This window comes from Pseudomonas ficuserectae (assembly GCF_024584585.1).
Taxonomy (GTDB): domain Bacteria; phylum Pseudomonadota; class Gammaproteobacteria; order Pseudomonadales; family Pseudomonadaceae; genus Aquipseudomonas; species Aquipseudomonas amygdali.
In genome coordinates this window covers 2,876,749-3,107,434 of record NZ_CP085684.1, presented here as the reverse complement: position 1 = coordinate 3,107,434, position 230,686 = coordinate 2,876,749, and the positions used below count along the sequence as shown (strand labels likewise).

194 protein-coding genes, 16 pseudogenes and 2 riboswitches (2 of these 212 running past the window's edge) are annotated in these 230,686 nt (G+C 56.9%); of the genes and pseudogenes, 103 read left to right on the top strand and 107 right to left on the bottom strand.

All coding sequences use genetic code 11. The features are described from left to right. On the bottom strand, window positions 1-535 hold the 5' portion of the coding sequence (locus tag LJU29_RS13645; protein ID WP_257110734.1) for a PulJ/GspJ family protein. It extends 101 nt beyond the left edge of the window; 535 of the gene's 636 nt are visible here — the first part of the coding sequence; the start codon lies at window positions 533-535; the stop codon falls past the left edge of the window. Further along, window positions 532-993 (bottom strand): annotated as a pseudogene (locus tag LJU29_RS13640) (prepilin-type N-terminal cleavage/methylation domain-containing protein). The gene LJU29_RS13645 and the pseudogene LJU29_RS13640 overlap by 4 nt, the downstream one beginning before the upstream one ends. A 104-nt stretch (window positions 994-1,097) precedes the next feature. Here LJU29_RS13640 and LJU29_RS13635 point away from each other — a divergent pair. After that, window positions 1,098-1,532, top strand: a complete 435-nt coding sequence (locus LJU29_RS13635; RefSeq protein WP_005746888.1) for a type II secretion system protein N — start codon at window positions 1,098-1,100, stop codon at window positions 1,530-1,532. Between the two features lie 5 nt (window positions 1,533-1,537). Here the strand turns inward: LJU29_RS13635 and gspI are convergent, their stop codons facing one another. Beyond that, entirely contained in the window at window positions 1,538-1,930 is a 393-nt protein-coding gene (gene gspI / locus LJU29_RS13630) for a type II secretion system minor pseudopilin GspI (protein ID WP_005756513.1), read from the bottom strand. A 168-nt stretch (window positions 1,931-2,098) separates the two neighbouring features. Here gspI and gspG point away from each other — a divergent pair, with 168 nt between their 5' ends. From gspG to gspF, 7 genes and pseudogenes are all read left to right on the top strand, one after another. Continuing rightward, the gene (gspG, locus tag LJU29_RS13625) at window positions 2,099-2,548 is read left to right on the top strand and encodes a type II secretion system major pseudopilin GspG (protein WP_004664843.1); all 450 of its coding nucleotides are present in this window, start codon (window positions 2,099-2,101) and stop codon (window positions 2,546-2,548) included. Continuing rightward, window positions 2,536-3,531 carry a type II secretion system minor pseudopilin GspK gene (gspK, locus tag LJU29_RS13620; protein ID WP_257110733.1) on the top strand — a complete coding sequence of 332 codons (996 nt, stop codon included), beginning with the start codon at window positions 2,536-2,538 and terminating at the stop codon, window positions 3,529-3,531. Before gspG ends, gspK begins: the two co-directional genes overlap by 13 nt. Further along, window positions 3,528-4,700: a type II secretion system protein GspL gene (gene gspL / locus LJU29_RS13615; protein WP_257110732.1), complete on the top strand. Its 1,173-nt coding sequence runs from the start codon at window positions 3,528-3,530 to the stop codon at window positions 4,698-4,700. The genes gspK and gspL overlap by 4 nt, the downstream gene beginning before the upstream one ends. Then, a complete protein-coding gene (locus LJU29_RS13610; RefSeq protein ID WP_239689819.1) occupies window positions 4,693-5,253 on the top strand; it encodes a type II secretion system protein M in 561 nt (186 codons plus the stop codon). The genes gspL and LJU29_RS13610 overlap by 8 nt, the downstream gene beginning before the upstream one ends. Further along, window positions 5,253-7,589 carry a type II secretion system secretin GspD gene (gspD, locus tag LJU29_RS13605; RefSeq protein ID WP_257110731.1) on the top strand — a complete coding sequence of 779 codons (2,337 nt, stop codon included), beginning with the start codon at window positions 5,253-5,255 and terminating at the stop codon, window positions 7,587-7,589. The genes LJU29_RS13610 and gspD overlap by 1 nt, the downstream gene beginning before the upstream one ends. Continuing rightward, window positions 7,586-9,004, top strand: a pseudogene (gene gspE / locus LJU29_RS13600) (type II secretion system ATPase GspE). Before gspD ends, gspE begins: the two are co-directional and overlap by 4 nt. After that, window positions 9,004-10,215, top strand: a complete 1,212-nt coding sequence (gspF, locus tag LJU29_RS13595) for a type II secretion system inner membrane protein GspF (protein ID WP_257110730.1) — start codon at window positions 9,004-9,006, stop codon at window positions 10,213-10,215. Before gspE ends, gspF begins: the two are co-directional and overlap by 1 nt. Before the next feature lie 102 nt (window positions 10,216-10,317). On the opposite strand, the gene LJU29_RS13590 is transcribed toward gspF, so the two are convergent. Both LJU29_RS13590 and LJU29_RS13585 read right to left on the bottom strand, forming a co-directional pair. Further along, a complete protein-coding gene (locus LJU29_RS13590; RefSeq protein ID WP_257110729.1) occupies window positions 10,318-11,439 on the bottom strand; it encodes a pectate lyase family protein in 1,122 nt (373 codons plus the stop codon). Window positions 11,440-11,776: 337 nt separating this feature from the next. Next, window positions 11,777-13,081, bottom strand: a complete 1,305-nt coding sequence (locus LJU29_RS13585; RefSeq protein WP_257110728.1) for a sensor histidine kinase — start codon at window positions 13,079-13,081, stop codon at window positions 11,777-11,779. Between the two features lie 513 nt (window positions 13,082-13,594). Here LJU29_RS13585 and LJU29_RS13580 point away from each other — a divergent pair. From LJU29_RS13580 to LJU29_RS13545, 8 genes are all read left to right on the top strand, one after another. Then, window positions 13,595-15,202 carry a M10 family metallopeptidase gene (locus tag LJU29_RS13580; RefSeq protein ID WP_004664861.1) on the top strand — a complete coding sequence of 536 codons (1,608 nt, stop codon included), beginning with the start codon at window positions 13,595-13,597 and terminating at the stop codon, window positions 15,200-15,202. A gap of 341 nt (window positions 15,203-15,543) precedes the next feature. Next, a complete protein-coding gene (locus tag LJU29_RS13575; protein ID WP_257112727.1) occupies window positions 15,544-16,947 on the top strand; it encodes an amidase in 1,404 nt (467 codons plus the stop codon). 80 nt (window positions 16,948-17,027) lie between these two features. Continuing rightward, complete coding sequence (locus LJU29_RS13570; RefSeq protein ID WP_002553219.1) at window positions 17,028-17,786, top strand: DeoR/GlpR family DNA-binding transcription regulator; 759 nt, start codon at window positions 17,028-17,030, stop codon at window positions 17,784-17,786. Continuing rightward, entirely contained in the window at window positions 17,764-19,044 is a 1,281-nt protein-coding gene (locus tag LJU29_RS13565; protein WP_122321950.1) for a M20 family metallo-hydrolase, read from the top strand. Before LJU29_RS13570 ends, LJU29_RS13565 begins: the two co-directional genes overlap by 23 nt. Window positions 19,045-19,053: 9 nt before the next feature. Continuing rightward, window positions 19,054-20,007 (top strand): aminoglycoside phosphotransferase family protein, encoded by a 954-nt coding sequence (locus LJU29_RS13560; protein WP_057453559.1) that lies wholly within the window; start codon window positions 19,054-19,056, stop codon window positions 20,005-20,007. Then, window positions 20,004-20,939, top strand: a complete 936-nt coding sequence (locus LJU29_RS13555) for a choline kinase family protein (RefSeq protein ID WP_122321952.1) — start codon at window positions 20,004-20,006, stop codon at window positions 20,937-20,939. Before LJU29_RS13560 ends, LJU29_RS13555 begins: the two co-directional genes overlap by 4 nt. Before the next feature lie 136 nt (window positions 20,940-21,075). Beyond that, window positions 21,076-21,336 carry a hypothetical protein gene (locus tag LJU29_RS13550; RefSeq protein WP_004664870.1) on the top strand — a complete coding sequence of 87 codons (261 nt, stop codon included), beginning with the start codon at window positions 21,076-21,078 and terminating at the stop codon, window positions 21,334-21,336. Continuing rightward, window positions 21,333-22,862 carry a sodium:solute symporter family protein gene (locus tag LJU29_RS13545; protein WP_054996274.1) on the top strand — a complete coding sequence of 510 codons (1,530 nt, stop codon included), beginning with the start codon at window positions 21,333-21,335 and terminating at the stop codon, window positions 22,860-22,862. The genes LJU29_RS13550 and LJU29_RS13545 overlap by 4 nt, the downstream gene beginning before the upstream one ends. Here the strand turns inward: LJU29_RS13545 and LJU29_RS13540 are convergent. Together LJU29_RS13540 and LJU29_RS13535 are read right to left on the bottom strand one after the other, a co-directional pair. Further along, window positions 22,859-23,005, bottom strand: a pseudogene (locus LJU29_RS13540) (LysR family transcriptional regulator); the annotation flags it as partial. The gene LJU29_RS13545 and the pseudogene LJU29_RS13540 overlap by 4 nt on opposite strands. A gap of 15 nt (window positions 23,006-23,020) precedes the next feature. Beyond that, window positions 23,021-23,857 carry a pirin family protein gene (locus LJU29_RS13535; protein ID WP_257112668.1) on the bottom strand — a complete coding sequence of 279 codons (837 nt, stop codon included), beginning with the start codon at window positions 23,855-23,857 and terminating at the stop codon, window positions 23,021-23,023. Window positions 23,858-23,970: 113 nt separating this feature from the next. On the opposite strand from LJU29_RS13535, the gene LJU29_RS13530 reads away from it, so the two are divergent. Beyond that, window positions 23,971-24,882, top strand: a complete 912-nt coding sequence (locus LJU29_RS13530) for a LysR family transcriptional regulator (protein ID WP_257112667.1) — start codon at window positions 23,971-23,973, stop codon at window positions 24,880-24,882. A gap of 31 nt (window positions 24,883-24,913) precedes the next feature. On the opposite strand, the gene LJU29_RS13525 is transcribed toward LJU29_RS13530, so the two are convergent. The 7 genes from LJU29_RS13525 to LJU29_RS13495 form a co-directional block, all read right to left on the bottom strand. Continuing rightward, entirely contained in the window at window positions 24,914-25,351 is a 438-nt protein-coding gene (locus tag LJU29_RS13525) for a helix-turn-helix domain-containing protein (protein WP_002553227.1), read from the bottom strand. A 292-nt stretch (window positions 25,352-25,643) separates the two neighbouring features. Continuing rightward, window positions 25,644-26,267 (bottom strand): PqiC family protein, encoded by a 624-nt coding sequence (locus tag LJU29_RS13520; RefSeq protein WP_004658604.1) that lies wholly within the window; start codon window positions 26,265-26,267, stop codon window positions 25,644-25,646. Next, window positions 26,264-27,943: a PqiB family protein gene (locus tag LJU29_RS13515; RefSeq protein WP_257112659.1), complete on the bottom strand. Its 1,680-nt coding sequence runs from the start codon at window positions 27,941-27,943 to the stop codon at window positions 26,264-26,266. The genes LJU29_RS13520 and LJU29_RS13515 overlap by 4 nt, the downstream gene beginning before the upstream one ends. Beyond that, the gene (locus tag LJU29_RS13510; RefSeq protein WP_005756572.1) at window positions 27,936-28,550 is read right to left on the bottom strand and encodes a paraquat-inducible protein A; all 615 of its coding nucleotides are present in this window, start codon (window positions 28,548-28,550) and stop codon (window positions 27,936-27,938) included. Before LJU29_RS13510 ends, LJU29_RS13515 begins: the two co-directional genes overlap by 8 nt. Beyond that, window positions 28,547-29,176 (bottom strand): paraquat-inducible protein A, encoded by a 630-nt coding sequence (locus LJU29_RS13505; RefSeq protein ID WP_004664884.1) that lies wholly within the window; start codon window positions 29,174-29,176, stop codon window positions 28,547-28,549. Before LJU29_RS13505 ends, LJU29_RS13510 begins: the two co-directional genes overlap by 4 nt. A gap of 275 nt (window positions 29,177-29,451) precedes the next feature. Then, window positions 29,452-29,751, bottom strand: coding sequence for a protealysin inhibitor emfourin (locus LJU29_RS13500; protein WP_002553232.1), 300 nt, complete (start codon window positions 29,749-29,751; stop codon window positions 29,452-29,454). Between the two features lie 21 nt (window positions 29,752-29,772). Then, complete coding sequence (locus LJU29_RS13495; RefSeq protein WP_257112656.1) at window positions 29,773-30,843, bottom strand: M4 family metallopeptidase; 1,071 nt, start codon at window positions 30,841-30,843, stop codon at window positions 29,773-29,775. 267 nt (window positions 30,844-31,110) lie between these two features. On the opposite strand from LJU29_RS13495, the pseudogene LJU29_RS13490 reads away from it, so the two are divergent. Continuing rightward, window positions 31,111-31,467 (top strand): annotated as a pseudogene (locus LJU29_RS13490) (hypothetical protein). A gap of 88 nt (window positions 31,468-31,555) precedes the next feature. On the opposite strand, the gene LJU29_RS13485 reads toward LJU29_RS13490, so the two are convergent. After that, window positions 31,556-31,873, bottom strand: a complete 318-nt coding sequence (locus LJU29_RS13485) for an ElaB/YgaM/YqjD family protein (protein WP_002553234.1) — start codon at window positions 31,871-31,873, stop codon at window positions 31,556-31,558. Window positions 31,874-32,026: 153 nt separating this feature from the next. On the opposite strand from LJU29_RS13485, the gene LJU29_RS13480 reads away from it, so the two are divergent. The 3 genes from LJU29_RS13480 to LJU29_RS13470 all read left to right on the top strand — a co-directional run bounded on the left by LJU29_RS13480 (window position 32,027) and on the right by LJU29_RS13470 (window position 34,457). After that, entirely contained in the window at window positions 32,027-32,281 is a 255-nt protein-coding gene (locus LJU29_RS13480; protein WP_002553235.1) for a hypothetical protein, read from the top strand. A 141-nt stretch (window positions 32,282-32,422) separates the two neighbouring features. Continuing rightward, on the top strand, window positions 32,423-33,784 hold the full coding sequence (locus LJU29_RS13475) for an MATE family efflux transporter (RefSeq protein WP_257112655.1): 1,362 nt from the start codon (window positions 32,423-32,425) through the stop codon (window positions 33,782-33,784). 22 nt (window positions 33,785-33,806) lie between these two features. Then, the gene (locus tag LJU29_RS13470) at window positions 33,807-34,457 is read left to right on the top strand and encodes a TetR/AcrR family transcriptional regulator (RefSeq protein WP_057423467.1); all 651 of its coding nucleotides are present in this window, start codon (window positions 33,807-33,809) and stop codon (window positions 34,455-34,457) included. 16 nt (window positions 34,458-34,473) lie between these two features. Here LJU29_RS13470 and LJU29_RS13465 read toward each other — a convergent pair whose 3' ends face one another. Together LJU29_RS13465 and LJU29_RS13460 are read right to left on the bottom strand one after the other, a co-directional pair. Beyond that, on the bottom strand, window positions 34,474-37,227 hold the full coding sequence (locus LJU29_RS13465) for a beta-glucosidase (protein ID WP_257112653.1): 2,754 nt from the start codon (window positions 37,225-37,227) through the stop codon (window positions 34,474-34,476). Then, window positions 37,224-37,466 carry a hypothetical protein gene (locus tag LJU29_RS13460; RefSeq protein ID WP_005756590.1) on the bottom strand — a complete coding sequence of 81 codons (243 nt, stop codon included), beginning with the start codon at window positions 37,464-37,466 and terminating at the stop codon, window positions 37,224-37,226. Before LJU29_RS13460 ends, LJU29_RS13465 begins: the two co-directional genes overlap by 4 nt. Window positions 37,467-38,018: 552 nt before the next feature. On the opposite strand from LJU29_RS13460, the pseudogene LJU29_RS29320 reads away from it, so the two are divergent. Next, a pseudogene (locus LJU29_RS29320) lies at window positions 38,019-38,336 on the top strand (hypothetical protein); the annotation flags it as partial. Window positions 38,337-38,373: 37 nt separating this feature from the next. Here the strand turns inward: LJU29_RS29320 and LJU29_RS13455 are convergent. Next, window positions 38,374-39,192: pseudogene (locus LJU29_RS13455) on the bottom strand (glycoside hydrolase family protein). 189 nt (window positions 39,193-39,381) lie between these two features. Further along, entirely contained in the window at window positions 39,382-39,861 is a 480-nt protein-coding gene (locus LJU29_RS13450; protein ID WP_044345140.1) for an LEA/WHy family protein, read from the bottom strand. A 174-nt stretch (window positions 39,862-40,035) separates the two neighbouring features. Between LJU29_RS13450 and LJU29_RS13445 the strand changes: the two genes are divergently transcribed. Both LJU29_RS13445 and LJU29_RS13440 read left to right on the top strand, forming a co-directional pair. Continuing rightward, window positions 40,036-41,244 (top strand): acetyl-CoA C-acyltransferase, encoded by a 1,209-nt coding sequence (locus LJU29_RS13445; RefSeq protein ID WP_257112652.1) that lies wholly within the window; start codon window positions 40,036-40,038, stop codon window positions 41,242-41,244. Window positions 41,245-41,335: 91 nt separating this feature from the next. After that, entirely contained in the window at window positions 41,336-42,109 is a 774-nt protein-coding gene (locus LJU29_RS13440; RefSeq protein ID WP_257112651.1) for an enoyl-CoA hydratase, read from the top strand. Here the strand turns inward: LJU29_RS13440 and LJU29_RS13435 are convergent. Continuing rightward, entirely contained in the window at window positions 42,049-43,689 is a 1,641-nt protein-coding gene (locus tag LJU29_RS13435; protein WP_054995746.1) for a type VI secretion system Vgr family protein, read from the bottom strand. The two genes, LJU29_RS13440 and LJU29_RS13435, sit on opposite strands and share 61 nt — an antisense overlap. 325 nt (window positions 43,690-44,014) lie before the next feature. On the opposite strand from LJU29_RS13435, the gene LJU29_RS13430 reads away from it, so the two are divergent. After that, on the top strand, window positions 44,015-44,719 hold the full coding sequence (locus tag LJU29_RS13430; RefSeq protein ID WP_002553245.1) for a YebC/PmpR family DNA-binding transcriptional regulator: 705 nt from the start codon (window positions 44,015-44,017) through the stop codon (window positions 44,717-44,719). Window positions 44,720-44,739: 20 nt separating this feature from the next. On the opposite strand, the gene LJU29_RS13425 is transcribed toward LJU29_RS13430, so the two are convergent. Both LJU29_RS13425 and LJU29_RS13420 read right to left on the bottom strand, forming a co-directional pair. Further along, window positions 44,740-46,044, bottom strand: coding sequence for a leucine-rich repeat-containing protein kinase family protein (locus tag LJU29_RS13425; protein WP_057423595.1), 1,305 nt, complete (start codon window positions 46,042-46,044; stop codon window positions 44,740-44,742). A 79-nt stretch (window positions 46,045-46,123) separates the two neighbouring features. After that, window positions 46,124-46,669 carry a TetR/AcrR family transcriptional regulator gene (locus tag LJU29_RS13420; RefSeq protein ID WP_002553247.1) on the bottom strand — a complete coding sequence of 182 codons (546 nt, stop codon included), beginning with the start codon at window positions 46,667-46,669 and terminating at the stop codon, window positions 46,124-46,126. A 106-nt stretch (window positions 46,670-46,775) separates the two neighbouring features. Here LJU29_RS13420 and LJU29_RS13415 point away from each other — a divergent pair, with 106 nt between their 5' ends. Continuing rightward, window positions 46,776-48,005 (top strand): MFS transporter, encoded by a 1,230-nt coding sequence (locus LJU29_RS13415; protein WP_057423594.1) that lies wholly within the window; start codon window positions 46,776-46,778, stop codon window positions 48,003-48,005. A 34-nt stretch (window positions 48,006-48,039) separates the two neighbouring features. Here the strand turns inward: LJU29_RS13415 and LJU29_RS13410 are convergent, their stop codons facing one another. The 3 genes from LJU29_RS13410 to LJU29_RS13400 form a co-directional block, all read right to left on the bottom strand. After that, on the bottom strand, window positions 48,040-49,176 hold the full coding sequence (locus tag LJU29_RS13410) for a M14 family metallopeptidase (protein WP_005756606.1): 1,137 nt from the start codon (window positions 49,174-49,176) through the stop codon (window positions 48,040-48,042). 101 nt (window positions 49,177-49,277) lie between these two features. Beyond that, entirely contained in the window at window positions 49,278-49,811 is a 534-nt protein-coding gene (locus LJU29_RS13405; RefSeq protein WP_044320661.1) for a DUF4880 domain-containing protein, read from the bottom strand. 493 nt (window positions 49,812-50,304) lie between these two features. Further along, on the bottom strand, window positions 50,305-50,772 hold the full coding sequence (locus tag LJU29_RS13400; protein WP_002553253.1) for an Lrp/AsnC family transcriptional regulator: 468 nt from the start codon (window positions 50,770-50,772) through the stop codon (window positions 50,305-50,307). 184 nt (window positions 50,773-50,956) lie between these two features. On the opposite strand from LJU29_RS13400, the gene LJU29_RS13395 reads away from it, so the two are divergent. Then, window positions 50,957-54,439 (top strand): indolepyruvate ferredoxin oxidoreductase family protein, encoded by a 3,483-nt coding sequence (locus LJU29_RS13395; RefSeq protein ID WP_257112649.1) that lies wholly within the window; start codon window positions 50,957-50,959, stop codon window positions 54,437-54,439. Window positions 54,440-54,509: 70 nt separating this feature from the next. On the opposite strand, the gene cobM is transcribed toward LJU29_RS13395, so the two are convergent. From cobM to LJU29_RS13375, 4 genes are read right to left on the bottom strand one after another with little or no spacing between them, the layout of a single operon-like run. After that, window positions 54,510-55,259 carry a precorrin-4 C(11)-methyltransferase gene (cobM, locus tag LJU29_RS13390; RefSeq protein ID WP_057453603.1) on the bottom strand — a complete coding sequence of 250 codons (750 nt, stop codon included), beginning with the start codon at window positions 55,257-55,259 and terminating at the stop codon, window positions 54,510-54,512. Window positions 55,260-55,291: 32 nt separating this feature from the next. Continuing rightward, entirely contained in the window at window positions 55,292-55,741 is a 450-nt protein-coding gene (locus tag LJU29_RS13385; RefSeq protein ID WP_005756615.1) for a cobalamin biosynthesis protein, read from the bottom strand. Next, window positions 55,719-56,426 (bottom strand): CbtA family protein, encoded by a 708-nt coding sequence (locus tag LJU29_RS13380; protein ID WP_257112648.1) that lies wholly within the window; start codon window positions 56,424-56,426, stop codon window positions 55,719-55,721. Before LJU29_RS13380 ends, LJU29_RS13385 begins: the two co-directional genes overlap by 23 nt. Before the next feature lie 10 nt (window positions 56,427-56,436). Beyond that, a complete protein-coding gene (locus tag LJU29_RS13375; RefSeq protein ID WP_002553258.1) occupies window positions 56,437-56,622 on the bottom strand; it encodes a CbtB domain-containing protein in 186 nt (61 codons plus the stop codon). A 95-nt stretch (window positions 56,623-56,717) separates the two neighbouring features. Next, a riboswitch (cobalamin riboswitch) is annotated at window positions 56,718-56,931 on the bottom strand. Window positions 56,932-56,989: 58 nt separating this feature from the next. Continuing rightward, window positions 56,990-57,212: riboswitch (cobalamin riboswitch) on the top strand. Between the two features lie 115 nt (window positions 57,213-57,327). Between LJU29_RS13375 and cobW the strand changes: the two genes are divergently transcribed. From cobW to LJU29_RS13355, 4 genes are read left to right on the top strand one after another with little or no spacing between them, the layout of a single operon-like run. Further along, window positions 57,328-58,392, top strand: coding sequence for a cobalamin biosynthesis protein CobW (gene cobW / locus LJU29_RS13370; RefSeq protein WP_257112646.1), 1,065 nt, complete (start codon window positions 57,328-57,330; stop codon window positions 58,390-58,392). Window positions 58,393-58,396: 4 nt separating this feature from the next. Next, window positions 58,397-62,161: a cobaltochelatase subunit CobN gene (gene cobN / locus LJU29_RS13365; RefSeq protein ID WP_257112644.1), complete on the top strand. Its 3,765-nt coding sequence runs from the start codon at window positions 58,397-58,399 to the stop codon at window positions 62,159-62,161. Beyond that, a complete protein-coding gene (locus LJU29_RS13360; protein ID WP_031594740.1) occupies window positions 62,161-63,189 on the top strand; it encodes a magnesium chelatase ATPase subunit I in 1,029 nt (342 codons plus the stop codon). The genes cobN and LJU29_RS13360 overlap by 1 nt, the downstream gene beginning before the upstream one ends. Before the next feature lie 53 nt (window positions 63,190-63,242). Next, complete coding sequence (locus LJU29_RS13355) at window positions 63,243-63,854, top strand: VWA domain-containing protein (protein WP_183138026.1); 612 nt, start codon at window positions 63,243-63,245, stop codon at window positions 63,852-63,854. Between the two features lie 95 nt (window positions 63,855-63,949). Here the strand turns inward: LJU29_RS13355 and LJU29_RS13350 are convergent, their stop codons facing one another. Then, window positions 63,950-64,216, bottom strand: coding sequence for a hypothetical protein (locus LJU29_RS13350; protein ID WP_003315350.1), 267 nt, complete (start codon window positions 64,214-64,216; stop codon window positions 63,950-63,952). A gap of 327 nt (window positions 64,217-64,543) precedes the next feature. On the opposite strand from LJU29_RS13350, the gene LJU29_RS13345 reads away from it, so the two are divergent. Further along, window positions 64,544-65,869 (top strand): sigma-54 dependent transcriptional regulator, encoded by a 1,326-nt coding sequence (locus LJU29_RS13345; RefSeq protein ID WP_005780292.1) that lies wholly within the window; start codon window positions 64,544-64,546, stop codon window positions 65,867-65,869. Here LJU29_RS13345 and LJU29_RS13340 read toward each other — a convergent pair. Next, window positions 65,857-66,390, bottom strand: a complete 534-nt coding sequence (locus LJU29_RS13340; RefSeq protein ID WP_257112639.1) for an AAA family ATPase — start codon at window positions 66,388-66,390, stop codon at window positions 65,857-65,859. The genes LJU29_RS13345 and LJU29_RS13340 overlap by 13 nt on opposite strands. Next, window positions 66,387-66,950 carry a nicotinamide riboside transporter PnuC gene (gene pnuC, locus LJU29_RS13335; protein WP_005731787.1) on the bottom strand — a complete coding sequence of 188 codons (564 nt, stop codon included), beginning with the start codon at window positions 66,948-66,950 and terminating at the stop codon, window positions 66,387-66,389. The genes LJU29_RS13340 and pnuC overlap by 4 nt, the downstream gene beginning before the upstream one ends. 250 nt (window positions 66,951-67,200) lie before the next feature. Here pnuC and LJU29_RS13330 point away from each other — a divergent pair, with 250 nt between their 5' ends. Beyond that, complete coding sequence (locus LJU29_RS13330) at window positions 67,201-68,031, top strand: undecaprenyl-diphosphate phosphatase (protein ID WP_054078925.1); 831 nt, start codon at window positions 67,201-67,203, stop codon at window positions 68,029-68,031. After that, window positions 68,028-68,462 (top strand): DUF1294 domain-containing protein, encoded by a 435-nt coding sequence (locus LJU29_RS13325; RefSeq protein ID WP_002553267.1) that lies wholly within the window; start codon window positions 68,028-68,030, stop codon window positions 68,460-68,462. Before LJU29_RS13330 ends, LJU29_RS13325 begins: the two co-directional genes overlap by 4 nt. On the opposite strand, the gene LJU29_RS13320 is transcribed toward LJU29_RS13325, so the two are convergent. After that, window positions 68,457-68,813: an MmcQ/YjbR family DNA-binding protein gene (locus LJU29_RS13320; RefSeq protein ID WP_004658570.1), complete on the bottom strand. Its 357-nt coding sequence runs from the start codon at window positions 68,811-68,813 to the stop codon at window positions 68,457-68,459. The genes LJU29_RS13325 and LJU29_RS13320 overlap by 6 nt on opposite strands. Before the next feature lie 126 nt (window positions 68,814-68,939). On the opposite strand from LJU29_RS13320, the gene pcaD reads away from it, so the two are divergent. From pcaD to LJU29_RS13300, 4 genes are all read left to right on the top strand, one after another. Then, the gene (pcaD, locus tag LJU29_RS13315) at window positions 68,940-69,731 is read left to right on the top strand and encodes a 3-oxoadipate enol-lactonase (RefSeq protein ID WP_005745164.1); all 792 of its coding nucleotides are present in this window, start codon (window positions 68,940-68,942) and stop codon (window positions 69,729-69,731) included. 79 nt (window positions 69,732-69,810) lie between these two features. After that, window positions 69,811-70,770, top strand: a complete 960-nt coding sequence (locus LJU29_RS13310) for a LysR substrate-binding domain-containing protein (protein ID WP_019741966.1) — start codon at window positions 69,811-69,813, stop codon at window positions 70,768-70,770. A gap of 74 nt (window positions 70,771-70,844) precedes the next feature. Continuing rightward, complete coding sequence (locus LJU29_RS13305; RefSeq protein ID WP_257112634.1) at window positions 70,845-71,453, top strand: FMN-dependent NADH-azoreductase; 609 nt, start codon at window positions 70,845-70,847, stop codon at window positions 71,451-71,453. A gap of 361 nt (window positions 71,454-71,814) precedes the next feature. After that, entirely contained in the window at window positions 71,815-72,855 is a 1,041-nt protein-coding gene (locus tag LJU29_RS13300) for an alpha/beta hydrolase family protein (protein WP_257112633.1), read from the top strand. Between the two features lie 7 nt (window positions 72,856-72,862). Here the strand turns inward: LJU29_RS13300 and LJU29_RS13295 are convergent, their stop codons facing one another. From LJU29_RS13295 to glgA, 10 genes are all read right to left on the bottom strand, one after another. Then, entirely contained in the window at window positions 72,863-73,516 is a 654-nt protein-coding gene (locus LJU29_RS13295; protein WP_002553273.1) for a glycosyltransferase family 2 protein, read from the bottom strand. Beyond that, window positions 73,485-74,111: an SAM-dependent methyltransferase gene (locus LJU29_RS13290; RefSeq protein ID WP_005731795.1), complete on the bottom strand. Its 627-nt coding sequence runs from the start codon at window positions 74,109-74,111 to the stop codon at window positions 73,485-73,487. The genes LJU29_RS13295 and LJU29_RS13290 overlap by 32 nt, the downstream gene beginning before the upstream one ends. Continuing rightward, a complete protein-coding gene (locus LJU29_RS13285) occupies window positions 74,108-74,881 on the bottom strand; it encodes a PIG-L deacetylase family protein (RefSeq protein WP_005756644.1) in 774 nt (257 codons plus the stop codon). The genes LJU29_RS13290 and LJU29_RS13285 overlap by 4 nt, the downstream gene beginning before the upstream one ends. A gap of 13 nt (window positions 74,882-74,894) precedes the next feature. Continuing rightward, complete coding sequence (locus LJU29_RS13280) at window positions 74,895-75,908, bottom strand: acyl-CoA dehydrogenase family protein (protein WP_060407070.1); 1,014 nt, start codon at window positions 75,906-75,908, stop codon at window positions 74,895-74,897. Next, window positions 75,905-78,088, bottom strand: a complete 2,184-nt coding sequence (gene glgX, locus LJU29_RS13275) for a glycogen debranching protein GlgX (protein ID WP_004667555.1) — start codon at window positions 78,086-78,088, stop codon at window positions 75,905-75,907. The genes LJU29_RS13280 and glgX overlap by 4 nt, the downstream gene beginning before the upstream one ends. Before the next feature lie 158 nt (window positions 78,089-78,246). Further along, window positions 78,247-78,645 carry a DUF2934 domain-containing protein gene (locus tag LJU29_RS13270; RefSeq protein WP_005756649.1) on the bottom strand — a complete coding sequence of 133 codons (399 nt, stop codon included), beginning with the start codon at window positions 78,643-78,645 and terminating at the stop codon, window positions 78,247-78,249. Between the two features lie 17 nt (window positions 78,646-78,662). Further along, window positions 78,663-81,446, bottom strand: coding sequence for a malto-oligosyltrehalose synthase (locus tag LJU29_RS13265; protein ID WP_257112628.1), 2,784 nt, complete (start codon window positions 81,444-81,446; stop codon window positions 78,663-78,665). Continuing rightward, complete coding sequence (gene malQ / locus LJU29_RS13260; RefSeq protein ID WP_005780307.1) at window positions 81,443-83,521, bottom strand: 4-alpha-glucanotransferase; 2,079 nt, start codon at window positions 83,519-83,521, stop codon at window positions 81,443-81,445. Before malQ ends, LJU29_RS13265 begins: the two co-directional genes overlap by 4 nt. Beyond that, window positions 83,511-85,334: a malto-oligosyltrehalose trehalohydrolase gene (treZ, locus tag LJU29_RS13255; protein ID WP_005780308.1), complete on the bottom strand. Its 1,824-nt coding sequence runs from the start codon at window positions 85,332-85,334 to the stop codon at window positions 83,511-83,513. Before treZ ends, malQ begins: the two co-directional genes overlap by 11 nt. Window positions 85,335-85,349: 15 nt before the next feature. After that, window positions 85,350-86,948 (bottom strand): glycogen synthase GlgA, encoded by a 1,599-nt coding sequence (glgA, locus tag LJU29_RS13250; protein WP_057424055.1) that lies wholly within the window; start codon window positions 86,946-86,948, stop codon window positions 85,350-85,352. A gap of 635 nt (window positions 86,949-87,583) precedes the next feature. Between glgA and LJU29_RS13245 the strand changes: the two genes are divergently transcribed. Continuing rightward, complete coding sequence (locus LJU29_RS13245; protein WP_004658555.1) at window positions 87,584-88,075, top strand: GNAT family N-acetyltransferase; 492 nt, start codon at window positions 87,584-87,586, stop codon at window positions 88,073-88,075. Between the two features lie 158 nt (window positions 88,076-88,233). Here LJU29_RS13245 and LJU29_RS13240 read toward each other — a convergent pair whose 3' ends face one another. Continuing rightward, window positions 88,234-88,407 (bottom strand): DUF6026 family protein, encoded by a 174-nt coding sequence (locus LJU29_RS13240; protein WP_057424056.1) that lies wholly within the window; start codon window positions 88,405-88,407, stop codon window positions 88,234-88,236. Between the two features lie 315 nt (window positions 88,408-88,722). Between LJU29_RS13240 and gnd the strand changes: the two genes are divergently transcribed. Genes gnd through LJU29_RS13220 form a run of 4 tightly spaced genes read left to right on the top strand, consistent with a single transcriptional unit; the run spans window position 88,723 to window position 93,900 of the window. Continuing rightward, complete coding sequence (gene gnd, locus LJU29_RS13235; RefSeq protein ID WP_004664947.1) at window positions 88,723-89,697, top strand: phosphogluconate dehydrogenase (NAD(+)-dependent, decarboxylating); 975 nt, start codon at window positions 88,723-88,725, stop codon at window positions 89,695-89,697. After that, window positions 89,697-91,229, top strand: a complete 1,533-nt coding sequence (gene zwf, locus LJU29_RS13230) for a glucose-6-phosphate dehydrogenase (RefSeq protein ID WP_257112624.1) — start codon at window positions 89,697-89,699, stop codon at window positions 91,227-91,229. The genes gnd and zwf overlap by 1 nt, the downstream gene beginning before the upstream one ends. Continuing rightward, on the top strand, window positions 91,222-92,031 hold the full coding sequence (locus LJU29_RS13225; protein WP_054996266.1) for a Cof-type HAD-IIB family hydrolase: 810 nt from the start codon (window positions 91,222-91,224) through the stop codon (window positions 92,029-92,031). Before zwf ends, LJU29_RS13225 begins: the two co-directional genes overlap by 8 nt. Window positions 92,032-92,082: 51 nt before the next feature. Then, window positions 92,083-93,900 (top strand): glycoside hydrolase family 15 protein, encoded by a 1,818-nt coding sequence (locus tag LJU29_RS13220; protein WP_257112622.1) that lies wholly within the window; start codon window positions 92,083-92,085, stop codon window positions 93,898-93,900. Here LJU29_RS13220 and alkB read toward each other — a convergent pair whose 3' ends face one another. From alkB to LJU29_RS13205, 3 genes are read right to left on the bottom strand one after another with little or no spacing between them, the layout of a single operon-like run. Further along, window positions 93,901-94,587, bottom strand: a complete 687-nt coding sequence (alkB, locus tag LJU29_RS13215) for a DNA oxidative demethylase AlkB (protein WP_122321985.1) — start codon at window positions 94,585-94,587, stop codon at window positions 93,901-93,903. It abuts the gene before it with no gap. A 24-nt stretch (window positions 94,588-94,611) separates the two neighbouring features. Next, entirely contained in the window at window positions 94,612-94,794 is a 183-nt protein-coding gene (locus LJU29_RS13210) for a hypothetical protein (RefSeq protein WP_002553289.1), read from the bottom strand. Between the two features lie 14 nt (window positions 94,795-94,808). Beyond that, window positions 94,809-95,114: a DUF1883 domain-containing protein gene (locus LJU29_RS13205; RefSeq protein ID WP_002553290.1), complete on the bottom strand. Its 306-nt coding sequence runs from the start codon at window positions 95,112-95,114 to the stop codon at window positions 94,809-94,811. A 166-nt stretch (window positions 95,115-95,280) separates the two neighbouring features. On the opposite strand from LJU29_RS13205, the gene LJU29_RS13200 reads away from it, so the two are divergent. Then, complete coding sequence (locus LJU29_RS13200; RefSeq protein WP_002553291.1) at window positions 95,281-95,631, top strand: hypothetical protein; 351 nt, start codon at window positions 95,281-95,283, stop codon at window positions 95,629-95,631. A 55-nt stretch (window positions 95,632-95,686) separates the two neighbouring features. Here LJU29_RS13200 and LJU29_RS13195 read toward each other — a convergent pair whose 3' ends face one another. Next, window positions 95,687-95,977: a hypothetical protein gene (locus LJU29_RS13195; RefSeq protein WP_005756668.1), complete on the bottom strand. Its 291-nt coding sequence runs from the start codon at window positions 95,975-95,977 to the stop codon at window positions 95,687-95,689. A 387-nt stretch (window positions 95,978-96,364) separates the two neighbouring features. Here LJU29_RS13195 and galU point away from each other — a divergent pair, with 387 nt between their 5' ends. The 3 genes and pseudogenes from galU (at window position 96,365) to LJU29_RS13180 (ending at window position 99,802) form a co-directional block, all read left to right on the top strand. After that, window positions 96,365-97,204, top strand: coding sequence for a UTP--glucose-1-phosphate uridylyltransferase GalU (gene galU, locus LJU29_RS13190; RefSeq protein ID WP_002553293.1), 840 nt, complete (start codon window positions 96,365-96,367; stop codon window positions 97,202-97,204). A 102-nt stretch (window positions 97,205-97,306) separates the two neighbouring features. Next, window positions 97,307-98,665: a glutathione-disulfide reductase gene (gene gorA, locus LJU29_RS13185; RefSeq protein WP_054996262.1), complete on the top strand. Its 1,359-nt coding sequence runs from the start codon at window positions 97,307-97,309 to the stop codon at window positions 98,663-98,665. A gap of 97 nt (window positions 98,666-98,762) precedes the next feature. Further along, a pseudogene (locus tag LJU29_RS13180) lies at window positions 98,763-99,802 on the top strand (ATP-binding protein). A gap of 10 nt (window positions 99,803-99,812) precedes the next feature. Here the strand turns inward: LJU29_RS13180 and LJU29_RS13175 are convergent. After that, window positions 99,813-100,823: pseudogene (locus tag LJU29_RS13175) on the bottom strand (DNA-binding protein). 176 nt (window positions 100,824-100,999) lie between these two features. Here LJU29_RS13175 and LJU29_RS13170 point away from each other — a divergent pair. The 3 genes from LJU29_RS13170 (at window position 101,000) to ahpF (ending at window position 104,320) form a co-directional block, all read left to right on the top strand. Then, window positions 101,000-101,959 (top strand): site-specific integrase, encoded by a 960-nt coding sequence (locus tag LJU29_RS13170; RefSeq protein ID WP_057424059.1) that lies wholly within the window; start codon window positions 101,000-101,002, stop codon window positions 101,957-101,959. 110 nt (window positions 101,960-102,069) lie between these two features. Further along, window positions 102,070-102,633: an alkyl hydroperoxide reductase subunit C gene (ahpC, locus tag LJU29_RS13165; RefSeq protein WP_002553298.1), complete on the top strand. Its 564-nt coding sequence runs from the start codon at window positions 102,070-102,072 to the stop codon at window positions 102,631-102,633. Between the two features lie 124 nt (window positions 102,634-102,757). After that, complete coding sequence (gene ahpF, locus LJU29_RS13160; RefSeq protein WP_004658541.1) at window positions 102,758-104,320, top strand: alkyl hydroperoxide reductase subunit F; 1,563 nt, start codon at window positions 102,758-102,760, stop codon at window positions 104,318-104,320. A 102-nt stretch (window positions 104,321-104,422) separates the two neighbouring features. Here the strand turns inward: ahpF and gloA are convergent, their stop codons facing one another. Beyond that, window positions 104,423-104,944 carry a lactoylglutathione lyase gene (gene gloA, locus LJU29_RS13155; RefSeq protein WP_005756678.1) on the bottom strand — a complete coding sequence of 174 codons (522 nt, stop codon included), beginning with the start codon at window positions 104,942-104,944 and terminating at the stop codon, window positions 104,423-104,425. A gap of 101 nt (window positions 104,945-105,045) precedes the next feature. Between gloA and LJU29_RS13150 the strand changes: the two genes are divergently transcribed. Beyond that, complete coding sequence (locus LJU29_RS13150; RefSeq protein ID WP_057401817.1) at window positions 105,046-105,654, top strand: DUF4946 domain-containing protein; 609 nt, start codon at window positions 105,046-105,048, stop codon at window positions 105,652-105,654. 485 nt (window positions 105,655-106,139) lie between these two features. Here LJU29_RS13150 and LJU29_RS13145 read toward each other — a convergent pair whose 3' ends face one another. From LJU29_RS13145 to mexE, 5 genes are all read right to left on the bottom strand, one after another. Continuing rightward, the gene (locus LJU29_RS13145) at window positions 106,140-106,502 is read right to left on the bottom strand and encodes a histone-like nucleoid-structuring protein, MvaT/MvaU family (RefSeq protein ID WP_002553302.1); all 363 of its coding nucleotides are present in this window, start codon (window positions 106,500-106,502) and stop codon (window positions 106,140-106,142) included. Window positions 106,503-106,987: 485 nt separating this feature from the next. Then, a complete protein-coding gene (locus LJU29_RS13140) occupies window positions 106,988-108,082 on the bottom strand; it encodes a tetratricopeptide repeat protein (protein WP_016980809.1) in 1,095 nt (364 codons plus the stop codon). A gap of 143 nt (window positions 108,083-108,225) precedes the next feature. Further along, window positions 108,226-109,623, bottom strand: coding sequence for an efflux transporter outer membrane subunit (locus LJU29_RS13135; protein WP_257112620.1), 1,398 nt, complete (start codon window positions 109,621-109,623; stop codon window positions 108,226-108,228). Next, window positions 109,623-112,814, bottom strand: a complete 3,192-nt coding sequence (locus LJU29_RS13130; RefSeq protein WP_054996239.1) for an efflux RND transporter permease subunit — start codon at window positions 112,812-112,814, stop codon at window positions 109,623-109,625. Before LJU29_RS13130 ends, LJU29_RS13135 begins: the two co-directional genes overlap by 1 nt. A gap of 12 nt (window positions 112,815-112,826) precedes the next feature. After that, window positions 112,827-114,068 (bottom strand): multidrug efflux RND transporter periplasmic adaptor subunit MexE, encoded by a 1,242-nt coding sequence (mexE, locus tag LJU29_RS13125; protein ID WP_257112619.1) that lies wholly within the window; start codon window positions 114,066-114,068, stop codon window positions 112,827-112,829. A 315-nt stretch (window positions 114,069-114,383) separates the two neighbouring features. Between mexE and LJU29_RS29885 the strand changes: the two genes are divergently transcribed. The 3 genes and pseudogenes from LJU29_RS29885 (at window position 114,384) to LJU29_RS29875 (ending at window position 116,311) form a co-directional block, all read left to right on the top strand. Continuing rightward, complete coding sequence (locus tag LJU29_RS29885) at window positions 114,384-114,896, top strand: MCP four helix bundle domain-containing protein (protein ID WP_442628777.1); 513 nt, start codon at window positions 114,384-114,386, stop codon at window positions 114,894-114,896. Between the two features lie 26 nt (window positions 114,897-114,922). Then, a pseudogene (locus LJU29_RS29880) lies at window positions 114,923-115,405 on the top strand (methyl-accepting chemotaxis protein); the annotation flags it as partial. 33 nt (window positions 115,406-115,438) lie between these two features. Beyond that, the gene (locus tag LJU29_RS29875; RefSeq protein ID WP_371875240.1) at window positions 115,439-116,311 is read left to right on the top strand and encodes a methyl-accepting chemotaxis protein; all 873 of its coding nucleotides are present in this window, start codon (window positions 115,439-115,441) and stop codon (window positions 116,309-116,311) included. Window positions 116,312-116,378: 67 nt separating this feature from the next. Here the strand turns inward: LJU29_RS29875 and LJU29_RS13115 are convergent, their stop codons facing one another. Genes LJU29_RS13115 through ehuB form a run of 4 tightly spaced genes read right to left on the bottom strand, consistent with a single transcriptional unit; the run spans window position 116,379 to window position 119,430 of the window. Beyond that, window positions 116,379-117,176, bottom strand: coding sequence for an amino acid ABC transporter ATP-binding protein (locus LJU29_RS13115; RefSeq protein WP_005756694.1), 798 nt, complete (start codon window positions 117,174-117,176; stop codon window positions 116,379-116,381). After that, window positions 117,169-117,819 (bottom strand): ectoine/hydroxyectoine ABC transporter permease subunit EhuD, encoded by a 651-nt coding sequence (ehuD, locus tag LJU29_RS13110; RefSeq protein ID WP_004664960.1) that lies wholly within the window; start codon window positions 117,817-117,819, stop codon window positions 117,169-117,171. The genes LJU29_RS13115 and ehuD overlap by 8 nt, the downstream gene beginning before the upstream one ends. Window positions 117,820-117,822: 3 nt before the next feature. Beyond that, window positions 117,823-118,500, bottom strand: a complete 678-nt coding sequence (gene ehuC, locus LJU29_RS13105) for an ectoine/hydroxyectoine ABC transporter permease subunit EhuC (RefSeq protein WP_003383635.1) — start codon at window positions 118,498-118,500, stop codon at window positions 117,823-117,825. Window positions 118,501-118,557: 57 nt separating this feature from the next. Beyond that, a complete protein-coding gene (gene ehuB, locus LJU29_RS13100) occupies window positions 118,558-119,430 on the bottom strand; it encodes an ectoine/hydroxyectoine ABC transporter substrate-binding protein EhuB (RefSeq protein WP_257112618.1) in 873 nt (290 codons plus the stop codon). A gap of 406 nt (window positions 119,431-119,836) precedes the next feature. Between ehuB and LJU29_RS13095 the strand changes: the two genes are divergently transcribed. Both LJU29_RS13095 and LJU29_RS13090 read left to right on the top strand, forming a co-directional pair. Continuing rightward, the gene (locus LJU29_RS13095; RefSeq protein WP_257112724.1) at window positions 119,837-121,186 is read left to right on the top strand and encodes an endonuclease NucS domain-containing protein; all 1,350 of its coding nucleotides are present in this window, start codon (window positions 119,837-119,839) and stop codon (window positions 121,184-121,186) included. Between the two features lie 287 nt (window positions 121,187-121,473). After that, window positions 121,474-123,848 (top strand): annotated as a pseudogene (locus LJU29_RS13090) (TonB-dependent receptor plug domain-containing protein). Between the two features lie 404 nt (window positions 123,849-124,252). Here LJU29_RS13090 and LJU29_RS13085 read toward each other — a convergent pair. Both LJU29_RS13085 and LJU29_RS13080 read right to left on the bottom strand, forming a co-directional pair. Further along, a complete protein-coding gene (locus tag LJU29_RS13085; protein WP_054078085.1) occupies window positions 124,253-125,233 on the bottom strand; it encodes an IS5-like element ISPsy2 family transposase in 981 nt (326 codons plus the stop codon). A gap of 84 nt (window positions 125,234-125,317) precedes the next feature. Next, window positions 125,318-125,625, bottom strand: a pseudogene (locus LJU29_RS13080) (transposase); the annotation flags it as partial. 352 nt (window positions 125,626-125,977) lie between these two features. On the opposite strand from LJU29_RS13080, the gene LJU29_RS13075 reads away from it, so the two are divergent. The 3 genes from LJU29_RS13075 to LJU29_RS13065 all read left to right on the top strand — a co-directional run bounded on the left by LJU29_RS13075 (window position 125,978) and on the right by LJU29_RS13065 (window position 128,866). Continuing rightward, window positions 125,978-126,499: a hypothetical protein gene (locus LJU29_RS13075; RefSeq protein ID WP_257112617.1), complete on the top strand. Its 522-nt coding sequence runs from the start codon at window positions 125,978-125,980 to the stop codon at window positions 126,497-126,499. A 466-nt stretch (window positions 126,500-126,965) separates the two neighbouring features. After that, a complete protein-coding gene (locus LJU29_RS13070; RefSeq protein WP_054078085.1) occupies window positions 126,966-127,946 on the top strand; it encodes an IS5-like element ISPsy2 family transposase in 981 nt (326 codons plus the stop codon). 662 nt (window positions 127,947-128,608) lie between these two features. Then, complete coding sequence (locus LJU29_RS13065) at window positions 128,609-128,866, top strand: hypothetical protein (protein ID WP_257112616.1); 258 nt, start codon at window positions 128,609-128,611, stop codon at window positions 128,864-128,866. A 176-nt stretch (window positions 128,867-129,042) separates the two neighbouring features. Here the strand turns inward: LJU29_RS13065 and LJU29_RS13060 are convergent, their stop codons facing one another. From LJU29_RS13060 to LJU29_RS13050, 3 genes are all read right to left on the bottom strand, one after another. Then, a complete protein-coding gene (locus LJU29_RS13060) occupies window positions 129,043-129,225 on the bottom strand; it encodes a hypothetical protein (RefSeq protein WP_122320852.1) in 183 nt (60 codons plus the stop codon). Between the two features lie 84 nt (window positions 129,226-129,309). Further along, window positions 129,310-129,522: a hypothetical protein gene (locus tag LJU29_RS13055; RefSeq protein ID WP_054078471.1), complete on the bottom strand. Its 213-nt coding sequence runs from the start codon at window positions 129,520-129,522 to the stop codon at window positions 129,310-129,312. A gap of 213 nt (window positions 129,523-129,735) precedes the next feature. Further along, window positions 129,736-129,948 (bottom strand): hypothetical protein, encoded by a 213-nt coding sequence (locus tag LJU29_RS13050; protein WP_054078471.1) that lies wholly within the window; start codon window positions 129,946-129,948, stop codon window positions 129,736-129,738. 114 nt (window positions 129,949-130,062) lie between these two features. Here LJU29_RS13050 and LJU29_RS13045 point away from each other — a divergent pair, with 114 nt between their 5' ends. The 9 genes from LJU29_RS13045 (at window position 130,063) to LJU29_RS13005 (ending at window position 137,931) form a co-directional block, all read left to right on the top strand. Then, window positions 130,063-131,199 (top strand): phage/plasmid replication domain-containing protein, encoded by a 1,137-nt coding sequence (locus LJU29_RS13045; RefSeq protein WP_257112614.1) that lies wholly within the window; start codon window positions 130,063-130,065, stop codon window positions 131,197-131,199. Further along, window positions 131,196-131,426: a hypothetical protein gene (locus LJU29_RS13040; protein WP_240883402.1), complete on the top strand. Its 231-nt coding sequence runs from the start codon at window positions 131,196-131,198 to the stop codon at window positions 131,424-131,426. The genes LJU29_RS13045 and LJU29_RS13040 overlap by 4 nt, the downstream gene beginning before the upstream one ends. 378 nt (window positions 131,427-131,804) lie before the next feature. Further along, on the top strand, window positions 131,805-132,113 hold the full coding sequence (locus tag LJU29_RS13035; RefSeq protein WP_122320838.1) for a propanediol utilization protein: 309 nt from the start codon (window positions 131,805-131,807) through the stop codon (window positions 132,111-132,113). Between the two features lie 220 nt (window positions 132,114-132,333). Further along, complete coding sequence (locus LJU29_RS13030; protein WP_058428179.1) at window positions 132,334-132,567, top strand: hypothetical protein; 234 nt, start codon at window positions 132,334-132,336, stop codon at window positions 132,565-132,567. Window positions 132,568-133,211: 644 nt separating this feature from the next. Then, the gene (locus LJU29_RS13025; protein ID WP_257112610.1) at window positions 133,212-133,661 is read left to right on the top strand and encodes a hypothetical protein; all 450 of its coding nucleotides are present in this window, start codon (window positions 133,212-133,214) and stop codon (window positions 133,659-133,661) included. Then, entirely contained in the window at window positions 133,643-134,050 is a 408-nt protein-coding gene (locus LJU29_RS13020) for a hypothetical protein (RefSeq protein ID WP_122320842.1), read from the top strand. The genes LJU29_RS13025 and LJU29_RS13020 overlap by 19 nt, the downstream gene beginning before the upstream one ends. 2 nt (window positions 134,051-134,052) lie before the next feature. Beyond that, window positions 134,053-134,364 (top strand): DUF2523 domain-containing protein, encoded by a 312-nt coding sequence (locus LJU29_RS13015; RefSeq protein ID WP_257112609.1) that lies wholly within the window; start codon window positions 134,053-134,055, stop codon window positions 134,362-134,364. Window positions 134,365-134,369: 5 nt separating this feature from the next. Continuing rightward, window positions 134,370-135,650, top strand: a complete 1,281-nt coding sequence (locus LJU29_RS13010) for a zonular occludens toxin domain-containing protein (RefSeq protein ID WP_257112607.1) — start codon at window positions 134,370-134,372, stop codon at window positions 135,648-135,650. A gap of 700 nt (window positions 135,651-136,350) precedes the next feature. After that, on the top strand, window positions 136,351-137,931 hold the full coding sequence (locus LJU29_RS13005; RefSeq protein WP_257112606.1) for a hypothetical protein: 1,581 nt from the start codon (window positions 136,351-136,353) through the stop codon (window positions 137,929-137,931). A 445-nt stretch (window positions 137,932-138,376) separates the two neighbouring features. On the opposite strand, the gene LJU29_RS13000 is transcribed toward LJU29_RS13005, so the two are convergent. The 4 genes from LJU29_RS13000 to LJU29_RS12985 all read right to left on the bottom strand — a co-directional run bounded on the left by LJU29_RS13000 (window position 138,377) and on the right by LJU29_RS12985 (window position 142,397). Then, complete coding sequence (locus LJU29_RS13000; RefSeq protein WP_257112605.1) at window positions 138,377-139,543, bottom strand: hypothetical protein; 1,167 nt, start codon at window positions 139,541-139,543, stop codon at window positions 138,377-138,379. 147 nt (window positions 139,544-139,690) lie between these two features. Next, window positions 139,691-139,957 carry a Mu transposase C-terminal domain-containing protein gene (locus LJU29_RS12995; protein WP_257112604.1) on the bottom strand — a complete coding sequence of 89 codons (267 nt, stop codon included), beginning with the start codon at window positions 139,955-139,957 and terminating at the stop codon, window positions 139,691-139,693. Window positions 139,958-140,013: 56 nt separating this feature from the next. Continuing rightward, a complete protein-coding gene (locus tag LJU29_RS12990; protein WP_257112603.1) occupies window positions 140,014-140,970 on the bottom strand; it encodes a hypothetical protein in 957 nt (318 codons plus the stop codon). Window positions 140,971-141,425: 455 nt separating this feature from the next. Further along, the gene (locus LJU29_RS12985; RefSeq protein WP_257112601.1) at window positions 141,426-142,397 is read right to left on the bottom strand and encodes a tetratricopeptide repeat protein; all 972 of its coding nucleotides are present in this window, start codon (window positions 142,395-142,397) and stop codon (window positions 141,426-141,428) included. 221 nt (window positions 142,398-142,618) lie between these two features. On the opposite strand from LJU29_RS12985, the gene LJU29_RS12980 reads away from it, so the two are divergent. The 4 genes from LJU29_RS12980 to LJU29_RS12965 all read left to right on the top strand — a co-directional run bounded on the left by LJU29_RS12980 (window position 142,619) and on the right by LJU29_RS12965 (window position 149,324). Next, window positions 142,619-144,715, top strand: coding sequence for an ABC-three component system protein (locus LJU29_RS12980; RefSeq protein ID WP_005886845.1), 2,097 nt, complete (start codon window positions 142,619-142,621; stop codon window positions 144,713-144,715). 1 nt (window position 144,716) lies between these two features. Further along, a complete protein-coding gene (locus tag LJU29_RS12975) occupies window positions 144,717-145,316 on the top strand; it encodes an ABC-three component system middle component 1 (RefSeq protein ID WP_005886847.1) in 600 nt (199 codons plus the stop codon). Next, window positions 145,313-148,348 carry an AAA family ATPase gene (locus tag LJU29_RS12970; RefSeq protein WP_257112598.1) on the top strand — a complete coding sequence of 1,012 codons (3,036 nt, stop codon included), beginning with the start codon at window positions 145,313-145,315 and terminating at the stop codon, window positions 148,346-148,348. The genes LJU29_RS12975 and LJU29_RS12970 overlap by 4 nt, the downstream gene beginning before the upstream one ends. Window positions 148,349-148,817: 469 nt before the next feature. After that, window positions 148,818-149,324, top strand: a complete 507-nt coding sequence (locus LJU29_RS12965; RefSeq protein WP_257112597.1) for a hypothetical protein — start codon at window positions 148,818-148,820, stop codon at window positions 149,322-149,324. 245 nt (window positions 149,325-149,569) lie between these two features. Here LJU29_RS12965 and LJU29_RS12960 read toward each other — a convergent pair whose 3' ends face one another. Further along, window positions 149,570-150,586, bottom strand: a complete 1,017-nt coding sequence (locus tag LJU29_RS12960) for a hypothetical protein (protein WP_257112595.1) — start codon at window positions 150,584-150,586, stop codon at window positions 149,570-149,572. Between the two features lie 155 nt (window positions 150,587-150,741). Continuing rightward, on the bottom strand, window positions 150,742-151,494 hold the full coding sequence (locus LJU29_RS12955) for a DUF1889 family protein (protein WP_099978856.1): 753 nt from the start codon (window positions 151,492-151,494) through the stop codon (window positions 150,742-150,744). A gap of 186 nt (window positions 151,495-151,680) precedes the next feature. Between LJU29_RS12955 and LJU29_RS12950 the strand changes: the two genes are divergently transcribed. After that, entirely contained in the window at window positions 151,681-151,995 is a 315-nt protein-coding gene (locus tag LJU29_RS12950; RefSeq protein WP_257112591.1) for a DUF7693 family protein, read from the top strand. A gap of 128 nt (window positions 151,996-152,123) precedes the next feature. On the opposite strand, the gene LJU29_RS12945 is transcribed toward LJU29_RS12950, so the two are convergent. After that, entirely contained in the window at window positions 152,124-153,287 is a 1,164-nt protein-coding gene (locus LJU29_RS12945) for a hypothetical protein (RefSeq protein ID WP_257112589.1), read from the bottom strand. A gap of 298 nt (window positions 153,288-153,585) precedes the next feature. After that, complete coding sequence (locus LJU29_RS12940; protein ID WP_005886860.1) at window positions 153,586-154,236, bottom strand: HAD family hydrolase; 651 nt, start codon at window positions 154,234-154,236, stop codon at window positions 153,586-153,588. Window positions 154,237-154,477: 241 nt separating this feature from the next. On the opposite strand from LJU29_RS12940, the gene LJU29_RS12935 reads away from it, so the two are divergent. From LJU29_RS12935 to LJU29_RS12925, 3 genes are all read left to right on the top strand, one after another. Continuing rightward, a complete protein-coding gene (locus LJU29_RS12935) occupies window positions 154,478-154,909 on the top strand; it encodes a LexA family protein (protein ID WP_257112587.1) in 432 nt (143 codons plus the stop codon). After that, a complete protein-coding gene (locus LJU29_RS12930; protein WP_257112585.1) occupies window positions 154,899-156,179 on the top strand; it encodes a Y-family DNA polymerase in 1,281 nt (426 codons plus the stop codon). The genes LJU29_RS12935 and LJU29_RS12930 overlap by 11 nt, the downstream gene beginning before the upstream one ends. A gap of 201 nt (window positions 156,180-156,380) precedes the next feature. Then, entirely contained in the window at window positions 156,381-157,394 is a 1,014-nt protein-coding gene (locus LJU29_RS12925; protein ID WP_257112583.1) for a methyltransferase, read from the top strand. 142 nt (window positions 157,395-157,536) lie between these two features. Here the strand turns inward: LJU29_RS12925 and LJU29_RS12920 are convergent, their stop codons facing one another. From LJU29_RS12920 to LJU29_RS12900, 5 genes are all read right to left on the bottom strand, one after another. Further along, the gene (locus LJU29_RS12920; protein ID WP_257112581.1) at window positions 157,537-158,202 is read right to left on the bottom strand and encodes a hypothetical protein; all 666 of its coding nucleotides are present in this window, start codon (window positions 158,200-158,202) and stop codon (window positions 157,537-157,539) included. A 258-nt stretch (window positions 158,203-158,460) separates the two neighbouring features. Continuing rightward, window positions 158,461-158,781, bottom strand: coding sequence for a hypothetical protein (locus LJU29_RS12915; RefSeq protein ID WP_257112579.1), 321 nt, complete (start codon window positions 158,779-158,781; stop codon window positions 158,461-158,463). A 223-nt stretch (window positions 158,782-159,004) separates the two neighbouring features. Continuing rightward, a complete protein-coding gene (locus LJU29_RS12910; protein WP_257112577.1) occupies window positions 159,005-163,588 on the bottom strand; it encodes a PDDEXK-like endonuclease domain-containing protein in 4,584 nt (1,527 codons plus the stop codon). A 126-nt stretch (window positions 163,589-163,714) separates the two neighbouring features. Continuing rightward, on the bottom strand, window positions 163,715-163,912 hold the full coding sequence (locus LJU29_RS12905; RefSeq protein ID WP_257112574.1) for a hypothetical protein: 198 nt from the start codon (window positions 163,910-163,912) through the stop codon (window positions 163,715-163,717). A 3-nt stretch (window positions 163,913-163,915) separates the two neighbouring features. Then, window positions 163,916-164,986, bottom strand: coding sequence for a DNA-binding protein (locus tag LJU29_RS12900; RefSeq protein ID WP_257112573.1), 1,071 nt, complete (start codon window positions 164,984-164,986; stop codon window positions 163,916-163,918). A gap of 197 nt (window positions 164,987-165,183) precedes the next feature. Between LJU29_RS12900 and LJU29_RS12895 the strand changes: the two genes are divergently transcribed. After that, a complete protein-coding gene (locus LJU29_RS12895) occupies window positions 165,184-166,161 on the top strand; it encodes a tyrosine-type recombinase/integrase (protein ID WP_257112571.1) in 978 nt (325 codons plus the stop codon). Window positions 166,162-166,198: 37 nt separating this feature from the next. On the opposite strand, the gene LJU29_RS12890 is transcribed toward LJU29_RS12895, so the two are convergent. The 3 genes from LJU29_RS12890 to LJU29_RS12880 all read right to left on the bottom strand — a co-directional run bounded on the left by LJU29_RS12890 (window position 166,199) and on the right by LJU29_RS12880 (window position 169,637). Beyond that, the gene (locus LJU29_RS12890) at window positions 166,199-167,059 is read right to left on the bottom strand and encodes an HNH endonuclease family protein (RefSeq protein ID WP_257112569.1); all 861 of its coding nucleotides are present in this window, start codon (window positions 167,057-167,059) and stop codon (window positions 166,199-166,201) included. Then, complete coding sequence (locus LJU29_RS12885) at window positions 167,056-169,110, bottom strand: AAA family ATPase (protein WP_257112567.1); 2,055 nt, start codon at window positions 169,108-169,110, stop codon at window positions 167,056-167,058. The genes LJU29_RS12890 and LJU29_RS12885 overlap by 4 nt, the downstream gene beginning before the upstream one ends. Window positions 169,111-169,256: 146 nt before the next feature. Then, window positions 169,257-169,637 (bottom strand): hypothetical protein, encoded by a 381-nt coding sequence (locus LJU29_RS12880; protein ID WP_257112565.1) that lies wholly within the window; start codon window positions 169,635-169,637, stop codon window positions 169,257-169,259. Window positions 169,638-169,798: 161 nt separating this feature from the next. Here LJU29_RS12880 and LJU29_RS12875 point away from each other — a divergent pair, with 161 nt between their 5' ends. The 3 genes from LJU29_RS12875 (at window position 169,799) to LJU29_RS12865 (ending at window position 176,344) form a co-directional block, all read left to right on the top strand. Beyond that, a complete protein-coding gene (locus LJU29_RS12875) occupies window positions 169,799-170,713 on the top strand; it encodes a restriction endonuclease-related protein (RefSeq protein ID WP_257112564.1) in 915 nt (304 codons plus the stop codon). 107 nt (window positions 170,714-170,820) lie between these two features. After that, window positions 170,821-173,943 (top strand): ATP-dependent DNA helicase, encoded by a 3,123-nt coding sequence (locus LJU29_RS12870; RefSeq protein ID WP_257112562.1) that lies wholly within the window; start codon window positions 170,821-170,823, stop codon window positions 173,941-173,943. Beyond that, window positions 173,921-176,344, top strand: coding sequence for an RNaseH domain-containing protein (locus LJU29_RS12865; RefSeq protein ID WP_257112560.1), 2,424 nt, complete (start codon window positions 173,921-173,923; stop codon window positions 176,342-176,344). Before LJU29_RS12870 ends, LJU29_RS12865 begins: the two co-directional genes overlap by 23 nt. Window positions 176,345-176,422: 78 nt before the next feature. Here LJU29_RS12865 and qatD read toward each other — a convergent pair whose 3' ends face one another. The 4 genes from qatD to qatA are packed head-to-tail and all read right to left on the bottom strand — an operon-like array spanning window position 176,423 to window position 181,392. Further along, window positions 176,423-177,187 carry a Qat anti-phage system TatD family nuclease QatD gene (qatD, locus tag LJU29_RS12860; protein ID WP_257112559.1) on the bottom strand — a complete coding sequence of 255 codons (765 nt, stop codon included), beginning with the start codon at window positions 177,185-177,187 and terminating at the stop codon, window positions 176,423-176,425. After that, a complete protein-coding gene (gene qatC / locus LJU29_RS12855; protein WP_257112558.1) occupies window positions 177,184-178,560 on the bottom strand; it encodes a Qat anti-phage system QueC-like protein QatC in 1,377 nt (458 codons plus the stop codon). The genes qatD and qatC overlap by 4 nt, the downstream gene beginning before the upstream one ends. Next, window positions 178,557-179,420, bottom strand: coding sequence for a Qat anti-phage system associated protein QatB (qatB, locus tag LJU29_RS29315; RefSeq protein ID WP_306459399.1), 864 nt, complete (start codon window positions 179,418-179,420; stop codon window positions 178,557-178,559). The genes qatC and qatB overlap by 4 nt, the downstream gene beginning before the upstream one ends. Before the next feature lie 10 nt (window positions 179,421-179,430). After that, window positions 179,431-181,392, bottom strand: coding sequence for a Qat anti-phage system ATPase QatA (gene qatA / locus LJU29_RS12845; protein WP_257112555.1), 1,962 nt, complete (start codon window positions 181,390-181,392; stop codon window positions 179,431-179,433). 121 nt (window positions 181,393-181,513) lie between these two features. Here qatA and LJU29_RS12840 point away from each other — a divergent pair. Further along, window positions 181,514-181,696: pseudogene (locus LJU29_RS12840) on the top strand (carbon-nitrogen hydrolase family protein); the annotation flags it as partial. Between the two features lie 250 nt (window positions 181,697-181,946). On the opposite strand, the gene LJU29_RS12835 reads toward LJU29_RS12840, so the two are convergent. After that, window positions 181,947-182,708 carry an SDR family NAD(P)-dependent oxidoreductase gene (locus LJU29_RS12835; RefSeq protein ID WP_257112552.1) on the bottom strand — a complete coding sequence of 254 codons (762 nt, stop codon included), beginning with the start codon at window positions 182,706-182,708 and terminating at the stop codon, window positions 181,947-181,949. Between the two features lie 322 nt (window positions 182,709-183,030). On the opposite strand from LJU29_RS12835, the gene LJU29_RS12830 reads away from it, so the two are divergent. Beyond that, complete coding sequence (locus tag LJU29_RS12830) at window positions 183,031-184,569, top strand: RNA-directed DNA polymerase (protein ID WP_257112551.1); 1,539 nt, start codon at window positions 183,031-183,033, stop codon at window positions 184,567-184,569. A 131-nt stretch (window positions 184,570-184,700) separates the two neighbouring features. Here LJU29_RS12830 and LJU29_RS12825 read toward each other — a convergent pair whose 3' ends face one another. The 4 genes from LJU29_RS12825 to LJU29_RS12810 form a co-directional block, all read right to left on the bottom strand. After that, complete coding sequence (locus LJU29_RS12825; protein WP_257112549.1) at window positions 184,701-185,738, bottom strand: hypothetical protein; 1,038 nt, start codon at window positions 185,736-185,738, stop codon at window positions 184,701-184,703. 277 nt (window positions 185,739-186,015) lie between these two features. Then, a complete protein-coding gene (locus LJU29_RS12820; RefSeq protein WP_257112547.1) occupies window positions 186,016-187,380 on the bottom strand; it encodes an SEC-C metal-binding domain-containing protein in 1,365 nt (454 codons plus the stop codon). A 384-nt stretch (window positions 187,381-187,764) separates the two neighbouring features. Next, window positions 187,765-189,066, bottom strand: a complete 1,302-nt coding sequence (locus tag LJU29_RS12815; RefSeq protein WP_257112545.1) for a hypothetical protein — start codon at window positions 189,064-189,066, stop codon at window positions 187,765-187,767. 163 nt (window positions 189,067-189,229) lie between these two features. Then, window positions 189,230-190,159: an OST-HTH/LOTUS domain-containing protein gene (locus LJU29_RS12810; RefSeq protein ID WP_257112544.1), complete on the bottom strand. Its 930-nt coding sequence runs from the start codon at window positions 190,157-190,159 to the stop codon at window positions 189,230-189,232. A 533-nt stretch (window positions 190,160-190,692) separates the two neighbouring features. Here LJU29_RS12810 and LJU29_RS12805 point away from each other — a divergent pair. Beyond that, window positions 190,693-191,808, top strand: coding sequence for a DUF3800 domain-containing protein (locus LJU29_RS12805; protein ID WP_257112542.1), 1,116 nt, complete (start codon window positions 190,693-190,695; stop codon window positions 191,806-191,808). A gap of 242 nt (window positions 191,809-192,050) precedes the next feature. On the opposite strand, the gene LJU29_RS12800 is transcribed toward LJU29_RS12805, so the two are convergent. The 3 genes from LJU29_RS12800 to LJU29_RS12790 all read right to left on the bottom strand — a co-directional run bounded on the left by LJU29_RS12800 (window position 192,051) and on the right by LJU29_RS12790 (window position 193,837). Further along, entirely contained in the window at window positions 192,051-192,455 is a 405-nt protein-coding gene (locus tag LJU29_RS12800; RefSeq protein WP_257112540.1) for a DUF6957 family protein, read from the bottom strand. Between the two features lie 312 nt (window positions 192,456-192,767). Beyond that, entirely contained in the window at window positions 192,768-193,103 is a 336-nt protein-coding gene (locus tag LJU29_RS12795; protein WP_257112539.1) for a hypothetical protein, read from the bottom strand. Beyond that, window positions 193,103-193,837, bottom strand: coding sequence for a metallophosphoesterase (locus LJU29_RS12790; RefSeq protein ID WP_257112538.1), 735 nt, complete (start codon window positions 193,835-193,837; stop codon window positions 193,103-193,105). The genes LJU29_RS12795 and LJU29_RS12790 overlap by 1 nt, the downstream gene beginning before the upstream one ends. 1,341 nt (window positions 193,838-195,178) lie before the next feature. Between LJU29_RS12790 and LJU29_RS12785 the strand changes: the two genes are divergently transcribed. After that, window positions 195,179-195,646, top strand: a complete 468-nt coding sequence (locus LJU29_RS12785) for a helix-turn-helix domain-containing protein (RefSeq protein WP_213674422.1) — start codon at window positions 195,179-195,181, stop codon at window positions 195,644-195,646. A gap of 124 nt (window positions 195,647-195,770) precedes the next feature. On the opposite strand, the gene LJU29_RS12780 is transcribed toward LJU29_RS12785, so the two are convergent. The 5 genes from LJU29_RS12780 to LJU29_RS12760 all read right to left on the bottom strand — a co-directional run bounded on the left by LJU29_RS12780 (window position 195,771) and on the right by LJU29_RS12760 (window position 200,644). Beyond that, window positions 195,771-196,247 carry a hypothetical protein gene (locus tag LJU29_RS12780; RefSeq protein WP_257112535.1) on the bottom strand — a complete coding sequence of 159 codons (477 nt, stop codon included), beginning with the start codon at window positions 196,245-196,247 and terminating at the stop codon, window positions 195,771-195,773. 21 nt (window positions 196,248-196,268) lie between these two features. Next, window positions 196,269-197,252 (bottom strand): hypothetical protein, encoded by a 984-nt coding sequence (locus tag LJU29_RS12775; RefSeq protein ID WP_257112533.1) that lies wholly within the window; start codon window positions 197,250-197,252, stop codon window positions 196,269-196,271. Window positions 197,253-197,269: 17 nt separating this feature from the next. After that, window positions 197,270-197,770, bottom strand: a complete 501-nt coding sequence (locus tag LJU29_RS12770; protein ID WP_257112532.1) for a hypothetical protein — start codon at window positions 197,768-197,770, stop codon at window positions 197,270-197,272. A 172-nt stretch (window positions 197,771-197,942) separates the two neighbouring features. After that, on the bottom strand, window positions 197,943-198,854 hold the full coding sequence (locus LJU29_RS12765; RefSeq protein ID WP_257112531.1) for a TniB family NTP-binding protein: 912 nt from the start codon (window positions 198,852-198,854) through the stop codon (window positions 197,943-197,945). Further along, on the bottom strand, window positions 198,851-200,644 hold the full coding sequence (locus LJU29_RS12760) for a TnsB C-terminal domain-containing protein (protein WP_257112530.1): 1,794 nt from the start codon (window positions 200,642-200,644) through the stop codon (window positions 198,851-198,853). Before LJU29_RS12760 ends, LJU29_RS12765 begins: the two co-directional genes overlap by 4 nt. A 1,210-nt stretch (window positions 200,645-201,854) precedes the next feature. On the opposite strand from LJU29_RS12760, the pseudogene LJU29_RS12755 reads away from it, so the two are divergent. Continuing rightward, window positions 201,855-202,849, top strand: a pseudogene (locus LJU29_RS12755) (IS3 family transposase); the annotation flags it as partial. Here the strand turns inward: LJU29_RS12755 and LJU29_RS12750 are convergent. Beyond that, window positions 202,807-203,628 carry a recombinase family protein gene (locus LJU29_RS12750; RefSeq protein WP_257112528.1) on the bottom strand — a complete coding sequence of 274 codons (822 nt, stop codon included), beginning with the start codon at window positions 203,626-203,628 and terminating at the stop codon, window positions 202,807-202,809. The pseudogene LJU29_RS12755 and the gene LJU29_RS12750 sit on opposite strands and share 43 nt — an antisense overlap. A gap of 58 nt (window positions 203,629-203,686) precedes the next feature. Between LJU29_RS12750 and LJU29_RS12745 the strand changes: the two are divergent. From LJU29_RS12745 to LJU29_RS12725, 5 genes and pseudogenes are all read left to right on the top strand, one after another. Beyond that, window positions 203,687-203,854, top strand: a pseudogene (locus tag LJU29_RS12745) (FKBP-type peptidyl-prolyl cis-trans isomerase); the annotation flags it as partial. 130 nt (window positions 203,855-203,984) lie between these two features. Continuing rightward, window positions 203,985-204,212, top strand: coding sequence for a hypothetical protein (locus tag LJU29_RS12740; RefSeq protein WP_002553778.1), 228 nt, complete (start codon window positions 203,985-203,987; stop codon window positions 204,210-204,212). A 51-nt stretch (window positions 204,213-204,263) separates the two neighbouring features. After that, window positions 204,264-204,968, top strand: a complete 705-nt coding sequence (locus LJU29_RS12735) for a YoaK family protein (RefSeq protein WP_002553779.1) — start codon at window positions 204,264-204,266, stop codon at window positions 204,966-204,968. Window positions 204,969-205,033: 65 nt separating this feature from the next. After that, complete coding sequence (locus tag LJU29_RS12730; RefSeq protein WP_005755818.1) at window positions 205,034-205,996, top strand: class I SAM-dependent methyltransferase; 963 nt, start codon at window positions 205,034-205,036, stop codon at window positions 205,994-205,996. 387 nt (window positions 205,997-206,383) lie between these two features. Further along, window positions 206,384-207,850 (top strand): methyl-accepting chemotaxis protein, encoded by a 1,467-nt coding sequence (locus tag LJU29_RS12725; RefSeq protein ID WP_257112723.1) that lies wholly within the window; start codon window positions 206,384-206,386, stop codon window positions 207,848-207,850. Between the two features lie 71 nt (window positions 207,851-207,921). Here the strand turns inward: LJU29_RS12725 and LJU29_RS12720 are convergent, their stop codons facing one another. Continuing rightward, the gene (locus LJU29_RS12720) at window positions 207,922-208,761 is read right to left on the bottom strand and encodes an IclR family transcriptional regulator (RefSeq protein ID WP_122322572.1); all 840 of its coding nucleotides are present in this window, start codon (window positions 208,759-208,761) and stop codon (window positions 207,922-207,924) included. A gap of 241 nt (window positions 208,762-209,002) precedes the next feature. On the opposite strand from LJU29_RS12720, the gene LJU29_RS12715 reads away from it, so the two are divergent. The 9 genes from LJU29_RS12715 (at window position 209,003) to moaA (ending at window position 218,391) form a co-directional block, all read left to right on the top strand. Next, window positions 209,003-210,031 (top strand): ABC transporter ATP-binding protein, encoded by a 1,029-nt coding sequence (locus LJU29_RS12715; RefSeq protein ID WP_257112527.1) that lies wholly within the window; start codon window positions 209,003-209,005, stop codon window positions 210,029-210,031. Further along, entirely contained in the window at window positions 210,028-210,897 is an 870-nt protein-coding gene (locus LJU29_RS12710) for an ABC transporter permease (protein ID WP_257112526.1), read from the top strand. The genes LJU29_RS12715 and LJU29_RS12710 overlap by 4 nt, the downstream gene beginning before the upstream one ends. Window positions 210,898-210,900: 3 nt before the next feature. Next, window positions 210,901-211,692, top strand: coding sequence for an ABC transporter permease (locus tag LJU29_RS12705; RefSeq protein WP_257112525.1), 792 nt, complete (start codon window positions 210,901-210,903; stop codon window positions 211,690-211,692). A gap of 17 nt (window positions 211,693-211,709) precedes the next feature. Next, entirely contained in the window at window positions 211,710-212,000 is a 291-nt protein-coding gene (locus LJU29_RS12700; RefSeq protein ID WP_002553787.1) for a (2Fe-2S)-binding protein, read from the top strand. After that, complete coding sequence (locus LJU29_RS12695; protein ID WP_057453338.1) at window positions 211,997-213,388, top strand: FAD/NAD(P)-dependent oxidoreductase; 1,392 nt, start codon at window positions 211,997-211,999, stop codon at window positions 213,386-213,388. The genes LJU29_RS12700 and LJU29_RS12695 overlap by 4 nt, the downstream gene beginning before the upstream one ends. Beyond that, a complete protein-coding gene (locus LJU29_RS12690) occupies window positions 213,385-214,569 on the top strand; it encodes an NAD(P)/FAD-dependent oxidoreductase (protein WP_257112522.1) in 1,185 nt (394 codons plus the stop codon). Before LJU29_RS12695 ends, LJU29_RS12690 begins: the two co-directional genes overlap by 4 nt. Beyond that, a complete protein-coding gene (locus tag LJU29_RS12685) occupies window positions 214,566-215,618 on the top strand; it encodes an ABC transporter substrate-binding protein (protein WP_257112521.1) in 1,053 nt (350 codons plus the stop codon). The genes LJU29_RS12690 and LJU29_RS12685 overlap by 4 nt, the downstream gene beginning before the upstream one ends. A 149-nt stretch (window positions 215,619-215,767) precedes the next feature. Next, window positions 215,768-217,114, top strand: coding sequence for a cation:proton antiporter (locus LJU29_RS12680; RefSeq protein ID WP_257112520.1), 1,347 nt, complete (start codon window positions 215,768-215,770; stop codon window positions 217,112-217,114). Window positions 217,115-217,392: 278 nt separating this feature from the next. Further along, window positions 217,393-218,391: a GTP 3',8-cyclase MoaA gene (moaA, locus tag LJU29_RS12675; protein WP_257112519.1), complete on the top strand. Its 999-nt coding sequence runs from the start codon at window positions 217,393-217,395 to the stop codon at window positions 218,389-218,391. A gap of 39 nt (window positions 218,392-218,430) precedes the next feature. On the opposite strand, the gene LJU29_RS12670 is transcribed toward moaA, so the two are convergent. The 3 genes from LJU29_RS12670 to LJU29_RS12660 all read right to left on the bottom strand — a co-directional run bounded on the left by LJU29_RS12670 (window position 218,431) and on the right by LJU29_RS12660 (window position 220,042). After that, complete coding sequence (locus tag LJU29_RS12670; RefSeq protein ID WP_257112518.1) at window positions 218,431-218,964, bottom strand: DUF3833 domain-containing protein; 534 nt, start codon at window positions 218,962-218,964, stop codon at window positions 218,431-218,433. Between the two features lie 17 nt (window positions 218,965-218,981). Beyond that, a complete protein-coding gene (locus LJU29_RS12665; RefSeq protein ID WP_002553794.1) occupies window positions 218,982-219,500 on the bottom strand; it encodes a chalcone isomerase family protein in 519 nt (172 codons plus the stop codon). Window positions 219,501-219,724: 224 nt separating this feature from the next. After that, entirely contained in the window at window positions 219,725-220,042 is a 318-nt protein-coding gene (locus LJU29_RS12660) for a hypothetical protein (protein ID WP_005755789.1), read from the bottom strand. Between the two features lie 748 nt (window positions 220,043-220,790). Here LJU29_RS12660 and LJU29_RS12655 point away from each other — a divergent pair. Next, window positions 220,791-221,731 (top strand): annotated as a pseudogene (locus LJU29_RS12655) (IS5 family transposase). A gap of 141 nt (window positions 221,732-221,872) precedes the next feature. Here LJU29_RS12655 and LJU29_RS12650 read toward each other — a convergent pair. From LJU29_RS12650 to LJU29_RS12630, 5 genes and pseudogenes are all read right to left on the bottom strand, one after another. Beyond that, window positions 221,873-223,720: pseudogene (locus LJU29_RS12650) on the bottom strand (RHS repeat protein); the annotation flags it as partial. Continuing rightward, complete coding sequence (locus LJU29_RS12645; RefSeq protein WP_235663049.1) at window positions 223,717-224,286, bottom strand: RHS repeat protein; 570 nt, start codon at window positions 224,284-224,286, stop codon at window positions 223,717-223,719. The pseudogene LJU29_RS12650 and the gene LJU29_RS12645, both read right to left, overlap by 4 nt. Before the next feature lie 137 nt (window positions 224,287-224,423). Further along, on the bottom strand, window positions 224,424-226,142 hold the full coding sequence (gene poxB / locus LJU29_RS12640) for a ubiquinone-dependent pyruvate dehydrogenase (protein WP_257112516.1): 1,719 nt from the start codon (window positions 226,140-226,142) through the stop codon (window positions 224,424-224,426). A 150-nt stretch (window positions 226,143-226,292) separates the two neighbouring features. After that, window positions 226,293-228,182: a penicillin-binding protein 2 gene (gene mrdA / locus LJU29_RS12635; RefSeq protein ID WP_122321809.1), complete on the bottom strand. Its 1,890-nt coding sequence runs from the start codon at window positions 228,180-228,182 to the stop codon at window positions 226,293-226,295. Between the two features lie 138 nt (window positions 228,183-228,320). Continuing rightward, window positions 228,321-228,749, bottom strand: coding sequence for a winged helix-turn-helix transcriptional regulator (locus LJU29_RS12630; RefSeq protein ID WP_011168830.1), 429 nt, complete (start codon window positions 228,747-228,749; stop codon window positions 228,321-228,323). Between the two features lie 88 nt (window positions 228,750-228,837). Here LJU29_RS12630 and LJU29_RS12625 point away from each other — a divergent pair, with 88 nt between their 5' ends. The 3 genes from LJU29_RS12625 to LJU29_RS12615 form a co-directional block, all read left to right on the top strand. After that, complete coding sequence (locus LJU29_RS12625; protein ID WP_054995897.1) at window positions 228,838-229,695, top strand: SDR family oxidoreductase; 858 nt, start codon at window positions 228,838-228,840, stop codon at window positions 229,693-229,695. Between the two features lie 97 nt (window positions 229,696-229,792). After that, window positions 229,793-230,098 carry an RcnB family protein gene (locus LJU29_RS12620; RefSeq protein WP_122321805.1) on the top strand — a complete coding sequence of 102 codons (306 nt, stop codon included), beginning with the start codon at window positions 229,793-229,795 and terminating at the stop codon, window positions 230,096-230,098. A 183-nt stretch (window positions 230,099-230,281) separates the two neighbouring features. Then, on the top strand, window positions 230,282-230,686 hold the 5' end (the start) of the coding sequence (locus LJU29_RS12615; RefSeq protein WP_054996015.1) for an AraC family transcriptional regulator. The gene runs 429 nt beyond the window's last position; 405 of the gene's 834 nt are visible here — the first part of the coding sequence; its start codon is at window positions 230,282-230,284; its stop codon lies beyond the right edge, outside the window.

Sequence of the window (230,686 nt, the reverse complement as noted above, 5' to 3'; positions counted from 1 at the left end):
CGTCGGGATTGTCTTCCTTGTGGCTGTCGAGCGGTTGCCAGCCTCCGACAGTTCTCCAGACCCTTATTTTTGTCTCGACGACATGGTCGAGCACCGCTATTCCTTCGTCGGGAGCGGGTAGGGGGTAGAGATTGCTGCTGTCTGCGGCCGCGCGATACAACGTGTTGTCCTTTAGCCACCAGCGGATTCGCTGTAGTCCTTCCCCGGCCGTGGCCGCACTGCGAATGACGTCAAGGCGCATGCCGTTCCTTTCCGCACTGCGAATACTGATGGGTATCAACGTTTTTGCCTGCGGATCCGGTTCTTCGCCAGGCAGCGGTTTTTGCAGCTCGACGCTGGCACGCATGGCCACGTCGCGCTCCAGCTGGTTCAGCGCTCGCAGTACCGACTCGGTGTGCCCGGTGCTTTCGCGTAACTGGATATCGGTGCGAGTGATGCTCTCCAACCCACGCCAGGCAATCAGGCTGACGATGATCATCAGCAGGATAGCCACCATCACTTCCAGTAATGTGAAGCCGTTTTGCCTTGCATTCATGGAGGGCTGACCACCTGCAGTTGACCCAGCGCGCTACGCTGCAGGCTCAAGGATCGTTCACCGTCAGAGAGCTGGATGCGCAGCGGTGCGACGATCCATTCGGGACCTGACACCACTCGCTGCGCCGGGTCTACGCTGATGCGTATGGAGGGTGTTTCCCAGGCTCTGAAACGCAGCTGCGGGTCGTTCATGAAGCGGTCGTAGCCCAGGCCTTACTCGGCACGTCGTGCGAAACCAAAGCCTTTGTCATCGACCAGCAAGGTGATTGGCCGACCGTCGACTCTGGCCTCGACCTGTGCAATGTGCAGCATGTGTGCGAGGCGTTCAGCATCCTTGCGCAGCAAAGCGGCAGGATCGGGTTTGATACTCATGCTCACCGTTGCGCTGACAATGCCAATGATGACCAGAACCACCATCAACTCGATCAGGGTAAAACCCCGTTGTGTGTCCATACTCATGATCGGTGGCTCCCTGATGACGTTTGCATACGGATCAAAGCGGGGGCCAGGCATTCTGATGCAGTGATGTAGACTGCCCCCGCAGACGAACAGGAGGTTCAGTCATGGCATTTTCGTTTCATCCATTATCAGCACCGCGCCTGGTGCAATCGGCGGCCTTGATTGCAGCGCTGGCGGGTATCGCGCTCTGGTCGTCGTTGCTGCTTGCGCCCGAGCCTGTGCGCGCACCGTTGCCGGAAAGCGCCGTTCCCGCTGCCAATGTCGGCAGTCCTGCCCGACAGTGGTTCGCCAACCAGCCACTTCAGGTCCGGATCAAGGTCACCGGTGTCATGACCGGGAGCAAAGGCGCGGTGGCGATTCTCACTGTCAACGATAGACCGGCGCGCAGCTATCTGGCGGGGGAGTTGCTTGCCAAGGATGTACGTCTGGTGGCTATCGAGAGTGACGCAGTAGTGATCGAGCAGGGTACCGAGCGTACACGATTCAAGGTCGCCAGCCTGGCAGGCCTGCCGGAGTTGCCCAGCCTGCTGCGTCGTTGAAACGCTCATGGAGACTCTTTCGGCTGGCGTCGGATGGCGATAATGGTATCGAGGCGGGCCAGTGGCGGCGCTTTATTGTCCCGCTGTAATACTCGCAGACTGACCCGCATCAACATTCCGCCTGCACTGGCTTTGAGTGTCTGTTCACAGGTGAGCGAGAGCCTGCCCTGATCGCACTTGCGGGTTGTGAAACCAGGCCTGAGCCTTGTCATCATGCGTAATTCGGCCAGTTGGTTCTGCGCCTCCAGCAGCGCAATGGCGCGGTCGCGCAACACACCGTTGTTAAAGGTCATTACCCCGCTCAGGCGCGCGGCAGCCGCCATTGCCACGGCGATGATCAACAGCGCCACCAACACTTCGATCAGCGTGAAGCCTTTCTCCTTGTGCGGTTGCAGCATGGGCGCCTCCTGGCAAATCCTCCTGCTCGATACAGGCAACAACGATAGCACCGGACCAGCATCTGATTGTTCATGAATGGCTCACCATAAGGGTTGAGCAGATTTATCGTGCCCCGTCGCGGCGGCGTCTACACTGCGGGACAGATGAGGATCATCAAGGATATGGATATGGATGTCGCACGCGTCAAGCCTCGGTCTGGAGGCCGTCGCGGCCAGGACGGTTTTACCCTGATCGAAATAATGGTGGTCGTGGTTATTCTGGGCATTCTGGCCGCTGTTGTGGTGCCCAGGGTTCTTGACCGTCCGGACCAGGCGCGGGCTGCTGCTGCCCGGCAGGATATCGCAGGGCTGATGCAGGCGCTCAAGCTCTATCGCCTCGACCACGGCACTTACCCCAATCAGGCTCAGAGCCTGAAAGCTCTGGTCGAGCGGCCGGCCAACATCAACAAAAACAACTGGCGCGCCTATGTCGAGCGGCTACCCAATGATCCGTGGGGACACCCCTATCATTATCTGAACCCCGGCGTTAACGGCGAGGTGGATCTTTTTTCTCTGGGTGCCGACGGTCAGCCCGATGGCGAGGGTGTCAATGCTGATATCGGCTCATGGCAGCTCTGAACATGGCGCTGAGCATTTACCCGGCAAGCGCAATCAGGCAAGGCGGCTCGGCAATTATCAGTACCCTGCTGACCGTCGCGATTGTCGCGGTCATCGCGGCCGGTATGCTGACCCGTCAGAGTGTCATGATTCGCACGGTAGAAGCCGAGCAGTCGCGTATCCAGAACAGCGCAGCGCTGATGGCCGGGCTGGACGCGAGCCGCATGCTGTTGTGGGATTCACGTCGCAAGAGCCGGGCGACTCATCCTTGCCAGGCGTGGGCGCAGCCCCTCGGCCAGAGTCCATCCGATCGACCTGAAGAAGGTTTTCACGGACAACTGGAAGACCAGCAGGGCAAATTCAACCTGCGCAACCTGCTGCGCAATGGTCAGCTGGAAATCGGTCAACTGCGCAGTTTCGAACGCTTGTGTCAGATGATTTCCATCAGTGATGTTCTCTGCCAGAGCATCAGCCAGCGGGTGCTTGGCTCATACACACGTTTTTCGACTCCGGCAACGGGCCAGGTCAGCGGCATGTTCGCAAGCGGGCGAGAGACTTCTTCGGCGACGCGCAAGCCCACCCCGGCATCATTGGTGACACTGCGCAGCCTGGATGATCTGCAAGGGATGCAGGGTTTGAGCGATCAGGTATTGGAGCGGCTGAAACGCTACGTGTGCATTCTGCCCGCCAATACCTGGGTCAACAGCAATACAGCGAGTGCCGAGGTACTGGCAGCGGTGGTGCCCGGTTTGTCATTGCCCAGTGCGCAAACGGTGGTGGCCGAGCGCGACAGGGGACAGTGGTTTGCCTACCGTCTGGAAATCATCGCTCGCATGCAGGTGCCGACCCAGGCGGCTGACGGGCTTGAAATCGGAGTAGCAAGCGAGTGGTTTGTGTTCCGTGGCAAGGCGCGCAGAGACGGACGTCAGGCCAGCATGGAGGCCTTGCTGTATGTGCGCGATGACAGCGTGCCTCATGTTATCTGGTCGCGGATCGGCGTATGAGCCGGTTGCGGATCGCCCTGCCTGCTCTGGAGCAACTGAATCCGGAGACGCCACTGCTATTCGTCCGGCTGGACAGCCAGGGCAAGACTGTTGAAATCGGCCTGAGCAATTTGCTGGAATTGAAGCAGGGCGGTGCACTGCAGCCGGTGGAAGCGTTTCTGCATCCACTGGACAGTCTGCTGGCCCGGATCGAAACGCCGCCGCTGACTGCGTCGCGGATCAGAAGCGCTGCGCTGTTAGCCGCCCAGGGACTGATACTGGGCGGCAGTGAGCTGATGCACATCGCCAGCAGCCCGCGCTATTCTGACGGGGCCGTTTATCTGGGCTGGTTGCCCGCAACTGCGCTGGAACGTCTGAGCCGACTGCTGAGTCAGTCGCGTCTGTCGTTGCGCGGCCTTTACCCTGCGCCCTATGGCCTGCCTGTGCCTGCACCGGGTCAAGTCAGTGTCGTGCTGCGGGATGAGCACTGGCTGCTACGTCACGGTGCCGGGCAAGGTGGCGTGCATCCGCGGCTGACCGAGACCCCTGACGCGCGCCTGGCCAACGGCAGCGAGTTGCACCGGCTGGACGACGAGGGCACGGCAGGCCTGGAAACATCGGCTGTCTTGCTCCTGGGCGGGCCGTCACCCGGCTGGAGCCTGCATGCAGGAATAGGGGCGGCGAAAGTCAGGACATCGGGCTGGACCGCCGCATGGGTCTGCTGCGGCCTGGCTGTCGGGGTATGGGCGCTGGGCTTGAATCTGTACGCCGCTCGCGAGGCTGCCCGAGGACAGCAACTCAGGGCCGGTATGGTGCAGCGGGTCAGTCAGGCCTTTCCTTACTTGCCGGTCATTCTCAATCCTCTGCAGCAGGCCCGGCAGCAGGTGGCGGCACTTGAAAGCGGTTCAGCCACCGGCACCGACAGCGGATTCGAACAGCTGGTAAAAAGCGCCGCTGGAGCGCTGCCGTTCCTTGCAGGTAGCGTGCAGCGCCTGACCTATTCAGATGGCCGCCTGCAGCTGCAACTGTTGCCCGATAACGCCCAGCCTGCTGTTGACGATACGTTGCAGCGTTCGCTGGCGCAGGTGGGTCTGACAGCCAGTCGCGATCATCTCACCTGGACCCTGAGCCAGATGCCCGATCAAGCGGCCGATGCGTCCGCTTCTACGCCGGAGAGCGACGTTGAGTAGCCGAATGTGGCAGCCATACGTTGACCGCTGGCGGCGACTGAGTGGGCATGTGCGTGTTGTCAGGGCCGGTCTGTCGATCAGGGAGACGCGTCTACTGTCGATAGGCGCGCTGGTGTTGTGCTGCCTGGTGACGTGGTTACTGATGGTTCAGCCTGCGCTGAAGAAAATCACGTATTGGCAGGCGCAAAATCCTGTGTTGAGCGCCCAGGCCGAGACGCTCGAAACGCTGCTCAAGCAGGTGAGCGTGCCGCAGCGCCGAACAGGCCCGCAGCATCCGCAGCCAGCATTGCAGCGCAGCCTTGAAGCCTTCGGGTTGTGGTCGTATTGCCAGCTTGAGCAAGACGGTGAAGGGGCTGAGCACAGTTGGCAACTGGCGTTCGATCACGCGCCAGCCGACGCAGTGATTGGTTGGCTGCTGGAGCAGCCGCAATTGTTTTCGTTACACATCAAGGACGCCAGCCTGCAACGTGCAGGCGAAGACGCTCAGGACCTGACAGGTCATCTGTCCGGGGTTGTTCGCATGGATCAGGCGTCGAGCGCAAAGGAAGCTTAATGAAATGGTATGCCTTTACCTGCACGTTGCCCTGTCGCAGGGTCGCACCGTTTTTCCTGCTGGCGCTGAGCGCTTGCAGCACCACATCGCCCGCGCCGCCTGGGCTGGTAGAGAGCGAGCTGGGTCAACCGCTGGCCAGAACCTTACCCGTCCGTGATGCACATGATCGCCAGCGCGCGCAACCGGGCGTCGCGCCAGGACAGAAACACACGTTGTCGAACACCGCTCGCGGCCATACGCCAGCCCGCAGGACAGGGGCTGCGCACGGCGCGCTGGGTGATCAGCTCATACAACTGAATTTTGTCGAGGCCGATATTCAATCGGTCGTGCGGGCGTTGTCACGTTCCACAGGCCAGCAGTTTTTGCTGGACCCCAAAGTCACGGGCACGCTGACGCTGGTCAGCGAAGGGTCGGTGCCGGCCTTTCAGGCTTATGAAATGCTGATGGCAGCTTTGCGCATGCAGGGTTTCAGTGTGGTGGATGTCGGCGGCGTGGCTCACGTCGTGCCTGAAGCCGATGCCAGACTGCTCGGCGGTCCTGTTTACAGTGCCGACAAACCTTCCGGGAACGGCATGCTGACCCGTACGTTTCGCTTGCAGTACGAAAATGCGGTCAATCTGATTCCGGTGCTGCGGCCTATCGTTTCGCCGAACAACCCGATCAACGCCTATCCCGGCAATAACACCATTGTCGTCACCGACTACGCCGATAACCTGGTGCGAGTGGCGCAGATCATCGACGGTATCGACACGCCCAGTGCCATCGATACTGACGTGGTGACCGTGCATAACGGTATCGCTGTAGACATCGCCAGTATGGTCAGCGAGTTGCTGGATACCCAGGGCGGCGACTCGACCCAGAAGATCAGTGTGATTGGCGACCCCCGCTCCAACGCCATCATTATCCGTGCTGGCAGCCCGGAGCGTACCGAGCTGGCGCGCAACCTGATCTACAAGCTGGACAACGCCCAGAGCAACCCGAGCAATCTGCATGTTGTGTACCTGCGCAATGCCCAGGCGGGAAAGCTGGCCCAGGCTTTGCGGGGCTTGCTGACCGGTGAAAGTGACAGCGGTGCCAGTGATACCGCCCGGGCGATGCTCAGTGGCATGGGCAGCACCGGTAACAAGAACGACGCGCAAGGTAACAGCAGCGCAGGCTCTGTCTCCGGGACCATAGCCAGCAGCGGTTATGGCCAGAGTAGCGCGTCGCCTTCGGTTGCCACTGCCGGTAGTCAGCAAGCCGAACAGAACACCGCGTTCAGTGCCGCAGGGGTGACCATTCAGGCTGATGCGACCACCAACACCCTGTTGATTTCCGCTCCGGAGCCGCTGTATCGCAATTTGCGTGAGGTCATCGATCAACTGGATCAGCGCCGTGCTCAGGTGGTGATCGAAAGCCTGATTGTCGAGGTCAGCGAGGACGATGCGAACCAGTTCGGCGTGCAGTGGCAGACCGGCAACCTGAATGGCAGCGGCGGCTTTGGCGGGGTGAACCTTGGCGGCAGCGGTTTGAATACCAGTGGCAGCACCAGTATCGACGTGCTTCCCCCAGGCTTGAATGTCGGCGTGGTGAGGGGCGCGGTGACCATTCCGGGCATTGGCGAAGTGCTGGATTTGAAGGTGCTCGCGCGCGCCCTGAAGAGCAAGGGTGGCAGTAATGTGCTGTCCACGCCGAACTTGCTGACGCTGGACAACGAGGCGGCCAGTATCTTCGTCGGCCAGACCATCCCGTTTGTCACCGGCAGTTATGTAACGGGCGGTGGCGGCACCAGCAACAATCCGTTTCAAACGGTTCAGCGCGAAGAAGTCGGCTTGAAACTGAATGTAAGGCCGCAGATTTCCGAAGGCGGTACGGTCAAGCTGGACATCTATCAGGAAGTCAGCAATGTCGATCAGCGCGCCTCGCTGGCGTCAGGCACCGTCACCAACAAGCGCGCCATCGATACCAGCATCCTGCTGGACGACGGGCAGATCATGGTGCTGGGCGGCCTGCTTCAGGACGGGTACAACCAGAGCGATGAAGCGGTGCCCTGGCTGTCGAGGATTCCGCTTCTCGGCGTACTGTTTCGAAACGAAGCGCGTTCGACCAGAAAAACCAATCTGATGGTCTTCCTGCGTCCCTACATCATTCGTGACAGCGGCACAGGGCGCAACATCACGTTGAACCGTTACGAATTCATGCGCCGCGCACAGGGTAATTTGCGTCCCGAGCGTAACTGGATGCTGCCGGACATGCAGGCGCCGCAGTTGCCCTCTGCGGCAAAGGCGATTCCTGACCTGCAGCCTGCTGCCGGTCAGATGCCGCGGGCGGTCATTCGCGCAGTGCCTGTGCCATGAGTGCGCTGCCTTATGCCTGGGCCAGAGCGCAACGCATTCTCTTGCGTGAGACTGACGAGGGTGTGCTGCTGGTCGTCTGCGACGCTACTCCCGGCTGGGCAATCAATGAGGCCCGGCGGCAGTTCGGTCCGGCGCGTCTGGAACAGGTTGGCACGCATCAACTGGAGGGGCTTCTGGCCGCAGCCTACGCCGATACCGGCAGCGCGGCGGCGGTGGTGGGCGCTGCAGAAAACGACGCTGACCTGAACCGGCTCATGCAGGATATTCCGGAAATCACCGACCTGCTGGATGCTCAGGACGGTGCCCCGGTGATTCGCATGATCAATGCACTGCTGACCTAGGCGGCTCGCGACGAGGCCAGCGATATTCATATCGAACCCTACGAAAGCCATTCGGTGGTGCGCTATAGGGTCGATGGCAGCCTGCGCGATGTAGTATCGCCGCGCAAGGCGTTGCATGGCTCGCTGGTGTCACGCATCAAGATCATGGCCCAGCTGGATATCGCCGAAAAGCGCTTGCCTCAGGATGGTCGAATCGCATTGCGCGTGGCCGGTCGGCCCATCGACATTCGCGTCTCGACCGTGCCTACCGGCCACGGTGAAAGGGTGGTAATGCGCCTGCTCGACAAACAGGCCGGTCGTCTGCGTCTCGAGACACTGGGCATGGCCCCTGATGTGCTGGCCAGACTCGACAACCTGATACGCCAACCCCATGGCATTGTGCTGGTCACAGGGCCCACCGGCAGTGGCAAGACCACCAGTCTTTATGCCGCGTTGGCACGGCTGGATGCCAGCACCAGCAATATCCTGACCGTGGAGGACCCGGTGGAATACGACCTGCCGGGTATCAGTCAGATTCAGGTCAACAGCAAAATCGACATGACTTTCGCCCTGGCGTTGCGCGCGATTCTGCGTCAGGACCCGGACATCATCATGATCGGCGAAATCCGAGATCTGGAAACCGCCCAGATCTCGGTGCAGGCATCACTGACCGGGCATTTGGTGCTGGCAACCCTGCACACCAATGACTCGGTATCGGCGATCAACAGGCTTGTCGACATGGGCGTCGAGCCTTTTCTTCTTGCGTCTTCTCTGCTTGGCGTGCTGGCGCAGCGCCTGGTACGCCGTCTGTGCCCGCAGTGCAGACAACCCGACCCGACTGCGTCAGGCTGCTGGCGCCCGCAGGGGTGTGAGCGCTGTAGCGGCACCGGTTACAGCGGCCGCACCGGCATTCATGAGCTGTTCTGTATTGATGATGAGGTGCGCAGTCTGATCCATCAAGGTGCCGATATGCAGGCACTGAGGGGGGCGGCGCGCAATGCCGGCATGGTCAGCATGCGCGAGGATGGCCAGCGCTGGGTTCGCGATGGCACCACAGCTCCGGAAGAAATCATTCGTGTGACACGGGACGCTTGATGAGCCGCTATCACTATGAAGCTGCCGATGCGCAGGGCACGATAGAATCCGGCTATCTGGACGCTGACAGTCAGGACGCCGTGATGGCTGATCTGCGCCAGCGGGGGCTGACTGCATTGCAGGTAAAGATCGACAGCCAGACCAGCAGTCATGGGGCAGGGGGGCTGTTCAGTATGCGCCTTTCGGACGCTGACCTTGCCTCGGTGACCCGACAACTGGCAAGCCTGCTGAGTGCCGGGCTGCCGCTGGATGAAGCATTGGGGGCCACGGTCGAGCAGGCCGAACGCCAACACATTATTCAGACCCTGAGCGCGATACGCACCGATGTTCGCAGTGGCATGCGTCTGGCCGAAGCGCTGGCCGCCCGCCCCAGAGACTTTCCGGACATTTACCGGGCCTTGATCGGGGCGGGGGAGGAGTCCGGCGACTTGGCCCGGGTCATGGAGCGACTGGCCGATTACATAGAAGAGCGCAATGGCCTGAGAGGCAAGATTCTCACGGCGTTCATCTACCCCGGCGTAGTGGGGCTGGTCTCGATTGCCATCGTGATTTTTCTGCTGAGCTACGTAGTGCCCCAGATAGTCAGTGCGTTTTCTCAGGCGCGTCAGGACCTGCCCGGTTTGACACTGGCCATGCTGGCCGCGAGTGATTTCATCCTTGCCTGGGGCCTGGTGTGTCTGGGCGTATTGCTGGCGGCGTTGTGGGGCTGGCGAATTTGTCTGCGCAACCCGGCTACGCGCCTGAGATGGCACAGCCAGATCCTGCGCTTGCCCTTGATCGGTCGATTCGTACTGGGGCTGAACACCGCACGCTTTGCATCGACCCTGGCGATTCTCGGTGCTGCCGGTGTGCCCTTGCTGCGGGCGCTGGACGCATCGCGTCAGACCTTGTCCAACGATCGCCTCAGTCTGGCGGTGAGCGAAGCCACGTCCAGGGTCCGCGAAGGCGTCAACCTGGCGGTGGCACTGCGGATTGAAAAGGTCTTTCCGCCGCTGCTGATTCACCTGATTGCCAGCGGCGAAAAAACCGGGTCGTTACCGCCGATGCTTGATCGTGCTGCGCAGACCCTTTCCCGCGATATCGAGCGCCGCGCGCTGGGCATGACTGCGCTGCTCGAACCCTTGATGATCGTGATCATGGGCGGCGTAGTGCTGGTGATCGTTATGGCTGTGATGTTGCCGATCATCGAGATCAATCAACTGGTCAATTGAGGGGCGCGATCCTGATGAAGGCTGACTCTTCGTCCGGCGATAACCTGCTCAATAAAAGACCCTCATTGAGAGGGTCTTTTATCGTCCTGTACAACCGGCGTATCAGATTTTGCCAGCGCCGGCCTTGGCCTTGACGTCGGCCGCAACCTTGACAGCCGCCAGAGGGGTGTAGCTATACGGAGAGGTCCAGCCAATACTGGTGCTCCAGGAACAGCTGATGACACTGCCGTTTACCAGCGACCCGCTATCACGGTAGACACTGCCGCCATAGTCGGCCGCAACCTTGCTGCAACCACTGATGCCGCTGATATCGAGCACATTGCGCTCAGAGAAGATTTTCGAACCTTTACCGACGCCCTGGGCATACACAAACGGGTAGACCTTATGGCTGGTACTTCCAGTGTGATAGTTGTTGTAAAGATGAACCTGGCCAAACCCTATTCGCGGCCCGCGAGAGGAAATATTCTCGAACAACGAGTTGTGAATGGTCACCTTCAGTTTGCCGTCATCGGTTGTTTTACTGTCACTTGAACCGATCAGGTTATTCTTTTCGTGATTCCGGAACACGGAATACGAGATGGTGACATAGTTGGCGCCGTTCTTGACGTCCAGTGCGCCATCATGGTGTTGTTTTGGACGACCATTGGCCGTGCCATTCTGATCATCGGTACGACGGCCGTCGGTAAACGTCACATGATCTATCCATACATTGCTGGCACCTTCGACCGTCAGACCGTCGTACTCCGAGTTCCAGTTGCCGGCGCTGCCATCTTCCGGGTCCCAGGGGTTTTCAATGGTCAGGTTGCGAATGATGACGTCGTTTTCCTTCGCGTAGAAAAACCCTTCCCTTATCTCGGCACTGCTGGAGGTGCCGACAATCGTGGTTTTGCCGGGGATGTCCAGGCGGGCGCGCTGCTTCATATCAGAGGTTTTGGTGTACGGTTTGCCGTCGCTGACATCAATAACCCCTGTCACCTTGATGATCCGGCCGTTGCTGCCTGCCGACGCAGCCAGTGCGGCTTTCAGCTCGGCGGCGTTTTTCACCGAATAAATGTTATTCGCTGCTGCCCTTGAACCACCCTTGGTGCCCCCGTTTTGAGTAGCCCAACCGGTAGTGGCAACATCGGTGGCGATATCGGCTTGGGCAGACAGGCTGACAGACAATAGCGATACAAGAATGCCGCCCGTCAATGCGAGCGGCGTTAAACCATGAGGCTTCAACATATAATCTATTCCTTGATTAATGTGTGTACAGCGTGCAGTTATTGCAACTGCGTATCCCACAGCAAACATCCTGTTGCCAAGGCAGTAGCGCAAACAGAATGTTTGCTGTTGATTGAATATAGTCGTGAATCGGAAAGCGCCATTGTTGTGAGTGTATTTTTTTGTAAAAGAGAACCCATGCTGTTTATTTTTTACAAGCATCTAACGCGCAATAAGTACATTGCTATTGTCGCCATGATGGGAATGTAATTCATAAGGTGAATGCGTCTGATGCGGCCTTGTTATTCATCTAATGAATAACAAGGCCGCGTCAGACGTCTGTGAAGTAGTGGGGCGCTTAATTCGTTGAATTGATCGGACCCAGTATTCTCAGATAGAGATGCACGGTCGTCCCGTTTTCAGGTGCTGTTTCGACGCGTGCGCCTCCGCCTGCGTTCACCGCAAACTCCTGCACCTGAACAAGGCCCAGGCCGGCACCTGGTTCGGAGCTTCTGGTGGTGAAGAAGGGTTCGAATATCTGTTCCTTGAGATCGGCGGCCATGCCTGGGCCATTATCAGCCACGCTGAGTACCAGGTAGTCGCCTTCCGGCAATCGTGGGTCTTCCTTGACTGACTCCAGTCGAGTGGCGATATGTACCTTGCCAGACCCTGACATTGCATCACGGGCGTTGGCCAAGAGGTTCAATACGGCGGCGTGCAACTGCGCTTCGGCGCACAGGACGCCCCAGCCCTGGGCGCTAAGGTCGAACGACAGTTCCAGATTGTCGCCTGCCGAGCGCAATAACAGATCACGGGCGGCATCGATTCGTTCGCTGACATCGATGCAGATCAGTTCGGGGCCGTCCTGACGAACGCTATCGAGCAAACGGGTGACCAATTGTCGACCGTGATCCACAGCTCGCAGGCCGGTGTCACTGAGCGTCTCGACATCAGATGGGCGACGCGAGCGCATGCGGACAAGTTGCAGGCTGGCGCTCAACGCCTGGAGCAGGTTGTTGAAGTCGTGGGCGATGCTCGCTGTGAGCATTCCCAATGACGACACCCGCTGTGACTCGCGCAGATTGCGTTCAACGGCCAAGCTTTGATTCTGTGCGCTTTCGAGTCCCAGGGCCAGTTCTGCGGCATGTTGGTCGCGTTGTTGTGTAAGCAGGCGATATTGCATCAAGGCTGCGGTCTGGCGGGCCAGTGCCAGCAGGGCCAGACGTTGTTGTTCGGTCAGAACACGCGGCCAGATATCGATTATACACACCGTGCCCAGCGCATGGCCCGTGTCGGTGCGAATCGGTGCGCCTGCATAAAACCGGATATAAGGAGGGCCCAGCACCAGCGGGCTTTCTCTGAAGCGGGGGTCGGTGGTTGCATCTTCTACGACCAGCACATCGGAAGGTTGCAGGATTGCGTGTGCGCAGAAGGCCAGATCGCGATGGGTTTCCTTGACGTCCAGGCCGATGCAGGCCTTGAACCACTGGCGTTCCCGGTCAACCAGCGAAACCAGGGCGATAGGCGCGTCGCACAGCGTGGTAGCGAGCAGCACAATGTCGTCTAAGTCCTGCTCGGGAGCGCTGTCCAGTATCCTGAGATGCTCAAGAGACAGGACTCGTTCTTCTTCGTTGGCAGGAAGTGGCGCAGGGTGGTGGGTCATGGGGCGCACCGCGATCAGATGAGATAAGGTCTTATGATGCCTATGATTTATACAGGGCAGCAAGGTACACAGCGTATAAATGCACGCAATCCGGCCGGATGCGTCAGGCTTCAGTTCTGTGCCTGTCGCGAACGCTGAACCGTCCAGCGCGTCGACAGCCGTTACACGATAGCTCAACTGTACCGCCTTCGTTGCCGGTCTTGATCGGGTTCTCGCGTTTTGCCGTGAATGCTCATTGGCGGCTTGGGCAATGAACCCGGTCAGTTGGAGTCGTGGGTTTAAAGAAGGTTTCATGTAGCGCTATTAGTAGGAGGCGTATAATGGCTATAAAAGTACATTCGTAATAAGAAGTCTGCGGGTGTTGGCAATGCGTGTCCGGCATCCGTAAGTAGTTTGCTTGTAACTTATTGTGCCCACAGTGTGCCTGTTATGTAATAAACTGCCTGGCGATTTTTGCGTGGGCAAAGATCGTTGGTTAATCACTAACGTGTGTATTCTTCAGGAGCATTGCTGATGCCCGGCCCAAATGATTCAAGTCCTGCCGAACTTTTGCCCGAAGGGTCTCCCGACGACAGAGTCACCAGCCTGTTGTGGGGGCCGTTCTGGTTAGGCGATTCAACCGGTACTCACCTCACTTACAGCTTTCATACTGCCAACTCCGTCTATGCCACTGACTACAGTCGCTCTCAGGAGCCCAGCGATGCCTATTCACTGACCGATGCCCAGGCCGCGGCGGCAAGAAGTGCGTTGGGTGCATGGAGTGCAGTGGCAGACATCAAATTCACCGAGGTTCAGGACACCCCGGACAATGTCGGAGACATTCGTTTTGGCGGCTTCAAGAGTCTGCAAAGTACTGAGTACGGCCAGGCTTACGCGCCAGGCACACTGGGCCGGTCCGGTGATGTCTGGATCGGGCCGAAAGTCAACGCGGCTGATCCTGCCAAAGGCACGGATGATTACCTGACGTTCATGCATGAAACGGGTCATGCATTGGGTTTGAAACATTCGTTTGAAGCCTCGCAATACAACGATGTTCTGCTCGATGCCAAGTTTGAAGATGCCCGTTACACCATCATGAGCTACACCAACAACTACAGTTTCAAACCCACCACGCCGATGTTGCTCGATGTGGCGGCCATGCAGTTCATATACGGTGCCAACACCAGCTATCACACCGGTAATGACGTCTACAAATGGGCACCCGATCAGTCGGTGTTCGAGACGATCTGGGACGCTGGTGGCAAGGATACGATTGATGCCAGCAATCAGGCTTCGTTTGTGAAGATCAACCTCAACGAGGGTGAGTTCAGCACCATCGGCAAGGCGTTCCTCGATTACAACCAGAATCCTGATGCCCCGACGCTGATGAACTCAGGGCTGGCGATTGCCTACGGTGCGCACATTGAAAACGCCATTGGCTCTGCTTTCAATGACACGCTGATCGGCAACAGCCTGGATAACGTGCTTGATGGTCGTGGCGGTCTGGACACCATGATTGGCGGTTTGGGTAACGACACCTACGTTATTGATCAGGCTGGTGAGCTCGCTTTGGTGCAAGAGAAGGCCAATGAGGGCATCGATACACTCAAGATCACCTATGACAACACATCGCCGGTTGCCACAGTGATCGACCTGAATGCCGGCCCGCTGGCCAACTTTGAAAACGTCCACCTAAAAGGAGAGGGCGAGTTCACTTTGCTGGGCAATGATCGCAACAATACCCTGACCGGTAACGATGCGAACAATGTGCTGTTCGGCGGCGCGGGCAATGACAAGCTGGTTGGCGGTCTGGGCGCAGACATCATGACCGGTGGCAGCGGTGCTGACCGTTTTGTGTTCAATGACCTGGCAGAAATGGGCAAAGGCCACGCCAGCGACGTGATTACCGACTTCAACAGCCAGCAGGGCGACAAGCTGAGCTTCCTGAAGATGGATGCCAACGTGGACACCAAAGCCCTTGATGCTTTCAGCTTCATTGGCAGCGGCGAGTTCACAGGCGCTGGCCAGCTGCGTTTCGCCGACCACGTGCTGTCCGGCAACGTCAATGGTGATTTGCATGCAGACTTTGAAATCCAGCTGGTCGGTGTAACCGAGTTCCATGCTCACGATCTGGCGGTTTGATCGCTGACTTGAAATACCGGTTTCAATGACAGGACTGCGCCACGGACAGGCGCCGTTCTATCTGCTTGCCCATCGCCTCCTTCTTTTCTTTCTCCTGCCTCTTCCCGTCGTTTTAACTGCGCACCGCAATTGGGCGACGCAGGGTTTTGAGCTTTTTTTGGCACCGTGACGGTGCTGTTACAAAATTTAAAACCACAAATTCAATATATCCAACAAAACCCACTTGACGCGCCAGCCCCTGCTGAATGTAATGCGCCGACAGTCGTCGGCACTGGGCATTGCGCAGAAGTATCTCACTGATGAAAGAGGTATCTACATTGATTGAGCCACAGCCATCGTCCATGCCTACCGTGATTGAAGCTGCCGCGCTTGTCCGCAAAGGCTGCATGACGCCGATACGCTTGACTGAGTTATGTCTGGCAACGATTGAAACCCACAATTCCACACTCAATGCGTTTGGTGACGTATACGCCGATGTCGCGCTCGAACAGGCCTGGACGATGACTGCCGAACTGCAGCGTGGTCAGGCAAGAGGTCCGCTGCACGGCATACCCTTTGGCATCAAGGACCTCTTTTCGACAGCGGGACTGCGCACCACGCGTGGCTCGTTGACTGCTCTGGACTCGGTGCCGGTCCAGGATGCACCGATCATTCGCCGCCTCAAGAATGCTGGTGCGATCATTCTGGGCAAGACAGCGACGACCGAATTCGGCTGGACCGGCGCGAGTACGTCACGGGTGTTCGGCAACGGGCGTAACCCCTGGGACCCGGCACTGACCAGTGGTGGCTCCAGTTCCGGCTCGGCGATTGCGGTGGCGGCGCGCATGGTGCCGGGCGCACTGGGCTCCGATGGTGGCGGCTCGGTGCGCATACCTGGCTCGTTCTGTGGTGCGTTCGCCCTCAAAGGCACTCTGGGACGCATTCCGACCTGGCCCTGGTCAGCCACCGAGATGCTCAGTCATGCCGGACCGATTACCCGAACCGTGCGTGATAGCGCTTTGCTTTTCGATATCCTGTCGGGGCCGGATCCGCTGGATCACCAGGCGCTGCCAGCCCCTGACGAGTCCTTTCTGGCACGGTGTGACCAACCGTTGAATCCGTTGCGTATCGGCTTCTGCCCGACGCTGTTTGACACACCGGTCGACGCGCAAATCGCCGCAGCGGTTGAAGCTGCTGTGGGTAATATCGCCAGGTCGCTGCCCGTCACGGTCAGCACGCTCAAACCAGCCTGGCAGGACCCGCTGGCGACGTTCGAAACCCTGTGGGTTGCCGGACGCGGTATCGCCTATGGCAAAGCGCTTGCGCAGCAACTGGACCAGCTTGACCCTGGCTTTGCCGATCTGATCAGGCGTTCTGCCCAGTACAGCCTGAGCGATTACTTGCAGGCACTTCAGCAGCGCGCTGCGTTTGCCAATCAGGTCCATGCGCTGTTTGAGGATTACGATCTGCTGATCATGCCCACGTTGCCGATTCTGCCGTTTGCTGCCGACGACGTGGCACCTGCCGGTTATGCCGGGCAGGACGGCGCTGTGCCGTGGGCGCGCTGGACGCCATTTACTTACCCTTTCAACATTACCGGCAACCCGGCGGCCAACCTGCCCTGCGGGTGGAGTTCCGGCGGGCTGCCCATTGGTCTGCAAGTGGTCGGGCCACGCTTTGCCGACGCTCAGGTGCTGCAGTTCTGTGCCGCTGTGGAAGCCATCGCGCCATGGGATCAACACTTGCCACCGATTTTGGGGCAGTAGCCATGTCCCTCTTGCTTGCGGATCAACGGCCAACGGGCCCGGACACTGGAGTTCTTACTTTGCAACGGAATGCCACCCCCATGCTCAATCAGCCGCGCCTGGACGAAATCATGCGCCTGCTCGCCCAACAGCAGCGTGTCAAGGCGTCGGACCTTGCACAATTGCTGTTCGTGTCCGAAGAGACCATTCGCCGCGACTTCAAGTATCTGGAAGAAGAGGGCCGATTAAGGAGAATTCACGGTGGCGCGATTCTGCCCAGATCCAGCGAAGAACTGCCTTTGCAGGAACGCAGCAGGCTCAAGCCCCGCGCCAAGGCAGGTATTGCTGCCCGCGCTGCGCAACTGGTCAGCGAAGGCATGGCGATCTTCCTCGACACCGGTACTTCGACGCTGGCGCTGGCCCAGCAACTGACGCGGTTCAGCCAGTTGAAGATCATCACCAATTCGCTGGACATCGCCCAGTTGATATCGCACCAAAGCGACAATCAGGTGCTGGTTGCGCCCGGCGATGTGCGGCGTACCGACAACGCCTTGATCGGGCCGCACACGCTGGAGTTCGCCCGGCAGTTTCATTACGACATCGCCTTCATGGGTATCGGCGGCATTGATCTGGACCTGGGGCTGATGGATTACCAGGAGCCGGAAGCCATGTTGCGCAGGACGCTGGTCAGGCACTGCGCGCGCAGTGTTGTGCTGGCTGATGATGGCAAGTTCGGTCATCGCACCTTTATCAATACTCTTCCGTTCGCCGCGATCACCACCCTGGTCACCAATCGCGCGTTATCCGACGAGTTTGTGACACGCCTGGAGAAAGATCATGTCGACACCCTCTATCCCTGAATTGATCGAGCCAGGTGCAGCTGATCTGGCGGCATTCGAAGCACTGTTTCGGCAAAGCTCGGCCATTGGTGCAACACCTGCGGGTGGCTTGCACCGGCTGGCGGCATCGGCTGAAGACGGCCGGGTACGCGACCTGTTTCGGGACTGGCTGAAAGAGCACGGCTTTGAAGTGCGTGTCGATGCGATCGGCAACCTGTTCGGCCTTATGACGTTTGATCCCCAGGCGCCTTATCTGCTGTGCGGTTCACATCTGGACAGCCAGCCGAGCGCGGGTCGTTTCGACGGTGTGTACGGCGTGCTTGCCGCTGCCGTGGCGGTGTCCAGTCTGGCGCGGCAACTGCGTGAACGCGGTGAAATACCTGCCTGCAATCTGGCCGTCGTCAACTGGACCAACGAGGAGGGAGCCCGCTTTCAGCCGAGCCTGATCGGCAGCGGTGTATTTACCGGGGCATTGGCCCTGGAAAATGCCTGGGAAAGCCGCGATGGCGATGGCATCCGTTTGAAGGATGCGCTGCAAGCCATAGGTTATCTGGGTAATGATCAGGTTGATTTGAACATTGCCGGATACGTCGAAATTCATGTCGAACAAGGCATTGGCCTGGAAAGCAGCCATACGGCAATCGGCGTGGTCCGGGAAACCTGGGCCGCGTTGAAACGGCGGGTGCGTTTCGATGGCGAGCAGAATCATACCGGCCCTACGCCCATGGCCGCTCGCCGTGACGCATTGCTGGCCGCCGCACACACCATCACGGCGGTGCGCGACGAAGCCGGGCAACATGGCTTGCAGATGCATAGCTCGGTAGGACGTATCGAGGTGTACCCCAATTCACCCAATGTCGTGCCTTCCCGGGTCTCCCTGCTGATCGAGTACCGCTCCCGCGATGTCGGTCTGCTGAGCGCGGCAGGTGAACGCCTGGACGCAACGTTGCACACCATCGCCGACAGGACCATGACCGGGTTTGAGGTGGAAAGCAGCGTACTGCGCCCGCCCGCCAGGCTGCATGACGGTTTTGCGGAACTGGCGCACGTAGTAGGCGGCGAGCTGGGCCTGTCGACCGCCGACAGCATGACGGTCGCCGGTCATGACGCGATCAGCATGAACCGCCATTACCCGGTGTGCCTGCTGTTCATCCCCAGCAGCAATGGCGTTTCCCATAACGAGGCCGAATACACCAGCGATCAGGACATGCGCAACGGTTTGCGCATGCTGACCGGGCTGTTGTATCGGGCTTGCACCTCATCCGCTTCGTTTCGTTGAGGGCTGACCATGTCATATGCTGACGACCTGACCACACGCCTGCTCGGCGCATTGGCAAACTGCGGGCTGGATGCGAACGCGCACACCGAGGTCGTTACGCAGGGCGTGGCATCGCCCTCCAGGCTGTCGACCGAATGGACGGGTTTTCGAGTGGTCGGTGCACAGGGCGCTGTTTACGCCAAGGTGCTGCATGCCGATATGGCGCAACTGATTGATTTCGAAAAGGCGGCGCAGGCCAGTGAATGCGCAGGCCGCAGCGGCGCGGCACCGCGCTTGCTTGGCGCAGACGCGGCCTGCGGTGTGCTGATTTTCGAGGACCTGGGTCTGGACTGGCGTGCTGCCCGGCTCGATGACCTGCTCGCGCCGGGCCGCCTTCAGGCGCTGTGGGCGCTGAAGCGGCTGGTGCATGTCGGGCCTGTGCCTGATGTTGTGTGCTCGCCGATGATGGATATCGAGCGCCTTCGCACACTCTGCGAACGTGACAACGTTGCACTGCCCGCAGAACACCAATGGATTGACCGCTGCGTTGACATGGTCTGGCAGGCATTGCAGACCCGCTCTGTGCAGGCGGTGCCGCTGCACGGTGACGGCGTTGCCAGCAATGTGATGGTTTCAAGCGAAGGCCGGTTGCGCCTGGTGGATTTCGACTACGGCGGCTGCATGGACCCCTGGTACGACGTTGCGATTACCCTCAACGAGCTTTATTCGTTTGAAAGCCAGTGGCGCGAAGGGATCAGCGCATGGGCGGGGCAGTGTCTGGAAGTCGACTATGCCGTCTGCCGCTTGTATGCGCTGATCAACGACTGGTACTGGACATTGTGGGGGCTTTGGGCAGGTACGACGTCCGTGCGGCCACTGGAGTTTTCCAAGGTCGGTCAATGGACGCTGCTGCGTTGCCGGCAGTGTGTTCAGGACCCGCGACTGGAAGGCTGGATGCGTCAGGTTCAGGAGGGTAGAGCATGAAAACGTTAGGGCAGTCTGTCAGTACCCAGGAACGACAACTGGAAGCTGCGGTGCGCAGTATCGACAGTTGGCAGGGGCGGCGCGTCGGCTACGAGCCGGTCAGCGGTGGTATCTCCAACACTAATTGGCGGGTTGAGGTCGAGGGGGCCGACACGGCGTACTTCTTCAAGGTGCCGGGTGCCGGCACAGAAATGTTCATTGACCGCCACACCGCCCACGAGGCCAGTGTGAAAGCGGCGCAAACCGGCTACGGTGCGCCGGTGTTTGCGTTCCTCGAATCTTTCGGTGTCGAAGTGTTCGAGTTCATGGAGGGCTGGCGGGCATCGTCCAATCATGACTTCCTGCAGCGCGACATACGCCACGGCGCTCTGCACGGGCTCAAGGCGTTCAACGATCAGCCGTTGCTGAAACAGACCAAGACCGTGTTCGACATGATTGCCGAGCACCAGAGCCAAGTGGCCGAGCTCAAGGGCATCAAGCCCCAGGATGACGACTGGTTGTGCCTGCAATATCAGCGCGCAAAAGCTGCGCTGCAAGCTTCCGGAATTGACCTGGCACCGTGCATGAATGACACGCTGGCAGGCAACTTCATGCTCAACGCGGAGCGTCAGATTCGCCTGGTGGATTTCGAGTACGCCTCCAATAACGATCGCCATTACGAACTGGCGCTGTGGTTCGGCGAGATGTTTTTCAGTGACGAGATGGAACTGGCGCTGATCGAGGACTATTTCGGTCAGGTCAGCGCGCAAACCGTAGCGCGGATCAAGCTGAACAAGGCGTTGGCAGATATCAAATGGTCAACCTGGGCAATGGTCCAGCACGCCGTGTCGCAACTGGACTTCGACTTTTACAAGTACGGCACCTGGAAGCACATGCGCGCGCGCAGCATCATCAATGATTCGCAATGGGAAACCTGGTTGCGACAGGCATGACCCGTCCTCTCCAAGCATACCTGTAACAAGCACTCCAATAATAAAAAAGTAGCGGGTGACCGCGTGTTCCTTTTCCTGCTTGAGTTTTATCCGATCACTTATCCATAGCCAGATCCTGAAATTCAAGGAGCACTCCATGAGTAACGTTCCGTCTTCTGAAAATCCCGGCCGCCTGAAAAATCTGGTGTTTGGCCTGTACTTCTTCGCGCTGTTGATGATGGCGCTGTTTCCGCCGTTCTACCTCAAGGTCAGTGGCAGCACCGCGCTGGTGCTCGGTGTGCCACTGCCGATCTTCTACTGGATTCTGATCGCCGTGCTCATGGGGCTGGGCCTGTGGATGCTGTACGTGGTCGAGTCTCTGCTGGGTGAAATTCCACAAGAGGGGGACGGGCAATGATCAGCACGACTACAGTTTTGGACCTTTACATCACCTTCGGCCTGATCGGCGTGTTCCTGGCGGGCATGATTGCCGTGTTGTACGCGACCAATCGCAAGAGCGAGAGCTTTTCCGACTACGCGGTGGGCGGTCGCTCCTACGGTCCCTGGTTCATCGCCATGTGCTACACCAACTCGTGGTGGCCGGGTGCGACTTTTACTGCGTTCTTTGCACTGTCTGTCGGTGGCGCGCTGGGCTTTTACGGTATGGTCTATGCCACGCTCGGCGTGACCGCCATGTACCTGATGGCCAATCGTGCCTGGACCTGGGGCAAGCGTTTCAACCTGACCACCCAGCCGGATCTGCTGGGCATGCGCTTCAACAGCCCGGTGGTCAAACGCATTGCTTCGATCATTGGCATCATCTCGGTATTCCCTTGGGTGGTGATGGGCATTCAGGCCCTCGCGACTCTTTTTCAGTTCGCCAGTTTCGGCCGTTGGGGCGTGACGACTTGCCTGCTGGTCGGGGTGGTGGTGATCCTGATTCGGCAGTACTGGACGGTGAGCATGGGCATGCGCGGCCTGATCATGACCGACATGTATCAGGGGCTGATTGCCTACGTGCTGTGTGCCGCGCTGTGCATTTTCCTGCTGTTCGGTGCTCAGGCGTCGTTCGTCAACCTGTCGCAACTGCCCGCCAGCATGCTGGTGATTCCGGGTGGCGCAGGCAGCACGTATGGGCCGATGTACATGTTCAGCCTGATCTTTACCGGGGTGATCGGCTCAATGTGCTGGCCCATGAGCTTTCAGCGTATCTATACCGCCAGCGGTGTGCGTTCGGTGAAGAAGGGCACACTCCTGACCATCATGCTGGTGGGTGGCTTCTATGGCATTCTGATGCTGTTCGCCGCGGCAATCAGTCAGGACCCCAACGTGGCCGCGCATCCGCAGCATGGCTGGTTCCTGTCACTGTTCGATATCGGCGGGCCGTGGTTGCTGGGGCTGGCAATCATGATTGTCCTGGCGGCCAGCATCGGCCATGTCGACGGCTGCGTTCAGGTGTGCGGTACACAGTTTGCCAATGACTTGGCGACCTGGAGCAAGCCGCGCAGTGATCGCGAGAAGACTGTTCTCGCCAAGGTGGGCATGGTGGTTTTCATCGCGGCGGCGTCGCTGTTGGCGTACCTGACCTTCGATTACGCGCGCCTGCAACTGCTGGCACAGATTTCCTATCAGGGCATCATCCAGCTGGCCGTGCCGCTGTTCTTCGGGGTCTTCAGTCGTCGTGGCAACAAGCAAGGCGCGATTGCCGGCATGCTGGTCGGTATTGTTATCGCGATTGTGCTGACCACAATTTACCCCGATGACATTCCGGCACTGGGTTCGTTGACCAGCGGCATCATCGGCCTGATCTTCAATGCGGGCATTTTTGTCGCGTGCGCCATTGCGATCAAGCCAAGTGCGGAGGAGGTCAGACGCGTTGATGAGTTGTTCGCCATGGCAGCACCGGCGCGCCATGGCGTGCGCCCGATTGCTGCTATGGGCTAGTCGATAAAAGCCCTGAGCGGCGAGGGCAGGTAGCGGCGTTCTGGATAGTACAGATACGGCCAGGTGAGGCGCTGCCACCTAGGCTCAAGTATCGGTTCCAGTGCGCCGCTGTCCAGATGAGTACGTAGCCGGTTTTTGAACAGGAGGCGGCTGCTCAATCAGAGCCTGCCTTGCTCGCGCAGCACTGCGCCGATTCGCTCTATTTCCAGTTCGCCCTGATTAAGCGCGGCCTTACTGGTGTGCACCGAATAGTAGCCGGTGACCAGATCATGCGGATGCTTGACTGCCGACCCCAGCACGAAATGGGTATCGCCTTTTGCGACGAAGTCGATAGGGCGATCCGATTCCTCGAAAATAGCCAGTTCGCCAGCGCTGATCGGGCCGCCTGCGTCGAGGTGTCCGGCGTTGATCGCCAGCCAGGCGACGCTATGACCTGCGGGCGGCGTGTAGCGCCAGTGCTCGCCGTCTTTCAGTTTTACGGCCAGATAATTCATGCCCTGTGGTGCAGGTATGCTGCTTTGTGCTGCACCGTAACGCCCCAGCAGCACCTGTGCCGGGCCTTGCCGCGCAACCTGCGACGCCGCCAGATAAACGCTGTGTGCAGGGCCATTCTCTTGCGCTGCGGGCAGGGCTATCCATAGCTGAAAGCCTGTAATCGGCGCATCGCTTACCGGCTGGGCGTCATGCCATACGCCATTGCCCGCGCTCATCCATTCCACACCACCGTTGGGCAATATGCCTGATTTACCGGTGGTGTCTTCGTAGGCCATTTCGCCTTCGATCATATAGGTCAGCGTTGCAATTCCTGAGTGTGGATGCATGCCGGAGCCTTTTTTTCCCGGCTCGGGTTTGAAGTCGAATTGATCAAGAAATACGAAAGGCTTCAATAACTGACCCAGATCGCCAGGGCTCATCAGGCGAGTGATAGGCCCTCGGCTTTTGCCGCTGGTGCGATGGGTGATGGCGCGTGGCTGAATGCTGACGATGGTGTTCATAGCGTTGTCCTCTAGGCCTTGATGCCTGAGCACAAAGAATAAGCCTCTGTGGATTACTTGATTAGTCGGTATAGTTGGTTTGGACTCATCCATAAATGGAAGGAATAAACCCCTTGGCGCTTGACCTCAACGATGTCGCCCTGTTTGTGCAGGTCGTGCGCAGCGGCAGCTTTGCGCAGGCGGCAAGGCATCTGGGCATGCCTTCCAATACGGTCAGCCGCAGGGTTCAGCAATTGGAAATACAGCTGGGCACTCGATTGTTGCATCGGTCGACACGCAAGCTGGTCCTCACCCAGGCAGGTGAAGACTTCCACGAACGCTGTGTGGACGCTGTCGATGGTTTGATGGATGCCGCAGAGCAACTTGTTTCACATCGAGAAGAACCTGGCGGTCGGCTGCGCATCGCCGCAATGGCGGATTTCTTCGATTTCTTTTCGATGGAGTGGGTGGCTGATTTTCTTGCCGAATATCCTCGGGTTCAGCTGGAGTTCGTGCTCAGCGATGAGCGCGCCGACCTGCTCGCTGACCGGCTGGACATCGCGTTTCGCGGCGGCCCCTTGCAGGATTCGGGCTACGTAGGGCGACAACTGATCGAAGAGGGGCATGACAGCATGGTTGCCAGCCCGGCGTATATCGCCGCTCACGGCATGCCTGATTCCCTGCAGAGCCTGCACGGGCATTACTGCGTCAGCACGGCGCATCCCGGCGGGAGCACTGTCTGGCGGTTGCTCGGGCCGGACGCGAAGATGCATGAGGTGCAGATGGCCAGCCGATTCAATGCCAACACCGCGCAGGCATTGCGTAAAGCGACCCTGGCAGGGCTTGGTATTGCGCTATTGCCCGCGACGCTCATCCGCTCGGATTTGCGCGATGGTAGACTGGTGCCGGTACTGACGCAGTACCAGCGCACCAGTCATGGTCTGCATGTGCTTTATCCCAGTCGGCAACATCTGCCGCCTGCGGTGTCGGCATTCATAGCGCTGGTCATGGAAAAACTCAGGGACAAGGCGTTTGCGGCGCAATGAGCCGCCTTGGCGGCACACTACATGCTCTGCGTCACTTCAACTTCGAGGTCATGTAGATCAGCCGAACGGTCGCAACCGTAATGGCTTCTGCGTCGTTCTTGATGTTTTCCAGCTGGTCGCTGTCGACGTTGCTTTCGCCTGCATTTGATTCAATCAAGCGGGTCACGTGGTACAGGTTCTGAGTCACGTCGTGCAGGTTGCCGTGCAGGCGAGCAACAACGCGGTTGAGAGGAGCGCAGGCCTGGCTATTCGAAATTGTGACGGCGGGTGAGCTGAGACCGGTCACCACGTAGGCCACATCCACGCCCGCATTCGAGACGCTGGAAAGGTAGTCTGCCCGAGGCGAGCGAACACCGTTTTCGTAGTTGCCCTGAGCGTTGGTTTCCACGCCACCTATCGCGCCCAGTGCGCTTTGCGAAAGTTTGAGGCGCAGACGTTCCTTTTTCAGCCGTGCTCCGATCCCTGTCATCCGTTTGTCCTCGATAGACTGTCCGCTGCAAGCCAAAGGCTTGTTGCCACACATCAGGGTTAACAAGCGTTACTGGCACTGATCGATAAGGCACTCCAACAGGCCCGGAAAACTGAGCATTCGGGCCGATCAGGTACTAACGTGCCAGACAGGCGGTAGAGTGTACGTAGGAATTAAACAGGGTGATACATTTTTGTACGGACTTGAACGCTTTTAAACGGCGGCTTTGAGAGGCTTACAGCAGCGATATTTCCTGAAACCGGGAGGTCTTTAACCGGACCTCCCGACCGACCTACAAACAACGAGAGGCAGGTTGCGCGGTCCAGCTGGCGGCAGTTGCGGCGATCTTGTCAGCTAACCGGGACACGGCTTTCTGATGGGCGATGATGAGATTTTCCATGCCTTCGCCGGCCTGTTCGCGAATCACGCTGCTGCAGGTCAGACTTTGCCGCTTGCTGCCGGCGGTGGCGCCTGCATCGCGAAGCCCGAGCGTCCAGACCACATCGATCAACGCATAATTGCCAGGCATCGACTCGAAGCGGCGTACATCTGTACGGACCGAAAGCACCGGTTGATCGCTGTTTTTCGGCAGACCGGCCATGTCGCGGCTGCCGAAATGACGTTCAAGTTGCGGCGTCAGCGCATCGTGAAACTCATCGCCCAGCGGCGAGCCCCAGCGTTCGGTATCCAGAATCGCGAGGCTGCCGTTGCCCTGACGAACCACCAGTGGCGGCTGGTCAACCTGAACCGGCATCAAGACCGGCAGCATCTCGAACTGGAACGGCATGGGTCTGGCCGCTACGCTGCTGGCCGCGCCCATGGGCGCAATCAGGGTGTAATAGTGGGTCTGCGTCGATGTGCAGGCACCCAGGCCCAGGGCTGCGGCAAGTACCGCCAGTTTCAGGCGCAAGGTCATTGTTTTGGCTCCAGATCAATGGCTCGGGATGAGGACGGGGCGTTGAACGAGCGTGGGGCTGCATCGCCCGTGCGACCGCGAATCAGCGATTCTGGATGGCGGCTGAGGAAGTCAGTCAGCACTCGTACCGAACGAGCGGTGCGCTGCACTTCATCCAGCGCCTGGCCCAATTGTTGACGCGCAGGCGAATCTTCAGCGAATGAATCGTTGGCGGTGCCCAGCGTTTTTTCAGCCTGCTGCAAGGTGCCACGCATCTGAGGCAGCACACTGATGTTCACCTGTTTGAGGGTTTTCTGCAGCTCGCTCAGGCTGCCATTGAGATTCTTCGCCAGGTCGTCGATCGGCAGTTTGCTGAGCTTCTCGACGAACGCCTGCAATTGCTCCTGCAACTTGTCGAAGCTGCCCGGTACGGTCGGGATTTCCAGTGGACGGGCCTTGGCATTGAATGCCACCTTCGGTGCCTTGGGATCGAATTCCATGGCGATGTACAACTGGCCGGTCAACAGGTTGCCGTTGCGCACTTGAGCGCGAAGGCCGTTGGCGACGAACGCTCCCAGCACTCTGGCGGATTGTTCTTCTTCATCGCCCTTGCCGCCGAGCTCCTGCAGTTTCGACTCGGCCGCACCCAGGCGCTTGGGATAAATCACTGCACCCACGATACCGGGGAAGGTCTTGGTGGCAGGGTCGTAATCCAGATCGACCGACACCACCTTGCCGATATTGACGCCCAGAAAGTCTACCGCTGCGTTGACCGTCAACCCGCGAAGCGACTGATTGAAGCGCATGCGGATATAGCGCGGTTCGCCGTCGGGCGGAGCCAGCGCGGTGGCCTGATCATCGAATATCTTGAATTCGGCGTTCTCGTCGGCGAGTTTCGAGTCCGGGCTCCAGTTGGGCTCGCGGAAGGCAATGCCGCCGGAGATGATCGACGTCAGCGACTGGGAATTGACCTTCACCCCTGACGCGCCAACCGTGATGTCGACCCCGCTGGCATTCCAGAAACGGGTGTCGGTGGTGATGTACTGATCATTTGGTGCGTTGATGAAGATCTGAATATCGACCCCGCGACCATCCTTGGACAACTCGTAGCCAACCACCTGACCGACCTGAATGCGTCGATAGTAGATCGGTGAGCCAATGTCCAGAGAGCCGAGGTCGTCGGTATGCAGTTTGAAGCGCTTGCCTTTTTCACCGAAAGTGACCGGTGGCGGTGTTTCCAGGCCGGTAAAGCTGGTTTTGGTCTCCTCGGAGCTGCCCGCGTCGGCACCAATGAAAGCGCCTGAGAGCAACGTGTCGACGCCCGTTACGCCGTGCGCGCCGATGCGCGGTCGCACCACCCAGAACTGGCTGTCGATTCTCGTGAACGGCGCGGCGCTGGTGTTCAGGTCGATGCTGGCCAGTACATGGGTACGGTCTTCACTAAGGGTGATATCGGTAACCATGCCGATGATCACGTTTTTGTATTTGACCTGGGTCTTGTTGGCCTCAAGGCCTTCTGCGGTCAGGAAGCTCACGGTGATTTTCGGGCCGATGTTCATCCAGTCATGCAAAGCCATGGATACACCAATGATCGCTGCAACGATCGGCACCAGCCAGATCAGCGAGACGCGCAGGCGACGACGTTTGACTTCAGGGCGTGGCACTGAAGCAGACGGGGGGAGGGTATTGTCAGACATCTTCAACCTCTGCGTCCCAGATAAGCCGGGGATCGAAACTCATGGCGGCGAACATCGTCATCACCACTACCAAGCCAAAAAACAGAATACCGATCCGCGGCTCGATGGTGCTGAGCTCGCGAAACTGAACCAGAGACGCCACAAGGGCCACAACCAGCACATCGAGCATCGACCAGTAGCCTATCAGCTCGATGAAACGGTAAAGACGTGCGCGCTCGCGCATCGCCCAGGTGCTGCGGCGCTGACACGTGATCAGCAGCATGCCCAGCACCAGAAATTTGATACAGGGCACCAGAACGCTGGCGACAAAGATCAGGATGGCAATGTCCCAGGAGCCGCTTTCAAAAAACTCCAGTACGCCGCTCATGATGGTGCTTTCACTGCGGTTGCCCAGCAGGTTGGTGTACATCACCGGCAGCACATTGGCCGGGATATAGAAGATCAGTGCGGCAATCAGATAAGCCCAGGTGCGGCTGATACTGTTGGGCTTGCGTCTGTGTACCGGTGAGTCGCAGCGCGGGCAGCGCGTAGCGTCCTCCTGGCAGGCGTAACCGCAGGTATGGCACAGGCAGAGCTTGTGTTCACGGGCGAAGGGAATGCCGTTCATTGCGGCGGCACTCCCAGTTCATCCCACAACCTGCGGATGTCCTTGTTGGCGATCAGCAGAATCAGCACCATCAGCATGGCCATGGCCCACAGCCCGACGCCGGGATGCACGTCGAGCATTCCGGACAGCTTGATGATCGCCACCAGAATACCGAGCATGCACACTTCGAGCATGCTCCACGGCCGCAGGTGTTCCAGAGCGCGCATGCAGGCCCTGAAGCCGGGCGCGATGACGCCTTTGTGCGCGTGTACCAACACCCAGAACAGCAAGGCGATCTGCAAAAGCGGCGCAAAGATAATCGAAAGGCCGGCGACCAGCGCAATGATCGTGATTCGCCCTTGAGCAAGGGCTTCAACCGATTGCCAGAGCGTGACCTCGTTGGTCAGGCCCTTCATGCTGATGCTGATCACGGGAAACAGGTTGGCGAACACAAAAAGCATGGCCGCAGCGACGGTCAGTGCCAGTAACTGCTCGATGGTCATTCGGTGGCCGCGCCCGAGCAGTGCCTCGCAACGCAGGCAGAACGCTGCTTCACCGGGCTTCAGCGGTTGCGCTTCGTACAGCGAGTCGCAATGCTCGCAAATGATCAGGCCAGGAGAGTGTTCAGTAGGATGCACAGTGCTCATCGACGCCATTGCTGCAGAGGTAAGGGGTGAGAACGCGAAGCACGAAAAGATACCTCGTTAATGGCAGTGTGAAGCGTTTTTTTTTGTACAGTCCATGCCAACGTATTGGTACACGTCATTGACCGCGATAGCGGTGGGTGGTTCACATGTCATAGCGCCATTATTCCATGCGGGAGCACATGCAGGAATAAGGGTGGAGAATATGTCAGCAACCGATGCCTTTTACAGTCATCTGCAAGGCACCGGTCGCCGTATTGTTTTCAAACAGGCCTGTCCTAGAGCTTGCCGGGCTTTACGCGTTGCTTGAGGAACCCTAGCAACTGGCGGGCGGACGCTGGCACGTTGTGTTCGTCAAACGTGAGGCAGATTTCTCTGGCCTCATCCTCAATGGTGATCTCGTACTGATTCAGATCCCGCGCCTGATCATTGAACGCGCTGCTGGACTGATTCAGGCCGCTGTCACTGACCAGCCGCTGCAGTTGCTCGGCTTCCGGCTGCTCAAGGGTGGACGTATCGACTTCACAGCGTTTGACGGCACCCGCAAAGCCGCCGGATTGCACTAGACAGACTTTCATTTCAAGCACCTTTGTGTTCGGCTAAACCTTGACCCCGACTTCCTTCCAGGCCGCTTGTACGGCTTTTTTGGCTTTAGGGCCGAAGCGTGAATCCGAGGCGATTTTTATGCTGGCTCTGGCGCAGTCGACAAACTGACTGTCAGAGGCCAGCTCCAGCATCGTTTCATACCAGATTCTGCCCGCTACTTCCCAGGCATTTCCGCCCAACGCCTTGGCGACCAGCACGAACGCCCGATTGGGGATGCCCGAATTGATGTGTACGCCGCCGCGGTCCTTGGCGCCAGTGTACAGATCGGCCATCGTTGACGGTTGCGGATCATCGCCCAGGTCCGGATCGTTGGAATAGGCGGTGCCCGGTTTTTCCATATCGCGAATACCCCGTCGCGTAGGAGCGGGCACTAGCAATTCCTTGTCGACTACCCAGTCCGACTCGGCGGCGCTGGTGCCCTGTTTCCATTGACGCACCAGCATGCCGAAGACATCGGCGAAATGCTCGTTGAGGGCTCCGGACTGCCCGCGGTAATCCAGATTCGAGGTGAAACTCTGCACACCGTGGGTCAGTTCATGGCCTATCACTTCCAGGCTGCCGGTGAAGCGCTTGAAGACCAGATCGTCGCCGTCGCCATACGCCATCTGGCTACCATTCCAGTAGGCGTTACTCAGCGGTACGTGGTCGCCATTGAAGTCCACCTCGGCGACGTGCACCGTAGACACCAGCGACATGCCACTGTCGTCCAGCGAATTACGCTCGAACAGTTCTGCGTAGAAATCGTAGACATCGCCGGAACCGTCGTAGGCTTCATCGGTTGCCTTGTCACCAGTCGGGGCCTGGCCTTCCTTGCGAGCCTCAGTGCCGGGAAGATCGTCGGTTCCCTTGGCATCGTGAATCACGCGGTGCTTTCGACCGTCAGGCGATTTGATCGCGTGCATGGAGGGCATGGTTCGGGCTGAAAGTCGTGATGCCAGGAACGCCGAGCTGCTCGTCAGGTTGGCAATGGCCCGGGCGCTGACCAGAGTCTTGGGGGATTGCGCCATACGCTCGAGCATATAAGGCGGAATGAAGCAATGCAGGGGGTTACGGTCGTCGCACATGATGAACTCCTGTTCTAATGCACCAACGGCGGCAAGCCATCGGTCAACATGGTCGCAGGCGTTTGACACTTCATGTTGCGTTTATATGCAAAGAAATATCTGATCACATGACCAGTGATCGCAAAAAATATAACTGATTGTTGCGAGAACAGCGCATGGCCAGTGCCCAAAGCCCTTTGGCCGGGCATGCGACACCTCGACACAGTCCATCAACGGGCGTTGCGGGAATGTTAGACTCGCGCCACTTCAGACGAGGAGCAGACCTACGTGCGCAAGACGGTAATGATGATAGTGGTGCTGGCTCTGGCCGGATGCGATGCAGGCAGCTCGAGTGCGCCCGCCAGGGAAAAAGCCTAGGATGCGGTGGTTACTGCTCCGGTCTCCACGCCACAGTGGTTCATTCAGATGAATTCGCGCGAAGCGGTGAGCGATACCAGTGCCTGGCTGCTGGAACGCAGTTATGCCCCGGTCATCGTGGATATCGACGGTAAACAGCAATTATTGATCGGACCTTATGACAGCCAGGCCCAAGCCGAGGAACAGCGCGTGTTGTTGCAGGCCAAAGTGAGCAAATCCCACCGGTTTGCCGAGCCGTCGGTGGTACAGCACGCCCGCTTAAGGTAATTCATCAGACCTACACCATCGTTACAACAGCATCAAGCATTGCGGGCCCGTACCCAGGCCCGCGATGCTTCTCATCAGCGGCTGTCGATCAACGACGACCCAGCAACAGGCCGACTACCAGGCCGAAGCCAGCAGAAATAGCCACGGTTTGCCACGGGTGACCACCGATGTAGGTTTCGGTCGCTTCAACAACTGGTTTGGTGCGGTCGCGCACGCTGGCCATCGAGTCCAGTGCCTGCTTCAGCTTGAGGCTCAGTTGTGCACGCAGCGTTTCAGCTTCTTCGCCGACCAGCGCAGCGCTTTCCTTGAGCAATTTGTCGGATTCTTCGATCAGTGCCTGCAGGTCACTGAATGCCTGATCCTTGATTTGATCGGCAGCTTGTTGAGCAGGGGTCTTACGAGCCATGGGTATCTTCCTTTCAAGTGATGGCAACAGTGATCAATGGAGTCTCGCGCATCCTGAAAAGTTGCAATTGCTTGAATGAGCCGACGCAAGACTCTGCAGGTAACGCCCCTTACGGGTGTAAGATGCAGTCGTTTTTAGCCGTAGGTGACTGTGATGAGTTTCAATCTGGCCAATCGGCCGCTCCCCGAACGTACCGCTCTTGAAGACGAGAAATCCCGTTTGTTCGACCTCTGGCAGAGCAATCTGGGCAAGGCCAAGAGTGAAGCTGCACGCTTGATGGGCGAGCGCGCGAAGCGCAAGGGCAAGTGGTCCGAATGGGTACGTTCCGAACTGGACACGATGAGCCCGCCGGAATACGCCAACATGGTTCGCAGTGAAGTGAATCGTCTGGTAGCGGCGAGCAAGTAGCCTGCGACAGCGGCCTTCGCATTTGGCGGTGATCGTTGCTCGTGCCAGCGTTGGCATGACGGTTACAAATTTCCGTTCCTCATGCCCCCCGCATGGGAATGCCTTGCATGCCGGGCTGATTCAGGCCTTTTGAGAACATTGATGGCCCAAGCCAGCGCAAGATTCACCCAGGGCAGCGTAGCGCGCCACATCGTCATCACCGCCAGTACCAGTGCCTTGAGCCTGTTTGCGATTTTTCTTGTCGACATACTGACGCTGGTCTATGTCTCGATGTTGCATGACCCTGTGCTTCTGGCTGCGGTCGGCATCGCCAAGGTGCTGATTTTTTTCAACAGCGCGCTGGTGACCGGTGTGATCATCGCTGCGACTTCGGTGTTGTCGGAGCGCATCGGCCATCGCGCGGTCAAGTCCATACCTCGACTGACCGGCAGCCTCATGCTGATGGTGGTCATGGTCGCCGGTCTGGCGTCTGCCGCACAGTTGGCGCTGGTGGTGCCGATTACCCACTGGCTATGGGCCGAGGCGGCCACTTACGAGGCGGCGCGCAGTTTCATCTGGCTGACACTGCCTTTTACCGTGCTACAGGCCGTGATGCAGATGTCGGCGCAGATGCTCAGAACCACCGGTGATAACCGTCGGGCGCTGGCAGTGGTGCTCTCAGCGGCAGCCACGCTGGCGGTCGCAGACCCGCTGTTTATCTTTGTGCTGGACCTGGGGCTGAACGGCGCAGGCATCGCCTTTGCCATATCGGCAGCGGTGTCCGCGTCCATCGGGCTGTATTGGGTGCGCAGCCGCATAGGGATGGTTTTCACGCGCAATCTGAAACTGCTGCGCCTGCATGCCGTGCGTACCTTCAGGCTTGCGCTTCCTGCCATGGCGGCGAATCTGGCGACGCCGGTCGGTTTGGCTTATCTTGTCGCCTCGCTTTCGGCATTCGGCACCTCCGCCCTGGCCGCCATGGCGGTGCTGGATCGGGTCCTGCAGTTTTCGTATTGCGCCTTTTTTGCTTTGCCTGGCGCGCTGGCCCCGGTGCTTGGCCAGAATATTGGTGCGAACCGCGACGATCGCGTGCGCTCTGCGGTCATCTTTACTCGACGGCTGGTGGTCTGTTACGGGCTGGCAGTCTGGTTGATGCTGGTGCTGTGTGGCGGCATGATTGCCGATCTCTACCAGCTGGGAGCCGAGGCCCGCGCTGTGTTCATGGCCTTTTGCTTGTGGGGCGGCGGTCTCTGGGTTTTGATTGGTCTGGATTTCGTCGCCATCGCCGTATTCATGACCATGAACAAATCATGGTGGGTAGCGGTGTTTGCCTGGCTCAGGGCAACGGCGGGTACCGTGCCCTTCGTGTTCGCCGGCATTCACTGGTTTGGCAGCAGCGGTGCGTTGCCTGGCATGTTTACCGGTAATGCGATCATTGCGCTGATCTCCATCACCACGGCTTCACTGACAGCGAAGCGGTTTTTCACCAGCAGGACCCCGGTTTCCAGCATCGGGGTACATTGAATCAAGGCGTTATCAGGTTTTTATGGTTATCGAAGAATCAGGGAATGAATCCGAAGAAACAGCTGCGCCCAAGCGCCGTCGTGCGCCCAAGGGCGACATGCGCAGAAAGGCTTTGCTGGATGCCGCCACGGTTGTTTTCGCCAGGGACGGCTATTCGAGCGCATCAATGCGCGAGGTTGCATTGCTTGCCGGCATCACCACCGTCGGCTTGCTGCACCATTTCCCCAACAAGGAAGCCTTACTCGCTGCGTTGCTGGAGCGCAGGGATCAGCGGGTTACGTCACGCTTCCAGGATCTGGTGACCGAACCGACGCTTGAAGGGTTTCTGAAATTTCTGAAACTGAGCATGAGCTTCAGTATCGAGAATGCTGACGAGTGTCAGGCGGCACTGCTGATGAATACCGAGAGCCTGTCGAAGTCGCACCCTGCGTGGACATGGCACCGCGAGCGATTCCAGCTGACCCATGAGCATGCACGCGGCCATTTGCACGCGTTGATAGAGGCGGGGGAGGTGCGTGCCGACATCAATGTCAAAGCCCTGGCCCAGGAAATCTTCTCGGTCATGGACGGTTTGCAGATTCAGTGGCTGAGAAGCCCGCAAGACGTCGATGTCATGGCGGTTTTCGATATCTACGTGCAGCGTCTGGGCAGGGACGTCAAGGCTCATCCCTGAGCCTTGACGGGGTGCATCAGTAAGTCTGTGCCGCGCTGACCTGTACTGCCTTGCGCAGTGGCAGTGGCAGCGGGTTGCTGTCACGAGTGGTCAGTTTTTCCGGGTACAGGGTGATCAGCGTCCTGTTGAGGGTCAGGTTCTCCGAGTCTGCCCCCACGAGAATCTTGAACTTCCCGGCGTCCACGTCCCAGCTTGCCGTCTTGTCGACGTAGTAGGCCAGGGAGCGGGAGTCTATCGGTACGCTGACAGTCTTGCTCTCGCCGGGCTGCAGGTACACCTTGGTGAAGCCCTTGAGCTCTTTCTCCGGACGGTCCACCGCAGGTTTGACCGGCTGCACATACAGCTGTGCCACTTCGAAGCCTGCCTTGTCACCGGTGTTGGTCACGGTGAATTTAACGTCGATTGTCGAGCCTGGCGTCAGCACGTTGGTCGACAGTTTCAGGTCGCTGTAGCTGAACGTGGTGTAGGACAGGCCATAACCGAACGGGTAGAGCGGCTTGGCGTGTTTCTTGTCATAGCCGCGATAACCCATGTACAGGCCTTCGCTGTAGGTCATTTCGGTCAGCGGGTTGTTGCCGCGATAGGCCGCCGGGTCCGGATAGGAAGCATAGCTTGGGTTATCCTCGATTTTCTTGTCGATCGTGACCGGCAGCTTGCCCGACGGGTTGACCTTGCCATAGAGGATCTCGGCCAGCGCCTGACCGCCTTGCTGGCCCGGGAACCAGGCTTGCAGCGTAGCGCCCACCTTGTTTGCCCAAGGCTGCATGTTGGCCACGCCGCCGCCGTGCATGACGACGATGGTGTTGGGGTTGGCCTTGGCAACGAAGCTGATCAGCTCAGCCTGTTGATCGGGCAGATCGAAACCGTGGTCAGAGCCTTCGCCTTCGTTCTCGGACGTGTTCCCTGTAGCAACCACGACTGCATCGTATTTCGACAGGTCTTTTGGCGGACGCAACGACGCCCAGCTCATCTGCACGCCCGTCAGGCTACCCAGCACAGGGATAAAGTTGCCTTGTACACGCTGGTATTCCAGCTTCACGCTGTAGGTCTTGCCAGCCGACAATGCTGCGGTTTTCCCCGACGTTGTCAGCGCGTTCACTACGTCACCGGAGTAAGGCACGCCATCGCTCTGCAGAACGAGTTCATCGTTGACCCACAGTTTGTAAGGGCCGTCTGCTCGCACCTTGAACACCTTGAACACCTTGAACACCTTGAACACCTGAGCGCCCGAGACGGTTGGTTTGATGGTGGTGGTAAACCGCGCCGAGAATGCCCCGGGTGACGGGCTGAAGCCAGACACCGCAGTACTGCCTGCGTTGGTGACGTTGCTGCCGGTGGTCCAGTTCAGGTTCAAGCCTGGTTCCACGCGCGTCAGCACCGGGTCGCCGGAAAAGGTGGTGTTGGAGAAGTACTCGGCTTTTACCCCGGCGTTGCTGATTCCGTTGTCGCCGGTTGCTGGCTGATACCACACCGAACTGGCCGGATTCAGGCTCATTTCCGAAAGGTAGGTGACATCGGAGCTGCTGGACGCCAGTTGCTGCAGGCCGCTCAGCTCGGTTACATAGCTGTTGGGCGGCGAGTTCGCAGTGCCAAAAGGAGATGCAGGGACATCGTGGGCCCAGTTGCCAATCACAGCGATTTTCGCCGAGCGCGCCAGCGGCAGCAACGGTTTGCCCGCAGCGGTGTTTTCGTTGCGCAGTAATACGATGGATTCGCGCGCGGTATTCAGCGCAGCACGCATGCCGTACTCGGGATGCTCCAGGGTCTTGGCGGTGTTGAGGTTTTCCTGGAGGTCGTAGCTGACGATGGCGCGCAGATTACGTTTGACCTTGTCGTCGATCACGTTCTGGGTCAGTTGCCCGCTCCACAGGTAAGGCAGCAGTTTGGCTTCGGTAAACTGCAGGCCGGATGGCATGTCGATGTCAGTACCGGCCCATGCGCCCTTGAACGCATCGTGAATGGCGTTGAAATCACTGATGACCATGCCCTGATAGCCCCATTCACCCTTGAGCACTTCAGTGATCAGGTGATGGTTTTCACAGGCATAGTCGCCGTTGACCTTGTTGAAACCGCACATGATCGAGGCGACATTGGCGTTCTTCACCATCGACTCGAAGCCCGGCAGGTACAGTTCACGCAGGGTGCGCTCATCGACCTTGATGTCGACTGCCTGACGATTGGCTTCCTGCTCGTTGGCCAGGTAGTGCTTGCCGCTGGCCTGGATACCCTGGGCCTGAATGCCGTTGACAATGGCCGGTGCCAGTACCGCGCCGAGGAACGGGTCCTCACCGCTGACATATTCTGCCGAACGACCGTTGTAGGGCGTGCGGTGCAGGTTGACGCCTGGCGACAGCATCTGCTGGCCGCCGGAAATCCGTGTCTCATAAGCGATGGCCAGGCCGAATTCCTTGGCCCGGTTGATGCTCCAGGTCGCTGCCAGCGCCGACTGCGAAGGGTACTGAGCACCGAACGTGGCATTGTTGACGTGTACGCCCATGGACGAGTCATACGCCACGGTGCCCTTGATGCCCCACTTGAGCAGGGAAGGGATCATGTGGCCGTCATCGACGCGAGTGAAGTTGATCTTTTCCGACTGGTTCATGTTGTCGAGAATCGAGCTGACGCGCGCTTCGACTGCGTTACCGGTCGCCGGGGTCACGGCGGCGAGCGCAAGGTTGGCCTGCATGACGCTGAACGTCAGCAGGCTCAGGCTCAGCGTCAAGGCAAGTGTCCTTCCGGTCGATGTGATCGGTTGATTGAGGTTGTTCATGGTCGTTGTGCCTGGGCAGGGGCGTCGTCGGTGTCCACTGGCGCTTCGAGCAGGGACGACGAACTCTGTTGTTGAGCCGGGTTGATCTTGTCAGCGCCTGATAACTGGTCGCGCTTGGCTTCCACCTGCGTCCGGATCTGTTGATCGGACACAGCGGCATTTGTGCTGGAAGTTGAGTCCGCTGACAGTGCGCAGACACTGTGCGCGCACAAAAGTACTGCACTGAAAACAGACAGCATGGTTCTAGTCATCGATTGCATCTCGATTAATGGTTTGCAGGAGAAAAACAGACGGCTGTCGCAATGACACATCGCTTGGCTGAACAGTAAGTCCAACGCGACAGTAAAAAGTTCACCGGTAGATAAAGTATTACTAACCTTATTTTTATTAAATGATGTCAATTGGCTTTCATTAGGTTTTTCCTGACGAAAACAATTGGGGTGATGATTTTTACAGGTTTAAATAGCTATTTTCGCTATTAAATTGGTTTTAATTGTTAAAAAATTTGTATTTTTTAGGTTTTAATTGCTTTTTAGTAAACCTAATTGTCGTTAGGTTTAGTGGTCTGGTAAGCTTTGCATTCTGACGCTTTTACGTGCGTTAAACACAAGCGACTAATAGTCTATTCAGGGCGGTTCTATAAAATATTGATGGGCTCAATGATTGTTTTTGAATGCGCTTCAATAAATAGAGTGTTCTAAAAAGTGCGCAAAAATTGACGCTTTGTGAACGGCTTTATTTAAGGTTGAGCGTGTGTTGTGCAGGTCGGGAAGAACGGTATCGGGTGTCCACTGTTTTGCGCGTCAGGCGTCATTAAGTTAAAGGCAAATGCGGTGAGTTACGAATGTCCACGCGTTGACCTCGCGATCTTGAGCATCGTCAAGCGATTGTGCTTGAGCAAACCCCAAAAGCTTACGTTTGGTCAGATCTACCGGGAGCTGGTGCGCGCGTACGCCCGTGTCCCGGCCATCCACGTTTGTGTGGGAGCGGTCGACACGCTGGTCAGGGAGGGGCTTCTGATCTCCGCAAGAGTCCTGGAGCCCGATCAGTCATTTCCTTATACCCAGCACATCATCAGTGGCCTGACCGAGATTGGCGCAGCCTCGCTTGCCAGCTGTGAAGACCCTGTGGTCACTCAACGCAGTGTCACTCGTTATACGGCAACGAGAGGTAGTATTGGCCCAGTTCGGTCAGCTTACCCTCATTGTTCAACAGGCTGGAAAAGTGCGGGTCCGGGTTCATCCGGCCAGTGAACCAGGCGTACCTGAACACGTCCGTGCGCTGCTCAAGCGTGGCGACCATCTCGGCCATCTGCTGCTTCTGCTTTTCGACCGTATCAATCTGCGCACCGTCATCCAGGGCGTGCCAATTGGCGAACTCGGTGACCCAGAAGGGTTTTCCGTACTTCGACAGCCGATCGAGCATTCCTGGCAAACCATAGTCGTACCAGTGAAAAGCCAGGTAATCGATGCGCGGGTCGCGATTTTGATTCATCGATCGATAGGCTGTGTAGAAGGCATCAAGCCATAACACCGGGTCGCCGTAGCCCGGCATGGTTCCCCAGTTCATCGCTGGCCCCACCAGTTTTACGCCGGTCTGGGCAGCGATCTGTTCCAGCCTCGGCCAGAAGCTGGCCGCCGCTTCGGGCGTCATGTTGGCTTGGTCGAGCAGATTCGGCTCATTGATCACCAGCAAATAGCGTATGGCGGGATGGGCCAGCAGGTATTGCTTCAATTGACCGTCGTCAACGTTGCCGTTCCATACCATCGGGATGAAATCCACACCGTACATTGAGGCGTAGTCGTAGGACGCCAGGCGGTCGTGGGGCTTGGGGCTCCAGTTGTACCACCAGCTCACGCCCGAAGATAACGCACTCAGGTCGGCGGGCAGGGCGATGTCCTAGGCAATGCCGCGCTTGGCGCTTTTTTCTGCAGCCCATGTCGGTGCCATGCACAGGCTGAGCATCAGCGTCACAAGAGCCAGAAAGGTCGGGAAAAAACGTGCTGACGGGTTCTGCGGGGTCATTGGCAAATCTTCCTTGAGGGTGGGGATGCATGGAGCATGCTCAGCAGTCAGCCAGCAGAAAGCATGCCACCTGTATCGCCCCGTTTACGCTGCCAAACCCTGACAGGCATTACTACCCGTAATGACTGGTTACCAAGGATCTCCCTCTGCCTGGCGCAAATCCAGCGTGCCGCTGTCACTGAAGCGCATCGTACCGAGCAAGCCGCCAGCCAGCTTGCCGCGAAGTGTATAGGGCAGATTGTCCAAACGCTGGCTCTGACTAAGCCCCAGTGCCTGGCGCAAGGCGGCGAACGCCGACACGCTGACCGGCACCACCAGCAACGCCTCGGAGAAGCGTCCTACGGTGCCTTTCTGGTTGCTCACACCAGAGGCGAGCAGCTTACCGTTCACGTCCAGATCCAGCGCCACACCGGTGTAGTTGATCTCGGTTTCGTTCGGGTTCTGCACCCGCAATGTGACCGCCATGCGCAGTTCAAGTCCCTGCCCGGGAACGGGTTCGATACCGACGACGTTGATCGTCAGCGGGTCTCGATGGGGGATGAGTGCACACGCGCTCAAACCAAGGATAAGCAGGCCTGAGAGCAGGGCGCGGATCGGGCGTAGCGACATTCGTGTGCTCCAGCGTCGGGTTCAGTCATCTTCAGACCTCGTCTGCCATGAGAGATTCGTCCTGTCGGGCGCAATGCCGGGATACCCGCTAATCTGCCTGTTTCAACCATTGCGTCCGCAAGGCAGCAGGTTGATGATTCGACCGATCCTATAAAAACAAGACTGGAGATAATCATGTCCATCGAAAGGACACCCCTTCATCAAGACCCTGTGGTCATTGTCAGCGCTGCGCGCACGCCCATGGGCGGTTTTCAGGGTGATCTGCAGAGCCTGAGTGCCACAGAACTGGGTTCGATCGCCATCCGCGCGGCCGTTGAGCGGGCAGGCATTGAAAGTGCAGACGTGCAGCATGTGCTGTTTGGTTGCGTGCTGCCGGCGGGCCTCGGTCAAGCGCCCGCCCGACAAGCTGCACTGGGGGCCGGGCTAGGCAATGCGACGCTGTGCAGCACGGTCAACAAGATGTGCGGTTCCGGTATGCAGACCGCAATCATGGCCCATGACCTGTTGATGGCAGACAGCACGGCGGTGGTAGTGGCTGGTGGGATGGAGAGCATGTCCAATGCACCTTACCTGCTGGATCGCGCTCGCAATGGCTACCGCATGGGGCACGGCAAGGTGCTGGACCATATGTTTCTGGATGGCCTTGAGGATGCCTATGAGCCGGGTCGGCTGATGGGTACCTTCGCCGAAGACTGCGCCGGGTCGAACGGTTTCAGTCGCGAGGCGCAGGATGCGTTCGCTCTGGCGTCACTGGCCCGCGCGCAGGAGGCCATCGCCGACGGTCATTTCGACGCAGAAATCGTGCCGGTGCAGGTCACCGTGGGTAAAGAGTCCAGGCAGATCATTCACGATGAACAACCGCCCAAGGCGCGTCCGGACAAGATCCCGACGCTCAAACCCGCCTTTCGCGAGGGCGGCACGGTTACGGCAGCCAACTCCAGCTCAATCTCCGATGGCGCCGCAGCACTGCTGTTGATGCGTCAGTCCGAGGCGCAGCGGCGAGGGTTGCGGCCCTTGGCGGTGTTTTACGCACATGCGGCATTTGCTGATCAGCCGGGCCTGTTTCCAACCGCACCGATAGGCGCCATTCAGCGTCTGCTGAGCAAGACAGACTGGGCGCTGGACGACGTCGATCTGTTCGAGATCAACGAAGCGTTTGCAGTCGTGCCGCTGGTAGCGATGAGTGAACTGGGCCTTGCGCACGAGAAGGTCAATGTCAACGGTGGGGCGTGCGCGCTGGGTCATCCGATAGGCGCTTCGGGCGCGCGGATCATTGTGACGCTGTTGGCGGCTTTGCAGCGCAGGCAGCTCAAGCGCGGGGTGGCGGCGATTTGCATCGGTGGCGGAGAGGCCACCGCTGTCGCCATTGAAATCATCGATTAGATAATTTATTCAAAGACTTACGGTTTTTTGCGAATGTAGATTCTAGGCTTTATGCCTGTGCATGGTTATTAATTTAAAAGGATAGTTATCAATGTCTTACGAGACAATTCTAAGTGAGATTATAGGTAAGGTTGGCGTGATTACGCTTAACCGTCCCAAGGCACTTAATGCATTGAATGCTCAATTGATTGACGAGTTGAACCACGCACTCGACCAGTGCGAAGCAGACAGTGCCATCGGCTGCATCGTGCTGACCGGTTCGGAAAAAGCCTTTGCGGCCGGTGCCGATATCAAGGAAATGGTCGACCTGTCCTACCCACAAATCTACCTCGACGACCTGTTTCGCGAAAGTGATCGGGTGGCCGCGCGGCGCAAACCCATCGTGGCGGCAGTGGCCGGTTTTGCGTTGGGTGGCGGTTGTGAGCTGGCGTTGATGTGCGATTTTATTCTGGCGGCTGAAAACGCCAGGTTCGGGCAGCCGGAGATCAATCTCGGTGTGTTGCCGGGCATGGGCGGGACGCAGCGTCTGACCCGCGCTGTCGGCAAGGCCAAAGCCATGGAAATGTGCCTGACTGGTCGCCTGATCGATGCTCACGAAGCCGAACGTGCCGGGCTGGTTGCGCGGGTTTTGCCGCTTGAGCAGTTGCTGCCTGAAGCCCTCGCGGTAGCGGCGGTGATCGCCGGCAAATCCCTGCCGGTGGCGATGATGGTCAAGGAGAGCGTCAACCGCGCGTTCGAGGTCAGTCTGGCCGAAGGCATCCGGTTCGAGCGCCGGGTGTTTCACGCAGCCTTCGCCAGTCACGATCAGAAGGAGGGCATGAACGCGTTCATCGACAAGCGCCAGCCGGATTTCAAGGACTGCTGATCTACGCGACCCAGAATCAGGATGTGCTGTGCATCAATGTGCAGCTCTGCCGTCTGCCCGCGAACAATCAACTCGCTGTCTGTTGTAATGCGCAAGTGCTCGCCGCTCGCAAGACGAATGCAATCGGCTGGTTCTGCAGACAGGTCGCCGTGCCACAGACTGTCTTGCGACGCGTGTTCAGCTGGTGACAGGGCTGCGCAGATGACCGGGCGCTCGGGATTATTGTCCAGGTAACGGACCAGTACGCGTGAGCCAGGTAGCAAGTGATGAATCTCGCGGCAGGCGACCAGCGCCATCGGCCAGCGCTGGTTGGGTCGGTCTGCGTGGTGTTGTGCTTGCCAGTCGAAACGAACCGGTCGATAACCGGGCTGTTCTGCGTACGTGGCGTTGTCTTGCAGCGTGGCTATATGATCGCCCGTGGCGGCCGGCCGAGGATGTCTGACTGAAGGGCGAAACGGCATCGCCCAGGGGATGGCCTTGAAACGGTTGCCATAGCCATTGCCTGACAGCTGTGCGGCCGCAGGTGACGAGCGCTGCTCGTCGGCGAGTATGCGCAGGATTACCAGGGCATCTTTGGCGGCGGCCCCTCTCAGCACCTGTAATTGCCGACCTGCGTGAAGCACTTCGGTCAGCAGCCATTGATCATTAAGCAATGGCTCCGGGTGATCAAGCACCTGAATGACTTCGCCACTGCGCAAGCCAGGGCGGTTGCTGTGCCCGCTGACCTCGCGCCGTTCGCAGCGCAGGCGTTCCAGCTCGCGCATACCGCGCTGGCGACTCAGCGCCTCTTCCCGGTTGATTGCGCCACGAACGTCTGGCGGTTGAAATGCATGATTGGCTGCGGGTGTTCTGGCGTTCTCGTCGTGCTTTGACGAGCGGGGCTGCGTCTGTTTCAGGTCTCGGACTAGTTGTCGCGAAGCGCTTGGAAGCGTCAGTACTTCTGCCATGTGCAAGAGCGTCCCGGTCGATGTGCCTGACTGTTCCTGACGCTTGAAGCGAAAGGGTACCGGCTGTGCCGGAAAGCTTGCAGAGTCATCCGAGAACACCAGTCGATGGCCGCTCTGACGATGTTCGAAACGGAAATGAATGCCTTCTTCCTCGCACAGGCGTTGCAGCAGGTGCAGATCGCTTTCGTCGTACTGGATATGCAGCGGTCTTGCCGGGTAAAGACCGTTCATGTGCTCGAACCGGTAAGCGTTTGCTCCAATGCCGTGTATTTCAAGCAACTGAGCGATCAGCTTAGGAGGCGCAATATCCTGATAGATGCGTCGGCGCCGATGGGCGGCAAGCTTGCCAAGGCTGGGCATCAGGATCAGGTGATAAAGGCTCACACGAACCCCGCTGTGGATTCGGGCCGCATGGCAGATCTGGCCATGCACGCCGCTGCGACGCTCACCGAACCTCAAAAACGCTTCTCGGTGCAGCAGGCTGCGCACATCCAGAAGAGGGTCGCCGATCAGCCAGATATCGAAGCGATACGCTTCATTGAGAGCATCACGGCCGGTGAAGCTGATGACATGCAGATCCGTCTGGCAGTCGGTAATCGCCAGTATGATTGGCATTTGCAGGTCCTTGCGCATCTGCGGGGCTCTCTACCTTCAAAATCAGGGTGCGCAGGTTACGGAATACCTTGGCCTAAAAGCATTGCTGCAAGGTTTTTCGGAAAAAGACTACAAGCAGTGATGGAAAGCGGATGATTGCCGTCGGCCCGATTGGCAGCCATCTTGGCGAGTCCGTTCGAGCAATGTGCGCGGCGGGGGTTTCATCTGCCGTGATCGCGTATAAAATGCGCCGCGCCGGACAGGGTATTTGCCGGTGACCCTTTTTCAGCGCCTTGCCAGCGCCGCGTTCTGTCAGTCGTGCAGGCGCAGGCGGCGAGGTGCCTAGCGAATCAAGAGAGCAGACATGGGCGCACAGTGGAAGGTCAAGCATAAAGAAGCGGCAGCCAATGCCAAGGGACGCACGTTTGGCAAGCTGTCCAAGGAGATCATGATCGCCGCACGCGCTGGCGCAGACCCGGACATGAACTCGCGTCTGCGGCTGGTAGTGGAACAGGCCAAAAAGGCCTCGATGCCGCGCGAAACCCTAGAGCGTGCCATCAAGAAAGGCGCAGGCCTGCTGGGCGAGAGCGTCAACTTCGAGCGTCTGACCTACGAAGGCTTTGCGCCGCATCGCGTACCGGTGATCGTCGAGTGCCTGACCGACAACATCAATCGTACGGTCTCGGAAATTCGTGTGCTGTTCCGCAAGGGCCAGTTGGGTGCTGCGGGCTCGGTTTCGTGGGACTTTTTGTATCAGGGTATGATCGAGGCTGTCCCTGCAGCAGCGGATGCCGACCCGGAGCTGGCGGCAATCGAAGCCGGTGCTCAGGATTTCGAGTCGGCTGAGGAGGGTGCTACGCTGTTCCTGACCGAATCCACAGACATGGATGCGGTCTGCAAGGCGCTCCCTGAATTTGGTTTCACCGTGCAGTCGGCGCAATTGGGTTATCGCCCGAAAAGCACCGTGGATGGTCTGACCGAGGAGCAGATGGCCGAAGTCGAAGCGTTTCTCGAAGCCATCGACAATCACGACGACGTGCAGAACGTGTACGTGGGTCTTGCAGGCTGATTACTGTGTAATGGAGCGCTTTACGCGCTCCATGCTTTTATCTGTAGAAGAATCTCCGCCAGTGACGGTCGTCGCTGGCAATCAGTCTGTACGCAACTCGCCTGAAGCGCCCTTAGCCCCTCGACGACGTTCTGGTTCTGCTCATCTGCATCGCAGCGCTCCAGCAATTCTCCCAGCAAGATACCGAATGCCCGTGTTTCGATGCGCTCCATCGCCTTTCCCTGTACCGCTGACGGGTGAAACGACGCCGCGCCGAAGTCGCTCAGCAGGCAGTTGCCATCTTCCTGCACAAGAATGTTGTGGCCATAAAGATCGCCATGCGTGATGCCGTTGGCATGCAGGTGCGCAGTGACCGACGCGATGCCGTCGGCGATACGTAACAGCACCGGCAGCGAAAAGCGTGTTTCGCGGGCATAGACATCGCGGGTGCAGGACTCCAGGCTCGGCGGCCCGGCAAGATTGCCGAAGTCGGGCGCTATCAGTTCCATGACCAGGCCACGCTGTTGATCGGGATGCCCGCTGATTTGCCCGAGCACCTCGATCAGGTTGGCGTGACGGCCAGCGGCGATGCAAGCGGCCATTTCATTGAGCGGTGAGCCATCGCTGGTGACACTGCCTTTGTACAGCTTGACAGCCGTCATTCGCTCATTGTTTGCGTGCTGCCAGAGCGCCTGCTGAATGATTCCGGAAGCGCCTTCGCCCAAGCGCTGACCGATGCTCAACTGATGCCACGGGATCTGACGGATCGGCTCGGCCTGGTGCTCGGCGCACAGTGGATTGTCGGCATAGGCAAGCCAGGCCAGGGCAGGCAGGCTCAGCAGCCAGTCCGGCAGCTCGGTCAGGCGATTGGCCGCAATGCGGATCAGCTCCAGGTTGTGGCAAGCAGCGAGGGTCGCGGGCAGCGCACGCAAGCGGTTGCCAGCGAGCATGAGCTTTTGCAGATCCGGGCGACGGCCCAGTTCATCAGGCAGGTACTCGATACAGTTATCGGTCAGTATCAGCCAGCGCAGGCGCGGCGGCAGTGCTGCGGCGCTTACCTGTTCAATGCGATTGGCCTTGAGGCCGACAATCTGCAGCTGCTGGCATTGGCCGATGCTTTCCGGCAGGTGCGTGAAGGCGTTGTCTGAAGCGAACAGCACGCGCAGCCGGGTAAGGCGACACAGGTCGTCAGGCAGCGAAGTCAACGAGTTGCCGCTGAGGTTCAATACTTCCAGGGTGTCCGCCAGGTCGAATACCTCGACCGGGAATTCGCTCAGGCCGCAGGAAAGGTCAAGCCGTTTGATACCTGCCAGCTTGCCGGCGCGTAGATCTGCGAGGGTGTGCATGAATAGGCTCGGTCATTGATATCGGACAAGGCGCGCATCATAACGGGAGTTTCAGCCACTGACTGCAGCAAGTGTTGCCTCAGCTCAGGCAGCGCTCGACCCATTGACGCACGCGTTCGGGCGTGGGGGCCGATTCGGAATACAGAATCCGGTAGATCATCGGCGCAACGATGGCATCAATCAGGTCATCGGCGGTCGGCGAGGCTTCGCCGCGAGCAGTCGCACGATCAATCATCACCTGCAATTGCTCACGGACCATTGCCGCGCACCTGCCGACACAGCCAGAGGTGCTGGCGACCACATCGCGCATCAGGGCTCGACCTGGAGTCGATGACATTTCGTCGAGATACATTTCGCTCCAGGTCAGCAGGTCCTGGTGCAGACTGCCTTGATCTATTGGCGCATCAGGGCGCAGATGCTCAATGGCGGCGTCTGCCAGCAAGGTGGTCAAGTCACCCCAGCGGCGATAAATGGTCGACGGCGTAACGCCCGCCCGGAGCGCGATCATTGGCACGCTGAGCGCCGAACGATCATGCTCCAGCAACAAGTCGCGGACCGCGCGGTGAATGGATTCCTGCACTCGGGCGCTGCGGCCTCCGGTGCGTACTGCTTCTTTGATAGCCATACGGCGGACCTTAACACAAAGTATTTGCTTTAAGCGCTCCTGCGTCGCACACTCCGCAAAAGCTAATTTATGGCTTTAACAGGTTGCATTGGCGGAGAGCGTATTCATGTCCCTTCCTTCACAAGGTTCGACGCTATCAGACCTCAAGTCTGATGGCCGGGCGCGAAGCCATCTCGGGTTTCTGGCCTTCACTACACTGTGCTTCTTTGCCGCGTCCAGCACACCCACGCCGCTTTATCACCTGTATCAGGAGGCATGGGGCTTCTCGTCCGGCGTGCTCACCCTGATTTTTGCAGTGTATGCATTCAGCCTGTTGGCTGCCTTGCTGATCGGCGGCTCGTTGTCTGATTACCTGGGGCGGCGTCCGGTGATTTTCGGTGCCTTGCTGCTGCAGATCGTTTCGATGCTGCTGTTCATTTTCGCCAGCGATGTTACCTGGCTGATGGCCGCGCGTCTGTTGCAGGGGTTTGCTACAGGGCTCGCCGCCAGTGCATTGGGGGCTGCCTTGCTGGACAGCGATTCAGTCAAAGGGCCGCTGATCAACAGCATCTCGCCCATGCTTGGCATGGCGGTGGGTGCGCTGGGCACGGCACTGCTGGTGCAGTTCGCGCCGTTACCACTGGTGCTGGGTTACTGCTTCCTGCTGGCCGCCTTTGTGGCGCAGGCGATTTACCTTAGTCGAGTGGCGGAAACCGTCAGCCGCCAGCCAGGCGTCTGGCAATCCCTCAAGCCATCGCTGCACGTTCCGCAGCAGTCGCGGCGTATGTTATGGCTGGTACTGCCGGTGGATATAGCCGCGTGGGCACTGGGCGGCTTTTTTCTGTCGTTGAGCCCGTCCTTGCTGGCAGCGGCGACTGGCTCGAACTCGCCACTCAACGGTGGCCTGGCGGTTGCGGCGCTGACGCTCAGTGGCGCGCTGGCGATTCTGAGCTTGCGTCAGCGCGAGCCGGTGCTGGGCTTGTGGGTAGGTGCAAGCTTTTTGCCGCTCGGTGTGGCGGTCATTCTGCTGGCGGTCAACCTGGGCATGTTGTGGCTGTTCTTCGTCGGTGCCGTGGTGGCGGGCATCGGTTTCGGATCAAGTTTTCTGGGCGCACTGCGGATGCTCATGCCAACCGCGCATGCCCATGAGCGGGGAGGGCTGATGTCAGCCTTTCTGGTACTCAGCTACCTGGCCTTCTGCATACCGGCACTGGTTGCCGGGTTCTTTGCCCACTCGGCAGGGCTGGTGATGACCAGCAATGTCTACGGAGCAGTGGTGATCACGCTGGCATTAATCGCATTGGCGAGTTTGATCGTGCGCCGTACAGCCAGCAAAAACAAAAATGCCCACGTTTAAGTGGGCATTTCGGCTTGCCGACAGACGGGAGCCTTCAGCGCAGGTCGTTAACCATCTCGGCCAGCACGGTCAATACATCCCCGGCCAGTTGCGCGGAGCGTTTGCCTGACCAGCCTGTTACCGGGTCCGGCGCGTTATCGTGGTCCTTGAACGGCATCTCCAGCGTCAGCGCCAGGCATTTATAGCGTTCGCCCACGGCATTTGCCGCCAGGTTCATATTGGCCTGGCCGGGCGCGCTGCGCGGGTAGCCGTAGACCGTCTGGAAGCTGTCGCTAACCTCGCACAGACGGCTGCGAAAGCGCTCTTCAAGCTGGCGTTGATGCGCGGTGTACCCCGGGTTGCCCTCACACGCGGCGGTGAATACGTAGGGGATTTCCTCGTCACCGTGCACGTCGAGGAACATGTCCACGCCGTATTTTTCCATCTGCTGCTTGATGAAGAAGACTTCCGGGCTTTGTTCTTCGGTGCTGTCCTGCCACGCGCGGTTGAGATCCTTGCCGTTGGCATTGGTACGCAAGTGGCCATGAAAGGCGCCGTCCGGGTTGACGTTAGGCACCAGATACAGGTCCGCATTGGCGAGTAATTGCTGCAGCACTACGTCGTCTTTTTGCTGAAGGCGTTCGATCACGCCTTCCATGAACCATTCAGCCATGTGCTCGCCGGGATGCTGCTGGGCAATCATCCAGATCTTGCGCTTGCCTTCGGCACTGTCGCCTTTGCGCAGCAGCTGAATATCACGACCCTCGACACTTTTGCCGACAGCCAGCAAGTGTACGCCGGCCTTTTCCTGTGCCTGTTCGATCAGCCGGTCATGGCGCTCACGGCTGTAGGGTTCGAAATACGCAAACCAGACCTGCGGTTGGTCAGGCGCAAGGCTGAAGTTCAGTGCCTTGCCGTCAAAACCGGACGGCACCCGAAACCAGCTCTGCTGGTCGTAGGACGCTACGGCGTTGTAGCCGGTCCAGGCATTGTTGAAGGTGGACTCGCTGGCATTGGTCAGGCTGAAACCATAGGTTTGGCCGACGTTCAGGCCGTCAGCCTTGAAATGAAACCACTGGAAATGCGCGCTTTGCGTGTCTGCCCGGATCGCCAGGCTTATATGCGCGGGGTCGCTTGCGTCGAGAACCTGAATATTGCCACTGTCGAAATCTGAACTGATCGTGAGGGTCAAGATAGGTGCCTGCTTACGTAGATGCCTTTTCAGGCCGCTACTGTACACCGATCAACCGGGCACCTTGCGACGTAAACTTCATCGCAACGGTCATCCTTGCGTCAGGAAATAGCCTCGGCGGTGACCATCAGGCTGCAGATGAATGCCGTCAGCAGGCACCACACCAGATAGGCACGTCGTTTGCGCCGATGCCAGCCGGACGCACCGAGCAACAAGGCGGGTGCCTGCAACTGGCGCCACATGCGCTCGCTGTTCTGGAACGCTGAAAGGTGTGCAGCATCGGCGTCCAGCCAGTGGCGAAATTCGATGCGTTCACTGGCCGTTGCAGCAGGGCTCTGCAAGTGCACATACCAGCGGCTGGCCTGGTCCTGAATGGCACGGCTGTCATCGGTGCTCTGAAGATGTGCCTTGCCCAGTGCGCGAAGCATCGCGCGCTCTACCCGGGCGATATCGACATCCATGAAACGGGCGATGTCGGCATACGCCAGACCGTCGAGCCGACTGAGCAGAAATATCTGCCGGGTACGGCGCGAAAGCTTGCCAAGCCGGTGGCCGAGTTCGATGACCTGCGGCGCGGGTTGCGGCTCAGGCAGGCGGGCGGGGAGGTGCAGCAAAGAAGGGAGCTGATTACTCATGATGTATCGCTCGCTGATCTTCCATGGGGATTGTTCCTTGCAATGACAGGCATCGTCCGTGACAAGAGTAGACTAGTGAATGCGAGAATCATTCTCAAGTGAAAAGTTGCAGCATTTACTTTTTATATGCCTTATCCGGGCATTTTCGCTGCAAAAACATGACCCGTATCAGGGTTGCTTTGCTATGATCTGCGCCATTGCTACACACCTGCGCAGTACCCAGACTTCATTAGCCTGAAGCAGCGAAACTAAAAGAAAGAACCAAAAAAAGACCCGGCAAAAAGCCGGGTCAAAAACCGTGATTAGCCTGATGAGGAGATAATCAGGAAGCCGACCTAAGACTTCCAGGTTATCCAGCGGATCTCGCGATCCGCTGATGCAATAATAATCATTATCATTTGCAAGTCAAATGTTTTTATTGCCCTCATCGATACAGATAATCCGCCAGCGTCTGCTCGGCGGATTTTTCTTTTTCTTTCCCACCCGACACCCTCTAGTCCAGCGGCAACTCCGTGGTGCGTTTCACCGTGCTCATGGCAATGTTCGAATGGGCCTCATGTACGTGCGGCAACTGCAGCAAATGATCGCGCAGGAAGCGCTCATAGCTGGCGATGTCCTGGGCAACCACCTTGAGCATGAAATCCATCCCCCCGGCCATGGTGTAGCACTCCAGCACCTCCGGGTGGCCGATGATCGCTTCTTCGAATTCGGCCAGATAGCGCCGGCCATGGCCCGACAGCTTGACCTCGACAAACACGGTCATGCTCAGGCCGAGCTTCTGAGTGCTGAGCAGGGCTACAGTGCGTTCTATCACTCCGTCTTCCTGAAGCCGGTGGATGCGCCGCCAGCAGGGCGATTGCGATAACTCGACCCGTTCGGCGATTTCTGCCGCAGACAGGCTGGCGTCATGTTGCAGTAGACGAAGAATCTTGCGATCGATGGGGCTCAATTTAGGCTGCATGAATTGACCTTGTTTTTTGTTCTGGTCGAAAAAAGCATGCTCAATATCAGCAGATTTGCACGCATTTAGAAAGAAAAAGCCTCTTTGCTGCTGGCAGTCTAGTTGCAAGGCTGCCGGGTTGGACCGTCTCTGCGCAAAAGCCTGACACCTATAAGAACAAGACAAGAACAAGAGAGGTATCCGCATGTCTCTGGCTGATATTCGTCTGGATGATAAATACCGGCTTGCCACCGGTAATCTGTACCTGACCGGCACACAGGCCCTGACTCGCCTGCCGATGCTGCAAAAACAACGTGATGAAGCGCAGGGCCTGAATACCGCCGGTTTTATTTCTGGCTACCGCGGCTCGCCGTTGGGCAATCTGGACAAAAGCCTTTGGGATGCCAAGGACTATCTGCAGCAGAACGCTATCCACTTTCAGCCTGGCATCAACGAAGAACTGGCGGCGACGGCTGTCTGGGGTAGCCAACAGGTCAACCTGTTCCCCCACGGCAAATACGATGGCGTGTTTGCCCTCTGGTACGGTAAAGGCCCGGGCGTGGACCGTTGCGGGGATGTCTTCAAGCACGGCAACTCGGCAGGCGTTGCAGCCAATGGCGGTGTCCTGATTCTTGCGGGCGATGACCACGGCTGCAAATCATCGACCATTGCCCATCAGAGCGAACATGCGTTTATCGCTTCGATGATCCCGGTACTCAACCCCAGCAATGTTCAGGAAATTCTCGACTACGGCATCATCGGCTGGGAATTGTCGCGTTACAGCGGTTGCTGGGTAGCGATGAAAACCATTGCCGAGAACGTGGATTCTTCAGCCGTGGTCGAGGTTGACCCGTTGCGGGTCAAAACGCGCATTCCGGAAGATTTCGCACTACCGGAAGGCGGTTTGCACATCCGCTGGCCGGACCCGCCGCTGGCCCAGGAAGCGCGGCTCAACACCTACAAGATCTACGCGGCCAGGGCCTTCGCGCGTGCCAATCAGCTCAACAAGGTGGTTATCGATTCAGCACAGCCCAGGCTTGGCATCATTACTACCGGCAAGTCCTATCTGGATGTGCGTCAGGCGCTTGAAGAGCTGGGTATCGATCAGGAGCTGTGCGACAGGGTCGGGATTCGCGTGCTCAAGGTCGGCATGAGCTGGCCGCTGGAGCCAGTGTCGGTGCATGACTTTGCCGAAGGGCTGGATGAAATTCTGGTGGTCGAGGAAAAACGCAGTGTCATCGAAGATCAACTGACCGGGCAGCTCTACAACTGGCCCGTGGACCGCCGCCCGGTGGTGGTCGGTGAGTTCGATGAACAGGGCCGCTCATTGCTGCCGAACCTCAGCGAGCTGACCCCGGCGATGATCGCCAGGGTCATCGCCAAGCGTCTTGCGCCGTTCTACAGCAGCCCGCAGATCGAGGCACGTCTGCAGTTTCTCAGCGACAAGGAACAGGCGCTTCAGGCACCGCTGTTCAACACCCAGCGCACCCCGCATTTCTGTTCCGGCTGCCCGCACAACACGTCGACGCGTGTGCCGGAAGGCAGTCGCGCCCTGGCCGGGATCGGTTGCCATTACATGACCATCTGGATGGATCGGGAAACCGATACCTTCACCCAGATGGGCGGCGAGGGCGTGACCTGGATCGGTCAGGCTCCGTTCACCGAAACACCTCACGTCTTCCAGAATCTGGGCGACGGTACTTACTTTCATTCCGGGCATCTGGCGCTGCGTGCAGCCGTGGCCTCCAAGGTCAATATCACCTACAAGATCCTCTACAACGATGCCGTTGCCATGACCGGTGGCCAGCCAATCGATGGCGTGCTGCGCGTCGATCAACTGAGCCGCCAGGTGTTCAACGAGGGCGTGCAGCGTATTGCGCTGGTCTCCGACGAGCCGGACAAGTACCCGAGCCGACAGGATTTCGCGCCGATTACCACCTTCCATCATCGGCGTGATCTGGACAGCGTGCAGCGCGAGCTGCGTGAGTTCAAAGGTGTGTCGGTGATCATCTACGACCAGACCTGTGCGACTGAAAAGCGTCGCCGTCGCAAACGCGGCACCATGCCTGATCTGGAAAAGCGTGCGTTGATCAACCCGGCTGTATGTGAAGGCTGCGGCGACTGTGGGGTTAAATCCGGTTGCCTGTCCGTGCTGCCCAAGGAAACGGCGCAGGGCCGCAAGCGCGAAATCGATCAGAGCGCCTGCAACAAGGATTTCAGCTGCGTCGAAGGTTTCTGCCCAAGCTTCGTCACCGTGCATGGCGGCAAGCTGCGCAAGCCAGCATTGCCCAAGCAAGTCGAGGCGTTCGCTCGCTTGCCCGAACCAGTACTGCCGTCGCTGGAGCGGCCGTTCAATATTCTGTTGCCGGGGGTTGGCGGCACAGGCGTGACCACCGTCGGTGCGATGCTGGGTTATGCCGCTAATCTGGAAGGCAAGGGCTGCAGCGTGCTGGATCAGGCCGGTTTGGCACAGAAATTCGGCCCGGTGGTCAGCCATATCCGTATTGCAGCGCGCCAGCAGGACTTGTTCGCGGTGCGCGTCGCAGCCGGCGAGGCGCACCTGCTGCTCGGCTGTGACTTACTGGTGGCTGCCGGTCCGGATGCAATCGCCAAGCTCGACAGCAAGATTTCCCACGCAGTGGTCAACAGTCAGCAAACGCCGACCGCCGAGTTCACGCGCAACCCGGATGCCGTATTTCCGGCCGAGGCCATGAAGCAGACCATCATTGAAGCTGTAGGCGCTGCGAAGACCCACTTTGTCGAAGCGACATCACTGGCCACCCGGCTGATGGGTGACAGCATCGCCAGCAACCTGTTCATGCTCGGTTACGCGTTTCAGCTGGGCCTGATTCCGCTGACCTCGACGGCCATCGAAAAGGCGATCGAACTCAACGGGGTGGCAGTCAATCTCAATCAGCAGGCGTTTCTCTGGGGCCGTCGTACCGCCCATGATCCTGCGGCGGTCGAAGCCTTCGTCAACCCGCAGCAGAAGGTCAGCGAGCCGCAGCCAATGGACCTTGATCAGCGTATTCAGAACAATGTCGAAACCTTGAAGGCGTATCAGAACGGCGCCTATGCCAAGCGCTATGTGGAGCTGGTGCAACGTGTGCGCGATACCGAATCACGGGTGTTCCCCGGTCAGCAGCCGATGCTCTCTGAGGCGGTTGCGTTCAACTACTTCAAATTGCTGGCCTATAAGGACGAGTACGAAGTGGCGCGGCTGTACAGCAACGGCGAGTTCACCCGCCAGCTGGAAGCGCAGTTTGAAGGCGATTATCGACTGGAATTCCACTTGGCACCGTCATGGCTGGCAAGACGCGATCCGCACAACGGCCTGCCGCGCAAACGCAGTTTCGGCCCCTGGATGCTGCGTGCCTTCAACGTACTGGCGAAATTCAAATTCCTCCGTGGCACAGCGCTCGATCCGTTCGGTCACAGCCTTGAGCGCAAACAGGAGAGGGATCTGATTGACAGTTACGTGCGTGACATCGAGCTGATTCTTCAGCACCTGCAAGTACAGAACCGCCATACCGCCTTGAGCCTGGCACGTCTGCCGGAGCGAATTCGTGGCTATGGCTATATCAAGGAGAGCGCCATGAAAGCGGCTGCATTGCAGGCCGACATTCTGCGCAAGAGTCTGGAAAGTGGCGAAGTGGTTGCGCCGAAGTTGTACGAGGCGGCTGCCTGACGGGAGATGCTTCGCAGCGACCGGGGCAGATCCGCTGTGTTCTGCGCCCGGAGTACCGCCTTCGCCAATATCAGCTCGGTCTGAACAGGTGTGCATGCCCGGCGCGGTACAGCGAGGACTCGCTGAACGTGTCGTCGGCAAGCACACGTCCGACCAGAATCAATGCCGTGCGGCGAAAGCCTTTGGCCTGCACTTTGTCGTGAATATCCGCCAGTGTGCCAACTGCCCAGTCCTGATCCGGCCAACTGGCACGGTGCACCACGGCAATCGGGCAATCGGCTCCGTAATGTGGAACGAGCTCGTCGACAATCCGCTGCAGATTGTTCACCCCCAGATGAATCGCCATGGTTGCCCGGTGGCTGGCCAGACTGGCCAGTTCCTCGCCGCTGGGCATTGAGGTCTTGTCGGCATAGCGGGTCAGAATCACGCTTTGCGAAACATCCGGCAGGGTCAGCTCGACGCCCAGCAGCGCAGCGCAGGCAGCGGTCGCGGTGACGCCGGGAATGATTTCGAATGGAATACCCAGTTCCCGCAGATGGCGGATCTGCTCGCCGATGGCGCCATACAGGCTCGGGTCGCCGGAATGCACACGAGCAACGTCCTGGCCCTGCGCATGCGCGGTCTTTATCAGCTCAATGATCTGCTCCAGATGCAGCTCGGCGCTGTTGGTCACCTGCACGGCCTGATGCCCCTCCAGCACGGCGAGCGGCACCAGTGAGCCTGCATAGATAATGACTGGGCATGTGCGAATCAGGCGTTGCCCCTTGACGGTGATCAGCTCGGGATCGCCAGGGCCGGCACCGATGAAATAGACAGTCAATGAATTCTCCGGAGTGGATGAGCGCGGGGAGATTATCCGCTGTGTGCAGGGCTGATTGCCAAGGCAAATGTGGCGTTGGCGCTTTTCTGCCGTTCGATCAGCAGGGTGGCGGTGCCGTCTCCCAGTTGCGCGGCCAGCGCCAGTGCCGAACCTTCGGCGACCCCGTGACAGCCCGTGGTCTGGAAGACCTGCGCAGAACGATGGGTGAAGTGCAGCTCCCACGCAACCAATTGCGTTGCGTTGAAGAACACCAGCGGCACTGCCAGTTGCGCGGCCAGTTCAAGCAGGCCCGGTTCCTGGTCTTTCAGGTCGATACATGCCAGCGCAGTGACGCTGGCAATCTCCAGGTCGATCACGCGAAGGCTGTTCTCGATCAGCTCGCGCAACGTCGCTGCGGAGCAACCGCGCCGACAACCCAGCCCGGCCACCAGTGACGCGCCGGGCTGAACGGTCGGTGAATCAGGCCTGGTGCAGGTCTGCATCGTTTCTGCGGAACAGCCAGGCACTGATCAGCCCCATCGCGACCCAGAACAGCGCGTTGGTTAGCAGCGAGGCAAGCATGAATTGCGATTCCAGAGCCTCCGGTGCCAGGCTCTGATGGACCAGTGGTTGTGGTGCGCCGATCACATGAGGAACGACCAGAATCGCCACGCCCAGAGCTTTGAGCAGCCAGTTCTGACCAAATACCAGCAAGGCCAGCCCGGCGGCAGTCGATGCGGTCGTGCCTATCCACCAGGCCTGACGCTGACTCAGTTCGGCGGCAGCTGTGCCGGGCAATTCAGGTGGCAGGCCAAGCGTAGGTGCCAGCACAAAAACCGCGAAACCGGCCAGCCCCCACCATGCGCCTTGCACCGTTCGGCCCGGCGCACGCAAGGTGTAAAGCCCGGCAAGCATCAGGGCGAAGCCTACTGCGACCACCAGGTTGCCGCCCGTGGTGGACAGCACGCGCTGCCAGCCGTTTTCAGGTTCCCAGGCAGCTTCTTCATGCGCATGACTGTGTTCGGCAGTCGCGCCGTCAGCATGCTCATGGACCTGTTCGGCAGATGCGTTTTCGTAAGTTTCGGCCTGCTGGATCAGTGGCACCACCCAGAAGCTTTGCAGCACGGTCAGCAGCAGGGCCGCAAGCAGGCCCGTGAACCCGGCAGTTTGTGCGATTCGCTTGAACATTGTGGAGTCCTTAATGGCAAGGAAAGGCAGCGCTGTGACGGGTATCGTGTGCGGCGTTGTGTACGGCCGCGATGTGCGAGAAACCGGCGAAGTACACCAGACATGCACCCAGCAGCGCAGCGCTGATGGCGGCTGTCAGGCGTTGAGTGCGTGTGGAGCTGGTAGTGGCGGCGTGGCTGCTGCTGATGGTCGACATGGCGATCCCTCTTGGTAATTGGCAAGCGGGCCACGCGCAAAGGAACCTGCCGGCAGACGCCGAAGGTTTCAACTGCGCACGCCCACCGCGGGTTTGTCATTCAACGATGTCGGGCCGGTCTCCGGGCTCGCGAGGGGCTCAAACGTCGCGCGTTCAAGGCCTGCAAGGTCACCTTCCCATGCCGTGGCACAGTGGATAAGACCTTCTCTCGCTTACCGTTGCGGGGGCAGCACCGGACTTGCTCGACAGCGTGAGCGCACCGGTTTCCCGTTTCACCCCGTGAGGGGCACCCGAAACAAGGCGTACAGGAGAGCATGGGCGGCGGGGAATCGTCAATCTGAACGATTGACCTGTCTGCGGTCACTGCGTAGCCTTGCCGGTTCGAGGTTCTCCATGCGTAAAGCGTTACACATGGAGCTAAGACGGGAATGCGGTACACGCCGCAGCTGCCCCCGCAACTGTAAACGGTGAGGTTCATTGCACAGCCACTGCTACGGCGGGAAGGCGCGATGAATGCGTGTCGGCACGGTCTTGATTGCCTGCCACATGCCGCCGTGAGCCAGGAGACCTGCCTCGAACCGGGCTGACCAAAAGGCCTGCGAATTCTCACTACAACCGTGCGGGGTGATCCGGTGGCGATCCGATCCGTGTGCCAGGCATGCGGTTCTCGTCCTGTTTGCCCGCCGCATTGCCAAAGGGCACCTGATGAAAACACTGGCCAAGCTTCCCGTCACCATCGTCACCGGCTTCCTCGGTTCGGGCAAAACCACCCTGCTGCGGCACATGCTCGATAACGCCGAAGGACGGCGCATCGCGGTCATCGTCAATGAATTCGGTGAACTGGGCATCGACGGAGAAATCCTTAAGCAGTGCACCATCGGTTGCACCGAAGAAGAGGCCAACGGCCGGGTATATGAGCTGGCCAACGGCTGCCTGTGCTGCACGGTGCAGGAAGAGTTCTTCCCGGTCATGCGCGAGCTGGTCGCTCGCCGTGGCGATCTGGACCACATCCTGATCGAAACCTCGGGGCTGGCATTGCCCAAGCCGCTGGTTCAGGCTTTTCAGTGGCCGGAAATTCGCAACGCCTGCACGGTCGATGCGGTGATCACTGTCGTCGACAGCCCTGCGGTATTGGCCGGTACGTTTGCTGCGTTCCCCGATCAGGTCGATGCGCAGCGCAAACTCGACCCGAATCTGGACCATGAGTCGCCTCTGCACGAGCTGTTCGCTGATCAACTGGCCAGCGCCGATCTGGTCATCCTTAACAAGGCCGACATGATCGACGCCGAAGGTCTGGCAGCGGTGCGTGCCGAAGTTGCCGAAGAACTGCCGCCAGCCGTCAAGGTGATTGAAGCCAGCAGCGATCGTCTGCCGATCAGCGTGCTGCTGGGTGTTGGCGCCGAGTCCGAGCTGCACATCGATGGTCGCAAGACCCATCATGATCATCACGATGAGGACGATCATGATGACCACGATCACGATGCTTTCGATTCGATTTCCCTGAAATTGCCTCAGGCCGATGAAAAGTTGTTGCTCGACGCACTGAATCAACTGGTCGTGCAGCACGGCATTCTGCGGGTGAAGGGCTTCGCGGCTATTCCCGGCAAGCCGATGCGCCTGCTGATCCAGGGTGTGGGTACGCGTTTCGACAAGCACTTCGACCGCGCCTGGCGCGCCGACGAAGAGCGTGCCACGCATCTGGTGCTGATTGGTCAGGAGCTGGACGCCGTGGCCCTGCAAGCGCAGCTCAACGCTGCGGTTGTCGGCTGATCCCATGCATTTACTGAGAACCCAGCCCGGCGGTTTCGTACCCGACGACAGCATTGCCGATCTGGGCCAGACCCCGGCCGAGCTGGTGATTCTCTGTAGCGGAGACTCAAGCCTGGCGCTGCTGGCCGAAGCTGCCCGGCAGCTCCCTGACGACTACCCGAGCCTGCGTCTGGCCAACCCGATGCAGGTACAGAATCACGCCTCTGTCGACTTGTATGTCGATGAGGTGCTGCGCCACGCCAAAGTCATTCTGATTTCCCTGCACGGTGGCATCGGTTACTGGCGTTACGGCGTCGAGCGGCTGATGGAGCTGGCGGCACGCGGGGTTCAGGTCATTCTGGTGCCAGGTGATGATCGTCCCGATCCTGAGCTGAGTGACCTGAGCACGGTGCCTGCCGCAGAACGCGACCGGCTCTGGCAGTTTCTGCGTCAGGGCGGTTTGCAGAATGCGCTGGAAATGTATCGTTGCATGGCCAGCCGCTGGCTGGACCGGGACTATTCCTGGACCGAGCCCCAACCGCTGCCACGCACAGCCATTTACCACCCTCGACTGGCAAGTGCGCAGCTCACCGATTGGCAAGCCGACTGGGTTGCAGGGCAGCCTGTCGCGGCGCTGCTGTTTTATCGCTCGCACTTGCAGGCCGCCAATACCGGTTTTATCGACGAGTTCTGCGCTCGCTTGCAGGCACACGGCATTAACCCGTTGCCCATTGCCGTTGCCAGCCTCAAGGAACCCGGCTGTTTCACTCAGGTGGAGAACTGGCTGGACGAGGCTGAAACCGAGCTGATCCTCAACACCACAGGCTTTGCCCAGTCGAGCCCGGAAGCTCCGCATCTGCGCCCGTTTCGGCGCAACGTGCCGGTCATTCAGGCGATCTGCGCGCAGGACAACGAACCTGCCTGGCAGGCCAGTGAACAGGGCCTTGGTGCGCGCGATCTGGCGATGCACATTGCCTTGCCGGAGCTGGATGGGCGGATCATCAGTCGGCCGATCAGTTTCAAGGACCTGGCCTGGCGCAGCGAGCGCAGCCAGTCGGACGTGGTGTGTTACCGCGCCCAGCCGGACAGGATGGATTTTGTCGCGCAACTGGCGCGGCGCTGGATCGAACTGGCGCGGCTGCCCAACGCCGAGAAGCGTGTGGCGTTGATCCTGGCCAACTATCCGACCCGCGACGGGCGCATCGGCAATGGTGTGGGGCTCGACACGCCTGCTGCGGCGCTGAACATCCTGCGCGCCATGCAGGCCGAGGGTTATCCGCTGGCACAGTTGCCGGACAGCGGCACCGAGCTTATCCAGCAATTGCTGGGTGGCGTGACCAATGATCTGGACAGCATCGACCTGCGGCCCTGCCAGCAAAGCATGGCATTGGAGGAATACCTGGCGGCGTTCAACGAGCTGCCGCAGGAAAACCGTGATGCCGTGAATGCCCGCTGGGGCGCGCCGGACAGCGATCCTATGTTTCGCAGTGGCAGAATGATGATTGCCGGGCTGCGCTTTGGCCTGACCTTCGTTGGCATTCAGCCTGCGCGTGGCTATCAGGTCGACCCCAGCGCGGTGTACCACGACCCGGATCTGGTTCCGCCCCACGGTTATCTGGCGTTTTACTTCTGGCTACGCAAGGCGTACGGCGCGCATGCCGTGGTGCATGTCGGCAAGCACGGCAACCTTGAGTGGCTGCCGGGCAAGGGCGTCGGCCTTTCCCGAACCTGCTGGCCGGACGCCGTACTGGGTGCCATGCCGAACATCTATCCATTCATCGTCAACGATCCGGGCGAGGGCGCACAGGCCAAGCGACGCACCCAGGCGGTGATCATCGATCACTTGATGCCGCCTCTGACCCGTGCGGAAACCTATGGCCCGCTGCGCAGTCTGGAACTGCTCGCCGACGAGTTCTATGAGGCGCAACTGCTGGATCCGCGCCGCGCGCGCGAGCTGCAACGGGATATTCTTGAACTGGTCCGTGAAACCCATATAGATCGCGAGCTGGCTCTGGGCGAAAACCTCGACAGCGACGCCGATGCGGCGCTGTGGCTGCCGCGTCTGGACACTTACCTGTGTGACCTGAAAGAGTCGCAGATTCGCGATGGCCTGCACATCTTCGGTCAGTCGCCGCAAGGCCGCCTGCGCACCGACACCTTGCTGGCCCTGCTGCGCATCCCGCGCGGCGACGGGCGCGGCGCGCAGTCGAGTCTGTTACGGGCGTTGAGCAAAGCGTTCGGTCTGGATTTTGACCCGCTGGATTGCGAACTGGCCGAGCCCTGGACCGGCGCGCGTCCCGCTGCGTTGCTGGCGGTCAGCTGTGACCCGTGGCGCACTGCCGGTGATGCGCGTGAACGGCTTGAGCTTTACGCCGCTGCCCTCATCGAACGCGTGACCCAAGGCGAAGCGCTTCATGACCTGCCGGTCGACGATGATCTGGCACTGATCCTCGACAGCCTGCGTGAAGTGGTCGCGCCGCGTCTGGACGCCTGCGGCACCGGCGAAATGCAGGGCATGCTCGATGCACTGAGCGGCCGCTTCGTCCCGGCAGGACCCAGCGGCGCGCCGAGTCGGGGGCGTCTGGATGTGCTGCCCACCGGTCGTAATTTTTTTACCGTGGATGTCCGCAACCTACCAACCACCACGGCGTGGCGTATCGGTTTCCAGTCCGCCAGCCTGTTGCTGGAAAGGCACCTTCAGGACCATGGCGACCATTTGCGTCAGTTGGGGCTGTCAGTCTGGGGCACGGCGACCATGCGCACCGGTGGTGACGATATCGCTCAGGCGATGGCGCTGATGGGCGTACGCCCGGTCTGGGCGACGGGCAGCCAGCGGGTCGATGATTTCGAGATTCTGCCGGTCAGCCTGCTGGACCGTCCGCGAGTGGACGTGACATTGCGGGTGTCCGGCTTTTTCCGTGATGCCTTCGCCAACCTTATCAAGCTGTTCGACGCTGCGGTGCAGGCAGTTGCCGCGCTGGACGAGCCGGACGACCTGAACCCGCTGGCTGCCAGGGTGCGAGAAGAGCGCCAAGGTTTTATCGCAGAAGGGTTGAGCGAAGACGAAGCGGCACGTCAGGCGGGCTGGCGGATCTTCGGCGCCAAGCCGGGTGCCTATGGTGCTGGCGTGCAGGGCGCGATCGATGGCCGTCTGTGGCAGAGCCGTGAGGACCTTGCCGAGGTTTACCTGAACTGGGGCGGCTACGCCTATGGCGCTGCCGATGAAGGTACGCCTGCGCGTCAGCGCTTTGCCCAGCGGTTGTCTCAGGTGCAGGCCGTGCTGCAGAATCAGGACAATCGCGAACACGACCTGCTTGATTCAAACGATTATTACCAGTTTCAAGGCGGCATGCTCGCGGCTTCGGAAACCCTCAGCGGGCAGAAGACCGCCAGTTACCATGGCGATCACAGCCAGCCGGACCTGCCGAAAATCCGCACCCTGAAGGAAGAGCTGAACCGGGTGATACGCTCGCGCGCAGCGAATCCGAAATGGATCGACGGGGCCAGACGTCATGGCTACAAAGGCGCGTTCGAGATGGCCGCCACGGTGGATTTCCTGTTCGCCTTCGATGCGACGACCGAGCTGATCGATGATCACCAGTACGCGCTGCTGGCCGACGCCTATCTGCTTGACCCTACCACTCGCGATTTTCTCGCCGAGCACAATCCCGATGCCTTGCGCGACATGACCGAGCGCATGCTCGAAGCCCAGCAGCGCGGCCTCTGGCAGGAGCCGGGCGAGTATCAGCAGGCGCTGGAAGACCTGCTCCTGGACATAGAAGAGAACTGATGACCTTACCTGACCCGAACATCACCGAAACTCCCCATTTTCCGCTGGCCGCCGTGGTCGGTGCCGATGACCTGAAGCTGGCGTTGTGCCTGACCGCCATTGACCCGCGCATCGGCGGCGTATTGATCGAAGGGCCTCGGGGCATGGCCAAGTCGACGCTGGCGCGGGGGTTGGCCGATGTGCTGGCCAGCGGTCAGTTCGTCACCTTGCCGCTGGGTGCTACTGAAGAGCGTCTGGTCGGCACGCTGGATCTGGACGCCGCGCTGGCCGAGGGTCGTGCACAATTTTCCCCGGGTGTACTCGCCAAGGCCGACGGCGGTGTGCTTTACGTCGATGAGGTCAATCTGCTCGCCGACCATCTGGTCGACCTGTTGCTGGACGTTGCTGCCAGCGGCGTCAATATGGTCGAGCGGGATGGTATTTCCCATCGCCATGCAGCGCGCTTCGTACTGATCGGCACCATGAACCCGGAAGAAGGCGAATTGCGCCCGCAGTTGCTGGATCGCTTTGGCTTGAACGTCGCATTGAGTGGCCAGACCCAGCCTGCCGAGCGCAGTCAGATCATCCGTCGCCGTCTGGATTTCGACAGCGATCCGGTAATGTTTTGCCAGCAATGGCAAGCGCAGCAGGACGCCTTGAAGCTTCGTTGTGAGCAGGCGCGTCAGCTGCTGGCAGGTATCGAGCTGGATGACCATTCATTGGCAATGATCACCGAGCGATGCTTTGCTGCAGGTGTCGACGGTATGCGCGCCGATCTGGTCTGGCTGCGCGCCGCGCGCGCCCATGCTGCATGGCGTGGTGCCGGTCGAATTGAAGAACAGGACATCGAAGCGGTCGCCGAGTTTGCCTTGCGTCATCGGCGGCGCGAGCCGGCCCCGCCACCACAAAACCCGGAAGCGCCGCCGCCCGGATCGTCCAGCAGGCAGGCCGACCCTGAAAGCGGGCAGGGCAACTGGGGCGAGCTGCCCGCCCAGGCCGTCACTACCGGCGCACGCCGCGAAGTGCCGAGCTGGCCAAAAAAGCCTTAGGCATCCGCCCTCGTATCTCGCAGGGGGCGGATGCCGTTCCCCGTCCTGGTCGACTGGCCACTGGCAGACAAGGGGCCATGCGTGCCGGTGCTGATGGCCCGGTGCAATGGTTGTCCACACTGTTGCGCGGCCGGCCGAAAAGCCGCAAGGACCTGATTCGCCAGCCGCGCAGCAGCCGTCCCAGTGAGTTATTGCTGGTGATTGTCGATGCTTCAGCTTCTACACGACGCCATCAGGCGTTGAGCCAGGCCAAGGGGCTGTTGTCGCAATTGTTCGACGATGCGTATCGACGCCGCGCGCGTCTTGCCTTGCTGACCGCCAGCGGTGACACGCCACGCTGGCAACATCAGGGCCTGAAAGCGTCCTCGGCATTGAGTCCATGGCTGGATGCACTGGGTGCGGGCGGCGGCACGCCACTGTCTGCGGCGTTTCAGCAGGCCGGTGAATGGCTGGCAAAGCGGCAAAAACGCTATCCGGCCGAGCAGCAGCGGGTTCTGGTGCTGACCGATGGCAGGATCAAGCAGTTACCCGTCCTGCCTGCATTCAATTGCGCGAGTGTGTTGATCGATATCGAGAAAGGCCCGATCCGCTTGGGCAGGGCGCGGGAACTGGCGTCCAGCCTGGGGGCTGATTATCAGCACATTGATGAGCTGAAACCGGTTTGAGCTATCAGGTCTGGCAGTTCTGGAACTGCGTGCCAATGCGCTGAAGCATTGGCACGACAGTCAGTTGCAGTGCACGGGCAACGCTCAAACCTGCGTCAGGCTGGCATGGTCCAAGGCTCAAGGTCGTAGCCTTCGTTGCTGATTTCTGCACGCGCCTGCTCCAGAGCGCTGGCCAGTTGCCGCTTGTCTGAATAGGTGCTGCTCGGGATCTGCTTGCGACCGATACGGTTGCTGGTGCGGTCGATCACCGTCAGGCTCAATTCGCCGTTACCATCCTGTGGTGCCCAGGCAACACACTGGAAGGGTTCAAAAGCGTGTCCAGCGATCAGAAGTGCATCGTTGAAGCGCAGTGGGGCGTTCATGGTTTTTTCCTCAAGTGCCCATATCAATTCAGTCACGGCGGCGGGCTGACCGTCCGGCTGGTTACTTGTGTTGATGAACGACAAGGGGGCATGAGTCACACCCTTCAACGAAAAATATGCGAATTTTTTTCAAGTGTCGCCCGCGTGACCTTGCAGATAAACATCCTTCAGCAGCTACGGCGTTAGTGACAGAGGGTTATGAGCGTTAGACCCAAACGGTACAACGCTGCGTCAAAAAGTTGCTAGGGTGATAGTTGGGCTCGCCAACATGCTGTTTATGAAAAGCTTTTAAAAATCCCACTCCACGTCGGGCACCAAGGAAACTTCATGCATGGATCGGCCCCAACGCGACGTCTGCTAATCATCGACGGCGGTGACGACTGTCATCCTCTGATCCCTGCTTTGAGTGATGCCGGATGGACGGTGCAGGAAAGCACCTCAGGTTCTACCTTCAGTCCCGATCATGACGTGGGCCTGATTCGCCTGACGTCCGGTCATTTCGAACAATTGCCCAGGCTTCAAGAGCTTGTCGCCCATAGCAACATGCGCTGGGTTGCAGTGCTGTCAGCCAACGATCTGCAACGCGAAAAAATAGGCGATTTCGTTTGCCAGTGGTTTTTCGATTTTCACGCCCTTCCTTTCGATGCAGCGCGGTTGCATGGCACGTTGGACAAAGCGTTCGCGGCTGGCCGCCCCGAAGCGCAAGGCGGGCTGGCGCTTTCCGAGGCCGAGCCCGAGCTGCTGGGCGACAGTCGGCCCATTCGTGAGCTGCGCAAGTTGTTGAGCCGGCTGGCACCTATCGATTCACCGGTATTGATTCGGGGCGAGCGAGGTACGGGCAAAGAGCTGATCGCACGCAGCCTGCATGTGCAGTCTCAGCGACGCGGTAAACCGTTTGTTGTCGTGGACTGCGGTGCATTCACCGGGCATTCGATCCAGGCCGAGCTGTTCGGTCATGAGGATGATGCGTTTGATGGTGCTCAAGCGCACAGGATCGGGCTGCTTGAAGCTGCTGACGGCGGCACGCTGCTGCTTGACGAGGTCGGTGATCTGCCGCTGGAAACCCAGACGTCGCTGTTGCGCTTTCTGGAAGACCGGCAAATCGAGCGCCTGGGCGGCGGTGAGTCGATTGCAGTGGATGTGCGGGTGCTGGCCGCGACCCGTGAGGATCTTGAAACGGCTGTGCGGAAAAAGCGCTTTCGTGAAGACCTGTATTACCAGCTCAATGTGCTGCAGGTCGGGGTGGCGCCGTTGCGTGAGCGTCATGGCGATCTGGCGTTGCTGGCCAATCATTTCGCCCATTTTTACAGTCAGGACAGCGGCAGGCGAGCACGCAGTTTCAGCCAGGATGCGCTGGTGGCGCTGGGCAAGCACGACTGGCCGGGTAATGTGCGGGAGCTGGCCGGTCGGGTACGGCGCGGGCTGCTGCTGGCCGAAGGCCGACAGATAGAAGCGGCAAACCTGGGCTTGCTGGGCGAAGAGGACAGTGCTGGCAGCATGGGCACGCTGGAGGAATATAAATCGCGTGCCGAACGTCAGGCATTGTGCGACGTATTGACCCGCCACAGTGACAATCTGAGTGTGGCGGCCAGAGTTCTGGGCATATCGCGACCGACCTTCTATCGGCTGTTACACAAGCATCAGATTCGCTGAGCTCCCAGCAACTGGGAGACAGCCGTCATCGCCTGCTCGCGGCGCTGCGGCCAGTCACCGCCCAGCACCTTATAGGCCTGCCGATGGTGGTCCAGCCATTCCCGGCTGCTGTCGAAGAAGGCCTGGCGTTGGCGCAACTGCGGCTGGCAGCGTTGCCCGTCGCTGATCCAGTCCACGCCCTCGGGCGACAGCAGCAGGTGCAGGTCGTAAGAGCGGTTCAGCAGTTGCTGTTCGATCCACGCCGGGCAGTCGCCGAACAGGGTGCGGCTCCAGAGCACATTGCTCAGCAAGTGTGTGTCGAGTATCAGCAAGTGCGGCTCGCTGGCGCGGGCAGTATCCTCCCAGTCCAGCTGGCCCCGAGCAATGGCCGGAATATCGGCGTAGTGGGTATCGCGCCCCTGTTGATCGATGAAATGACGTACATATTCGCCGACCAGCAAGCCGCCGAACCGATTCTGTATTTCGGCCGACAGCCAGCTCTTGCCGCTGGACTCAGGCCCGGTCAGGACCAGGACTTTCATCGCGCCAGCGCCAGATCGTTACGCCACTCGCGCCAGCCCTGCACGGCCAGCAGGGTGAACAGCGCATAGAGTGCAGCGGTCAGGTACAGCTCTTTGTAGATGAACAGGCCGACAAAAATCACATCCAGCACAATCCATAGCGGCCAGCACTGAACGCGTTTGTGTGCCATCCACACTTGTGCCACCAGGCTGAAGCCCGTGAGCGCTGCGTCAAGCCATGGCTGTGCGGCGTCGGTGAAATGCGCCATGCCAGCGCCCAGCGCGAGGCTGATGACTGCGCCGACAGCCAGCCCTTTAAGCACTGAATGGCTCGGCAGCACAGTGACAGCCTTGACCGGCAGGCCGTCGCCATGGCGAGTCCACTGCAGCCAGCCATAGATCTGCAAGCCTGCATAGATGACCTGCAGCAGCATGTCCGAATACAGCTTCACGTCGAAGAATATCCAGATGTAGATCACCACCATCACCAGCCCGATTGGCCAGCACCAGGGATTCTGCTTCACTGTCAGCCAGACCGCGATAACGCCAATGGCGGCAGCGAAGAGTTCAAGCCCGGACATGGCGGCTCCTTGGTTAGGGTTGTGGGGGCAGGGGCGGCGATTGTATGCGCTTCTGCGCGCGGCGTGGAGCTTGTGTTGCGTCAGGCTGCACGTCGGCAGGCTTTGTGCGCGGAGGTCTGCTAGCATTCCGCGCCTTGCATTTGCGCGACTTTCTTCAAGCTTCGTTCAGGCAGGCGACGGCATAGTGGCAAGCATTTTTTATACGACAACATTAAACAGCGAGCCTGCGGCATCGCTTCATGGGGGAATGATGGATCTTTGGACCGCTGCTCAGGCGTTGATATTGGGTGTTGTAGAAGGGCTGACGGAGTTCCTGCCGATCTCCAGTACAGGGCATCAGATCATCGTCGCCGACCTGATCGATTTTGGCGGCGAGCGCGCCATGGCCTTCAATATCATCATCCAGCTGGGTGCGATTCTAGCGGTGGTCTGGGAGTTTCGGCGCAAGATTCTCGACGTTGTCGTGGGGTTGCCGAAACAGCAACAGGCGCAGCGTTTCACCCTCAACCTGCTGATCGCCTTCATGCCGGCCGTGGTGCTGGGCGTGATTTTCGCCGATACCATCCACCATTACCTGTTCAATGCCATTACCGTGGCAACGGCGCTGGTCGTGGGTGGTGTGATCATGCTCTGGGCCGAGCGCCGCGAGCACACTGTGCGCACCGAAACCGTCGATGACATGACCTGGAGCGATGCGCTGAAAGTCGGGCTGGTGCAGTGCCTGGCGATGATCCCCGGCACATCGCGCTCGGGCTCGACCATCATTGGCGGCCTGCTGTTCGGCTTGTCACGCAAGGCAGCGACCGAATTTTCGTTCTTTCTGGCCATGCCGACCATGGTCGGTGCAGCCGTGTATTCGGGCTACAAATACCGGGACATGTTTCGCCCGGACGACTTCGCGGTGTTTGCCATCGGTTTCATTACCTCGTTCATCTTCGCGATGATCGCAGTTCGTGCGCTGCTCAAGTTCATCGCAACTCATAGCTATGCAGTGTTCGCCTGGTATCGCATCGCCTTCGGCCTGCTGATTCTGGCGACCTGGCAGTTTGGCTGGATCGACTGGGCATCGGCCAAGGCATGACGCGGGCTCGCGAGCCGCAGCGGCCAGCCGGTCGGGGCAGGGCACCGGTCCGGCAATTGCGCCTGAAGGTGTCGGCGTTCCTGCTGCTCTGTGTGCTACCGGTCTACGGCTCGGCGTCGCTGGGGTTCAGGCAGGTCACGTTGATCCCGGCGCTGGCTTTGATAGTCATGAGCCTGCTGGCGTTTGTGCTCTATAGGCATGACAAGCGACAGGCCGGAAACGGCGGTCAGCGTACGCCAGAGAACGTCCTGCATGCCACCGAGCTGCTCGGTGGCTGGCCCGGAGCATTGCTGGCGCAACAGGTGTTTCGGCACAAGACCCGCAAGGTATCTTTCCAGATCGTGTTCTGGCTGATCGTGCTGGCGCATCAGGTGCTGTGGCTTGACTGGCTGTTTCTGGGCAAGCGGCTTTTACAGCTGTTGCCTTTATAGTTTCAAGCCGATCTGCTGTCGTTTCGGTAGCCTGCCGACTACAAGCTGGTGGGAGCGGGTCAGCAGATCACGCACTTCATCGTCGCTCAGTGTGTGCAGGTCTGCCACGCTGATCCAGTGCGCGCGGGCCAGGTAAGGCGCAGGCCGTATGCCGGGCCGATCCACGTAACCCAGAAACAGTTCCGGATGGACCTTGAATGAAAGGTCCTGGCCGACCAGGTCCATGACCGCGAACATCTTTTTTTCGGCAACGGAAAATACGCGCACACCGCCCCATTTGTAATCCTCTCGGGCGCCTGGCAAGTCCAGGCAGAACCGGGCGATGTCTTCTTTGTTACGGGTCTTGTTCACGGAATGCTCCTTCAGTGAGGCGTCGAGCGGTAAGCTGTTCGATAGCCGCACGGATATTCGATCAGCGGATTGTATGCTGCTGCGACACTCATTAGTGTGCAGGTTTGTCCTTCTCCGGAGTCTCGAATGTCTGCCGTGCAACTCGCCGATGGTGAACTGAACTACCTGCTCGAAGGCCCGGCCGGTGCGCCGGTGCTGGTGTTGTCCAACTCGCTGGGCACTGATCTGCATATGTGGGACAACCAGATTCCTGCGTTCATTCGTCATTTTCAGGTGTTGCGCTACGACACGCGCGGGCATGGCAAATCGCTGGTCAGCGAGGGCAGTTACAGCATCGAGCAGAATGGTCGCGACGTGCTGGCGTTGCTGGATGCGCTGCACATAGACACGGCTTTTTTCTGTGGTTTGTCCATGGGCGGCCTGATCGGTCAGTGGCTGGCGATCAATGCGCCGCAGCGCCTGCGCAAGGTCGTGCTGTGCAATACGGCAGCCAGAATCGGCAACCCTGATATCTGGAACCCTCGCATCGAAACCGTTCTGCGTGACGGGCAGTCAGCCATGGTTGCATTGCGTGATGCTTCTGTTGCGCGCTGGTTCACGCCTTCATTTGCGCATGCCGAGCCTGCTGTGGTCGACACGGTTGTCGGTATGCTGGCCCGCACATCGCCACAGGGATACGCAGCTAACTGCGCGGCCGTGCGTGATGCAGATTTCCGTGAGCAGATTGCCTCCATCCAGCTGCCGGTATTGGTCGTCTGCGGCACTGAAGATGCGGTAACCACTCCGGCGGATGGGCTTTTTATGGTCGAGCGCATTAAAGGTTCGCAGATGATCGAATTGCACGCGGCTCATCTGTCCAGTGTCGAGGCCGGGGAGTCATTCACGGTGCCGGTGCTGGCATTCCTGACGGCCGAGTGAGCTGACGGGATCTGAAACCCGGTATTGAGAGGCTTGCCATGGCGCTGCATACTCGCGGCTCTGAAAGCGAGGTGGTCGGGTGTTTGATCTCAATGATCTGTTTTATTTCGTTCAGGTGGTCGAATGCCTCGGCTTTGCGCCAGCAAGCCGCAAACTGGGGATTCCCAAGTCCAAGCTCAGCCGTCGTATTGCCGGGCTGGAAGAGCGCCTGGGTGTACGACTGATTCACCGCTCGACGCGCACGTTCGCCGTGACCGAGAGCGGGCGCGATTACTACGCTCACTGCGTGGCAATGCTGGTCGAAGCCGAGGCTGCTGAAGAGGCTATTCTGCGTTCCAAGTCCGAGCCGCAGGGCAGGGTGGCGATCAGCTGTCCTCCAGCACTGGCGGCGATGGGCTTCAACGAGACCATTGCCCGGTTCGCGGCCGATCACCCGAAGGTTCAGGTGCAGGTCGAAAGCACCAACCGCCGCGTCGACCCGCTGACGGAGAACATCGATATCGCGTTGCGTGTGCGCTTTCCGCCACTGGAAGACGACGGGCTGGTGGTCAAGTTGCTCGGGCACAGTGCTCAACGTCTGGTCGCACGCCCGGATCTGGCTGCCAGGCTGTCCGCAACATCGACACTCGAGGCGCTATCAACACTGCCCAGCCTCGACACGCCGTCTTCAAGCCATGAGCATCGCTGGCTGCTGGAAACTACTTCCGGCCACTATGCTGAAATTCGCCACACGCCGAGGCTGATCAGCTCGGATCTGGACATGATGCTGCAGGCCGCCCTGCAAGGGGTTGGGGTGGCGCAACTGCCGGAACTGATTGTCCGGGAAGCCTTGCAGGACGGACGTCTGGTCGAACTGTTCAGTCAGCATCGGCCAAAGTGCGGCATCGTGCACGCCGTGTTTGCGTCACGCCGTGGGCTGCTTCCCGCGGTCAGAGGGCTGCTGGATGTGTTCGAAACCTCGTTCAAAGAGCTAAGCCTTAGTCCCGACTCGCTTTATTGTTCTCTTCATAGAACGAACAGTCGCATTCAAGACCACTAATCATCTATTGCGATCAAGGATAGGATGCTCGCCACTTCATCGCTAAGTGGCGATTTTCTTTAAGGAGCTACGTTATGAATTTATTGCACCTCGATTCCAGCATCCTCGGCGATCATTCCGCTTCGCGTCAGTTGACCCATGAGGTTGTTCAGGCCTATCAGCGCTCGCATGCCGACAGCCAGATAACCTACCGCGACCTCGCCAGCGAAGCCCTCGGGCATTTCTCTGCTGCCAGTCTTGCCGCAGCGGGTACCCCTGTAGAAGCCCGAGATGCGTCCCAGCAACAGGAAGTCGACACTAATGAAGCCACCTTGCAGCAGTTTCTTGCCGCCGACGTGCTGGTGATCGGTGCGCCGATGTACAACTTCACTATCCCGTCCCAGTTGAAAGCCTGGTTTGACCGGATCATGGTTGCCGGCCGCACGTTCCGTTATTCCGAAACCGGCCCTGAAGGCCTGTGTGGCGGCAAGAAGGTTATTATTGTTTCCACTTCCGGTGGCCTGCACGTCGGGCAGCCAACCGGCGCTGGCCACGAAGAACTGCTCAAGGCGCTGTTCGCCTTCATCGGTATCACCGACCTGCAATTTGTTCGCGCGCACGGCCTGGCCTATGGTGAAGAGCCGCGTGCCAACGCCATGACAGCCGCGCAGCAACATATCGAGAGCGAGTTGTTCGCCGCCTGAGTCGGTGATGGTCTGAACAAGACTCCACAACTCGCGCGAGCAACGTGCGCCGGGTTGTGGAGTTTTTTGTGCGCCGCATAAATGCACGCAGTCTTGAGCGTACTCAACCTTGACAGCTTCCTTACAGGTAAGCGGGTTATTCAAGGACTAAACTGCATCTTCGCGGCACTGTGTTTGCGGTTTTGTGGTGCTTTTCACGATTGCTGAAAAGAGCGGGCGGTTTATGGCCCGGCTTGTGCACTATTTCTGTTTTACACACTCTCATCTGGGTGAGAGCGGCGCGCTGGAGCACGATGCTCGACACAAGCGCTGAATGGACTATCCGGGCGAGCCTCCGGATTTGCAAAGGTTGGGCCTTTCGATGGTACGTCTTTGTGCAGTGATGCTGGTTTGCTTGCTCGACAGCCTGATTGCGGTTCACGCTCAGGCCGATGACGCCTGGAGCGCGGGCTATCACGAGCTGAGTTTACCTGACCCGCTGGATTCACAGCCGGTGCAGGCCATCGCTTTTTACCCGTCGACCGCCAGTGAGCAGTGGAGCACCCTGCACGGCTATCGCGTCGAGGCCGGCGAAAATGCGCCGATTGCAATGGGCCGGTTCCCGTTGCTGCTGCTGTCTCATGGCAATACCGGTACACCGCTGGCGTTGCATGACCTGGCCACATCATTGGCGCGCCAGGGGTTTGTGGTGGTTGCTGTGGTTCATCCTGGCGACAATGATCGTGATCACAGTCGGTTGGGCAGCCTGAGTAACCTGTATGGTCGCCCGCTGCAGATCTCTGAAGCGATCAGCACGGCCTTGCTCGACCCTATGCTTGCCCCTTATCTCAATGCTCGTCAGGTGGGCGTGATCGGCTATTCGGCGGGTGGCGAAACTGCGCTTATTCTTGCGGGCGCGCAGCCTGATCTACAGCGCCTGCGCCAGTATTGCCTCGAACGCCCCACGGACCGTGACGCCTGCAAGACTCAAGGGGAGCTGGTCGCTGACCGCGATGACCTGCATGCCCAGGCTGACCCCAGGGTCGGTGCGCTGATGTTGATGGCCCCGTTGAGCCTGATGTTCGGCCGTCACACGCTGGGCGATGTGCATGTACCGGTGCTGATGTATGCCGGGGATGACGACCAGTTGCTGGCCATCGACCGCAACGCCGAAGCGCTGGCGCGCAAACTGCCGCAGGCACCGGACTATAAGTTGTTGGCGGGGGCAGGGCACTTTGTCTTTATGGCACCGTGCAGTGACGAACAGCGTTCGAGCGCACCGTTACTGTGCAACGACCCTGACGGAGTGGACCGCGAAGACATTCACCGCAACCTGAGCGCAGAAGCTGTGCGCTTCTTCAGCACGGCGCTCAATTCTGCCGACCCTGACCATTCAGGTATGCAGACAGCGCATCACGAATAAGCGCTTTTCAGGCGTTCAGCGAACTCAGAAAGTCGCCAAACCCGCCTCTGGCTTTTGAGTCCAGGCGGGTACTGGTCGTGACCCGCGGGCGGCAGCTCCAGGCGATCCGCGCGCCGATCAGCTCCAGCTGGCGAACCAGATGCACGTCTTCGTGGCAGGCCAGTGCCGGAAACCCGCCTGCACTGATATAGGCAATTGAGCTGACACCCAGGTTGGCACCATGAATGTGCCGATGGCCGTCCCGGTGCTGGTAATGCTTGAGGTAAGCCGCCTGCGCAGCCGCAGAGATATCCTTGTTCCAATCGCCGGGCATGACGGTCCCGCATACCGCATCGGCATCCAGTGCCAGTTGCTCGGCAAGCCAGTCATTCGCCACGGTGCTGTCGCCATCGGTGCAGGCCAGCCAGCGCGCACCTCGGTCGAGGAGAAAAGCTGCTCCTTCGGCGCGTGCCTGTCCGACGTTGCGGGCCGAGACCTCAAGGACCATCACCCCGTGCGCTCGCGCGATGTCTGCCGAGCTGTCGGTGCAACTGTCGAGAACCACCAGTACCTCTACTCGCTCACCCTTGAGATCCGGGTGTTCAGCCGCCTGCTTTATCGTTTCGAGGCACAAATCGAGTAGCTGCTCTTCATTGTGCACCGGGATCAGAATGCCGATCATCGGAGAATTCCTGTTCTGCTACGGAGGTTCCATCACGACTCCACAGGTCCAGCAGAAAATCCTGTTCGTGATGACTGAAAAGGCGGTGCATGGCCAAGCGTTCGGCAAGGATATCGTGTACAGCCTGCGCGTTCAGCGGGCAGCCCTCGATATCAGGGCGCCAGTGACAGGCGAGCAACTGGCCGTCAGGTGAAAGCGAGGATAGAACGCAGTCGATCAGGCGGTGCAGGTCATCGACGTCGAGGTAGTAACCCAGTTCGCTGAAGACGATCAGATCAAATTGTCCCTGCGGCCATTGCTGTGGCAAACGGGCCTGCAACACGCGCACATGGGGCAGGCCTGCCAGACGCTTGCGTGCCAGATCCACCGCCAGGTTTGACGTGTCGCAGCACACCAGTGCGTCACAGCGACCGGCAAGGTCGGCACTGAGTTCGCCATTGGCACAGCCAGGCTCGAATACCGAGCGATAGTGTTCACGGGGCAGCGCGGCCAGTGTCAGCGCACGCTTGCGCCGCTCATACCAGCGTTGCTTGAACGCCCACGGGTCATCGTTGTTGCGAAACAGCTCATCGAAATAGCCGTCTTCGACGCTCATACAAACACCAGTTCAAACGGTTGCAGCAGTCTTTCCAGCACAACGGCTGGCAGAACGGGCGCAAGACTGATGGCCGGGTCACCCTGCAATTGGCTGACGAACGCCTGAGCGGCATTGCGTTTACGAGCAAGGGTCGCCGGGTCCAGCAGCAACTTGCGTGCGCGGTCCCATGGCAGACGCTCATCTTCAGGGTCAGCCCAGTGCCAGGCCCAGACCGGTACTTCGCAAAGCTGCGCCCCGGTAGACGCACAGGCTCTTGCACTGGCGCGGCCAACGGCTTCGTGGTCGCCATGACCATCTTCTGCCCAGGTGGCGAACACCACGTCGGCAGGGTCCAGATGACGTTCAAGAAACTCTGCCAGCTGATCTTCGGACTCGGCCACGGCACCATCCTGCAAGCCGCAGCGCAGCCACTCAAGACGCTCAAGGGGAATATCGAGACGATTCAAGGCTTCGGCGCTTTCCTGGGGCCGGATTGCAGACAGTCGCTCGACAGGCCAGAGCGTGGAGCCCGGATGGCTGGCAGTGCCGTCAGTGACCGAGATCAACAACAGATTGCGTTCAAGCTGCGCCAACTGGCTCATCAAGCCGCCGCATGCCAGTACTTCATCGTCCGGATGCGGGGCGATGATGACCGCCCTGCAATTGTTCGGCACCAGCAGGTCTGCAGTAATCGCAGGTACGCTGCGCAGTTTGCCGGAGGCGTTCCAGGCAGGCAGAGGCGTGCCCTGGCCAGACTCGTCGTCGCTGACTAGAAAGCCTTCGCTCATGATGGATACGCTCTCATAGTGACCACGTGCGTAAAGCTGGTAGCCGTTTACCCGTCAATTGACCCAGTGCAGCAAGGTCCTGCTCGGCATGACTCTGGCGCAGAAAAACCGGCAGGTCGGTGATCAGTCGAGCGAAGTGCGGGTCCTTGCAGTAAGGGCCTGCACCTACCGCGCGGCCCACGTGCTGAATGACCAGTTCCGCAGCGTGCTCCACGTAGGCACGACAGCGTCTGGCGAGCACCTCGGCATTTTCAGCCGGGGCCTGATCCAGATGCGCAGCGGCGGCACGCAGTACATCGATTGCTGCGTGCAACGCGACATCTACAGCACCCAGGTGCGCAAGAGCGTGTGGCTCTTCGCGTTTGCCGACCTGTGCCAGCAAGCGTTGGGCGATAGCCCGGGAGGCACCATACCAACACGCCGCGATGCCGATGCCGCCTTGCCAGAAGCCAGGCCGTTCCAGGTAGCCGCCCGGCGCTCCAATCGCCTGCCCGGTAGCGTGCTCGAACACGACTTCGACGCTGCCGGTGGCACCCATCCCAACTGCGCGCCAGCCATCACTGGTCATATGCACGCCGGGCTGGTCGAGTTGCACCGCCACCAGTTGCTGGCGATGTTCTTCATCCCACGTGGTGATCAATGCATGGCTCAAGGCCGTAGCACCGGAACACCACGCTTTTCGGCCATTCAGACGAAGTGAATCGCCAGTGCCGCTGATATTCACCCGTGCCTGCGGCGGCTCTGCCGCCCACATGCCCCAGGTGCTGAATTGTTCGGGGGGCGGGGCACCCAGTTCCGCCATGATCGCCAAGGCGTCGGTATGCCCCTCGTACAACTTGCACAACCCCAGATCATGGCCTGCAATGCAGGCCAGCGCCCGCCAGCGCTCAAGTGTCTGACCGCTGGCAGGCAGGGGGAGCTTATCCAGACCTTCGTTGACCAATGCCTGCAAGCACTCGCCCAGCGCACGCGTATCGGCATAACCGTGCTTGCGCCAGTCGAGAAACTCACTCAAGGCATCAATCATTGCTGGTCTTCGCGCTTCAGTTCGAACAGCAGCAGCGAGCGCGGCGTGACGGTATATTGCGAACCGAACGCAAAGTGCTCCTTGCTGCGTGCATCATCCTGATTGGTGTCGATCAGGCACTCATAATGGGTGCCTTCAGGCACTTCCGGCAGGGTGAAGTTGACCCCGTCGTGGTGCGCGTTGACGACCAGCAGCAGCGTAGCGTCGGCACCTGGACGACGGATACCGGTTTCCTGTGCACGGCCATCCATCAACATGCCCAGGCAACGGCCATTGGCATCGTGCCATTGCTCGACACTCATCTCGTTGCCATCCGGAGCGAGCCAGGTTACGTCCTTGACGCCGATTTCTTCGTTGTAATCGCCCACCAGGAAGCGACTGCGGCGCAGGATCGGGTAGGTCTGACGCAGCTTGATCACGCGGGTCACGAACTTGAGCAACGCTGCGCCGTCCTCGTCCAGATCCCAGTTGATCCAGCCAATTTCGCTGTCCTGACAGTAGGCATTGTTATTGCCGTGCTGGGTACGGGCGAACTCGTCACCGGCGACGATCATCGGCGTACCTTGCGCCAGCAGCAAAGTAGCGAAGAAGTTACGCATTTGACGCAGACGCAGGGTGTTGATTTCCGCGTCTTCGGTCGGGCCTTCGACGCCGTGGTTCCAGGACAGGTTGTTGTTGCTGCCGTCCTGGTTGTTTTCGTCGTTGGCTTCGTTGTGCTTGTCGTTGTACGACACAAGGTCGTGCAGCGTGAAACCATCGTGCGCGGTGATGAAGTTCACCGACGCCTGTGGACGCCGACCGCGTTGGTTGAACATGTTGCCGGAGGCGGTCATGCGTGCCGCGAAGTCTGCCAATTGGCCTTCGTCGCCTTTCCAGAAGGCACGTACGGTGTCACGAAACTTGTCGTTCCACTCCATCCAGCCTGGTGGGAAACCGCCGACCTGATAGCCACCTGGGCCACAGTCCCAAGGCTCGGCGACCAGTTTGACCTGACGCAGCACCGGGTCCTGACGGCAGGCGACCAGAAAGCTGTGACGTTCGTCGAAACCATCGTGGTAGCGACCCAGAATGGTTGCCAGGTCGAAGCGGAACCCGTCGACATGCATTTCCGAAGCCCAGTAACGCAGGGAGTCAGTGACCATCTGCAGTACGCACGGGTGGCTCAGGTCGAGGGTGTTGCCGGTGCCTGAGTCATTGATGTAATAACGCTTGTCGTCCGGCATCAGCCTGTAATAGGAGGCGTTGTCGATACCGCGCATGGACAGGGTAGGGCCAAGCTCGTTGCCTTCGGCCGTGTGGTTGTAGACCACATCAAGAATGACCTCCAGCCCGGCATGATGCAGGTGCGCAACCATTTCCTTGAATTCGGCAATCTTACCGCTCGCCAGATAACGCGGATCTGGCGCAAAGAACGCAATACTGTTGTAGCCCCAGTAGTTGGTCATTCCTTTTTGCAGCAGATGCTGATCGTTGACGAAGGCGTGTATCGGCAGCAGCTCGACGGATGTCACACCCAGCTTGCGGATGTGGTCGACAACGGGAGCTGATCCCAGACCGGCAAACGTGCCGCGCAGCTCTTCGGCAACTTCCGGGTGGCGCATGGTGATGCCGCGCACGTGGGTTTCATAAAAAATGGTCTTGTCCCAAGGCGTACCGACGCGCTGATCGCGGCCCCAGGTGTAAGCCTCGTCGATCACCTTGCTCTTCGGTACAAAGGGCGCGCTGTCACGTTCATCGAAGCTCAGGTCGCCGTCAGGATGACCAATGGTGTAACCGAACAATGCTTCAGACCACTTCAATTCGCCGACCAGTTGCTTGGCATACGGGTCGATCAACAGTTTGTTGTGGTTGAAGCGATGACCGTTTTTAGGGTCATAAGGGCCGTAGACGCGATAGCCATAGATTAGGCCCGGGTGCGCATCGGGCAGGTAGCCGTGATACGTCTCATCGGTGTATTCCGGAAGTTCGATGCGTTCCAGTTCGATTTCACCGGTCGAGTCAAACAGACACAACTCTACTTTGGTGGCGTTGGCCGAAAACAGGGCAAAGTTGACACCCAGGCCGTCCCAGCTGGCGCCGAGAGGAAAGGGAAGTCCTTCACGAATGCGAGACGGGGTGCTGCCTGGATTGTCTTGCGGGGCTGAATTATCTTCTGCCGTTGTAGTGGACTTCGTATTCATGATGACTTCCTGACGTCGAATGATTTTCTGAGCGGCCAAGGCCGCTATCGAAGCCACAAAGGCTTCAATATTGACGATAAAGTATGGGGGTGTAGCAGGCCTCATCTCCGATCAGAGTGCGACCTGCAACAATGGACTGGCGCCCGGCCAGAAGAGTTTCAAGAATTCGACGGTTTGCGTGGCTTCTTGGCAGCAGGCTTGGCTGGGGCATCAGTTGGCGCGGCGGTAGCCGGCTTGGCTTTGGAAGCAGGCTTGGGAGCCGCCTTGGCCGCTGGCTTTGGCTTGGCTTCAGCTGCGGGCTTGGCCGCTGGCTTTGCTGCTGGTGCTGACTTCGCCACAGGTTTGGCCGCGCCCTTGGCAGGCGCCTTGGCGCTGTCTACTTCAGGCAGCTTGGGCTTGCTTGACTTGCGCACGCTGGACTTGTCAGGTGCCAGGGCTTCTGCTTCTGCAAGCTTGCGCGCCATCTCCCAGTGACGCTCGTCGTGTCCGGAGGGCTTACCCTCGGACTCCCAGATTTGGTAAGCAAAATCGCGAATTCTTTTTTCGTCGGCACTCATCTTGAGACTCCCAGCTATTACATAGTTTGAATAAGCAAATTGACGGAAAATCTTTCAAGCGCTGCACTGAGCGGTATCTCCCGAACGTGTGTTGCGACACCGTCGGAAAAGAGTCCTTTCCAGTCAGATCCAGAGTCGGCAAACGGAAGCATAATCCGTGTGTCGCCCCAATTGGCAGCATTAATCAATGGAGTTTGCGCAGTACCCAATAGTTCACTGCTTGTGCGTGGGACTACGATGATAGCGCGTACTCCTTGTGTCTCCCGGGCAAAAGCCATCACGTGCCCGGCGTGGCTACCCTTTATTTCCAGAGGCTGATAACGCCCCTCGCTGAACAGCGTTGGGTGCTCGGCACGCAGGTTCAAAACCTTCGCAATCAGCGCCTGTTTGATGCGGCCATCCTGCCAGTTATCGAGCAGGTCGGCAGCGCTTGCATCTTCTGCCAGCGCTTTCTGTCGGGCTGCATAATCAACCGGTCGCCGGTTGTCCGGATCCACCAGGCTGAAATCCCAGAACTCGGTGCCCTGATACAAATCGGGAACACCGGGTACGGTCAAGCGTAGCAAGGTTTGCGCCAGACTGTTGAGTGCCCCGGCGGTCGCGATACGATTGGCCGTTGCACTCAGTGACTGGCGCAACGCGAGCGCTTCAGGAGCCAACAGCAAACGTTCAAGAAATTCGCGGCAAGCCGTTTCGTAAGGCTGATTCGGCGCGCTCCAGCTGCTTTGCAGCTTGGCTTCGCGCAGGGCTTTCTCTTGCCACTGCACCATGCGCTTCGCGTATTCCTGGTGAGCTTCTTCGCCCTCCAGGCTCAGCGGCCAGCTGCCCAGCAAGGCCTGATAAAGCATCAGCTCGTCACCCGCACTGATGGCCGGTTCTTCGCCTTTCAGGGGCACTGCCAGCTGTCTCCAGCGTTCTACCTGTTCGGCGTACCACGGCGCACATTCACTCAGGACCGCAAGGCGTGTACGTGTGTCCTCGCCACGCTTGTGATCGTGCGTTGCAGTGGTCAGCAAGTTGTCGGGGAATTTTTCCAGACGCTCCAGGCAGACCTGATGGAAGTCTTCCACCGGCGCACTGACATGCTGCGGATGAAAGCCTACGTCGTTGCGCGACAACAGCACTGCAGAGCGATAGAACGAGGTGTCCTCAACCGACTTGGCGGCAACCGGGGAGGTCAGTTGCTGGAACCGTACACACGCATTCTTGTACAGCTTGCGCAACGGTCCGCGTGGCAGTTTGCGCCACGCTTCGCCACCCAGCCAGCGTGCCAGATAATCCAGCACTGGCCAGTCGCCTTCGTTCAAAGTGGTGCGAGCGCCTTCCATTGCCTGCTGGAAATACTTGTCGTCCTGCGCCGAGCGGCCGCATACCGAGATATAGGTGCGATAAATCGGAAAATTGACGATCAGCGCGAGCAGGGCACGGCGAATTGCACCCAGCGTGAGGTCACGACTCATCAGGTCGCTGCGTGCAACTTGCAGCAACGACTGCGCGACGTTCTCGAAATCGCCCGCCAGTGTGCCGTGCAGGACCAGATCCCGGGCCACCAGCACTTCTTGATCGAAGTCAGCTGTACGTTCTGTCAGTCGACTCCACAGCTCTCCAAGTGGCTCTTTGCCCTTGGGATCGTGTTGCAGCAGCGAGACCTGATTCATGAACTCGTAGCCGGTCGTGCCGTCCACGCTCCAGTCTTCACGCAAGGGCTCATCCGGCCCCAGAATTTTCTCGACGAAAATAGGCAGATGATCAATGCGCGCCTCGGCAGGACGCAGCTTGAGCAGGCTTTTTACCCGGCGATGCAGCTTGCGGCCGTAGCCGCGCGGGTTGGCCAGCCCATCGATATGATCGATCCGCAACCCGTCAACCAGGCCGTCGGCAATCAGCTGGAATATCTTGCCGTGGGTGGCTTCAAATACCTGTGGCCGTTCGACACGCAAACCACCTAGCTCGTTGATGTCGAAGAAGCGCCGCCAATTGATGTCATCACCGGCAGTACGCCAGCTGGCCAGACGATAGTGCTGACGTTCCAGCAACTGATGCAGACGCTGAAAGCCTTCCGGCTTGCTGGAGTCGAAGTGCGCAAGGATCTGCTCGATGCCTTTGAGCACCTGCGGATCTTTCGCCAGCTCGGCCAGCTCGGTTCTGGCCTGACGTGCACGTTCGTAGGCTTGCGGGTATTGAGCAAGCGCAGTGAAGCGCTGGCCCATTTCCTTCAATTGCGGGTGTTCGACTGCCTGAAGCAATGAATCATAGGTCAGCGGGCAGATCGGGAAATGATGCTGGTAGTGCTCGATATAAAACATGCCGCGCTCGGCGTTGAAGCGCAGCGGGATTTCTCCGGCCTGCAGGACGGTGCCGTAATCGCTGCTCAGAAACGGCAGCAGCAACTGGCCTTCCAGCAACGGATCCGGCGAATTCCACTGAATGTCGAAGAACTCGGCATACGGGCTGCGCCGACCCCATTCGAGCAGGTCCAGCCACCAGGGATTGTCTGCACCACCGACGGCCATGTGGTTGGAGACGATGTCGAGGATCAGCCCCATGCCGTGTTCGCGCAAGGCCGATACCAGACGCAGCAGGGCAGGCTCGCCACCCAGTTCCGGGTTGATGACGGTCGGGTCGACGACGTCGTAACCATGCATTGAGCCAGCACGCGCCTTGAGCAGCGGCGAGGCATAGACATGGCTGATCCCCAGGCTGGCGAAGTAGGGCACCAGTGGCACCGCATCGTCGAGCGTGAAATCTTTATGAAATTGTAAACGCTGGGTAGCGCGCAAAGGCTGTAATGGACGGGTCATTGGTCACGCTCCGCAGCTTGCAGCCGGGATTGGGAGAGCAATTCCAGTCGTCGAGCAGCATTCGGGTTATCAAGCAAGGAGGCCGCATCGCCGGGGAGGCGTCTGCGCCAGTTCGGGTGGCTGTCAATGGTGCCGGGCAGGTTGGCCTGCTCCTTGACACCCAGCGCGTCTTCCATCGGTAGCAGCACCAGTGGAGCGCGCGTGTGACCCAGATAGCGGATACTCGCGTCGATGATCTGCTCAGGGTCTTCACTGTCGGACGGCAGGCTGTCGACGTTCTGACTCAAGGCTCGGCACAGGCTTGCATATTCGCGCCCGCGTTCTTCACGCCATTGCGATTCATGTTGCTCGTCAATGTGACCCAGCTGGGCATTCCACTCGATATCCAGCTCGCTGAGCCAGCCTGCCAGTGTCGGCAAATCGTGGGTACTGGTGGTGGCCAGTGCCTGGTCCGACCAGTCAAGGATGGGCTTGAACTGACCGTTGTTCTGTTCGAAGAGCAGCACACGCATGCCCAGAATCGCCCGAGCGCTGAGCTTGTCGCTGAGACCTTCGGGCACAGTCCCAAGGTCTTCACCGAGCACGATCGCCTTGTGCCGCCAGGATTCCAGACTCAGCAGGCGAAGCATGTCGTCCAACGGGAAATTCAGATACGCGCCTTCACTTGGAGGCGCCCCCTGAGGGATGACCCATAGCCGCTGCAAGCCCATGACATGGTCGATACGCAACCCGCCGGCATGGGCGAAGTTGGCCCGCAGCATCTCGATGAACGCGCGAAAACCGTTACGCTTGAGGCCGTCCGGTGAAAACGCGGAAATCCCCCAGCTCTGGCCGGCACGGTTGAGAATGTCGGGTGGTGCGCCAACAGTCAGAGCCGACAGCAACTCGTCCTGACGACTCCAGGCCTGACTTCCGGCACCATCGGCACCCACTGCCAGGTCGGCGATCAGGCCGATGCGCATGCCACTGCTGCGTGCGGCAGACTGCGCACGCTCCAGGCCGCGGGCGATGAGCCATTGAGCGAATGCATGAAAACTGATGTGCTCGCTGTGCGCTTCGGCAAATGCTGCGACGGCGTCACTACGAGGGTCTTTGAACTCTTCCGGCCATTCATGCCAATTGCTGCCGATATTCAACGTTTCGGATTCGGCACACAGCGCTTCGAAGCGGCAGTGGTTCTCCAGGGCCTCGCCACCGCTGTGGCGGAAGCTGTTGAAGTCTTCGTGCAAGGGGTGATCACCCGCACTGAACCCTTCGTACAGCTTGTGCAGCGCTTTCCACTTGGCTTGGGCAGCAGCAGGCCAGTCAATCAACTGCTGTGCTTCCAGTTGCTTCATTTCGTCGCCGACGCGCGCATCTTCTATCGCCTGACGCCATGCATGTTCACCCAGAATGGCACCGGGCGACGCATACAGGCTATTTAGAAACAGTCGGCTGGACGGCGAATAAGGGCTGTAACGGTGTGGGTCATTGGCGAACATTGCATGGATCGGGCTGATGCCCAGCGCGTCGGCCCCGCGCTCTCCGGCAGCGCGAACAACCTTCTCCAGTGCTTCCGTATCGCCAAAACCGCCATCGCCCTCGCGGCGCAGGCTGTAAAGCTGAGCAGTCAGACCCCAGCCATGTGGCTTCGGCGCATCGGTGGCCATTGCCATGCTGAAACAGGTTTTAGGGGCGACAGCGATGGTCAGATGTTGACCGGCAATCTCCAACTGTTGATAGCCGGGCGGTGCCAGCGCTGGAAGTTCGCCGGACGCGGTTAGCCTGGCGTCCAGCGATGAACCGTCTTCTAGGTGCAGCGTGAATGGCGTTTGCGGCGCAAACCACTCGGACAGATCCAGATTACTGTCCGTGTCGACCGTCAGCAGCGGCGGGGCGCTTTTGCCGTGGCTGGCGTTTTGCAGACTTAACAGGCTGGCATCGATAGCCTCGCCGTTTTCGGCCGGATAGCCCAGCGCCTCCAGAACCTTGCGCAGTACATCAGGGCTGACAGTCTGCGGCCGAGCGTTGGCATCGACCCAATGCACCGATAGCCCTGCCTCGGTCGCAAGCCTCTCCAGTTGCTCATTGTTCATCCTGTTCCTCCAGAACATCACTTGCTGTCAGGCTGACAATGGCCGTGTAAGGATTGAGGATGGCCTGCGGGGAAAGTTCGGACGATTTTGCGGCGCTGGAGAATATCTGCCGGGCATTTTGCTGCGGCGGAGCATCGACAGCCTGTTCGCTCAGGTTCAGGTCGATACGCAGTTCGCTGCCATCGCCAAGCGCCCAGCGTGCACTGACTGCCTTGTCGCCGAGAATATCGGTTTTCAGGAAGCGTGCACCGGGCAGGCGCGGCATGATTTCTTTGTGCCGCAAAGCCAGCAACTGTGTATAAAAGTCGACCCAGCTGCGGTGATCCAGGCCTTTGTCGGTCTCCAGATCAACTGCCGAAAACGCCGGACGTGATGCCTCGAATGTCTTGATGTCGTTCGGGTCGGGAATGTGCTCGCGCTTTTCCGGATCGGCGAATGCGGCAAAGTCGGCGAACTCCTTGCGACGTCCTTCGCGCACCGCATCGGCCAGTTCGCCATGGTGGCTGGTGAAGAACAGAAACGGTTCGCTGGCCGCCCACTCATCGCCCATGAACATCAGCGGAATCATCGGCGAAAGCAGCAACAGGGCGGTTGCGGCCCTCAGCGCAGCAGGCGTGCACAGCTGCGGCAAACGTTCACCGAGTGCGCGGTTGCCGATCTGATCATGGTTCTGCAGGAACAATACAAAGGCAGTCGGCGCAAGGTGGCCGCTGGGCTCTCCTCGCGTGTGTCCATGCCGCGTCTGTTCGCCCTGATAGACAAACCCTTCGCTTAGCAGGCGCGCAAGCTTTTGCGTAGGCTCCTGAGCGAAGTCGGAATAATAGGCGTCGGTTTCACCGGTCAGCAGCACGTGCAAAGTGTTGTGCCCGTCGTCGTCCCATTGTGCATCGAAGCCTTTCTCCAGAAGACCGGCCTGGTTGAACTCGTTCTCAAGGTTCAGCCACACGTGCCTGCCCGGCTCGATCTGGCCGCGTACGCGAGTTGCGAATTCTGGCAGGAACGTTTCGTCGCGAATGGCATGCACAGCGTCCATGCGCAAGCCGTCGATGCGGTATTCCAGCAGCCACATCAGCGCATTGTCGACGAAGAAGTCGCGCACCTGCGGGCGGCGAAAATCAATGGCATCGCCCCACGGGGTATGCAGATCGCTGCGGAAAAACTCCTTGGCGTAACTTCCCAGGTAGTTGCCGTCCGGGCCGAAGTGGTTGTACACCACGTCCAGTATTACCATCAGGCCAAGACCGTGAGCTGTATCGATCAGGTGCTTGAGCTCTTCCGGAGTGCCATAGGAAGATTGCGGGGCGTAGTGCAAAACGCCGTCGTAGCCCCAGTTGCGATCACCGGGAAACTGCGCAAGCGGCATCAGCTCGATCGCGGTAACGCCCATTTGCGCAAGGCGCGGCAGGTGTTTTTCCACCGCAGCATAGCCGCCCATCGCACCTACGTGCAGCTCATAGATCACCGCCTCATGCCACGGCCGACCTTGCCATGAGGTGTTTTGCCATGAATAGGCCAGAGGGTCCACTACGAAGCTTTGAGAATGGACATCGTCGACCTGCGCGCGGGAGGCGGGGTCAGGCACTTCCAGTTCATGGTCGATTTTGAAGCGGTATCGAGTGCCCGCTTCGCAGCGGGCCTCAAGGACGAACCAGCCGTCCGGCTGGGGCAGCATGGCCAGTGACTGAACACCCTGGCCATCCTGGAGTTCGACATTTACGTAGTTGGCATCCGGTGCCCAGAGGGCAAACCGGGTGTGTTCGAGGTCTAGCAAGACGGCGCCGTGGCGCCAGTTATCGTCTGTACGCAGTGGCATCCATTGATCCTTAAACTAGTAGTTGCTGGAAATGCTCACGTTTTTCTTCAACAGGTCACGGTAGAGATCTGCGTAGGGCTCTACTGCCTGATGCCAGTTGAAGGGAGCAGCCATTGCACGGCAGCGCATGGCGTTGAGCAGCTCACGGTGGGCGAATACCTGAAACGTGCGGTTCAGGGCTTCGGTGTAGCTTTCGATGGTTGATTCTTTGAACAGGAAGCCGGTCACGCCGTCCTCGATTGTGTCCGCCAGGCCGCCGGTGTTGCGTGCGACAGGCAGGGAGCCGAAGCGTTGCGCGTACATCTGGCTCAGACCGCAGGGTTCATAGCGCGATGGCATCAACAGAAAATCACTGCCGGCGAACATGCGTCGAGCGTCGGTTTCATTGAAGCCGATACGCACACCAATGCGCCCCGGGAAGCGTGCGGCCAGCTCGCGCATGGCATCTTCTTCCTCGGGCTCGCCGCGACCGATAATTGCGATTTGTCCGCCGTTGTTGACGATGTGCTCGGCAACCCCGATAGTCAGGTCCAGGCCTTTTTGATACACAAGGCGCGAAACCACTGCATACAGGGGCCCGGTCGAGGCATCCAGCTCAAACAGCTCACGCACATAGTCGGCGTTGATTTCCTTGCGCGTCCATTCGTTGGGCGCAAAGTGGCAGATCAGGTGTTCGTCGGTCGCTGCATCCCAGCTTTCGTCGATTCCGTTAGGGATGCCGCTGAGCTGACCCTTGTTAGCCTTGCACTGCAGAAAACCTTCCAGGCCGCAACCAAACTCTGGCGTGGTGATTTCCCGAGCATAGGTGGCACTCACGGTCGTAATGTGGCTCGCGAAGGCCATGCCTGCCTTGATGAAGGACAGCTTGCCGTAGAACTCCATGCCTTCCGGGGTGATCGCTTCATCTGGAATGCCCAGTTCACGACTCGAAGCGGTACTCACGGTCCCCTGATAGGCCAGATTGTGAATAGTAAAGATGCTTGGCGTGGACTGCCCGCGCCAGCGCATGTAGGCAGGCGCCAGGCCGGCAGGCCAGTCATGGGCATGGACCAGCTCGGGGCACCATTGGCTTTTCACTTCGCCAGCCGCAAATTCGGCAGCCGCGAGCCCCAGACGGGCAAAACGAATATGGTTATCGGACCAGTCGCGGCCATCGCTGTCGGCGTAAGGCGTGCCTTCACGCTCGTAAAGCTCAGGGCAGATCAACACATAGATCACAAGGCCATCTTTCATGTCCATGCGACCCACCTTGCAAGGTGGCAGTGCAGCATGCCCGCCCAGCTGGCTGATGATATGGATCGGGTTTCCGCTGTTGATGACCTGCGGATAACCTGGAATAAGAACCCGCACGTCATGCAGGTGGCGCATTGCTCGTGGCAATGCGGCGGATACGTCGCCCAGCCCACCGGTTTTCACCAGGTCGGCCAATTCCGAGGTCACGAACAACACTTTGCGTCTGCTGACCTGAGACATGGTCGGCGTAGGCTGAATTGTCGAGGTTGGTAATTGCAGCAAAGGAACGCTCTTGGTAGAGAAGACTGGCAGATGAGTCAGCTCGCCGACAGGCTGGTTAAAACTCTCTCCCTTCTGGGTTTTGACAGCGGCGCTAATCATCGATTTTTCCCCTTAAAACATTCTTGGTGCATCACTTGATTTTTATTGGCCATTTCCTATGGCCGGGTACACATACGTGCACTACGCAAGATCAATACCCGTTTGGACCATGCGTAGTGACAAAGCCGCGTGATGTCGCCATTACCGGATGTCAGCCAATAGCATAGATGCTCCATTCACCTGACCGGGGCGTTTTGGAGAAGTTTCGACTTTTTTCTGCGCGAATGTCTGGCAAGGGCTTTGAAGCCGCGCTTGTTGGCACGCTGCAAGGGCCAGCCCGGCAGTCGTTGCGCTTTTTTACGGGTTAAATTCGAGTCCCGATGGCGCATGACCGGTCGTCGGATCGTTCGACAATCGAGTTCATGCGTTTCTTTTTTATCGAAAAAAACGGGTGAGTGGAGGTGCTCATGAGCTCCATCGGTGCGTCGCGCCTTTTCTGGGTGCGTCTGGCGGTCAATCTGTGGGCGTGGCGAGAAAATTCCTACCTCCGCGCTGGAACATTTTGCAGCGAGGCAGGATAGAATCGGGCTAGACGCTCTAGTCACAGAGCTGGCTTGAAATAACGTGCTGGCCTGAAAGAGTTACCCTTTGACTGATTTTACAGAATCACTTTTATTGAATTGACGAGGATGGAAATGGAAGCCCCCGAGGTATTGGTACTGCAAGCGAGTTACACGAATCCCGTGCACGCTGATGCAATTGGATTTGTGCTGAACGAATATTCGATGGATGTCATGGGCACAGGTCGGCCGCTGTCGAGCGACGCGCGTCAGCAGTTGGCTATCGAGCTGGCCAAACGTCCCTACGCTTTCAGTGTGCTGGCGTTCATTTCCGGAGAGCCGGTAGGTCTGGTCAATTGCTTTGAGGGTTTTTCAACCTTTGCCTGTCGTCCGCTGGTCAATATTCACGACGTTGCGGTCGTCGCTCAATACCGCGGTATGGGCATCAGCCAGAAAATGTTGCTCAAGGTGGAAGAGATTGCACGCCAGCGAGGTTGCTGCAAACTGACACTTGAGGTTCTGGAGGGCAATGAGGTAGCTCAAGGTGCCTACAGGAAGCTCGGTTTCGACAATTACCAGTTGAGCCCTGAAATGGGGCGTGCCATGTTCTGGCAGAAGGCGCTATAAAGTACGCAGCAGGTTTGTGTGCAGCCGTGTCGGGTGCAAGGGAAAACTGTTCAGCAGAATCGGACAGGGAAGGGGCGCAGACTGTGAGAGCAGATCAAGTGGGCAAGCCAGAATATCGGGCTTGCCCTGAAGCGTTTTAAAGGGTGATGCAATGGCAGTCAGGCTTGAAGCATCTTGCCGGGTGCAGACAAGTGGGATTGCTGCAGCATCGAGCTCAAATGAGCGACCTTTTTCTGCAACTGCTCGCGCTCTTCTTTCAATGCACGCAATTCGTCGCGGCGGATCGTGACATACAGGGTTTGTGGTGCAAGTGCTGGTAGTACAGTGCCCATTGCTCACCTCGCAAATGGCGGATTCAACCTCAGAAAGGTCCGTGGCAGTGACTTTCAATCCATGAGCGCCGCTGCTTACCCTCTCTATCGGCACCGATTTTGATTTCTTTTGCATGATTTTGGAACTTTTTTATTTTTAATTGTCGCGAATGTTTATTAATCGCGACAAAATGCACCACAGGAGGGCGTAGACGCCTTCATCTTCTCGCAAGGGAACCGACGTTCCGCCTCGCTTGACTAACCAGCATGCTCGTAACCTGTCGATGCGCTGGACAGCAAGTGCGGCACCTTTTTTACGATTTAAGGAGCACCTTCATGCAACTTGGGATTATTGGACTGGGCCGCATGGGCGGCAACATCGCACGCCGCTTGATGTTGAACGGCCACACGACTGTTGTGTATGACCGCGATGAGGCATCACGCAACGCCCTGGCCAATGACGGTTCGGTTGCAGTCGCAGGCCTGAAGGAAATGGTCGATGCGCTCGACAAGCCACGCGCCATCTGGGTAATGCTCCCGGCAGGTGCGCCGACCGAAGAGACCATTCAGACCCTCAGCCAGTTGCTTGACGCCGATGATGTGATCATCGACGGCGGTAATACCTTCTACAAGGATGACATTCGGCGCGCTCAGGAGCTCACCGAAAAAGGCTTGCACTACGTCGATGTCGGCACGTCAGGCGGGGTCTGGGGGCTTGAGCGCGGCTATTGCATGATGATTGGAGGCGAGGCTGCTGTTGTCGAGCGCCTGGATCCGCTGTTTGCAACGCTGGCACCAGGTCTTGGCTCGATCGAGCGCACCAAAGGCCGTACCTCGACCGACGATCGCGCCGAACGTGGCTATATCCATTCCGGCCCTGCGGGTTCCGGTCATTTCGTGAAGATGATCCATAACGGTATCGAGTACGGAATGATGCAGGCCTTCGCTGAGGGCTTCGATCTTCTCAAGCAGAAAAACTCCGAGCATTTGCCGGCTGAGCAGCGATTTGATCTGAACACGGCTGATATCGCCGAGGTCTGGCGTCGTGGCAGTGTGGTGTCTTCCTGGCTGCTGGACCTTACCGCTGATGCCCTGGCGACAGACCCGCAACTGGATGCGTTTTCCGGTTCGGTTGCCGACAGTGGCGAAGGGCGCTGGACCATCGAAGCCGCCATCGAGCAGGCGGTTCCGGTTCCTGTACTGTCCAGTGCGTTGTTTGCGCGCTTCCGCTCACGTCAGGCGAGTTCCTACGCAGATAAAATGCTGTCGGCCATGCGCTTCGGATTTGGTGGCCACAAGGAACCCAAGTAATGGGCCTGTCGCGCGGCAGCGCCGAGCAAAAAGCCGAAGTGGCGCCCCCCACGACCCTGTTTCTGTTTGGTGCCCATGGAGATCTGGTCAAGCGCCTGCTAATGCCGGCACTCTACAACCTGTCACGCGACGGTCTGGTGGATGAAGGGCTGCACATCGTCGGCGTCGATCACAATGCGATCAGCGATGCCGACTTTGCGAAAAAGCTCGAGAACTTCATTCGCGACGAAGCCGCCGGGAAGGTTGCCGGTGGCGGCAAGGATCCACTCGATCCTGCGCTGTGGAGCAAGCTGGCCGAGCGTATCAGTTATGTGCAGGGTGATTTCCTCGACGACTCCACCTATCAGGACATCGCCAGCAAGATCGAGAGCACCGGCACCGCGAACGCGGTGTTCTATCTGGCCACCGCACCCCGGTTTTTCAGCGAAGTAGCCAAGCGGCTGGGCTCGTCAGGTTTGTTGCAGGAAAACGGCGACGGGTTTCGCCGGGTAGTGATCGAGAAACCGTTCGGTTCCGATCTGGCCAGTGCGGTCGAGCTCAATGGCTGCCTGCTCAAGGTCATGAGCGAGAAGCAGATCTACCGCATCGACCACTACCTGGGCAAGGAAACGGTACAGAACATTCTGGTCAGCCGTTTCTCCAATGGTCTGTTCGAATCGTTCTGGAACAACCACTACATCGACCACGTACAGATCACGGCGGCGGAGACCGTAGGCGTCGAAACCCGTGGCAGTTTTTACGAACACACCGGCGCATTGCGTGACATGGTGCCCAATCACCTGTTCCAGTTGCTGGCTATGGTTGCCATGGAGCCGCCGGCCGCTTTCGGTGCCGATGCCGTTCGCGGCGAGAAGGCCAAGGTGGTTGGAGCGATCCGGCCCTGGAGTCAGGAGGAAGCTCTGGCCAACTCGGTGCGTGGCCAGTATGCGAAAGGCGCGATGGGTGACAAGGAGGTTGTCGGTTATCGTCAGGAGGATCGCGTGGAGCCCGACAGCACGACCGAAACCTATGTCGCGCTCAAGGTCATGGTCGACAATTGGCGTTGGGTCGGGGTGCCGTTCTACCTGCGCACCGGCAAGCGTATTAGTGCTCGCAGCACGGAAATCGCCATCTGCTTCAAGCCCGCGCCGTATGCGCAGTTTCGCGACACCGAAGTCGACCGCCTCAAGCCCAATTACCTGAGGATTCAGATCCAGCCCAACGAAGGCATGTTGTTCGATCTGTTTGCCAAGCGTCCTGGCCCGGAACTGAAAATGGAAGATATCGCGCTGGGCTTCGCCTACAAGGATTTCTTCGAGATGCAGCCCTCCACAGGTTACGAAACCCTTATTTATGACTGCCTGACCGGTGATCAGACGCTCTTCCAGCGGGCCGACAACATCGAGAACGGCTGGCGTGCCGTGCAGCCGTTCCTCGACGCCTGGGCCGCGCAGCCGCAAGTGCAGCTTTACGAAGCTGGCAAGGATGGCCCGCAAGCGGGTGAAGAGCTGCTGAGCCGTGATGGCCGCGAATGGAGAGAATTGAATGTCTGAACTGCCCGTACAGTTCCTGTTGTCCGACATCGACGGCACGTTACTGCGCCGTGATCACAGCCTTAGCCAAGCCAATATCGACTCCATCAAGCGCCTGCATGACGCTGGCGTTCACTTCTCGCTGGCCAGCAGTCGCCCGCCCAGAGCCATGCGCCAGGTGATCGAAGCGCTGGGTGTGGATCTGCCCACCGTGGCATTCAATGGCGGCACCATCACTCATCCCGATGGCAGCCTGCTGGTGGCTCATCGCATTGACCCTAACGCGGTCAGGATGTGTCTTGAGCTGTTCACCGGCCAGAACGTTGCGATCTGGGTGTTTGCCGACGATCAATGGCTGTTGCTCGATCCTCACGCCGATTACGTTGATCATGAGCTCGACGCGCTCGGGTACCGCTATGTTCAGGTCGAGAGTTTCGAGCCATACCTTGATCGCGTCGACAAGATCGTTGCGGCCAGCGCTGATTTTGAGCTGCTGAAGACTCTGGAAGCTCGCATCAACCCGCAGATCGAAGGATTGGCCCTGGCTGCGCGTTCGCAAAAATACTACCTCGACGTGACTGCGCTGGAGGCCAACAAGGGCTCCGCGCTGGTTACATTGGCAAAGTACCTGGGAGTCGATCTTTCTCGCACGGCGGCCATTGGCGACGGTGGTAACGACGTGGCGATGTTCCATAAGGCTGGCTTGTCGATTGCAATGGGGCAGGGCGAGCAGACAGTCAAGGGACAGGCTGATCATGTTACAGATAGCAATGAGCAGGACGGCGTTGCTGTCGCCATCGAGCGTTACATTCTTCCAGCTTGATCGAGCAGTTTGCGCATGCGGACGAATCATCATCACGACGGGCATTTCTGAATGGCTGCACTGATCGAAGACTATGCATTGCTGGGCAACTGTCAGACAGCGGCGCTCGTCGCCCGTGATGGTTCGCTGGACTGGTTGTGTTTCCCCCGTTTCGACTCGACTGCCTGTTTCGCCGCGTTGCTGGGTAACGACGATCAGGGCCGCTGGAAGATTGCGCCGACTGCAGAGGTCATCGCTGTCGAGCGCCGTTACCGCGACGGCACCCTGATTCTTGAAACTGTTTTCGAAACCCGTGACGGTCGCGCCATGCTGATCGATTTCATGCCCATGAAGACGACTGGTTATGTGGTGCGCATCGTGGTCGGGCTGTCCGGGCGTGTCGAGTTCGGCGTGGACCTCGCCATTCGCTTCGATTACGGCAGCAGTGTGCCTTGGGTCGAGCGCAAGGATGAACATACCCTGACTGCCGTGGCCGGGCCGGAAATGCTGGTGCTGCGCAGCCCTGTGGCCTTGCACCCGCAGGATCATCACACCGCCAGCCGTTTTCACGTCGATGAGGGCGAGCGCAAGGTTTTCACGCTGGCGTATCAGGCGTCGTTCGAGCCGCTGGCTGCGCAGATTGATGCCGATCAGGCGCTGGAGGTTACAGCAGCTTATTGGCGGGAGTTTTCTGATCGCTGCCCTGACGTCGGGCCGTGGACGGCTCAGGTAAAGCGCTCGCTGATCACTCTCAAAGCCATGACTTACGCTCCTACCGGTGGCATTGTTGCCGCCGTGACCACTTCATTGCCCGAGCAGTTGGGTGGCGAGCGCAATTGGGACTACCGCTATTGCTGGCTGCGCGATGCCACCATGACATTGCTGGCGTTCATGAATCTGGGCTATTTCGAGGAGGCGACCGCCTGGCGAGACTGGCTGCTGCGCTCGGTTGCCGGCAACCCGGAACAGATACAGATCATGTACGGCGTAGGCGGTGAGCGACGTTTGCAGGAGTACGAGCTGCCGTGGCTGAGTGGCTACGAGAACTCGCTGCCGGTGCGTGTCGGCAACGGCGCAGCGACTCAGGTGCAACTGGACGTTTATGGCGAGGTTGCCGATGCCATGATCCAGGCGCTGAGAGGCGGCATGCCGCAGCATCCGCGCAGCGTGGCGATCTCCAAGGTGGTCATGCCCTATCTGGAAAAGATCTGGCACCTGCCGGATGCGGGCATCTGGGAGATTCGTTCAGAACCACGTCACTTTACCCATTCAAAAGTCATGGCTTGGGTGGCCTTCGACCGAAACGCCACTCAGATCGCCAAGGCTGCCGAAAACGATGAGGATCGTGCATTGGCGAGCCACTACCGGCGTGTGGCAGACGAAATCCACGCTGATGTCTGTCGCAGCGGTTTCGATGCTGATCTTGGCAGTTTCGTGCAGACGTATGGCTCCAAAGAGGTCGACGCCAGTCTGCTGCAAATTGTGTTGACCGGTTTTCTTGCGCCTGAAGACCCGCGAGTTATCGGTACTGTCGCGCAGATCGAGCGCACGCTGATGCAGGATGACCTGCTGCTGCGTTACGACAACGAGCGCAGTGTTGATGGTGTCGCCGGCCGCGAAGGGACGTTTCTGGTGTGTTCGTTCTGGCTGGCTGACGCTTACGTGCTGCTGGGGCGGGCTGATGATGCTGCGCGGCTGTTTGAGAGGCTGTGTGATCTGTGCAATGACGTTGGTCTGCTGGCGGAACAATATGATCCGAAGGACGGCCGCATGCTTGGTAATTTCCCTCAGGCGTTCAGTCACATCGGCATTATCAACACCGCATTGAATCTGCATCGAGCGGTGTGCCCCGCACTGGCTCGCACATCGAGCGAGCTTGAAGGCGCATGATCAGTCGTCGCGGCCAGCCTTGCGAAACGTCAGATTGATCCGCTGTTCGCCGAGCAGAGGGTGCTCGGCCTGTTTGACGGGCAGGATGCCGTGAAAGCGCAACCGGTCCTCGCCGCCCCAGACCACCACGTCTCCATGAAACAGTGATATGCGTTGGGTCTTGTCGCTGCGCAGCAGGCCGCCGAACTGGAAGGTGGCCGGTATACCCAGTGACACTGATACCACTGGCCAGCGATGGTCGTACTCGTTTTTGTCCTGATGCAGAGACATCTTCGCCCCAGGGATGTATCGATTGATCAGGCAGGCGTCAGGCATAAAGTCGGCATAGCCTGCCGCGTGCGCAGCATCCTTTGCCAGTTGCATGAAGACGTCCGGCATCGCAGGCCATACCAGGCCTGTTTGTGGGTCGGTTGCGGTGTATCGATAACCATGACGGTCGGTTATCCAGCCCAGTTGTCCGCAACTGCTCAGCGCTGCAGACATGCTCAAGCCACTGGGGGTCTGCATGTGCCTGAATGGAGAAAGGGCCAGTGTCGCCTCAAGAGAGTCCAGCAGTTGTGGCATGACAGGCAGCGCAAAGCCTCTGAGCAGCCATGACCCAGGCCCGATCAGCTCATTGCTTGCAGGCTGGGTCGTCTGGTCGGCAAACAGATCCAGATTGGCGGGAGTTTCACCTTTGCGTTGCATGGTCGGATCGAGCTCCTGCGGGTATCAGAGCGCCTTGCTGACCTTCACGTCAGTGATTTGATCGTCGCTCTGGCCGTGCATTTTTTTCAAGGCGGCTTCGGCCTCTTCGGTTGAGGCCGATTGCAGTTGGGCGAACTCGAAGCGGCGTTCGCCGTTGAGCTTGTAGCTGACAGCAAATTTAGTGGTGCGCGGGACTGGGTTGTTCACGGTGACTCCTTGCATCATCCCAGGCGTGAGGTAGAGCGCCGGACGATCTTGATCTTGTGAGTGAAAGGCGGTTTGCGGCCTGCATTGGTATCTATCTTGCGGCCTGCGGTATCGATGGTGATGTTCCAGAAACCGGTGCTCGGCGCGGCGATCTTGGCCGGAAACGTGTCAAATGCACCGCCATGATAGGTGTGTCGACCGCCATTTTTGAAGCTGCGAAAATTCGCATCGTTCATCAGACGAATATTGCAGGTTTGCGAGCACTCGATAACGACCAGGTCGTCCTCGTTGAGATGCTCACGCTGGTGTACGAATTTCATGACGGGCTCCGAATGAGGGTTTTTCTGAAAAATCAAAACGATAGCATGTGATGCCCGCAATTTGACGTCGGTGGACACTAATTTGCCGTGTTTCTGGCAAATATTGCCTCAGTAGGGATTTAATTGCGCGCGAGCTTGTCGTAGCACCTTTATTTGGAGGCTTTGTATGAAACTGGCTGTAGTAGTCCTGGCTCTGGCAATGACTGGCTGTGCCACAGTAAATGACATCGAACATACACCCCCCACCATGAACGTGATGTCGGGCAAGAACCCCAAGGAGTATGCCGATTGCTTCGTCGGCAAGATCGCCAGCAGTCGCAAGCCGCCGCTTATCGAGCCTCGCCATGATGGCCTGCGGGTAATTGTGGCGCAAAAGCTCAGCAAATCGCCTGCGGCGGTCGTCGATGTCGAGAGCCGCTCGGGTGGCAGTACGATCAAGGTCTATGAACGGCTTTCCAACGTGCCGATCCGCTTCAGGGATGTTCAGAACGCTGCCGAAGCGTGCATTTCAGGTTGATCGCTCTGGCGGGTTCAACCGGCCCTGTCCGCTTCGGACAGGGCGGCAGGCTTGATTATTTGCACACTACAAGCACGCTGCGGCTCTTGTAGTTGCCTACGTCCACACCCAGTGTTTTCTCGCTTTCCGCAGGCTGCGGAGTGCCGTCCGTACCGACAATTTCATAACCTGTACCCGCGCAGGAGGCGTCCGCTTTTTCGTAGCAGCTGGCCCAGGACATCGCCTCGCCGGAGCAGTCGATGCTCAAGCCCTGTCTGCCGTTTTTCAGGTAAGTGTTGGAGGCGGTTGCGCAGCCGGTCAGGCCCAGCGCAACAATAACGGACAGTAGGGAAAGGATTCTGATCATGTTTTTCGCTTCAAGATAAGGTCAGAGAATTGACAAATGCGAACGTTGGACTGGTAACAAGTGCCATCGTTCCGCCATGTTTTTCATCATAAATAGCTCGATAAATAGCTTGTCGTTTGCTGGCCACTGTTGCAGCTTTCTGGGAGCAGAGCATAAATGCTTCGGTCGTCGAAAGAGCGTGCACAAGGCTGTTACGCCGGGCTTTGGCGGTGACTTGAGCGTGGTCCAGTCTGCAATTGGCTGTAGGCAATATCCAGGAAGTGCGGAACTATCTGCCTGAGGATTCCTCTATCATGGCATCGTACGGCCAAAGGCGGGGCATTGTAAGGTGACCGCCTCCTGATTAGACTGCGCCGTTAACACCAACAGCCCTTACCAAGGACTTTTATGATCAAGAAATGCTTGTTCCCAGCAGCCGGTTACGGCACTCGCTTCCTGCCAGCGACCAAGGCCATGCCCAAGGAAATGCTGCCGGTGGTCAACAAGCCACTGATCCAATACGGTGTTGAGGAAGCCCTCGCGGCAGGCCTGACCGAAATTTCCATCGTGACCGGTCGTGGCAAGCGTGCTCTTGAAGATCACTTTGATATCAGCTACGAGCTTGAGCATCAGATCAAGGGCACGGACAAGGAAAAGTACCTGGTTGGTATTCGCAAACTGATCGACGAGTGCAGCTTTTCCTACACTCGCCAGACTGAAATGAAAGGTCTGGGTCATGCCATTCTCAGCGGTCGTCCGCTGATTGGTAATGAAGCATTCGCCGTGGTTCTGGCGGATGACCTGTGCGTAAATCCTGATGGTGATGGCGTGCTGGCGCAGATGGTCAAACTGCACAAGCATTATGGCTGCTCGATCATTGCCATTCAGGAAGTCGATCCGCAGGAAACCAACAAGTATGGTGTGATCGCCGGTGAAGAAATCAAGCCGGGCCTGTTTCGCGTGACCAACATGGTTGAAAAACCGAAGCCTGAAGATGCGCCTTCCAACCTGGCGATCATCGGCCGCTACATCCTGACTCCGGACATTTTCGAGAAGATCGAACAGACTGAGCCAGGCAAGGGTGGGGAGATCCAGATCACCGACGCCCTGATGAAGCAGGCTGCAGAAGGCAACGTACTGGCCTACAAGTTCAAGGGCGAGCGCTTTGACTGCGGTGGCGCTGAAGGCTACATCCAGGCTACCAACTTCTGCTTCGAACACTTTTACAAAACCGGTAAAGCGCATTGATTTTCGATTGATGACGCTCGGGACAAGGCCACCTTCGGGTGGCTTTGTCATTTCTGACTGGCCGCCAAGCGGTTATGCTGTGCCTCTGCCAAGGAGATATCGATGGCCTTTGATTTTGATCTGTTTGTAATTGGCGCCGGCTCCGGCGGCGTCAGGGCGGCACGTTTTGCTGCCGGTTTCGGTGCCAAGGTTGCCGTGGCCGAGAGCCGCTATCTGGGTGGAACCTGCGTCAACGTGGGTTGCGTGCCCAAAAAGCTGTTGGTCTACGGAGCGCATTTTTCCGAAGATTTCGATCATGCCAAAGGGTTCGGCTGGTCGCTGGGTGAGGCCAGTTTTGACTGGTCCACACTGATCGCCAACAAGGATCGCGAAATCAATCGCCTCAATGGCATCTACCGCAAACTGCTGGTCGACAGCGGCGTTACCCTGCTCGAAGGCCACGCCAGGCTGGTCGGCCCGCAGCGGGTCGAGATCAACGGCCAGTCCTACAGCGCCGAGCGCATTCTGATCGCAACCGGCGGCTGGCCACAGGTGCCTGATGTGCCAGGACGCGAGCATGCCATTACCTCCAATGAGGCGTTTTACCTCAAGACGTTGCCAAAGCGAGTTGTGGTCGTAGGGGGTGGTTACATTGCCGTGGAATTTGCCTCGATCTTCAATGGATTGGGTGCAGATACCACGCTGGTCTATCGTCGCGAGCTGTTTTTGCGCGGTTTCGATGGCGGGGTTCGTACTCATCTTCATGAGGAACTGCTCAAGCGTCACATGACGATTCGCTTCAATAGCGATATCGAGCGTATCGACAAGCAGGCCGACGGCAGCCTGCTATTGTCCATGAAAGGCGGCGGCACACTCGAGACCGATTGCGTGTTCTATGCAACTGGCCGTCGGCCGATGCTCGACAACCTCGGGCTGGACAGTGTCGACATCAAGCTCGATGAGCATGGCTATATCAAGGTCGATGAGCATTATCAGAGCAGCGAGCCTTCCATTCTGGCCATCGGCGATGTCATCGGTGGTGTGCAGCTGACTCCGGTTGCGCTGGCTGAAGGCATGGCCGTCGCACGTCGTCTGTTCAGGCCGGAGCAGTATCGCCCGGTAGACTACAATCACATTCCGACGGCGGTTTTCAGTCTGCCGAACATCGGTACAGTCGGGCTGACTGAGGAGGATGCGATCAAGGCTGGTCATGACGTGCAGGTGTTCGAAAGCCGTTTTCGGCCGATGAAGCTGACCCTGACTGACGATCAGGAACGCACCTTGATGAAACTGGTTGTGGATGCGAAAACCGACCGCGTGCTGGGCTGCCATATGGTAGGGCCGGATGCGGGCGAAATCGTCCAGAGTCTGGCAATTGCCATCAAGGCTGGCGCGACCAAACAGGTGTTCGATGACACTATCGGCGTACACCCGACTGCTGCAGAAGAGTTTGTAACCATGCGCACGCCTGCCAAACGCTAACGTCAGGCAGCGCAATACCCGGAGGTCAGGAAGAGCTCCGGGACAAGGCTTGAAAAGGACGGATACCGACGTGAACAGAGAAAAACCATCGGCCGGAATGCGCCTGCATCTGGCCGTTCAGAATCGTAAAATCGCGCTGCACATTGATGCATTACGTGAAAGCGAGCATCAGTTCAGAACCCTGGCTGACAACATGAGTCAGCTGGCCTGGACTGCAAGTCCTCGCGGGCAGGCCCATTGGTATAACGAGCGCTGGTACGCATACACCGGGACGTCGCTCGAGGCGATGAAGGCTCTGGGCTGGAACTCAATGAAAGTCTGGAGTTGCGCGTTGCCGAGCGCACTCGCGAGCTGGCAACTGCCAATGAATTGTTGCAGGCCGAGATCGTCGAGCGAGCAATGGCTGAAGAGGTCTTGCGCCATGCGCAAAAAATGGACGCAATTGGCCAGTTGACGGGCGGCATCGCCCACGACTTCAACAATGTGCTTTCCGGCGTGATGGGTGCTCTGGATATGATCCGCCTCCGTGTCGCGGCAGGCCGGGCGGGGGACATTGATCGCTATCTGGACGCTGCGACCAGTTCCGCAAATCGTGCGGCTGCGCTGACCCGGAGGCTGCTGACATTTGCTCGCCGTCAGTCGCTGAATGTCACGGCAGTGGATATCAATCGCATGGTCCGGTCTATGGAAGAGCTGCTGCGAGGTACGGTGGGCGCTGGCGCGCAATTGCATATCGAGCTGGAGGAGGGGTTGAGCAGTGTGTGCACGGACGAGCATCAGCTGGAAAATGCCTTGTTGAACCTGGTGATCAACGCGCGTGACGCTGTTGCGGTCGGAGGGCGGCTCCGGGTGCGCAGCCAGCTGTTAACGCTTGCCGCTCAGAAAGACGGGCTGGCACCTGGCGATTACGTACGGCTCAGTGTAGAAGATAACGGCTGTGGAATGGCTCAAGACGTCATTGACCGGGCGTTCGACCCGTTTTTCACCACCAAACCCGCAGGACAGGGCACGGGGCTGGGTTTGTCCATGGTCTACGGTTTCATCAAGCAGGCGGGCGGGCATGTGCAGATAAAAAGCCATGCAGGTCAGGGCACTCAGGTTCACCTGCTTTTGCCTTGCGCGATGACGACTGCCTGAGTGTTGCTTGTCATGCCTTGCCTTTTGGCTTGTTTCTCGGGGCAGTGGGTTTATCTGGCTGGATGAGGCCGTTCTGCAGGTTTTCCAATGCTGCTTCCTTTTTGGTCAGCAGCAGTTCCAGCATCCGGTTCTGTTGCCGAACCTCTGTCATGGCTTGTTTGAGCGTGGAGCTCTCTTCCTGCAGGCTGCCTAACCGTTCTTCCAGCAGAGCGCATTGGGTGCGGGCGTGATGCTGTTGTTCTGCCAGGGCGGCAGCCTGAGTAGTGGCCTGGTTCAGCAGGTCTTTTCGTTAGTGCAGCTCACGCAGTGTGCTGCGGTTTTCAGCCAGTAATCTCTCGTTGTCACGGTTCAGCTGTGTGATGTCTTCCTGGCGCATGGCGATGCCTTGCTGTGCCTGTCGAAGCTCCATTTGCAGTTGCTGAACCTGACCTTCGTGGCGTTGCTGTTCCTGCTCGCGCTGCTCTCTGATCGAGTTGCGGTAGTGCTCCAGTGCTTCGCGAGCGTGCTGATGTTTTTCTTCAAGCGAGTGGATCTGCCCGTCCTTGTCGTGCAGGCGCGACTCCAGATCCCGGTTGGCCTGAGACAGTCTGGCGTGCTCGGTCTGTGCGGTTTGCAGGTCATTTTGCGTGCGAAGCAGGGCGGCAGCCTGCTGTTCCAGAGTCTCGTTACGTTGCTGCGCATGTTCCTGCAGTTCGCTGATCTGTTGCTGAGTCGTCGCCAATTGTTGCTGCAGGGTGGCGCGATCAGCCTGATACGTGTCGCAGGCCTGATCAATGCGTTCCTGAGCCTGTTCCTGAAGACGCTGGGCAAGATGAGCTACCAGACCGCTCAACTCCTCATTGATGTCCGGCGCTGGCGTATGCGTGGCGTCCAGCTCTTTGAGGTACCGGTGAATCGTGGTTTTCGAGCCTGTATTACCCATTTCGATACGTACTGCATCAATGCTGGGATTTTCACCTCTGGACAGCAGGGAAGCCCTTGCTTTCTGCACCAACGCCTTGTTTACGCCGCCCCGAGCCATGTGTCCCCCTACGATTTCGTACTGTAGTATGTACCCTGTAATTACATACTATATTATTGGAAATAATTTGCCATTTTTTGAATTAATTAACCCGGGATATTGGCGTATTATCCCGTGTCAGGCGTTGTCAGTTCATTTTTCGGCGCTCTTTCCGGTACACCGCGCAGGTTCGAGCCATGAATGACGTTGATCGCTATATCGATGCCGCAACTCGTGACAACACACGCCGCAGTTATCGGGCGGCCATCGAGCATTTCGAAGTGACATGGGGCGGGTTTCTGCCGGCGACCAGCGAAAGCGTGGCGCGTTACCTGGCCAGCCATGCCGGAAAGTTATCGGTCAACACGTTGAAACTGCGCCTGTCAGCGCTGGCGCAATGGCATGCCAGTCAGGGTTTTGCCGATCCCACCAAGGCGCCCATGGTGCGTAAGGTCATCAAGGGCATTCGTGCATTGCATCCGGCACAAGAGAAGCAGGCCGAGCCTTTGCAGTTGCAGGACCTGGAGAAAGTCATCGCCTGGCTGGAGAACGAGATACGTGATGCAGAGGCGCAACACGATCAGCCGCGGCTATTGCGTTGTCGTCGTGACTCGGCGCTGATCCTCTTGGGGTTCTGGCGCGGCTTTCGCAGCGACGAGCTGTGTCGCCTGCAAGTGCAGGACGTCAAGGCCATCCCCCACTCGGGCATCAGCCTTTATCTGCCGCGCAGCAAGGGTGATCGCGATAACCTGGGCAGAACGTATCAGACCCCCGCCTTGCAGCGGCTGTGTCCGGTGCAGGCTTATATAGAGTGGATCAATTGCGCGGCGCTGGTGCGCGGTCCGGTGTTTCGGGCGGTGGATCGATGGGGTAATCTTGGCGAGGAGGGGCTGCACGCCAACAGCGTTATCCCGTTGCTGCGTCAGGCTCTCCAGCGTGCAGGCATTGCCGCCGAGCACTACACCAGTCACTCGCTACGCCGCGGGTTCGCCAGTTGGGCGCACAGCAACGGCTGGGACCTCAAGTCACTGATGTCTTATGTAGGCTGGAGGGACATCAAGTCGGCGATGCGCTACATTGACGCCGCGCCGTTCCCGGGCAACCTAGAGACAGGGAACGGGTCGAAGGTTTCTTCTATCGATAAGCTGCCTTCATAGTGAAAAGCAATCAGTGACATCAGGTTTGCCAATGAGCGATTGTCACTGATCATGCGTAAGCTTCACTCCATCGAATTAACAACCCATCCAACCCATCAGGAGATATACCGATGCCTATCATCAACAGCCAAGTAAAACCGTTCAAGGCTACCGCGTTCAAGAACGGCGCTTTCGTTGACGTTTCGGACGCCGACTTCAAAGGCAAGTGGTCTGTCGTATTCTTCTACCCGGCCGACTTCACCTTCGTTTGCCCGACCGAGCTGGAAGACCTGGCTGACAACTACGAAGAGTTCAAGAAGCTGGGCGTCGAGATCTACAGCGTTTCGACCGACACCCACTTTGCCCACGCTGCATGGCACAACACTTCGCCTGCAATCGGCAAGATCCAGTACACCATGATCGGTGACCCGACCCTGACTATCTCGCGCAACTTCGACGTGCTGATCGAAGAAGCCGGTCTGGCGGATCGCGGTACGTTCGTGATCAACCCTGAAGGTCAGATCAAAATCGTCGAGCTGAACGACGGTGGTGTTGGCCGTGACGCTTCCGAGCTGCTGCGCAAGATCAAGGCTGCTCAGTACGTTGCTGCTCACCCGGGCGAAGTCTGCCCAGCCAAGTGGAAAGAAGGCGAAGCTACTCTGGCTCCGTCCCTGGACCTGGTTGGCAAGATCTGAGTCGCATGAATCGGCTGGGGGCGTTGAGCTCTTGAGCAAGTAAACCGCATCGCCCCAAAAAACGCCCGGGCGGTAATCGCCTGGGCGTTGTTATTTCTACCCTTTGTAAACAGGAAGCCGCCACATGTTGGACGCCAATCTTAAAGCCCAGTTGAAATCCTATCTGGAGCGGGTTACTCGCCCCATCGAGATCGTCGCGTCCCTTGATGACGGCGCGAAGTCTCAGGAAATGCTTGCACTGCTCAATGATGTGATCAGTGTCTCCAAAGATGTCACCCTGAATGACAGTGGCAACGATGCGCGTACTCCGTCGTTCTCGCTGAGCAGCCCTGGCCACGATATCAGCCTGCGTTTCGCCGGTATCCCCATGGGCCATGAATTCACCTCGCTGGTCCTGGCGCTGCTGCAAGTTGGCGGCTACCCACCCAAGGTCAGTGCGGAAACCATCGAACAGGTTCGCGCTCTTCAAGGCGAATTCCATTTCGAAACCTATTTCTCGCAGTCCTGCCAGAACTGCCCGGACGTTGTCCAGGCATTGAACCTGATGGCAGTACTGAACCCTGGCATCAAGCATGTCGCTATCGACGGTGCGCTGTTCCAGGACGAAGTCACTGATCGCAAGATCATGTCGGTGCCCAGCATCTATCTGAATGGTGAGCTGTTCGGTCAGGGCCGCATGGGCCTGGAAGAAATTCTCGCCAAGATCGACACCGGTGCCGGTGCGCGTCAGGCAGAAAAACTCAACGCCAAACAGGCTTTTGATGTGCTGGTAGTCGGCGGCGGCCCTGCTGGTTCGGCGGCTGCGGTCTACGCAGCCCGCAAAGGCATTCGTACCGGCGTTGCAGCCGAACGTTTCGGCGGTCAGGTGCTCGACACCATGGCCATCGAAAACTTCATTTCGGTACAGCACACCGAGGGCCCAAAACTGGCCGTTGCGCTGGAAGAGCACGTCAAGCAGTACGAAGTCGACATCATGAACCTGCAACGCGCCGACAAGCTGATTCCGGGCGCGGCCGGTGAGCTGCACGAAGTTAAATTTGCCAGCGGTGCCAGCCTCAAGGCCAAGACCGTCATTCTTGCCACCGGTGCACGCTGGAGGGAGATGAACGTACCGGGCGAACAGCAGTACCGTAACAAGGGCGTGGCTTATTGCCCGCACTGCGACGGTCCATTGTTCAAGGGCAAGCGCGTTGCCGTGATTGGTGGCGGTAACTCGGGTGTCGAGGCGGCAATCGATCTGGCGGGTATCGTGTCACACGTGACGCTGCTGGAATTCGATGTGCAACTGCGTGCCGATGCCGTCTTGCAGCGCAAACTGCACAGCCTGCCCAACGTTACCGTGATCACCAGTGCGCAAACCACTGAAGTGACCGGCGATGAGCAGAAGGTCAACGGCCTGCGTTACAAGAACCGCACGACCGGCGAAGAAATCACCGTGCCGCTGGAAGGTATCTTCGTGCAGATCGGCCTGCTGCCTAACAGCGAATGGCTCAAAGGCTCCATCGAGCTGTCGCCGCGTGGTGAGATCGTGGTCGATGCACGTGGTGAAACCTCGGTGCCGGGCATCTTCGCTGCCGGTGACGTGACGGTAACTCCGTACAAGCAGATCATCATCGCCCTGGGCGAGGGTGCCAAAGCCTCCCTGAGTGCCTTTGACCACCTGATCCGTACCTCCGCACCGGCCTGATCGGGCAGCGCTAAACAAAAAGCCCCGTGAGCGATCACGGGGCTTTTTGTTGTCTGGGTGATCGTTCCCGAGCGGGAGCAATCACTCAGGGCAACCAAGGCCTCAGAGCGGGGTTGGCTGGATAATCTCTACCCAGTAGCCATCCGGGTCCTTGATGAAGGCCAGGCTGTTCATGCGGCCATCGGACAGACGCTTTTGAAAGTCGACGCCCAAAGTCTCGAATCGCTCGCAGGCAACCTTCACGTCTGGTACCGAGACGCAAATGTGACCAAAGCCACGCGGGTCGCTGTTGCCGTTGTGGTACGAAGCTGTCGCATCGCTCTCGGTGCCGTGATTGTGGGTCAGCTCGAGAATGCCGGGGATCGATTTCATCCACTCGTTGCGGGTTTTGTCGTCTTCCGGGATCTGCGCCTTATCCACCAGTGCGAGGAAGTAGAGGCTGAATTCGGCTTCCGGGAAATCACGCTTTTCAACCAGGCTGAAGCCGAGCACGCGGGTGTAGAAATCCAGCGATTTGGTGATGTCCTTGACGCGCAGCATGGTGTGGTTGAATACAAACTGCCGGGTAGCCGCTTCAGGGTCGGCCGTAACGCCCGGTAGTGTGTTGAGTTCGTGCAAGCTCATCAATGTGTCTCCAACAGAATGTACAAATAATGCCAAATGATACGGGGCAGGGCGGGCAGTGCCAAACCCTCGTTCGGATAACGTCGCTTCGGTCTTGCTCGATGCCGGCAACAGGCTCAGAATTTCCGGTCAACTGTTCTGGCGACCTGACCATGATCCTTTCGCAATACCGATGCTCCTTGCCAGGTCTGTGCCTGTTCCTGCTGCTGGGCGCCGCACAGACTCACGCCGCCGACGCAATGATCATCTGGCCCGCAGGCTGGGAGGTAGAGTCGCTGCCGACCGAGTCGGGCAAGCCCGTGCAACCGTCCGTGCAAGTCAGACAGCGCGCGGTGAAAAACGATCAAAGTGGAAACCCGCTGATGGTCATGGAGCTGACTCAGACACGCCTGACGCCCGGGCATGAGGTTAATGTCCCAGGTGTACTGCTGGAGATGCGCAAGTCGGTTCAGGTCAATTTTGCCCGCAGCGGCCTGCAGAGCGTCTGCACGCATGTGCGTGAGAGCCGGCTCAGCGTCGTGCCGGCACTGGAAACCACCTGCACGATCACCCAGAACGGCGTACATGTGTTGACCCAGACACTGGTAGCGGCTGCCAGTAAAGAGATGGCCTGGTCGCTTTCCTACGCAGGATCGGCAGATGGGTACGCGGCCAACAAGGAAGAGGCGTTGCGTATCCGCGAGAGTTTGCGTCTGGACGATGCGCAGTGATACCTGCTTTTTCGCAGACAAAAAGAAGCCCGCCGAGGCGGGCATGGGGCGCTATTCCTTTAGCGGTCTTCATCATCCGAGAATCCATGTGAAAAAAGTGTGAAGCTGCGCGGTGTCGGCCATCCGCCGATTTTCGATCCGGCGAAGCACGCAGTAACAAATTCTCTTATCGCTCATTAGACCGAATAAACTGAACAATTACTCTACACATTTCAGCAACTGTTCAGGTTTGTAACTGTGCGCTGAATCGAATAATCGATGAATTTTTATTGGCGTCATTATTTCAACGGTATTAATACCTGACGCGCTGGAAGTACATGTACCGAGCAGTTCACTTAATCATATATATGAATGTCGGCGGCGGGCAGACAGTCAACTGTGTATGGGCGTTTGATCAGGCAGATGCAGTGTGCAGACGCTCAGTTGACGTACCGGTCGATAAAAAAAGCCCTGCAAGTGCAGGGCTTCAATTGACAAAGTTTTAATCAGGCGCGAAGCCACGAATCAACAGTGTCTACACCGTACTGCTCTTTCCACGCTTTGAGACCGCGGTGGTTACCACCCTTGGTTTCAATCAGCTCACCGGTGTGGGGGTTCTGGTAAACCTTGACCACGCGTGCACGACGACGCTTTGGTCCAGCGGGTGCGACCAGCGACGTGGCGCTTGAAGGATCAAGGATTGCGATGATGTCACGCAGGCTTTTGCCGTAGGTGCCCATCAGGTCCTGGAGCTTTTGCTCGAACTCGATTTCCTTCTTCAACCCGGCGTCATTCTTCAAGGATTCCAGCTGTGCAAGCTGTTCTTGAAGGGCTTTCTCTGCTGCTCGAAACTCGGCAAGTCTGGACAAGTAATACACTCCAACAATGTAATGGCTGTTGTCAGCCCTATAAAGCGATGAGACAAAACTGATTGGCCGATTCGCTCACTCGATGCTGCCCTGTACCTGCGGTTTCTATGCTGAAACATGGCCTTTGCGGCTTGTCATTGCGCAGACAGAGGATAGTTATAACTCAGTAGCCCGCAAATGATGCACCTTTTTTTTCAGTTAGAAAATAGCCTTTTTCAAATTCGTTAAATAGTCGCGGTGGAGGGTGTTGGATATAGGCGATGAAGCCGGCGTTATCAGGCGAGCTGTTGTGTAAGTTATTTCCGACATTAGTCGCAGATGGAAAACGAGCCATGCGACACTGGACGGCTTAAAAGGAGAAACATCTGACAGACATGAAGGCTGGCGGATTCGGAAAGAGCAGAAGTGTCTGAAGGCAGCGGATGAAAGGGCGTGTAGCGGCATAAAGGATGGCCCTTGGCCTGCCTTTTTTTGCCTTTCTGACCCTACAGTCCCTGTTGCAGCACCGGGTCGTCGGGGTTCTGCTGCTCGAGCTCTGCCAGCAGAATCTGCACGTTTTGCAACTGACCATTTTCTTTCCAGTATTGAATTAGCAGCACTCTGGCCTTTCGGTTCGCAGGCTGGCTCTGAACAATCTGCGTCAACTGCCTCTGCGCCGCCTCAAGCTCGTGCAACGAATGCAGGGCAACCGCCAGGTCGTAGCGGTAGTCGGTGTTATCGGGCGCCAGCTCTGTAGCCTTCGCCAGGCTGAGCACAGCGAACTCTGCTTGTCCGTGGTTAAGCAGCCACATGCCCAGCGCGTGCTGAAGCATGGATGAACCAGGATTATGTTCCAGCAACTGTGCAAAAAGGCTGCGTGCCTGCTCGGCCTGGCCCTTGCGGTCCAGCAGCTCGATGTGCGCCAGCGCCGCTTCGATATTGCCCGGGTCCAGTGCTGTCGCCCTCTGCAGCGCGGCGACTGCCGGCTCCAGGTCGCCGGTCTGCAGGTACAGTCTTGCCAGTTGCAACTGATTTTGTGCGTTTTGCGGCTGGCTCTTTAGCGACTCCTGAAACGCCTCGGCACTTTGCTGCAGCACGGCAAAGTACAGGCCCAGTTCATCTGGTGACAGGCCGAGCAGGGCACTGGTGGCGCGGAATCTGACGGATTGTTCGTCGTCGTCCAGCAATGGGCCCAGCAGCAGGCTGCGCTGGCTGTTGGAGACCAGTCTGACGCTGACATCGATAGCCGCTTCACGCACCTGTGCGGATCGGTCACCCAGCGCGGCATCGAGCAATTTGAGGGCCTGAGGGCTGGGGTAGTCGCTCAATTCGGCGAGCAGGTTGATGCGCTGCTCGTCAGACAGGTCGGTTCGTGCCAGTTGTTGGTACAGCACGCGTGCAGCGCCGGGCTTGCCATCGTGTGCCTGTTCCAGTGCCTGAGCGTAGGTGTGGCTCAACCTGGCGGGAGCTGTCTGAACAGGCAAGCGCCACCACCAGAAAGCCAGTGATAGCGCCAGCATTGCCGCAGCCGCTGCGCCGATCAGCCAGCGATGTCGAGTAGTGGGTTGAGGCGATAACCCCTTGGTAGAAAGTCTGGGCATATCGATTTCCAATGCTTGACGGGTTGCAGCTTCGGGGAGTGGGTGGCAGCTGTCAAACGACAATCATGATGCCGTCGGCGTTCGGACAAAAAAAGCCCCGCGTCCTGAAGGGGCGCGGGGCGGGTTTACGGCCTGTTGGCGTATCAGGCCTGAGGTTGCCAGCCGCCACCCAGTGCCTTGTAAATGGCCACGATGCCACGGTACAGCTCGATTTCTGCCTGCGCCTGAGAGTCTTCGGCCGCCAGACGCTCGCGCTCGGCATCCAGCAGGACCAGGAAGTCCGCTGTGCCTTCGCGGTACTGCACTGACGCCAGCCTGGCTGCGGAGCGACTCGCATCGCTTTGGCGCATCAGCGAGACCAGCCGTTGCTGGCGTTTGTCATAATCGCTGAAAGCGTTCTCCGACTCTTCCAGGGCCAGCAATACCTGCTGCTCATAGTTGGCCAGCGCGCCCTCGGCATCGGCATCGGCGCTGCGAATCTGCGCCCGGACGCTGCCCAGATCGAAAGCCGCCCAGGTGATGCTTGGGCCGAGTGACCAGGCTTTGGCCGCTGACGAACCGATCTGCGAGCCGCGGCCAGCGGTAAAGCCCAGAAAGCCGCTCAGACTGACCCGCGGAAACAGATCGGCGGTCGCCACGCCGATGCGTGCGGTCGAGGCGGCCAGTTGGCGTTCGGCGGCGCGGATGTCGGGCCGATTGCGCAGCACCTGTGTTGGGTCGCCAATCGGCAGAGCCTTGGCGATAGCAGGCAGTTTGTTCGGGCTCAGGTCGACGCTGAGGTTTTCCGGGCGCTCGCCCAGCAACGTGGCGATACGATTGCGTTGGCGAACCTGTTCGGCCTGCAACTGCGGCACGGTCGCTTCAACGGCTGCCAGTCGTGCCTCGGCACGCACCACGTCCAGTTCATTGCCCACGCCGGCATCACGCAACTGGGTGGTCACCTCCTGAGAGCTCTGCTGGTTTTTCAGGTTGTCGCGGGCAATGGCTTCACGCAGCTGTGCGCCGCGTAGCTGCCCGTAGGCGTCGACCACCTCGGCAATCAGAGTCACCTGAAGCTGATACAGGTTGGCTTCGGCGGCTTCCTGATCGGCATTGCTGGCTTCCAGTTGGCGCTGAATACGTCCGAACAGGTCGACCTCCCAGGCCATATCCAGCCCAAGGTCATACCGCTCGCTATTGACGCGCCGCTCAGTAACACCAGGTTGCTGACCCTTGCCCAAGTCACTGCTGGCCCGGCTGGTGTTCACCGGCATGGCGTCGTTGGCAACGTCATCGCGAATCGCCCGTGCGGCTTTCAGGCGGGCAAAGGCAACACGCAGATCGCGGTTGCCGTCCAGCGACTTGGCTACCAGTTTATTGAGGTTAGGGTCCTCAAACTGCTGCCACCAGACGGTGTCCACTTTGCTGCGGTCATAGTTGCCCTGGGCTGCGGACGCCAGTTGTGCTGGCGCCGTAACCGGTGCCTTGTAGTCCGGGCCGACGGCGCAGGCCGCCAGCGCCATGACCAGCAGGCTCGGGAGGAAAAGTTTGAACGCGCTCATCAATGCATCTCCGCAGGCAGGTTTTGCAGTCTTTGTGCCTTGGCGGCCTTGCGGGCCTCCTGGCGTTCGACGTAATTACGGATAAGCACGTAGAACACCGGCGTCAGCAGCAGGCCGAAGAACGTGACCCCCAGCATCCCGGAGAACACGGCGACCCCCATGGCATGGCGCATTTCCGCACCTGCACCGCTGGAAAGCACCAGTGGTACTACGCCCATGATGAACGCGAAGGACGTCATCAGAATCGGACGCAGGCGCAGTCGGCATGCCTCCAGCACTGCATCCAGCGGGCTCATTCCCTCGGCCTGTTTGTCCTTGGCGAACTCGACGATCAGAATCGCGTTCTTGCACGCCAGGCCCACCAGTACGATCAGCCCGATCTGGGTGAAGATGTTGTTATCGCTACCGGCAATCATCACCCCGGCAATCGCCGAAAGCAGGGTCATTGGTACGATCAGGATCACCGCCAGTGGCAGGCTCCAGCTTTCGTACTGAGCCGCCAGTACCAAAAATGCCAGCAGAACACACAGCGGGAAGACGAACAGCGCCGTGTTGCCTGAAAGAATCTGTTGGTACGTAAGGTCAGTCCACTCGTAAACCATGCCGTTGGGCAGCTCTTCACGCAGCAGTTTCTCGACCGCCGCTTGAGCCTGACCAGAGCTGAAGCCCGGACCGGCAGCACCGTTGATTTCTGCCGTGATGAAGCCGTTGTAGTGCATTACGCGGTCGGGACCTGCGGTGTCACTGACTTTGACGAAGGTTGCCAGCGGGATCATTTCTCCCAGATTGTTGCGCACCTTGAGCTGACCGATCTGGTCGGCATCCTGACGGAACTGCTGCTCTGCCTGGACATTGACCTGATACGTGCGGCCAAAACGGTTGAAGTCGTTGGCATACAGCGAGCCCAGATAAACCTGCAGGGTGTCAAAGATGTCGCTGACCGCAACGCCATGCGTCTTGGCCTTCTCGCGGTCGATGGCGGCATCCACCTGCGGCACGTTCACGGTATAGCTGGTGAACAACCCGGCCAGTTCCGGCACGCTGCGGCTCTTGGCAATGATGTTCTGGGTTTCCTTGTACAACTCGTCGTAACCCAGGTTGCCACGGTCCTCTATCTGCAGGCGGAAACCGCCGATGGTGCCCAGCCCCTGTACCGGAGGTGGCGGGAAGATCGCCATGTACGCTTCCTGGATCGACGCGAACTGGCCGTTCAGGGCGCCGGCAATGGCGTTGGCTGACAGACTGGGGTCCTTGCGCTCCTCAAACGGTTTGAGGGCGACGAATACCACACCGTTGTTAGGGCTGTTGGTAAAGCCGTTGATCGACAGGCCGGGGAAGGCAATCGCGTTTTCCACGCCCGGCTGTTTAAGTGCCAGCTCGGACATGCGCTTGATGACGTCTTCGGTACGGTCGAGGCTGGCAGCGTCAGGCAGCTGGGCAAAGGCCACCAGGTATTGCTTGTCCTGGCTGGGTACAAAACCGGTCGGCGTGCTGGCGAAACCCAGCCAGGTCAGGACCATCAGGCCTGCATACACCAACAGCGCGATACCACTGCTGCGAATAACCCGGGCGACGGTGCCGACGTAGCCATGGCTGGCTTTTTCGAAGAAACGGTTGAACGGGCGGAACAGCCAGCCGCCAAGGATTCTGTCGAGGAAACGCGAGAAACGATCCTTGGGCGCATCGTGGCCTTTGAGCAGTACCGCGGCCAGCGCAGGCGACAGGGTCAGCGAGTTGAAGGCCGAAATCACTGTCGAGATGGCGATGGTCAGTGCGAACTGCTTGTAGAACTGCCCGGTCAGGCCGGAAATGAACGCTGCCGGTACGAACACCGCACATAGCACCAGTGCAGTGGCGATGATCGGCCCGGTCACTTCGGCCATGGCCTTGTGCGTGGCCTGGACCGGTTCAAGCCCCAGCTCGATGTTCCGTTCGACGTTCTCCACCACCACGATGGCGTCGTCCACCACGATGCCGATTGCCAGCACCAGCCCGAACAATGACAGTGCGTTCAGAGAGAAGCCGAACATGTGCATGACAGCAAAGGTGCCGATCAGCGAGACCGGTACGGCCACCAGCGGGATGATCGAAGCGCGCCAGGTCTGCAGGAACAGGATCACCACCAGCACGACCAGGATCAGTGCTTCAAACAGGGTGTGAATCACCGCCTCGATGGAGCCGCGCACGAAGATCGTCGGGTCATAGACGATGCTGTAGTCCATGCCTTCCGGAAAGCTCTTTTTCAGCTCGGCCATTCTGGCCCGTACATCGTTGGAGATGTCGATGGCGTTGGAGCCGGGCCGCTGGAAAATAGGGATGGCCACGGCGGGCTGGTTGTTCAGCAGCGAGCGCAGCGCATACTGGCTGGAGCCCAGCTCGATGCGTGCAACGTCCTTCAGACGAGTGATTTCGCCATCAGCGCCTGCACGAACCACAACGTTTTCGAACTCCTCCTCGGTGACCAGACGGCCCTGGGTGTTGATCGACATCTGAAAACTGGTGGCATTCGGCGAGGGCGGGGAGCCCAGCTGACCTGCTGCAACCTGACGGTTCTGCTCGCGAATCGCATTGACCACATCGGTGGCGGTCAGGTTACGTGAGGCCGTCTTGTTCGGGTCCAGCCAGACCCGCAGCGAATAGTCGCCCATACCAAACAGTTGCACGTCACCGACACCGCCCAGTCGCGCGAGCTCATCCTTGATGTTGAGCACAGCGTAGTTGGACAGGTACAGCATGTCGTAGCGCTGGTCCGGCGAGGTCAAGTGCACAACCATGGTCAGGTCGGGGGAGGCCTTGTCCACGGTAATGCCGATGCGCGTCACTTCTTCCGGCAGCTTGGGCTCGGTACGCGTCACACGGTTCTGCACCTGTACCTGCGCGTTGTCCAGTTCAGTGCCCAGCGCAAAGGTGATGGTCAGGGTCAGCTTGCCGTCGGCAGTGGCCTGGGACGACATATAGAGCATGCCTTCCACACCGGTGATGGCCTGTTCCAGAGGCGAGGCTACGGTTTCGCCGATTACCTTGGGGTTGGCGCCGGGAAAGTTGGCGCGCACGACTACTGTGGGCGGCACTACTTCCGGGTATTCACTGATCGGCAGCTGGAACAGTGAGATAGCACCGGCGATCAGGATCAGCAGCGACAGCACTGCGGCAAAGATCGGCCGGGAAATAAAGAATTTGGAGAAGTTCATCGGACAAGTCCCTTAGCCGCGCGGCGCAGTGGCGCTGGCGATTTTGACGGCCGCTTTGGGCGCCACTTGTGGCAGGTTGCTGGCTTCGAGGGCCTGGCGTTGTTTGAGCAATGCTGCGAGGGTGTCGGCGCTGGCCATCGGTGTCACTTCAGGGTCCACAGGTTGGCCGGGACGCACGCGTTGCAAGCCTTTGACGACGATGGTGTCGTCCTTGCCCAGACCGTTGCGCACAATGCGCAGACCTTCGATTTTCGGGCCCAGCTCGACAGCCCGATAGGCAGGCTTGTTGTCCTTGTCCATGACCAGCACAAACTTCTTGCCCAGGTCGGTACCCACCGCTTCGTCATTGATCAGCACCGCCGAGTAAGTGCCGCTGCCCACCAGTTTCAGACGGGCATACAGGCCGGGGGTGAAATCACCGTCGGCGTTATCGAACACCGCACGACCGCGAATGGTGCCGGTCCTGGGGTTGACCTGGGTGTCGACAAAGTTCATCTGGCCCAGGTGCGGGTTGCCGGTTTCGTTGGACAGGCCCAGGTACACCGGAGTGGTCTGGCCGCGCTGGCCTTTGCGGGCCAGCTCGGTGTACTTGAGGAACACGCGTTCGTCTGCGTCGAAGTAGGCGTAGACCTTGTCGGTGGAGACCACGCTGGTCAGCGCGGTGACATCTGCGGTCACAATGTTGCCGGCGGTGATTTCTGCGCGACTGACACGACCTGTAATCGGTGCAGTAACACGGGTAAAACTGAGGTTCAGTCGAGCCAGATCCAACTGCGCCTGAATGGCCGCGACACCGGCCTTGGCTTCCTGCGCCGAGGTGGTGCGCGAGTCGGCCAGCTCGGCGGAAATCGCGTTGTTGGTACGCAGACGCTCGCCGCGCTGTGCTTCATTGTCACTGCGCAGTGCAACGGCACGGGCCTGTTGCAGCTGCGCCTCAAGACGACGAACTTCGGACTGGAACGGGCGCGGGTCGATCTGGAACAGCAGGTCGCCTTTCTTGACCAGCGAACCGTCGGTGAACGCTACCTGATCGATCTGACCAGACACCCTTGGGCGAACCTCGACGGTTTCCGGCGCTTCAAGACGTCCGGTGAATTCATCCCATTCGTTGATCGGCTGCTCCAGCACCTTGGCCACGCTGACCTTGGCTGCGCCAGGCGCACTGGTGGCTTCCGGCGCGCGGCCGCAAGCACTGATAACGATAAGGGCGAGGGCGGTGAGGGGGTATCGCAGATGGCTGAGTGTCTGGTGCATGGGAAGTTCCGCCGATAGTAAAGAATGGGCGGATTCTGTTGCGCACAGGGTGTTATTAACGAATCGAATAAACCGAAGGTTACTATCACTGGCAATGATGAGTACCCATAGGTCTTCTAAAACCTGCCTCCGGGTGATCCGCAAGGTGGATGGTGGCCAGGTATTCGGGGCTGAGAATGCTCCCCTTATGGCGAGCCAAAAAGCTCATGTCATATTGCTATCTCTTCGATCAATCTTTGCAATCGCCGCCGCTATCAAGTTGTCCAGCGAACAGTCGATCCTTGAGTATTACGATAAATCCCGAGGAAAAGTTTGATGAAGTCGACATGGCTGGACAATTTGAAGGTCAGCAAAAAGCTGAGTATAGGCTTCGGTCTGATACTACTGGGTGTGCTGACGGTCACCGCGATCGGCTACCTCAGCACCAACCTGCTGATCGAGCGGCTGGGCAAGGCAGCCAAAGTTTCTGAAGTAAAGGCCGATGCGCTAAGCCTCAGGATCGCTGCGCAGGCCTATACTGCCAAGCCTGACGCGAGCAATTCGCAGGGCTACACGGTCGCTCTGGACAACCTGGGCAAGACCATCGAGGACGGCCTGAAGCTTCTGACTGTTCCGGCCAATGCCGATATTCTCAGAGGTATTCGCGATCAGGTGGGTGGCTTGAGACAAACGTTCAGCCATTTGGTCGATAATAATCGGCAAATTGATCAGGCCATGCAGCCGTTGATCACCATTTCCGAGCAGGTGAGCGGAAGCTTCGAGACACTCCTGCAAAGACCTTCGACGACGTTTCCCGCTCGCTGGATCAAAGCGGTATCGACCAGGTAAAGATTGCCGGCGACCTGCGCAATGGCATGACCAGTTTTCGCCTGGTGTTTCGCCGTTATATCAGTATTCCGACCGCTGAAAACAGGCAGATCACCTTCGATGCCGCCGACTCACTGATCGCTCAGGTGAGCAGTGCGCGCAACCAATTGCCGAACAAGGCCGGCCCGGCAGTGGATGAGGCGCTCAGGGCACTGCAACAGTACAAATCGTTGATGGTCTCCATCTCGCAACTGATGCAACAGAGCGATCAGATTCGCGACAGCCTTCGCCAGCAGTCAATGGACATCGTCACCAGTACCGAAAAGCTGATGGCGGGCCAGGTGGTCAGTGCCAATAAAGAAAAAGACAGCGCGGTCACCCAGTTGCTCACGGTGGCGGTGATCGTATTGCTGCTGGGCATCTTCGCGGCGATCCTGATTACCCGTCAGATTACTCGTCCGCTCGATTCCACGGTGATCGCTGCGCGTCGAATTGCCGACGGCGATCTGACCAATGACCTCAGCACCACTCGCCAGGATGAGCTGGGCCTGCTGCAAAACACCATGCACCAGATGACCGTATCGTTGCGCACCCTGATTGGCGGTATCAGTAATGGTGTGACACAGATCGCCACGGCGGCCGAGGAGCTTTCAGCCGTCAGCGAGCAGACCAGCGCGGGCGTCACTCAGCAGAAACTGGAAGTCGATCAGGTAGCGACCGCCATGAATCAGATGGCGTCTACCGTTCAGGAAGTGGCGCAGAACACTGAAGATGCATCGCAGGCCGCCAGACAGGCCAGTGATCGTGCTGCTCATGGCAGCAGCGTGGTGCAACACGCCACGCGTGAAATCAGCCAGCTTGCCGGTGAAGTGGGGCAACTGGGCGAGGCCATGCAGCGCCTAATTCAGGACAGTGACAAGATTGGCGGTGTAATCGATGTGATCAAGGCGGTCGCAGAACAAACCAACCTGCTGGCCCTCAACGCGGCGATCGAAGCCGCACGTGCGGGTGAGCAGGGGCGCGGCTTTGCCGTGGTGGCCGATGAGGTGCGCTCGCTGGCTCAGCGTACACAGTCATCCACGACTGAAATCGAGGCGCTGATAAAGTCCTTGCAGGATGGCACCGGCGCGGCATCGGAGCTGATGAATGCCAGCCGTCAACGTACCGAAGGCACAGTTGCGCTGGCGCGGCAGGCCGAAGAATCGCTGCTTGAAATCACTCATTCGATTGGGACCATCGAACAGATGAGCCAACAGATTTCTGCTGCCGCTGAAGAGCAGAGCGCCGTCACCGACGAAATCAATCGCAGTGTCATCAGCGTACGGGACATCGCCGATCAGTCGGCCACGGCCACTGAGCAGAGCGCGGCGTCTACCGTGGAACTGGCGCGCCTGGGCAGCAACCTGCAGGACATGGTTGCGCGCTTCCGGATCTGATTGCCGCCACTTTCAAAAAGTCGCGAGGCCCAAAAGTCTCACCCTGCAAAAAGAGCAGCGCTGGCAATCAGCGCTGCTCCACCAACTGCAAAAACCTTCGGGTTCGCTCGTTTTGCGGATTCAGCAGAATTTCGCCCGGGGTGCCGTCTGCCACGATGCGGCCTCCCTCCATGAACAGCACTCGGTCAGCGATGTCCTGAGCGAATTTCATCTCGTGGGTCACCAGTAACATGGTCATCTGAAATTCGTGGGCAATCGAGCGAATCACTGACAGCACCTCGCCGACCAGCTCCGGGTCGAGCGCCGAGGTGACTTCATCGAACAACATGACCTGCGGGCGCATGGCCAGCGCTCTGGCAATCGCTACACGTTGTTGCTGACCACCGGAAAGCTGGCTCGGGTAGGCATCGGCCTTGTGAGCGAGCCCGACCAGCCCAAGGTATTGATGCGCGCGCTCAAGGGCCTCTTCGCGAGGCAGTCTGAGTACCCGTAACGGCGCTTCGGTGACATTTTCCTGAACAGTGAGGTGTGGGAACAGGTTGAACTGCTGGAACACCATGCCAACCCGATGTTCGACCGGAGCCTTGCGCGTGCCGGGCCAGTGCCAGCGGGATTTGCGCGCGGGCACTGTTTCGCCTGCGACTTCTATGCTGCCTTGCTGATAGTTTTCCAGCCCCTTGATGAGGCGCAATACCGTTGATTTACCCGAGCCACTGGGGCCGATCAAGGCGACTTTCTGACCTTGAGGAATGCTCAGGTCCAGATGGTCGATGATCCGGTTGCGGCCGAAGTCCTTGACCACGTGTTTCAGCTGTATCTGCGCAGTGGTGACGGGTGGGATTGCGGTGTGTGCGAGATCAGACATGGCTGCGCCTTTCCAGGTATTTGAACAGCAACGAGGTCGGCACACTGATCGCCAGAAACATCAGCGCCATTACTGTGTACGGTTCGTTGTAACGATAGGTCATGCCGGCGATCTGCTTGGCAGCCTGAAACAGTTCAGGGATGGTAATCACCGCCAGAAGCGGCGTTTCCTTGAACATGCCGATCAGGTAATTGCCGAGCACCGGCAGCATGGGTTTCAACGCCTGCGGCAGGATAATGCGCCGCCAGGTGTCGCCACGGCTGAAGTCCAGCGCGCGTGCGGCTTCCCATTGCCCGGCAGGGATGTCATCGATGGCACCGCGATACGCTTCGGCAATGTAGGCCGCGTAATAGCAGCCAAGACCTATCACACCGGTGGTGATGGCCGGGAAGGTGATGCCCGCCAGCGGCAGCGCGAAGAACAGCACATACAACTGGACCATCAAAGGCGTATTACGGAAAAAGCTCAGGTAGCCTTTGCTCAGGCGATGCACGATGGTTATCTGCGAGCGCAGTGTCAGGGCCAGGATCAGACCGAGCAAAACCGCGAGCAGGAACCCCAGCACCACGACCTGCACGGTCACCAGCAAGCCCTGAAACAGCTCCGGCAGAATCGACCAGGCGAATGCGATATCAAACTCCATCGTTCATCCCCTGGCCGTGCGCCACGCGGTGGCATGCTGCTCATAACGCTTGACCAGCCAGCTCAACGGCCAGGCCATCACGAAGTAGCAGACCAGCACGATGCTCCAGATCAGCGTTTGCTGGCCCAGCGTGGTGATCAATTGACTGCCGGTAAAGGTCAGGTCGGTGAGGGTAATGAGGGAAACCAGTGAGGTGGTTTTCAGTAGCTCGACCAATTGGTTGCCCATCGGCGGGATCATGAACGGCAGGGCCTGCGGCAGAATTATTCGCCGAAACGCGCTTATCGGCCCGAAATCCAGCGCACGCACAGCGTCACGTTGACCCTGGCTGACGTTGATCAGTGCCGAGCGAATGATTTCCGCGCCATACGCCGAAAACGTCAGGCCCAGCCCCAGCACACCCGTGGTCATGGGGGACAGGCGGATGCCGAACAGCGGCAGAATGAAGAACAGATAAAACAGCAGCACCAATGCCGAGATGCCACGCAGCACCTCGACATACACCGTGGCGAACCAGCGTAACGCCCTGAATGGCGACAGGCGCATCAGGGCGATTACAAACGAGAGCACCAGCACCAGCAGTTCGGCAAGCACAGTGATCTGCAGGGTGATCCAGGCGCCGTGGGCCAGTTGTCTGGCAATGAAACCTGCGGTTTCCAGTGTTGCAGCATCAACAGGCATGGCCGTACTCGTGTGGGTCAGGGCCGTTTACTGCGCGCCCTTGCGGGGCGGGGCAGATCATGGGTTGCAGCGTTGGGCTGCGGTGATGGCCGGGTCAGCCAGTTCGTTTTCGGTGTAGCCGTACTTCTGCAGGATTTTCAGCAGCTCGCCCGACGCCCGGAGTTTGGCCAGTTGTTCGTTGAAAGCCTGTTCGAAGGCCGGATCGTTTTTTGGCAGGCCGTAGGCGTGGTAATTCCAGCCCGGTTTGCCACTGGCGTCCGGAATCTGCTCGAAAGGCAAGGCGCGCTCGATGTCCGGACTGTTGGCTTTCTTGATCAGACTGATGACTTCGGCATCCGGGAAATACACCACGTCCACGCGACCCGCCTGCAAGGCGGCCAATGCCTCGGTGTCCTTGTCGAACAACACAACGTTGCCGTTGGCGATACCGCTGTCTTTGGCTTCCTGAACCTGATTGCTGCCAGGTTGAGTGGCCAGGCGCACCTTGGCGTTGCTGGCGACGTCCTTGAGGCTGTGCAGGTTCAGCGGGTTGCCGGTTTTGACAATGAACGCACCGCCGGATCGCGTCACCGGGTTGGAGAACGCGATGACCTTGCAGCGATTCGGATTGATGAACAGGCCTGCACCGATCAAGTCGAAACGACCTGCTGCCAGACCCGGCACCAGCGAACCGAAGTCAGTGATAGGCGTCTCGATCTGCTTGATGCCCAGCGGTTCGAGAATCGCCCGCAGTATCTCGACGTTGGCCCCGGTGGCTTTGCCATCGGTGCCGATGTAGGCATAGGGCTGTTCGTTGGCGATGCCAGCGGTCAGACCGTCGCTGCGACCTTTTTCCAACAGCCCGGCCAGGGCGGGAAACGAAATGACGGCATTCAGCAACAGCGCTGAACCCATCAGGGCTGGGAACGACAGGGGGTTGATGCCTTTCATTACAAGTGCTCGAGATAAGGAGGAAGGGGCGTCTTGTTGAGGCGACCAGATCGTGTCGATCAAGTGCACTCAATCTCGTCATTTTGCCTGTTTCTTGCGTGGGCATGCTTTTTTGCATAGCGCGAAACTTTATAGCTATTAAAAAATAAATCTAAATATCAATAAGGAATATCCATATGCCTCTCGTCACGAATTTTCAATAAATCGAGACATATTCTGTGCTCTCTGCAGGCCGCTTAGACAACCCAGGTAGCGATGGTGGGCATCAATGGGTACAGATTTGTGGCTATAAGCTATTATGGGGGGCTGATTTCCCATTTTCTATAATAAGATAAGCTACTTGATCAAGTGATTTTGTTATTTAATCGAAGAGGTATGGCAGAGAATGAACAAGCTTTAAAGCAAAATTAGAGATTATCTTTCTGATAATTTAGAGCTTATAGAAAAAGGTTTAATGCTGATAAAAAAAGAATTTCCGCTCGAAAATTCACACGGGGCTGGAGGTTCCATCGATATTTTAGCTAAAGATAAGCTTGGGCACTATGTGGTTATTGAAATAAAACGAAGTGACCAGGTTGCGCGTGCTGCGCTGCTTAGGTCAACAAAGGGAATTCGGCGAGAGAACATCCGCACAATTCTATTGTCGACAACATGGCATGAACTCAGGGTTCCCTTTCAGGAATACTGCCGTGTCTGCGAGGTTCCCTCCGAGGGTTTTTTGATAACGGCTGATGCGAATGGCAGGGTGTCTAATGTCGAGCCTATTGTGCCTTCTATTTCAAGCAAGCCTCTATGCATAAGTCGGCAGCAAAGTATATTTTTCTTTACCGATTTAAAAAATAGAGACTTGGCGCTTCCTGGTGTGATTCAGGCTGCCCAAAAATCTTCTTTGGAGGATTTCATAGTTTTTTTGGTTGACTATGCAGGCAATAACGACAGAGTTATATACAGGCATGGGCTATATTTTGGGTTCTCCTCACCACTAAATGAGGCTGAACCCGCGCAGTTAGCTGAGATAAAAAAATCTGAGTCTTGGAATGATGATCTGGATGATCTGGATGAGAATTTCTTGTGCGCTCTCATGGATAATATTGACGTCAGAAGTGATAGCTGTGAAATAGGTTATCCGGAGAAAATTGCGGCGATGCTGGAAGCTGGGTGGCTCATCTCCGTCGCTGAACGGACAGGCAGATATGCTGAAAACAGAGATCTGGTTTCAGATGAGATCTTGCTGAACGAATTCAAAAAGGTGGAGGGCGGAGCTAATCACTATTTTGTTCATACGTCATCGCCCAAATATAAGCTCAGTTGGGATAAATTTAAGGAAGATGCAGCGCGGGTTCTACTTGGAAATGCAGCGTGGTCGCTTATTTTTGAAAAGTTACTGGCAGATATGGAGAAGTCCTCAGAAGATGTAACTGCATCTGTGAGTATCTATAATCTTGCAGGTATTGTTTACAGCTTGTCTAATTTTATGGGTAAAGGCGAGAGTGGTTATATGCCTCGTTTTAATATGATAATGTCTACTTCAACTGAGGTGGTGCAATATATGGGAGCTATGGTTTGGTTGGGCCACAACGTAAATATCGATGCGGAGGCGTGGATAGATGCCAGCTGCTATTCTACGATAAGCTATTTCACGCGGCACCATTTTGGTGAGCAATTTGAATGTGACGAGCAGTTGTGTGATCAGCTAGATTTAGCTTCTATAATGCTAAAGATATCAAACCCTGGAGCCATCGACGAACGTGCGTGATCTTGCGCAGAAACTACCGGGATTCGCGGACGCCAATGATTTTGCCAATGCACCGTGGATTCCGCTCGCCAAATAATTGCGCGCTGTCACTTCGTGAGCCTGAATCGAAAGATGTTCAGTCAGCGCAAGGAGTGGAAAGAAAGTTCGAACATTGTTGATCTTCAAACAGTTGCTGTTGGCGGAGCAATAGTGGGTTTGCCGATATAAACATATAACTACAGCAGGGTGTCTTGCCGGCTTTAATGCCGGCACGGACAGGTGTTGCCTGCGATTTAAAGGAGCGCTGCATGTATTATCGTTCACGTTCATTACTGGCCGTCGCTGTAGTGTCGGCGTTGACGCAACTTTCTGCGCAGGCAGAGGAAACTTCCGACAGTGCCGATGACACGCGTCTGGGTGCGGTAACGGTCACCGGAACCCGTGGCAAAGCGCGCACGGTACTGGACTCGCCGGTCCCGGTGGACGTGCTGACCGCCGATGACCTGAAGTCTGCCGGTGCCAACAATGGCGAGCTTGGTCAGGCGTTGCAGACCTTGCTGCCATCTTTCAGCTTTCCCCGTCAGTCCAACTCCGGAGGCGCCGACCATGTGCGTGCGGCGCAACTGCGCGGCATGAGCCCGGATCAAGTGCTGGTGCTGGTCAATGGCAAGCGCCGTCACATCTCGGCCCTGGTCAATGATTCGTCGAAAATCGGCCGTGGCACCGCGCCGGTGGATTTCAACTCAATCCCGATCAGTGCGATCAAGCGCATTGAAGTGCTGCGCGACGGAGCCGGTGCACAGTATGGTTCCGACGCGATTGCCGGGGTCATCAACATCATCCTCGACGACGCCCCGCAAGGCGGCGAAGTCTCCTCCACCTATGGCGCCTACCACACCCGGCAGAAGGCTATCGGCAAAACCACTACCGATGGCCAGAACAGCCTGACCACGGCGAAGATCGGTACACGGCTGGGTGAAGAGGGCGGGTTCATCCTTGGTGGTACCGAATACAAGGACCGTAACCCGACCAACCGCGCCGGTTTCGACGGATTTGCCGACACTCCGGGGCAGCGCAACTATGTGATGGGCGACGGTGTAGCGCGCGACGTCAATCTCTGGTTCAATGGCGAAGTGCCACTGGGTAACGGCAAGGCGTATTCATTCGATACGTACAACCAGCGGCATACCACCGGCACCGAGTTCTATCGCTACCCTACGGATCAACCGCAGTTCTAACCCAACGGCTACCTGCCGCAATCGCTGGGCGATAACACTGACCTGTCGGCCACAGCGGGTTTCAAGGGGCTGATCGGAGAAGACTGGGATTACGACAGCAGCATCACCCACGGCCGCAACCGCTTTGAGTCCGCCAACGAACGCACCCTCAACGTTGCCCTGGGGGCGGATTCGCCTACGCGTTTTGATACCGGTGATTACGAATTGCGCCAGACCACCGCCAACCTTGATTCAAGCCGCGAGCTGCGTCTGGGTTCACGCTCCTTCGGGTTGGCGCTGGGCGGTGAATACCGTTACGAAAATTACCTGACCTACGCCGGTGATGCAGATTCCTACTTTGGCACCGGGGCCGATGGTGCCAACGGCCTGCGACCGAGCGAAGAGGTGGACCTGGACCGCAATGTGTTGGGCTCCTACGCCGAACTGTCCGGCGACCTGACCGACCGCCTGCTCGTCGATGCCGCCACGCGCTGGGAGCATTATGACGATGCCGGCAGCACACTGACCGGTAAACTCAGCGGCCGGACTGAACAACTGGCGTTGCGCGGCGCCATATCCAACAATTTCCGGGCACCGTCATTGGCGCAGGTCGGTTTTCAGCACGCCACCAGCAACTTCGGCACCGGCGGCACGCTGACCGATATTCGTGTGTTATCAGTCAATGATCCGATTGCCCGGGCGCTGGGTGCCGAAGACCTGAAGCCGGAAACCTCGAAAAACTTCAGCCTCGGCCTCACCGCGCAATTGAGCGAGCGCTTCGATGCGTCACTGGATGTGTTCCGCATCGACGTCAAGGATCGCATCACCCTCTCTCAGCGCATCGGCAGCGATGCGCTGGAGCAATATATCAATAACAACCTCGGGGTCGCCGGGGTCCACGATGTGAACTTCTTTACCAACGCTGCCGATACCCGCACTGACGGTGCCGAGCTGGTGCTCAACTATCACCAGCCTTGGCTCGACGGGCAACTGGGCCTGACCTCGGCCTACACCTGGAACCACACCAAAGTCACCAAGACCAAAGGCACGTCTTCGCAACTCAGTGCACTGGGCATTGGTGACGACGCACTGGTCGGTGTTGAAGAGCGCAACACATTGACCGACGCAGCACCCCGTGACCGCCTGATGTTTTCTGCCAACTGGGCCAGCCAGCACTGGGGCTTGCTCGGGCGACTGACACGACAGGCAAGACCACCCGCGTGTTCGATTTTGGCGACTCCCAGCCAGAGCAGACGTACAACGCGGTATGGCAGCTGGACGCTGAGGTGCAGTACACATTCACGCCGACATTCGACATCGCGGTGGGCGGCAATAACCTAACGGATCGCTATCCGGAGCGTTCCAACTCGCAAATCAATTATGGCGGTAATCTGTCGTACGACGTGCTGTCACCAATCGACACCAACGGTGCGTATTACTATGCACGGGCTACTTACGGTTTTTGAGGGTGTGGGCATCAATCAACGGTGCTTTTGCATTCCATCCGCTTCAACACCCTGCGCCATAGTGTGCGCTCTGGCCGGGGGTGCTGCTTCGGTCACCACATGCGACTTATGCCCCGTCTCGTTTCGGCGACAGTAGCGTTGCTGGGTAATGCTGAAACGAGAGCAGGCCATAAGCAAAATCAAAATTATCTGGGCACTACATTTTTGAAATGCTACTGGCACTTTTGCTCCCCGGCGCTGTCTGAAATCCTCGGTTAGGGAAGGTCTGAAGTAGCCGGATGTTTTCCGGCTACCGAGTCCTCAGCACTTTTCAAAAAACGATGCATGTCGAAATTTGCTCAATTATCTTCGCTTTTTAGCTCTTTCGGCCGCTGCAAAGCCTTTTGCGGTAACCATTTCCTGCATTACACGCGCACCTCTCCTGCGCTCGCCAACAAATGTCGGCGGGCCATCCACAGGTTTGACAGGGCGAACAACGTCACCATCTGCGCGGTGTTCTTGGCCAAGCCCCGAAAGCGCACTTTTTCATAGCCAAACTGGCGTTTGATGACCCGAAACGGATGCTCGACCTTGGCGCGAACCTGGGCCTTGGCCTTCTCGATTTTGCGGATCGCCTTGTACAAAATACTGCGTTTTCCATGCTTTTTGTAAGTGCTGCGGCGGGCGGCAATCTGCCAAATGACCTTGCGCCCAGCGTGTTCTTCGCGCTTCTCGACCCCGGTGTAACCTGCGTCGGCGCAGACTACGTTTTCCTCGCCGTGCAGCAGTTTGGCAACCTGCGTGACGTCTGCCACATTGGCCGCTGTTACTACCACGCTGTGCACCAGGCCTGACTCGTCGTCGGCGCCGATGTGAGCCTTGGCGCCGAAATAGTACTGGTTACCTTTCTTGGTTTGATGCATCTCAGGATCGCGTTTGCCATCCTTGTTCTTGGTCGAACTGGGCGCGTGAATCAGCGTGGCATCGACGATGGTGCCTTGACGCAACGACAAGCCACGGTCGCCCAGATAACCATTAATTACGCCGAGAATCCCGGTCGCCAACTCGTGCTTTTCCAGCAGACGACGGAAGTTGAGAATGGTGGTTTCGTCTGGAATTCGCTCCAGGCTCAGGCCTGAAAACTGACGCAGGATGGTCGTCTCATACAGCGCTTCTTCCATCGCCGGATCGCTGTAGCCGAACCAGTTCTGCATCAGATGAACACGCAGCATCGCCATCAGTGGGTAGGCGGGCCGGCCACCTTCTCCTTTTGGATAATAGGGCTCAATCAGGGCAATCAAACCTTTCCAGGGCACCACCTGATCCATCTCGATCAGGAACAATTCCTTACGGGTCTGCTTGCGCTTGCCGGCATACTCGGCGTCGGCGAAGGTCATCTGTTTCATCATCGAAAAGCTCGGCGACTGGTGTCCGGAGATTTTGCCAAATTAGGAAGTCTTTTTCAGAGTTTCCTTAGCGTTCCAAACTTACTGGGTCGGCTGAGCATTGCGTAACGCCATGAACGTTGTGATGGAGCGTTCCAACTCGGCCACGGAGGCAAAGCTGCCGTCGCGCAAGTACACGGTGATGTCTCGAAAGAAGCGCTCAACCATTTCCATCCAGGAGCTGAGGTTGGTGTGAAATGAATATGAAAACGTGGATGATTCGTCAGCCAAGCTTGCACTGCGGCATGCTTGTGGGTGGCGTAGTTATCGGCGATCAGATGGAGCTGGAGGTGCTTGGGCGTTTCTTTATTGATCTTCTTGAGAAACGCCAGTCACTCTTGATGCTGTTGCTGTTGCTGTTGCTGTTGCTGTTGCTGTTGCTGTTGCTGTTGCTGTTGCTGTTGCTGTTGCTGTTGCTGACGCAAGCCTTGTCCGATGGAGCCAGATAAAGCCCGATCACATCCCAGAATTTCTCCTCAAACTGCGTATCGTTTGACAACTTGAATGTCAAACCAGTTGTTGAGCATTGGAATGAGCAAGGTTACAATTCGACTAGGGCGGCGAGGAACGACTTTTATAACAATACCAAAGAGCTTAGTTTAAAGCTAAAAGTTGAGAACAGTAGGCAAGGCGGTGTAATGTCCGCGAGCGGTGTTAGGTACAGGCAGGATGTAGGGCCGGATTATAACTAGTGGGGGATATGTCGTGATTACGGAAGATGATTTGCTTGAAGAGTTTGTTGATGTAAACAGGGTTCGCTCTGATGTATTTTTCTTTCAGGATAAAATGCGGACATATACATACAATTATTGGTTGCAGTCGTCGAGCGTTCAAGATTTGCTTGTCGTTTCTGAAAATTTAAAAAATGACTCGTTTGCTATTGAAACTATTGATTCTGCACCTTCTGGCTTGGCTTTAGATAAACCTACCATTTACAAACTTAAAAAAGATTTTAACGGTTTTACTCATGGTATCGCAGTTCCGTCTGAATATCATGGGTATTTAAAAGGTACTGACAGTATTGATCGTAGGTGTTTATTCTTATGCTTGCCAATCTTCAGGTGTGAGTTTTCAGGGAATGAAAGTCCTGAAGAGTTTAGAGGGCTGCGTCTGCATTACAATCCTACACTCGACTGGGAGAGAGATAAACATCCGAAAATTCGTGTGTACTTTGACAATCCTAAAACGGGTGCCGGGGTAGTTGAGGATGGAGTTTTTTTCGATTAAACGCGCTTTTCAATGAAATCAATAATCTTAATGGGATCAGTAACGGTTTTATTGAGGTTGCAAATTGGATGGGTGCAGTAATTGAAATGCTTTCCCCTGAGCATGATAAATATTTGTTAATACGCAATAGGGAGGATGAGGAAGAAATATCTAAAGCCGATTTAATACTTCTAGTTAATGATTTTTGCTGTTCCTGATTTTAAATTATGGGCGGCAAGGGCCAGTATACGCGACCGCTCTGATCTGATCTGATGAACTTGTGCTACGGCGGTGATGCATCCGTAATCAAGGAGCGTATTGATCGGGCAGTATTGGCGCTGATACGATTTCGACCCCTCCGCAAAATCCATTGTATCCGCGCCACAAACCCTACCTAGCAAAAAATGAGGATTGCGTTTGGGAAACTCTGAAAAAGACTTCCTAATTTGGCAAAATCTCCGGACACCAGTCGCCGAGCTTTTCGATGATGAAACAGATGACCTTCGCCGACGCCGAGTATGCCGGCAAGCGCAAGCAGACCCGTAAGGAATTGTTCCTGATCGAGATGGATCAGGTGGTGCCCTGGAAAGGTTTGATTGCCCTGATTGAGCCCTATTATCCAAAAGGAGAAGGTGGCCGGCCCGCCTACCCACTGATGGCGATGCTGCGTGTTCATCTGATGCAGAACTGGTTCGGCTACAGCGATCCGGCGATGGAAGAAGCGCTGTATGAGACGACCATCCTGCGTCAGTTTTCAGGCCTGAGCCTGGAGCGAATTCCAGACGAAACCACCATTCTCAACTTCCGTCGTCTGCTGGAAAAGCACGAGTTGGCGACCGGGATTCTCGGCGTAATTAATGGTTATCTGGGCGACCGTGGCTTGTCGTTGCGTCAAGGCACCATCGTCGATGCCACGCTGATTCACGCGCCCAGTTCGACCAAGAACAAGGATGGCAAACGCGATCCTGAGATGCATCAAACCAAGAAAGGTAACCAGTACTATTTCGGCGCCAAGGCTCACATCGGCGCCGACGACGAGTCAGGCCTGGTGCACAGCGTGGTAGTAACAGCGGCCAATGTGGCAGACGTCACGCAGGTTGCCAAACTGCTGCACGGCGAGGAAAACGTAGTCTGCGCCGACGCAGGTTACACCGGGGTCGAGAAGCGCGAAGAACACGCTGGGCGCAAGGTCATTTGGCAGATTGCCGCCCGCCGCAGCACTTACAAAAAGCATGGAAAACGCAGTATTTTGTACAAGGCGATCCGCAAAATCGAGAAGGCCAAGGCCCAGGTTCGCGCCAAGGTCGAGCATCCGTTTCGGGTCATCAAACGCCAGTTTGGCTATGAAAAAGTGCGCTTTCGGGGCTTGGCCAAGAACACCGCGCAGATGGTGACGTTGTTCGCCCTGTCAAACCTGTGGATGGCCCGCCGACATTTGTTGGCGAGCGCAGGAGAGGTGCGCGTGTAATGCAGGAAATGGTTACCGCAAAAGGCTTTGCAGCGGCCGAAAGAGCTAAAAAGCGAAGATAATTGAGCAAATTTCGACATGCATCGTTTTTTGAAAAGTGCTGAGGACTCGGTAGCCGGAAAACATCCGGCTACTTCAGACCTTCCTTTGGTTCCTACGCCTACGAATCCTCGATTACCGTTTGTACTGTCCTTGCTGTATCTCTTGGAAGCCCTGAGCACGGAATTGAGACTCGCCTTTTGCTCCAGGATGATTCTTGCGATGACCGTTATTATTCTGACATCGGCAATTTGACTATTCTTGAAGTTTTAGATTGATTGCGTGAGTCGCGTGCCGGTCCTCGCCGAGGGCCCGCAGGTGGGGACCAGAACGCGCATGCTTAAAAAACTCGTCAGTTCCACCGCCACTATGCGTCCAGAGGTACGCATAATGTGTGGACGTTATGGTACTTGCGGCCAACGGCCAGAATCGATCGTCGGGACCATTGCGCAGCCCCCGGCGATCGATTTACCCATAACGTCAATTATGCGTGGCGGTACCATTTTGTTCGCCCAGGATCCTGAGCCGGCATCGAATTTGGTACCAAAGCACTTGCTCTATCGAGTGGTTTTGGTACCATTAACTCGCCCAGGTACCTCACCTGGCTCACTGGAGTGGTACCAATGTTAGTAAAAATCCTCGACGCTGACCCCGAATTCGTTGAAGCCCTCAAGTCTCAGACCGGCACAACGACTGCATCTAAAGCATTTGTTCATGCTGCTGATCGGTACCAGCACCTGCGTATCAAAATTGATGATCAGCGCATCCTCATCGAGTCGCTGACTTCTGATCTTGCAAGGGCTAATCGCGTTATCGAAGGCGCACGATCTGCCGCCGCGCTTCTTCTCGAGAAAACCGGCCAGCTTGATCTGCTTGATTGATTTGGTACCACTGAGTTTGCCGATCGGCGACTCGAGGTCGTTGCCCAGGAACGGATTTGGTACCGTTCCTTCGCTTCACCACCCCTTCACTGATTACTAGGCTTTACCGCAACGGACCCATTACGCACAGCGCAGTCGGTTGTCGGGTCCCGGAGGTCGTTTCTTGCAGCACCTGGCTATCTCAGAATCACTTTCAAGTCATGAAGGTAGATCTGCCAGGCAACCATCGCTATCAGCGCCTGTATCGTTGCCAGCGTCATGCCGCCAATGATGATGCCAATTGCTATTTCGTATGCCAGACGACGCTCAGGCCTCTTCTGAGTGCGTACCGTGTCGTCCTGATCGCGTTCTGCGCGCATTTTCTGTCCCTGTTGTTTTCGAGCCTAGCGGGTGGGGGTGCTGTTACACCCCCACTTTACTGCGGACCTCTGCAATTTCTGACCTCACTCAGGGTCGATTAGGATTTCACCTGATTCCCCAACCCTTGCGTAAGGTATTGATTTCTCTAGTATTTTATGTAGTAGCTTTGGGTCTTCCATAGGTGAATGCCCTTGTTTTAAAAGCATCTTGTTGATTTCTATAGATTTTTTCCTAAGCAACTCTTGCTCCTGTGTAGTTATTCGGAGCTGCATCTGTTTTTTCATTTCTTCGTCCATTCGTCGGTCTCCTCTCAAGGCTACTGCTAATCTGTCGACATATCTTGACATCGATTTGTCGACAAGGTTACATTTTGTCCCATATCGACTTGTCGACATGTCAACGGATGGCTTATGAAATTTTACGACTGGCTCACGGTGTCTCAAGAACATGATCATGACCTTCCCTTGGTTACACCCCCACTTTACTGCGGACCTCTGCAATTTCTGACCTCACTCAGGGTCGATTAGGATTTCACCTGATTCCCCAACCCTTGCGTAAGGTATTGATTTCTCTAGTATTTTATGTAGTAGCTTTGGGTCTTCCATAGGTGAATGCCCTTGTTTTAAAAGCATCTTGTTGATTTCTATAGATTTTTTCCTAAGCAACTCTTGCTCCTGTGTAGTTATTCGGAGCTGCATCTGTTTTTTCATTTCTTCGTCCATTCGTCGGTCTCCTCTCAAGGCTACTGCTAATCTGTCGACATATCTTGACATCGATTTGTCGACAAGGTTACATTTTGTCCCATATCGACTTGTCGACATGTCAACGGATGGCTTATGAAATTTTACGACTGGCTCACGGTGTCTCAAGAACATGATCATGACCTTCCCTTGGTTTGTGATACGTTCTTCATGTCCGTTGACGCCATCACTGGCGATGTCCTCAGTACAACCCAGCGAAAAGTCAAGCATCAAGCTTCTTTTTCTACTTCTGTTTTTATTCATGTCATTGGAAGAACCGTTCGTGTAGATGGCAATCCTAGCCGTGTAGGTCGCTTAGATAATCTTTTTGGTTTTACTACAATTGATCAATGCATAACTGTTTTTAATCAATTACTTGCTGAGCGTGGTCTTCCTCCTTTTACTCGCTGCACCCGAACTTACATTCGCGATGGAAAATCCGGTGGTCTTTCTGGTCATCTTGTTACGGATGGTGCAGTGATCCAGCGTATTGATATGACCACTAATATTTCTGTAGGCTTTGGGAATGAGTCTTTATATATAAAATCTTTGTCTAGTCAGCGTATAGGCCATAGTATTGGTTTTCTCTATCCAAATGGAAAAACCTGTACTTGGACCCCAGAGGGTAACGGAAAAGGCGGTCGACTTGAATATCGCAAAGCTTATTGTAAGGCCACTGAATTAAGTAAAAAGTTGCTTCCTCGCATTCTTCGTGATTTCGGTCCGAAGTCTGCTGAATATGAGTATGTCTGCAAAGTCCGTGACTACTGTGTAGAAAACGGTGTTGTGCGTATGGAACAAGAGCTTAAGGCAGAGTATTTGAAGCGTAAGGGTCTAGCCTTTTGGGGCTTATTCGATGAGAACCTACTTCAAGCCAAACATAATGAATTTCTATCCGTAGATCAAAAATTGCAGGTGAGTGCAATGGATATCACTACTATCGCTGACGAGTTGTTAAATAGAGGTTATGTTCGCAGTAGACAATCTGCTAACTCAACTGCATCTGTAGCCTTTCTTTGGATGCAGGGCCAGCCTTTGGGTATTAAGCAGCGTCAGTTTGATGAGCATGCATCTCGCCTTAATAAAATCGGCATTAATATTCGAAACGAGTGCGACCACAGTAAGTTTTCACCTGTCATCATTAAGCAGGTCCGTGAAATCAACAAAACCGTCCTCCATATGCCTCACGGTAACTGGTATCGCAAACCTAATCATTTGCAGGTTGCAGCATGAAGACTGTAAGCCTTCAAGGCATTCAGCTTTCACCTGGGCAACGACGCATGCTTGAACAGCAGCGTCATGTTCGTGATTTTATGAACCCTGTGCTGACCCAGCAAGTTGCTGAAACACTTGCTGTAATTGAAGTTAGGAAAGAGCAGGGCACTAAACCTGAGCGTATCTGGTTTCTTGATCGCCAAGAAAAAGGTACTCCCTCAATGGCTGAATGGATGGGTTACTAATGGACTACTTCGTTTCCCATGATCAGTTTATGTTTTATTTTTCCTCTTGTTTCATTGGTCTTGCCTTGGGTACTGCTCTTGGTATTTTTTTCTCAAATCGGAATCGCTGATATGAACAAGTCCCAATATCAGATTCTCCGTTATTCAGTCGAGGCCGAGATTGCTAATTTTAACTCTGGCAACATTGATGATTCTGCTTTCGCTAGTTCGCTTATGCGTCTGTTTCTACAGGCTTCATCTGCTGAGCAAGTCAAGTCTCAACTAGCCAAGCGTCAGTTTCTTACGTTTCGTCGTTTACCTAATTTAACACCGCCCAGCTGGGCATACTCCAATCCGAGCTTAAGTTCTCGGCTTCCCAAACTTTAAAAGGGCACCATTATGTCTCTCAAATTCCCTACTCTTATGGTCGAAGTTTCTGGCATTTCCCGTAGCGGCATCGCTAAGCAGTCCAAGAATCCCTATACCATGTATCAGGCTTTTGTTCACCTTCCTGGAATCCCTTATCCTCAGAAGGTTGAATTCTATGCACAGCAACAGTCCGAAGTTCCTCAGCCTGGCACTTATGAGTGTGACGTTGTCTGTGATGTTCGCGATGGTCGTCTTCAATTCGATGTTGACCCTCGTCAAGGTCGTCGCAAGAACATTCCTCCGCTTTCTGATGCAATGAACCCTCAGAAGGCTGGTTAACATGAATTTTCTGGGCTGTGACGGAATGTGGCAAGTTCAGTCTGACGGTACTCCCGTTTGTACTGGTCAACTTCAAACTTTCACAGTCCAAGAAATGCGGGACTCTCTCAGTCCTGCTATTACCGCAGAACAGCGTATGGAAATAACTGGTGCCTTACTTGCACTCTTTGTTTTCGTCTGGGTCTGCAAAACCGTCCGCAACTCATTTTAAGGTGTTTTTATGAAAAACAAATTGCTCGTTCTCTGCAAATCTGGCCGCGCTCAGTTGGCAGCCGCTGCTGTCGCCATTTCAACCGCCTCGCCGTCTTTTGCGGCTGGTGCCAACATCGATACCGCCGAAGCGCTCGGCTATGTCGCTGGTGGTGTTGCTGCTGCTGCCGCTGTTACTGCTGCAATGTTTGGCCTCGTTGCACTTATCGGTGCGGCCAAGAAAGCAATGCGCGCAGGGACTTAATTAACCCTGTTTGCCCGGTGGGAGTTTTTCCCCCCGGGCTTTTTTTTGTCTGGAGAAAACCATGGGGCCACTAAAATGTTTATTGATCCGAATGACTTCGTTTGGTTCTGGGTTACCGCTGCGCTTTTTCTTTTGTGCACTGGTCGTTAGTTTTTCGTTTTGCTCGTCTTCATTCGCCGACGAATATACGTATGCAACGTCTGCATCTGGTGGTCGTCACAGTTCAGCGTCAGCTGCATGCAGTGCAACAGCTTTAAACATTTACGCCGATAATTTAAACCCTCGATCAGCCGGTGTCTCATATCTCGGCGGCAACTCATATACGTGTACTATTGTAAGTAACGAGCCTCGAGACCCCTCATATACGTATACTAGGGATTTTCCTCTTGATAGGTCTGGTGACTCTTGTCCTCAAGGCACAAGCTTGTCTTCTAATCAGGGTAAATGCTCTACAGATCAGCAGAAATGTGACGATGCAAAGGGCACAGTTAGAAAAAATCATTCTTGGCACCAAACAACAGATTCCCCCTTACCACCATCCGTTGGTGGCTGTGCAACAGCTCTAACCGATGTATCAACTTGTCTTGCTGACCCTGCTGGTGGTTATACGTGCAGAGGTGATGTCTCTGTAACTGGTGATCTTTATGTTCCACCAGCACCCGAACCCACACCAACTCCTGGCACTGATTCCGGCACCGGCTCTGGCACCGGCACTGGCTCTGGCACCGGCACTGGCTCTGGCACCGGCTCAGGCTCAGGTAGCGGTTCAGGCTCAGGCTCAGGCTCAGGTAGTGGTTCAGGCTCAGGCTCCGGATCAGGTAGTGGTTCAGGCTCAGGCTCCGGCTCAGGCTCCGGCTCAGGTAGTGGTTCAGGCTCAGGCTCCGGCTCAGGTAGTGGTTCAGGCTCCGGCTCCGGCTCAGGTAGTGGCTCAGGCTCAGGCTCAGGTAGTGGTTCAGGCTCAGGCAGTGGCTCAGGCTCAGGCTCAGGCAGTGGTTCTGGTTCTGGTTCCGGCACTGGTGATGGTACTTGTGAAGGCGATAAATGCGGAGATGATGACGCTCAGGTTTCCGGTGATATGCAGTGTCAAACTGTAGTTTCTTGCACTGGTGATGTTATTCAATGCGCTGTTCTTCGTCAGGAACAGCAATCACGTTGTGCTGATAAAGAATATCGCGATCTTACTGAGAAAAAGATTGCTGATTTAAAGTCCGAACTTCAAAGTGAGTTTGCCGGTGAGGACTATAAGCCTATTAAGGCTGACTCTGATTCTACTTTCAATCTTTCATCAATGGTTGATACCAGTAGTAGGTTCGGTGCTTCCTGCCCAGTTCTTCGTACTGTAAACGTTCCATTCATGTTGGGTAGGTCAGTTACTTTTGACCCTAATGTGCCAGGCCTTTGTACATTTCTCACATTTATGGGTTATCTCATGGTCGCCTTTGCTATGCGTAAGGCTGCTGAAATTATCGCAACTGGAGTTTGATTATGCCTGCAATTATCGGTCTGTTTATACGCATGCTTGGCCTGTCCATTGTTCCTCTCGGCTGGAGGCTTCTTAGAGGTCTTGGCTTTGCAGCAATAAGTTATGTTGGCATTGATGCCGCACTTAATAAGGCTAAGGATTATGCGTTCTCTCAACTTGGCGGATTGCCTTCTGATTGGATTTCTGTTCTTGGCATGCTCAAGATAGATGTTTGTCTGAACATCTTGTTTTCTGCATACATTGCTCGCGCTTTGCTCGCAGGTATGAATAAGGCTGGTAGTAAAACATCTATGAAATGGACACCTAAGGAGTAGGGCGTATGTTATTTCTTCGTACTGGCTTGCCCGGTTCTGGCAAGACTCTTAATACCATTAAAGAGATTGATTTGGAGCATGCCGCTGATCCTCATAATCCTTTGTTGCGTCTTCATAAGGATCCCGAAGATCCAAACCTTCCTCCACGCACTATCTACTATCACGGCATCCCTGAACTCAAGGTTGATCAGCTCAAGTCAAAATGGGTTGAATGCGAAACTCCTGACCTTTGGTATGACTTGCCTGATGGTTCCGTTATTGTCATAGACGAGGCTCAGGGTACATTCGGTACTGATATCCGTGGACGTGTTGAAAAAGTTACTCGCTTTGAGAAACATCGACATCATGGTTGGGACGTTCATATCATCACGCAGCACCCATCACTTATTTGCTCACCTGTACGAAAGTTGGTAGGCAAGCATATAAACTTTATTCGCCCATACGGTCGTACTAAAGGCATATTCAGACATGAATATGAGATGTGTATTGATAAGCCTGAAAGTCGAACTAACTTTAAAATGGCTCAAGAGTCTAAAATAGAGTTCGATAAACACTATTTTGGCCTTTATAAGTCGTCAACCGTTCATACTCACAAGAAGGTCACGCCTAGTTATTACAAGTTAGTGCCTCTCTTTCTAGCTGTGCTTATTATTCCTATTTTGCTGCTTGGTTTTGGCTTTTGGTATGTTATGAAGAGCAAAACATCTGACAGTGAGGCTCTTATGCACTCAGACTCTCAAACAACTGTTTCAGAATCTAAGCGACCTTCATCAGTACCTTCAACTCCCGGTGTTACGACCCAAGGCCGTACTGTTCAACCTGTTCAGGAATATATACAGCAGTACAAGCCAAGAATTGCAGATGTCGAGGCTTCTGCACCTAGATATGACGAAGCTAACAAGGCTAGGGATTTTCCACGTCCTACTTGTATGGCCTCTACTGATGTTCGAACGTTGCTCGCCGCCAAATCCAGAGGCTTAAATACTGGCAAATTCAACGATGAGGACACTGTTTGCCAGTGTTACTCACAACAGGCCACACGTATGACTACGTCTTTTGATTTCTGTATGTCAGTTGTTCAAAACGGATACTTTGATGACACCAAGCAGCAGCCAGCGTACGCCACACCTTCCGGTCTTTCATCAACTCGCTTCCAGGAGTCGCGCGACGGTCCTCAGCGAGGGCTCGCAGCTGTGGACCAGAGCGCGCAACCTCAAAAGGTTTCACGCTTTAACATTATTCCCAACAGTGAGCTAACGTCGCGCCCTTGGAGAAATAAGCAATGACCTCACTTGAACTGATGTACAAGTACAATCCCGTCGTAGAGCGCCTAGACCTCTGTAATGCTCATGTTATCGATTGGAAGTGGCACCTGCAGGAAAGCCGTCCTCATTTCTGGTGGCGTTTCCGCTGTTGGGATGGAATCCAGAGGTACGCATAATGTATATTATGTTAAATTGTATCTATTTGTAACTGCTACCAGCAACCTAAGATCCAACGGTGTCACTCCACTGTGACCCCCACTACTTAATCGGAAACGTGAGCTAATTAATCGGAACGCTCTGCACAGCAATCACTTAGGTCGTACAGCTGACGTACTATCTCAAGTTACCAGCCTCTTATAGCTCAGTCCTTAATCGGAAACAGCCCGCCGCAAGCCCCTGATTTCTCGTATCCGATGACAGCGAACAAATTTGTCGCCTAAGCACTGCCCGGCGGAAGTTAACTGGAAAACAGAATCCAGTTACCCCAGAACTGACGGAACGCTTTGTTTTTTGGCAGATTACTTTCAGAACACAATCGCAGGCCATTCCTACGCCCCGGGTCGTTGACTAAAGTTAATCGGACAAAAAATCCTACGTGCGATTTGTGCCGCTCAGATGGTTGCTTTCATAGGATCCACTGTATAAATTTCGTACTTTGGGATCTCTACGGGACAAGGCTGTAAGCCAGTCGCGATAGCTTGGCCACATTTAGGACGTACCGATGGGTCTGAGGTTTCATCCGTTACTGACGCACCCTGACTCGCCTGCGCTTGGTGCAGGCGCACGATCTTGTGCGGAAAAAGAGCTGGTGGACGCTTACCTCCAGAGTCTTCCAGCGGTTTTGCGGGCTCAAGAAAGCTATACCTTGATGGCAGATTGCGGAAAATCTATAAGAGCTTCACCTGGCCAAACTCGTTGGAAGTTAGCGGTATTAGAAAAGTTTTTGCTTTGGAGTTTCATCGTCGTAGTGAAGCCTCTTACGGAGATAACTAACAAAGATGTCCAAAGCTTTTTGGATTTCTGCATCAGTCCTCCTAATTCATGGATGTCCAAGCTTACAAATAGGTTTGTAAAAAAAGATTCTGTTCTAAAAGCCAACCCGAAATGGCACCCATTTTACACCCCCTTACGCTCGGATGGTGTTCGGCGCGTGATCAATCGATTTTTTGAGTTTAACTCTGAATCAATTGGTCTAGTGCATTGCTCTCGTAGGCACCCTAAAACACTTCGAGACGACACATGTCGCTGTAATGAAACCGAGTTTATGTGCGACCAATATCTGGGGAGATTCAAACAAAAAACGAACGGCAAGGCAGGTTTAGAGCTTGGTTTATTCCTGTTCGCCACTTCGTTTTATCTAAAGATCCCCTTAAAGGAATGTGTTGACTGTCTTACCATGGATTGCTTTGATTTTTCAGATAGAAACAATGCAAAGTTTAAAGTCATCATGCCGCAAGGGTCTATCTTAGGTGAAGTACCTGAGGCTTATCTTGAATATTTTTTTAGGTGGAGAAATATTTCTAAGTTGCCGCCCTACCCATCATCTGATGAAGTTCATCCGCTGTTCCATCGTCGAGCTATAAATTACTCATCGGCCTATATTCCGAGGTTTGATACCGATGGTTTATCTCCGGCTAGGCTTTTAAAACTCTCCCAGAAAGGGTGCGTCCGATGCCGTGACTCGTCAGGGCAAGTCCAGGTAGATAGTAAAGGCAGGAGAAAAAAGCATTTGATAAGACTAACAAACAAGCAATTGTCTTTTTCTGCTATCGATCATTTTTATCAGCGGTCGCTGAATAATGAGCTTGATGCGTCCGCCATGCCAGTCCCGTTGTATCTTGTTAAAAAGAATGCCATCAAACCGCTACCTAAAAATGTTATAATATTTTTGTTGGCCCTTTCTAATCCCGCTATTTGCAAGGAGCTATGTACGGAGGGAGCATCTTTGTTTTGCTCTTTGGTTGACACCAGGCCGAACCACCTGAAACTACGAGCATTCGAAAAGCTGACCCTGTGGTCTGTTCTAGTAGCTGGTAAGAATCCAGCGGATCTAGATGCATCGGATGTCGAATCGTTTTACCAACATTGCTTGAGCCCACCGGCTCGGTGGGCTAGCGCAAGGATATATTCTCGGTCATGCATTCTATGGCGGCCGTATCTCATACTTCGTCCCGGCAAAGATAATAATGTTCCTCGTGCTGGTATGATTGTGAGCTGGTGTAATTCTTGCTTTGTTGATTTGGTACAGGCAGGAGTATTGCGCTCAAATCCGGTTGGTCGTTTGAATAAATATATTAACTAATGCGAGGTTCGGCATTATTGTGCATGGCACTTCGGCTTAATATAGTTATTCGTGCCAAGTATGATGCGTAATGAACGCACTCTCAACGTAATGCCCTACAATTTTATTCTGGATTGCTTGCGGGGCGCTGAGCACCAAGTATCCCCATTCACCGATCGCCGATCTCAGAATCATATATTAGTAAGGCCCGGTTCGCATGTATGAGCGGTGAACGAAGAGAAATTCGCTGTGAGCAGTGAGCGTCACGGTCTATAAAGCACGGGCTGGGAGCAAAAAAGACAGGAGATTAACTGGGGCGCAATTCAAACGAGGAGATGACTGCCCGGATCCAGTTTTCCACGGAGTCGGCGCCTGCAGGTCTTCCCAGCCGGCCTGTTATGGGCCTGTGGAAGCCACCGCTTGGTCGCACCCCTCAACAGGCCATTCGGATGCTAGGCAGGCCTAGTTAAGACTGAGACGTGAGCGCGCTATAAAGCTCTGTACGCCACTCGTAAGGACGCGGCGGCACTGCCTCAGCGAGCATACAATCGCGTAGCAGCTCCAGCGGGTATGAGGCTGCGCCATCCTGTAGCGTTAGATTGCGAGCGGAAATCTCGCACCGGATAAGCTGTGCTAGGTGTTCTTTAGTGAATAGGGAAATCGCTGTGGACTGCTGAAGCTCAAAGCGTTTGGATCTTGCGACGTGATCACTTCCGACGGCTTCATGAATCCAGGCGACAAGCCGTTCTAACCGTACGCGATCTTTGATATGTGGCTTCAAGACCCGAAAGCTGTTGGCCTGCAAAGCGCGCGAGAGAGGCTCTGCGAGGTTAACTTTATCAATGGCAATCTTTATCAATCGCGCTGGGCAGAACGGATTTAAGCTTCCTTGGGGGGACTCTACGGACGCCGGCGGTGCCCCTAAAGCGTTTGCCAAGGTTTCTGCAGCCAGTTGTGACCAGTCATCTGTAGACGACACGGCGCAGCTCAAGATCGCGTTCGAATCCACATGCACAGCGAAACCACAGTAGGCATGGCTGTAGCTGCCGCTTGGAAGCCATATCAAGACGTTGTCCAGGCGAGTGGTGACAACTATGACGTCGGCGCCAAAACGTCGCGGCTTTCCAGGGGGGGCTGAGACGAGAGGCTCATAAGCTGGCGCGGACTGCTTAGCCTTTTCCGCATAGCGACGTGTGCTCCCTACTACAAAGGGGGAACTGGGATTAGAGAGAGAACTCGCATCCTGAGGGGCTGCAGGGAGTGCATTCTCGCTCGTAAAGGGGTATCTGAGGCGCTTGTAGAACAGGGTGCCAGCCATTACCACACACGAGCCATTATATTTTTCCATCAGAGCCCGCTGGCAGGCCGCGACTATGGCTGGCACGTTTACATCAGAGATCGAGGCGCGTGCCACCTTCTGCTTTTCCAGATACTGAGCCGCGCGATCAAGCCTCGCAGTCTGGCCAGATGGCGGTGGAAACACATTTGGGTTGGACTGCGTGACGCTCGGAAAGTCCTCGTAACCCAGCAACCCTGCAATGACCTCACGCAAGACGTCGTGCCCTACAGCTTCATTCTGGATCGCTAAAATTGTCGCCGCATGATCCGCAGCAAGTTCAATGAGTCTCAGCATGGCGTAAATCCTCGGGAAGGCTGCAAGGTCTATTCAGGCTCGTCACTGCCCTCGCCCTACGTTTCGCGCTTCACATTTCTAAATATATGGGTGCGGGGGTATTAGCCCGCAGGGGAGCTTTGTACCTGGCTTTCTAGACAGGCCTCGTCAGTCGAAAGCGCGCGGTTTGAGCGGCCGTTCTGCCGAGCTACCACCGGCAGCTTGTAGTAGTGAACGAATCCTCGGTGGATTGCAGCGTTTCCAGAGCCTGACTTCAATAACGCTGTCTCCCCAGATCACTAGGGCGCGATCATCCGCTGGGCCATCGAACTGGAGCCTCACGCGTAGGCCGACAATGGCTTTGAGTGCGTCAGACCTGTACAGCCGGTTGTTAAACCTTACACCTTGAGAAGTCACAATTCGTGTGGTATCCATTTTATCCTCGAGACATATGTTGTCGTATCAGAGCGTTGGTGAAGAGCCAATTACACCTACAAGCCAAGATCCCGTGCGAACAGCTTGCAGCGAAGTTCTTCTGTCGCCAGCCCATCCTTAACGAGTCTTTCCAGCAGTGCATAAGTTAGATCAGCCCATGAACCTATGGGTTTAGACCACTCAGAGTCTTCAACCCAGATGAATGCTTCCTTATCATACTGATCTTTAATGTGTGCAAACGCACTAATTGCTACTGAGCCCTCACCTTCCAGGATGTTAATTGGTGGCTTGAAGAGAGACTTAAGGTGCGTAACGTCTGTGCGGTAGTAATCATGGTACATCTTGGTTGAATGAAATTTTCTCACAATTTCTTCAAACATCATTCGGAGCTGGCCAGCAGGATATGCATAGCTTGCCGCTTGCCAGATAGTATTTACCTGCTCGATATCGAAGCCGCATTCCAATGAGGATTGCAGCACGCTGTAATAGGCTCTGGGCATTGAAAGAGGAAGTCCAATCCCAGCTACCTTGTCGGAGCGACGATTGTTTTTATCCCTTCTGATAGTCTCATTATGAATGTCAACCTCTTTCCTGACCCTCTGTTGTATCTCTGCAAGGGTTAGAGGAGTCGAATCCCCATTCCCCACCTGCCGCCACTTCATGCGTTGTGTGATCTGCATAAAGGCATGTTCCACAAAACCATGAAATTTCCGCGAGCTATGTTGCACTTTAAATGCAGTACCCATAGACGAGCGGATCAAGCTTGATGAACAAAAATCTCTACCGGCATCGATTACGAATGTTGGAGTACCCGACGTAGGCAGCCATAACGACCGAGCCTGTGCTAACGCATCGCTAGGGCTTCCAGTCACCTCCATCGTGTGGTTGAGTACACAACCACAAATAGGGTCAAACATAAGTACCAGATGTGGCCGGCCAATGACACTTAAGCGATCCTTTTTGTACGCTAGGACATCAAGCGCTGTGACCTCAATGACTGGATCCGTATTCATAGGCTGTCGTCCTTTCCAAAACATAACCGCCAGATGCTGCATCTACATGCTGAAAGTAAGCTCGCCACAAATGATTTGACCTATGTCGAATCTAAGGACTGGCCCTTCTGAATTGCTATTTGATCAGAGCTATTAGCAGTCATTCATTTCATTCCCTCGACCTCAAAACCTTGTCGCTTGGTCGTCGTGGGGTGGAATGCTTTCAGGGTAGTTCGACAGCACAGTGTGTCAAGATTGCCACGTTAAAATTATCGAAACTCATGGTCGCTACCAACCTGCCACACAAGCCTCGTTAGTTAGTACACTCGGTGTACTAACTAATTAAAATGATGAAATATAATCTTTTTTGAACAGAAGTTGCGCTTTAGCACTTGCGGTTTGATTTGCTCAGACTGGCTTGGAGCACAAATACCGCACTATGAGAAAACGTCCTAAACGCAATCTTGGAGTCGCGATCACAACCGCTTCACCAGCGCATCCAGCTTTCTCTTAACCCCAATCTTCGGATTCAGCCTCAAGGCCTCCTCATAACACTCGATAGCCTCGCGAGCTTGCCCAAGCGCCTCATGTGCTAACCCTTGCACCTTCAACGCTGTCGGCTTCCACGCAGAGTTGTCGTCCGCCCCCAACGCTCGAGATCCAATCACCGCGGCCAGAATCCTCTCCAATTCAGACGTGGTGCATCCAACCTTCAGCATGGCTTCGGCAGTTACAATGACGTCCGTATAGTTGGTCGAGCTCAGCAAGGCTGCATCCGCGGCGTCTTCATCCACCAGAGCCCCGTCAGCACCGTAACGGTACTCGCCTCCGCCTGAGACCTTGACCACCAACTGCATCGACTTCTCATCAAATCCAATACGCTCAAAAGCACGCTGCGGCGTCACCGCGAAAAGCTCCACGCCTTCTTTGAGGTCATACAGCGCGAGCTTACGCCCGTCCTCAGTTGGGCTATTTGCGGTCAGGCAGTAGGCCAAGAGGCCATTGCGCGAAATCCCGCTCTGCAGAATATTTGCGCTCAGCACCTTGGTGATTATCGGTAGACCCTGGGAAGTGAAGACGTGGAATGTGCCAGACAGCGTGCTTCCGAAATGCCAGTCTTCCAAGCAAAACGTACCATTCTCGGCAACCGCACCGTTGTTCGGTCGGGGCATCCTGGCATCGACTAAAACAGCATCGTTGGCGACATCAATAAGGACATACCTGCCCTCACCTTCCTCGCGGTGCCCGCCACGCCGTCCATCCGGCGTCGAATCCTTCCAGGAGATCGCCCACGCCTTCTTAGGTGAGTATTTATAGAGCCCGTAGTAATCGCGGGCTGGCACGGTAAGCAGTCCACCTTCGAATTCAAAGCTGTCGCGGCCGCCTGGATTCTTCGGCGGGGATTCAACGCGTACAGCTTTACGCTTCCCAAACAACCAGTCCAACATGCCCATCGCTGCCCGCTCCCCTTGGCAATGGCCTGAATACAATGTTCAGTAAACATAGCTTGCATGATGAAACAACCTCATGCCTGTACGGTGGGATAATCCGTGTCTGCCTCTTTGCCTAAGCGCGGCGCGCCAGTACGACCGCCAGCCGCCAAGTGTTAAGATGTGGCGAACTGCCAGCGGAACTGGCCAACAAGATAATGAAGTAAAGGGATGTCAGTATGATCAGACGGTTTCGGCTGGAGCAGAAGTCGCTTTACGAGAAACTGGTCATTGCTCAGCGCTTGTCGGACATGTTGGAAAAATTCCTCGACGGGCGTCGGGCTCCGCTAGAAATTGGTGCTGAGCAAGGCGGTATCGAAGAGTGGGATGATGTTGTAATCGTCCATTCACGAGATTCATTCGAGCACCTGCAAATCAAGCGCCAGAGCACGCCCTTCTGCACCAAAGACCCCGATATGCGGGTATATCTGGCCAAACTCGCAGAGAAGAGACTCGCCCGCGAAAAGAGCAAAGCCGCCAAAGCTGCTAAAGCCGCCAAGGGTGGCAAGGCTGCCTCCGTACCCCTCGTTACGGAAAAGCCTGTTACGGACAAGCCTATTGCTACGGATGATGATATTGGTGCGGACGAAGCTGTTGCCACACTGGTTGCCGTAGACGATCCCGCAAATGCTGACGATGCTGCTGACGCGGCCAAGGATAGCCTTTCCGTTCTTGATTCGGCCTTTTCAAGCTTAGCCAGGCACGCTCGCGCCGGCACATTTGCCCAATTGCCTGAACGTCGATTTCAGCTGACGCTTTTAGGGGCACACCTAAGCATCAAGGACAAGCTGACCGTTAACCATCTGGACGAGCTGTGTAAGCTGTGCCGCCAGATAGGACTCAATCCCGACGACTTGGCGAAGCGTGTCGACGGGCCGACAACCCGGGCTCATCTCTGGCTTACGACCTGGTGTGGCTTTGAAGATTGGACGCAGATCATCGACACCCTCAAGCGTGTCACGGTCGTCTGCGTGGGGAACGACGCGACATTACAGCAGCGCTCAGTCGAATCCCTGGGCAGGCATTTCACCAATCCGGAACGCGCCCTCGAACAGCTTATTTCGGTGATCACCGCCGAGGTCTCTGACGTTTCGGCCCTGGGGTGTCATGCGATTATCCATGAGCTCAGAGACGAGCTTCGCCCCGATATCGAAACTTGGGCTCAATACCTGCTAGGGGATGAAGTCCAACCTTCCGGCAAGACCTGGTCGTTTTCTGGCACCCATGATCTCGGTGCGCTCTCCCCCCGAACAGCCCAGGGTGTCGTGAATCACCTTTGGGGCAGTGCACCAGGGAATCGGAAGCTTAGGGTGTATGCACCGTACTCGCCTCCCATAGGAGCGAACCTTACGCTTCCATCCGCAATATTGAGAATGGCGCTGCATCTGCCACACGGCAGTCAAAGCCTGATGCAGGGCGCGCAAACCTGGCGCACCAATGTTGGCCATGAAGTCGGGCACACCCTCGGTTGCGCCGAGAGCGACCTCAAAGATCTCTCGTGGATGGATAACACTGAGGCGCTCGTGAGCTCCCTGGATCATGAGTTCAAGACCCTGAGTGCTGCTCGAGCGGAAGCTGTAGCGCTCGCAAGTGCCATGGACGACTTGGTGTGGCAACGGCTAACTCAAAGTGTTTCTGCAAAGCTAAACGCCGTAAAAGATTCTGACCTTGCTGATGCCATGGAAGCGATTTGGCTAGAGTGGTTGGACGGATTCACGAAGAATCCGGAGAGCCGTCGTCAATTTCTGGAGCAGCTTCTATACCCGGAGACGGAAGGAAAAAATGCTACCCACGCACTTCGCCTTGGCCCTCGCACCGTAGACCTGCTGGTTAGCGCCGTCGAACTGCTTTTGCTGGTCGCCGTAGGGGTTGGAGGTGCAGGCACCGCTTGGAAGCATTTCCCGGAGTTTGGGGAGGTTCTGAGTATTGCCCTCAAGTACTGGTCTGGCCCGGCAACTGGAGCTCCTGAAGTCCGTGAGATATCCGACGATCTGTTGATCAACGTTATCGGCCCGTCCCCTGCCCCAGTCGTGATCCTGTCTGGCGTCAGCACTCCCCCTTCAGAACTCTTGAATACAGGTATGGCTGACGATGCAGAGTCGGCCACCAGCATGGCTGCAGAACGCCGACCACATCTGCTCGTGACCCGCTCTGGCGTATTCAACCAGTTGCGCTTCGGCACGCTGGCCACAGTGCGGCAACACTTTAGTAAACAATTGCAAGATCGACTGGTGGCGCGCCAGTCCGCCATCGACACGAACACGAAAGGAATCTGACATGCTAACAATCTCGGAGATGGTGGAAGCCATCTCGAACCGTGCCGAAGGTCGCTATGAGGTCGCCTATCCGGACTCGGTGGAACTGCCATCGCCGTTGGCTGAGATCGCGAGCGCAGGGATGCAGCTGAAACGGGTTAATCAGGAAGGTGCGGGCTGGCGGACTGTCTTGATCGCCGCCCTTCCCTACGACGTGTCTAAAATCCAGGGAGCGTTTCGGTGGGCGGCAGATGTCCGTGACATGCTCCCGGAGCCGCAAACTGCTGACCTCTATATGTTCATGCTCATTGAGGGTGTTGCGTCTGAGGACGCTGCTCGGCTCGAGACGGACGACCGCTTCTGCAGAAAGGTAGTCGTCAGAGAGGGCGAAGACGCCGGTTCCTTTCTCGACCGCAGCTTCCTTGCGACACTTTCGATTCCCGGTAGCTCCGACAGCATTAGTGACCCATTGTCAGCTTCCCTCAGCGCCCTCGTCCTGGCGCATACGTGGGTCAAGCCGCATCGCGATGAATGGCGCGAGCTCCTGCTTTCCGGCAAATCGGGTGGCGAAATTGCTGAGGCCCTTAGGATCTCGGCGTTTGGCGAGGAGGACGAGAAATGAATCAATTAAAGTCCATAACGCTCTCGAACATCCGCCGGTTTGGCGCCGAAACGAAGATTGAGCTCAGCCGCGGGGCCACGATCTTGCTCGCCCCCAATGGCACTGGGAAAACCGCGATCTTCGAAGCGGTTGAGTTCGCATTGACGGGCAAGATCTCTCGCCTCGACGGAAACCTCGTCCCAATCATCCGAGACTCTCAATCCATGGCTCGAGTGAGCCTTGATTTCGGTGATCTGCAAGCCAGCGCTCAAGTCAACAAAAGTGGGGACGTTGAGACAACGGGTGATCTGAGCCTTCTATTCCCCTCGAAAGATCCTGCCGACATACCCTTTCTGCTCAGGCTCACCCACCTGCTTGATCAGCGCGAGGGTGAATGGCTGGTCAAGGCAGATCCAAAGGTCGCGGGCTCCCAGTTGGAACGGTTGCCGATTGGCAAGGACGGCAGCCAGGTAAGCTCTGCTCTCGCGAGCATCCGGCGGGCGCTCACAGAGCAGATCAAGCAAGCGAAAGCGTCGCTGGATTCGCTCGAAGCCGAGTTTGCAGAATGGCAAAGCCTGAGCCTTGACCGAGACCAGGCGGCTGTCCAAACCCAAGGGGCGCTGCGCAGCAGGGAAAGCATTGCTGAGTCGATATCGGACATTGCTCAACAGGCGCAAAGCCTCGACCAATTGCCCTCCGGGCTGCTCGTACCTCCATTGGGCCAAGATGGATTGGAGACGGTGCATGATGCACTGGAGCAACTGGTTCAAAACAAGCTCGAGCGACTTCGTGAACAGATCAAGGAATTGGCTGAGGTCGACGGGCTCATAGGCCGGTTTGTGTCTGAACAAGCTCGTTCAGAGCAGCTCAGTACCGAGTTCCTCTCCGCGACGCAGGAACTGAACCAGAAGAGAGAACATCGCTCGGTGGCCGTGGCAGCTCTTGAGCAGCTACAACGAGAGTTGGTCGCTGCAGAAACTGAACGCGACACGATTGCTCAGCAACTCAATCGGTACGTGAATGAGACCAACGCCAAGGAGACGGTTGAGCAACGCCAGCAGGTTCTGAAGACAACCGACGACGCCCTAACCATCGCTGAATCGCAAGCTTCTACGGCGCGCAGAATGCACGAAGGACACGAGCAGCTCGGTGTTCAACATGACCTGATCAATGGTCAGCGCAAGACGCTGCTGCAAATAGACTCCGACCTCCTCACAGCTCAAGAACTCCTGGATCGCTGGGAGCTGACTCTTCAGCGAGTTGCAGAAGTTACCGGCACCATCAGCGGCGAAGCAGCACATGAAGAGCTTCTCAGCGAACAGCTTCGTGTCGCGCTAGAGGCCAGAGCGACCGCTGAAGAAGAAGATCAGGCCGCCAAGGGCCATCATGAAAATCTGACATCTGCGGCTGACTCAATACGCCAAGCTGTTGCAGCCATCGCGGCCCATTTGCCTCCCGACCGCGGTGATTGCCCGCTGTGTGGCGAAGAACATGGCGCGGTCGGCTTACATGAGCGTGTCGCCAAGGCGCTAGCGGCTATCGACCCGAATATCGTCGAAGCCGAACGACGTGTAAAAAGGGCCGCGGATGTTCTCCGAGAATCTACTGAGGCAGTGACGAACGCTGAAGCAGAAGTCAGAGCATGTCAGTACAGGATTATTGACCTAGAGTCGCAGCAGGGATACCTGACAGCCGATATCGTCGAGATCAGCTTGAACAATCTGCTCGGCGGCGACACGGTTCCCTTGGCGAAAGAGTCCATCCGGCTTCGCGTTGATGCCAATGCCGCTGCGAAGCTTCAACTGGACGATAAACAGCGCAACCTCGCTCCGCGGGTAAGCTCAGAAGTCTTTGAGCAGACAAGGAATGAATACGACTCCGCTGTTCGCGCAGTGGACTCCGCGCGGCAGGCCCGTTCAGAGGCCAGTAGCCGGCTGGAGCAAGCGACTGCGGCGTTGGCAGCGATCACCGCAGACGCCCCGCCAGCTCAATCCTTGGAAGATCTGTCTACCGCGCAGAACCAGACCGCCAAGCAGCTCGTTGAGTTAGGTGCCAAGATAATTGCCGAACAGACTGCCTTGGATCGTCAGCAGGCCCAACTGACCGATGCCACGATCGCTGCAGCTGGTTTGGAAACACAGCTGTCTGAAGCGCAAGCACGATTGGCTACCATCAGGGCGTCCTGGCGTCAGCTCTCATTCGCCGGCGATCCCACAGCCGCGGTTGCGAGCAGCCATGAGGCTCAGTTGCAGTCCACCAGCACTGAGCTAACTAGGCACTCGGAAACGCTTCAGACCATCAAGATCGAGATCGGAGCGTGGAGCAAGATAGAGCAGGCCCGGCTCGCTCAGGGGCTTCTTGATCGCCGGCGCGGCGAGCGGTCGGAGGATGAGTTCTCGACCCACCTGAATCAACAGGTCGAATCGAAGCGCACGGGCGTGCAGCGCCTATCGCAATTGTCTGCAGCGATGGAGTCGCTCAACCAGTCCCTTTCCTCCGAAATCGCGAACGTCCAGAAAAACGTTCAGGCAGTGATGCCTCGGTGGCAAGCATTGCTCAAACGCGTGGTCAGGGAGCAAAGGTTTACCGGGACGAATCTGAGTTTCCGAAGCTCCTATCAAAAGGCACGTGCTGAGGTATCTGTGCCGCTCCACGGGGGGTTAGCCCCAGTACCCTCGATAGCCAGCGAGGCTCAACTGACGGATCTGCAACTGACGTTCCTGCTTTCAATGGCCTTGGAACATCAGTGGTCTCCGTGGCGCGGGCTCCTCCTTGATGATCCCACACAGCATCACGATCTGGTGCATGCCGCGTCCGTCTTTGATGTGCTTCGCGACTACATCATTAATCATGATTTCCAAGTGGTCATCGCGACGCACGATGCCCTTCAGGCCCGCTACTTCATGCGCAAACTGCAGAATGATGGAATCGACGCACGCATATGGTCACTTGTTCCGACCCCTGAGGGCGTAACCGCGGTGGAAACCCCTTGGCCGGGTAGAAGCCAGATCACGATTGACGAGCAGTCACCACCGGCGCTCGACGATGTGTGAGTGCTAGATAGGATCTGAAGGCTGCAGCGACTGTGCCGGGTGTTGATCCGGCACGGTCAAATAATAACGACGCTCTCTGCTGCAATTCGGGCTTGCCGCGACCCAACCATTGCCTCTTAGCCTCATAACTCACCATTCACAACAGCGCGAACGGCTCGCTTTTCCTTGGATCAATAACCTTTTTAAATTGGTTGCTCCGGCTTTCGCTCCATAGGCATCATGGAATGAAACAACAATAAGACGCTATCCATGTCCCAGCACCCGATCACATTCCTCATAGGCGATCGCAGTAAAGCGATTGGGGTAGCTGAGTAATGCCTCTGAACTAAGGATTACTGATGAGATTTGCGGCTGGTGTTCAACGACCAGAAGCATTCAACGGCGCACTGGCTAGCATGGTCAACACTTGCGATGCGCTTCGCTCAATGGTTAACGTGTAAGAAAACAATAACAAAAAGGATCGCGCGTAATGTCCCAGACAAGCTCTTGCTTCCGTACAGTCAAATCCAAAAAGGGTGATCATGAGGTGACTCGCCATGTCACCGACAAGGCGGAAAGCCGGCTGCTCAGTAAATTTCAGTCGCTTGGCTATCTCTTGTGCTGGGTAGATGACATAGCCAAGGATGAGTCTGACATCGGAGGATCAATCACTGCCCTGTTTTCCTTCGATGCTGAGGTCGCTGCATTAGGTTTTGACCGGTACGACCCGGTGCACATATTGACGGCTCCCAGCTGGAAGATACGTATGTACGCTGCCTGGTGTGTGCTGGGTGGCTTAGAACGCACCATTGCTGCGCAACTCGATTACACGGAGGTTCACAACTACTGGCCTAATGCTGATTTCTGTGACCCTGCATGGGATGAGGAAGTGAGGCAGTGGGCGGCCACCGTCACGAGCTACGATGAGCCTTCTGAATTCAAAATCGGTGAGATAGCCGGATACCCTCCCCGACCGAAACTGGTATTCAAGGTCTGAGGAAGACCAGCGGCGGCTGATTCAGCCTCCGGGGAGCAAAAACTGAGTCTTTGATGGTCAGGCAGTCTATTGGCCGCATCGATTAGCCGTATGCCCTGTGATTCCAGCTACTCAATCGATAGCTGGAATCATAGCGACACTCCCGGGCGTCGCGCTGGCGGCGCACCGCCACTTCGTATTGTTTGATCACATCACGTTCGGGCCGCTCGGCTACCCCTGATGCATGCTCTAGAAGCCCGTGCCAATCAACGAACATCTCGAACGTTATCAAACGACCAGTCCGCCAGCCCCTCGCAGCCCGCTACCAGGTAATCCGATCTTATCCCCAAGGTCGGATCCGCCATGAATGCCATGAAGTCTAAAGCCTGGCACTTCGCGACGGTATCTAGCGAGTCCCACCAGGAGATCCGGATTGCATGATTCTCGCAACACGCGAGCGAGAACCGCAGCAACATATCCTCAATTTTCCCAACGCCGCGCCCTGATTCAGCCAACGAATAAACGAATCGCTCGCAACTCAGATCGCTTGATTCATGCCACGCCAAAACGAAGGCCCAGCCGTATTCGGTGGGGGCTGTGAAGAAGACCAAGAGATCCAGATTTTTGGTTTCGGGGCTCAGATCCTGTAGCTGGCGGCCTTGAAAATCAAAATCGGGGAAGATCAGTCCCGAGGCCTGCAGCGAGCATCGAGATGTCGAACCAAAGATAATGAACTTCAGGCCGGTGAAATCACTGGCCGAGAGACAGTGATCGTAGATGAGCTTGTGACGCTTGAGGCGCTTAAAACCGAGGGACTGTCCATACGCAGCGCCAGCCAGCATCTGGCGTTGCTCAACTCCGAGCCCTGGGTGTTTGAACATCTCAGTGAGGGACTTCGACGCGTTCTCTTTGACGAAATATTCTCGGCAGATACTGCGATATGCATACAGCGCAACCTGGTGAGGATCGATCGACAGGGGCCGATCATCAATGGGTGAGAAGAGCTTGTTGTCGTGCTGCTTGCACATCCCTGGAAAGGTTGACGCGCGATTTACCCCAATTTTTTTGGGCAGTGGTTTGCCTCCCGTTTCCTTCAAGGTCGACAGGTCGGCATTGACCCGGTACACATGACCATCTTCAGCAATCAGGCCCAGTTGTCCCCGTTTCTGTATGGAGTGGGCCGAGATGATCTCGTTGCATTGCACGCCATCACTGAAGTGCAGGCAGCGCCCCCTCTTGCTCTGCAGTTTCATCGCTGCCTGATGTGCATTTGCGAACGACATATCTGAATCCTAGGGTACGGGGTCACGGGATCGGGCTCGGCGTCGCCGCAGCCCGTATAACAGGAATGGTCGGCTGTGCGGTGGCCCGATCAAGGTGCTGCGCTATACGGCGCAACCTCCAAATCTGGCCATGCCGACTCGATGCGATTTCACCGTTATTTCTTCGCAGCTTCAACCCAGTTGGCATAGGTAGTTGCTGCAGCCTCAAGGCGATCCAGTGTCGGTTTAGTCTTCAGTCCGGCGATCTTTATCGCGAGTACCGCAAGCTCATCCGCTGCATCTGGCTTCCATCCATGAGCCACCGCCCACGCCCTGATGTCATCTGCGTCCAGAGAGTGATTTTTCCGTCGCAAGATTTTGAGAGTCCGAACAGCATGCTCCTTGTCATTAGGATGTGAGAGCGGGTTGGACGGGTTCACACGGCGGGTGAGTGACTCCATGGCCTTGACTACTACCGGGTCATCTATCAGTTTCGCCCGCTGAGTTTGCCGCACGCCATCTACCATGGGCGACCAAGATTTAATCCACTCGGCCACGGCGTCTTCACCCCAAGGTAAGGCAATCACCGCGGCCACCTGACCTGCAGCATCGACCTTGTCCATGATGTCCTTGCTCGCGTACGGACAAATGACCAATGTACCTGGCGAAAAGTATGTCAGCGTCCTCTTTGTCATCAGCCGAGCGGGCTTTCCAACCACCGTAGTGCGCTCACCTTTTTCCAGTGCCTTGACGCGGGTCGCGCCCAGGAAGGCACCGATCGTGGTGCTCACCTTGATGTTGGCCATTGCCGGAACGAGAATCACGACTTCATTGATGGCGTGGCTCGGGTCGCTGCAAAGGTTCTCTGCGTATCGGAACGCTGCATCAAAGGCATCGTTGGTAAACACGACTCTGATAGGATCTGGCACGGATAACTCCTTGTAAATTCGAGCCAACCATACTCGGCAAAGTGCGCGGAAAAATCTACTCCTGGAGGGCCGATGCGCACGCGTCTGATCGCCGTTTGCAGACGCGAAAGCCTATGCGGATCACGCAACCGATCCCCTCGTTCGTATACCATTGCGGGAACTTAGATCGAGAAAGGTGCATCTGCTTTGTCCCCTACGCCCCTTACCGCCCGCGAGGCTTACCAGGTAATGCGCGACATCGCGCTGGGAGTTCGCACCATGCGGCGCTTAGGCATGCATTCCTGGGCTGAAATCTATACGGGGCTGATGACTGTCGAGGTGGATGGCTGGGTGATCACCTTTTATAATGATTGCGATATGCTCGACTACTGCGACAGTTGCTACTGTCCTGATGGCCGCGCCTACAGATTTGATTCATTCCAGCAATTTGGTACCGACCCTGTTGAGCTGCTTAGCACTTGGGAACATGCCCAGCTGGAAAAGCTACTATCTGCTCTATAAGCCATGGCGCATTAGATTTGTCCCCGCGCCTAACCCGCTGACGGCCACGTTTCTAAACGAGCAGCCCGCCCAGCCTGGAGTACGTCCAGACAGGCCAGCAGTCCTCCAAATCACCCATGCATCGTCACTCAGTCACCGGATGGTTCGGCATAACGATCCCTCGCGAAGAGCCAATCCTCGGGTATTTCCGACAACGATGGGTCACCTGCCATCATCGCCTCTGTCGGACGCTCGCTGCGCATGGCTTCGATTTGTTGTGCCAAATTGTCGGCGAACCATTGAAGTGACTCGAACTGGGTCGCGACTCTCAAGAAATGCTGTTCGCTTAGCCTGAAAACACCGACTCGGTTTTCCCAGTCATCGGCAATTCCCTTTCCCTCAGAGTTGCCGCGCTCCTTGTTTACTCTTGGCGCGATCTGAATGGCGCTGATGCCATCCATGAGAATCACCGGTTCCAACGCCCGCTCATCCAACAGCTGCCTCACCACTGCCAAGTCAATCAAGACGAGGCACGTAAACCGTTCCTGCATGAACAACACCGTATTGGCGGGAGACAGTGTGACGGTGAACGATTTGTGATGCTGCCAGGTGGGTTCAGGAGTTAGAGAAACGGTCAACGTGGTGGGCGTTTGATATTGCCCGTGTAGATCTAAAAAAGCCTCGGCCCTCCCAGCAACATTCCATCCGCACAGGTACGTCAGGCCAAGCTCAGGGGCCACAACCGCCGTCCCATGTTGCTGGGCCTTCGTCAGACACTCGTTGATCTGATCCTCGTAGCTGACGAGGGGAACAGAGACTTCAACGCGCTTGGCATTGGCCAGTCCTCGAAAATTCGGCGCGTAGTCATTTGCAAAGAACTCCTGCAGCACCCGAATTTGTTCCTGCTGCTTCTTCACGCGCATGTTGGTGTTCTTAGAGCTTTTGATCTCCCAAGGTAGTGGATCGGCAGCGCCCATCAAGCAGACGTCACCGTGGCGGATCACGTTCGTAAGGTCTGACAGGATGGCAGGCACGTTCATGGCCAAAGCCCTGCGCAGAAGGCGATACTCGTTTATGAACCCAGTCTTGCCGAGCATAAAGCCCGGGTCGCTCTTCACCTCGTACTCCCCATCAAAATACAGGTGCTTGAGGCTGTAGGAGCTTTGATAGACACAAGCGATGCCATCACCAAAGCATTTCCACAAAAAGATCAAATGGTGGAGATCCTGGATCCGACTAGCAGCTTTTGACGCTAGGGCCTTGAGGATTGTTGATCTTTCCCTCGTTGAACCTTTGCGCTTCAAGGATTGCATGCGAGCTCTCGCCTTCTTGAGCCGCTTTACCCGATGCTCAGCTGTGATGATCTGTCGGAGCAGAAAGCGCTGGAGAGTCAGCACTGTGCTGAGGTCGTCAGGATCTTGCCGAATCTTAGAGAGCAGGAGCGCGGCCAGCCCGAGGTGTTGGATTTGTCTGGGAAACCTCATGACCATGGCCCTGCTTTTGGATGGAAGCCGCATGGTGGACGACGAGCCCATCGGTCATCAAGTCGCATGAACTGCTGGGGCTCGTGGGAAACACTTCCTGAGTGGCTTGGTCGGTGGACGTTAACCATCAACCGGTGGCTGATTCCCGCCTCGACTCGATGACCAAGTGGGCGAACTGAACCAGATTCCGCACCCCTTCTCTACCCGCTCGATCTAGATGAAAGCCAAGCATCCCTACGGCCCTGGGCCCATCTCTGTCGCACTTTATTGAGTCGCCGACCATTGCGATCTGCGAACTACGCTCGCCGAAGATTTCGCCAGGTGTAACCCCTAGAGCACTGCAGATGGACTGGTAGATCACGGCATCAGGCTTCATCGCGCCAACCTGATAGCTGAGGGCGTATGCATCAAGGTCAGGAAAGGCCTTAAGCACCGCGGCCCCATAGGGCTCGCAAAGATTCGAGCAGATGCCCACCCTGACGCCGTCTGCGCGCAGCATTGCTACGGCCTCAACCCCATCCTCAAAGGGGCTGATAGAGGCGATCTCGCGCTCCAGATCGCCTTGCAGAGCCTTTAGCCGAGTGGGCGAAATGCTGATACCCAGCTGACTTGCAGCCTCTTCCAGCGGCCATGGGTTGCTCATCAGCACCCGCACATCGTTTGGAGAGGGCGTGCGGCCATGAGCGATGCCATCCTTGAGCAATTGCCGGAAGGGATGAAGCTTGCTCCTAAGTTCGAGCACAGTGCCAAAGGCGTCGAAGACAACCGCTGTAATCATGGGGGGTACCTCTTTGGTTCGCACAGCCTGACTTTCTTGGACGCTCATCACAGAATTGCGAACGTATCACCCTGGCCGAATTTGTCTATCCCGGGGGCGGACGAGTGGACAACCGAGGATCAAGCGCAACTTTATCGACGATCAGGTCGAAAATCCGGTTTGCCCTGCTGTCGTTCGAATGTGGCTGATGACGATTTTACAGCGTACTGTATATGCATCCAGTATCACATGAAATGCTCCTATGAACCTCATTTCCCTGCGCCAAATCACTGAATCCGAGCTGCCCACCCTCCTCCAGGTTCTCTCGGGCCGAGCGTCTGGCGGCTTTCCAAGTCCTGCAGCCGATCACTACGAAGCCCCGATCTCCCTGGACGACCTGGTAGACCTCAGAGCCCCGCACGTGTGGCTCGGCGAAACCGAGGGTGACAGCATGGCGCCAGCTGGGATCTTGAATGGCACGAGACTCGTCATCGACCGCGCGCGCACGCCGCAGATTGGCAATGTGACAGTGGCGTACATCGACAATCAACCTGTGGTCAAACGCTTGGATCGTCAGCTCAATGGCGGCTGGATGCTGAGCTCCGATGACCCGAAATATCCCCCGATCCAGGGCCTTGAGGAGATTGAAGTATTTGGCGTGGTGACCTGGAGCCTGACCGTCCATGTCCCCTAAGCGGCCCACCTATGCCTTGGTGGATTGCAACAGCTTCTACTGCTCGTGTGAGCGGCTCTTCCGCCCCGAGCTTCGGCAAGTCCCTGTAGTGGTACTCAGCAACAACGACGGCTGCGTGATTGCCCGGACGCCTGAGGCCAAAGCGCTCGGAATCAAGATGGGTGATCCGTTCTTCAAGATCCGGGATGCTTTGAAAGCAAAAGGTGTGGTCGCCTTCTCAAGCAACTACGAGCTGTACGGTGATATCTCCTCACGCGTGCAGCGCACCATCGAATCCTTGGCCCCGCGAGTCGAGGTCTACTCAATCGACGAGAGCTTTGCGGATCTTACTGGTATTGCCGAGCCGCTTGGTGACTTCGCTCGCCTGATTCAGGCGCGCGTCCGGGGCTGGACGGGCATGCCGGTGGGAATTGGAATCGGCCACACGAAAACCTTGGCCAAGGCTGCCCAGCACGCAAGCAAACTCTATAAGGAGCGTACTGGTGGCGTGGTCGACTTGCGCGCCGACCACGCGGTAGAGTGGCTGCTCAAACGGATGCCGACACAAGAGGTCTGGGGCGTTGGGCGAAGAATCTCGATGAAGCTCGAAGCCGACGGCGTGATGACAGCCTGGCAGCTGGCGAACGCCGATCCAAAGACCATCCGCCAGCGGTACGGCGTCGTGCTTGAGCGCACGGTTCGCGAGCTCACTGGCGAGCCCTGTATAGAGCTTCAGGAAGCGGAGCCTGACCGCCAGGCGATCTGTACGTCCCGAATGTTTGGTGAGCGCGTGACGACCCTCGAAGCCATGCGTGAGGCAGTGGCCAGCTACATGCACCGGGCGACCCAAAAGCTTCGCAAGCAACAGTCGATCACAGCAGTATTTAGGGTGGCCGTACTGACTTCACCTTTTGGTGACGGCCCCAAATATGCGAACTCGATCATGTGTTACCCGCCCTACCCAACTGACGATGTGTTGCTCTTGACCCGAGCAGCTATAGAGGGTCTGCAGGTCATTTGGCGTGATGGATACCGGTACAGCAAGGCAGAGATCCTGCTTATGGATCTACGCAAGCGAGGTGAGTTTACCGGTGATCTGTTCACGCCCTCGCAACCTGCCAGGTCAGACGATCTGATGCGTGTGTTGGATCGCATCAATGTGAAGTTTGGCAAGAATGCCTTGCACTCCGGGCGGATGCCGATCGATGCGGCGTGGGCCATGAAGCGCGAGATGATGAGCAGGAGCTACACCACGAGCATCAACCAGTTGATGAAATTCAAGGCGCTTTAGGATGGATAGGATGCTGACTCTGTTGATGAGGGGCCGCGGTATGAGAAAAAATCGGTAGGAGTACAAATGTACTCCACGCCTAATCACCACCATATTGCATTGCCAGGCAGAGTGCATCGATGGTTACTCCGAATAGCCAGAGCTCCATCAAGGTACCCACGCCAGCAGCCAGCTCACACAGGTAAAATCTTCGGACAACCTATGACACCAAATTTGATGGCTTATTATCTGAGCCGCGATCGAGTTCTGAGCCTGATAAAAAATCAGGGGCTGCCCTCAGATATCCATCGATCGCTAAGCGGATTGCCCGTCTCAATGGCATCGGCCATCCTTTCGAACGACGTCGGTGCCTACGTTTTAAAGGCGATTTCAGCTGGGGAGATCAAGACACTTCAAGAGCTGCTGATTGAGGGAACGGCTCAGAAAGGACAGTTCTTCATCTACACCGGACGTCTCACGGGAAAAGGTTTTGGAGCCAACAACAAGGCGCCAGCGCTCCAGCTGTATACAACCCTTACCTCCCCGTTCGAAAACGTGAAACTCAGCCTGGCGTTTTCCAAATCAGGTTTGGTGAATGACACCGCATATACGCGGCTCTCCGGGATCACGAGCCCCTTCGTTTTTGCCTATATCGCAGAAGCCGAAGACGGCGTCATTAGCGCCATCCCGATCGTGATCGGAGACCTCGTCGACTCGGACATATCCATCCCATCCCTGCTTTCCTTTGGAATTTCACTTCTACCTGAGGAAGTTGAACAGTTTTCAGCAATTGATCGAACGTGGGCGCCCAGCAAAGCCAAATTTGAATTGATGCGCACGATTTCTGAAAAGTGCGTCAAGGATCTGATCTGCGCGTTACTCCAACAGGAGCCCGAGCATGACTGGGGAGGTGAGGAATCGGATATCTTCACCTCAGGTCTGTTGGTTGGCGGAAAAAGGATGACCGGCGCATTTTTGCTGAAGGGGCCCGCTAAATTCCATCCCATGAAGCCTGCAGATCTGGGGAAAAATGGAGATCAGATTTATCGCCTTTTCAACATCCCGGCCGACGTATACGTCATCCAGCATTGCCACTCGATCGAGCCTTCCGTGCGAGCCATGGCAGAAGCTTTTGCGATAAGAAGGAATCTGACTGCACCCTGTCGCCTGCTCTTCCTTGATGGTCGGGATACGGCACGTTTGCTGAAAGCACACGGCCTATGGCCTGAGCAGTGACCGCAGGGTGCAAATATTCTGGTGTCGATGAAGCGATGGAGGCGACGCCCTTGCCCTTGCTGGCCATGCAGGTAGACGTCCCTCTTCGCACCATCCAGCGAGGCAACCGTGGGCCGGCAGGTGCTGACGGAGAGTACGGTGATCACCCCATGCGTGGCCCGCTAGATTTTCGAGGCGTGGGTGGCTGGAACGTCGTTGTGTCCAGCCAGCTTTTCAGCGATCCAACAGATGGAAAATCTAAGAGGATCAATTCATCCTCGGTGTGATCGTCGACCATAAGCTCGATTCCTGAGGAACCACTCCCCTCCAAACTCGTCAGCCAATCGGTGTATTGCTTAAAGCGTGGAAAGTCTATTCCCAGCTCTCCCGATAAGAAATCATCTGCCAGCCGGCTAGCTTTAACTTTGAAATCTCCAAATGGGACGTCTCGTTTTAGATCTGAGTGCTCTCCGAAAACACTGCGGTTACAGATTTCATCGTAGTAGCCGTTGAAATTGACGAACCGCTTTCTTTGCGAGACTGGTATGAGCGCTTCCGTCCAAGCCACGTAGTGACATTGCGAGCTCAAGTCCCTCCAATCATCATGGTCGTCCAGTATGCGGCAGAGCTGCAGTCGTCGGGGCTTCAGACCCTCACGTTTTAGATCGGACTCTTCGTACTTGAACTCGACCATCAGAAAATTGGTGTGGTTGGTAAACACATAATCTGCCCCGACGATCGAATCTTGCCCATCAAATGAGCAGCGGGTAATTTGTCGCCCTGCCGCCTTTGCTTTCCGTTCGATGAAATTCGAAAAACCATCAATCATTGATTGCTCGTGTTTTTTTAACACAGCGCTTCCTGCTCCAGCGGAATGGTGATGTCACCAGGTCGAACGATGCAGCACAACGGGCCGGCTTGCTGACATGGTGACGCTAATAAATTGAATCGATTTTCAGCCTGCGTTGCGTGACTGTCTCAGCACAAAGACATCGAGATGCGCGACCTGTCTGATTATGATCGGATCGATTCTCCGCCCGGCTGCACACGTTGCAGAATGATCCCCAGGTGGTGCTGACACCAGCAGCTACTTTGACGTTGATTCGATCGAGACCACTTCGATGTACCTGTATTTCTTCTTCCTGGCCGCAGACTTTGCTTCCTGCTCGGCGACCAGCTTGCTCAGGCTGCTCGAATCGTGAACGAAGACGTCAACGTCGCCCTCGAACTCTTTGGATACATGCAAGGTCACGCGTAGCCTGGGTGAGTGGTAGCCGGTGTTGCTCTTCGTTCTGGGTTTTGGGGATGGTGCGTCAACCGTTGCTGCTGCCTGCTTGGGCACAATTGGTTCGACGCCGGCGCCGAAGAGAGCCTTACGCATCTCCTCCTCACTTAAATCAATAGCCATAGATCTACCTTGGAAAGCAATGAAGCCTGTCACGGTTGTGGCGCGCATCATAATTGGGCTGAGGACTGATTCGTCCGCTTCGTTGCACAGCGGTTGCAGATGATAACACCGGGGTTGCAGGCGCTGACTTCCTCGGTCACGACGTCCCGCGGTCAACGAAAGCTGATCCCTGGCTGCACGGCCTGCACGCGCGCACTCGCTGGGAGTGCGCACTCAGACACCGTCAAAGCGACAGCGCTTGCTCCTTGTCTGCAATCGTTAAAGCTTCCAAGACTTCAATTTCTTCATCTTCATCATCCTGGGAGGAAGTAACTGCGGGTGACCATTCGCGTAGCTCAACGACAGCTGGGAGTTTGTCCAAGGCGTGCGTTGGTTCGATACCGAGGTCGGCCAGGCGCTGGAGAAGCTCGGCGAAGATTTCCTCTTTATGCATGCTCCAGGAAGAGGCGAAGCACCGCCAGAACGTCCAACCTGCTCGCTCAAGGATACGCTGGCGGTTCATGTCCGCCTCCCATCGGTCAGGGCCGTGAAAGGCGTCGCCGTCACACTCAATGGCCAGGCGATTATCATTGGCGCCCTCAACGACCATATCGAGTCTGAATGCCCCGCTCTTCACCTGCGGGATCACGCGGTAACCACGCTCAACCAGTCGGGTGAACACCTGCTGCTCAAAACCGGACTCGCACAGCTTGATGAGGCCGTCCTGATCGACCTCCTCCTCAATCAGCGGTTTGCTGAAGTACTCAAGGAGCGTTCGGCGCACGTCCTTTTGGGAGAGGTGATCCAGGGTAACCGACCGGATCAGGTACATCCTGTCGCGCGCACGGCTGGCTGCCACGTTGAACCGTTGCTCAGCAGCATTGCCCGAGAGCGGGTGGCAATTCTCCGGGTCTGCGACCAGGGAAATGAAGATGATGTCGCGCTCGCTTCCCTGGAAGGTGCTTGCGTCACCACAGGCAAATTCGCGCGCATGGAGCTCTGCAGCAGGGCAGCGTTCGCGCACCAGTGAGTCGATGAATTTTGCTTGCTCCATGCCCCCCAGCAGTGTCACCACGCCAATCGAGCGGCCCGCATATTTGTCGTTCTTGATGAGCGCCTGGATTTCCTCAGCGATAGCTTCAGCCTCAAGCTTGTTGCAGCCCTTCTTATTCCGCACTCCGTCCTTGACATAGATGTCCACCAACGGTGGATCGAGACGCTCAGACGGACGAGGGATTCGAAGGGGCTGGATCGCGCCACCGTAGAATTGGTTGGAGTAGGAGATGATGGGAGGGACGCAGCGGAAATGCTCACGCAGCATAACCATGTGGCCAGCGAAGACCCGCGACGCCAAATCGTATAGTGATTTATCCGGCGTCATGTCCGCCCCATAGGGTTGGTCGTTCAGATACCGGTTGCGAAGTTCCCCAATCCGCTTACCCGATTTGAAACCGCCATCGGGAGAGACCTGCTTGTCATCCCCTACTACCAACACCTTTTTGGCTCTGACGATCGCAGGCAGAGCCCATAGATCCGACTGGCTCGCCTCATCGACAATCACCAGATCGAAGGCGCCTATCTCTGCCGGCATGGATTCAGAGATCTTGGCGTGACTCATGATCCAGCAAGGCACAGCGCCGGCGGCATCCTGCATGCACTGCTGGGCGTCACGGCGGTAACGTTCCGCGTTCGGGCCTGTCCCTTGCCCAATCTTGCGTATGGCCGTCGAGTAGCCGGCGAGTGCTTGCAGCACCATAGGACTGGCATTGGCTTTGGTGGATAGCCACGCTGCTCGGCTCACGACCTCCCGGTACATGCGAGCCAGGCCCGTTTCAAGTTTCACTCGTTTGCTATTGAGCTCAACGAGCTCGTGGCGCGCCTCAATGCTCTCCAGATGGGAGCGAATCCGCGCGTGTTGCCACGCCTCCTTCCAACTGCTTGGGAAGGCCAGGTCTTCAGCACCGTTCTCAACGGGGACAGTCAACAAGCGCTCGGACAGTTTTTGCGCCCCAGCCCTCATCACTTGGTGTGCGCCTTCGCGCACATGATTCAAATGCCCCCCCAGGGCTTTGATCCGCTGCAATTCTGTGAGCAGGTCTACGTACAGGGATACGATCCGATGCGAATCCTGATCCGAGCTGCCCAAACACTCCAGGACGAACGACCGGAGTCGGTCGGCAATAGGGCTATCGCCTGCAACTTGGGCTTGCAGAATCGCGAGCGCGGCTGCAGCGAGACTGAGATCCAATCGCGCCAGGTTCTGGTTGAGCTGATCTTGTAGGCCACGTATTTCTGCGATTGTCAGGCGATGAATGTTATTCGGCGCATCCGCGAAGGCAGCTTCGCAGAGCGGCTGCACCTTGTCAGCGTAGTGTGCAGTGAGATCGACGGCTGCCTGGACGGCGATGATGGTCAGCTCCAGTTCCCGGAGATGAGTCATGCCCGATTGAAGTCGAGGGATCCCCAGAGTTTCAGCCAGTGGGTTCCACCTCGCAGCGAAGGATCGCACGTCGGCGTGAAGCTTCAGATAGTCCAGGACAGTCTTCCACTGCTCAGAAGATTTTGGCGCCGAGCCATTGATACGGACGTGACTGATGTGTGCCTTGGCTTGAGAGGCTCCAAAGCTCATGAGGCCAAATGGCTTACCTGTGTCGGCAGCCCTTTCGACAGCCTCGGCCGTTTTCTCGCAATCCAAAGCCTCATCTGGGAACTCAACAAAGTTTTCCAGCATCACCTTACGGCGTTGTATCAAAGCCTGTGCCACCGGGAGCATGCCTACCAGGACAGAGAGTTCACTGTCGTAGCGGCGACCTGCCGCCTTGAGGCGCAGCTCCAGCGACCAAGGAATTTCGGACTCTCCCCCCTCGTGCAAGACCTCCAGTTTCTCTTCGCACAAACCCAGTTCTAGAACCAGCTCCCTGGCGGCTGCAATAACGATTTCGCTGTCGGACTTTAGAGGCTTCAGCTCGCCCAGACCCAAGGCATGTTCAAGCGACTTCAGCTTGCAGAGTGAGCCGTGGAGTTTGCCAATGTCGGCCGCTGCCGGTAATTGCTCAACTTCCGGCAAGCTGGCGTCGACGTATACAAGGTCATTTCCAAGCTCGCGGCGAGCTTGTCTCAAGCTCTTACCGACTTCATCGTCAAAGGGTAGCGAGTGTTCAGGGGATAACGACAGTACGTCGTCAAACCAGGCGTATTGGTCTGCGCCCTTCATGAGCAGCTCGGCAAGCTCCTCCGCACGGTATTTCGCATCGCCGACCTGAATATCGGAGAGTTGAGTCAGCGCAATCTCATTGACGCGACGATCAAGTTTCACCAGCTCGGTATGAGCGAGGTCGATGGACTGGTGCAGGCGATCAATCTCTGCCCGAGCCAGGGATGGATTGATTTGCGAGACCTTATGTTGGATCGCCTCGATCGAGCCTTGGAATTGCCGAATACCCTCTCGGTCACTCGTCAGCAGTGCGACCGTGAGAGGCCTGACCTCAGCGGGTATCTTGGATTGGAGTACCTTCAAGGCTTGCTCGCCACGAGAGGTGACCAGAACGCGTTTACCCGTCGCGAGGTAATGGCAGATGATGTTCGCGATCGTATGGGTCTTGCCGGTACCGGGAGGGCCTTGAACCGTTACGCCGGGAGCGTGCTCGAGGCGTTGTACGATCGTGACCTGCTCATCGTTGTAAGGGAGCGGAAAATACAGCTCCTTAGGCTCAGCGGTCGATCCATCCATGCTTCTGCTGGATAGCCCACGGAAGTTGACGTGCTGGTAATCAAGGGCGATCGTCGAGGCCGGGGTCACTAACGCAAGCGGGCCCGCGGGGAGTTCAAGACACTCCTTGAGCTTCTCCCGAATTTTGCGCAGATCATTGATCAACCAGTTGCTCGGTTTAGGCCGTGCGAACACAACCCAAGCATCGCTTACCTGCAGAGTTTCACTTGGCTCAGGGAACCGCTGGGCGCCGTCCCCCATTAGCTCGGCATATTTGCCTTTGCTGTCCAGGCTTCGTGCCGAGAGCTTTAGCACATCACCGAAAGTCGATGGAAGGAATGGGTTCAAGGGCGCGTCGGCGTGTCTGCCCAGGTGATCGCGGATGGCCCTTTCGCACTCGCTGGCGCCAGGAACATTTGCGTTTATCAACGCATCGAACTCGATCATCGGTTCGGTGGCTCGCGGGCGAACTTCGACCGCCATGCTCTGCTCGTTCAACGAGATGTCGAGTGCCTGCGTGAGCAATGGATAATTGAAGCCCTGCTGCACATCGTTGATGGTTAGCGTCCAGGCGCTGACGCCTATGCCCCATACCAGTTCACGAGCGGATTTTCCCGTCTCCATCTGCTGCATCAACGCGAACATGTCGCCATAAAAGCTTATTGTCCTGCGACGGGGCTTCTCGTGCTCAGCCCATTCGTGCCACTGAACCAAATAGGTCGTCAGCGCAGCCAACGCTTGCCTACGCACCTCAGACTCAATGACGGCAATGTCGCCTTCAGGGTCTTGATCCTGCTGTTCGCGAATACGCTGATGAAGCGCCTGTTCAGCTAGCACGGGTGGCTTGGCAGGGTTGTTGCTGACGGTGATGAGGGGGCTATAGTCTCCGCCAACGGGGGTCGGAGCACGTGATTCCTCCAGTCGTTCGATCTGCAGCCAGACGTTGTCGCCCGGAAACTGGAGATCAAAGTGCAGCCCTGGAAGATCCAGAAGCGCCGCCGGCTGATACACATCATTAACAGAGCTTGTGAGCTGAAAGCGCGACGGATCAAGTTCCTTGAGGCTTTCCTCCGCATACTCGAACAGTCGGCTGAGGAGCTCATTAGGCGTCCGTTGCATGTTCATACTCCTTAACAATTCAGGGCGCGGTCACCGGTAAATATGGCGCCAAGGATGCCATATTGCTTGCCGCCATAGTTTCAAAATCGCTCGGTTCCGACGAGTGTCCGGGCGCCCTGCTCGGCTTCAGGCAGCACCGTATGCTGGGGGCGACACTTGCGGCCGTTCAGAGATGGCAATGATCGAATCAAGCTTCATGATCGGAGCCAATGGTGTGAATCGCTCAGCCCTGGCAATGAGCATCTGAGACAGGCGCTGATGAGCGAATGTCCAGGCTGAATTGCCTGCAACAAGTTGACGCGGATTACCGGTGATCTGATCCATGCTTCATTTCCTCGGTCGTATCGAAGGCTTGTCGGGCCCGGCACTGTCCTGAACCTCTACCGCTGAGTGGGGATCGCCCCCCTCCCCCAGGCTCGGTCTAGCAAGCTCTGCCTGGCGTAATTGATCGTTCTCGCTTTGAAGCTGAGCCATCTGCGTCATGGCTTCTTGCTCACGTAGACTCGCTACAGCGGCGGCCTTGTGGAGCGCCTTGACCTCTTCACGCTGGGCCGATAGCTGCTCCTTGAGATGCTCGTTCACACCGGCAGACTTCGCCTGATCCTGGCGTAGCGCCTCAATCTGGGTACTTAGCGTTTGGACGAGGGCTTCCTGAGTATGCAGGGCCTTGGTTTGCTGCCTGGCTTCAGCCAGAAGACGTTCGTTGTCTCGATTGAGCCGCGTTGACTCGTCCTGCTTCACCGCGATGGTTTCCCGCAGCTTGCGTTGTTCAACCTGCATCTCGTGCAGTTGAGATTCGTGCCTGCGTTGATCTTGATCACGCTGCTGCTTTGCCGCCTCTCGATAGTGCTCAAGCGCCCCGCGGGCCTGGACGTGCTTTTCCTCAAGCGAAAGGATGTGCTTGTCCTTCTCGGCAACGAAGACCTCCAGATCGGAACAACGCTGACTAAGCCCTGCATTCCGGTTCAATTCGGCCTGCAGTGAGGAGTGAGTGGTTGAGAGTTCTGCACTCTGTGTCTCTAGCGCGGCGATTTGGGTTACTGAATGCCGCTGCGCCGTAGCCAATTCAGATCTAAGTACCTCGGCTTGGCCTTCAAGCGCCGAGCGCTGCAGCTCAAAAGCCGCAGTAGCTTCGGAGATGGCCTGCTGACCCTCTTCCATCAGTTGATCCAGGAGGGTTTGCACCATGCTGTTGAGCGAGTCACTCAGACGCTCGCGCGCTGCCGCTGGCTCTCGAGCTAATGGGTCGAGCTCCTTCAGGTAGCGAGAAATGGTCGTTTTGGAGCCTGTATTCCCCAGTTCAACGCGCACCGCGTCAATGCTGGGGTTGGCTCCTCGGGCCAGGAGCGCCTGACGTGCTTTTTGCACAGTGGCTTTGTTGATTCCGCCGCGGGCCATCAGGCTCTCCTACGATTTCGTACTGTGTTACATGACATGTATTTACGTATAATCATTCATCAATATTACGCCCTTTGATCTCGCCTTGCTAGGAGCCCATAATGAAGACTTATGGCTTCTTCACTGACGAAACGGTCTTTAGGCACCGGTAAAAGTGTGGAATGCTGGGATCACGCGGATTTTGAAGGCTAAGGGCGATGGACAAGGCTAATCGGTACCTTAAGGCGGGCACCCGAGAGAACACCCGCAAGAGCTACCGGGCTGCGATCGAGCACTTCGAAGTGACGTGGGGCGGCTACCTGCCCACGACTGGTGATGGGATTGTTCGCTACTTGGCCGAGTACGCCGACAAGCATGCGATCAGCACACTCAAGCAAAGGCTGGCAGCGCTGGCGCAGTGGCACATCTCCCAAGGATTTCCAGATCCCACCAAGACACCCGACGTGCGCCAGATGATCAAGGGCATCCGAGTGGTGCATCCCGCTCAAGTGAAGCAAGCAGCCCCGCTCCTGCTCAAGCATCTGGAGCAATCCGTAAAGTGGCTGGAGTCTGAGGCTGCCGCCGCGCTGGATCGCGGTGACTACAAGACCCTCCTGCGGCACAGACGCTCGATTGCAATGGTGCTGATTGGCTTCTGGCGTGGCTTCCGCGGAGATGAGCTGGCCAGGCTCACGGTGGAGAACACAAAAGCCTATAGCGGTGAGGGCATCACGTTCTTCCTGGCTTACACCAAAGGTGATCGCCAGCACGAAGGGGCAACCTTCCAGACGCCAGCACTAACGATGCTCTGCCCGGTTGAGGCCTACATCGATTGGATCACTGTTGCGGGAATCGCCGCAGGCCCCGTGTTCCGGCGTTTGGATCGATGGGGCAATCTGTCGGACAAGGCCATCCGCCCACACAGCCTAATCCCCATGTTGCGCCGCATCTTCAAGGAAGCTGGACTGCCTGAAGAGCTGTATAGCACCCATTCCATGCGACGAGGCTTTGCGACCTGGGCATCGGCCAATGGATGGGATATCAAAAGCTTGATGGGCTATGTCGGCTGGAAGGACATGAAGTCGGCGCTTCGATATGTCGACTCGGGCGTGTCGTTTGGCGGCCTGGCCGCAAAATCGGCGTCTCCGGGTAATGTAGGCGTTGCCCAATTGGAGCGACGCCCAGAAGCCCGGTGATTTGATGACTGTGATCTCCACCCGGCCATAGCAGCTCCTACAGCCCAAGCGTCGGCAGGTGAGGCTCCAAATGAAGCTTAACGAGGGTGCGTGTGAAGGCAACGTAGGGTTCGCCAGAGTTCAACATGGCCATTAGATCGGTGAGATCCTCGCCAGGGTCAACACGATCCCCTAACGCAAGCTTGATGTGTCGTATGCAGCTCATTACGCTCCGGCCATGTCGTGCTCTAGCTTGCAGCAACTCCGCCCGAGCCAAGCCGAGGTAATGAATGCTAGCTTCACCCTTCTTGCAGACCACACCATTCACTTTTACGGGCTCGACAGCTCCGTTATCGCTAAAGACCAGGTGATCGTCTGGATCGTCCAAGCAGGGGTTCAGCAATAAGGGGACTTCGACCCTCAACGCACCTGCCCGCTGGGCTCGGGCGCTGTGTGCCGCAATTGGGAAGAAGTTTGACTTGCCGATCACTCGTTTCTGGTTGTCAAAGTCTTCTTGCTCTCTTGGGCGATTACAATCTGCGCAGGAGATCAGGAGGTTGCTCCACTCCGCAGCCAACCACCAGTAGCCATCGTGCACGGGCGCATTATTAACAGCCCCCCTCTTTGATCGTTTCGCTGGCTTGGGCTTGAAGGGCAGCTCGACATCTTTCGCGATTTTACCTTTGGGGCGGTAGTGCTCGATGTCGCCGGGCTGAGTGCCGAGCAGGGATGATTCGCAAAAAACACATTTGCGACCAAATATCTCGGCAAGCCTTTGTCGCACTGATTTGGCTCTATACGCCTCAAAGCTCAACTCAACCCCGGCAGCTAGTGCCTTGCGGTTTGCTCTGCGCTCACGAAGGCCAGCTAACAGCAGACCATCAGGGATGCTTCCGTTGGGGCGTTCCAATTTGATCATCGAACTTCCCCCTCATCAGCCGGAGTCGGTTTGGTCACCTTTGCCATCAAACTCTTAAGCCGCGCGACCGTGGCGTCGGAGAGCTCCCGAGCGCTCGTTGTGGTATGCGCAGGGGGCTCATCCTCTTGATCGGCATCAAGGAGCTGCAGCGCCAGTCGTTCGCGACGCGTGGAACCGAGGTATCTGGCATCCGTCAGACGTTCGATAAGGGAGTCAAGCTCGACCTGTTCTGCCTTGGTTCGCTTGCGTTTCTTCATGAGGAGCTCATAGCGCTGGATGATGAGATCCATCTGCGGATCAACCGTGCTGCGCAAACCGAAGTGCTCTGAGGCAAGTAGCTGATCCACCCGCAGGCCCGCAACGGAGGGCAGATCATCGAGAGCGTAGATCTCACCAGTCTTGTCGCGCATCAAGACAGCCACCTCTCCATCGTAGAGCCCTCTCAGGCACAGCGGATCGTGAGTGCTGTATATGAATTGGGCCCTTGGGAAAGCTTGTCGTAAAGCGCTTAGGCACTGAAGTCGCCACGCTGGATGAAAATGATTTCCCAGTTCGTCGATTATGACAACGCCTTCGGCCGATTCGATGGAGGTCTCCGAGCGGAATAGCACCTTCATGATCTCCACAGCCATGCCAAGCATCGATTGGTAACCATCACTCAGCTCCCCGATGAGCCTGGCTCGAGATCCTCCGATTGAGAGCCGAACGTCCCCTCCCTTTACATCCTGTACGACCTGCACCTGGTGCTCCTGTGGCATCAGACTCGACAGCACCGTATTAACCTCATCGAGACGGTGTGGGGACAACTGCTCCAACCACTCAGCCGGATGGCTCAAAGGAAGGAAAGGGTCAAATAGGTTATCGATTTTTGCGTGAGCCTTACCTGCCTTGGGCTTATGACTTCCCCGCGGCAAGAGCCGCGTGGCCCCGTAGGCTAACACCAGAGACCTCGAACCCTTTTCACTGAACAGCAACGGCTTGTCGCGGCCCAGTGTTATCGACACATCGTGCTCGGCGCCTACGATAGAAACAGACACGCCCCCTTGCAATGCGCCTTCTGAAAGGAGGTCGTTGCTCGACAGCCTCATGCGTCCTGCGTAACTCTTGCCAGCGAGACAGAGCGCCAGGGCGCGTAAAACAGTACTTTTTCCAACCCCATTTTCTCCGAGCAGCGCAAAGCATGGCGCTCGAGGAGACTCGGAGCGGCTCAGGTCTAGATCGAGGTGCGCGATTGGCCCAAAATTCGTTATCTGGATCCGTGACACGTACTGCGCAAAATCCAGATAGGTGTCTATGCCTTCGCCCGTTTCCGTATTTACTAAAGGCACCTTCGAGGGAAGTCGATCCGTTTTCGCAGCAAAGTCGGAGGGGGCTTTATAGGTGTTGAGCAACTGACGCCAAACCGCGCGATGTGCGCCACCACCAGCGGCGCGCGACACACGCTCATCGTGTGTGGAAAAGCTGAAAAGCCTTGCTTGATCGGCGCGTGCGCTGACCAGTTGCGTTCGGTTGAGAGCAAACAATTTGATCGTCTGCTCGCCGACATGACTGAGAGGCATGACCAACCCACCCTCTAGGAATTGGAGGTGCTCATCAGGATCATTTCGGCATGGGTCGATGATCAGAGGTCTCTCCCAATCCACGATCTCGTCATAGCTGAGGTTCGGCGGAGCATGCTCGCCGTCGACGGGGAACCGGTCGGCCTTGTAACGGTTGCAGGTCGGGCATGCCCAATACAAATTGCGCCAGTCGAAGGCCAAGTGGGCATATGGCTGCTCGCTTGCGTAGGCGCCCCGCCCACCGATGCGCCTGGGACGGAAGCGCTCAATTTCCCCCTTGTCAGTAGCAGTCTCGCAATAGCAGCAGCTAGCGCGGAACGCATTGCTTAGAAGATCCACAATTTCCCGACGATGACGATCCAATACGACCGGCATCCCACGCCCGGACTTAGTCGACACACCTTCGTATAGAGCCAAGAGCTCATCCACCGGAGCGTCAGCTTGGTAGCGAAGCAGAAAATCCGGGCATGGTGATCGTTTGGTAGGGGTCATCCTTGGCTCCGCGGGCAATTTTGTAAAAGTCGTCTATTCAGCCGCACTTCTCAGCGGGCCGCAACTTGAAGGTTGCTTATCGCCACTACTGTCGCCTGCGTCCGCTCCAGGGCTGTGGGCAGCCAAGGCTCGATCTTGACGTCGCGCTATAGCTGATCGGCTAAGGCTTGCCGAACTTTTTCAGAGTGTTGCATCCGTAGCTTGGTCGCTGTAACCGTCTGGGTGGTTGTCGCGACCTCAACCCTCAACGCATACCTACCTGCGTAATTTCGCGCTGAAAAGACACGATCGACGTGGGCTGCAAACTGTTGCGCCAGCGCAACGTCATCGAGGTAAAGGGTATTGAACGTCAACCGGCCTGTAGGCGATACGTACAAGCCCGCGACGACATCCTCGTCGTCATAATGAGGATTTTTGAGATTTGCGGGTAGGAGCCAATGCGCGAGGTCAACCAGGATGGTCGCGTACTCTACGGTGCGCTTATTTTGAAAATCGCCCTGAGAGCGAAGCCTTCCGTGCTGCGTCATTATCTTGCTCCTTGCTGACATATGGCCGATTTCAAGGCTCCGTTAGGCGGAGCAACTTGCATTATCACAAATATTGAACCAGCCTCAACGTCGGCATTTTAACGGTGATTTTTTGAAGCGCATGGCCCACTGGCGTTGTGTGCGCGCATTTCGGAGGGCCTATGGTTCCGATGGAAAGCGACGCTCAGCGGTTGTTGAGTGTATTGGCAGCGGCCACAAAACTTGACCCCACGCTAACCTGCGAGCGAACCGCCCTGCTCCGTCAGGGAAGCGCAATTCTGTGGTGGGCCAACCCAGGCCAACCTGCGTTGAGCATTCCGACACTCAATCGCTACCTCAGCCTTCCCATCGAAAAGTGGATCGAAGCCTCGCTGCGCCAAGGCTTCGAGGGCTGCTTGCAGGTCGACAACGAGCCCAGCGTTCTGTGTGATGACATTGCGCTTGAGTACGACCCGAACGAAGGCCTTGAGCGTGTACAACAGATCGTAAAGGATGTCCGCGACCGATGCCGGCACCGGCCTCGCGGCGACGTCGAGTATCGCGCCTTTCGCCTGACCCTCTGCGAACAGCCTCACATCCATACCGCCCAAACACTCGATTTCTTGATGGAATTGGGGGTGCAGTTCAAAGCGCTGTTCGAAGATATCCCGGCGCATCTCATAAGGGGCGGGAAGTTTTACCCTTGTCCCAGCTGCGGTTGGCCGATGCAGATCCATCGTGCAGAGGTGTGCTGTGGCGCTCAGTGGTGCGAAAAAACTGTGGGTGCGTGTCTCTGGACGAATGGTGAGCTCTTCAGCGTCCAGACCGGCAGGCCCATCTCGGGCCAAAGCGCAGAAAACCGGTATCGCCTCAATACAGCTCTTTGGAAATTTACTCTGATCCCCGGTGTTCTGGAGCGCAGGCTGCGCGACCGGCTCGCCAAGCTGGGGCTCAAGCCGACGCTGTGGCCCGACGTAGACCGTGGGGATGTAAAGGTCGAAGTCGCTGATCAGGAAATCTGGTTGGATGCGAAGGTGTGGCGTTCTCCGGCGCTTCTGGGGCATCAGCTGGCGAGCAGCGAGTCAAATGGCACCTAGATCGTCATTCCCGATTACCAGAAGGATTACGTGAGTTCCCTACGCGAGCAATGTGAGTCGCGGATCATTCTCACCGAGTCCCAGTGCATCAGCCGGATTACCCGCCTATGCCGACGCTAACTGAAAATGCGACCAGCTTAGCGCTGGCGCTCGGCGTCAAACACATCAGCAAGGAGCCAATGCTGGCTGATGCGGAAGCCCTGCTTACCGGTCGCCCGCATTTGTGGCTAGATTGGGAAACGGCGACGCCAATCGCTCGCCGGCAAATAATGCAGCTGATCAAATTCCGCCCTTATGACCTAAATTTCAGCGGAAACTTCATCGATCAGGCGAGCAAGCTCCTGCAGTCGCCGAAATGCCCGTTTCGTGTAGCTGAAGTTTTGCAGTCCACTGACGCCCTGGTTGCGGCCAAGCTGAAGGAGAGAGACTTCTATTGCCTCAAACCCGGCTTTGATCTGGACGGGATGATCGAGGAGCTGCTCGGAGCCGTCAAACAGGAGCCCGTAGCATCCCCTTCGACCGTACTGCCGCCAGAGGGCCCGTTGAAGCTACGCGAGCACACCTCGGACGGGTATCGCACCTTCGTGATTCCAGAGGGCTTGCGTGAGCGCCTGGACGCCCCTGGAACTCAGGTCGCTCTACGCCACGCTTCGTATACGCCGTCCCTTCGCTGGGATTGGCAGACGCTGCACGATATCGCTGCCCAGTTGGATGCTGCAGCCGCCGACCCTGGATCAAAATTGCATTCGAGCCACAGGACGTCGCTGGCCAACATCGTGGGCAAAGACCACTGTGTCGAGGCCAGTGCCGGCGAATTTGATCGGGTTAACGCACCCACCGGCTCAGGCAAGAGCGTGGCGATGAACCTCATCGCCTTAGCAAGCGCAATGGCCGGGCACCGGGTAGTGATTGCGGTTCCCACGCTTGCGGATGTCCGCAATACCGTGGAAACGCTGAAGCTTGAGGCGGGCGTTGTTGCCGACTGTTTGCAGATTGCCCCGCTCCACTCACAGCGCAAAATTGCCAAGGCTGGAGCGCATTACGAGGCCTTGGGGCGGGATGATCATCCCTACGATTACCGCTGTTTGCTGGACTATTGCGCCACTGATGGATCAGTTAGTAAAGCGGACGACGAGCCCTGCTTCAATTTACAGATAACCAGTCATGATGCCGGGCCGGAATCCGTCAAGAGGCTGCGTAGCTGCCCGCTGCTTTCGCAATGCGGTAAGCGCCAGATGCTTGAGCAGGCCCTGGCGGCAGATATCGTCGTGGTGAACCACCATGCCCTGATTTCCAGCACGACTCGGATTCCCGTTGAGGGTGACGGCGCAGCGACTCGAAGCATCCTGGAGCTGCTGCTTCGCTCCTCCCCGCTGTTTCTGGTGGATGAAATCGATGGCCTGTTGCAGAGCGCTATCGATACCAGCAAATTTGAACTGCCGTTGAGTAACCATAGCGAGCACAGCAGCCTTGCTGAACTCTATCTGGCCATCTTTGGCAAGGACAGCATTCCCGACCTGGACGACAGGGTGCTGTTCCGAGTCCAGCGGGCCTGTCCGGCTGTCATCATGAATACGACGCGCCTGTTGAGCTTGGCTCGCAAGCCGCTGCAGTGGCCGAATAGAGAAACGGTCTGGGAACGCGCAGATGACCTCTTCATCAGTGAAAGCTTGGGCGTGCCTGCAGACGATCTGGATGCCGTCTGTGGCTTCAACGAGAACCCCATCGCGCCGCACTTGCTAGAACTGCAAGCCCTGCTCAGGACTTTCTCTCGCAACAACCCGCAACCCAGTCCAGATGAGATTTACCTGAATATTGGCTCAGTACTGGATCATCTGGGCACAGCCAAGAAACTGGGCAGACATCTGAACGAAGACAAGCTCAAACGCCTGAAGGCCGCACTGATCCTGCGAGCCAGCCTGCATTACATCGAAGAGAGCCTGCGGACGTTGTATGCCGATATTCCGGCGATGGTGCGAGCGAAGGTGCCCGCTGCCCTCAAGGTTCAACAGGATCTGGCGGGCTCTGCTCCGTTTAGCCCGACTCCGCTAGGCCCCTTGCAACGGGTCGTGTATGGGTTCAAGCGCAAACGCACCAGCCGGGACACCTGGTCGCTGCAGGTCGTAGCGATGTGTGGGGATCCCCATCGTACGCTGCAATTTTTGCCTAATCTGACCTCTCAGATCTACGCGGGTGTTGATCGCACCTTCATCGGATTCAGCGCCACAGCATTTTTCCCAGGTGCCAGCAGCTTTGATCTAAAAGCCAAGACCTTGGTGGATGTACCTGACGTCAAGGGCAATATTCGTTTTGAGAACGTTCAGGTAAGTGTCCACATTTCGGGTACCGACATCGAGAACCGCCTTGAAAGTGTGCGGTACTTGGGGCAGGAGATATGGCCGTGGCTAAATGCCAAGCTTGCAGCTCTAAGCCTGTGCGAGATGACTCGGGAACGGGCACGCCTGCTGCTCGTGACAGGAAGTGATGCCGAAGCGGAGGAGTTGGCCTCGACGCTGTACGAGATCAGTGGCGGTGAAAGGAAGGTTGGGTGGATCAGGGGCGGAAAGAAGGCCGACCGCCAGGATCGTTTGCCACGCTCTCACAGGCTCACCTACGACGAGCTTGCCGACTACGCCAACGGGGCCATTGCCGATGTGGAGCTCCTTGTCAGTTCCATATATCCAATGGCCAGGGGGCACAATATTGTGACGCCCGACGGTAAGTCAGCCTTGGGAGGAGTCGTTGTCTGCGTGCGGCCGATGCCCTCATCCGATCAACCTGGCAACAACCTGGCCCACCTGTGCTACATCGTTGGGGATCGTGTTCTGCCCAACGCCCTCCCCGGTCTAGCGCTGCTGGAAGAGCGGGCTATGGCAAACAGGACGCTCAACGATATCCGCACCTCACCGCCGTACTTCAGCCGTCAGCCTAAGGCGATCCGGCACTTCACGATCATGAACGTCCTGGTAACCCTTACGCAGTTGGTGGGCCGCGCACGCCGAGGGGGCACGCCGGTGACCTGCTACCTGGCGGATGCGGCGTTTTTCGACAGCCGGACAACATGGGCTCAATTACTTCAGTCCACTATCGGGACGTTGGAGGAGGCAGGCCAATGGGGGGAGTTCTCTCGCCATCACGCCGGGCTCGTGGAAGCCATGAATCTGTACATAGAGCAGTCGCAACCTGACCTGACCCAGAGGTATCACGATGACCCTCCAACTGCGGACTAACCTTTTCCAGTTCGATCCTGAGGAGCTAATGCCGGTCTATCAGTTTGGGGCGACCGATGAGTACTGCCACGGGTGGAAGCAACTCACGAAACTGTTCGACAAGCCAAATCTGCCGACCGCAGGGCTTGAGGAGATATTGAGTGCGGTTTCTGGCGGGCCAGTGTGGGTCAACTATCGACCTGACCCGAAGGGCCATGCGCCTGCCATTGCCTCAGCCAATGCCCTTTCGTACGACCAGCTGTGCAATGCGATCAGCTTCTGGGCTCAAGAGACGGCAGAGGGTGGCGAGGAGTTGGCGCACTATCTTCGGCCTGGCGACGCCCAGCCCCTCCATGCGTCGACCCTGTTTGCGGATCCCAAGCAGTCAGAATCAATGTACAAGGTCGTGCCTTGGATGTTGTCCAGTCGGATGACCGAGCAACCCATGGAGTCATCCAAGCCGTTAACGCTCAGCCTGTGCAGCGATGCTACCTTGCTTGCATGGGATCACCCACTGACCTACGCCAATGAAGGACGTCGAGCGATCGCGATGCATGCGATCACGACTCAGCTGGTCTTGGTGCACCGTCGCGAGCTGCCCTACGCGGCAGTCGGAGTGCACTTAAGCCATATATTGCCGCAGTGGCGGCACGCTACGAACAAGGTCTGGTTCAACACCGGTCGCGGGATTTCTAAGTTTGCAATCCATATCCCGCCGATGACGGACGGGAAGTTCACCACCCAGTACACCACGGTAGCTCACAAGGTGCTCAAACAGCTGGGCTCCCTTGAGCTGCCCAAACTCGGTGACGGCGATCTGGAAATGGCCGGTGATTTGCGCCCTATCCATGCACATCTACCTCCGTTTTGGCCGGTCGGAAACGGTGCCGGCCCACTGTTTCTAGATCAGGCCAGCTTCCACTTCCAGAGGTCTGTGACGAGTGCCAAACCTATGCTGGCGCGGCGTGTCGGCAAGATGATTGCCGTTCGCAAGCAGACTGACGACATCCCAGTGGCGCCGATCAAGGTAGCTGTGATCACCGCTCACACCGATATCATGGCGAGGATCGCCGAGGTCGGGGAGCACCTGGATGACCTCACACCGGTATTTCTTGGAGGGCGCAAGCCTGTTCTGACCCTGCAACAGGTACAACGCCCCGGGGCGCTTCAGGCGCTCACCACGCAGACATCCCACGCTCACGTCAAACAATGGTTTGAGAGTGAAGTACTTCCCGTCGTACAGCCCATGGGCGCCGCGGTAGCGATTGTTGAGACCGTTCCCGCCGTTGCGAGTAAGACAGACACCGATCCTAAGCACATCCTGCGCGCGCTGTTTGCAAAGCACGGCATAGCCACTCAATTTCTGATGCACATTCCCCCTACTCCAGCCCCAGGTACTGCCGACTCGACGGGCCCTGCGCCCGTGGCAATGGATAGAAAGATGGGCAAGCGGATTCAGAAGCTGGTCGCTAAACGTCAAGCTGCTAGCGATGACATTGAGCCAAGTGTCGACTATCCAGCGATCAATGGTTTGCTTGATGCGATACGCAGCACTGGCTACACACCACAGCCCCTGCTGCAGGTGAAAGGCATACCGGACAACACGATGGTTATCTCGATCTATCTGGAGCAGATTCGTCGCCAAGGCGCGGACGAATTTCTACCTGTCATCACTCGGGTGAAGGGAGGCACGCGAGATATGGAAGTGTTCTGCCCCGCACCGGTCAGCTCAGAACGCCAGCCAGGTGATAAGGCCGCTCCTGCCTCGGATAAGTGGGTGAGCTATCAGCAGGGTTTGTGCCGCACTCATGCGACGCCAACGCTCATGGGTAAAGACGAAGCAGTGAAATTGATCAATCGCGCAATGTTAGCTCCAACGCCCGTCGCGGATTCTCCGCTGATCGTGCTCATGAATGCGGGATTGAAGAGGCTCTATCCCGGCCTGAATGACGGAGCCGGCCTTGGCGTCCCCCCTTTGCCCAAGGGTGCCTGGGCTCTGCGTGTACGATCAGATAACCAGACCGCGCAGATGACGGGCGTGCATAGCAAGTCTCCAACAGCGCCGGCTTACATAGGGTCTAAGATCGGTGTTCATCAAGCCGAACATCAACCCAGTGTCTATTACTTCACCTCCTACACGAAGCATTACAGCCGCATGCTTTCTCAGCGGCAAAAGACTCGGTATGACGTGGTGCAGGCGCGCCTGCGCGATTCATGGCAACAGTTGGGCGTCACGGAGTTTGTGATGATTCAATCGGGGGATTTCGCGCACTCCGATCAGATGGCCTTGCAGGTTGGACTCTGGTGCAAGTTTGCACCGCTGTGGGATGGGTTTCTGCGCCTACCCTCGCCGCTCCATGCTGCCAGGCAGATCGCCGCGGATCATCCAATCATCGAGCGCCACCGCAAAAGCAGCTTTTGAGCTGCGCGAAAGACGCACTATGTAGGAGGCGCATATCCCGGCTATCACTGCCAAAGTGACTGAACGGTGCTGCGATCTTCACGCGCGCAGCAAAGTCCCGAGGTTACGAACAATCTGCGCACCAACCGTGGCAGCGTCTAGGCCCCTGAGGGCTGCAATCCCTTGAACCGCGTCTTTGACGTCGAGCGGAGTCAAGGGCCGATCACCTGCTTGCACGAATGGGCCATCCGTCTCTGTGAGCAACCGCTCAAGAGGTAAGGATTCAACCAGGGCGCGGTGCTTGGTGGACTTCAGCATTTCCACGTTTACGGAGAAGTAACACCCTAAATCCAATGCTCGCCTTGCTTCAGAGATGCTCCCCGTAAACCAATGCAACACCACTTTGCCTCTATCAGGAGGCAAGCAGCGCTCGATGTGCCCCAAGACCTTGGCTGCGGTGCGTACGCTATGAACGGTCAGAATCTTGCCCCCCTGCTCTGAGCAGGCGCTCAGAATCCGCTTGAAGACCCGCTCTTGAGCTTCAAAGCTGCTGTAGAACTTCGGCCCGGCGTCCAGACCGATCTCCCCGACATACTGGGCGTCGGCCAGCAGCCTTTCGAACAAGACAATCTCGGACTCTCGCTGTGCAACCAATTGCGGATGCAGGCCCAAGGCCACGCGTACATGCCGAGAGGTTTGAGTCAGCTCCCTGTTTCTCGCCCAGGCCTTTGGCGTAGTTGTAACCGCCAGGGTAGCGACGGCTTCGGCATCACATTGGCCGATGAGCGCCTCATGCTCCTGATAGAGATCGAGGTGGCAATGAAAATCGACCCACCGGGGGCGCTCGCGGGGTTCGCTGCTCATAACGGTTTGGCTCTCACTCCCGTCAGGTATCTATCCACCTCGTTGAGCCCATCGATGTAGACCTGCTGGTATGAGGGCAGGTCATTGGGGTGATCGCTCAACGGGCCAGGCACGTGGATGTCAAATCTAGGACTGCTCGGAACGTTCTGCATCCTGCGTATGGCCAACTGAAAAGATCGCACGTGCTCACCATCTGCCTTGTTCGTATCCAAGATTTCAGCATGCAGATCTGGAATTAGATAGGGCGTGATATCGTCACCACATCCATGGGCAATCGCAGCCCGCCTAATGATGCATGGTACGCAGTAGCCGCAGTGCTTTGGCTGCCGATTGGCAGGATCCCTGTGATACCTGGCTTTCCCTGCCGAGGAGCAGGACATGGTCTTGTGAACGTTTTCTTGCAAGAACAGGCGGTCAGCGCACTCCTCGGCCATCTGGCCCTTCGTGCGATGTCCATACATGTTGTGCAGTCTCATTCCGAGACCAAGGCCTGCAAAGATTTCATTCATCCTTGCCATGTAATAGGGATGGGTAGTTCGCGTGCTCAATGCCCCCAAACGCAGGGGGTCAAGGGGGACATTCAATGAGATCAAGCCATTCTCAGGCACATGGATGATCATCTCTTCACCAATGGCATCCGCGGCAAGCGCAGCCAACGCAAAGAACAGAAATGACCTCCCTCGAAGCGTATCCTCCCCATCAGACACGATCACAATGCCTTGCGGAAAACCGACCCGAGCCTGGACATGATTGATATCTGAATCGGGATAGCGCTGCTTCAGCGCGGCAAGACACTGGTCTTGGTAGGTACTTGTGCTGTTGGCATCCCAGTAATGGCTGACCAGCAGCGGGAACTCACCGCGGGCAAGCAGATCAATGGCACCTATGAAACTGTCCATGCCCCCAGAGAAGAGACAAACGCTGGTGGGGTTAGCCGACTGGAACAGGTCACAAGGCGGGGAAAGCTCCTCAAGCCCACTAGGACGATCTCTGAAGAAAATACCCCACCGATCCCCGGTGAGAAAGTGCAATGTCGACTCGAGCAACGTAGTCAGAGAAGACCATAATGCAGGATCGGAAACGGGCACGTAGAGATCGATCTCGCGTGTCCATGCGTTTTGAGATTCTGACGCTCTCGAGACTCTCGTGTCTGCTGCGGTTAACGCACCTGCCACCAGCGCTAAATCAATAGCGAGCTCACCGGGCGCCATCCCCATGGCCGATAGCTGGGCGACTGCCTGTCCGATGCCAAATCCAAGGCGCTGATGACCATCAATGAAGGAAATCTCGGTCTCATGACTACCGGGCTGTTGGATATCGATCGTGTCTGTATCGGTAGCGCCGAGACGACAAATGATACTGTGATGTCTCATTGGGCGGCCTCCCCGGCTGCTGCGATGATTTCAAAGGCCGACTCATAGATCCTGCTGATGACCCCATGGATCTCTTGATCCGTCAACCGAGGCAGACCATCCAAACGGTCTGAAAATCGCCCGCGTGTTGCGCCAGTAATGAAGGAATGAAGGTCGCTCTGCATCTGCTCTACTGAATCAACGTCCTCAGGAACAGTGATCCCCCGATGACCAAGGTCGGCCATCACCATGCCTTCGATAGACTGCGATACGAAGTTCAGGAAAAACTCATTCATCATCTCTGGAGCCATGTCGGCAAAACTGGTCTCACCCGATTCCGCAAGCGCAATGACATTCTCAAGCATCGCCTGCCGGGCTACAGCTTCATCGATGGCGCCACCGGGTGGGCACACAAACTCTACAAGAGCGAGAAACACCTCAGAAGAGGGTCGACCCGCGAGGCCGTTCAGGTTCAGTTGGCGCAGTACTTCGGTTGCACCGAATCGCTGCACATCCCGAATCACACCGAGTAGTCGACCGGCTGCTGCGCGCGAGGCGCCCATACGTCGCGCTGCCCGAGCGGCCCCACCTGTCCCGTTCCTGACATAGGTTGACAGTGCCCTACCCAGAGCACTTGAGCTGCCAGTTCTTGCGAAACGGGTGAACTGGGCACGAGACGGCCCTAGACCTGACGTTCCATTGTTGCTGACAGGCCCCTGAGCTGGCTGATTGCTTTGGCCATTTCCGCCTGGACTTGCGCCTGTACCATCTGAAGGAGCAGGACTCCCTGATTGAGTGGGGGCACTCGATGGCGCTACGTCATCGACCCACGATGGAACCAACCCCGAAGCGGGCCCACCATATCCCTTTGAAGTTCCCATGCTGCATTCCTTAGCCTTTTTGGCCTAGCTCCAACACCTGTTCTGCGACCACTTTGATCCGTTTGTTGTCTACCTGAGCGACCCACTCTTTTAGAACCGCATTGAATGCGGCCTTAGCGGTCGGTTCGACCAGGCACTCGCCCCAGCTAGAGGCGGCCCATCCGCCAAGCTTGTCGACTGGAAGTCCCCGAATAAACTCGACCAACCTGCTCTGAAGCCCCGGATGCTCTTTGACCATGCTGGTCAAGCCATCAAGACCTAGAGGTGGCTTGTCAAAGCTGTCGCCCTGCAATATGCGGTCACGAATAGCATCGAACACTTCTTCGGAATCGGGGGCTGATAGCTCACGCACTGCCGCAAGCACAGGAGCGCTCTTGATCTTGAGTCGTGGGCCCATCAGGGTTTCTACCAGAGCTTCCAGATGGCTGGTAGCGACGTACCCTGCGAGAGAACTACGTTTGTCCCGCGTGACGAAAACGTAAGGCCTCAGATCGACACCGGCAAGCGGTGGATCAATATTCGCCCAGTTGAGTGCCCAGTCGCTCTTCAGCCACTGCTGAAGCTCGGCGCCAATGGCAATAGCTGCCCTTGGCTTGCTTTTACGAGTTGGCTTGATTTCATCTTCATCATCTTCTAGATCCTTCGGAGCGGCCTTGGCCCGTGCCTCCAGCCCTGCTATCGCATCTGGAATACCGTCGGGTGCAAGAGACGCAAGCCTTGCGATCTGCTCATAGAAGTCGCTGTAGAAACGTTCGGCCAACATGATTTTAGCCAACACCGGACGGCGTATGTCGCCACCGAAACCACGCTCTTCGGCGATCGCCTGACGCAACATCATGGAGTTCAGGAAGCGTTTGATCTGGCGCGGGTTGCCTCGCGTGCCCTCACTCAGGATCTTTGTCACATGAGCGCTGATGTCCAGGGCCTGGCTGACCTCATCAGGAAGTTTTCCTCCCATCGCAGCCTGCACGACACTGCGCTCAAGGCCCTTGCTCTTCCAAGGCTTCTTCATGTCTTCGCGAGCAATCGCTAGCAGCTTTTGAAATTGGGGACTCGACGAGGTTAGGGCGTTCTCGATCTGTAGCAACGTGATGTACACCCGGGTCTCCGCCAAACCCAGAGCTGGAATGCGAAACGGAACCTGGATCAGCTTCTCAAGGTAGTTGCGGGCATAGCTTGCTGGCCCGGAAGCTTGCGGAAGGTCTGGGAAGTGTTCCCTCACTGCGTATTCAATCATGGCTTCATCGGCGCCGATCACGAAGGCGGTACGCTCAACGAACAGGAACAGACGGATCGCTTCGAGTGTTTCAATGGCTGTCTTGGGAAGGCAGCGGTCAAGGTCATCAACGATGACTACCAATTGGTCAATGTCCGCGGCATCCAACAGATCCTTGAACTCCTCACGGAATTTGTGAATATGCTCAGGAAGCTGCTCTGAAACCTCCTTGCCCTCCTTCAGATACTCGCCGATCTTCTCTGCGGCGCCGGTTAGATCTTCCCTGCTGATGTGATCTGATGGGTTGGTCACAACCGATGTCACCAGGTCGTACACCCCCTTTAACTGGTCAACTGTAGGTATCCCGGTCATTGCCGTGAATGCGAATCCACCAGCCTTGCGGGCAACCTTCAGCCAATCAACCCGCTTGAGGACTTTCGCGGCCGCATCTGCAACTTTCTTCGAGCCAGGTCTTGCGCGCTTAAGCTCATCGACGATTGTTTCAATGACGACGGTTTTGGCGTCCTCGAACCCCTCAAACGTCCAGCCATTGAACCAAATGCACAGGACGCGGCCATCTGATTCCAGCTCAGCCTGCGTCATACGCAGCACACTGGATTTTCCTGCCCCCCAATCACCGTGCACCCCGATGGTGATAGGGGTGTCGGGAGTGTCCTTGATAAGCCGTACTACAGTCTTGGAAATCGCGTTGTAGTACAGCAAATCAGTTGCGGTTTCCTGGTCGTTTAAAAACACTGCGCAATCCCTCGCATCTGGGTCATGAAGTACCATTTATACAGGCAATCAGCCACCAATGGCCAACCTATGAGCGTCATCAAGCCTCCGCACATGATCGATTCAAATTCGGCAGTTGCTTATGGGCGAAGTGCTCGCAGGCCCGATGCGCAATGAACGGGGTCTCCTGGTGGCCCAGATTGATACCGCAGAGTTGGTAAAGGCCCGATACGACTTCGATGTGGTAGGCCACTACGCTCGACCTGATGTGTTTTCACTCAGCGTCGACGAGCGCGCCAAGAAGTCGGTGACATTCGTTAACTGAGGCCTTCAGTTGGCCCGCCTTACAGATATCACCAGCCCTAAAGGGGCGGCGATCAAGCTCGTAGGTGCTCCTGCTGCCCCTTACTGGGCAGCAGGACGGCGTGCCCCTCCCCCCATCCAATCGCGCTGCTAGCTGGTTTGGTTTTCACATCCCCGAGTGAGGCTCAGATCTACACGGCACAGACCTTGGGGTAGTCGACGAGCCAGGGTGACTCGTCCCGGTGCCGACTCTATACCGGAGCACGCTAGAGCTAGGTCAGATTCAAGCCGCCGTCTGACAGGAGTATCTCGCCGGTTAAGTAGTCCGACTCGACCAGCATTACGACAGCTTTTGCGATGTCGTCTGGGCTAGCGGCCCTGCGCATAGGAGCGCGCGTTCGCCACAACTCTTGGGCCTCTGCCCACTCTGCGGTCAGGGGCGTGTCGACCAAGCCAGGCGCCACAGCGTTGACGCGAATGTCTGGCCCAAGCGATGCCGCGAGCAAGCGGGTCATGTGATTAAGCGCAGCTTTGCTTACCGCATAGGGAATCGAGGCGCCCTTAGGACGGACACCGGCATGCGAACTGATATTTACGACGGAACCTGCTCGGCGGAGACGGGCGGCATCGCGCAATGCCGACTCGGCCAAAGCGACAAGGTGAAACGGCGCCACGACATTAACCTCATTAAGTTCGTGCCACACCTGCGAAATGGCAGAGGCAAGGTCGCCGTGCGGTATGACTCTGCTAATACCAGCATTATTGACCAATACGTCGAGCTGCCCCCAGGCGGCGATAGCCTCGTTAACAAGCCTGACCCTGTCAGCTTCGATAGCAAGATCCGCTTGCACGTAAATAGCCTGATTCATTTCGGCAGCCATAGCGCGACCCGTATCCGCAGAATTTCGGGAATGGAGCACCACTGCATAGCCTGCCAAGCTGAGTACACGTGCAATGGCTGCGCCGATGCCGGAAGTCGATCCCGTAACCAACGCGACGCGTAACTCGTAATCGAATGTCGGATTGGATGTCATATGGATTTCTCGAATGGGTTGCTAGAGAACCATACCGTAGCACCAAGCAGGCAACGTCGGCGTCAGACAGTCACGATTGGCAGGTATCCATTTGCGAACTCAGTTTGGCTCATGTTCTGTGGCCCGAAACTACGCTTGTGATGGAGACTTGTGGCTGTGGGCAGATCAGCTGTTTGCACCAAGACTACGGGAATGTGGGCAAATCCAGCGCCTCGCATGGCTAGTTCGGTCATACACCTAGCCGGATGGGTGACCACTGGCGAAATCCCGAATATGCTCGGTAGAGGGTCACCTCCTCCCAGCGAAACTCAAGGTCAATAAAATGCTGCTCACGGAAGATGCGCTTGAATTCGCCCGCCGGCATATCGGTGCCTACTACGACACCGACTTCTTCCCGAAGCCCTTCGAGTTTCTGGCTGTCTGGCACTGTTGGGATGAGGTCAAAGCCTACCTGCTGGCAACGCCTCTGAAAGATGTTTTGAGCAGTCAGCCCCGCGTCTTGCCGTGGCACAAGGCCCGGGGAGGCTGCCGAGTCGTCCATCAACTTGAGCCACTCGATGCGTTGATCTACACCGCCCTGGTTTCCCTGGTGGCCGAAAAGGTCGAGCGGGCGCGCATGGGGCCGGAGGTGTCCTGTGCCTACCGTATCGAGGTCAGTTCCAACAGTTTCTTCTCTCGAGGTTCGGGCTTTGACACCTATCGTGAAAACTGTGAGCGGCTCGCCAGTCAACATAGCTATGTGCTCTCCACGGACATCAGCGATTTTTACAACCAGATTTACCTGCACCGCATCCGCAATGGACTGGAGGAAATCGGCGCCGGCCCTGCCCTGGCCAAGGAAATCGAGTCGTTCCTGATGCGGCTCAATATCAAGTCCTCCCAAGGTCTGCCTGTTGGCCCTGCGGCCTCGATCATCCTGGCTGAAGCGGCGTTGATAGACGTCGATCAGTTCATTGCACACAGGGGACTGGAGCATGTTCGTTACGTGGATGATTACCGGATATTCAGCGACGACGAGGCTGAGCTGAAGGCCATCCTGGAAGACCTGGTGGTGTACCTGCACCAGCAGCACAGGCTTGGCTTGGTCTCAGAAAAGACCAAGATTCAGGACTCTTCGACCTTCCTCCATGTGGAGCTAAGAAACGCCTACCAGCTGGAAAAGCTCGACCTGATGCGCAGCATTGAGGTCGGCAATCAGTACGGTGAGTACCATGACGAAGAGGCAGAACAAGATGGGGATGAGGGCGAGGATCAGGATGACGACGATGGCTCCAGCCTTGGGGAACGCCTCTCTGAAGCCCTCATGCGCGCCAAAGAATCAGGTGCGATCGACCTGGGTGTGATGCGAGCCATCATCAGACGAGCCAAGAATGCCCGGGACTATACGATTGCCCCTCTCCTGACTGAAGATCTCGAGTTCTACCTGCCGGTGATCAATGACGTAGCGCTCTATCTCGATGCCTTATCTCCTGCTGATCATTTTGTGCTGGCGCCAGCTCTTACCCATGCATGTCGTCAGGGTCATCTGGAGAGCCAAAGCGCGAAGGTTTGGATGGGCTGGTACCTTGCAAGGCATGTGAGGGCGAACACGCCAGTGCTGAAGCAGTACGTCCAACGGTGCGGCACCGCCATCGCAACTGCTGCCGAGCTTTCCAGAGGAAACCGTGCGTGGTCAAAGGAGGCAAAGCAGCGGGTATCGGGTACAGCTTCGTGGGATCGTCGGGCCCTGATTCTGGCGCTCAGAGGGCTGTCTGACGATGAGCGCAAGGTGAGCCTGCAGTTGCTGAAGAACAGTGTGTCCTTGACCAAGCTGGATGGCTGGGTCTGCAAATGGGTGCAGGACGGCGCACCGGGGTTCTGAGATTCGGCGATTGCTTCGACCTTGATGGTGATGTTCGACGCGACATCACCACAGGCACTGAGCCTAGGAGCGGTTGATGGCAGGCGAGTCAGCTTGGCATCAACCACGTCCCAGTCCGGATTACCAGGCCCTCAGGTTTCGGCTTGCACCGTTTCCTCATCTGACTCGAGCTTTCTGGGTTTACCCGGTTGGAAGAGGTAACGCCCTTTGGCCAGCAATACCTTACCCACGAAATGCAGGATTGCCAGGCTCTGCAGATCGCGCTCGGGGGCGTCACCCTCCATCCGGTACTGCACCAGATCGTTGTTGTAGAAATGCAAGGTTTTGGCGAAGGCCTGCGCCATCGAATCTGGTTTGGTTGAACGAGGATTCTTATACAGCAGCGAAAATGACTCGCCAAACCACCAATGAGCGGTCAATTTGTCCTTCTTCTCCACTGCCTTATGGCGGTGGTAAAGGTTGGTCAGGACGACCATGTCGACGTTGGAGTACTCATCCGTTGGGGCGTAGGATTGATCGGTGAACAGCCCTTGGGAGCCGGTCAGATACCCCTCCCATTGCATGATGTCGAGTGGATCATCGCACCCAACGACCAGTACGTTGTACTCCCCCTCACGTGACGCATCCGGGAACTTGCCATGGGCGTCCATCAGATAGTCTTTAAGCTTATTGTCCATGTGCAGGCCCTTTAGGAGCTTATTACCACCGCTCGCAAAGACTTCCTGCAACATGGTGGCCGCATCGCCATAGTCATCCATCCGCCCTACCGCTCGCATGATGAAGGCGCCGCTCTCGTCAATCTTCTGCTTTGCGGTGTAGTCGGCGCACTTCACTTCGACGTTGAACTTGTACCCTTCACTCTTGAAGGAGCAATCCACGTCCCGCGGCGGCATTACCTTGTCTTCGTACACAAACCCTTCTGGGAAGAAGCGCGCGTAGTGGGTGCAAACTGTGAGCTCAACCGCAGCCTGCAGGTACTGCTTTTCGGAAGGTTCGGGATCTTCAAGCCGGAGCTTTTTTAGCACCAGGGCTTCAAAATCCGACTTGCTAAGAAATGGCCCGATGCACCTCAAGGCCTCCACGACGCCCTGGCGATACTCGTTCGGCGGGATGTAGGGATTGCAGACCGTCACCGATAATGGCTCCCGAACCTGTGGTGTTTTTTGCATGTGTCGCGTGTCCTGAAATTGAGTGGTTCGTGTTGCCCAGCCCTTCCCCGGCTGGAGCTATGGGCAGATCGGTGTAATCAAGCTCGCGTGGTCATCATTTCGAAGCCATGCAGCTCTACCGAAGGGGGCCAGGGAGGGTGTTTGGCACGACCTACCTGGCGTTGGCCTTCGGAGCTATGAAAGCACATGACCACCGCGGGGGGACTACCGTATGTAGCCTTAGTTTCAGTGGCAAAACACGGTGTAATTGCGGCAGCAACCCAGGGTGCGCTATAGCTCAAACACCATGGCATTTTTTGTACTTTTTCCCCGACGAACATGGACACGGATCGTTACGACCAATATCCAACGACTTGTACTGTTCACGTTCCGCATTCAGATCCGCCAACATACTGAGCCCAATCATCTGGAAGTGCTTCTGGAAGCTGTCGTCGACGACCAAGTTGAGATACACACTTGCTCTCCTGATCCCCTGCTGCGCTGCGGCAGTCAGCAGTTGGCGCGCTCGTTTTTTATCCTGATCAATGAGCTCCCCTTCGTTAAGCACCACCCCGAGCTGAAACTTACAGTCAGCATCGTCTCGCGATACACCCTGTTCAAGGATTGCCACAGCACGCTCAGGGGAATAGCAGGGAGACTCTTGTGCGCTGTAGAGAAAAAAGAGACCAAGGTAGGCTTTCGACTGCTCTGAGGTCGCGGCGAAGGTCAGCATTTCTTCAGCTTGGCCAAACTGCCCGATCTGCCGTAGATGGTCACCGTAGTAGACGCTCGCTTGTGGATGTTGACGCGTGGCGGCTTCCTTGAGCGCGTTCGTTGCGAGCCGCTCCATGTCAGTGGCCGGCTCGGTGGTGTAGGCCAGACTCCCGAAGCGATAAAGCGCCTCTGTATCTGCACGCTGCATCCACAAGGTCTCAGAGCCACCGTGGATCTGAATGTACGCCATGGACAATACGTCCAAACGTGCACTGATCTCGCATGCGCACCGATACATCTCAACAGCCATGGTTTTGAGCGATGTCGCATGTTCTGCGCTGACTCGAGTGGAAATCAGACCACCACGGCCGCAAGCGCTTAGCCATTCAGCTTCGAGGACGAGCCCGGCTTGCATCTTTGCGTCAAAGGAATACTCACTCGCAATGGCCTTGCCTATTACTTGCCCAGGTACGAGATCAGGTACCTCGGCAGGGACGATTGTCAGCTTGGGCGCGTTGCCGATCAGCAGCCCGTGAAATTCGTAGAGCGCCGACATGAAGAGCTCTCGAGCCTTTCTAGCTTGCTCAATGTCGCCCGTTTGCGATGAGGGTTGCTCATTCTCCTGCAGCGGTGCCAGCGCCTGAGGTGACGCATGCACGGCCTGGTTCCCCCACAAACGAATGCTGTGACAATCGCGTTTGGTGGCGTGGCTTATCAGCTGGCATTCGTGGAGGTGGTTGATACGCCAGCAAAGGTCTTGGTTCCCGAAAGGCAGGCTTAGTTTGTCGCCCACCAGTGAGACCATTAGCTCAAGAAGCTTTCGAAACGTGGTCAACGCGTAATCTGGGTAAAGCGTCAGAACTTCGAGCGCAGTGCGGTAGGTACCGCTGCTTTGCGCGGAAATCTTTGCCATCACTTCGAGGTCTGTGATGTGTTTGGTTACATCCATGTCAAACTCCTTGGCAGCACGCGAGCAGCGCCAGGCTGCCCGTTAAACAGCAATCAACACCGGGATTAGTGGAGGGATTCAAGCGGGTCAAAAGCACCATTCTCCTGTTGCCGGTGCGCGATTACGTAAACCCCATCCATCGTAATGACCAACTCGTACTCCTCAACCCAAGCTCTATCCTGAACAGGAGACGTACTGATCGCTACCCCGTCAGGTAGGCCTTGATCCTCACCGCAGAACAGCAAGCCGGTCACACCAATTCGCTGCTCCCTGGCACACAGCAAATACCCTGTGATCCCCTCTGGGGATACAGCCGATCGCGCCCGCTCGATGGCCTTCGGTAATCTATAAATCCGCAAGTTGCCCACTGCTGCGGTCATCGGTTTATTGTCCATCACCACCGGCAAGCCGTACCCCCTTATCAAGCAGTTCAGCTAGCACCACATCGCGCGATAGACCGGATTCTCCCCCCAGCCTGACCAGAGCTGCAGCAGCCCTAGCTGCAAGCCTTCTGGCTTGGACACGTTGGTTGGTCGAGATCTTCTCCAAACCTCCGCGGCCATGAATAAATGCGCTTCTGAGTTCAAACAGCTCTTCATAGACTTCTGCTGCACCTGGATCATCCAGGGCCGCAGCCAAGCGAAGCGCCACCCTTTCGGTAGGCCCCTTATCAACGTGGTTTCCACGCTGTCTGCGTCTGTAGTCCGCTTGGAGTCCAAGGGCTGCCTCCACGACGGTGAGGTGTGCCATGAACTCATCGATACCGTTCGCCAAAAATGCACGCACCAGGAAATGAATCACCGGTGTGTCGAACAGGCTGGTGTCGGAGGCATATCTGAACTCCGACCAGTGCTCTTGGTTTCGACTCAACAATTGTTCACTCGCCTCATCTGTAAGCGTCAGCAACACAGGGCCCTCTGTTTCTTCGACCTCGCCCCATTCGCCGTGGCGAAACTTAGGCTCCCACGAGAGGGAGTCGGGGTTACGAGGCTCTGAAGGCGCAACAAACAAGTCATCATCGAGCTGGTAAATCCACGGAATCCGAAAGCCCCGCCAGTCCACCTCAGTCATGGATGACCAGTCCTCCCAAGGAGCCAAGAGCAGGAAGAACAAAGCATTCTCGACCGCCGGAGGGAAACGGCTTTCATGGGGATCGATCTCGCCTAGATCACGACTCATCATCATCGAAAAACCTGGGGTCGAGCGGCCCCCCACGCTCTCCGCTACCGGGACGTCCTCCTCCACCACCAGCCAGTGCAATTGTGAGAAGCGGTTTGAGTCGAATGCAAGGTTTGGGTAGTACCTGGTGAGCCGTGGCTTATCGAACAACTCATCCAATTGCGCCGCCGTGAAGTAACCGGTTCTCGCGTCACCAAAATTTAACGTCGGAATGTCTTCGGCCAGATCAAGAGGGCAAATGTATCTGCGCCGCGTGGTCGTTCGGGTGAAGGCCGCGTCCAGCAACGTGTAGGCCTGTTTCGAATTGATGGAGATGGTCTGAGAACCACCTGAGGACAGACAAGGGAGTCCCAGAGATTTGAGCGCATGATCCAGCGCAAAGGTAAGCCCAAACGTGACCCTGCCCTCTTGATACCTTGCGGCGCAGGCCTTTTGTAGCTCGTCGAATTCAGGAGCTCTCCAAAGCCCTCCCACTGGCGTTGTGCCTACGGCCCAGATGGCGTCCATAGCCTTACTAACTCTAGTATCCACATCCATGTCCAAATCATTGTCCCCATCTGTGCCGGGCAGCGCCTCCGCGGCTTGGCTTCCAAATTGACTCACGGGCAATTACGCATGGTTGTGTCGCACCAGACCTCGGTCGCACATGAGAGTCAGTTGGGATCTTAACTCAATCGGGGATCCGCTTTGTCGTCCGCACTGCAGGCTCTGGCTCAAGACATTTCCTGCTTGGCGCAAAGACTTCGAGGGCCCCGCGATACCAGACGACTGCAGGCTCACGTCCTGCTCGGTCTATACGTGTCTCGAATTGCTTTGACTCGTGGAGGATCTGTCGCCAACTGCTATAGCCATACCGTTTCGGAGTTTGTTCCGGGTAGCAACTGGCGATCCAGCGAATGGCACAACCCAGGTGAGTCCAACCGCCCTCGGCAAACTTCGCCTCAGCCTCTTTCAAGCAGGCGTATATGCCGTGATCTGAGCCATCCACCGACCCATGGATCGAGCCGGCATCGAATATCGCCTCAGCGGCTGGGCTTTGGAGCCACAAAGCCAAGGTCTCTTGAGCCTCATTCATGCCCTTGGCCCAGTCACGTAGGTTCAGGTAGTGCTGGTGAATGGTCTTATAGCTTTCCTCTAAGAACTCATCCGCTGTCGAGCAGCCATCCACTGACCAGAGATCGAACCGGTCAATAAAGTGATGAACCAGCTGATTGCGCAGACCTACCAGCTCCCGCAGGGCAACCTTCGTCATCTCATAGTTTTCAGATGGCATCTGGAGCTCGTGCCGATAGCTGAACCAGGTCTGGTCGTCTGTTTCGACTTGCGCTGACTGCGGTCGATCACCAACCACAGGCGAGGTCATATAGGTATCGGTCAGCATCCCCATCAGTGTGCCCAGGGTCTTCTGCTGAACAGCATTCGCCATCTTCTCTCGGATAGCGTCCAGTTGATCTATCGGGCCATTCAACTCGTGACGGGAGACCATGGCTTTCAGCAGCTTTTCGTACTGCTGCAATTGCAGGAGGCAACGCCCAAGCTTGCGCTGTACCTCCGATTGAAGGCGGGACAAAATATCTGAAGGGGTGGCGGCGTCATCCATGAATAGCGACTCAATCATCAACAGTGGGCAGAACTGGTGCGGCGAGTCTGAATCATATTGGGGGGCTCATAAAGCTTGAATTGTTTCGTAGAGCATGCCCTTTCCAGCGATGCAGGGTTCGATCCTTCCCGCCCACTTTAGGCGCCTTCTAACGGCCCTTATGGCACGGATCAGATGCATAAGTGCCCCCCATTAACGCCAACCAAGGTTTAAGCGCCTCCAAACCGCTATGCCTGTCGGCCGAGCTCCAGCAATTCACGTCCGATTTTCCACACCACAACATCCCGCGATGAAGGCCGACGGCAAGTGCCCCCATACTGCGACGACTGGTCAAATGTTCAGCCTGCTCCAGCCATAAGGTTGGCGAGGCTGCAAGGAAAGCCGCGTGGACGTCAGACCAATTGGGCATAGTCGAACTCCCAGCATAGCTCTACCCTCCCGGCCGGCGTTCCACTTAAAGCCGAGCGCGTGAGGCGCATGTCGAGAACGTAGTGACCATTTTGGCTAGACAGCCATAAAGCGGGGGAGACGACATGAGCGATCAGATAATCCAAGACAACACTGAAATAACGTACTTCATTGACGAATCTGGCAACACGGGTGATCTAGTTCTAGGGGGCGAAACCCTGAGCTACGGCGGGCAGCCCTACTTTGGACTGGGATGCCTTGGCATCAAAGATCTAACGCAGTTCGAGGCTGACATCAGCGCATTGAAGCTCAGGCATCGGATACAAAGCAATGATCTGAAATCGACGAAGATCTACAAACATAAGCCAGCCTTCATACTTGACCTAGTAAAGCTGATTGCGAACGACAAAATTCCATTTTTCATCGAGCTGGTGGAGAAGAAATTCTTTGTCGCGACCAACCTAGCTCACTACCTTGTATGGCCACCTTATTTTTCCGGCCCTGACAGCAAACAGACCGATTTCATACGTACGGTATTCGCGCAGATACTGACCAAAGAGGCGCCAAACGAACTTTTCACCACGTATTTCAAAGCCTGCCAGAGCCAGAGCAAGGACGATCTACTTCTAGCCTTCGAATGTATTCTCGCATTCGCTCGCTCTGGGCCGACGCCCCAACACGCAGGAATGGCAGAGTCAGTCCTTGAAACAATGGATGACTTTCGGATCATGCTGGCTCAGGAGTCGACGGAAGAAAAGGCGGTGCGCCGTTTTTTACCTTTGCCTGATCCTGGAAAAAAAGGAAAGGAGGTATGGATACTGCCGAATTACTCCTCGCTCACCAATATGTACGCACGCATTAACCATGCTCATGATGGCCAAGTAAAGCGGGTAAAATTGGTTCATGACGTTCAAACTCAGTTTGACGACATCTTATTTTCCGCCAAGAAAGCTGCTGAGGACGCGACTCCTAAGCGAGATGTCTCTCCCATCGCTAACTATCGTTTCCTGCAGCAAGCAGAGCTATCGATCGCGCGCTCTGAGGACTCCGTCGGCGTCCAAGCTGCAGATATTCTTACGGGGTTTATCGTGCGCTATGCCCAAGACCGGCTTGTCTACAACGTCGAACCAGCCCCAGAACTCTCCGCTGCTTTTCACATCATGGCCAATGCTGAGGATGAAACGAAGGGCTATGGGGTCAACTATGTATGGTGCCATAACACGCTAGAGGCACCAGAGTAACGCTAGCTTGAGTCATCACTGCACATACCGCAGAAGCGGACGACGCTGGGCCTTGCTGCGTGCCATTGCGAAGGAGCTGCTTGTAGGTTCTTACTATTTTGAGCTTCAACGAGCGTAGCTTGCGTCATCGAAGTAAAAGGCCGGTCGGAATCGTTGTGAAGCGGCAGCTCTGATCAAGTGAAGGACGACCTGAACCCTTGCTAGTCGCAGCCTCCATAAGCTACATGACCTTCAACCGCGGCTCATGGTGCCCAAGATCGTGAGGGCACCTGATTCAGAAGCTTGATCGAGACAGACTTTCTGAAGCCTTGGCCCACGAGCACAAAGATCGTGTCACTGGTTTCAAAGATGCCCCGCCCATCGTAGCTGGTCGCGTAGCCGGTCTTGATGCGCTCGTTGTTCTCATAATCGCCGGTACTGTGGAGCAGCACGCTATGGGTGAACAAGACAATGGGCAACCATCCTATGGCAGCCAACGGCTCGGCATCCACATCGGTTACATCAATAATGACCCAAGCAACCGCTGCACAGTATGCTTTGCCCGTTTCTGCGACACGTGTCTTGATGAGCTCGGCTTCCGCTTCGGACGCCCCGGACAGCGGATCGCCGTCGAGTGCGATGGCTTCCGCAATATGTAGTAGATGCATCAATCCTCCGATCCCTGTGGTACCTCGTGCTTATAGAGGTGTCCAAAATTCTGTTCCACGGCGCCGGCCGGCTGGATGAGCACATAGCAGCTGCCCGTGAACGTATGGGCAAGCAAATACCCATGCTCCCTGGTCAGTTGCATGATGACTGAGGTCTGTATCAGACCACCCTCCGAGAAGCGCTCGCTCAAATCCCCATGGATCTCACCAGCCAGGCACGCCCCATGAGGAAACGCTCGCCGTAGAAATCCGCTGATCCTAGATTTGAAGCGCAGCGATGCAGCTTGAGCAAGTTCGCTAGGAATCTCAATGCTAGATGTCTTCATGATGCCCTTCGGCGCCGAGCTCGCTCACAATCAGAAAGTGATGATCCCCGTGTGGAGTACGCATCAGCTTAAATCCCGACTGAGCTGTCACAAGTTCCAGCGGTGGGGTGGCAACGGTCATGCCGTCAAGGCTCGCCCCAGATTTGTCCCCATACACGATCGCTGCATATCGCAGCCCTACCCTTGCCGCGTTGTAAAGGTACGCATCAATGGTCACACCCCAATCCATGGATTGCGCTCGGATGACCGCACCAGGAATCCCCTGACTCTGACGCTCGACGGCTTCCTTCTCCGCGACACGCTTATGGGCAAAATTGGTCATCAAATCGAAATCTCAAAAAATGGGTCAAAGCCAGTCTGCTCTTTGGGATAACCCCGGGGATTGGAGACGACTCTGCAGCCTGCCAACTCGACGTCCACAGCTTGGTGGGTATGGCCAAAGACCCAAAGATCCGCTTTCTCGATGAGGCTAGGCCAATCGTTGGTGTAAGCCGCGTTGAGGAGTCCATCATGCTTCGTCCCAACGACCACGGGCGATGGTGAGTGATGGGTTATGACGATCGTTTTGCCTGCAAAAGGCTGGGCAAGCTGCTCGGCCAGCCAGGCCTTGGCGGCATGGTTGCGAGTGACGAGGTCATCGGGTCTCAGGCGTCGATATCCCGCATCAGCGCGGATGTAGTTGAAGTCATTCATCCACTGCCAAGCCATGCTGCTGGCAGCTACTTGGTCGCCCGTTGAGGAAAAATCCGTCCACGCGGCGGTGCCCAAGATGCGGGTGCCGTTGATGATGAGGGAATCATTTTCTAGGACATGCACGTGGCTTTCTGCGATATCTCGCATTTTGCGCAGTGTCCTGTCGATATGGCCGTCGTAGTACTCGTGATTGCCGCTGATATAAGCGACCTTGCACTGGAATGCGTCATTTGCCCACTTCACGCCGCGGGCTTTTTTGTCGATGTCGCCAGCGAGGATGACCAAGTCGACGCTAGGATCGAGGGCCGGCGGGTCGAAGCGGTGAAATTCGTTATGCAAGTCTGAGTAAATTCGTAGCTTCATCAGTCGGTCACTTGGGAATTTGCTGTGTTTCGATGTGATTTACAGGTTGTACGGCTTTAGTGCCTCCACACCTGGTTGACCTTCGCACGGGCACCGTTATGAGCTGCTGGTTTCGAGTGTGTTTGATAATCCATGGGGCCATAACAGCTTCACCTGTGTGGATCCGTATGCCGGATGGCTAGTGGCGTACGCCAGAAAAGCGTGGGCTCAATCCATCCGGCGCCCATTCGCAAACGACATATGCACTGCCATTGCTCGTTTCGAAGACTTGATATCCGTGGCTCTCGAACTGTCGACGTAGGGTGGACGTCCTAATGGTCGCACCATCTCGAAAGCGCCCGCGTTGTTCTTGATAAACCACACCTACCAGGCAGTTGATTTCCTGATCCACCCTCGCACAGCACATGTATGCGGTGGCCGGAAATTCGAACCGCACACCCATAGCACGCTCGACGCTTGCGGGCGTTGAGGTCGGGTTGACCTCCGCGGCGGTCTGCAAGCTGTTCAAGGATTCATAGTCTGTAGGCATGGCAATTCACTCGATCTGTCCAGGCATGATGTCCTGTGTTGATGTCCTTCAATGCACTTCGAAAAAAGGCCTGATAGCACCGTTTTCGAAGTAATGGTGGGCCACCACGAACAATCCGCCCGTGTCCGCCTCTACCACCAAGTAACCGTTGCGGTGAAACCGCCTCACTACTGGTGGCGTATGCGCTGGCAGACCTGGGGGTAAGAGACTCATGCAATTGCAGAAGATCAGCCCAGTCATCCGCGGCGGTCGATATAGCGCGCATAAGAGAAATCCCACCACGTCATCCTCAGGTATGGCCGCCTTCGCCCTTTGGATGACCGTCGGCAGCCTGTTGAAGGAGAGGTCTCTTATCGTCGACCCGAAGGTCTTGATCATGAATGCCGGAGGATCTGGGAATGCTGGGTTGTTCACTGGTGGTTCCTCACATCAATCCAGGCCTCTCGGCACGCGACCCCGTTCTGTTGCTGCTTACGAGAGCTCAGCGCTACCGGCTTCACCCTCTCAGCCGTTCATCCAGTCTCGAGGCCGCCTCTGCAGCTGTTCGCCAACACCCGGACGTAACCTCTGCTGACCTGGGCTCTGCAGCTCGCCTAGGGCTAGAGGATAAAAATCAGAATCGACGGTTTAGGGCTAAATTGATATCTGGTAGAGAGATGTCGCCCTGAGCTGCTGCCCTCACCCGCCTGCCTGAACCCACGCAGCGGTAGTTCGAGCCACGCGCTCACGCCGTAACTATACGACTACTATATACGGTAGAGTGTTACGGCACAACATGGCTACATCCTCGATTTTGAGGAATGCCTGTGTCGATGAAGGTACCTTTAGCCGCGATCCTTCGCGCGCTGCGAGCTCACAAAGGGTTGACCCAGGAGTCAATTCCCGAAGGGAGCAATCGTCAGTACCTGAGTCAGCTTGAGCACGGCAAGTCGAGCCCTACATTGGACAAGCTGCAGGACTTGTCGGAAGCCTACGGGGCGTCTCCCCTATTGCTGGTCGGCGCAGCCACCCTGATCCGGGAAGGCATAACCGTTGATGCGCTTGTAGAGAGATTCGCAGAACAGATGCGTGAACTGGATGCCGCCGGCACACTCGCGGCAGCGCGGGCAGAATTGGATGCCGGTGGACTACGTAGCAGGCCAGCCGGCCGGGTGATTGATCGCGATCTGAAGGCCGCGATTCAGGAGTGCAAAGCCCAGGGCTTGAGTCAGGCGCAGACGTCTCAGAATCTCGCTGTGAACAAGATGACTGTCAGTCGTTACTGGCGCGAGTCGGAATGATGATGCCGGGGTGACGGATCACTATCCCTCTCTCGGGGAAATCCTTGTGAGGAGTGATCTCGGTAATGGCACTATCTAAAAGTGCAAGACTTCTGGCACGTGAGAAATGCTATGAAAGACACAATCAATTGAATAGCCGTGGGGCTGAATCCAGCTTGTCAAGGACGCCTGCACTACTGCTCCCAGCCGCTACCATGAAATATCGGTTGTAACGAGACACAGTATCGTTCACGAGCAAGTCAAAGACAGGCCTGGGGATATGCCGTACTAGTGCCTGGCTTCCATAGACGGAAACGGGGTAGTCATAGAAGAGCTCCATAAAAGCGTCGATCAAATCAGCGGTTCGGTGCGTCTCGGTGAGACCATGTGCATTGATCCACACAATTTTGGTGACGAATGAGGGCACCGGCCCGGGAAGCATGAGCCGTTGTGTGCCCTCCTTGGTCGTGAGCCGCTCAGCCGCGTGAAACCACGCGAGTATCCGTCTCGACGGAAATGAAACGAACATCCCTAGATTTGCTTGCGCACCGAAAACAGCGCCATTTTCGGTGACTGCAAGCGGCAAGGAGAAGCGTACTTGAGTCACGAACTGGAACAGCATATTTCCTCCACATGATAACTATTAGTGCCTGCCACCAAACCCAGCAACAAATTCTGCTAGATAAGGGCTGCGGATTTTGGTTGAAAGCTCAACCAATTGGGCAAAAAGTGATCTCCCATGCTCAGGAATAAAGACGTTAGCGGATCGACCTAGCCCGGCGGTGCTATTAAAAAAATAATAACGCTGGTCAAAAAACTTGAGGTACTGCTCAGCCTCTGAGCGTTGACTGTCCTCCAAAACATCCAAAACCAAGCCCATCAGCAGTATCGCCAGCTGCCTGCGGGTAACCTGGCTTGTTAAGGGGCCCAAATGCAGATTGTATCGAAAGAGTTGAACCTCAGCCCCAACGGACTTCTTGGGAAACAAAGAGGCAATTATGCCATGTCGAGGATAGAGAAATATTCGTATTATCGTCTGAATCAACCGCCACTCAGAGTCACATCCACTATCCAAGGCTCTAGCCTCAGCGCGGGACATAAATAACTGTATGGACAGTAATGCATCTATGACTTGCGGGGTCAGATTAGGATGGGGGAATGCCAAAGAACTTGACTGTGAATGGTAGTCAGAAAAAAGCCTCACCGCCATATTAAGTTTGTAATTGTGTTTTCCTGGCGTGTCGACCAAAGAAACAAAGTGCACAGGGCAAACAGTTTGTGTGACTGAGCACCACTCAGTAAGCATTGTAGGAAGCTTGAATGATCGAATATGATCACAAAAGCATTCATAGCAAAAGGCTCCACGATAATAGCGTGGTATCAGCCAAGTGCTTTTCGGTGCGAAGAAAAAAACGTCAGAATCTACCAGGCCCACCTGCTTCAGAGCGCACCTGCTGAACTCGCTGGAAAAATTAAAGTCGGGATCAAAATCACCTTTTTGCATGCAGCATTGATACATCCCCAAAAGCTGGTGGATGGATAAATCACTGTAGATGGAAACGGCTCCTTGGCGATACAACCAAGATGAAAACAGCTCGTTCTGGACTGGCATGATAAGTACACTCATATGAAATGCCTGCGTCTTTATTCCCATTGGCGCATGTAAAGAGGATGGCAGAGATGCAACATGGTGGAAGCCAGATTGCCTTCTGTTCTTTTATAGAGCTCCCCTAATGCTGAACTAGATACATTGTTTAATCCATTTGAGGCGGTCAAGCTCTTAAAGTAAGTAATATACTGACCAAGGTCTGCGAAGCTACGCAAATGATATTCGTCACGCCCCTGAACCCCCTTAATATCACTATGCAGGATACTGCGATCGTGATCCCATCTAGACAATGTCTGAGAAATAATGAAACTCATGCCCGGCAATGCTGAGGCAATTTTACTAAGGTGCCCCATAGTCATTTTTCTCATTGGAACAGTTACAGCAAAGTCATCGATATCCTCAATAAGTAAGTTCATAATCGGCTGCAGTTCAATGAGAGGATATATAAAGGCTGGAATCGGTGCCCGGTGTGAAATCCCCTCACCGCCCAGCCCCAAGTGATGATAAAACGTCTCAAGCAAGTTGAGGTCACTCATCGCTGGTCTTGATACGAGTTTAAGACATGCTGACCCCATATCTTCCCCAAGACATTCCATCAATGTCGAAAGGCCTGATCCTGGCTCAGCGTTAATTATAATTATGGTAGGCTGAGCCAAGGCCAGCTTAGCTGATATCGCATCATGGATATCTTGCTGGCATGGGGTCAAACTACTTCTTCGATTTATCTGCATTGCGATCAACCTTGGGAATATGCAAGTTAAATCCGAACCGCATCGCAATATCACGCAAACGAGGGAACTGCTCCGGCGCGATGCGCTCTGCTCCTGAGTCAATAGCATCCATGGCTAGACATTTCATGATCTTGACGACGTTATCCATGATCCCTAATGACTCGGTATGGATTAACGTTCTAAGCTCCGGGGATGCGAGGTCGGATTTGAACTTAAGCGGGAGATGAGCCTCATAAGTTGCAATGAAATTAACAAAATCCTGCCCCATCTCCCAGTCTTTGACAACAAACTGCACAAAACGACGGTCGATGATCCGATCCAGCATAACGATGTCGCGTGCCTCCGTATTGCCAAAGGCGATTACACACAATTTCAGAGTGCCCGACAGATTACGCATCAGCGAAAGAAGCGTACGCTTTTGAGCATATGGCTGTAGAAGGGCATCATTTAGCTCATCAAGGACGATGGCACATACGTTGTTAACCCTTATGTAATTTAGTATTAAGTCTTCCTTCCTGGCTGTGTTGCGGCCACCGACCTCAATTCCAAAGGCCTCACATATCCGATCAAGGAGCTTATGGCGACTCGTATTTTCGGACAGCTCAACAAAGACCATTTTTTTATCGGAGTTCGCGCTTAGAAACTTCAGGCGATGCCATGCAGCCGTTTTTCCATCCCCGCCTTCTCCGTGTATAAATATGCAAGATGCTTGAATCTGGTTTCTTGTATACAACATGTGGCCTATACATTCGAACATTAAAGCAAACTTTGGTGTATCGATCCAAAAGTCATGCCTGCAAATTTCGATACGTTGAGTTGCAGAGAGATCAAGCTTATAGCGATGCTCTAGCAATACGTGATCGTAATCTGAAGATGCGTCCATAGTCATTTTTTGAACCTGTCAATTATTAGCGTAGGTTGCATAATCTCCGGAGCGCCCCGACTGCTTTGGATGATACGCGGCGCGCCAATTACTGGCTGGATCGCCGGGGGGGTGGGTAGCCGCTCTGTCTGCGCCGTGATATCTTTAAGTGGTCTTGGCTTTTTGTTAGGCTGAGTCTCCACTTCAATTGCTAGTTCGCGCTGGCGCCTCTGGGCTTCCAGAGCATGCTCATCATCAATGAGCCCCGCTGGCGCGCGGTGGCCGACATGCCTGGCACTAGACAAAGCCTTATGGCTGCAATAAGACTCCCAGTTGTTGGAGAGGCGGTTTTTAGTGTAGGTGCACGGAACATGTAGAAATCTTCCAGGAACCAATACCCATATCGAGCTCAGGTCGCCGGACTGATACCGTATCTCAACATTTCTTGCGCCGATGTAAGGATCTAGTTCGGGACTGTGATATCTTCTGCCTGAAAAATTTATTCCATATATCTGAATTGTATGATTATAAGATGGAGCCAAAAACTCAATTTCGAAGCGTTCCCTCTGATCTTGCAGGATCACTCTTTCATGGTCTAGAGCCCCCTGCGAATCGTAAGAATTCCATGCTTGACGCGGAGTACTCCCCAGACCTTCATGATGCGTCCCGTGGTAAATAATCGCTTGATCAAACAGGTATTTAGCGCATTGCACAATATCATACTTGGCATCAAGCTCTGGGGTTAAACCCGCCCGCTGAATCACATTGCTGCCTGTATTTCCTGGCAGAAAATGTATTTCGTTCATAAATGTGCCTATAACGCGTTCGATCAAGCCACCGTACCACTTCTTGCCGATTGGGCGATGATCCCAATCCATTCCCCATCTTTTGCACATTGCAATGAACTTAGGGCTAGTGAACTCAGCAGCGTTGTCTGTGTAAATTAGAAAGGGTATCCCGTAATATGGGTAAGCTCTGGAGTCAAGACCCCAGGACTCTAAAAAAGTACATTTATCCAAAACTGCAAAAGCCAACGCGCTTGCAACGGTGCTTAAACTAGGGGGTCGAAGGCTCAGATGCAGACCAAGTATCACCCTAGTAAGGGAGCACATGATAATCGTCAACCAAGGACGCCCTACCAACACATCACGATCAAATTCGTCGACTAGCATGATGTCGACCATAGTGTGATCCATCTGCACTTGCTGAAGCACACGTTCCATGATTTTTTTCTTAGGTTTAGCTATATACTTATTATCACCAGCCTCCTTTCCATATTTTTTGTAGTATTTAACTTTTTCGGGCTTTGCAGCTACAAATTTCCTACACTGATACTTACTGGGCGGCAACTCATCTTCAGGAACTAGCCCTTGAGCGTACTTCCAGACTTTAGCTGATGATGCACTCGGCCCGTTGTATTTCTCCTGAAACGAAAGTTCAAGAGCACTTAGCTGCCCGGGCGTTAGCTTATGGCTGCCCGGCTTCGTTCCCCTCTTCTTTCTCGCCAAGTCAAGATAGCTATTAGATTCCAAGAAGGATTTATACAGATTGTAGAATTGACTTTTTTTTACTTCCAATAGCTCCATCGCTTTAGCTTGACCTATCATGCCATCCCTAACTTGCTTGAAAATGGCATCGCGCTTCCGGGCAAGACGCAACTCTGCATCACTCACATCTAGAGCTTCATACGGTACTGCGGATTGAGTAACGGTAACGTTTGCGGGTTTCCAGGGCGTTGGGATCCTCAGGGGTGACACCTTAACTCGAATCGGCTTGGAGGTATGGATTGATACGGCCGTGCGAATTTCTTTGCTCACCTTTCTCGCCACCTATTATGTCGAAGCAATAGCAAATACCACTGGGTATGGTATCGATCCCTACATGCGTACTGGTAACAGTAATAGTTAACTTCACCAAAATGGTGAGTCGGCTTTGTAGGATCTAGGCGCAGCTCTCCTTATCAGAAACACTCCACTGAAACAACAGCTGCGGAAAATTCTATTCATGATCATTTGGCATCATCGTGCATGGTTGACGTTAATGGGTGAGCGAGTTCTGGAGGTGCTGTTAATATCTGGCGTCAGTTACTAATGACTGAAGGTAGCTCAGCGTCCCGATGGCCACAACAATTTTTTTCACACCTTAAATCGCCAACAAACTGACAGCATGATTAACTGATTAATTGATAGGAAAAAAGCGCAATTAATCTAACCTTTCTTGCGATTAATTTTGCAAGTCAAAACAGTCAGTTGCGAGACAGGAAATTGTTTAATCACAAATTGAATTCTACAATAAGTGCATTAATCGAAGTTTAAAGCCTAGTGATTTTAGTTATAGCCACAAACGAAGTTCGATGTTTTTTGTTCTGTCACGTCGCGCCTCTGATGCGCCCGAGTAGAATTCGCAGCCCCTGCTGCGAGACCATATCCTCGATGCTAAGCTTAAGACACCTGTCGATCGACGCGCTCATAAATACTGACAGCGCTTCCCCCAGCGCTCGCCTGTTAAGGCTTCTCGATGCAGGTAGGCGCCCAGAAACGCGATCGCGTTGAGTGCTATACGATAACGAAGGAAGGAGGTTGCCATAGCTGGGCCTAATAATGCGCACATGCTTCTTTACAGGTTCACGCCTCATGGGAGCAGATCCCATATGGTAGAAGCCGGGTAGTCGTGGTGATACGGTGTGATGCAGTTTGCTCCGGTTGCCCCAGCCTCTGGGCAATCGCTGTCATTAACACGGTATGAGGCTTGTGCACTTGTGATAAGCAGGCACCTTTGAACGCATTCGCCCTTCTGGAAAGCGCGAGTGGTAGATGAACGTTGCACGGTATACAGCCGGGTCGCGAGTTATCGTACAACTGCCTATGCTTGCGCCCGTTACGTGCAGTCTTTGAGTGGAAAACAGCTGTAATTGCAGCACTTAATTGGAATCGAGAAATCTGTTTTCCAGCCAAGGACTGCCGAGACTGATTTTAGTCAATAGAATCAATCTCCTACGGAAATCCTATTAACTGGTGACCGTCACATCCACAGAGCAAAGCCCTCACGCCCGAGCAGCAAAAAATCCAGGAGCTCGAAGCCCGGATCGCCCGTCTTGAGCGGGAGAAATCCATTTTAAAAAAGGCCACCGCGCTCTTGATGTCGGAAGAGCACGAGCGCATGCGCTGATTGATCAGCTCAGTGTCCATGAGCCAATCGAATTGCTGTGCGAAGTGTTCGAGGTACCTCGCTCGTGCTACTACAACCATTGCCTGCGGCGTCGGTCTCCAGACGCCGAGCGGGTTCGTTTACTTAGCCGAGTCAATGAGCTGTTCGGGCAAAGTCGAGGCGCTGCCGGCAGCCGCAGTATCGTGTCGATGATGCAGGCGGATGGCGAGCAAATCGGTCGGTTCAAGGTGCGTAGCTTGATGCGGGAGCTGGGATTAATCAGCAAGCAACCAGGCTCGCATGCTTATAAAAAAGCAACAGTGGAGCGGCCTGACATTCCGAACATTTTGAATCGGGAGTTCGATGTACCCGCGCCCAATCAGGTCTGGTGTGGCGACATCACCTACATCTGGGCGCAAGGAAAATGGCATTACCTGGCGGTGGTTATGGATCTTTACGCGCGTCGGGTGGTGGGCTGGGCGTTTTCGAACAAACCGGATACGGACTTGGTGATCAAGGCGCTGGACATGGCTTATGAGCAACGCGGCAAGCCTCAGGGCCTGCTGTTTCATTCCGACCAGGGCGTCCAATACGGGAGCCGACAGTTTCGCCAGCGGCTTTGGCGATACCGCATACGCCAGAGCATGAGCCGCCGGGGTAATTGCTACGACAACTCGCCGATGGAGCGTGTGTTCCGCAGCTTGAAAACTGAGTGGATACCGACCGTGGGCTACATGACGGTCCAAGAGGCTCAGCGGGATATCAGTCATTACCTGATGCATCGTTACAACTGGATTCGGCCACACCAGTTCAATGATGGAATGGCGCCCGCTCAGTACGAGAAAAACCTTAACGTCGTGTCCGGGATCAGTTGACCACTACACACATCATCAATCACATGGTGCTCTGGCGTGCCTATCAGGGTCTCCCACTTGCCAATCACAGCCTTGTTGCGTAGCCACCCCTCGACGCTGGGTCCAGAGGTCTTAGCCAGTCGCTCAACACCACTTTCCCGCAGGCGCTTTGCAATGGTGGATTTGCCCACACCTGAGACATACAGCTCAAACGCTGTCTTGATCCAAGGTGCAACATCCTCACGTACAGTACCGTCGCTGTTCAGCCACACAGGCGTCATTCGCTTGGGTGCCACACCCTTTTCCTTGGCGTCCTTACGACGCTTCTTGTAGGAGTCTTCAACGCGACGTGAGAGCGTTCTAGAGTATTCATGTGCTGCCTGAATCTTTGCGACAAGCATAAACAGGTGTGGCCCGCCTACAGAGGCTTCTGTGTAAGTGGTGTTGTCGTCGAGTGTGATAATCGACACCCCAGCTCTCAGGATCGGAGCAATCACGTCAGAAAGCATCTGTAGTGCTGGTAGTCGGCCTGTACGGTCTATGGCCTCGACCAGTACAACGTCATCCCTTTTGATATAGCCATCCATGACGGCTTTGAGGAGCTTGCCGAAGTTCCCGCCCTCCTTAACGTGCTCACCGTGAAAGCCGCTTTTACCCAAGTCGGAGTAATTCAGCTTGCTCAACTCATAGTCTTGGTGGTCTAGCAGCCATTTGGCTATCATCCCTTCCTGACGCTCAACGCTGCTCCCCCCTTCTTGGCGAGCGCTTGAGAATCGAATATATGAGATTGCTTGCTTCACGGTGTGCCCCCTGTATTTGCTGGCTGAGATGGTAACAGGGGATCAGTGTTACATGTGAAAACGTTGGGATCAGGGCCTTATGGGCATGAAGGTGGGCGGCAAACGCAAACTGTTCGTGCCTGCCCACCTGGCCTATGGCGACAGAACGATGGGCGCGCACATCAAACCGGGTGCCGACCTGACGTTTGAGATAGAGCTGCTGGAAGTGCTGACCCGCGACGATTGAGCGGGCTGCCTTGCAGGTCGCCTTGAATCGGCCGATGACCTTGGCTGACAGGCATAAGCCTGATTGCTTGTTATCGCGGAAAAAGCCATGCTCCGGGTATGGAATTCAAGGTCTTGGCACAGGAACACGTATGGCGCTCAATAAGTCGACTCAGGAGCTGAAGCGGCACCTGAAAGGGACAGCAACCAATCTGGAAAACACGGCGGAAGAAATTCTCAAACTCGCCTCGCAAATGAAAGATGTCGACGTGACGGCAGTACTGCAGATGGTCAACCGCCTTTACAGCGATGCCGATCAGCTCAAGGCCTATGCCGATGAGGTAAGGGCCAAGCGAATCGTACGCGCCAAGCCACTATGAACCGCTGAAACCAACGTTCAGACGCGCCTCCATCGGTCCAGAGGGCCTTCGATGCTGCCACAGCCCGCCAGAATCAGCGCCAGCCCCAGGCACCTGAACATGCAGAAATGGCGTGGCCGGGTCGGCATGTGCCTGGTGGCGAGCCTTTCGGTTCTGGCGGGCATGACCGATGCCATCGGTTTCATGGCGACCGGCGACTTCGTTTCGTTCATGAGTGGCAACACCACCCGGCTTGCCGTCGCGATCAGTGCCGGCGACCTGAGCGTGACCCTTCGCCTGGCACTCGCCATCTTCGCCTTTATTGCCGGCAATGCGCTGGGCGTCGTCGTTGCACGGCTTGGCGGCCGACGCGCCCTGCCCCTGCTGCTGGGGATCGCCACGCTGCTGTGCGCCGCAGCCGCATGGCCGCTGGAAAGCAATATGCTCGCACTGATCTGGGCCATTCTGGCGATGGGTATGCTCAACGCCGCCGTGGAACAGGTCAACGGGCTGCCGGTCGGCCTGACCTATGTAACCGGCGCGCTGTCGCGTTTCGGGCGTGGCCTGGGCCGCTGGATACTGGGCGAGCGCCGAGATGGCTGGCGCGTGCAACTGGTGCCGTGGGTTGGCATGTTCATCGGGGCGGTCATCGGCGCACTGCTTGAACAACGCCTGGGGCTTAATGCCCTGTTGATCAGCGGCAGCCTGTCGGCATTGCTGGGGCTGGTTTCATTGAAAATCCCGCATCGCTGGCAACGTCAGTACATGCCTCGCTGAACCCTGCGATTCCCATCTGCTGAAATACGTTTACCATACGCCGCCTTTCATAACCGACCTTCGTCATGACCCCTGAAGCACTTGCCATCCTGCAACAGCATCTACTCGCCGCCCTGAACAACGTTCCGACTGAAACCCGCCGCCTGTTTCATGGCCGTGGTCGCGTATGGCCAGGGCTGGAGCACATTACCGTCGACTGGATGCAGGGCGTGGTGCTGGTCTCACTGTTCAAAGAGCCTCTTGAGAACGAACTGGCAGCTCTGACGCAGCTGTTGAACGAGTTGATCGAAACGCCGCAGTGGCAACAAAGTCAGGCCCATACCCTGTTGCTGCAACACCGCTATTTGCCGCAAAGCACTACGCAATGGTTGACCGGCGAGGTCGTCGATGAATGGGTAATCACCGAGAATGGCCTGCGTTATAAAATCGATTTCGGCAAGAAGCAGAACAGCGGTCTATTTCTGGACATGCGCTATGGCCGCGAATGGGTGCAGGCCCAGGCAAAGGGCAAGCGCATCCTGAACCTGTTCGCCTACACCTGCGGCTTTTCGGTCGCAGCCCTAGCCGGTGGTGCAGACCATGTGGTGAACCTGGACATGGCCCGCGCGGCATTGAATCGCGGTCGTGAGAATCACCGGCTCAATGATCAGGATCTGAGCCGGGTGACTTTTCTCGGGCATGACCTGTTCAAGTCATGGGCCAAAGTCACCCGCTCCGGCCCTTATGACCTGATCATCATTGACCCGCCGTCTTTCCAGAAAGGCAGCTTCATGCTCGACAAGGACTACCAGCGAGTCCTGCGCCGTCTGCCAGAGTTGCTGGATGAAGACGGTTCGGTGCTGGCATGCATGAACGATCCGGCATTGGGGCCGGACTTTCTGATTCAGCACACGGCAATCGAGGCACCGTGCCTGCGCTTCGAGCAACGCCTGGAGAACCCGCCGGAATTCCCGGATGCGCGGGTCGATGGCGGCCTGAAGGCTTTGGTGTTCAAGGCTGAAGGCTTGAGTCGGACAGGGTGGGCGTAAACCCTAAAGAATTTAGCCAGCGACGCGCGAGTATCGCTGGCTACCGTCAATGGAACAAGTAACGTTACGGGAAATGCGTTTACAAAGTTTTCACATTCAAGAACAACCCTCATTATAAAAGTCTGACTATTGGCAAACTTTTTGTTTATTTAACACTTCCTGAATGACGGATAAACTTTTTGTGTCAGACAGTAGTTTTTTCCAGGCCACAGCACTAGAGTGATATCAAGTCACCATCATTTGTAAGATGGCCCCCGCCATGAAGTGGTGACACAAAGGGGATCCATAATGCCAATAAGAAATATCGGATTGAACCTCAGGGCGTTTGTCAGCTTTGGCTTTATTTGCTTGCTGCTCGCTGGCCTGGGCATCAACGCACTGTTCAAAATGGAAGGGCTCCACCAGTCCGCCGAGCGGTTACAGAATGACTGGCTGCCCAGCGTGAGGCAGGCAGGCCGCATTAATACCGCAGGCCTGCTGTATCGCCTCGATGCTCGACGCTTCGTGATGGATGACGACAGACGGTCTTCCGAGTCCATGAACAAGCTGACTGGATTGAAAAATTCGTTACTGCAAGAAGCTGACACTTACGGCCCTCTGGTATCAAGCCCGGAAGAAGAGGAAGCCTATCGAAAAGTGAAGGCTGATGCGTCGGCTTACATCGCCAAAATCGATGAACTGGTTGAACTTAGCAAGAACAAGTCCGATAGCGAATTATTCGCATTCATTCGCGATGTAACGAGCCCGCAAGCCAAGGCGTTACAAGCATCGATAGAAAAACTGATCGAAGTCAATATCAAAGGAGCCGAACAATCGGGGTTGGTGGCTGACAGGAATTATCAGAGCGGGCTGACCGTGACCATGACGCTGATTATTCTCGCCATCATTATTACGTTGATTGTTGCCACCTTATTTACGCGCAGCATTGCAAAGCCGGTCAAGGCGCTACTCGACTCCACACGACGGATCGCCGAAGGTGATCTGCGCACGACTGTCGAAATCAACGGGGCAGACGAGCTGACCGAACTGCAAAAAGCCAGTGCAGCGATGCTCTCTAACCTCAAGGGCACCATTCAGCATATTTCCGATGCCTCAGGCCTGCTCGCCTCGGCCGCCGAAGAAATGAGCTCGATCACACAGGATTCCACACAGGGCATGCAGCGTCAGACCCAGGAAACCGAGCAGGCGGCCACGGCGGTCAACCAGATGACAGCCGCCATCGAAGAGGTCGCACGCAACGCTGTTGCGGCCTCTTCCTCTACCCAGGCCTGTGAAAAATCCGCGCAGACTGGCCAGGATTGCGTCGGCCAGACCATCACTGCGCTGGAAAAGCTCAGTCACACCGTGGACAGAACAGGCACAGAAGTAGAGGGCCTCGCCAATCAGGCTCAAAGCATCGCCAAGGTTGTGGACGTGATTCGCGCCATCGCCGAACAGACCAACCTGCTGGCGCTCAACGCCGCCATCGAAGCGGCGCGGGCTGGCGAACAGGGCCGTGGGTTTGCGGTGGTTGCCGATGAGGTCAGGGCGTTGGCACATCGCACGCAGACGTCTACCCAGGAAATAGAACAGATGATCCAAGGTATTCAGAAGAACTCCAATGAAGCCGTCCAGTCGATGAAGCAGAGCAATGCGGAAACCGACGCCACCTTGCTGATCGCCCAGCAGGCCGGGATTGCGATCAAGGACATCACCGCCTCGATCAGTCATATCAATGAACGCAACCTGATGATTGCGACAGCTTCTGAACAGCAAGCGCATGTTGCGCGGTCGGTCGACGAGAACCTGGTTAGCATTCGCGATCTGTCGGCGCAAAGCTCTTCGGCTTCCAGCCAGACCTCCACTGCCAGCTAGGAGCTGTCCCGTCTGGCTGTGGATCTCAACCGTATGGTGTCGAAGTTTTCAATCTGAGACGGGCCTCTCCTTTACTCCGCCTGCCCAAATACCTGACTGGGCCGTCTCAGCGAAGGATCGAAGGGATTGATTCTGGCACTGATGGCCGTGGCTTCACGCTTGAGCAGTTCTACCACGGTCATCAGGCGATCAGGCGCCAAGCGGTCAGAGATAGTTGCCACGCTGAGCGCTGCCACTGCCCGGCCGCTGCGGTCCAGGATCGGCACGGCCAGCCCGGCCATGCCCGGTAGCGCGCCGGTGTTGCGCCCGGCGTAGCCGAGGCGGCGCACGTTTTCGACCTCTGAACGCAGAAACACCTCGTCGTACAGGTGAAAATCCTTGAGCCGTGGCAGGTTGTAGGCAATCACCGTTTCCCGCTCGTCCTCGGGGAGAAACGCGAGAATCGCCAAGCTGCCCTGCCCCACGCCCAACGCAACACGGCCACCAATGTCGCCGGTGAACGTGCGAATCGGGTACGGGCCCTCACTGCGGTCCAGACAGATCGCGTCAAAGCCACTGCGTGCCAGCAGAAACAGCGAGTCGCCCAGCGATGCAGACAGGCGTAACAGACTGGGGCGTACCACGTCGCGCAGATTGCCGGTGTTGCCCGCCTTGGCGGCCAGCGCAAAGAATTCGATGCTCAACCGATAGCGCTTGCTGAGCAGGTCCTGCTCGACCATGCCCTCATCCATCAGGCTGCGCAGCAAGCGGTGCGTGGTGGGTTGCGAGAGCCCGACACGCTGGGCGAGTTGTGTGACCCGCTCGCCGCCCTGGTCGCAATCGCCCAGGCAACGCAATACGGCGAACAGACGCGACACCGCGCCGACGCCCACTTGCGCAGAATCAGTATTCCGATCAGTGGAATTATTCATGAATATATCTCGCTATTTTTCCACTAAAAGAATTAATTCGAAGAAAGATGTTATTCAGTGAAATTGCTTGTTGAGCCCATCCTAGCCTTCGACCTACTCTCAGTCCACAGGGGCGATTTGAACAATCATCGGTAGCCGACTCAGAGCGAGCACCAACGTCCACAGAACTGCATGACTTCATTTCGCATCTGCCCATGACAAACGCGTGCCTCGGCGCGCATGCACACAGGTGGAAGCAGGCATGGCATTTCTGCAGCTCGAAGGTCTCTCCAAACGCTATGGTTCCATAGACGCTGTGGTCGCCACGAACCTGGCCGTCGACAAGGGCGAATTCGTTTCACTGCTCGGCCCTTCCGGCTGCGGCAAAACCACCACTCTGCAAATGATCGCCGGCTTCGTTGAAGTCAGTGACGGGCGCATCGTGCTCGACGGCCGCGACATTACCCACGCCAAGCCCAGCAGTCGGGGTCTGGGCGTTGTATTTCAGAGCTATGCATTGTTTCCGCACATGACCGTGGCCAACAACGTTGCGTTTGGCCTGCGCATGCGCAAGGTGCCTGCTGCCGAGCTGCTACAACGTGTCACACGGGTGCTGGAACTGGTTCGTCTCGGTCAGCATGCCGAGCGCTACCCGCGCGAGTTGTCTGGCGGGCAACGGCAGCGGGTCGCGCTGGCCAGAGCACTGGTGATCGAGCCGCCGGTGCTGCTTCTGGATGAACCGCTGTCCAACCTTGACGCCAACCTGCGCGAAGAGATGCAGTTCGAAATTCGCCGTATTCAGAATGAAGTGGGCATCACCACACTGATGGTTACCCACGATCAGGCCGAAGCCCTGTCGATCAGTGATCGGGTGGTGGTGATGCAGGCCGGACGGATCACGCAGATCGACGAGCCCTACACACTCTACGAGCACCCACGTACGCGCTTTATCTCGGGGTTTGTCGGCAAAGCCAATATGTTGCAGGGCGACCCGGACAGCAGCGGCAACCCGCAGATCCGTCTGCTACCCGGCGATGGCAAGCTGACACTCAGCCTGCGTCCAGAGAAAATTGATCTGGTGGACCCCGGCTGCGGACGGCTGTCGGGGCGTATCGTCACGCGTTATTTTCTCGGCAGCCAGTGGCTGTATCGCATTCAGACCGGCATCGGCGAAATAACCGTAGTACGTCGCAACGACGGCCAGGCACCGCTGGAACAAGGTGCTGCGATCGGCATCGATTGGCCAGCCGAATTGCTGCGCGTGCTGGACGCCGACGAGGTGCGCGCATGAGCCTGATGAGCGAAATGCGTCAGGGTGGCCGCGGTTATTGGCTGTCAGCCCCGGCACTGGCGTTGTATATCGGCTTGCTGGTGCTGCCGCTGGGCCTGACGCTGCTGCTGTCATTCAACGTGTTCGACTATCAGGTCGGGGTGAAAAGCGACAGCTATACGCTGGCCAATTACACGGCCGTGGTCACCGATTCGTATTTCTATGAAATCTTCCTGCGCACCTTCTGGATCAGCGCGCTGGTGACGTTGCTCTGCGTGCTGATCGGTGTGCCGGAGGCCTACATTCTGAGCCGCATGGGCACACCGTGGCGCTCTATCTTCCTGATTCTGATCCTCACGCCGCTGCTGATCTCGGTGGTGGTCCGGGCCTTCGGCTGGAGCCTTCTGTTGGGGGCGGACGGTCTGATCAACCAGGCTATTCAGTTCATGGGCGGTCGCCCGGTGAAACTGCTGTACACCCCGTTTGCCGTGATCATCGCGCTGGTCCACGTCATGTTGCCGTTCATGATCATTCCGGTCTGGACCTCGTTGCAAAAGCTCGACCCCACCGCCGAACAGGCCGCGCTGTCGCTGGGTGCCAGTCAGGCGAAAGTCATGCGCCTGATCGTCCTGCCGCAGGTCATGCCGGGCGTGCTGTCCGGCTCGCTGATTGTCTTTGGCCTGGCCGCCAGTTCGTTTGCCATTCCCGGCCTGCTCGGTGGTCGACGTTTGAAGATGGTCGCCACGGTGATCTACGACCAGTACCTCTCGGAGCTCAACTGGCCGATGGGCGCGACCCTGGCGGTGGCGCTGCTGGTCAACCTGCTGGTCATGCTGTCCTGGAACCGCCTGATCGAAGGTCGTTACAAAAAAACTCTGGGGGAATGATCCATGTCCAAGAACGGTCCTTTGGCTCTGTCGTTTCATACGCTGGTAGTGATCTTCATGATGGCCCCGCTGGTGGTGTGCCTGGTGGCGTTTACCCCGGAAAACACCCTGAGCCTGCCCACTACCGACTTCTCGCTGCGCTGGTTCAAGGCGGTGTTCGAACGCGCCGACTTTATCGACTCGTTCTACAACAGCCTGACTCTGGCGTTTGTGTCCGCAACGCTGGCGACGTTGATCGCGGTGCCTGCTGCGCTGGCGATCACCCGCCATACATTTCCGGGCCGCAACTTTTTCAATGCGCTGTTTCTTTCGCCGATCATCATTCCGCACCTGGTGCTGGGGGTGGCGATGCTGCGCCTGTTTGCGCTGATGGGCGTAAACGGCAGCTTCACCTGGCTGATCTTCGCCCACGTGCTGGTCATCACGCCTTACGTACTGCGTCTGGTGCTGGCGGCGGCGATCGGTATCGACCGCAGCGCCGAACACGCCGCCGAGTCATTGGGGGCCAACCGTTTCACCCTGTTTCGGCAGATCACCCTGCCGATGATCCTGCCCGGCGTGGCAGGCGGCTGGTTGCTGGCGTTCATCAACAGCTTCGATGAAGTCACGCTGTCGATCTTCGTCACCTCGCCTGCTACCCAGACCCTGCCGGTGCACATGTACGTTTACGCCACCGAATCCATTGACCCGATGATGGCTGCCGTATCGGCACTGGTCATCGCCCTCACCGCCGCCACCATGATCCTGCTCGACCGGGTCTATGGGCTGGATCGGGTGCTGGTCGGCAAACACTGATCCGGAGCTTTCACGTTATGGCATTGCTGAAACGACTGGCTGAACATGATCGCCCCGTTCTGCCCTTCACCCTCGATGGGCAACCGGCCAATGGTCTGTTGGGCGACACCGTGCTGACTGCGGTATTGACCGCCAGTGAGCACCTGCGCGGCAGTGACTTCAGTGCCGAGCCGCGCGCCGGGTTCTGCATGATGGGCGCCTGCCAGGACTGCTGGGTAAGACTCGGCAACGGCCAGCGAGTGCGTGCCTGTTCGACGCTGCTGGAAGCTGGCCAAGCGATTATTCGTGAACCGGGGCGGCGGCCATGAGCAAAGACCGCGTTGCCATTATCGGCGCCGGCCCAGCCGGGATTCGCGCTGCCCAGACGCTGCTGGAGCACGGTGTCAAAGCCTGCCTGATCGACGAAGGTCTGCGCGGCGGCGGGCAGATCTATCGTCGCCAGCCAGAGAATTTCCAGCGTCCGGCCAAGGCGCTTTACGGCTTTGAAAGCGGCAAGGCCGTTGCGCTGCATCAGGCACTCGATGCACTGACAACACAGATCGACTACCGACCGCAGACGCTGGTGTGGAACGTCGAAGGCAATCAACTCGATACCCTGCACAACGGAACAGTCGCAACCCTGGATTTCACCCGACTGATTGTCGCCACAGGTGCCACCGACCGCATTCTGCCAGTGCCCGGCTGGACACTGCCCGGCGTGTATAGCCTGGGTGCAGCGCAGATCGCACTTAAATATCAGGGCTGTGCGATTGGCGAACGCGTGGTGTTTTGCGGCAGCGGCCCCTTGCTGTATCTGGTCGCCTATCAGTATGCCAAGGCTGGCGCGAACGTGCTGGCGGTGCTCGACAGCGCGCCGTTTTCAGCCCAATGCAAGGCGCTGCCTGCGCTGCTCGGCCAACCGGCAACCCTTGCCAAGGGCCTGTATTACCGCGCGTGGCTGAGTGCGCATGGCATTCCCGTGCACCAGGGCGCACACCTCACACGCATCAACGGTGACAAACGCGTAGACGGCATTCACTGGCAACGCAACGGCCAATCAGGCCACCTGGCCTGCGACGCAGTAGCCTTTGCCCATGCGCTGCGCAGCGAGACACAACTGGCCGACCTGCTCGGCTGTGAATTCGGTTGGAGCCCGCTTAACCGAGCGTGGCTGCCCATTCGCGATGACTGTGGGCGCAGCAGCGTGCCAGACGTGTATCTGGCAGGCGACGGTGCTGGAATCATGGGCGCAGACGCGGCGGAAATGGCCGGAGAACTGGCCGCGCTCGGGCTGCTGCAAGACAGCGGTGTCACCGTCGACGCCGTGCGTATCAGTGATCTGCAAACCGCACTGCAACGTATCGAACGCTTCCGCCACGGGCTGGAAACCGCGTTTCCGTTCCCTGAGGAATGGGCTGCCAATGTAGCGGATGACACGCTGGTGTGCCGCTGTGAAGAAGTCTCTGCGGGCGATATTCGTACCACCGTGCAGGACGGCCATTGGGAGATCAATCGGGTCAAGGCCATGTGTCGGGTCGGTATGGGCCGCTGTCAGGGCCGGATGTGCGGCCTGGCAGCCGCCGAGATCATCGCCCGCGAGAGCGGCCGGCCAGTTGAGCAGGTCGGCCGTCTACGCGGCCAGGCTCCGATCAAGCCATTGCCGTTCGGCCTGGAGATGCTGCCCGTGGACAAGCAATCAGCGGAGACACAACCATGAGCACGCTGATTGAAAGCGATGCCATTGTTATCGGCGGCGGCATTGTCGGCTCGTCGGCAGCCTTGGCGCTTGCACTGAAGGGCAAGCGTGTCGCCTTGCTGGAGCGCGACTTTTGCGGCTCGCACTCCAGCGGCGTCAATTATGGCGGCGTGCGCCGTCAGGGCAGGCCCTTGTCGCAACTGCCCTTGTCGCAACGGGCGCATCAGATCTGGAGCGGCCTGTGCGAGCTGATCGGTATCGACGGCGAATACCAGCGCTCCGGCCACCTCAAACTGGCGCGCAGCGAGCAGGACATGGATGCGCTGCGCAGCTACGCCGAAGCCAGTCAGGGGTTCGGGCTGGATTTGCAACTGCTGGATCGAAAGCAACTGCGCGCCCGTTACCCTTGGGCGGGCGATGTCGCCGTCGGTGCATCGCTATGCGCCGACGACGGGCACGCCAATCCGCGTCTGGTATCGCCCGCCTTTGCCCGCGCAGCTCGCCGGGCGGGCGCTCAGGTATTCGAGCAGGCGCCGGTCAGCGAAGTCAGTCACGACGGCAACGCCTTCATCGTCACGACCGCCAGCGGCCTGACACTGCGAGCCCCCTGGCTACTGAATTGCGCTGGCGCCTGGGCAGGAGCGCTGGCGGCACAATTCAACGAACCGGTGCCGATGTATTCGGGGCATCCGGCGATGCTGGTGACAGAACCACTGCCGATGTTCATGGACGTCAGCACCGGTGTCGAAGGCGGCGGCATCTATGCCCGGCAGGTGGCACGCGGCAATTGCGTGCTGGGCGGCGGACAAGGCTTTGCCCTCGGCCCGGCACACGCCAGACCAGGACAGGCGGCAGTGCTCGACATCCTGCGCAACGCCGTCGAACTCTACCCGCCACTGGCCGGGGCCCAGGCCATTCGCACCTGGAGCGGCACTGAAGGCTACCTGCCTGATCGCGAACCTGTGTTGGGCCCGAGCCTGACAAGACCAGGCCTGCTGCACGGCTTCGGCTTTGCCGGGGCAGGCTTTCAGATCGGCCCGGCCGCGGGCGAAGCGCTGGCCGAATGGGTCTGCGGCGGTGCCTCAACGATCTCGCTTGAGGCCTTTTCCATCGGCCGCTTCCGCCAGGCAGCTAGCCAACCCACAGAGATAGAACCCGCTACGAACGTCATCCCATTGCACAGAGGAAGGTCGTCCCTATGAAAAGCACCAAACGTCTCGCCCTCACCGGCTTGTCATGCCTGCCCTTGGCGGCCGCACTCGTGTCGTTGCCTGCCCAGGCCGAAACCACGCTGTACCTGGGCATGAACGGCGGAACCATGGAGCGCCTGTATGCCGATCAGGTGCTGCCCGCTTTCGAGAAGGCCAACAACGTCAAGGTGGTGATCGTGCCCGGCACCTCGGCCGACATCCTCGCCAAGGTGCAGGCTAGTAAAGACAACCCGCAGATGCATGTGATTTTTCTCGACGACGGCATCATGTACCGGGCTATTTCCATGGGCCTGTGTGACACCCTGCAGCCCAGCGCCAGTCTGGCTGACCTGCCTGCCAAGGCTAAAATCAAGGAACAGGCAGCGGCTGTCAGCCTGGGTGTGACCGGCCTTGCTTACAACACGCGGATGTTCAAGGAAAAGGGCTGGAGCGCGCCCACCTCGTGGATGGACCTGGCCGACAAACGTTTCAAGGACAAGGTGGTGTTCCAGTCACTGGCCTCCTCGACCTTCGGCCTGCATGGCTTTCTGATGTTCAACCGTATCCAGGGCGGCAGCGAGAAGGACGTCGAACCCGGCTTCAAGGCCTGGCCGAAGACCATCGGCCCGAACGTACTGGAATACATCGCCAGCTCGGCAAAGATCTCGGAAATGGTACAGACCGACGAAGCCGCGCTGTTTCCGCTGACGCCGACGCAGGTGACCGCCTTGAAGATCAAGGGCGTGCCGGTGGAGTACGCCTCGCCCAAGGAGGGCGGCGTAGTGTTGAACGTGGCTGAATGTGCAATCGCCAATAACAACCAGCCAGAGCTGGCCCAGAAGCTGGCGGCCTACCTGCTGACACCGGAAGCACAGGCCCCTGCGCTGGAATTCGGCGATCAGATCCCGTCAAATCCAAAAACCCCGACCTCCGAGAAGACGCGCGCGCAAGTCGAGGCCATGGAAAAGTACCTGGAAACAGCGGTAACCATCGACTGGGATCAAGTCAACCAGATCCGCCCCGAGTGGAACGCACGCTGGAGCCGCAGTATCGAGCGCTAGTCGCAAGCGGCAAGGTCAAAAGGCCGTGCCGTTTACAGGCAAGCACCGGCTGATCACCGCCCGGCAAATTATTTCAACTTATTACCGCACAAGAGAGTCCCACCGTTACGCCCTCTTCTTGAGGCGCATTTAACGGTGGTTCTTTCTTTATGAGTTTTATTGTCTGCATGAGCGTGCTTGGCGTGCTCTTGATGCTATTGGCGCTCACGTCCTCGTACCTGCGCTGGATGCCGGTGACCACATCAGCGGTGTGCCTGGGATTCGGCTTTGGCATCGGGCCGACGGGCCTGGATATCGTCAATCTGGATTTCGAAAAATCCTACGAATGGCTGGAGCGCCTGACCGAGGTGGCGGTGCTGTTTTCCCTGTTCGGTACGGGCATCAAGTTGCGCCTGCCGCTGCGCGGCAAGGCCTGGCACTCTGCCTACTGGCTGGCCGGGCCGGTGATGCTGGCGACCATTGCTGGCGTGACGGTCGCGGGGCACTACATTATCGGCCTGGACTGGGGCGTGTCGTTGTTGCTCGGTGCCATGCTGTCTCCGACCGACCCTGTACTGGCCGGGATGGTCCAGGTGAACAACGCCCAGGACCAGGATCGCCTGCGGTTTGGTCTGTCCGGCGAAGCGGGCCTCAACGACGGGACGGCGTTTCCGTTCGTGATCTTTGCCTTGCTGTACCTGAGTTCCGGGGGCGCAATGAGCGACTGGGTCCAGGGATGGCTGATCAAGGACCTGATCTGGGCGGTTCCGGCCGGTTTGTTGATTGGTTACGGCATGGGCCGCGGCGTTGGCCATCTGATGATCTTTCTGCGCATCAAGAACGCCGACAGCACCACATCACCCAATGACTTTCTGGCGCTGGCATTGATCGCCCTGGCCTACGTGGTCGCGCAAGGTGTGGGAGCCTTCGGTTTTCTTTCGGTCTTTGCCGCCGGATTCGGGCTGCGTCAGGCTGAAGTACGTGTCACGCGCTCAGAGCTGCCATCGGAGCATGTCGCGCAACCGGTCCTGGGGCATATGACTGCATCCCTTGAACAGGGCACAGTAGCGCAGGGCGAAGACATGAGCGACTCGCAACTGGCTGCCGGGGTAATGATGGGCGATATGCTCGCGTTCGGCAGCCTGGTGGAACGCGCGATGGAAGTGTTGCTGATCACCCTGCTGGGCGCTGCGCTGGCGATGTACTGGGACTGGCGCGCGATTGGTCTGGGTATCGCGCTGTTCTGCGTGATTCGTCCTGCCAGCGTTTGGTTGCTGGTGAGTCGTCGCCTGCTCAACGTCCGACAAAAAGCACTGGTTGGATGGTTCGGTATTCGTGGGATCGGCAGTCTTTATTACCTGTGTTTTGCGTTGTCACACGGTCTGGCACACGATGTCGGCCACGTTGTGATCGGCATGACACTTTCGGTCGTAGCGCTGAGCATTCTGGTACACGGCATCAGCATCCAGCCTTTGCTGGAACGTTACGAGCGCAGCGCCGCCGCAAACCCTGATTAACAGGCCTGCTACGGCAAAGGGCCATAGATGAGGTCGATGAGGGTATTGGAAGAAGCAATTGGACTGCGGCATTTCGACTCGGTAGCGTGGCGGCCATGTAGCAGGTGCATAGCCGCCAGTGCAAAGCTTGAGGCGTGCAGCTAATATGTGAGCAGGCTTGGGCACTTTGCCAGCCTGCGCAAAGGCCCGGATGCTGCACCTTGCAAAAGAGCTGAACCCCTGTAGCACGCTGGCCTCCAAACCTGGAATACAGCTCTCTCGATCATTTAGAAGGTGAAATGTCAGAATCCGTCCTGATGGACCGCTTTGCACGTAAAGTCGATTATCTGCGCATGTCGGTCACCGACCGGTGCGATTTCCGCTGCGTGTACTGCATGGCCGAAGAGATGACGTTTTTGCCTCGGCAACAGATTCTGTCGCTGGAGGAAATCCTTCAGGTAGCCGAGCGCTTCGTCGCGCTGGGTACGCGTAAAATTCGTCTTACCGGCGGTGAGCCACTGGTACGCTCCGGCGTCGTGGGTCTGTGCGAAAAGATCGCCGCCCTGCCCGGCCTGCGCGAACTGTGCATGACCACCAACGGTTCACAACTGGACAAACTGGCCGCACCGCTGTTCAAGGCGGGCGTCACCCGTTTGAACATCAGCCTGGACAGCCTCGACCCGCAACGTTTTCGCGAGCTGACCCGCACGGGTGATCTGCACAAGGTCATTGCCGGTATCGACGCCGCCAATGCCGCAGGTTTTGTGCACACCAAGCTCAACTGCGTGGTAATGCATGGTCGCAATGATCACGAGATCAACGACCTGCTGGCGTTCGCCATCGATCGCAATCTGGATGTCTCGTTCATCGAAGAGATGCCGCTGGGCATCATCAGCGAGCACAGCCGTGCCGAGTCCTTCTACTCCAGCGATCAGGTTCGCGAGCGCATTGCCGAACGTTACACGCTGGTGCCTTCCACTGACTCGACCCAAGGGCCATCGCGCTACTGGCGTCTGGCCGAAGCACCAGGCATTCGCATTGGCTTTATCTCACCGCACAGCCATAACTTCTGCGGCACCTGCAATCGCGTGCGTCTGACGGTCGAAGGTCGCTTGTTGCTGTGCCTGGGCAACGAGCACTCCGTGGACTTGAAAGCGGTACTGCGCGCCAATCCCGGTCAGCCTGAGAAACTCGAAAAAGCTATCATCGATGCGATGCAAATCAAGCCGTGGAGCCACAACTTCACCCACGACGATGGCGTGCAGGTGGTGCGCTTCATGAATATGACGGGCGGCTGACAGCCGCCCTGAAGGATAACGCCTCATACGAGGCGTTATTTATTTGCCGGCCTTGCGAAAGAACAAAGTGATCTGCCCGACTTCCACGCCCAGTTTGGTCATCGACGAACGATTGGCCATGGTCTGCTTGTCGATCAGGTACATCCAGTCATCCAGGCTGACGTCATACTCGGTGCCGTCCACCGGCAACCTGAGCACATAGTTCCAGTGGAAGCTGTTGCCTGACACTTCGCCATAGGCCTCGCCAACCACGTCACCTGCCGTGCCCTTCCAGCGTCCCGGGCCGTCAGGACGCAAACGCCACTCCCGGACCTGCTTGGTGCCATCGCTGTAGCTGAAGGCCTCGTGCATGACCAGCACTTCGCCTTCACTGTGCCCGTCGATCACCACGGTAAAGCGCTTGGTGACTTCACCGGAGCGCTTTTGAAACATTCCCCAGGCCTCGACACGCCCGGTGAAGTACTGGCGCAGATCGAGCTTGGGATCTTCCTGACTGTAACGGGTTACCGGCACACCGCCGCAGCCGCTCAGTACAAGCCCCGCAAACAACATCAACATCCACTTTCTCAGCATGCGCCCTCCTTGATGGGTCATGAGCCGGTACTGCCGAGCAACTGCTCACGCAGCTCGGGGTTACGGGTTTTCGGGTCAAGCCAGATGGAAAAGAAAGCCTTGGCGAACTCACTGTCGGGCACGACATGCTGGAGTTTGTCGCCGACATAGAAACGCGCTTCGCGGCCGGGCAGGTAAACCCCGGTAATCTTCATGCCCGGCTTAACATCGACAAATGACTGGTTCATTTGCTGACGCCATTGCGCCAGTTGCTGATCGTTCACCTTCGACCCGGAAATACGCTTGATCTCATCGATACTGGCATCGACCAGATCTTCGCGGTCAATATCGCGATGGTAAGTCAGCTCAAGAGCCAGCGGCGCACTCGCTACAAAGGGCTTGGCGGGACTAAGCAACCTGGCCGTGTAGACACGAAAGCCGAACAGGCTGAGATCACCGCCACCGACAACCTGGGCATTGGGCAATGCCTCCCGCCAATCCGCCGAAGCGCCAGCGCTGAGCAACATTACCAACCATAGCCATCGTGGCGCACGCATCGGCAACCTCTGTGTAGGTCAGGTGCAGGCGCTGCCATGAAAGCATCGGCAGGCCGGGAATGAGAGAAGCCAGATAACTGACTCATGGCCGGAATCTATACCAGCAAAAACACTTTGTACAACCAATAAGGCAATTACCCTTTCGGGCGCTGAAAATAAAAAAGCCTGTTCCCGATCAGGTTCGGGAACAGGCTTCAGGGCTCAATACTTATCGCACCTTGAATTCAGGCGACCTGAGAGTGTGCCTGCAGACGGCTCTTTTGCCATTCGCCTTTCAGCGCCTGCAGCGTATTTTCCACATATGTGCGGTCGGCCGCCGCTTTTTTGCCGACATAACCCTGACCGCGGCGAAACATCTTCAGCGCAGTGCGCATCTGTGGATGAGCGTCACGGAATTCGTCTTCCTGGGTGAATGGCGACATGGCGTCGACATGGACTTCACCCGAATCGGCAATCCATACGATGTGGTTATCCAGCGTGTCTTTGCATACTGCAAACAGACGAGCCAGTTCATCAATAGTCGGTTGCTTGTTGATATTCATGTTGATGCTCCTTCGCTCGTAGACCGTTCAATAATTGATACATCAAGTTCATGCGCCAGAGCGTCGTCAATGCAACACACGTAAGTGTTGGTCGAATGTCGCTCCAGCCCCTCAAGGACATGCAGGTAGCCTTGATGAAGAGCCGCTACACAGCGGCATCAGCGCAGAGAGAAGAAGTCACGAAACCCAAGGACCTGACCCAGGATCGGCAATCGATCCATTACAAGCATCATGAGGACGTTTCGCCAGCTTCTCGCCCATATCGACGACAAATGCCAGTTCAGCTCCATCAATCTGCCTTGTGGGCAGCCTACATCCGGGAACATCTCGACGGCTTGCCGAGCCTGTTCAGTACACTTTGCAGCGCTCCCGATCGGGGAGACAGCTGCATAATGCAAAAGGAAAACGGGGACGTCAACGATTATGTAGTGAATATTTTTATCCACTACATAATCGTATGCGGGGCGGGGGGTTAGGCGAAAAGGTGACTGGAGGGTCACGGGTGGGGCCAAGCGCCTGCTTAATTGAGGCCTGATAGCTTGCCCGGTGGATGTGGGAAGTGAGCTTGCTCACGAAGAGGACCCTACGGACAATCAAGGTACGACCCACCACCACTCCAGCCAGCGCCCTATGATTTGACGCAGTGCCAAAGCTGAAGTTGTACCTTTGACGGCGCCTTAAGGAAACTCTGAAAAAGACTTCCTAATTTGGCAAAATCTCCGGACACCAGTCGCCGAGCTTTTCGATGATGAAACAGATGACCTTCGCCGACGCCGAGTATGCCGGCAAGCGCAAGCAGACCCGTAAGGAATTGTTCCTGATCGAGATGGATCAGGTGGTGCCCTGGAAAGGTTTGATTGCCCTGATTGAGCCCTATTATCCAAAAGGAGAAGGTGGCCGGCCCGCCTACCCACTGATGGCGATGCTGCGTGTTCATCTGATGCAGAACTGGTTCGGCTACAGCGATCCGGCGATGGAAGAAGCGCTGTATGAGACGACCATCCTGCGTCAGTTTTCAGGCCTGAGCCTGGAGCGAATTCCAGACGAAACCACCATTCTCAACTTCCGTCGTCTGCTGGAAAAGCACGAGTTGGCGACCGGGATTCTCGGCGTAATTAATGGTTATCTGGGCGACCGTGGCTTGTCGTTGCGTCAAGGCACCATCGTCGATGCCACGCTGATTCACGCGCCCAGTTCGACCAAGAACAAGGATGGCAAACGCGATCCTGAGATGCATCAAACCAAGAAAGGTAACCAGTACTATTTCGGCGCCAAGGCTCATATCGGCGCCGACGACATGTGGCAGACGTCACGCAGGTTGCCAAACTGCTGCACGGCGAGGAAAACGTAGTCTGCGCCGACGCAGGTTACACCGGGGTCGAGAAGCGCGAAGAACACGCCGGGCGCAAGGTCATTTGGCAGATTGCCGCCCGCCGCAGCACTTACAAAAAGCACGGAAAACGCAGTATTTTGTACAAGGCGATCCGCAAAATCGAGAAGGCCAAGGCCCAGGTTCGCGCCAAGGTCGAGCATCCGTTTCGGGTCATCAAACGCCAGTTTGGCTATGAAAAAGTGCGCTTTCGGGGCTTGGCCAAGAACACCGCGCAGATGGTGACGTTGTTCGCCCTGTCAAACCTGTGGATGGCCCGCCGACATTTGTTGGCGAGCGCAGGAGAGGTGCGCGTGTAATGCAGGAAATGGTTACCGCAAAAGGCTTTGCAGCGGCCGAAAGAGCTAAAAAGCGAAGATAATTGAGCAAATTTCGACATGCATCGTTTTTTGAAAAGTGCTGAGGACTCGGTAGCCGGAAAACATCCGGCTACTTCAGACCTTCCCTAATGCGTTGTACTTGTAGTCGGCAATTTTGTAGATGTTTGCTTGATAGACTTCGCTCAGACGGCCTTGGCTGTCGTAGGTAAATCGACGGCCGTTGATCTGCATGTGGTTACCCGCAGCGTCCATAGGCAGTGTGGAGCCATTGACGCTGATCAGTCGGTTGCTGTCGCTGGCATAGTTTAACGACTGGGTGTCAGTGGCATCGCTTGTAGTAAAGCTGGTGGTAGTACGTTGCGTCCTGTTGCCTGTAGCGTCGAAGCTGTAAGCCTTTTTGACGCTGTTGGTTTGCTCCTGAGTCAGACGGCCCAGCGCATCATATTCATACTGGACCGCGCCCCACAGGCTGGTGGCCGTTTCGGAAATGTTGCTGTCAGCGTCGTAACGATAAGTCGTCTGCCAGTTACCGACTTGCTGCTGGGTCAGTTGATAATCCTGGTCATAGGTTCTCGACAGCAGGATACCGTTGCCCCAGGTCAGCGAATTGACTGGGCCGAATGGCTGGTAGGAAATGTTGCTTGCCAGTGTCGCCGTCTTGTTGCCAATTGCCAGCTTGACGCCTGTTACCTGTGCCGCGCTATTGCGGGTGTAGGTCAGGTTGATACTTGATGGATAGCCGATTTGCACCAGATTACGGGCAGCGTCATAACCGTAATTCAGTGTTTCGTAATAGTCACCGCTGTTGACGCCCACCGAGCGGTGCTGCCTGACCAGATTGCCCTTGGCGTCGTAGGTATACGTCAGAACACCAGCGCTGTCCTGTAGCCCTGTCAGGTGGCCAATCCCGAGATTGCCATCAGCGGTCTGGTCGTAGAGAAACTTGATATTGAGCGCAGGTGTGGCGGGATAGCTTTTGCTGGTCAGGCGATTGAGCGCGTCGTAGGCGTACTCGGTCACAACCCCACGTGCATCAGTGCTGCGAATGAGATTGTTGGCCTCGTCGTAGGCGTAAGTGCTGGTCCCACCATCAGGGCTTTTGCTACTGATCCGGTTTCCTAGACTGTCGTAGGTGTACAGCGTCGTCACGCCACGCGGGTCAACCACTTTGGTGACCTTGTCATCCGAGTTGTAACCCAAGGCAGTCACGCCCTGCAGAGGATCGACGATCTTGCTGACTCGATTCAGAGCATCGAACGCCTGCTGCGTTTTGTGATTACGCGGCGTGGTATCACTTGACTGATTGTCGTTCAGGTCATAGCCATAACGCTGCGTCTGATCACCAGCACCCACTACCCGGATCAGACGGCCTAGCTCATCAAATACCCGGCGCTGAAGATGGACCACGGTTCCATTGACGTCTTTGGTCCGCTCTGCCGTACGGTTGCCCATTGGGTCCAGGGTGTAATTGATACTTTCACCGAGCCGATTACGCACGCCGATAAGACGACGGGCATCGTCATAGCTGTACTTGACCCAGTTGCCATCCGCCGTGGTGACTTGTAGCAAGTCGCCAACTTCGTTGTAGGCATACTGGGTAGTCGACGAGTCAATCGTCAGGCTGGCAAGCCAACCTTGCGGGGTGTAGCTGAGCGTCGTCACCACCCCGTTAGGGTCGGTTATGCTTTGTGGATTGCCGTAACTGTCAAAACTGGCAAGCGCATAGACCTGACCCAGCGCGTTGGTCACAGTAGTAAGGTTGCCTTGAGCATCGTATGCGTACTGAGTGACGTCATTCACGTCAGTACGTGCGCCGTCGATACTTGCAACCTGCCCTAGCGCTGTGTAGGTGCGACTGATGGTACTTGCGTGGGCGGATAATGCCAGCCAGGTGCAGGCAACCCCCACCACTACCTTGCGCAAGAAATAAACGGTCATGCTCAGATCCTTGAAATAGAAAGTGCTCATCGGGATGTGCTCTGCCGACTGAGCTCACGTCCTTGATTGTCGTAGCTATACACAGTGATGCGATTGGGTTCAATTACCTTGATCGGGAGAAAACGATTGGGGTCCCATTCCGTTGTGGTGGTGCGCGCCAACGTAGTACCACTGGCCTCGGTGCGGCTGATTTCGAATCCCCGATCGTTATAGTCGTAATTTGTGACCAGACCTTTGGCGTCTGTTTTGGTCAGTACGAGGCCTCGGTCGTTATAGGTGTAAGTGGAGTTGCTGGCCGGACAGTTTGGAGACGGTTCACCGTCGATTGCAATAATTCTCTTCACACCATCGATCTGTTGATAGCGGTATACCGTGGTCTTGCCCAGTTCGTTGGTAACCGAACTCGAACCGTCGGCATTATAAGCTATCTGAGTCAGCCCAGCCCCACCGCTATGCTGACTGCTGACTGCCCTTCCAGAGTCATCATAAGACCAAGTTGCGAAACGAACCCCGCGCTCATCAGTTATACCTATGAGCAAACCCGGATTGCGAGAGTCTTCATACTGATAACTTCGGTGAGAAGTTTGGATCCGCAAAGAAATGACCGCCTGGGGCGGTCATGATGAGAAGATAAATATAAAACACCGAGAGTGTCACCTGTAACAGCGATGACAATCTCGGTGGATAGAAGTTGCAACTTTTTTCTATTCAACCCATACGTTTTTATAATTGATTAACGCAGGTTGGTTTTCGCCAGCTCCAGCACCTCACTGCCCCGCCCGCTCATGATCGCGCGCATCATGTACAGGCTGAAGCCCTTGGCCTGGGCCAGCTTGATTTTCGGCGGGATGCCCAGCTCCTGCTTGGCAGTGACCACGTCGATCAGCACCGGACCGGGATGATCGAACGCCTTGCGCAACGCTGCAGGTAGCTCTTCGGCATTCTCGACACGCAGGCTGAGAATGCCTGCGCCCAAGGCGATGCCGGCGAAGTTGGTTTCATGCAGGTCGGTGCCGTGCGGCACGTAGCCACTGGCTTTCATTTCCATGTCGACAAAGCCCAGCGAGCTGTTGTTGAACACCACCATTTTGATCGGCAGGTTCAGTTGGCGGATGCTCAGCAAATCTCCCAACAACATCGACAGGCCACCATCGCCACACAACGCCACCACCTGACGCTCAGGGTGCTCGGCCTTCGCGCCCAGCGCCTGAGGCAAGGCGTTGGCCATCGAGCCGTGGTTGAACGAGCCGAGCAGACTGCGCTTGCCGTTCATGTGCAGGTAGCGTGCGGCCCACAGCGTTGGCGTGCCGACATCGACGGTAAAGATTGCATCGGCGTCGGCCTGTTCATCGACCAGACGGGTGAGGTATTGCGGGTGAATAGGCGTGCCGTCTGGCGTAGGCGTGGCCAGTTCGTCCAGCTCTTCACGGGCCTTGGCGTAGTGCTTGAGGGCCTTGTCGAGGAAGCGGCGGTCGGCGTGCGGCTTGAGTTTTGGCTGCAATGCGTCGAGGGTTTCCCGTACCCCGCCGACCAGACCGAGCGCCACCGGCGTGCGGCGGCCCAACTGCGTAGGGTCGAGGTCGATCTGGATGATGTTGGCCTTTTCCGGGTAGAAATTCCGATATGGGAAGCTGCTGCCGAGAATCACCAGCGTGTCGCAGGACAGCATGGCGTGATAGCCGGAGCTGAAGCCGATCAGGCCGGTCATGCCGACGTCGAACGGGTTGTCGTATTCAACGTGCTGCTTGCCACGCAAGGCATGAACAATGGGGGCGCCCAGCGTATCGGCCAGTGCAAGAATCTGCTCGTGAGCATCTGCACAGCCTGCACCGCACAGCAAGGTCACGGCTTTCGAGTCGTTGAGCATGTCGGCCATCGACTGCAAGTCGTTGTCTGCCGGGACGACAGCTGGCGGCGTGGGGGCAATCCATTTCGCAGCTACATCAGGGGATTCGCTGAGCGCTACATCGCCGGGCAAGACGATAACGGCAACACCTTTCTGGCTGATTGCCGCGCGCATGGCACGTTCCAGCACACGGGGGAATTGCTCGGGGTTGCTAACCAGTTCGACGAAGTGGCTGCACTCCTTGAACAGCTCCTGCGGGTGGGTTTCCTGAAAGTAATCCAGGCCGATTTCCGAGGAAGGAATGTGCGCAGCAATTGCCAGCACCGGCACGCGGTTGCGATGGCAGTCGTACAGGCCATTGATCAGGTGCAGGTTGCCCGGTCCGCAGCTGCCTGCACAGACCGCCAGCTTGCCGCTGGATGCCGCCTGGGCACCGGCGGCGAAGGCTGCGACTTCTTCATGACGGGTGTGCATCCAGCGAATCGAATCGGTGCGTTCCAGGCTGTCGGTCAGGCCGTTGAGGCTGTCACCGGACACCCCCCAGATGTGGGAAACACCCGCCGCTGCGAGGGTTTGCGCAAGATGGTCGGCGATGGTCTTGGACATTAGGGGTTCCTTGTCGAGGCAATAATGAATTCGGTAAAACGCGCGCAGCGCTCTGCTACGCCTGTTGTGGTCGACCCGATGAATTCTCGACAGTTCAGAAAACCTGAGCCCTGTTCAGGGCTCGGTCAGACAGCGTGCTTTGGCAACGACTCAGGCGTGCGGGTTACCCGGGGCCTTGGTAGGGACTGCATATTGCGGCTTGAGCTTGCCCTCGCTGTCGAGCAGCCAGGCATCGAGAATTTCCCGGACCACAGGGCCCGCGACTCGACCGCCCGCCTCGCCGTTCTCGATGGTCACAGATACCACGATCTTCGGATGGTCGGCCGGTGCGAAGCCGACGAACAAGGCGTTGTCACGGTTACGCTCCAGCGTCTTCAGGCGGTTGTAACGCTCACCCTGCTTGATCGCCACCACCTGCGCCGTACCGCTTTTGCCAGCGATGCGGTACTGCGCGCCCTTGGCGGCATCGCGCGCAATGCCGCGCGGGTCGTGCATGACCATCTGCATGCCGGTGTTGACCTGATTCCATTCATTGGGATCGCGCAGCACGATGTTTGGCATCGGGTGCTCATCAAGCGGCACGTCATGACCTACTTCCATCGCCAGGTGCGGCCGATGCCAGACGCCTTTGCTGGCAATCAGTGACGTGGCCTGGGCCAGTTGCAACGGCGTGACCTGCATATAGCCCTGGCCGATACCGAGAATCACCGTTTCGCCCGGGAACCACGCCTGGCGGCGTGTAGCGCGCTTCCATTCGCGGGACGGCATCAGCCCGGCCGATTCCTCGAACATGTCCAGCGAGACCTTCTGACCGATGCCGAACATGGTCATGTAGTCGTGCAGGCGGTCGATGCCGAGCTTGTGCGCGACAGTGTAAAAGTAGGTGTCATTGGAACGCATGATCGCTGTGTCCATATCCACCCAGCCATCGCCGCTGTGGTTCCAGTTGCGGTATTTGTGATCGAAGTCCGGCAGCTGGAAATAACCGGGGTCGAAGACCTTGGTCGAGGCTGTGACCACACCGCTGTCGAGACCAGCAATCGCCACCTCCGGCTTGACCGTCGAGCCCGGTGCGTAAAGGCCACGCAGCACCCGGTTGAACAGCGGCCGGTCAATGGAATCGCGCAGCGCAGCGTACTGCTTGAAGCTGATGCCGGTGACGAACAGGTTGGGGTCGAAGCTTGGTTTGCTGACCATCGCCAGCACTTCGCCGGTTTCCGGGTCCAGCGCAACCACCGAACCACGTCGATCACCCAGAGCGTTTTCAGCTGCGGCCTGCAAATGCGCGTCCAGCGTGAGGGTGATGTTCTTGCCCGGCACCGGGTCAGTATGTTTCAGCACCCGCAGCACGCGGCCCTGGGCGTTGGTTTCGACCTCTTCGTAGCCTACGTGGCCGTGCAGCTCGGATTCGTAGAAGCGCTCGATACCGGTCTTGCCGATGGATTGAGTGCCGCGATATTCGTTGTCGAGATGCGACGCTTCTTTTTCGTTGATACGTCCGACATAGCCAATCGAATGGGCAAAATGTGCGCCCAACGGGTAGTGACGAACGAACTGCGCTGCCACATCCACGCCCGGTAGCAGGTACTGATTGACCGCCAGTATGGCGATCTGCTCCTCGGTCAGCTCATAAAGCAGTGTTGCGGGCTCGAACGGGTGGCGAACCTGTTTCAGTTCCTTGTCGAACAGAATCCGGTCTTCGTCGGGCAACTCCAGCAGGGTCATCAGTTCATCGATCACCTTGTGCCAGTCACCGGCGCGCTCACGGGTCAGGGTCAGGTTGAAACTGGGGCGATTGTCAGCGAGCACTTCGCCATTGCGGTCAAAGATCAAACCGCGCTCGGGCGGGATCGGCAGCACGTGAACACGGTTGTTTTCGGAAATGGTCGAGTGATAGTCGAACTCGGTGACTTGCAGAAAATACATACGCGCGACCAGGCAGGCTGCCAGCAGACCGACCAGCACCGCGCAGGCAATCAGGCGCTGATTGACCAGCCGCGCCTCTTTTTCGTGGTCTTTCAGGGGAATTGGATTGGGCATTTCTACAGCTTCTCGGTGAAGGGCAAACGGCGCAACTAAACGTGTATATAAAGATTTCGGCGCGCACCATACCAAGAAGCGGCTGATTGCAGGCGATCAAGCCGACAATCGCAGGATGAAAAATCTGTCAGAAAAGACTCATTCGGGCGTGATCTGCAGCGTATTCGACGCTTCACGGGCCTGCATAATGCGCGGCAGATTGGTCTCGATCCAGGTGGCGAGTGTTTCAACCTGCAAGGCGACTTCTTCGCCCATCGGGGTCAGCCGGTATTGAACATGCGGCGGCACCACCGGCAGTGACTTGCGGCTGACGAAGCCGTCCTGCTCCAGGTGCTGCAGAGTTTGCGCGAGCATTTTCTCGCTGACCCCGCCAATTTTGCGCCGCACCTCGCTGAAACGATGCATGCCGCCGCGCAAAACCACCAGCACCAGCACGCCCCAACGGCTGCAAACATGGTTGAGCACAATCCGTGAAGGGCAATCAGTGGCCAGTACCTGCCCCTGACGAACGAAGGCCAGCATGGACTCGACCGTTTCAGACTGTGGACGCGAGGCAGATTCACTCATGACACTTACCTTTTTGTGCGTACTTACGAAAGGTAAGCATGATGACTATGCTGGCGCTTCCTTTCAACCTGATTCAAGGAATCCTTCCATGATCGTTGTCACCGGTGCCACTGGCCAGCTTGGCCGTATCGTCATTGAACAGCTGCTCACTCGTGTACCTGCCGGGCAGATCATTGCCGCAGTCCGCAGCCCGGAAAAGGCCAATGACCTCTCGGCAAAGGGCATTCAAGTTCGTCACGCCGACTATTCGCAGCCGTCGACGCTGGACAGCGCGTTTGCCGGTGCCGACAAAGTGCTGCTGATTTCTTCCAGCGAAGTGGGCCAGCGCCTGCCGCAGCACAAGGCCGTGGTTGATGCGGCGAAACGCGTCGGGGTCAAACTGCTGGCTTACACCAGTGTTCTGCATGCAGACGCCTCGGTACTGGGCCTGGCCAGAGAGCACCGCGAAACCGAAGACTACCTGCGCGCCAGCGGGCTGCCTTATGTCCTGCTGCGCAATGGCTGGTACACCGAAAACTACACAGCAGGCATTCCAGGCGCGCTGAGCCATGGCGCGGTCATGGGCTGTGCCGACGAGGGCCGCATCAGTTCGGCGTCGCGCCTCGATTACGCTGAAGCTGCGGCGGTGCTGCTGACCTCCGGCGAGGATCAGAGCGGTCGCGTGTACGAGCTGGCTGGTGACGATTCCTACACACTTGCTGAGTTCGCTGCCGAGCTTTCAAAGCAGGCCGGCAAGACTCTGCCTTACGTCAACCTGCCGCAAGCCGAATTCAAAGCCGCGCTGATCCAGGCAGGCTTGCCAGACTTCGTTGCGCAGTTGCTGGCTGATTCCGACGCGGCCGCAGCCAAAGGCGCGCTGTTCGATGACAGTCACCAGTTGAGCGCACTGATCGGCCGTCCGACCACCAGGCTCTCTGCAACCATCGCCCAGACCCTGCAAGGCTAAGCGCGGCAAACCCGATCGAATGATTTGCAAACGTGAGGGTCCCAGTTGTTACGAGGCATTGAGCCATCGCCTGATACCAAAGACTGGGAGTCTTTACATGAATAGCAAATCGTTGATCGCCTGCATGACCTTGCTCGGCTGCTTCTCCGCCGTCGCCCTGCCCGCTCACGCAGAGACGACGGACCCGAAAGTCACCGAATCCAAGGACAACGCCCATGAGCTGGAAGTAGGCTCCCGCGTTCCGGAAAAATATCGCCGCAGCGACCTGGAAGTGAAGGACTGGAAAAGTAAAGGCCTGGAAACACCCGCCAAGGAAAGCGAATGGGTAAAGATTAACGACAAGTACGTGCGTTTCCAGAAGGTCAATGGCCAGATTATGGACATCGTGCCGGCGAAGAAGTAAGGCTTACGCGCTTCGCTTTTTACGCTCTGCGTGAGCATGCCTGAGTGACGCAGCTCGTCACGATACGCATGCCGACGCAGAGCATTTGCGCTAGACGGTGCTTTTTAACGCACTGCGATACATCGGCATCGCGCTGGCACATGAGTTCAGCTACCCTCGGTGCTCTGCCGACGGGATATCAGCATGAGCACCATCCACTCCAGCGACTCGACCGCAACTCCCTTTTTCTGGCGCGATGAGTGTCTGCCTTCCATTGAGGCGCGCTCGGTAGAAGATGGCCGGCTGGTCTGCTATGCCCCGCATTCGCATGAGACTTTTTCCATCGGCGCGATTACCGCTGGGCAAAGCACCTATTTGCACGAAAAGAGCTCACAGCGCGTAACGGCAGGCACCGCGGTCCTGATGAACCCCGGAGATGTGCATGCCTGCAACCCGATCAACAATCAGCCGTGGTCGTACCTGATGCTTTATGTGGACAGCCATTGGCTAGGCGACATACAGCAGGATATAGGGCTGAACGCTGAATCCGGCTTTCAACCCCTGCCTTATACGCACACTAGCGATCCGCTACTGTTCGGTAAATTGACG

Bases quoted from the DNA above. Each gene is read 5' to 3' on its own strand.
- poxB (WP_257112516.1), bottom strand. From the start codon at position 226,142: ATGTCCAAGACCATCGCCGACCATCTTGCGCAAACCCTCGCAGCGGCG.
- LJU29_RS13305 (WP_257112634.1), top strand. From the start codon at position 70,845: ATGAATTTATTGCACCTCGATTCCAGCATCCTCGGCGATCATTCCGCT.
- LJU29_RS29885 (WP_442628777.1), top strand. From the start codon at position 114,384: ATGAAGTCGACATGGCTGGACAATTTGAAGGTCAGCAAAAAGCTGAGT.
- LJU29_RS13045 (WP_257112614.1), top strand. From the start codon at position 130,063: ATGAAATTTTACGACTGGCTCACGGTGTCTCAAGAACATGATCATGAC.
- LJU29_RS13150 (WP_057401817.1), top strand. From the start codon at position 105,046: ATGCCGGCAACAGGCTCAGAATTTCCGGTCAACTGTTCTGGCGACCTG.
- LJU29_RS13050 (WP_054078471.1), bottom strand. From the start codon at position 129,948: ATGGACGAAGAAATGAAAAAACAGATGCAGCTCCGAATAACTACACAG.
- LJU29_RS29875 (WP_371875240.1), top strand. From the start codon at position 115,439: ATGCACCAGATGACCGTATCGTTGCGCACCCTGATTGGCGGTATCAGT.
- LJU29_RS13000 (WP_257112605.1), bottom strand. From the start codon at position 139,543: ATGCTGAGACTCATTGAACTTGCTGCGGATCATGCGGCGACAATTTTA.
- LJU29_RS12945 (WP_257112589.1), bottom strand. From the start codon at position 153,287: ATGCAATCCTTGAAGCGCAAAGGTTCAACGAGGGAAAGATCAACAATC.
- LJU29_RS12715 (WP_257112527.1), top strand. From the start codon at position 209,003: ATGGCATTTCTGCAGCTCGAAGGTCTCTCCAAACGCTATGGTTCCATA.
- LJU29_RS12800 (WP_257112540.1), bottom strand. From the start codon at position 192,455: ATGCATCTACTACATATTGCGGAAGCCATCGCACTCGACGGCGATCCG.
- LJU29_RS12730 (WP_005755818.1), top strand. From the start codon at position 205,034: ATGACCCCTGAAGCACTTGCCATCCTGCAACAGCATCTACTCGCCGCC.
- LJU29_RS12775 (WP_257112533.1), bottom strand. From the start codon at position 197,252: ATGAGTGTACTTATCATGCCAGTCCAGAACGAGCTGTTTTCATCTTGG.
- LJU29_RS12930 (WP_257112585.1), top strand. From the start codon at position 154,899: ATGTCCCCTAAGCGGCCCACCTATGCCTTGGTGGATTGCAACAGCTTC.
- LJU29_RS12790 (WP_257112538.1), bottom strand. From the start codon at position 193,837: ATGAAGCTACGAATTTACTCAGACTTGCATAACGAATTTCACCGCTTC.
- gspL (WP_257110732.1), top strand. From the start codon at position 3,528: ATGAGCCGGTTGCGGATCGCCCTGCCTGCTCTGGAGCAACTGAATCCG.
- LJU29_RS12975 (WP_005886847.1), top strand. From the start codon at position 144,717: ATGCTAACAATCTCGGAGATGGTGGAAGCCATCTCGAACCGTGCCGAA.
- LJU29_RS12880 (WP_257112565.1), bottom strand. From the start codon at position 169,637: ATGACGCAGCACGGAAGGCTTCGCTCTCAGGGCGATTTTCAAAATAAG.
- malQ (WP_005780307.1), bottom strand. From the start codon at position 83,521: ATGAACAATGAGCAACTGGAGAGGCTTGCGACCGAGGCAGGGCTATCG.
- LJU29_RS13295 (WP_002553273.1), bottom strand. From the start codon at position 73,516: ATGATCGGCATTCTGATCCCGGTGCACAATGAAGAGCAGCTACTCGAT.
- LJU29_RS13425 (WP_057423595.1), bottom strand. From the start codon at position 46,044: ATGCACACCCTCGCAGATCTACGCGCCGGCAAGCTGGCAGGTATCAAA.
- LJU29_RS13380 (WP_257112648.1), bottom strand. From the start codon at position 56,426: ATGTTCAAGCGAATCGCACAAACTGCCGGGTTCACGGGCCTGCTTGCG.
- LJU29_RS12770 (WP_257112532.1), bottom strand. From the start codon at position 197,770: ATGAGTGACCTCAACTTGCTTGAGACGTTTTATCATCACTTGGGGCTG.
- LJU29_RS12885 (WP_257112567.1), bottom strand. From the start codon at position 169,110: ATGACCCCTACCAAACGATCACCATGCCCGGATTTTCTGCTTCGCTAC.
- LJU29_RS13480 (WP_002553235.1), top strand. From the start codon at position 32,027: ATGAGTTTCAATCTGGCCAATCGGCCGCTCCCCGAACGTACCGCTCTT.
- LJU29_RS12690 (WP_257112522.1), top strand. From the start codon at position 213,385: ATGAGCACGCTGATTGAAAGCGATGCCATTGTTATCGGCGGCGGCATT.
- LJU29_RS13245 (WP_004658555.1), top strand. From the start codon at position 87,584: ATGGAAGCCCCCGAGGTATTGGTACTGCAAGCGAGTTACACGAATCCC.
- qatB (WP_306459399.1), bottom strand. From the start codon at position 179,420: ATGGGAACTTCAAAGGGATATGGTGGGCCCGCTTCGGGGTTGGTTCCA.
- galU (WP_002553293.1), top strand. From the start codon at position 96,365: ATGATCAAGAAATGCTTGTTCCCAGCAGCCGGTTACGGCACTCGCTTC.
- LJU29_RS12625 (WP_054995897.1), top strand. From the start codon at position 228,838: ATGATCGTTGTCACCGGTGCCACTGGCCAGCTTGGCCGTATCGTCATT.
- alkB (WP_122321985.1), bottom strand. From the start codon at position 94,587: ATGCAACGCAAAGGTGAAACTCCCGCCAATCTGGATCTGTTTGCCGAC.
- LJU29_RS12920 (WP_257112581.1), bottom strand. From the start codon at position 158,202: ATGATTGATGGTTTTTCGAATTTCATCGAACGGAAAGCAAAGGCGGCA.
- glgA (WP_057424055.1), bottom strand. From the start codon at position 86,948: ATGATTAGCGCCGCTGTCAAAACCCAGAAGGGAGAGAGTTTTAACCAG.
- LJU29_RS13485 (WP_002553234.1), bottom strand. From the start codon at position 31,873: ATGGCTCGTAAGACCCCTGCTCAACAAGCTGCCGATCAAATCAAGGAT.
- LJU29_RS12895 (WP_257112571.1), top strand. From the start codon at position 165,184: ATGGACAAGGCTAATCGGTACCTTAAGGCGGGCACCCGAGAGAACACC.
- gorA (WP_054996262.1), top strand. From the start codon at position 97,307: ATGGCCTTTGATTTTGATCTGTTTGTAATTGGCGCCGGCTCCGGCGGC.
- LJU29_RS13520 (WP_004658604.1), bottom strand. From the start codon at position 26,267: ATGACCTTGCGCCTGAAACTGGCGGTACTTGCCGCAGCCCTGGGCCTG.
- LJU29_RS13140 (WP_016980809.1), bottom strand. From the start codon at position 108,082: ATGCCCAGACTTTCTACCAAGGGGTTATCGCCTCAACCCACTACTCGA.
- ehuD (WP_004664960.1), bottom strand. From the start codon at position 117,819: ATGGAGTTTGATATCGCATTCGCCTGGTCGATTCTGCCGGAGCTGTTT.
- LJU29_RS13475 (WP_257112655.1), top strand. From the start codon at position 32,423: ATGGCCCAAGCCAGCGCAAGATTCACCCAGGGCAGCGTAGCGCGCCAC.
- LJU29_RS13435 (WP_054995746.1), bottom strand. From the start codon at position 43,689: ATGCGCAAGGACCTGCAAATGCCAATCATACTGGCGATTACCGACTGC.
- LJU29_RS13200 (WP_002553291.1), top strand. From the start codon at position 95,281: ATGAAACTGGCTGTAGTAGTCCTGGCTCTGGCAATGACTGGCTGTGCC.
- gspG (WP_004664843.1), top strand. From the start codon at position 2,099: ATGGATGTCGCACGCGTCAAGCCTCGGTCTGGAGGCCGTCGCGGCCAG.
- LJU29_RS13440 (WP_257112651.1), top strand. From the start codon at position 41,336: ATGTCTTACGAGACAATTCTAAGTGAGATTATAGGTAAGGTTGGCGTG.
- LJU29_RS13505 (WP_004664884.1), bottom strand. From the start codon at position 29,176: ATGAGCACTGTGCATCCTACTGAACACTCTCCTGGCCTGATCATTTGC.
- gspD (WP_257110731.1), top strand. From the start codon at position 5,253: ATGAAATGGTATGCCTTTACCTGCACGTTGCCCTGTCGCAGGGTCGCA.
- LJU29_RS12700 (WP_002553787.1), top strand. From the start codon at position 211,710: ATGGCATTGCTGAAACGACTGGCTGAACATGATCGCCCCGTTCTGCCC.
- moaA (WP_257112519.1), top strand. From the start codon at position 217,393: ATGTCAGAATCCGTCCTGATGGACCGCTTTGCACGTAAAGTCGATTAT.
- LJU29_RS12660 (WP_005755789.1), bottom strand. From the start codon at position 220,042: ATGAATATCAACAAGCAACCGACTATTGATGAACTGGCTCGTCTGTTT.
- LJU29_RS13400 (WP_002553253.1), bottom strand. From the start codon at position 50,772: ATGCAGCCTAAATTGAGCCCCATCGATCGCAAGATTCTTCGTCTACTG.
- LJU29_RS13460 (WP_005756590.1), bottom strand. From the start codon at position 37,466: ATGCTGTCTGTTTTCAGTGCAGTACTTTTGTGCGCGCACAGTGTCTGC.
- LJU29_RS13470 (WP_057423467.1), top strand. From the start codon at position 33,807: ATGGTTATCGAAGAATCAGGGAATGAATCCGAAGAAACAGCTGCGCCC.
- LJU29_RS13040 (WP_240883402.1), top strand. From the start codon at position 131,196: ATGAAGACTGTAAGCCTTCAAGGCATTCAGCTTTCACCTGGGCAACGA.
- LJU29_RS12780 (WP_257112535.1), bottom strand. From the start codon at position 196,247: ATGCTGTTCCAGTTCGTGACTCAAGTACGCTTCTCCTTGCCGCTTGCA.
- LJU29_RS13560 (WP_057453559.1), top strand. From the start codon at position 19,054: ATGTCATATGCTGACGACCTGACCACACGCCTGCTCGGCGCATTGGCA.
- LJU29_RS13420 (WP_002553247.1), bottom strand. From the start codon at position 46,669: ATGGCTATCAAAGAAGCAGTACGCACCGGAGGCCGCAGCGCCCGAGTG.
- ehuB (WP_257112618.1), bottom strand. From the start codon at position 119,430: ATGAAAGGCATCAACCCCCTGTCGTTCCCAGCCCTGATGGGTTCAGCG.
- LJU29_RS13195 (WP_005756668.1), bottom strand. From the start codon at position 95,977: ATGATCAGAATCCTTTCCCTACTGTCCGTTATTGTTGCGCTGGGCCTG.
- pnuC (WP_005731787.1), bottom strand. From the start codon at position 66,950: ATGTCCGGGCTTGAACTCTTCGCTGCCGCCATTGGCGTTATCGCGGTC.
- LJU29_RS13330 (WP_054078925.1), top strand. From the start codon at position 67,201: ATGGATCTTTGGACCGCTGCTCAGGCGTTGATATTGGGTGTTGTAGAA.
- LJU29_RS13030 (WP_058428179.1), top strand. From the start codon at position 132,334: ATGAAAAACAAATTGCTCGTTCTCTGCAAATCTGGCCGCGCTCAGTTG.
- LJU29_RS12665 (WP_002553794.1), bottom strand. From the start codon at position 219,500: ATGCGTGCGCCACGATGGCTATGGTTGGTAATGTTGCTCAGCGCTGGC.
- LJU29_RS12995 (WP_257112604.1), bottom strand. From the start codon at position 139,957: ATGGATACCACACGAATTGTGACTTCTCAAGGTGTAAGGTTTAACAAC.
- LJU29_RS12915 (WP_257112579.1), bottom strand. From the start codon at position 158,781: ATGGCTATTGATTTAAGTGAGGAGGAGATGCGTAAGGCTCTCTTCGGC.
- gnd (WP_004664947.1), top strand. From the start codon at position 88,723: ATGCAACTTGGGATTATTGGACTGGGCCGCATGGGCGGCAACATCGCA.
- LJU29_RS12935 (WP_257112587.1), top strand. From the start codon at position 154,478: ATGAACCTCATTTCCCTGCGCCAAATCACTGAATCCGAGCTGCCCACC.
- LJU29_RS13270 (WP_005756649.1), bottom strand. From the start codon at position 78,645: ATGAGTGCCGACGAAAAAAGAATTCGCGATTTTGCTTACCAAATCTGG.
- LJU29_RS13570 (WP_002553219.1), top strand. From the start codon at position 17,028: ATGCTCAATCAGCCGCGCCTGGACGAAATCATGCGCCTGCTCGCCCAA.
- LJU29_RS13415 (WP_057423594.1), top strand. From the start codon at position 46,776: ATGTCCCTTCCTTCACAAGGTTCGACGCTATCAGACCTCAAGTCTGAT.
- LJU29_RS12825 (WP_257112549.1), bottom strand. From the start codon at position 185,738: ATGCAAAAAACACCACAGGTTCGGGAGCCATTATCGGTGACGGTCTGC.
- LJU29_RS12805 (WP_257112542.1), top strand. From the start codon at position 190,693: ATGAGCGATCAGATAATCCAAGACAACACTGAAATAACGTACTTCATT.
- gloA (WP_005756678.1), bottom strand. From the start codon at position 104,944: ATGAGCTTGCACGAACTCAACACACTACCGGGCGTTACGGCCGACCCT.
- cobW (WP_257112646.1), top strand. From the start codon at position 57,328: ATGAAAACACTGGCCAAGCTTCCCGTCACCATCGTCACCGGCTTCCTC.
- gspI (WP_005756513.1), bottom strand. From the start codon at position 1,930: ATGCTGCAACCGCACAAGGAGAAAGGCTTCACGCTGATCGAAGTGTTG.
- LJU29_RS13115 (WP_005756694.1), bottom strand. From the start codon at position 117,176: ATGTCTGATCTCGCACACACCGCAATCCCACCCGTCACCACTGCGCAG.
- gspF (WP_257110730.1), top strand. From the start codon at position 9,004: ATGAGCCGCTATCACTATGAAGCTGCCGATGCGCAGGGCACGATAGAA.
- LJU29_RS13525 (WP_002553227.1), bottom strand. From the start codon at position 25,351: ATGACAGGGATCGGAGCACGGCTGAAAAAGGAACGTCTGCGCCTCAAA.
- LJU29_RS13240 (WP_057424056.1), bottom strand. From the start codon at position 88,407: ATGGGCACTGTACTACCAGCACTTGCACCACAAACCCTGTATGTCACG.
- LJU29_RS13015 (WP_257112609.1), top strand. From the start codon at position 134,053: ATGCCTGCAATTATCGGTCTGTTTATACGCATGCTTGGCCTGTCCATT.
- LJU29_RS12785 (WP_213674422.1), top strand. From the start codon at position 195,179: ATGAAGGTACCTTTAGCCGCGATCCTTCGCGCGCTGCGAGCTCACAAA.
- LJU29_RS13535 (WP_257112668.1), bottom strand. From the start codon at position 23,857: ATGAACACCATCGTCAGCATTCAGCCACGCGCCATCACCCATCGCACC.
- LJU29_RS13280 (WP_060407070.1), bottom strand. From the start codon at position 75,908: ATGATTGATGCCTTGAGTGAGTTTCTCGACTGGCGCAAGCACGGTTAT.
- LJU29_RS13450 (WP_044345140.1), bottom strand. From the start codon at position 39,861: ATGTCGCTACGCCCGATCCGCGCCCTGCTCTCAGGCCTGCTTATCCTT.
- LJU29_RS13585 (WP_257110728.1), bottom strand. From the start codon at position 13,081: ATGACCCACCACCCTGCGCCACTTCCTGCCAACGAAGAAGAACGAGTC.
- LJU29_RS13205 (WP_002553290.1), bottom strand. From the start codon at position 95,114: ATGAAATTCGTACACCAGCGTGAGCATCTCAACGAGGACGACCTGGTC.
- LJU29_RS13025 (WP_257112610.1), top strand. From the start codon at position 133,212: ATGTTCCACCAGCACCCGAACCCACACCAACTCCTGGCACTGATTCCG.
- LJU29_RS12620 (WP_122321805.1), top strand. From the start codon at position 229,793: ATGAATAGCAAATCGTTGATCGCCTGCATGACCTTGCTCGGCTGCTTC.
- LJU29_RS12890 (WP_257112569.1), bottom strand. From the start codon at position 167,059: ATGATCAAATTGGAACGCCCCAACGGAAGCATCCCTGATGGTCTGCTG.
- LJU29_RS13010 (WP_257112607.1), top strand. From the start codon at position 134,370: ATGTTATTTCTTCGTACTGGCTTGCCCGGTTCTGGCAAGACTCTTAAT.
- LJU29_RS13055 (WP_054078471.1), bottom strand. From the start codon at position 129,522: ATGGACGAAGAAATGAAAAAACAGATGCAGCTCCGAATAACTACACAG.
- LJU29_RS13300 (WP_257112633.1), top strand. From the start codon at position 71,815: ATGGTACGTCTTTGTGCAGTGATGCTGGTTTGCTTGCTCGACAGCCTG.
- LJU29_RS12670 (WP_257112518.1), bottom strand. From the start codon at position 218,964: ATGCTGAGAAAGTGGATGTTGATGTTGTTTGCGGGGCTTGTACTGAGC.
- LJU29_RS12740 (WP_002553778.1), top strand. From the start codon at position 203,985: ATGGCGCTCAATAAGTCGACTCAGGAGCTGAAGCGGCACCTGAAAGGG.
- gspK (WP_257110733.1), top strand. From the start codon at position 2,536: ATGGCAGCTCTGAACATGGCGCTGAGCATTTACCCGGCAAGCGCAATC.
- LJU29_RS13035 (WP_122320838.1), top strand. From the start codon at position 131,805: ATGTCTCTCAAATTCCCTACTCTTATGGTCGAAGTTTCTGGCATTTCC.
- LJU29_RS12720 (WP_122322572.1), bottom strand. From the start codon at position 208,761: ATGAATAATTCCACTGATCGGAATACTGATTCTGCGCAAGTGGGCGTC.
- LJU29_RS13590 (WP_257110729.1), bottom strand. From the start codon at position 11,439: ATGTTGAAGCCTCATGGTTTAACGCCGCTCGCATTGACGGGCGGCATT.
- LJU29_RS13360 (WP_031594740.1), top strand. From the start codon at position 62,161: ATGACCTTACCTGACCCGAACATCACCGAAACTCCCCATTTTCCGCTG.
- LJU29_RS13510 (WP_005756572.1), bottom strand. From the start codon at position 28,550: ATGAACGGCATTCCCTTCGCCCGTGAACACAAGCTCTGCCTGTGCCAT.
- LJU29_RS13395 (WP_257112649.1), top strand. From the start codon at position 50,957: ATGTCTCTGGCTGATATTCGTCTGGATGATAAATACCGGCTTGCCACC.
- ahpC (WP_002553298.1), top strand. From the start codon at position 102,070: ATGCCTATCATCAACAGCCAAGTAAAACCGTTCAAGGCTACCGCGTTC.
- ehuC (WP_003383635.1), bottom strand. From the start codon at position 118,500: ATGCCTGTTGATGCTGCAACACTGGAAACCGCAGGTTTCATTGCCAGA.
- LJU29_RS12985 (WP_257112601.1), bottom strand. From the start codon at position 142,397: ATGTTGGACTGGTTGTTTGGGAAGCGTAAAGCTGTACGCGTTGAATCC.
- LJU29_RS13085 (WP_054078085.1), bottom strand. From the start codon at position 125,233: ATGAAACAGATGACCTTCGCCGACGCCGAGTATGCCGGCAAGCGCAAG.
- LJU29_RS12865 (WP_257112560.1), top strand. From the start codon at position 173,921: ATGACCCTCCAACTGCGGACTAACCTTTTCCAGTTCGATCCTGAGGAG.
- LJU29_RS12705 (WP_257112525.1), top strand. From the start codon at position 210,901: ATGTCCAAGAACGGTCCTTTGGCTCTGTCGTTTCATACGCTGGTAGTG.
- LJU29_RS12795 (WP_257112539.1), bottom strand. From the start codon at position 193,103: ATGACCAATTTTGCCCATAAGCGTGTCGCGGAGAAGGAAGCCGTCGAG.
- LJU29_RS12960 (WP_257112595.1), bottom strand. From the start codon at position 150,586: ATGTCGTTCGCAAATGCACATCAGGCAGCGATGAAACTGCAGAGCAAG.
- ahpF (WP_004658541.1), top strand. From the start codon at position 102,758: ATGTTGGACGCCAATCTTAAAGCCCAGTTGAAATCCTATCTGGAGCGG.
- LJU29_RS12965 (WP_257112597.1), top strand. From the start codon at position 148,818: ATGTCCCAGACAAGCTCTTGCTTCCGTACAGTCAAATCCAAAAAGGGT.
- LJU29_RS13020 (WP_122320842.1), top strand. From the start codon at position 133,643: ATGCAGTGTCAAACTGTAGTTTCTTGCACTGGTGATGTTATTCAATGC.
- zwf (WP_257112624.1), top strand. From the start codon at position 89,697: ATGGGCCTGTCGCGCGGCAGCGCCGAGCAAAAAGCCGAAGTGGCGCCC.
- LJU29_RS13515 (WP_257112659.1), bottom strand. From the start codon at position 27,943: ATGTCTGACAATACCCTCCCCCCGTCTGCTTCAGTGCCACGCCCTGAA.
- LJU29_RS13465 (WP_257112653.1), bottom strand. From the start codon at position 37,227: ATGAACAACCTCAATCAACCGATCACATCGACCGGAAGGACACTTGCC.
- LJU29_RS13385 (WP_005756615.1), bottom strand. From the start codon at position 55,741: ATGCAGACCTGCACCAGGCCTGATTCACCGACCGTTCAGCCCGGCGCG.
- LJU29_RS13430 (WP_002553245.1), top strand. From the start codon at position 44,015: ATGGGCGCACAGTGGAAGGTCAAGCATAAAGAAGCGGCAGCCAATGCC.
- LJU29_RS13170 (WP_057424059.1), top strand. From the start codon at position 101,000: ATGAATGACGTTGATCGCTATATCGATGCCGCAACTCGTGACAACACA.
- LJU29_RS13285 (WP_005756644.1), bottom strand. From the start codon at position 74,881: ATGAGCGAAGGCTTTCTAGTCAGCGACGACGAGTCTGGCCAGGGCACG.
- LJU29_RS13325 (WP_002553267.1), top strand. From the start codon at position 68,028: ATGACGCGGGCTCGCGAGCCGCAGCGGCCAGCCGGTCGGGGCAGGGCA.
- LJU29_RS12875 (WP_257112564.1), top strand. From the start codon at position 169,799: ATGGTTCCGATGGAAAGCGACGCTCAGCGGTTGTTGAGTGTATTGGCA.
- glgX (WP_004667555.1), bottom strand. From the start codon at position 78,088: ATGAATACGAAGTCCACTACAACGGCAGAAGATAATTCAGCCCCGCAA.
- qatC (WP_257112558.1), bottom strand. From the start codon at position 178,560: ATGAGACATCACAGTATCATTTGTCGTCTCGGCGCTACCGATACAGAC.
- LJU29_RS12765 (WP_257112531.1), bottom strand. From the start codon at position 198,854: ATGACTATGGACGCATCTTCAGATTACGATCACGTATTGCTAGAGCAT.
- LJU29_RS13135 (WP_257112620.1), bottom strand. From the start codon at position 109,623: ATGAGCGCGTTCAAACTTTTCCTCCCGAGCCTGCTGGTCATGGCGCTG.
- LJU29_RS13060 (WP_122320852.1), bottom strand. From the start codon at position 129,225: ATGCGCGCAGAACGCGATCAGGACGACACGGTACGCACTCAGAAGAGG.
- LJU29_RS12725 (WP_257112723.1), top strand. From the start codon at position 206,384: ATGGAAGGGCTCCACCAGTCCGCCGAGCGGTTACAGAATGACTGGCTG.
- LJU29_RS12695 (WP_057453338.1), top strand. From the start codon at position 211,997: ATGAGCAAAGACCGCGTTGCCATTATCGGCGCCGGCCCAGCCGGGATT.
- LJU29_RS12870 (WP_257112562.1), top strand. From the start codon at position 170,821: ATGCCGACGCTAACTGAAAATGCGACCAGCTTAGCGCTGGCGCTCGGC.
- LJU29_RS13405 (WP_044320661.1), bottom strand. From the start codon at position 49,811: ATGAGTAATCAGCTCCCTTCTTTGCTGCACCTCCCCGCCCGCCTGCCT.
- LJU29_RS13265 (WP_257112628.1), bottom strand. From the start codon at position 81,446: ATGACCCGTCCATTACAGCCTTTGCGCGCTACCCAGCGTTTACAATTT.
- LJU29_RS12990 (WP_257112603.1), bottom strand. From the start codon at position 140,970: ATGAATACGGATCCAGTCATTGAGGTCACAGCGCTTGATGTCCTAGCG.
- LJU29_RS13225 (WP_054996266.1), top strand. From the start codon at position 91,222: ATGTCTGAACTGCCCGTACAGTTCCTGTTGTCCGACATCGACGGCACG.
- LJU29_RS13065 (WP_257112616.1), top strand. From the start codon at position 128,609: ATGTTAGTAAAAATCCTCGACGCTGACCCCGAATTCGTTGAAGCCCTC.
- cobN (WP_257112644.1), top strand. From the start codon at position 58,397: ATGCATTTACTGAGAACCCAGCCCGGCGGTTTCGTACCCGACGACAGC.
- LJU29_RS13580 (WP_004664861.1), top strand. From the start codon at position 13,595: ATGCCCGGCCCAAATGATTCAAGTCCTGCCGAACTTTTGCCCGAAGGG.
- LJU29_RS13575 (WP_257112727.1), top strand. From the start codon at position 15,544: ATGCCTACCGTGATTGAAGCTGCCGCGCTTGTCCGCAAAGGCTGCATG.
- LJU29_RS13550 (WP_004664870.1), top strand. From the start codon at position 21,076: ATGAGTAACGTTCCGTCTTCTGAAAATCCCGGCCGCCTGAAAAATCTG.
- LJU29_RS12910 (WP_257112577.1), bottom strand. From the start codon at position 163,588: ATGCAACGGACGCCTAATGAGCTCCTCAGCCGACTGTTCGAGTATGCG.
- LJU29_RS13545 (WP_054996274.1), top strand. From the start codon at position 21,333: ATGATCAGCACGACTACAGTTTTGGACCTTTACATCACCTTCGGCCTG.
- LJU29_RS13350 (WP_003315350.1), bottom strand. From the start codon at position 64,216: ATGAACGCCCCACTGCGCTTCAACGATGCACTTCTGATCGCTGGACAC.
- mexE (WP_257112619.1), bottom strand. From the start codon at position 114,068: ATGCACCAGACACTCAGCCATCTGCGATACCCCCTCACCGCCCTCGCC.
- pcaD (WP_005745164.1), top strand. From the start codon at position 68,940: ATGTCTGCCGTGCAACTCGCCGATGGTGAACTGAACTACCTGCTCGAA.
- LJU29_RS12710 (WP_257112526.1), top strand. From the start codon at position 210,028: ATGAGCCTGATGAGCGAAATGCGTCAGGGTGGCCGCGGTTATTGGCTG.
- LJU29_RS13130 (WP_054996239.1), bottom strand. From the start codon at position 112,814: ATGAACTTCTCCAAATTCTTTATTTCCCGGCCGATCTTTGCCGCAGTG.
- LJU29_RS12940 (WP_005886860.1), bottom strand. From the start codon at position 154,236: ATGATTACAGCGGTTGTCTTCGACGCCTTTGGCACTGTGCTCGAACTT.
- LJU29_RS12630 (WP_011168830.1), bottom strand. From the start codon at position 228,749: ATGAGTGAATCTGCCTCGCGTCCACAGTCTGAAACGGTCGAGTCCATG.
- LJU29_RS13005 (WP_257112606.1), top strand. From the start codon at position 136,351: ATGGGTCTGAGGTTTCATCCGTTACTGACGCACCCTGACTCGCCTGCG.
- LJU29_RS12980 (WP_005886845.1), top strand. From the start codon at position 142,619: ATGATCAGACGGTTTCGGCTGGAGCAGAAGTCGCTTTACGAGAAACTG.
- LJU29_RS13220 (WP_257112622.1), top strand. From the start codon at position 92,083: ATGGCTGCACTGATCGAAGACTATGCATTGCTGGGCAACTGTCAGACA.
- LJU29_RS13565 (WP_122321950.1), top strand. From the start codon at position 17,764: ATGTCGACACCCTCTATCCCTGAATTGATCGAGCCAGGTGCAGCTGAT.
- LJU29_RS12685 (WP_257112521.1), top strand. From the start codon at position 214,566: ATGAAAAGCACCAAACGTCTCGCCCTCACCGGCTTGTCATGCCTGCCC.
- LJU29_RS12925 (WP_257112583.1), top strand. From the start codon at position 156,381: ATGACACCAAATTTGATGGCTTATTATCTGAGCCGCGATCGAGTTCTG.
- LJU29_RS12835 (WP_257112552.1), bottom strand. From the start codon at position 182,708: ATGACATCCAATCCGACATTCGATTACGAGTTACGCGTCGCGTTGGTT.
- LJU29_RS13500 (WP_002553232.1), bottom strand. From the start codon at position 29,751: ATGAAAGTCTGTCTAGTGCAATCCGGCGGCTTTGCGGGTGCCGTCAAA.
- LJU29_RS13555 (WP_122321952.1), top strand. From the start codon at position 20,004: ATGAAAACGTTAGGGCAGTCTGTCAGTACCCAGGAACGACAACTGGAA.
- qatD (WP_257112559.1), bottom strand. From the start codon at position 177,187: ATGAGCAGCGAACCCCGCGAGCGCCCCCGGTGGGTCGATTTTCATTGC.
- LJU29_RS13290 (WP_005731795.1), bottom strand. From the start codon at position 74,111: ATGAGCGTCGAAGACGGCTATTTCGATGAGCTGTTTCGCAACAACGAT.
- LJU29_RS12680 (WP_257112520.1), top strand. From the start codon at position 215,768: ATGAGTTTTATTGTCTGCATGAGCGTGCTTGGCGTGCTCTTGATGCTA.
- LJU29_RS13345 (WP_005780292.1), top strand. From the start codon at position 64,544: ATGCATGGATCGGCCCCAACGCGACGTCTGCTAATCATCGACGGCGGT.
- mrdA (WP_122321809.1), bottom strand. From the start codon at position 228,182: ATGCCCAATCCAATTCCCCTGAAAGACCACGAAAAAGAGGCGCGGCTG.
- LJU29_RS12970 (WP_257112598.1), top strand. From the start codon at position 145,313: ATGAATCAATTAAAGTCCATAACGCTCTCGAACATCCGCCGGTTTGGC.
- LJU29_RS12810 (WP_257112544.1), bottom strand. From the start codon at position 190,159: ATGGATGACGCCGCCACCCCTTCAGATATTTTGTCCCGCCTTCAATCG.
- LJU29_RS12905 (WP_257112574.1), bottom strand. From the start codon at position 163,912: ATGGATCAGATCACCGGTAATCCGCGTCAACTTGTTGCAGGCAATTCA.
- LJU29_RS13445 (WP_257112652.1), top strand. From the start codon at position 40,036: ATGTCCATCGAAAGGACACCCCTTCATCAAGACCCTGTGGTCATTGTC.
- LJU29_RS12900 (WP_257112573.1), bottom strand. From the start codon at position 164,986: ATGGCCCGCGGCGGAATCAACAAAGCCACTGTGCAAAAAGCACGTCAG.
- LJU29_RS12820 (WP_257112547.1), bottom strand. From the start codon at position 187,380: ATGGATGTAACCAAACACATCACAGACCTCGAAGTGATGGCAAAGATT.
- LJU29_RS12815 (WP_257112545.1), bottom strand. From the start codon at position 189,066: ATGGACGCCATCTGGGCCGTAGGCACAACGCCAGTGGGAGGGCTTTGG.
- treZ (WP_005780308.1), bottom strand. From the start codon at position 85,334: ATGCCACTGCGTACAGACGATAACTGGCGCCACGGCGCCGTCTTGCTA.
- LJU29_RS12735 (WP_002553779.1), top strand. From the start codon at position 204,264: ATGCTGCCACAGCCCGCCAGAATCAGCGCCAGCCCCAGGCACCTGAAC.
- LJU29_RS13340 (WP_257112639.1), bottom strand. From the start codon at position 66,390: ATGAAAGTCCTGGTCCTGACCGGGCCTGAGTCCAGCGGCAAGAGCTGG.
- LJU29_RS13495 (WP_257112656.1), bottom strand. From the start codon at position 30,843: ATGTGCGACGACCGTAACCCCCTGCATTGCTTCATTCCGCCTTATATG.
- LJU29_RS13375 (WP_002553258.1), bottom strand. From the start codon at position 56,622: ATGTCGACCATCAGCAGCAGCCACGCCGCCACTACCAGCTCCACACGC.
- LJU29_RS13070 (WP_054078085.1), top strand. From the start codon at position 126,966: ATGAAACAGATGACCTTCGCCGACGCCGAGTATGCCGGCAAGCGCAAG.
- LJU29_RS13635 (WP_005746888.1), top strand. From the start codon at position 1,098: ATGGCATTTTCGTTTCATCCATTATCAGCACCGCGCCTGGTGCAATCG.
- LJU29_RS12830 (WP_257112551.1), top strand. From the start codon at position 183,031: ATGCTGCTCACGGAAGATGCGCTTGAATTCGCCCGCCGGCATATCGGT.